Annotated in this window: 207 protein-coding genes and 17 pseudogenes (1 of these 224 only partly in view); 115 read left to right on the plus strand and 109 right to left on the minus strand. The window is 70.6% G+C overall.

Going from position 1 to position 226,514, the window contains the following annotated elements; translation table 11 throughout:
* Positions 1-279: 279 nt before the first annotated feature.
* Together OG568_RS06420 and OG568_RS61290 are read left to right on the plus strand one after the other, a co-directional pair.
* Positions 280-747: pseudogene (locus tag OG568_RS06420) on the plus strand (transposase); the annotation flags it as partial.
* A 63-nt stretch (positions 748-810) separates the two neighbouring features.
* Positions 811-1,253: pseudogene (locus OG568_RS61290) on the plus strand (PP2C family protein-serine/threonine phosphatase); the annotation flags it as partial.
* A gap of 368 nt (positions 1,254-1,621) precedes the next feature.
* On the opposite strand, the gene OG568_RS06430 reads toward OG568_RS61290, so the two are convergent.
* The 7 genes and pseudogenes from OG568_RS06430 to OG568_RS61300 form a co-directional block, all read right to left on the minus strand.
* Entirely contained in the window at positions 1,622-2,464 is an 843-nt protein-coding gene (locus tag OG568_RS06430) for a hypothetical protein (RefSeq protein WP_329530671.1), read from the minus strand.
* A gap of 928 nt (positions 2,465-3,392) precedes the next feature.
* A pseudogene (locus OG568_RS06435) lies at positions 3,393-3,554 on the minus strand (phosphate signaling complex protein PhoU); the annotation flags it as partial.
* A gap of 61 nt (positions 3,555-3,615) precedes the next feature.
* A pseudogene (locus OG568_RS06440) lies at positions 3,616-3,708 on the minus strand (CPBP family intramembrane glutamate endopeptidase); the annotation flags it as partial.
* 405 nt (positions 3,709-4,113) lie between these two features.
* A pseudogene (locus OG568_RS06445) lies at positions 4,114-4,575 on the minus strand (SRPBCC family protein); the annotation flags it as partial.
* Between the two features lie 133 nt (positions 4,576-4,708).
* Positions 4,709-5,032 carry a plasmid stabilization protein gene (locus tag OG568_RS06450; protein WP_329530672.1) on the minus strand — a complete coding sequence of 108 codons (324 nt, stop codon included), beginning with the start codon at positions 5,030-5,032 and terminating at the stop codon, positions 4,709-4,711.
* A 226-nt stretch (positions 5,033-5,258) separates the two neighbouring features.
* Complete coding sequence (locus tag OG568_RS61295; protein WP_443077849.1) at positions 5,259-5,483, minus strand: transposase; 225 nt, start codon at positions 5,481-5,483, stop codon at positions 5,259-5,261.
* 119 nt (positions 5,484-5,602) lie between these two features.
* Positions 5,603-6,166 carry an IS5 family transposase gene (locus OG568_RS61300; RefSeq protein WP_443077565.1) on the minus strand — a complete coding sequence of 188 codons (564 nt, stop codon included), beginning with the start codon at positions 6,164-6,166 and terminating at the stop codon, positions 5,603-5,605.
* A gap of 220 nt (positions 6,167-6,386) precedes the next feature.
* On the opposite strand from OG568_RS61300, the gene OG568_RS06460 reads away from it, so the two are divergent.
* Entirely contained in the window at positions 6,387-7,169 is a 783-nt protein-coding gene (locus OG568_RS06460; RefSeq protein WP_329530673.1) for a TIGR03084 family metal-binding protein, read from the plus strand.
* Between the two features lie 420 nt (positions 7,170-7,589).
* Here the strand turns inward: OG568_RS06460 and OG568_RS06465 are convergent, their stop codons facing one another.
* On the minus strand, positions 7,590-8,333 hold the full coding sequence (locus tag OG568_RS06465) for an ANTAR domain-containing protein (RefSeq protein ID WP_329530674.1): 744 nt from the start codon (positions 8,331-8,333) through the stop codon (positions 7,590-7,592).
* Between the two features lie 233 nt (positions 8,334-8,566).
* Here OG568_RS06465 and OG568_RS06470 point away from each other — a divergent pair, with 233 nt between their 5' ends.
* Together OG568_RS06470 and OG568_RS06475 are read left to right on the plus strand one after the other, a co-directional pair.
* On the plus strand, positions 8,567-8,989 hold the full coding sequence (locus OG568_RS06470) for a helix-turn-helix transcriptional regulator (protein ID WP_329530675.1): 423 nt from the start codon (positions 8,567-8,569) through the stop codon (positions 8,987-8,989).
* 338 nt (positions 8,990-9,327) lie between these two features.
* A complete protein-coding gene (locus OG568_RS06475) occupies positions 9,328-9,519 on the plus strand; it encodes a hypothetical protein (RefSeq protein ID WP_329530676.1) in 192 nt (63 codons plus the stop codon).
* A gap of 126 nt (positions 9,520-9,645) precedes the next feature.
* Here OG568_RS06475 and OG568_RS06480 read toward each other — a convergent pair whose 3' ends face one another.
* The 4 genes from OG568_RS06480 to OG568_RS06495 form a co-directional block, all read right to left on the minus strand.
* On the minus strand, positions 9,646-10,050 hold the full coding sequence (locus tag OG568_RS06480; RefSeq protein ID WP_329530677.1) for an actin-binding ADF family protein: 405 nt from the start codon (positions 10,048-10,050) through the stop codon (positions 9,646-9,648).
* A 543-nt stretch (positions 10,051-10,593) separates the two neighbouring features.
* Complete coding sequence (locus OG568_RS06485) at positions 10,594-10,974, minus strand: hypothetical protein (protein WP_329530678.1); 381 nt, start codon at positions 10,972-10,974, stop codon at positions 10,594-10,596.
* Positions 10,971-11,660, minus strand: coding sequence for a hypothetical protein (locus tag OG568_RS06490; RefSeq protein WP_329530679.1), 690 nt, complete (start codon positions 11,658-11,660; stop codon positions 10,971-10,973). The genes OG568_RS06485 and OG568_RS06490 overlap by 4 nt, the downstream gene beginning before the upstream one ends.
* Positions 11,651-12,229 (minus strand): RNA polymerase sigma factor, encoded by a 579-nt coding sequence (locus OG568_RS06495; protein WP_329530680.1) that lies wholly within the window; start codon positions 12,227-12,229, stop codon positions 11,651-11,653. The genes OG568_RS06490 and OG568_RS06495 overlap by 10 nt, the downstream gene beginning before the upstream one ends.
* Positions 12,230-12,386: 157 nt before the next feature.
* On the opposite strand from OG568_RS06495, the gene OG568_RS06500 reads away from it, so the two are divergent.
* The 5 genes from OG568_RS06500 (at position 12,387) to OG568_RS06520 (ending at position 14,941) form a co-directional block, all read left to right on the plus strand.
* Positions 12,387-12,869, plus strand: a complete 483-nt coding sequence (locus OG568_RS06500) for an Asp23/Gls24 family envelope stress response protein (RefSeq protein ID WP_329530681.1) — start codon at positions 12,387-12,389, stop codon at positions 12,867-12,869.
* Between the two features lie 84 nt (positions 12,870-12,953).
* Complete coding sequence (locus OG568_RS06505) at positions 12,954-13,121, plus strand: hypothetical protein (protein ID WP_329530682.1); 168 nt, start codon at positions 12,954-12,956, stop codon at positions 13,119-13,121.
* A gap of 107 nt (positions 13,122-13,228) precedes the next feature.
* Positions 13,229-13,531 (plus strand): Asp23/Gls24 family envelope stress response protein, encoded by a 303-nt coding sequence (locus OG568_RS06510; RefSeq protein WP_329530683.1) that lies wholly within the window; start codon positions 13,229-13,231, stop codon positions 13,529-13,531.
* A gap of 118 nt (positions 13,532-13,649) precedes the next feature.
* Positions 13,650-14,294 carry a DUF6286 domain-containing protein gene (locus OG568_RS06515; protein ID WP_329530684.1) on the plus strand — a complete coding sequence of 215 codons (645 nt, stop codon included), beginning with the start codon at positions 13,650-13,652 and terminating at the stop codon, positions 14,292-14,294.
* Positions 14,295-14,323: 29 nt separating this feature from the next.
* Positions 14,324-14,941 carry an alkaline shock response membrane anchor protein AmaP gene (locus OG568_RS06520; RefSeq protein WP_329530685.1) on the plus strand — a complete coding sequence of 206 codons (618 nt, stop codon included), beginning with the start codon at positions 14,324-14,326 and terminating at the stop codon, positions 14,939-14,941.
* A gap of 573 nt (positions 14,942-15,514) precedes the next feature.
* Here the strand turns inward: OG568_RS06520 and OG568_RS06530 are convergent.
* Both OG568_RS06530 and OG568_RS06535 read right to left on the minus strand, forming a co-directional pair.
* The gene (locus OG568_RS06530; protein WP_329530687.1) at positions 15,515-16,471 is read right to left on the minus strand and encodes an SRPBCC family protein; all 957 of its coding nucleotides are present in this window, start codon (positions 16,469-16,471) and stop codon (positions 15,515-15,517) included.
* A 3-nt stretch (positions 16,472-16,474) separates the two neighbouring features.
* The gene (locus OG568_RS06535; protein ID WP_329530688.1) at positions 16,475-17,464 is read right to left on the minus strand and encodes a histone protein; all 990 of its coding nucleotides are present in this window, start codon (positions 17,462-17,464) and stop codon (positions 16,475-16,477) included.
* A gap of 279 nt (positions 17,465-17,743) precedes the next feature.
* On the opposite strand from OG568_RS06535, the gene OG568_RS06540 reads away from it, so the two are divergent.
* The 10 genes and pseudogenes from OG568_RS06540 to OG568_RS61305 all read left to right on the plus strand — a co-directional run.
* Positions 17,744-18,094 carry a gas vesicle protein GvpO gene (locus tag OG568_RS06540; protein ID WP_266419918.1) on the plus strand — a complete coding sequence of 117 codons (351 nt, stop codon included), beginning with the start codon at positions 17,744-17,746 and terminating at the stop codon, positions 18,092-18,094.
* A gap of 28 nt (positions 18,095-18,122) precedes the next feature.
* Entirely contained in the window at positions 18,123-18,605 is a 483-nt protein-coding gene (gene gvpJ, locus OG568_RS06545) for a gas vesicle protein GvpJ (protein WP_329530689.1), read from the plus strand.
* Positions 18,606-18,632: 27 nt separating this feature from the next.
* The gene (locus OG568_RS06550; RefSeq protein ID WP_329530690.1) at positions 18,633-19,346 is read left to right on the plus strand and encodes a GvpL/GvpF family gas vesicle protein; all 714 of its coding nucleotides are present in this window, start codon (positions 18,633-18,635) and stop codon (positions 19,344-19,346) included.
* Between the two features lie 10 nt (positions 19,347-19,356).
* The gene (locus OG568_RS06555) at positions 19,357-19,599 is read left to right on the plus strand and encodes a gas vesicle protein GvpG (protein WP_329530691.1); all 243 of its coding nucleotides are present in this window, start codon (positions 19,357-19,359) and stop codon (positions 19,597-19,599) included.
* Between the two features lie 39 nt (positions 19,600-19,638).
* Positions 19,639-20,046 carry a gas vesicle protein gene (locus OG568_RS06560; RefSeq protein ID WP_329530692.1) on the plus strand — a complete coding sequence of 136 codons (408 nt, stop codon included), beginning with the start codon at positions 19,639-19,641 and terminating at the stop codon, positions 20,044-20,046.
* Positions 20,039-20,866 carry a GvpL/GvpF family gas vesicle protein gene (locus tag OG568_RS06565; protein ID WP_329530693.1) on the plus strand — a complete coding sequence of 276 codons (828 nt, stop codon included), beginning with the start codon at positions 20,039-20,041 and terminating at the stop codon, positions 20,864-20,866. Before OG568_RS06560 ends, OG568_RS06565 begins: the two co-directional genes overlap by 8 nt.
* A complete protein-coding gene (locus tag OG568_RS06570; protein ID WP_266419897.1) occupies positions 20,863-21,105 on the plus strand; it encodes a gas vesicle protein in 243 nt (80 codons plus the stop codon). The genes OG568_RS06565 and OG568_RS06570 overlap by 4 nt, the downstream gene beginning before the upstream one ends.
* Positions 21,095-21,505: a gas vesicle protein K gene (locus OG568_RS06575; RefSeq protein WP_329530694.1), complete on the plus strand. Its 411-nt coding sequence runs from the start codon at positions 21,095-21,097 to the stop codon at positions 21,503-21,505. Before OG568_RS06570 ends, OG568_RS06575 begins: the two co-directional genes overlap by 11 nt.
* Before the next feature lie 603 nt (positions 21,506-22,108).
* The gene (locus tag OG568_RS06580; RefSeq protein WP_266588934.1) at positions 22,109-22,282 is read left to right on the plus strand and encodes a hypothetical protein; all 174 of its coding nucleotides are present in this window, start codon (positions 22,109-22,111) and stop codon (positions 22,280-22,282) included.
* Between the two features lie 285 nt (positions 22,283-22,567).
* Positions 22,568-22,800 (plus strand): annotated as a pseudogene (locus tag OG568_RS61305) (hypothetical protein); the annotation flags it as partial.
* A 32-nt stretch (positions 22,801-22,832) separates the two neighbouring features.
* Here the strand turns inward: OG568_RS61305 and OG568_RS06585 are convergent.
* The 4 genes and pseudogenes from OG568_RS06585 to OG568_RS06600 form a co-directional block, all read right to left on the minus strand.
* Positions 22,833-24,206 carry an MFS transporter gene (locus OG568_RS06585; RefSeq protein WP_329536276.1) on the minus strand — a complete coding sequence of 458 codons (1,374 nt, stop codon included), beginning with the start codon at positions 24,204-24,206 and terminating at the stop codon, positions 22,833-22,835.
* A gap of 145 nt (positions 24,207-24,351) precedes the next feature.
* A protein-coding gene (locus OG568_RS06590; RefSeq protein WP_443077850.1) for an IS5 family transposase occupies positions 24,352-25,148 on the minus strand; the annotation gives its coding sequence in 2 pieces (ribosomal slippage) (positions 24,352-24,834 and positions 24,837-25,148; 795 coding nt in all).
* A gap of 736 nt (positions 25,149-25,884) precedes the next feature.
* Positions 25,885-26,012: pseudogene (locus OG568_RS06595) on the minus strand (dihydrofolate reductase); the annotation flags it as partial.
* Positions 26,009-26,806: a thymidylate synthase gene (locus tag OG568_RS06600; protein WP_443077566.1), complete on the minus strand. Its 798-nt coding sequence runs from the start codon at positions 26,804-26,806 to the stop codon at positions 26,009-26,011. The gene OG568_RS06600 and the pseudogene OG568_RS06595, both read right to left, overlap by 4 nt.
* A 543-nt stretch (positions 26,807-27,349) precedes the next feature.
* Here OG568_RS06600 and OG568_RS61310 point away from each other — a divergent pair.
* Positions 27,350-27,433: pseudogene (locus OG568_RS61310) on the plus strand (hypothetical protein); the annotation flags it as partial.
* Between the two features lie 64 nt (positions 27,434-27,497).
* On the opposite strand, the pseudogene OG568_RS61315 reads toward OG568_RS61310, so the two are convergent.
* Positions 27,498-27,611 (minus strand): annotated as a pseudogene (locus tag OG568_RS61315) (IS630 family transposase); the annotation flags it as partial.
* Positions 27,612-27,861: 250 nt separating this feature from the next.
* Here OG568_RS61315 and OG568_RS06615 point away from each other — a divergent pair.
* A complete protein-coding gene (locus tag OG568_RS06615; RefSeq protein WP_266588930.1) occupies positions 27,862-28,050 on the plus strand; it encodes a hypothetical protein in 189 nt (62 codons plus the stop codon).
* 251 nt (positions 28,051-28,301) lie between these two features.
* Here the strand turns inward: OG568_RS06615 and OG568_RS06620 are convergent.
* Positions 28,302-28,517: pseudogene (locus tag OG568_RS06620) on the minus strand (helix-turn-helix domain-containing protein); the annotation flags it as partial.
* Between the two features lie 274 nt (positions 28,518-28,791).
* On the opposite strand from OG568_RS06620, the gene OG568_RS06625 reads away from it, so the two are divergent.
* Complete coding sequence (locus OG568_RS06625; protein ID WP_329530697.1) at positions 28,792-29,271, plus strand: hypothetical protein; 480 nt, start codon at positions 28,792-28,794, stop codon at positions 29,269-29,271.
* Between the two features lie 239 nt (positions 29,272-29,510).
* A complete protein-coding gene (locus tag OG568_RS06630; protein ID WP_329536279.1) occupies positions 29,511-29,879 on the plus strand; it encodes a hypothetical protein in 369 nt (122 codons plus the stop codon).
* An 87-nt stretch (positions 29,880-29,966) separates the two neighbouring features.
* Here OG568_RS06630 and OG568_RS06635 read toward each other — a convergent pair.
* Positions 29,967-30,227: pseudogene (locus OG568_RS06635) on the minus strand (transposase); the annotation flags it as partial.
* 140 nt (positions 30,228-30,367) lie between these two features.
* On the opposite strand from OG568_RS06635, the gene OG568_RS06640 reads away from it, so the two are divergent.
* From OG568_RS06640 to OG568_RS06660, 5 genes are all read left to right on the plus strand, one after another.
* The gene (locus OG568_RS06640) at positions 30,368-30,835 is read left to right on the plus strand and encodes a hypothetical protein (protein ID WP_329530698.1); all 468 of its coding nucleotides are present in this window, start codon (positions 30,368-30,370) and stop codon (positions 30,833-30,835) included.
* A 140-nt stretch (positions 30,836-30,975) separates the two neighbouring features.
* Positions 30,976-34,047, plus strand: a complete 3,072-nt coding sequence (locus tag OG568_RS06645; RefSeq protein ID WP_329530699.1) for a tetratricopeptide repeat protein — start codon at positions 30,976-30,978, stop codon at positions 34,045-34,047.
* A 177-nt stretch (positions 34,048-34,224) separates the two neighbouring features.
* The gene (locus OG568_RS06650) at positions 34,225-34,695 is read left to right on the plus strand and encodes a helix-turn-helix domain-containing protein (protein ID WP_266624875.1); all 471 of its coding nucleotides are present in this window, start codon (positions 34,225-34,227) and stop codon (positions 34,693-34,695) included.
* Complete coding sequence (locus OG568_RS06655) at positions 34,584-35,366, plus strand: IS630 family transposase (protein WP_266624874.1); 783 nt, start codon at positions 34,584-34,586, stop codon at positions 35,364-35,366. Before OG568_RS06650 ends, OG568_RS06655 begins: the two co-directional genes overlap by 112 nt.
* A 59-nt stretch (positions 35,367-35,425) precedes the next feature.
* A protein-coding gene (locus OG568_RS06660) for an IS5 family transposase (protein ID WP_329530700.1) occupies positions 35,426-36,300 on the plus strand; the annotation gives its coding sequence in 2 pieces (ribosomal slippage) (positions 35,426-35,819 and positions 35,819-36,300; 876 coding nt in all).
* Positions 36,301-36,336: 36 nt separating this feature from the next.
* Here the strand turns inward: OG568_RS06660 and OG568_RS06665 are convergent.
* On the minus strand, positions 36,337-36,702 hold the full coding sequence (locus tag OG568_RS06665) for a hypothetical protein (protein WP_329530701.1): 366 nt from the start codon (positions 36,700-36,702) through the stop codon (positions 36,337-36,339).
* A 237-nt stretch (positions 36,703-36,939) separates the two neighbouring features.
* Here OG568_RS06665 and OG568_RS06670 point away from each other — a divergent pair, with 237 nt between their 5' ends.
* From OG568_RS06670 to OG568_RS06690, 5 genes are all read left to right on the plus strand, one after another.
* Positions 36,940-37,524: a hypothetical protein gene (locus OG568_RS06670; protein WP_329530702.1), complete on the plus strand. Its 585-nt coding sequence runs from the start codon at positions 36,940-36,942 to the stop codon at positions 37,522-37,524.
* Between the two features lie 881 nt (positions 37,525-38,405).
* Positions 38,406-38,831: an STAS domain-containing protein gene (locus OG568_RS06675; RefSeq protein ID WP_329530703.1), complete on the plus strand. Its 426-nt coding sequence runs from the start codon at positions 38,406-38,408 to the stop codon at positions 38,829-38,831.
* A 56-nt stretch (positions 38,832-38,887) separates the two neighbouring features.
* Positions 38,888-39,505, plus strand: a complete 618-nt coding sequence (locus OG568_RS06680) for a hypothetical protein (RefSeq protein WP_329530704.1) — start codon at positions 38,888-38,890, stop codon at positions 39,503-39,505.
* Positions 39,502-40,254 (plus strand): GAF and ANTAR domain-containing protein, encoded by a 753-nt coding sequence (locus tag OG568_RS06685; protein WP_266594002.1) that lies wholly within the window; start codon positions 39,502-39,504, stop codon positions 40,252-40,254. Before OG568_RS06680 ends, OG568_RS06685 begins: the two co-directional genes overlap by 4 nt.
* A gap of 179 nt (positions 40,255-40,433) precedes the next feature.
* The gene (locus OG568_RS06690) at positions 40,434-41,150 is read left to right on the plus strand and encodes a GAF and ANTAR domain-containing protein (RefSeq protein WP_329530705.1); all 717 of its coding nucleotides are present in this window, start codon (positions 40,434-40,436) and stop codon (positions 41,148-41,150) included.
* A 508-nt stretch (positions 41,151-41,658) separates the two neighbouring features.
* Here the strand turns inward: OG568_RS06690 and OG568_RS06695 are convergent.
* Complete coding sequence (locus tag OG568_RS06695; protein ID WP_329530706.1) at positions 41,659-41,928, minus strand: hypothetical protein; 270 nt, start codon at positions 41,926-41,928, stop codon at positions 41,659-41,661.
* A gap of 539 nt (positions 41,929-42,467) precedes the next feature.
* Between OG568_RS06695 and OG568_RS06700 the strand changes: the two genes are divergently transcribed.
* From OG568_RS06700 to OG568_RS06730, 7 genes are all read left to right on the plus strand, one after another.
* Positions 42,468-42,641 (plus strand): CsbD family protein, encoded by a 174-nt coding sequence (locus OG568_RS06700; RefSeq protein WP_266593999.1) that lies wholly within the window; start codon positions 42,468-42,470, stop codon positions 42,639-42,641.
* 84 nt (positions 42,642-42,725) lie between these two features.
* Complete coding sequence (locus OG568_RS06705; protein ID WP_266593998.1) at positions 42,726-42,935, plus strand: hypothetical protein; 210 nt, start codon at positions 42,726-42,728, stop codon at positions 42,933-42,935.
* A gap of 547 nt (positions 42,936-43,482) precedes the next feature.
* Positions 43,483-43,839, plus strand: coding sequence for a PRC-barrel domain-containing protein (locus OG568_RS06710; protein WP_329530707.1), 357 nt, complete (start codon positions 43,483-43,485; stop codon positions 43,837-43,839).
* 70 nt (positions 43,840-43,909) lie between these two features.
* A complete protein-coding gene (locus tag OG568_RS06715) occupies positions 43,910-44,080 on the plus strand; it encodes a hypothetical protein (RefSeq protein ID WP_329530708.1) in 171 nt (56 codons plus the stop codon).
* Positions 44,081-44,272: 192 nt separating this feature from the next.
* Complete coding sequence (locus OG568_RS06720; RefSeq protein WP_329530709.1) at positions 44,273-44,887, plus strand: DUF5994 family protein; 615 nt, start codon at positions 44,273-44,275, stop codon at positions 44,885-44,887.
* Between the two features lie 315 nt (positions 44,888-45,202).
* Complete coding sequence (locus OG568_RS06725; protein ID WP_329530710.1) at positions 45,203-45,694, plus strand: DUF5994 family protein; 492 nt, start codon at positions 45,203-45,205, stop codon at positions 45,692-45,694.
* A 611-nt stretch (positions 45,695-46,305) separates the two neighbouring features.
* Positions 46,306-46,578 (plus strand): hypothetical protein, encoded by a 273-nt coding sequence (locus OG568_RS06730; protein ID WP_329536280.1) that lies wholly within the window; start codon positions 46,306-46,308, stop codon positions 46,576-46,578.
* A gap of 230 nt (positions 46,579-46,808) precedes the next feature.
* Here the strand turns inward: OG568_RS06730 and OG568_RS06735 are convergent, their stop codons facing one another.
* Both OG568_RS06735 and OG568_RS06740 read right to left on the minus strand, forming a co-directional pair.
* Complete coding sequence (locus tag OG568_RS06735) at positions 46,809-47,081, minus strand: hypothetical protein (protein ID WP_329530711.1); 273 nt, start codon at positions 47,079-47,081, stop codon at positions 46,809-46,811.
* Positions 47,082-47,533: 452 nt separating this feature from the next.
* Entirely contained in the window at positions 47,534-48,775 is a 1,242-nt protein-coding gene (locus tag OG568_RS06740; RefSeq protein ID WP_329530712.1) for a PP2C family protein-serine/threonine phosphatase, read from the minus strand.
* Positions 48,776-49,299: 524 nt separating this feature from the next.
* Here OG568_RS06740 and OG568_RS06745 point away from each other — a divergent pair.
* The 3 genes and pseudogenes from OG568_RS06745 to OG568_RS06755 form a co-directional block, all read left to right on the plus strand.
* On the plus strand, positions 49,300-49,452 hold the full coding sequence (locus tag OG568_RS06745; protein WP_329530713.1) for a hypothetical protein: 153 nt from the start codon (positions 49,300-49,302) through the stop codon (positions 49,450-49,452).
* Positions 49,449-50,237 (plus strand): SDR family NAD(P)-dependent oxidoreductase, encoded by a 789-nt coding sequence (locus tag OG568_RS06750; protein ID WP_329530714.1) that lies wholly within the window; start codon positions 49,449-49,451, stop codon positions 50,235-50,237. The genes OG568_RS06745 and OG568_RS06750 overlap by 4 nt, the downstream gene beginning before the upstream one ends.
* A gap of 47 nt (positions 50,238-50,284) precedes the next feature.
* A pseudogene (locus OG568_RS06755) lies at positions 50,285-50,529 on the plus strand (ATP-binding protein); the annotation flags it as partial.
* A 409-nt stretch (positions 50,530-50,938) separates the two neighbouring features.
* Here the strand turns inward: OG568_RS06755 and OG568_RS06760 are convergent.
* The 4 genes from OG568_RS06760 to ku form a co-directional block, all read right to left on the minus strand.
* Positions 50,939-51,358 carry a hypothetical protein gene (locus OG568_RS06760; protein ID WP_329530715.1) on the minus strand — a complete coding sequence of 140 codons (420 nt, stop codon included), beginning with the start codon at positions 51,356-51,358 and terminating at the stop codon, positions 50,939-50,941.
* Positions 51,359-51,761: 403 nt separating this feature from the next.
* On the minus strand, positions 51,762-51,974 hold the full coding sequence (locus OG568_RS06765) for a hypothetical protein (RefSeq protein WP_329530716.1): 213 nt from the start codon (positions 51,972-51,974) through the stop codon (positions 51,762-51,764).
* A gap of 182 nt (positions 51,975-52,156) precedes the next feature.
* Positions 52,157-52,423 carry a helix-turn-helix domain-containing protein gene (locus tag OG568_RS06770; RefSeq protein WP_329530717.1) on the minus strand — a complete coding sequence of 89 codons (267 nt, stop codon included), beginning with the start codon at positions 52,421-52,423 and terminating at the stop codon, positions 52,157-52,159.
* 74 nt (positions 52,424-52,497) lie between these two features.
* Positions 52,498-53,283, minus strand: a complete 786-nt coding sequence (ku, locus tag OG568_RS06775; RefSeq protein WP_329530718.1) for a non-homologous end joining protein Ku — start codon at positions 53,281-53,283, stop codon at positions 52,498-52,500.
* A gap of 209 nt (positions 53,284-53,492) precedes the next feature.
* Between ku and OG568_RS06780 the strand changes: the two genes are divergently transcribed.
* Positions 53,493-53,786, plus strand: coding sequence for a hypothetical protein (locus tag OG568_RS06780; RefSeq protein ID WP_329530719.1), 294 nt, complete (start codon positions 53,493-53,495; stop codon positions 53,784-53,786).
* A gap of 1,166 nt (positions 53,787-54,952) precedes the next feature.
* On the opposite strand, the pseudogene OG568_RS06785 reads toward OG568_RS06780, so the two are convergent.
* Positions 54,953-55,099, minus strand: a pseudogene (locus tag OG568_RS06785) (permease); the annotation flags it as partial.
* Positions 55,100-55,408: 309 nt separating this feature from the next.
* Here OG568_RS06785 and OG568_RS06790 point away from each other — a divergent pair.
* Positions 55,409-55,690: a hypothetical protein gene (locus OG568_RS06790; RefSeq protein ID WP_329530720.1), complete on the plus strand. Its 282-nt coding sequence runs from the start codon at positions 55,409-55,411 to the stop codon at positions 55,688-55,690.
* A gap of 161 nt (positions 55,691-55,851) precedes the next feature.
* Here OG568_RS06790 and OG568_RS06795 read toward each other — a convergent pair whose 3' ends face one another.
* Positions 55,852-56,283 (minus strand): SRPBCC family protein, encoded by a 432-nt coding sequence (locus OG568_RS06795; protein WP_329530721.1) that lies wholly within the window; start codon positions 56,281-56,283, stop codon positions 55,852-55,854.
* A 1,927-nt stretch (positions 56,284-58,210) separates the two neighbouring features.
* Between OG568_RS06795 and dhaK the strand changes: the two genes are divergently transcribed.
* From dhaK to OG568_RS06810, 3 genes are all read left to right on the plus strand, one after another.
* Positions 58,211-59,203, plus strand: a complete 993-nt coding sequence (dhaK, locus tag OG568_RS06800) for a dihydroxyacetone kinase subunit DhaK (RefSeq protein WP_266588914.1) — start codon at positions 58,211-58,213, stop codon at positions 59,201-59,203.
* Positions 59,204-59,270: 67 nt separating this feature from the next.
* The gene (gene dhaL, locus OG568_RS06805; protein WP_266588912.1) at positions 59,271-59,870 is read left to right on the plus strand and encodes a dihydroxyacetone kinase subunit DhaL; all 600 of its coding nucleotides are present in this window, start codon (positions 59,271-59,273) and stop codon (positions 59,868-59,870) included.
* The gene (locus OG568_RS06810) at positions 59,863-60,288 is read left to right on the plus strand and encodes a PTS-dependent dihydroxyacetone kinase phosphotransferase subunit DhaM (protein ID WP_266425834.1); all 426 of its coding nucleotides are present in this window, start codon (positions 59,863-59,865) and stop codon (positions 60,286-60,288) included. Before dhaL ends, OG568_RS06810 begins: the two co-directional genes overlap by 8 nt.
* Positions 60,289-60,348: 60 nt before the next feature.
* On the opposite strand, the gene OG568_RS06815 is transcribed toward OG568_RS06810, so the two are convergent.
* Positions 60,349-61,035, minus strand: coding sequence for a glycoside hydrolase family 75 protein (locus tag OG568_RS06815; RefSeq protein WP_329530722.1), 687 nt, complete (start codon positions 61,033-61,035; stop codon positions 60,349-60,351).
* A 365-nt stretch (positions 61,036-61,400) separates the two neighbouring features.
* On the opposite strand from OG568_RS06815, the gene OG568_RS06820 reads away from it, so the two are divergent.
* The 3 genes from OG568_RS06820 (at position 61,401) to OG568_RS06830 (ending at position 64,127) form a co-directional block, all read left to right on the plus strand.
* Positions 61,401-62,402: a fibronectin type III domain-containing protein gene (locus OG568_RS06820; RefSeq protein ID WP_329530723.1), complete on the plus strand. Its 1,002-nt coding sequence runs from the start codon at positions 61,401-61,403 to the stop codon at positions 62,400-62,402.
* 21 nt (positions 62,403-62,423) lie between these two features.
* Complete coding sequence (locus tag OG568_RS06825) at positions 62,424-63,356, plus strand: LysR family transcriptional regulator (protein WP_329530724.1); 933 nt, start codon at positions 62,424-62,426, stop codon at positions 63,354-63,356.
* A 204-nt stretch (positions 63,357-63,560) separates the two neighbouring features.
* On the plus strand, positions 63,561-64,127 hold the full coding sequence (locus OG568_RS06830) for a hypothetical protein (protein WP_329530725.1): 567 nt from the start codon (positions 63,561-63,563) through the stop codon (positions 64,125-64,127).
* Positions 64,128-64,202: 75 nt separating this feature from the next.
* On the opposite strand, the gene OG568_RS06835 is transcribed toward OG568_RS06830, so the two are convergent.
* The 3 genes from OG568_RS06835 to OG568_RS06845 all read right to left on the minus strand — a co-directional run bounded on the left by OG568_RS06835 (position 64,203) and on the right by OG568_RS06845 (position 67,824).
* Positions 64,203-64,799, minus strand: coding sequence for a PadR family transcriptional regulator (locus OG568_RS06835; protein WP_329530726.1), 597 nt, complete (start codon positions 64,797-64,799; stop codon positions 64,203-64,205).
* 95 nt (positions 64,800-64,894) lie between these two features.
* Positions 64,895-66,910, minus strand: coding sequence for an NADPH-dependent 2,4-dienoyl-CoA reductase (locus OG568_RS06840; RefSeq protein ID WP_329530727.1), 2,016 nt, complete (start codon positions 66,908-66,910; stop codon positions 64,895-64,897).
* 131 nt (positions 66,911-67,041) lie between these two features.
* Complete coding sequence (locus tag OG568_RS06845) at positions 67,042-67,824, minus strand: putative protein N(5)-glutamine methyltransferase (RefSeq protein ID WP_329530728.1); 783 nt, start codon at positions 67,822-67,824, stop codon at positions 67,042-67,044.
* A 304-nt stretch (positions 67,825-68,128) separates the two neighbouring features.
* Between OG568_RS06845 and OG568_RS06850 the strand changes: the two genes are divergently transcribed.
* A complete protein-coding gene (locus OG568_RS06850) occupies positions 68,129-68,545 on the plus strand; it encodes a MarR family winged helix-turn-helix transcriptional regulator (RefSeq protein WP_443077851.1) in 417 nt (138 codons plus the stop codon).
* A 24-nt stretch (positions 68,546-68,569) separates the two neighbouring features.
* Here the strand turns inward: OG568_RS06850 and OG568_RS06855 are convergent, their stop codons facing one another.
* The gene (locus OG568_RS06855; protein WP_329530730.1) at positions 68,570-69,322 is read right to left on the minus strand and encodes a GNAT family N-acetyltransferase; all 753 of its coding nucleotides are present in this window, start codon (positions 69,320-69,322) and stop codon (positions 68,570-68,572) included.
* Positions 69,319-70,239, minus strand: a complete 921-nt coding sequence (locus OG568_RS06860) for an NADP-dependent oxidoreductase (protein ID WP_329536281.1) — start codon at positions 70,237-70,239, stop codon at positions 69,319-69,321. The genes OG568_RS06855 and OG568_RS06860 overlap by 4 nt, the downstream gene beginning before the upstream one ends.
* Before the next feature lie 244 nt (positions 70,240-70,483).
* Between OG568_RS06860 and OG568_RS06865 the strand changes: the two genes are divergently transcribed.
* The 5 genes from OG568_RS06865 (at position 70,484) to OG568_RS06885 (ending at position 76,193) form a co-directional block, all read left to right on the plus strand.
* Positions 70,484-71,089 (plus strand): sulfite oxidase-like oxidoreductase, encoded by a 606-nt coding sequence (locus OG568_RS06865; RefSeq protein ID WP_329530731.1) that lies wholly within the window; start codon positions 70,484-70,486, stop codon positions 71,087-71,089.
* Positions 71,090-71,093: 4 nt separating this feature from the next.
* Positions 71,094-71,849: a ferredoxin reductase gene (locus tag OG568_RS06870; protein WP_329536282.1), complete on the plus strand. Its 756-nt coding sequence runs from the start codon at positions 71,094-71,096 to the stop codon at positions 71,847-71,849.
* A gap of 408 nt (positions 71,850-72,257) precedes the next feature.
* A complete protein-coding gene (locus tag OG568_RS06875; RefSeq protein WP_329530732.1) occupies positions 72,258-72,842 on the plus strand; it encodes an Rv1733c family protein in 585 nt (194 codons plus the stop codon).
* Between the two features lie 114 nt (positions 72,843-72,956).
* Positions 72,957-74,828 (plus strand): helix-turn-helix domain-containing protein, encoded by a 1,872-nt coding sequence (locus OG568_RS06880; protein ID WP_329530733.1) that lies wholly within the window; start codon positions 72,957-72,959, stop codon positions 74,826-74,828.
* Positions 74,829-75,227: 399 nt separating this feature from the next.
* A complete protein-coding gene (locus OG568_RS06885; protein ID WP_329530734.1) occupies positions 75,228-76,193 on the plus strand; it encodes an acetylxylan esterase in 966 nt (321 codons plus the stop codon).
* A gap of 106 nt (positions 76,194-76,299) precedes the next feature.
* Here OG568_RS06885 and OG568_RS06890 read toward each other — a convergent pair whose 3' ends face one another.
* Entirely contained in the window at positions 76,300-77,349 is a 1,050-nt protein-coding gene (locus OG568_RS06890; protein ID WP_443077568.1) for a phosphatidylinositol-specific phospholipase C domain-containing protein, read from the minus strand.
* 196 nt (positions 77,350-77,545) lie between these two features.
* Here OG568_RS06890 and OG568_RS06895 point away from each other — a divergent pair, with 196 nt between their 5' ends.
* Both OG568_RS06895 and OG568_RS06900 read left to right on the plus strand, forming a co-directional pair.
* Positions 77,546-78,712, plus strand: a complete 1,167-nt coding sequence (locus tag OG568_RS06895; RefSeq protein WP_329530735.1) for a serine hydrolase domain-containing protein — start codon at positions 77,546-77,548, stop codon at positions 78,710-78,712.
* A 170-nt stretch (positions 78,713-78,882) separates the two neighbouring features.
* Positions 78,883-79,623 carry a GntR family transcriptional regulator gene (locus OG568_RS06900; RefSeq protein WP_266425876.1) on the plus strand — a complete coding sequence of 247 codons (741 nt, stop codon included), beginning with the start codon at positions 78,883-78,885 and terminating at the stop codon, positions 79,621-79,623.
* Between the two features lie 49 nt (positions 79,624-79,672).
* Here OG568_RS06900 and OG568_RS06905 read toward each other — a convergent pair whose 3' ends face one another.
* Positions 79,673-80,551: a class I SAM-dependent methyltransferase gene (locus OG568_RS06905; protein WP_329530736.1), complete on the minus strand. Its 879-nt coding sequence runs from the start codon at positions 80,549-80,551 to the stop codon at positions 79,673-79,675.
* A gap of 54 nt (positions 80,552-80,605) precedes the next feature.
* Between OG568_RS06905 and OG568_RS06910 the strand changes: the two genes are divergently transcribed.
* The gene (locus tag OG568_RS06910; protein ID WP_329530737.1) at positions 80,606-82,198 is read left to right on the plus strand and encodes an alpha-amylase family glycosyl hydrolase; all 1,593 of its coding nucleotides are present in this window, start codon (positions 80,606-80,608) and stop codon (positions 82,196-82,198) included.
* Between the two features lie 16 nt (positions 82,199-82,214).
* On the opposite strand, the gene OG568_RS06915 is transcribed toward OG568_RS06910, so the two are convergent.
* The 6 genes from OG568_RS06915 to OG568_RS06940 form a co-directional block, all read right to left on the minus strand.
* Positions 82,215-82,907: an alpha/beta fold hydrolase gene (locus OG568_RS06915; RefSeq protein ID WP_329530738.1), complete on the minus strand. Its 693-nt coding sequence runs from the start codon at positions 82,905-82,907 to the stop codon at positions 82,215-82,217.
* A 62-nt stretch (positions 82,908-82,969) separates the two neighbouring features.
* Positions 82,970-84,883, minus strand: a complete 1,914-nt coding sequence (locus tag OG568_RS06920; RefSeq protein ID WP_329530739.1) for a hypothetical protein — start codon at positions 84,881-84,883, stop codon at positions 82,970-82,972.
* A 325-nt stretch (positions 84,884-85,208) separates the two neighbouring features.
* Positions 85,209-85,979 carry an SDR family NAD(P)-dependent oxidoreductase gene (locus OG568_RS06925; protein ID WP_329530740.1) on the minus strand — a complete coding sequence of 257 codons (771 nt, stop codon included), beginning with the start codon at positions 85,977-85,979 and terminating at the stop codon, positions 85,209-85,211.
* Positions 85,976-87,277, minus strand: a complete 1,302-nt coding sequence (gene hisD, locus OG568_RS06930) for a histidinol dehydrogenase (RefSeq protein WP_329530741.1) — start codon at positions 87,275-87,277, stop codon at positions 85,976-85,978. The genes OG568_RS06925 and hisD overlap by 4 nt, the downstream gene beginning before the upstream one ends.
* Positions 87,278-87,317: 40 nt before the next feature.
* Positions 87,318-88,256, minus strand: a complete 939-nt coding sequence (locus OG568_RS06935) for a VOC family protein (RefSeq protein WP_329530742.1) — start codon at positions 88,254-88,256, stop codon at positions 87,318-87,320.
* Positions 88,253-89,227 (minus strand): fumarylacetoacetate hydrolase family protein, encoded by a 975-nt coding sequence (locus OG568_RS06940; RefSeq protein ID WP_329530743.1) that lies wholly within the window; start codon positions 89,225-89,227, stop codon positions 88,253-88,255. The genes OG568_RS06935 and OG568_RS06940 overlap by 4 nt, the downstream gene beginning before the upstream one ends.
* 228 nt (positions 89,228-89,455) lie before the next feature.
* Here OG568_RS06940 and OG568_RS06945 point away from each other — a divergent pair, with 228 nt between their 5' ends.
* The 8 genes from OG568_RS06945 to OG568_RS06980 all read left to right on the plus strand — a co-directional run bounded on the left by OG568_RS06945 (position 89,456) and on the right by OG568_RS06980 (position 97,174).
* A complete protein-coding gene (locus tag OG568_RS06945; RefSeq protein ID WP_266425902.1) occupies positions 89,456-89,761 on the plus strand; it encodes an antibiotic biosynthesis monooxygenase family protein in 306 nt (101 codons plus the stop codon).
* Between the two features lie 41 nt (positions 89,762-89,802).
* The gene (locus OG568_RS06950; protein ID WP_329530744.1) at positions 89,803-90,927 is read left to right on the plus strand and encodes an FAD-dependent monooxygenase; all 1,125 of its coding nucleotides are present in this window, start codon (positions 89,803-89,805) and stop codon (positions 90,925-90,927) included.
* A complete protein-coding gene (locus OG568_RS06955) occupies positions 90,924-91,928 on the plus strand; it encodes an amidohydrolase family protein (RefSeq protein ID WP_329530745.1) in 1,005 nt (334 codons plus the stop codon). The genes OG568_RS06950 and OG568_RS06955 overlap by 4 nt, the downstream gene beginning before the upstream one ends.
* Complete coding sequence (locus tag OG568_RS06960) at positions 91,925-92,893, plus strand: cyclase family protein (RefSeq protein WP_329530746.1); 969 nt, start codon at positions 91,925-91,927, stop codon at positions 92,891-92,893. The genes OG568_RS06955 and OG568_RS06960 overlap by 4 nt, the downstream gene beginning before the upstream one ends.
* Before the next feature lie 8 nt (positions 92,894-92,901).
* The gene (locus OG568_RS06965; RefSeq protein ID WP_329530747.1) at positions 92,902-94,272 is read left to right on the plus strand and encodes an FAD-binding oxidoreductase; all 1,371 of its coding nucleotides are present in this window, start codon (positions 92,902-92,904) and stop codon (positions 94,270-94,272) included.
* A gap of 3 nt (positions 94,273-94,275) precedes the next feature.
* The gene (locus OG568_RS06970) at positions 94,276-95,232 is read left to right on the plus strand and encodes a fumarylacetoacetate hydrolase family protein (protein ID WP_329530748.1); all 957 of its coding nucleotides are present in this window, start codon (positions 94,276-94,278) and stop codon (positions 95,230-95,232) included.
* Between the two features lie 154 nt (positions 95,233-95,386).
* Complete coding sequence (locus OG568_RS06975) at positions 95,387-96,367, plus strand: LysR family transcriptional regulator (RefSeq protein WP_266588860.1); 981 nt, start codon at positions 95,387-95,389, stop codon at positions 96,365-96,367.
* A gap of 36 nt (positions 96,368-96,403) precedes the next feature.
* Complete coding sequence (locus OG568_RS06980) at positions 96,404-97,174, plus strand: SDR family NAD(P)-dependent oxidoreductase (RefSeq protein WP_329530749.1); 771 nt, start codon at positions 96,404-96,406, stop codon at positions 97,172-97,174.
* Here OG568_RS06980 and OG568_RS06985 read toward each other — a convergent pair.
* The 7 genes from OG568_RS06985 to OG568_RS07015 all read right to left on the minus strand — a co-directional run bounded on the left by OG568_RS06985 (position 97,149) and on the right by OG568_RS07015 (position 103,776).
* Positions 97,149-98,447, minus strand: coding sequence for an RNA polymerase sigma factor (locus OG568_RS06985; RefSeq protein ID WP_443077852.1), 1,299 nt, complete (start codon positions 98,445-98,447; stop codon positions 97,149-97,151). The genes OG568_RS06980 and OG568_RS06985 overlap by 26 nt on opposite strands.
* Before the next feature lie 5 nt (positions 98,448-98,452).
* Positions 98,453-98,794 carry a YciI family protein gene (locus OG568_RS06990; protein WP_266425924.1) on the minus strand — a complete coding sequence of 114 codons (342 nt, stop codon included), beginning with the start codon at positions 98,792-98,794 and terminating at the stop codon, positions 98,453-98,455.
* Entirely contained in the window at positions 98,791-99,525 is a 735-nt protein-coding gene (locus OG568_RS06995; protein ID WP_329530751.1) for a YciI family protein, read from the minus strand. Before OG568_RS06995 ends, OG568_RS06990 begins: the two co-directional genes overlap by 4 nt.
* Before the next feature lie 122 nt (positions 99,526-99,647).
* Entirely contained in the window at positions 99,648-101,192 is a 1,545-nt protein-coding gene (locus tag OG568_RS07000; protein ID WP_329530752.1) for an MFS transporter, read from the minus strand.
* A gap of 11 nt (positions 101,193-101,203) precedes the next feature.
* Positions 101,204-101,617 (minus strand): VOC family protein, encoded by a 414-nt coding sequence (locus OG568_RS07005; protein ID WP_329530754.1) that lies wholly within the window; start codon positions 101,615-101,617, stop codon positions 101,204-101,206.
* 6 nt (positions 101,618-101,623) lie between these two features.
* Entirely contained in the window at positions 101,624-102,403 is a 780-nt protein-coding gene (locus OG568_RS07010) for an SDR family NAD(P)-dependent oxidoreductase (protein WP_329530755.1), read from the minus strand.
* A gap of 143 nt (positions 102,404-102,546) precedes the next feature.
* Complete coding sequence (locus tag OG568_RS07015; protein ID WP_329536284.1) at positions 102,547-103,776, minus strand: cytochrome P450 family protein; 1,230 nt, start codon at positions 103,774-103,776, stop codon at positions 102,547-102,549.
* A gap of 191 nt (positions 103,777-103,967) precedes the next feature.
* Here OG568_RS07015 and OG568_RS07020 point away from each other — a divergent pair, with 191 nt between their 5' ends.
* From OG568_RS07020 to OG568_RS07030, 3 genes and pseudogenes are all read left to right on the plus strand, one after another.
* The gene (locus OG568_RS07020; RefSeq protein WP_329530756.1) at positions 103,968-104,798 is read left to right on the plus strand and encodes a class I SAM-dependent methyltransferase; all 831 of its coding nucleotides are present in this window, start codon (positions 103,968-103,970) and stop codon (positions 104,796-104,798) included.
* Between the two features lie 283 nt (positions 104,799-105,081).
* The gene (gene rho / locus OG568_RS07025; RefSeq protein ID WP_329530757.1) at positions 105,082-106,224 is read left to right on the plus strand and encodes a transcription termination factor Rho; all 1,143 of its coding nucleotides are present in this window, start codon (positions 105,082-105,084) and stop codon (positions 106,222-106,224) included.
* 194 nt (positions 106,225-106,418) lie between these two features.
* A pseudogene (locus OG568_RS07030) lies at positions 106,419-107,255 on the plus strand (D-alanyl-D-alanine carboxypeptidase family protein); the annotation flags it as partial.
* 56 nt (positions 107,256-107,311) lie between these two features.
* On the opposite strand, the gene OG568_RS07035 reads toward OG568_RS07030, so the two are convergent.
* The 14 genes from OG568_RS07035 to OG568_RS07100 all read right to left on the minus strand — a co-directional run bounded on the left by OG568_RS07035 (position 107,312) and on the right by OG568_RS07100 (position 122,917).
* Entirely contained in the window at positions 107,312-108,697 is a 1,386-nt protein-coding gene (locus tag OG568_RS07035; RefSeq protein ID WP_329530758.1) for a glycosyltransferase family 87 protein, read from the minus strand.
* The gene (mptB, locus tag OG568_RS07040) at positions 108,694-110,106 is read right to left on the minus strand and encodes a polyprenol phosphomannose-dependent alpha 1,6 mannosyltransferase MptB (RefSeq protein WP_266588847.1); all 1,413 of its coding nucleotides are present in this window, start codon (positions 110,104-110,106) and stop codon (positions 108,694-108,696) included. The genes OG568_RS07035 and mptB overlap by 4 nt, the downstream gene beginning before the upstream one ends.
* Positions 110,107-110,191: 85 nt before the next feature.
* Positions 110,192-111,151, minus strand: a complete 960-nt coding sequence (locus OG568_RS07045) for a glutaminase (protein ID WP_329530759.1) — start codon at positions 111,149-111,151, stop codon at positions 110,192-110,194.
* A 33-nt stretch (positions 111,152-111,184) separates the two neighbouring features.
* Positions 111,185-112,603: an aspartate ammonia-lyase gene (aspA, locus tag OG568_RS07050; RefSeq protein ID WP_329530760.1), complete on the minus strand. Its 1,419-nt coding sequence runs from the start codon at positions 112,601-112,603 to the stop codon at positions 111,185-111,187.
* 207 nt (positions 112,604-112,810) lie between these two features.
* Positions 112,811-113,818, minus strand: coding sequence for an asparaginase (locus OG568_RS07055; protein WP_329536285.1), 1,008 nt, complete (start codon positions 113,816-113,818; stop codon positions 112,811-112,813).
* Positions 113,819-113,826: 8 nt separating this feature from the next.
* A complete protein-coding gene (locus tag OG568_RS07060) occupies positions 113,827-115,275 on the minus strand; it encodes an amino acid permease (protein WP_329530761.1) in 1,449 nt (482 codons plus the stop codon).
* Positions 115,272-115,949: a FadR/GntR family transcriptional regulator gene (locus tag OG568_RS07065; RefSeq protein WP_329536286.1), complete on the minus strand. Its 678-nt coding sequence runs from the start codon at positions 115,947-115,949 to the stop codon at positions 115,272-115,274. The genes OG568_RS07060 and OG568_RS07065 overlap by 4 nt, the downstream gene beginning before the upstream one ends.
* Before the next feature lie 170 nt (positions 115,950-116,119).
* Entirely contained in the window at positions 116,120-116,956 is an 837-nt protein-coding gene (locus tag OG568_RS07070) for an undecaprenyl-diphosphate phosphatase (RefSeq protein WP_266425961.1), read from the minus strand.
* Between the two features lie 91 nt (positions 116,957-117,047).
* A complete protein-coding gene (gene crcB, locus OG568_RS07075; RefSeq protein ID WP_266632624.1) occupies positions 117,048-117,422 on the minus strand; it encodes a fluoride efflux transporter CrcB in 375 nt (124 codons plus the stop codon).
* Positions 117,423-117,424: 2 nt separating this feature from the next.
* Positions 117,425-117,799, minus strand: coding sequence for a DUF190 domain-containing protein (locus OG568_RS07080; protein ID WP_329530762.1), 375 nt, complete (start codon positions 117,797-117,799; stop codon positions 117,425-117,427).
* Complete coding sequence (gene crcB, locus OG568_RS07085; RefSeq protein ID WP_329530763.1) at positions 117,796-118,272, minus strand: fluoride efflux transporter CrcB; 477 nt, start codon at positions 118,270-118,272, stop codon at positions 117,796-117,798. Before crcB (OG568_RS07085) ends, OG568_RS07080 begins: the two co-directional genes overlap by 4 nt.
* Before the next feature lie 452 nt (positions 118,273-118,724).
* Entirely contained in the window at positions 118,725-119,012 is a 288-nt protein-coding gene (locus OG568_RS07090) for an ArsR/SmtB family transcription factor (protein WP_329530764.1), read from the minus strand.
* Between the two features lie 166 nt (positions 119,013-119,178).
* Complete coding sequence (locus tag OG568_RS07095) at positions 119,179-120,741, minus strand: glycoside hydrolase family 53 protein (RefSeq protein ID WP_329530765.1); 1,563 nt, start codon at positions 120,739-120,741, stop codon at positions 119,179-119,181.
* A gap of 154 nt (positions 120,742-120,895) precedes the next feature.
* Entirely contained in the window at positions 120,896-122,917 is a 2,022-nt protein-coding gene (locus OG568_RS07100) for a beta-galactosidase (RefSeq protein WP_329530766.1), read from the minus strand.
* Between the two features lie 186 nt (positions 122,918-123,103).
* On the opposite strand from OG568_RS07100, the gene OG568_RS07105 reads away from it, so the two are divergent.
* The 6 genes from OG568_RS07105 to OG568_RS07130 all read left to right on the plus strand — a co-directional run bounded on the left by OG568_RS07105 (position 123,104) and on the right by OG568_RS07130 (position 128,407).
* Positions 123,104-124,423, plus strand: coding sequence for an extracellular solute-binding protein (locus tag OG568_RS07105; protein WP_329530767.1), 1,320 nt, complete (start codon positions 123,104-123,106; stop codon positions 124,421-124,423).
* The gene (locus tag OG568_RS07110) at positions 124,420-125,343 is read left to right on the plus strand and encodes a carbohydrate ABC transporter permease (protein WP_329530768.1); all 924 of its coding nucleotides are present in this window, start codon (positions 124,420-124,422) and stop codon (positions 125,341-125,343) included. The genes OG568_RS07105 and OG568_RS07110 overlap by 4 nt, the downstream gene beginning before the upstream one ends.
* Positions 125,340-126,245, plus strand: a complete 906-nt coding sequence (locus tag OG568_RS07115) for a carbohydrate ABC transporter permease (RefSeq protein WP_329530769.1) — start codon at positions 125,340-125,342, stop codon at positions 126,243-126,245. The genes OG568_RS07110 and OG568_RS07115 overlap by 4 nt, the downstream gene beginning before the upstream one ends.
* The gene (locus tag OG568_RS07120) at positions 126,242-127,273 is read left to right on the plus strand and encodes a LacI family DNA-binding transcriptional regulator (RefSeq protein ID WP_266425988.1); all 1,032 of its coding nucleotides are present in this window, start codon (positions 126,242-126,244) and stop codon (positions 127,271-127,273) included. Before OG568_RS07115 ends, OG568_RS07120 begins: the two co-directional genes overlap by 4 nt.
* Positions 127,274-127,586: 313 nt before the next feature.
* Positions 127,587-127,940 carry a VOC family protein gene (locus OG568_RS07125; protein WP_266588819.1) on the plus strand — a complete coding sequence of 118 codons (354 nt, stop codon included), beginning with the start codon at positions 127,587-127,589 and terminating at the stop codon, positions 127,938-127,940.
* 71 nt (positions 127,941-128,011) lie between these two features.
* Positions 128,012-128,407 (plus strand): MarR family winged helix-turn-helix transcriptional regulator, encoded by a 396-nt coding sequence (locus OG568_RS07130; protein WP_329530770.1) that lies wholly within the window; start codon positions 128,012-128,014, stop codon positions 128,405-128,407.
* An 18-nt stretch (positions 128,408-128,425) separates the two neighbouring features.
* On the opposite strand, the gene pqqB is transcribed toward OG568_RS07130, so the two are convergent.
* From pqqB to OG568_RS07145, 3 genes are all read right to left on the minus strand, one after another.
* Positions 128,426-129,313 carry a pyrroloquinoline quinone biosynthesis protein PqqB gene (pqqB, locus tag OG568_RS07135; protein WP_329530771.1) on the minus strand — a complete coding sequence of 296 codons (888 nt, stop codon included), beginning with the start codon at positions 129,311-129,313 and terminating at the stop codon, positions 128,426-128,428.
* A gap of 62 nt (positions 129,314-129,375) precedes the next feature.
* Positions 129,376-130,488: a hypothetical protein gene (locus OG568_RS07140; RefSeq protein WP_329530772.1), complete on the minus strand. Its 1,113-nt coding sequence runs from the start codon at positions 130,486-130,488 to the stop codon at positions 129,376-129,378.
* A 31-nt stretch (positions 130,489-130,519) separates the two neighbouring features.
* Complete coding sequence (locus tag OG568_RS07145) at positions 130,520-130,987, minus strand: LysR substrate-binding domain-containing protein (RefSeq protein ID WP_329536287.1); 468 nt, start codon at positions 130,985-130,987, stop codon at positions 130,520-130,522.
* An 89-nt stretch (positions 130,988-131,076) separates the two neighbouring features.
* On the opposite strand from OG568_RS07145, the pseudogene OG568_RS07150 reads away from it, so the two are divergent.
* A pseudogene (locus OG568_RS07150) lies at positions 131,077-131,700 on the plus strand (FAD-binding oxidoreductase); the annotation flags it as partial.
* Positions 131,701-131,713: 13 nt separating this feature from the next.
* On the opposite strand, the gene OG568_RS07155 reads toward OG568_RS07150, so the two are convergent.
* Both OG568_RS07155 and OG568_RS07160 read right to left on the minus strand, forming a co-directional pair.
* Positions 131,714-132,136 carry an SseB family protein gene (locus OG568_RS07155; RefSeq protein ID WP_266632598.1) on the minus strand — a complete coding sequence of 141 codons (423 nt, stop codon included), beginning with the start codon at positions 132,134-132,136 and terminating at the stop codon, positions 131,714-131,716.
* A gap of 112 nt (positions 132,137-132,248) precedes the next feature.
* A complete protein-coding gene (locus tag OG568_RS07160) occupies positions 132,249-133,490 on the minus strand; it encodes an acyl-CoA dehydrogenase family protein (RefSeq protein WP_329530773.1) in 1,242 nt (413 codons plus the stop codon).
* A gap of 266 nt (positions 133,491-133,756) precedes the next feature.
* On the opposite strand from OG568_RS07160, the gene OG568_RS07165 reads away from it, so the two are divergent.
* Positions 133,757-135,019, plus strand: coding sequence for an alpha-L-fucosidase (locus tag OG568_RS07165; protein ID WP_329530774.1), 1,263 nt, complete (start codon positions 133,757-133,759; stop codon positions 135,017-135,019).
* 18 nt (positions 135,020-135,037) lie between these two features.
* On the opposite strand, the gene OG568_RS07170 is transcribed toward OG568_RS07165, so the two are convergent.
* The 3 genes from OG568_RS07170 to lnt all read right to left on the minus strand — a co-directional run bounded on the left by OG568_RS07170 (position 135,038) and on the right by lnt (position 137,493).
* On the minus strand, positions 135,038-135,235 hold the full coding sequence (locus OG568_RS07170) for a DUF2180 family protein (RefSeq protein WP_266632592.1): 198 nt from the start codon (positions 135,233-135,235) through the stop codon (positions 135,038-135,040).
* Between the two features lie 115 nt (positions 135,236-135,350).
* Complete coding sequence (locus OG568_RS07175) at positions 135,351-135,824, minus strand: NUDIX hydrolase (protein ID WP_329530775.1); 474 nt, start codon at positions 135,822-135,824, stop codon at positions 135,351-135,353.
* Between the two features lie 40 nt (positions 135,825-135,864).
* Positions 135,865-137,493 (minus strand): apolipoprotein N-acyltransferase, encoded by a 1,629-nt coding sequence (lnt, locus tag OG568_RS07180; RefSeq protein ID WP_329530776.1) that lies wholly within the window; start codon positions 137,491-137,493, stop codon positions 135,865-135,867.
* 315 nt (positions 137,494-137,808) lie between these two features.
* Here lnt and OG568_RS07185 point away from each other — a divergent pair, with 315 nt between their 5' ends.
* Entirely contained in the window at positions 137,809-138,819 is a 1,011-nt protein-coding gene (locus OG568_RS07185) for an O-antigen ligase family protein (protein WP_329530777.1), read from the plus strand.
* A 12-nt stretch (positions 138,820-138,831) separates the two neighbouring features.
* On the opposite strand, the gene OG568_RS07190 is transcribed toward OG568_RS07185, so the two are convergent.
* Positions 138,832-139,377, minus strand: a complete 546-nt coding sequence (locus tag OG568_RS07190; RefSeq protein WP_329530778.1) for a hypothetical protein — start codon at positions 139,375-139,377, stop codon at positions 138,832-138,834.
* 174 nt (positions 139,378-139,551) lie between these two features.
* Complete coding sequence (locus tag OG568_RS07195; protein ID WP_329530779.1) at positions 139,552-140,337, minus strand: glutamate racemase; 786 nt, start codon at positions 140,335-140,337, stop codon at positions 139,552-139,554.
* 58 nt (positions 140,338-140,395) lie between these two features.
* Here OG568_RS07195 and OG568_RS07200 point away from each other — a divergent pair, with 58 nt between their 5' ends.
* Positions 140,396-141,571: a glycosyltransferase gene (locus OG568_RS07200; protein WP_329530780.1), complete on the plus strand. Its 1,176-nt coding sequence runs from the start codon at positions 140,396-140,398 to the stop codon at positions 141,569-141,571.
* Positions 141,572-141,611: 40 nt separating this feature from the next.
* On the opposite strand, the gene OG568_RS07205 is transcribed toward OG568_RS07200, so the two are convergent.
* On the minus strand, positions 141,612-143,000 hold the full coding sequence (locus OG568_RS07205) for a TerD family protein (protein ID WP_329536288.1): 1,389 nt from the start codon (positions 142,998-143,000) through the stop codon (positions 141,612-141,614).
* A gap of 320 nt (positions 143,001-143,320) precedes the next feature.
* Here OG568_RS07205 and OG568_RS07210 point away from each other — a divergent pair, with 320 nt between their 5' ends.
* The 4 genes from OG568_RS07210 (at position 143,321) to OG568_RS07225 (ending at position 148,018) form a co-directional block, all read left to right on the plus strand.
* Entirely contained in the window at positions 143,321-143,764 is a 444-nt protein-coding gene (locus tag OG568_RS07210) for a DUF6643 family protein (RefSeq protein ID WP_266426052.1), read from the plus strand.
* Positions 143,765-143,832: 68 nt separating this feature from the next.
* Positions 143,833-144,657, plus strand: a complete 825-nt coding sequence (locus tag OG568_RS07215) for an MOSC domain-containing protein (RefSeq protein ID WP_329530781.1) — start codon at positions 143,833-143,835, stop codon at positions 144,655-144,657.
* A 161-nt stretch (positions 144,658-144,818) separates the two neighbouring features.
* Entirely contained in the window at positions 144,819-145,424 is a 606-nt protein-coding gene (locus OG568_RS07220) for an Rv1733c family protein (protein ID WP_329530782.1), read from the plus strand.
* A gap of 158 nt (positions 145,425-145,582) precedes the next feature.
* The gene (locus OG568_RS07225; protein ID WP_329530783.1) at positions 145,583-148,018 is read left to right on the plus strand and encodes a right-handed parallel beta-helix repeat-containing protein; all 2,436 of its coding nucleotides are present in this window, start codon (positions 145,583-145,585) and stop codon (positions 148,016-148,018) included.
* A gap of 59 nt (positions 148,019-148,077) precedes the next feature.
* On the opposite strand, the gene OG568_RS07230 is transcribed toward OG568_RS07225, so the two are convergent.
* A complete protein-coding gene (locus OG568_RS07230) occupies positions 148,078-150,420 on the minus strand; it encodes a hypothetical protein (protein ID WP_329530784.1) in 2,343 nt (780 codons plus the stop codon).
* A gap of 281 nt (positions 150,421-150,701) precedes the next feature.
* Between OG568_RS07230 and OG568_RS07235 the strand changes: the two genes are divergently transcribed.
* Positions 150,702-151,532 (plus strand): DeoR/GlpR family DNA-binding transcription regulator, encoded by an 831-nt coding sequence (locus tag OG568_RS07235; protein ID WP_329530785.1) that lies wholly within the window; start codon positions 150,702-150,704, stop codon positions 151,530-151,532.
* Positions 151,533-151,591: 59 nt separating this feature from the next.
* Positions 151,592-152,071 (plus strand): SRPBCC family protein, encoded by a 480-nt coding sequence (locus OG568_RS07240; RefSeq protein ID WP_329530786.1) that lies wholly within the window; start codon positions 151,592-151,594, stop codon positions 152,069-152,071.
* 54 nt (positions 152,072-152,125) lie between these two features.
* On the opposite strand, the gene OG568_RS07245 is transcribed toward OG568_RS07240, so the two are convergent.
* Positions 152,126-153,250, minus strand: coding sequence for a PLP-dependent cysteine synthase family protein (locus tag OG568_RS07245; protein WP_329530787.1), 1,125 nt, complete (start codon positions 153,248-153,250; stop codon positions 152,126-152,128).
* 377 nt (positions 153,251-153,627) lie between these two features.
* Between OG568_RS07245 and OG568_RS07250 the strand changes: the two genes are divergently transcribed.
* On the plus strand, positions 153,628-153,951 hold the full coding sequence (locus tag OG568_RS07250; RefSeq protein WP_054228734.1) for a hypothetical protein: 324 nt from the start codon (positions 153,628-153,630) through the stop codon (positions 153,949-153,951).
* 1,363 nt (positions 153,952-155,314) lie between these two features.
* Complete coding sequence (locus OG568_RS07255) at positions 155,315-155,848, plus strand: ATP-binding protein (RefSeq protein WP_266426069.1); 534 nt, start codon at positions 155,315-155,317, stop codon at positions 155,846-155,848.
* A gap of 202 nt (positions 155,849-156,050) precedes the next feature.
* Here OG568_RS07255 and OG568_RS07260 read toward each other — a convergent pair.
* Both OG568_RS07260 and OG568_RS07265 read right to left on the minus strand, forming a co-directional pair.
* Positions 156,051-156,251: pseudogene (locus tag OG568_RS07260) on the minus strand (ATP-binding cassette domain-containing protein); the annotation flags it as partial.
* Positions 156,252-156,264: 13 nt separating this feature from the next.
* Positions 156,265-156,573 carry an SHOCT domain-containing protein gene (locus tag OG568_RS07265; RefSeq protein WP_329530788.1) on the minus strand — a complete coding sequence of 103 codons (309 nt, stop codon included), beginning with the start codon at positions 156,571-156,573 and terminating at the stop codon, positions 156,265-156,267.
* 191 nt (positions 156,574-156,764) lie between these two features.
* On the opposite strand from OG568_RS07265, the gene OG568_RS07270 reads away from it, so the two are divergent.
* From OG568_RS07270 to OG568_RS07280, 3 genes are read left to right on the plus strand one after another with little or no spacing between them, the layout of a single operon-like run.
* The gene (locus tag OG568_RS07270; protein ID WP_329530789.1) at positions 156,765-157,337 is read left to right on the plus strand and encodes a TetR/AcrR family transcriptional regulator; all 573 of its coding nucleotides are present in this window, start codon (positions 156,765-156,767) and stop codon (positions 157,335-157,337) included.
* 46 nt (positions 157,338-157,383) lie between these two features.
* Positions 157,384-157,968: a DUF4865 family protein gene (locus OG568_RS07275; protein ID WP_266632554.1), complete on the plus strand. Its 585-nt coding sequence runs from the start codon at positions 157,384-157,386 to the stop codon at positions 157,966-157,968.
* Positions 157,962-158,948 carry a phosphotriesterase family protein gene (locus tag OG568_RS07280; protein ID WP_443077569.1) on the plus strand — a complete coding sequence of 329 codons (987 nt, stop codon included), beginning with the start codon at positions 157,962-157,964 and terminating at the stop codon, positions 158,946-158,948. The genes OG568_RS07275 and OG568_RS07280 overlap by 7 nt, the downstream gene beginning before the upstream one ends.
* Positions 158,949-159,011: 63 nt before the next feature.
* Here OG568_RS07280 and OG568_RS07285 read toward each other — a convergent pair whose 3' ends face one another.
* Both OG568_RS07285 and OG568_RS07290 read right to left on the minus strand, forming a co-directional pair.
* Complete coding sequence (locus OG568_RS07285) at positions 159,012-160,256, minus strand: ROK family protein (RefSeq protein WP_266632550.1); 1,245 nt, start codon at positions 160,254-160,256, stop codon at positions 159,012-159,014.
* Positions 160,253-160,954 (minus strand): alpha-ketoglutarate-dependent dioxygenase AlkB family protein, encoded by a 702-nt coding sequence (locus OG568_RS07290; protein WP_329536289.1) that lies wholly within the window; start codon positions 160,952-160,954, stop codon positions 160,253-160,255. The genes OG568_RS07285 and OG568_RS07290 overlap by 4 nt, the downstream gene beginning before the upstream one ends.
* A gap of 104 nt (positions 160,955-161,058) precedes the next feature.
* On the opposite strand from OG568_RS07290, the gene OG568_RS07295 reads away from it, so the two are divergent.
* Positions 161,059-162,204, plus strand: coding sequence for a methyltransferase (locus OG568_RS07295; RefSeq protein ID WP_266426086.1), 1,146 nt, complete (start codon positions 161,059-161,061; stop codon positions 162,202-162,204).
* On the opposite strand, the gene OG568_RS07300 is transcribed toward OG568_RS07295, so the two are convergent.
* Positions 162,194-162,967, minus strand: a complete 774-nt coding sequence (locus OG568_RS07300; RefSeq protein WP_329530791.1) for an AraC family transcriptional regulator — start codon at positions 162,965-162,967, stop codon at positions 162,194-162,196. The two genes, OG568_RS07295 and OG568_RS07300, sit on opposite strands and share 11 nt — an antisense overlap.
* Positions 162,968-163,038: 71 nt before the next feature.
* Between OG568_RS07300 and OG568_RS07305 the strand changes: the two genes are divergently transcribed.
* Both OG568_RS07305 and OG568_RS07310 read left to right on the plus strand, forming a co-directional pair.
* Entirely contained in the window at positions 163,039-163,872 is an 834-nt protein-coding gene (locus OG568_RS07305) for a phytanoyl-CoA dioxygenase family protein (protein ID WP_329530792.1), read from the plus strand.
* A complete protein-coding gene (locus tag OG568_RS07310; RefSeq protein WP_266588765.1) occupies positions 163,869-164,162 on the plus strand; it encodes a hypothetical protein in 294 nt (97 codons plus the stop codon). The genes OG568_RS07305 and OG568_RS07310 overlap by 4 nt, the downstream gene beginning before the upstream one ends.
* 2 nt (positions 164,163-164,164) lie before the next feature.
* Here the strand turns inward: OG568_RS07310 and OG568_RS07315 are convergent, their stop codons facing one another.
* Both OG568_RS07315 and OG568_RS07320 read right to left on the minus strand, forming a co-directional pair.
* On the minus strand, positions 164,165-165,016 hold the full coding sequence (locus OG568_RS07315) for a class II fructose-bisphosphate aldolase (RefSeq protein WP_329530793.1): 852 nt from the start codon (positions 165,014-165,016) through the stop codon (positions 164,165-164,167).
* Between the two features lie 32 nt (positions 165,017-165,048).
* Positions 165,049-165,939: an SIS domain-containing protein gene (locus OG568_RS07320; RefSeq protein ID WP_329530794.1), complete on the minus strand. Its 891-nt coding sequence runs from the start codon at positions 165,937-165,939 to the stop codon at positions 165,049-165,051.
* A 155-nt stretch (positions 165,940-166,094) separates the two neighbouring features.
* On the opposite strand from OG568_RS07320, the gene OG568_RS07325 reads away from it, so the two are divergent.
* Entirely contained in the window at positions 166,095-166,874 is a 780-nt protein-coding gene (locus OG568_RS07325) for a DeoR/GlpR family DNA-binding transcription regulator (RefSeq protein WP_329530795.1), read from the plus strand.
* Positions 166,875-166,905: 31 nt separating this feature from the next.
* Here the strand turns inward: OG568_RS07325 and OG568_RS07330 are convergent, their stop codons facing one another.
* The gene (locus OG568_RS07330) at positions 166,906-168,996 is read right to left on the minus strand and encodes a GH92 family glycosyl hydrolase (protein ID WP_329530796.1); all 2,091 of its coding nucleotides are present in this window, start codon (positions 168,994-168,996) and stop codon (positions 166,906-166,908) included.
* 285 nt (positions 168,997-169,281) lie between these two features.
* Here OG568_RS07330 and OG568_RS07335 point away from each other — a divergent pair, with 285 nt between their 5' ends.
* The 3 genes from OG568_RS07335 to OG568_RS07345 are packed head-to-tail and all read left to right on the plus strand — an operon-like array spanning position 169,282 to position 171,793.
* Positions 169,282-170,418 carry an ABC transporter ATP-binding protein gene (locus OG568_RS07335; protein ID WP_329530797.1) on the plus strand — a complete coding sequence of 379 codons (1,137 nt, stop codon included), beginning with the start codon at positions 169,282-169,284 and terminating at the stop codon, positions 170,416-170,418.
* On the plus strand, positions 170,415-171,122 hold the full coding sequence (locus OG568_RS07340; protein WP_329530798.1) for an ABC transporter permease: 708 nt from the start codon (positions 170,415-170,417) through the stop codon (positions 171,120-171,122). The genes OG568_RS07335 and OG568_RS07340 overlap by 4 nt, the downstream gene beginning before the upstream one ends.
* Positions 171,119-171,793, plus strand: coding sequence for an ABC transporter permease (locus OG568_RS07345; RefSeq protein WP_329530799.1), 675 nt, complete (start codon positions 171,119-171,121; stop codon positions 171,791-171,793). The genes OG568_RS07340 and OG568_RS07345 overlap by 4 nt, the downstream gene beginning before the upstream one ends.
* Positions 171,794-171,868: 75 nt before the next feature.
* Here the strand turns inward: OG568_RS07345 and OG568_RS07350 are convergent, their stop codons facing one another.
* Genes OG568_RS07350 through OG568_RS07365 form a run of 4 tightly spaced genes read right to left on the minus strand, consistent with a single transcriptional unit; the run spans position 171,869 to position 176,031 of the window.
* Positions 171,869-172,480, minus strand: a complete 612-nt coding sequence (locus OG568_RS07350) for a GTP-binding protein (RefSeq protein ID WP_266426118.1) — start codon at positions 172,478-172,480, stop codon at positions 171,869-171,871.
* Positions 172,431-172,862: a DUF742 domain-containing protein gene (locus tag OG568_RS07355; RefSeq protein ID WP_385502841.1), complete on the minus strand. Its 432-nt coding sequence runs from the start codon at positions 172,860-172,862 to the stop codon at positions 172,431-172,433. The genes OG568_RS07350 and OG568_RS07355 overlap by 50 nt, the downstream gene beginning before the upstream one ends.
* A gap of 59 nt (positions 172,863-172,921) precedes the next feature.
* Positions 172,922-173,395, minus strand: coding sequence for a roadblock/LC7 domain-containing protein (locus OG568_RS07360; RefSeq protein WP_329536290.1), 474 nt, complete (start codon positions 173,393-173,395; stop codon positions 172,922-172,924).
* A gap of 2 nt (positions 173,396-173,397) precedes the next feature.
* On the minus strand, positions 173,398-176,031 hold the full coding sequence (locus OG568_RS07365) for a sensor histidine kinase (RefSeq protein WP_329530801.1): 2,634 nt from the start codon (positions 176,029-176,031) through the stop codon (positions 173,398-173,400).
* A 443-nt stretch (positions 176,032-176,474) separates the two neighbouring features.
* On the opposite strand from OG568_RS07365, the gene OG568_RS07370 reads away from it, so the two are divergent.
* Positions 176,475-177,431 (plus strand): ABC transporter substrate-binding protein, encoded by a 957-nt coding sequence (locus OG568_RS07370; protein ID WP_266588757.1) that lies wholly within the window; start codon positions 176,475-176,477, stop codon positions 177,429-177,431.
* Positions 177,432-177,649: 218 nt separating this feature from the next.
* Here OG568_RS07370 and OG568_RS07375 read toward each other — a convergent pair whose 3' ends face one another.
* The 8 genes and pseudogenes from OG568_RS07375 to OG568_RS07410 form a co-directional block, all read right to left on the minus strand.
* The gene (locus tag OG568_RS07375) at positions 177,650-178,429 is read right to left on the minus strand and encodes an alpha/beta fold hydrolase (RefSeq protein ID WP_329530802.1); all 780 of its coding nucleotides are present in this window, start codon (positions 178,427-178,429) and stop codon (positions 177,650-177,652) included.
* 64 nt (positions 178,430-178,493) lie between these two features.
* Positions 178,494-179,630, minus strand: a complete 1,137-nt coding sequence (locus tag OG568_RS07380) for an alpha/beta hydrolase (RefSeq protein ID WP_329530803.1) — start codon at positions 179,628-179,630, stop codon at positions 178,494-178,496.
* Entirely contained in the window at positions 179,627-182,008 is a 2,382-nt protein-coding gene (locus OG568_RS07385; RefSeq protein WP_329530804.1) for a thioester reductase domain-containing protein, read from the minus strand. Before OG568_RS07385 ends, OG568_RS07380 begins: the two co-directional genes overlap by 4 nt.
* Before the next feature lie 78 nt (positions 182,009-182,086).
* The gene (locus tag OG568_RS07390) at positions 182,087-196,297 is read right to left on the minus strand and encodes an SDR family NAD(P)-dependent oxidoreductase (RefSeq protein WP_329530805.1); all 14,211 of its coding nucleotides are present in this window, start codon (positions 196,295-196,297) and stop codon (positions 182,087-182,089) included.
* A 206-nt stretch (positions 196,298-196,503) separates the two neighbouring features.
* Entirely contained in the window at positions 196,504-198,228 is a 1,725-nt protein-coding gene (locus OG568_RS07395; RefSeq protein WP_329530806.1) for a fatty acyl-AMP ligase, read from the minus strand.
* A 276-nt stretch (positions 198,229-198,504) separates the two neighbouring features.
* Positions 198,505-199,335, minus strand: a complete 831-nt coding sequence (locus OG568_RS07400; protein ID WP_329530807.1) for an alpha/beta fold hydrolase — start codon at positions 199,333-199,335, stop codon at positions 198,505-198,507.
* A 58-nt stretch (positions 199,336-199,393) separates the two neighbouring features.
* Complete coding sequence (locus tag OG568_RS07405; protein ID WP_329530808.1) at positions 199,394-200,209, minus strand: DUF427 domain-containing protein; 816 nt, start codon at positions 200,207-200,209, stop codon at positions 199,394-199,396.
* 64 nt (positions 200,210-200,273) lie between these two features.
* Positions 200,274-200,372, minus strand: a pseudogene (locus OG568_RS07410) (SHOCT domain-containing protein); the annotation flags it as partial.
* A 171-nt stretch (positions 200,373-200,543) separates the two neighbouring features.
* Between OG568_RS07410 and OG568_RS07415 the strand changes: the two are divergent.
* The 6 genes from OG568_RS07415 (at position 200,544) to OG568_RS07445 (ending at position 206,946) form a co-directional block, all read left to right on the plus strand.
* Positions 200,544-200,975 carry a DUF7144 family membrane protein gene (locus OG568_RS07415; protein ID WP_385069756.1) on the plus strand — a complete coding sequence of 144 codons (432 nt, stop codon included), beginning with the start codon at positions 200,544-200,546 and terminating at the stop codon, positions 200,973-200,975.
* 200 nt (positions 200,976-201,175) lie between these two features.
* Entirely contained in the window at positions 201,176-202,015 is an 840-nt protein-coding gene (locus OG568_RS07420; protein WP_266426146.1) for an SDR family oxidoreductase, read from the plus strand.
* Between the two features lie 45 nt (positions 202,016-202,060).
* Positions 202,061-203,518 carry a cytochrome ubiquinol oxidase subunit I gene (locus OG568_RS07425; RefSeq protein ID WP_443077570.1) on the plus strand — a complete coding sequence of 486 codons (1,458 nt, stop codon included), beginning with the start codon at positions 202,061-202,063 and terminating at the stop codon, positions 203,516-203,518.
* Positions 203,515-204,564: a cytochrome d ubiquinol oxidase subunit II gene (locus tag OG568_RS07430; protein WP_329530809.1), complete on the plus strand. Its 1,050-nt coding sequence runs from the start codon at positions 203,515-203,517 to the stop codon at positions 204,562-204,564. The genes OG568_RS07425 and OG568_RS07430 overlap by 4 nt, the downstream gene beginning before the upstream one ends.
* Positions 204,565-204,668: 104 nt before the next feature.
* Positions 204,669-205,181, plus strand: coding sequence for a gluconokinase (locus OG568_RS07435; protein WP_329530810.1), 513 nt, complete (start codon positions 204,669-204,671; stop codon positions 205,179-205,181).
* 361 nt (positions 205,182-205,542) lie between these two features.
* Complete coding sequence (locus OG568_RS07445; RefSeq protein WP_329530811.1) at positions 205,543-206,946, plus strand: hypothetical protein; 1,404 nt, start codon at positions 205,543-205,545, stop codon at positions 206,944-206,946.
* On the opposite strand, the gene OG568_RS07450 is transcribed toward OG568_RS07445, so the two are convergent.
* Positions 206,930-207,892 carry a DUF389 domain-containing protein gene (locus tag OG568_RS07450; RefSeq protein WP_266426159.1) on the minus strand — a complete coding sequence of 321 codons (963 nt, stop codon included), beginning with the start codon at positions 207,890-207,892 and terminating at the stop codon, positions 206,930-206,932. The two genes, OG568_RS07445 and OG568_RS07450, sit on opposite strands and share 17 nt — an antisense overlap.
* 129 nt (positions 207,893-208,021) lie before the next feature.
* On the opposite strand from OG568_RS07450, the gene OG568_RS07455 reads away from it, so the two are divergent.
* Entirely contained in the window at positions 208,022-208,954 is a 933-nt protein-coding gene (locus tag OG568_RS07455; protein WP_266426161.1) for a cyclase family protein, read from the plus strand.
* A 13-nt stretch (positions 208,955-208,967) separates the two neighbouring features.
* On the opposite strand, the gene OG568_RS07460 is transcribed toward OG568_RS07455, so the two are convergent.
* Positions 208,968-209,612, minus strand: coding sequence for a GAP family protein (locus OG568_RS07460; RefSeq protein WP_329530812.1), 645 nt, complete (start codon positions 209,610-209,612; stop codon positions 208,968-208,970).
* A gap of 242 nt (positions 209,613-209,854) precedes the next feature.
* Here OG568_RS07460 and OG568_RS07465 point away from each other — a divergent pair, with 242 nt between their 5' ends.
* The 3 genes from OG568_RS07465 to OG568_RS07475 all read left to right on the plus strand — a co-directional run bounded on the left by OG568_RS07465 (position 209,855) and on the right by OG568_RS07475 (position 214,386).
* A complete protein-coding gene (locus tag OG568_RS07465; RefSeq protein WP_329530813.1) occupies positions 209,855-210,748 on the plus strand; it encodes a YhjD/YihY/BrkB family envelope integrity protein in 894 nt (297 codons plus the stop codon).
* Between the two features lie 83 nt (positions 210,749-210,831).
* Positions 210,832-212,424 (plus strand): GMC family oxidoreductase, encoded by a 1,593-nt coding sequence (locus OG568_RS07470; protein WP_329530814.1) that lies wholly within the window; start codon positions 210,832-210,834, stop codon positions 212,422-212,424.
* Positions 212,425-212,553: 129 nt separating this feature from the next.
* Entirely contained in the window at positions 212,554-214,386 is a 1,833-nt protein-coding gene (locus OG568_RS07475; RefSeq protein ID WP_329530815.1) for a glycoside hydrolase family 15 protein, read from the plus strand.
* A gap of 117 nt (positions 214,387-214,503) precedes the next feature.
* Here the strand turns inward: OG568_RS07475 and OG568_RS07480 are convergent, their stop codons facing one another.
* From OG568_RS07480 to OG568_RS07495, 4 genes are all read right to left on the minus strand, one after another.
* Positions 214,504-215,619 carry a GNAT family N-acetyltransferase gene (locus tag OG568_RS07480; protein ID WP_266588740.1) on the minus strand — a complete coding sequence of 372 codons (1,116 nt, stop codon included), beginning with the start codon at positions 215,617-215,619 and terminating at the stop codon, positions 214,504-214,506.
* 238 nt (positions 215,620-215,857) lie between these two features.
* The gene (locus tag OG568_RS07485) at positions 215,858-216,250 is read right to left on the minus strand and encodes a hypothetical protein (RefSeq protein ID WP_329530816.1); all 393 of its coding nucleotides are present in this window, start codon (positions 216,248-216,250) and stop codon (positions 215,858-215,860) included.
* Positions 216,250-218,757, minus strand: coding sequence for a DUF4132 domain-containing protein (locus tag OG568_RS07490; protein WP_329530817.1), 2,508 nt, complete (start codon positions 218,755-218,757; stop codon positions 216,250-216,252). The genes OG568_RS07485 and OG568_RS07490 overlap by 1 nt, the downstream gene beginning before the upstream one ends.
* Positions 218,758-219,092: 335 nt before the next feature.
* Complete coding sequence (locus OG568_RS07495) at positions 219,093-219,503, minus strand: MarR family winged helix-turn-helix transcriptional regulator (protein WP_329530818.1); 411 nt, start codon at positions 219,501-219,503, stop codon at positions 219,093-219,095.
* Between the two features lie 85 nt (positions 219,504-219,588).
* Here OG568_RS07495 and OG568_RS07500 point away from each other — a divergent pair, with 85 nt between their 5' ends.
* Both OG568_RS07500 and OG568_RS07505 read left to right on the plus strand, forming a co-directional pair.
* Entirely contained in the window at positions 219,589-221,082 is a 1,494-nt protein-coding gene (locus OG568_RS07500) for an MFS transporter (protein WP_329530819.1), read from the plus strand.
* Between the two features lie 110 nt (positions 221,083-221,192).
* Positions 221,193-221,471 (plus strand): DUF6332 family protein, encoded by a 279-nt coding sequence (locus OG568_RS07505; RefSeq protein ID WP_329530820.1) that lies wholly within the window; start codon positions 221,193-221,195, stop codon positions 221,469-221,471.
* On the opposite strand, the gene OG568_RS07510 is transcribed toward OG568_RS07505, so the two are convergent.
* From OG568_RS07510 to OG568_RS07520, 3 genes are all read right to left on the minus strand, one after another.
* Positions 221,432-222,097 carry a response regulator transcription factor gene (locus OG568_RS07510; protein ID WP_329536292.1) on the minus strand — a complete coding sequence of 222 codons (666 nt, stop codon included), beginning with the start codon at positions 222,095-222,097 and terminating at the stop codon, positions 221,432-221,434. The genes OG568_RS07505 and OG568_RS07510 overlap by 40 nt on opposite strands.
* 59 nt (positions 222,098-222,156) lie before the next feature.
* A complete protein-coding gene (locus OG568_RS07515; protein ID WP_329530821.1) occupies positions 222,157-223,428 on the minus strand; it encodes a sensor histidine kinase in 1,272 nt (423 codons plus the stop codon).
* Between the two features lie 90 nt (positions 223,429-223,518).
* The gene (locus OG568_RS07520; protein WP_329530822.1) at positions 223,519-224,256 is read right to left on the minus strand and encodes a TetR/AcrR family transcriptional regulator; all 738 of its coding nucleotides are present in this window, start codon (positions 224,254-224,256) and stop codon (positions 223,519-223,521) included.
* 224 nt (positions 224,257-224,480) lie between these two features.
* On the opposite strand from OG568_RS07520, the gene OG568_RS07525 reads away from it, so the two are divergent.
* Positions 224,481-224,930, plus strand: a complete 450-nt coding sequence (locus tag OG568_RS07525) for a nitroreductase family deazaflavin-dependent oxidoreductase (RefSeq protein WP_266426198.1) — start codon at positions 224,481-224,483, stop codon at positions 224,928-224,930.
* A 126-nt stretch (positions 224,931-225,056) separates the two neighbouring features.
* On the opposite strand, the gene OG568_RS07530 is transcribed toward OG568_RS07525, so the two are convergent.
* Positions 225,057-226,316: a geranylgeranyl reductase family protein gene (locus OG568_RS07530; protein WP_266588733.1), complete on the minus strand. Its 1,260-nt coding sequence runs from the start codon at positions 226,314-226,316 to the stop codon at positions 225,057-225,059.
* A 184-nt stretch (positions 226,317-226,500) separates the two neighbouring features.
* On the opposite strand from OG568_RS07530, the gene OG568_RS07535 reads away from it, so the two are divergent.
* Positions 226,501-226,514, plus strand: partial view of a dipeptidase gene (locus OG568_RS07535; RefSeq protein ID WP_266632457.1) — the start only. It continues 1,342 nt past the right edge of the window; only the first 14 of its 1,356 coding nucleotides appear in the window; the start codon lies at positions 226,501-226,503; its stop codon lies off the right edge, out of view.

Raw genomic sequence — 226,514 nt, forward strand, 5'->3', positions numbered from 1 at the left:
CGGAATCCGCGCGCACTGAGACGCTTCGTAGCGCAAGTTACGACCGGCCAGACCCCCGGCCGACCGTAACTCCATCCATGGCAGCCACACCGCGCAACCTCGTCCGATCCACAGGATTTGACCATTACTCCGCAGAGGACGGCGGCGTATTGCACGGAAGAGCGGGCCGGGCAGTTCTCAGTCACGCCCGCAGTCTGCTCCCCCGCACCGTGTCGGGAAGGCTCAACCGGCCAGGACAACGGGGCGCACGGGTACACCGTGCTCGATGACGCCGGTGATCAGGTCGGCGACGCGATCCTCTACCAGGGGCGGACCGGCTGCCAGTGGGCCTACCTTCCGCACGACCTGCCGCAGAAGAGTGCGACGTATTACTACTTCGCCGCCTGGCGGGACGACGGAACCGACCGGGTCATCCGTGAACTCCTGCGCCGCCAGGTCCGTGAACGCGCCCGGCGATCAGAGGAACCGACCCTGGTGGTGCTGGACACTCAAAGTGTCCATGCGGCCGCCGGGGTCCCCTCCGCCACGACCGGCCACGATCCGGCCAAGCGGGTGCCGGGCCGCAAGCGCGGCCTGGCCGTGGAAGTCCTCGGCCTGGTCATCGCGGTCATCGTCCTCGCCGCGAACATCCACGACCACACCACGGGCATCGTCCTGCTGGACCAGGTCGCCGAGCACACCGGCGACACCGTCCGCAAAGCCCTGGTCGACCAGGGCTTCAAGAACCAGGTCGTCGAACACGGCGCCGATGACGTGGTCGGCCGCGGCATGCCCGCAAGCGCCACCATGGGCCGCCTGCGCGCCGCCATCCAGACGCTCGCGGACCTGGAACTCGAACCGGACGAGCTGCTCACCCGGCTCGCGGACCTGGTCCAGCGCCTCGCGGCCGAAGCCCCGTCCGGCGACCGCGACAACGTCGGCGGCACATGCCTGTACACGGTCTACGACCGGTCACCAGGCGCTGCGCCATGGCCAGTGCCGGGCACCCGCCACCCGTCCTGGTCCGGCCCGACGGGACCGCCGAAGCAGGCGAGATCTCCCCGGGGCCACCACTCGCCAACCCCGCCTGCGGGGTGCCCGCGCAACCGACGAGGGAGGACGCGGCCTGTTCCTCGTCTCTCGACTCGGCGGACGATGGGGCTGCCGCCATGGCCAGAACGGCAAGACGATCTGGTCCGAGCAAGTCATCCAGGATTCCCCCTGAAGCTACGGCCCACCAAAGTGGGTCGAGGCAGAGTCACCCACGGCCCTGATGTCTCTCGACCCGGTGAGCCATGCAGCAGCTACCCGAGGTCGGAGTCTGCGAGCAGGGGCAGACCCGCACCTCGTGCCCGCGGCGCGGCTCGGCTCGATGGAGGCGCAGCGACCGGGATCAGGTGCCATCACCGAAGCCTGGCTTGGCGTTGATCACGGAAGAGACGTCCACGACCACGTCACCCGCACGCTTCTCCGGCACCCCAGCAGCAATCAGGGTGGCGATGACGAGAGGGCGTGGGTGCCCACCAGCTGGCCGCGGGCCCCTGAACTCGTACGCCTGCCCGACGTGCTCCTTCTCACGACTGCCTTGGCCGAAGAGGACCACTGGCACGGCCTTCAGCCATGACCCCTCTCACCCCGATTGTCATGGTGTATCCGGTCGGGACTCGTAGTGCAGGCTGTGGAAACGGCCGCTCTCCTCGCGCCCCGCGGGGTCGCCGCCCAGCGCCCGGACCGCCGCGATCGCGTACTGCCGTTCCCGCTCGTCGGTGCAGAGGCGCTGCGGATAGGTGCGGGAGACATCAAGGGTGGTGCGCAGACCGTGCGCGGCGAATGTCTGGACGATCGGAACGTAGGACACCGTCCGCAGCACGAACGCGCTGGCCCATACCGGTCTCCGGGCGCCGTCCAGCAGTGCCGCGAACGTTCGGGCGGTGACATAGCTGCCGCCGCCTGTCAGCGTGATGAGGCCGACCTCGGTGAGCGCGCGGCTCAGCCTGGGGCTGGGTGAGCCATGTTCCAGGTCGTCGGTGAAGGCGGCGTCCAGGAGCCCCACCTCAAGCGCGTAGTGCACGGCGGGGGCCGAGACGTCCAGACCGAACACGGGCACTGCGTCCGGTCGGCGCCGCTCGGCATAGAACTCCTTGTCGCGTGCCGCGAGTTCCGTCGTCGACATCGTCTGGTGGGCAGGGGATGTGTACCGCTCGTACATCTCCGCCAGCGTGACGTCGTGGTTGAGCAGCGCGGCGTTGATCCCGTACGAGCAGCACACGTCCAGTACCGCCGGCCCGTGGGGTCGGCCGGCATCGAGTGCGGCCCGTTCGGCGGCGGCCTGCCGGAAGAGCGGCTGGGCGTGGTGCGGGATCTCGTACTCCAGCGGGGCAAGCCGCCTGAAGTATGCGCGAGGGTCGGGCCGGTCGTAGATGTCGTCGAACCGCGACTTGCCGCCCGCCACGTCCTCGGTACCGCCAGAGCCCGACCCGACCATGCCGTACTCCTCCTCGCAGAACGCACCTGTACCTCCATCATGTCCCGCCTCCTGCGCCCCAGGGCGGCCGCCACACAGGGCGGGCTCAGGTGCACTCCGTCGCTCCGCAACATCGGCTGCATGTGTCAACCGCAGAACGTCTCGCTGCCGAGCCGCCCGGCCGGACTGCGGACGAGGCACCACCAGGGCATTCCTCGACACGTTCGGGCAGCAAACCGGGACAGTCACCCGGCATCCCAGGGAACGCATCTCCGCACCGTTCCAGCGGTACGGCGACGCCCCTCGCGGCACCGGCGTCGCCCTTCGTTATTACCTGAGGCTTCGCCTGGCCCTGGCCTAACCCATGGGGCAAGAGTTGCTCGCAAAGTTTCAACTGGTCTTCCGGCCCCAGCGGGTGTCGATGCGCACCCACTCTTCGACCCACTGCTGCAGCGTTGCCACTCAAGGCGGGCACGCGTGACCTGGGCGCGCCGATCACGGCACCGGTCGTGCCCACCCCGACCAGAGCACCTGCCCAGGTAGCCTGGAACGCTGCCTTTCATGGGGTGAGCGGCATGGACACCAGCCGTCCCCGGCGGCCGATCCACACCGTCAGCCAACTGCCCGCCCTCGTGCCGGGCTCCACCTTCGTCTGGCCGGTGTGCGCCGAGCCGTCCGGCGCACACCGGCCAGACGCGACCGGCGTCCACGGCCTGAGGCGAGGTGCTGCCCGGCGCGGTCTCGGTGAGGACCGCCGAGATCGCGCGCGGCGCTCCGTTCCCTGCTCGTCGAGTCTGTGTCCCACCGCATACGCTGTCGCCAGTCCCGCGAGCGACCCCCCCGCTACCGCGACCATCCACACCTCGACCATCCACACCGCGAGCACGATCCAGGCTTCGACGACATCGAAGTCGGAGCGGGCCATGCTGGGTCGGCAGACGGACGGGCAACTGCTCAGTTCACCCGGCCGCTCGTCCGTGACCAGATAGACGACGCGCTGGGCGACCGATACCGCGTGGTCCGCGAAACGCTCGCGGTCTCGGCCGCCCAGGGTCACATCGACAGCGGTCTCCACTCCGTGTTTCCAGCGGCTGTCCAGCAGGTGCTGAAAAGAGTTGCACATGGCCGACACCGAACAGGACGCCGACGCCGATCGCCGCGCGCATCGCCTCGAGCGAGGCGAGGACCTTCTGCACCAGTCCCCGGCTGGACACCTCCTCATTGATACCGACCCACACCAGCGAGACCATCGAACTGACCAGCATGGTCGCACTCCCGCCGAGGCCCGCGTGGGCGTACGAGCCGGGCGAGGCCAGGGTGGTAAACGACGACGCGCAGAAGGGCGACGCCGTCGCCTCTGAGGCGACTTCTGGACCGAGCACCAGATCCCAGCGGCCTGGTCAGGCAACTGAGTGGGGTGAGCCCCTCGCCGGACAGGGAGTAGCCGCAGGTGGGCACGGCCGCCAAATCCCTTTCGGGGCGGTGACAGTCCTGAGGCCGGGTACTGGTCAGCCGTGCCGTGTGTCGTCCGGGTCTGCCGGAAGCGATCCCGAGAAACCTGGCGAGGCGTCCTGGTGCGTGTCCTCAGGCTCGACCGGCGCCCCTTCACCGGTCATCCGGGACTGCGGCGTCTCCCTGATCGGGGTGTCCCCGGCGGACAGCCCGGTGTCGGCGCCGGCAGGCCTGACCCGGCCGCGCCAGCCGCCGGTCTCCTGCCCGTGCTCTTCGATGAAACCTTTGAACCGCCTCAGGTCACCTTTCACCTGCCGGTCGAGCACACCGAGAGTGTCACCCACCTTCTCCGCCAAGCCATGGGGTTCGAACTCCATGGCCAGACTGATGCGGGTGTGCGCGTCGTCGAGCCTCTGGAACGTGACGACGCCCCTCTGCTCGGCCTCGCCGCCCACAGTGCGCCAGGAGATCCGCTCATCGGGCAGCTGGTCGACGATCTCGGTGTCGAACTCGCGCCGGGCACCAGCGACCTTCGTCGTCCAATGGCAGTGCTCGGCATCGATCTGACGGACCTCCTCGACGCCGTCCATGAAGCGCGGGAACTCCTCGAACTGCGTCCACTGGTTGTACACACGGTGCAGCGGGACGTCGACGTCGATGGATTCCTTCACGGTACTCACGGCATCCTCCTCACATTCGAACAGTCCGGATATTCCGGGTCAAAGTGCGCGTTCCCCTGTCGGGGACCCCTAATCCCGGCAGTTCAGCAAGGGCCCGGACGACACCGACGCCCGAAGACGGCAGGTCCCCGCTCTACTTGCCGAGTTTCTCCTTGAGCTGGGCCTTGTTCATGGACGAGCGCCCTTCGATGTTGCGACGCTTGGCCTCCTCGTACAGCTGGTCGTAAGTAGGGCCTTGAGAGCCGCTGTGCGAGCGCTGACCGCCCCGCTGGGACGACGGCTTGTCCTGCGTGGACGTCCTGCTCGCTGTCTTCGACTCGCCGGTGCGGGCCCGTTCCTTGTTGACCGTGCGGGAGGCGATCTCCTTGGCTCGCTTCGTGCTCTCGCCGCGCTGCTCGGCACTTTCCTTGATGTGTTCGTACTGCCGTTCCCGCTTGGGGCTCGACCCACGAGGCATGATCACTCCCTGAATGTCTGTCGGGGTGCCTTGCTCACCCTGTGCGCCGCCGGGGCGAAGCCGCAAACGCACGTACTGCGCCCGGGCCTCCAGCACTACCTGTACAGCCGTCGGGTACCCCACCGAAGCGTCCCGACGACTCGGTGCACCTGTCGATACCGATGGAGCCCCGACCGCCTGCTCTCCACGGCGGCAACCGCTAAGAGCCTGTCGGGTGGCCGGTTGATTACGCCACGATGAGGTCTTCGGTGGTCTTGGTTCGCGCGGTCTTGCGGTGGGATTCATGGCTCCACCGCGATGACTGCCCGGCGAGCCGGACGAGCATCAGGCGGATCATCGCGACCTTGATCATGGCCTCGGAGGTCGCGGTCAGCCGTTCGTAGTCGCGGGCCAGCCGACGGTTTCGGACCAGCCAGCCGAAACTTCGCTCCACCGCCCAGCGACGGGGCAGGACCTTGAAGCCCCCCTGACATCATCGGTCCGCTTCACGATCTCCACGACGATGCCCAACGCGTCGCGGGCCCATGGAAACAGCGTGCAATCAACGGAGTTGGCGTATCCGCCGTCGGCTCACACCAAGCTGACCGTGCGGAAGGCAGCCGCGAGCCGGGCCAGCACGGTGCGGCCTCCCGCGCGGTCCTGCACGGACGCGGAAGTGACCGCGACGACCAGCAGCAGCAGGCCCATCCTGTCGACGATCACGTGTCTCTTCCACCCTGTCGTTCGCTTCCCCGCATCGAATCCACGCGCCTCGCCGCCCTCGCTGGTCTTGATCGACTGGGCGTCGATCACGGCGGCCGACGGCTCAGGGTCGCGTCCGGCCCCGATCCGGAGCTGGAGGCGTAGTTCATCGTGGATGCGGTCCCAGCTGCCGTCCCGGCGCCACTTGGTGAACCAGCGGTGCGCCGCGTCCCAGGGCATCAGGTCGCGCGGGAGCATCCGCCACTGGCGGCCCGAGCGCAGTACGTAGAAGATCGAGTCGAGCACCAATCGGTCTTCGTACTTACGCACCCCGCCGCCTTTCCGCAGGTTACGCACGGGAAGGAGCGGCCGGATGACCTCCCACATCTCATCGGTCAGGCTGGACGGACAGCATGGGCCGCTGACGGCCTCGGAGTTGTCGCACTGGCACACGCCACGTGATCATTCCGGGGCCGTCGCCGTGTCTGGAGAGCAGATCGCAACCGTCACGCGTCTCGCATGACCAGCCAGCCCGACACGCTCTGCGCCGCCGTCGAGGAAGCACGGCGGTCCCGTGGTGCCACGAGCCCCACCACCGAGTGGGCAGACTCCGGCGACATCGGAGTCTGCCCGCACACTTCGTCTCCGCCGTTGGTCGGGAAGGAGTGGCACCATGGCGCACATGTTGAACTACAACCTCGCCGTCCCCGATGTAGATGACGCCGGTGTCCTGTCCGCGCTGGTGGCTGAGGGTGACGAGCTCGACGTCCTGGTCAGGGCAGTGGACGACTGGTCCATACCGACACCGGCACCAGGCTGGACGGTCGCCCACCAGATAGCCCACCTCGCGTGGGCGGACGCGAACGCACTCAGCGCCTTACGCACTCCGGACGCGTTCGGCGCCGAGCTCGGGCGGGCGGAGGCCGAAGGCAGCGGGTACGCAGACAAGGCCGCCGCCGCGGGAGCGGCCAAACCGCGGTCGGTACTTCTGGACGAGTGGCGGGCCGGTCGAGCGGAACTGGCGACGGCACTGCGCGACACGCCATGGGACCACGCATTCCCCTGGTACATGTCGAAGGTGACCCCGGCCCTGATGGCGCCCCTTCGTCTGATGGAAACCTGGGCACACGGGCAGGACGTCTTCGATGCTGTGGGCGTGGCACACCGCCCGACGGATCGACTGCAGCACGTGGCGTCGCTGGGGGTGTTGGGACGGGCGCTGTCCTTCGCCGCCGTCGGACTGCCTGAGCCGGCGGATCCCTTCCGCGTCGAGCTGACAGCACCTGACGGACGGACCTGGGTGTGGGGCCCCGAGGCTGCCGCGCAACGGGTACAGGGCGGCGCTGTCGACTTCTGCCTGTGTGTCACCCGGCGTCGCCCCTGGTCCGAGACCAACATGACGGCGACCGGCGAGGACGCCCAGAAGTGGCTGGAGGTGGCGCGCGTCTTCCTCTGAAAGCGTGTCGGGGTGCCTGGGCCATGCGAGACGCGTGACGGTGGCGATCTGCCCTCCAGACACGGCGACGGTCCCGATCACGTGGTGTGTGCCAGTGCGACAACTCCGAGGCCGTCAGCGGCCCATGCTCAGCGTAGTCAGCTGGCCACCCGACAGGCTCTAAGTCGAACATCGTCAGACGGGAGACGAAATCAACTGGCCGCGGTCCAGCGGCGGCCTCTCTCACTTCGCTCCCCTGCTATACGGCCGACCAGCGCCGAGAGTTTTGGCTCGGAGGCCGACGGAATGCCTCGGACGCACGGGCCCTGGCCATCCACAGCCGCCTCGCCGACTGCCGCTCGGTCGCGAGCGCGGCAGGTTGCCTGCCTCGTGCGCCGTCCTGCTGGCTGTCGACCTGGGCCTTGCACGGCTAAGGAAGGGTCACGGCGCGGGGCTGTCGCTGTCCGGTGGCGCGGGTCTGCTGATGAGAGAGGTCCAGTCATGGCGTTTATGGTTCGGGGAGAGGGGGTTGAGGGTTTCGGTGACCGCCGCGGAGATCCCCTGCTGCAACCGGTCGCACAGCGGAGCGCCGTTGACCGCGCCCACCAACTCATGGGCCAGGTGGTGGAGTTTGGTGTTGGTTCGCTGCGAGGCCTCGACCAGGACGCTCCAGGCGTCCTCGGCGTTCAGACCGAAGGAGGCCATCAGGACCCCACGGGCCAGATCGATGACCGGCCTGGTTTGCATGGCCCGTTTGAGCTGGCCGATTTCGATGCGCAGGTCCTCCTCGGCATCCTCGGGCAACCCGTCCTCCTCTACGGGGCTGGGGGTGGTACCGGTACGCATGCCCCGGCCGTTGGTGGCCATGCCGGGACCGACGTCATCCAGGTGCGCGAAGAGCGACCGGGTGCGGGTGAGTGTGAGCAGATGCTCGACCGCGATCCCCGCCGTCTGGACGCGGACCGTCTTGGCCGCCGCTAGAGCCAGGCGGCGGATGTGCAGCAAGACGTTGAGGCCGGAGCAGTCACAGAAGTCGACCCCGGCGAGGTCGAGGTCGAGGCCGTGGACCGATTGGGCCAGTGCTTCACGCAGGGCGTGCCGCAGCGCCTCCTCCGTGTCGATGTCGAGTTCACCCGCGACCGCCACGACCGTCCGCTCGCCGACGGAGTGTGCCGCGATCTTCAAGAACGGCGAGGTGTGGGCTCCAACCGTGCCATCCGCTTGCGTTTCGTGGACGGCTTCGTCTGCGCCCCTCGTCTGGGAAGAATGCAGATGTTCTTGCATGGGAGTCGCTCCCGAGGCATCCACTGGTCTTTGCCTCCTCCAGGCTCGACCTCCCCCACCTCGCACGTCAAGAGATACATGAACCGATTTTCACCCTTTTGAATACGTGAACGTCGGGCACTACCCTGAGAGGCATGGGTGGAATACCCGAGGGACACAGTGGTTGGACCTTCCTGACCAACCACGCCCGAGTGCTGGCCTCGATCGCCGATGATCAGGGCACCCGTATCCGTGACATCGCCGCGCGATGCCGGCTCACCGAGCGCGCTGTCCAGAAGATCATTTCCGATCTTGAGCAGAACGGCTATCTCACCCACACCCGGCAGGGTCGCTCGAATCGCTACCGCATCGAAGAGGGGACCATCCTCCGACATCCGGCCGAAGCCGGCCTCACCGTGGCGGGCCTGCTGGCCGCCCTCGACCAGCACGAGAACTCTCACGAAACCCGGCCTGGGGCAGGGCGCCAAGGGAGCGATGGAACGGAGGGGCCTGCTGACGACGGCAGCATGACGGCCACGAGATCCGTTCAGGTCGGCCGTCACCGAGTGAAGTCATGAATCGCGATGATCGACCTTATGGGGACAGCTCACCGGTAAGGCCACGGGGTGCGGCCCGCGCTGAACCGCCGATGCCTTCGAGGGGCACCAGTATCTCAGTCGACCCGCGATCGACGAGGAGCCGGGCGCGATGATGCCCGCGCGAACGTCCCGGACGGCCCCGCCGCCCTTGCATGGCTGGGCGCTCGGCTTCCCCGGGAAGTCGGCGTGCCGGCCGTGAAGGCAAGTCACGCGGCACGCCGGTCGGCGTCTGCCGAGGGGAAACGTGCAGGGGTGCGCAAGGGCAAAGAGGGCGCACCGCTTTACTCGCCCCTTGAGCAGGAGGGACCACTCTCACTATGACCACGCCGCCGACGAAGCACGTACCGGGCCCTCCAAGGGCCCCAGGCCAGGTCACCATGTACTGCGCCGCGCTGGGGGCTGGAGTGGTGTTGGTGCTGTTCGGTCACGCCAGCCCTGTCGAGGCCACCGGTTATGTCGCCCCGTTCCTCGTGATCTTCGAGCGCACCCACCGCGGCGGCGGGGGATGAGGAAGGTACTCAGCGCTCGCGCATCTGTGACTACCGCTCCCATCATCACAGTCTGCGCACCAGCGGCGGCAAAACCTGGATTCCACCGGCCGCGATCACCTGCCACCGCCAAGGAGGAAAGGTGGGTCAAGAAACCTGGGATACGAGTGCCTCGTACCCCACATCGGACAAGTCTGCGGCCTTTACGTAGACTTGGACACCGTCGAGCAGGTTCCGGAGGGTGCTGTAGCCGGAGGAGTGCGCGATTCTCTCCTCGGCCTCCGTCCTCGCCGGGCACCAGGAGATCAGTACGACCTTCTCCTGACGGGTTCCGTCCGCTGTTGCGAAGAGAAGGTCGTAGACGACGTACCGGGACACACCGGCCGGCAGGGCCTTCAGTAGTTCGTCGTGTGTCAGGTTCCCTTCGAAGTCGGGGATGACGGTCTCCAGGCTGTCGCTGAGCCGGTAGATCACTGTGTTGATGTCCCGCCTGCTCTTCAGCTCCTGGAAGGCGCTGATACAGCTGTCGTCCACTGGGATACCACCGCTCACGACGAGTCCTTCTGATCATTGGGAGAACAGGCCGAGCGGCTCAACGAACCGACACCCCGGGAAGTTCTGGGCCTCTTGCCCTGAGCACCTCTTCCGCTCCCCGGTGCCCTCCCCGGCGACCGGGCGCTGGTGGAGCAGCGCTCCGCCGTATGTGGGCGGCCCGCGTCCAGGCGTGGCGGTCCAGGGCGTCCCGAGCAGCCCGCAAGGAAGCGGCGCAGCACGCTGTCGCGGGTGAACCGGGCTCACGGCAATCGCTCGACGGCCACGGCGATCACGATCAGGCGCTTGCGTTCCGTGCGGTGATTCCTGCTGTCGCGAGAGGTCGGCGATTCCGCCCCTCCCACCGGCAGGGGGCTGGCGCCTCAGCCAAACTGGATTGCTTCCCCGCTCGCTACGCGTCCCTCCTCGGCCATGCAGGCGATACGGAGAACGCCGACGACACCTACTGCGCCCTGCGTCAACTCGGACGCGTGTCCGGAGCACGCCCGTCATCGCGAAGGCCTTCAAGGCGGTGACAGCTCGCGGAGTTGGCGCTCGCAGCACTCATACCAAGGCGGGTCGGGCGGCGATACGGGTCACCGTGACCGAGACGGTGACCGGCTCCACGACCCCATGGGTGGCGAGGTGGGAGGTGGCGGCGGTCCGTACCCGGTCGTGGACGTTCCTGGCGGTGTCCAGGGCTCGGTGGCCCTCGCCGAGGACGCAGCGCACCTCGACGCGCCACCCCGAACCGTCCGGCGCCCGGTCGGCGCGGATGCCCGCCTCGGGCGGCATACGGTGCGGTGCTGTGTCCGTTCGGGTAGGCGTGGTGGCTGCCGCGAGGCAGTGGACCAGGCGGGGTTGCAGGCCGGCCACGCCGGGAACGGCGAGGGCTGCCTCGGCCGCGGCGCCGAGGAGCGTGGTCGTGCCGGTGTCGGTCATCATGTGCCCCCGCCCGTAGGGTCGCCAAGGCTCAGGTGTGGCCACGGCTCCAGTACGTCGACCACGCTGATGTCGACGGCCGTCACGGCCAGACCCAGGTCCCGTCCGGCCGAGTCGAGGACCGATCGGCGTACCTGATCAACCCGGTCGGGCAGCGGGCGGTCGAGGGCAGCGGCCAGTTCCATGGTCACCCGCACCTCGGTGCCCTCGCCCGCGGGTACGAGCCGGCAGGTCGCGGCCCTCACACCGGGGACCGTGTCCGCGGCCTGCCGCAGTACCTTCGCGGCGGCGCTCTCGGCGATCCGTAGCTCCCGCTCCGGGTCAGCCAGGGGCAGCAGCCGTCCGAGCCGGATCTCTGCCCTGACGACGTTCATGACACGGTCGGCGAGCGCCTGCAGGCCGGGAGGGTCTTCCGCACGCAGCGCCTGGGCGGCCGCGTTCACCGTGGCCAGTCCCTCGACCGCCTCGCGGCAGTGAGGACAGGACACCGTGTGCGGGTCCACGACCGGCTCAGCGTCCCCCGCCTGTTCCCAGACCCGGCTGAGCAGGCGGCCGCAGGGCAGTACCTCATCACCCGCGAACGGGAGCGCGTCGGCGTCAATGGCCATGTCGGCGTCAATGGGGCTGGTGCGGTGCCCGTCGGCATGGGGTGGTTCGGAAGGCCGGCCCTGCGGGTCGTCTAGCGCCATGGGCCCATCGCCTCCTGCAGGGATCGGCGTGCTCTGAACAGTCTGCCGCGCACCGTCTGCTCACTGGTCCGTGTCACGTGGGCGATCTCGTTGTAGGGCAGGCCCTGCAGTTCACGCAGGATCCAGCAGATCCGCTGGCCGGCGTCCAGCTCGGCGAGCGCGCGGGACAGGGCCTCGGTGGCCGCGTCCTGCTCGGCGGACCGGGCGGGCTGGCTCCTCGCGTCGCCCGTCGCAGGTTCGGCGACGGTGTCCAGAGGGAGGGTCGGCGGTCGACGCCGCCGTCGCATGGTCAAGCAGCGGTTGATGGTGATCCGGTACATCCAGGTACTGAATTCCGCATTGTGACGGTACTCCGGTAGACGCCGCCAGGCGCTGACGAAGGCGTCCTGAACGGCCTCTTCGGCGTCCTGGGGGTTGCCGAGCATGCCACACGCCAGGGCCAGGAGGGACCGGTCGTGCCGCTGGACGAGAACGGCGAAGGAGTCCTCGTCTCCCTCGGCCGCCCGCACGGCAAGCACTCCGTCCGGCAGGTCGCATCCCAGCTGTGGGGAAGCAGTACGTTGAATCATGACGATCTCGCAGGGGGCTCGGAAGGATCGTGTACCCCCGCCCCGACTGTGTGATGCACATCACATGTGACGTCTGTGAGAGGTATGCCGCCCCGGGTGTCCAACCCCTTGAGAGACACCACGCAGGTGTCACACAGAGCCACTCGAGGCGACCGCCATGACGGACAACATCACCAGCGTCGGCGGGGGCAGCCGGCCCGACACAGGCGTGAGCGCGCTGAAGGGCCGTACCGGGGCCGGAGCACCGGCCGAGACACGGGGGAAGACCACCATCGCGGACGGCGTGGTGGCCAAGATCGCAGGCATGGCCACACGCGAGGTACCGGGCATCCACAGCATGGGAGCGGGGATGGCCCGCGCCTTCGGCACCATGCGGGAACGCGTCCCCGGCGGAGGCGGAGGCGTCACGCGCGGGGTGAAGGTCGAGGTCGGCGAGCGCCAGGCCGCGGTGGACTTGGACGTCGTCGTCGAGTACGGCGTCTCCATCGTCGACGTCGCCGGCGCCGTACGCACCAACGTGATCAGCGCCCTGGAACGAATGACGGGACTGGAGGTCGTCGAGGTGAACATCGCCGTCGACGACGTCCACCTCCCCGACGAGGAGGAAGAGGCCGAACGGGACGAGGGCCGCGTGCGGTGACCGACCGCCGTGACCACGGCCATGCCCTGGGCATGAGCGGGTGATCACACGGACGCTCACGTTCGCGAGACGGGTGAGTGGAAGATGAACGCAGCGACGACGGGCCTCGCGGCCGGCATGACTCTGGGCTTCGCCGGATACTTCGGCGGCTTCTGGGCATTCCTGCTGGTTCTGGTTCTGGGTGCGGTGGGACTGATCGTCGGCCTCGTCGTGCAGGGCGACCTCGACCTCCATGCGCGGAGGCAGCGGTGATTACCCGGCCCGGTTCCCAACCCCCTGGCGAAGGGGCCGGCCCACCGGGGCGATCCGCCGACCTGCCGCCTCCGGCCGAACGGGGCGCCACCGTCATCCCGGAAAGGGTGGTCGCCCGTATCGCCGCCAGGGCCGCACGCACAGCCCAGTCCCGGCGCGCCGCCATACCGCCCGATCGGAGCGGGCCGGCGGCACCCAGCGCCTCGGCAGCCGTCCGTACCGGATCGGTACGCCTGCACCTGGCCATGGATCTGCCCTACCCCGCCGATATCCCCCACGTCTGCGAGCGGATCCAGCACGACGTCGCCGAACGGGTGACTCAGCTGACCGGCTTGGATGTGGGAGAAGTCACCCTCACCGTCCGGCGGCTGGTGACCGCCACCGACGCGAGCCGGGGACGGGTCCGATGAGGCGCCACGCGGCCCGGGCCGCCGGGCACGCCGCGCAGAAAGGGGGACCGGAATGACACCCGACCCGGACCCTCCCCCACGCAGCTCCACACCATCCGCGCGCCGTGCCACCGTGCCGATGACGAAGGAGCCGGAGGAGCTGAGAGAGCCGACAGAGCCCGGTCCACCTGAACACAAGGCGCCCCTTCCGCCGGACTTGGCAGCGGGCGCGCACGACAGGCGGCACCGGACCCACCGCCCGTGGTCCGCGCGCCGCATTCCGGCCGCGCTGGTCGCCTCGGTGATTCTCGTGGCGGCGGCCGTGGCGCTGTTCGACGTCGTCGCCGTACGGGCGGGACGGCCTGTGGCAGCCTGGCGACGGCACCTGGCCGACGAATTGGCCACCCGCCCCTTGGACGACGTGTGGGTGCTCACGGGGGCGGCCGTGGCTGCCGCGCTCGGCATCTGGTTGATCGTCCTGGCCCTCACCCCCGGCCTACGCCACTGGCTGCCCCTGCGCTCCCCCGCGCCCGGGCTGCGGGCTTCCCTGGACCGCGACGGCGCCGCCGACCTGCTGCGCGACGCCGCCATGCGGGTACCGGGAGTCAGCACGGCTCGCGTCCGGGTGCGCCGCCACCGCGTCAAAGCCCGCGCGGACATCCGCTTCCGCGAGCCGCAGCAGGTGAAGGACGACCTCACCGCCGTCCTCGACCAGGAGCGCGATCGGCTCGTCCTCGCCCGCCCTCCCCGCATCGTCGTACGAGTGCGGCAACGCACCAACTGAGCGAAACCTTCCACACCGGAGCCCACACCATGACGCCGCGAACCGTACTCAACCGCAGTCTGCTGGCCCTCGCCGGACTGGTACTGCTCGGCGGCGGTCTGCTGATTCTCTTCGCCGGACTCGACGCCTACCGGCGACACGATCTGGTCCCGCCCGTCGGCTGGCCCCTGACCACCCCGCACGACGTCCTGCTCGGCTCTGCCGACCGGGCCCGCTGGAGCGGTCAGGGCTGGTGGTGGTGGCCCGCGGTCATCGCCGCCCTCGCCCTCGTCGTCCTGCTCGCCCTGTGGTGGCTGCTCGCCCAACTGCACCGACGCCACCCCGGAGCGCTGCCCGTTGGCGGCACACCCCCGCAGGAAGGCGTCGAACTGCGCGACCACGCGCTCAGCGACGCGATCGCCGCCGAAGCCGGTGCTCTGCCGGGAGTTGAACATGCAACCGTGCACATCACCGGCCGGCCTGACCACCCCCGCACCCACATCACGCTTGCTCTCACCCCCCAGGGTGCACCCGGCGCCGCCCTCGACGCCTTGTACGAAGGCCCACTCCGTACCGCTCGTCGCTCCACCGGCTTCCCCTACACCCCCCACATGCACACCGACGTCCGCCTACAGGTCGCCCACGACAAACCGCACCGAGCACAGTAAGGCAGGAGGCCAAGGGCCTGCCTCGGCAGCAGGTCCCGCTGGCACGCACGAGGTGTTTCCAGTTGCCGAGCCCCGCGGGCAGGCGCACGGTGAACAAAGATGTGTCGGTCCTGAACGGGCCGCGTTTCCCAGCGTCTTTGAGAGGACGGCGATTCCGATGGCCAAGGCCAAGCCCAATGCGAAAGTGCACCAGATCAGGGGCAAGATGAAGGAGACTCTTGGCAAGGCTCTGGGGGACTCATCAATGCAGCAGGCTGGGCGTGGGGAACAGCTGCGCGCCAAGGCACATGAGATGACGGAAAAGGCGGCAGGCCACCTCCGTAAGCGGAGCGGGCACTGATCGAGGACGTACGACTGGTCGGCATCTTCGGGGGCTGGTGTCGTCGACGTCGATACCGCGCCGGACGCGGGTGATCGCGCAGTGGTTCAAGCGCCGCGCCCGCGCCCGTCCGATGGCTTCTCCAACCGGTCGCTCACTCCGGCCAGAAGACGAGGTCTGAGAGTCCGGGAACGCCAGTAGCTCTCGGGGCAGGTCGCGCCGAGGGGAATCATCGCTCGGCTCGGGCCGCCGCGTCAGTCCTCGTCATCCTCCTCTTCCTCCTCGGCGTACTCGTCCTCCGGCCCTTCTTCGTCGTACTCCTCTTCTTCCTCTTCTTCGTCGGGCACCTCTTCGTCGTACTCCTCCTGCTCCTCGCCCTCCCCTGCCGCTTCCTCCTCTTCCAGTGCCTCCTCATGGCTGCGAACTACCTCGCCGTCGCGGATCTCTCCGCGCCAACCCTCGACGTCCTCGTCGGCGAACGTGACATAGCGCTGGAAGTTCTTGAAGTCCAACCGCAGACGGCGGCCTTGAGCACGCCACAGGTTGCCTGTCTTCTCGAAGAAACCCGAGGGGTAGTACTCGACGACCAGCACGATCCGCGTCAGGTCGGGCGTGAGTTCGTGGAAACTGACACAGCCGTGAGTAGTGCCCTTCGCACCCTCGGAGCTCCACACGATTCGATCGTCCGGCACCTGTTCCTGAACCGTCGCCTTCCAACCGCGAGTCGAGGGACCAACCTTCACCTTCCAGTCACTGGCGGTCTCGTCGTTCCGGGACACACTCCGTACGCCCTTGGTGAAGTCGCTGAACTCCTCGTACTGGGTCCAGTAGTTGTACGCCACGCGGATCGGCACACCGACGTCCAGCACTTCAATGATGTTCATCACCTTGGTGCTGCCGGACTTGCCTCCACGTCCCCCGCCGAAAACGTTCTTGACCTTGTCCATCACTTTGTCTTTGAGGCCCTTGGCCTTCTCACCGACGAACGCCTTCAAGGGGGACTCACCTTTGAGAATGCGTCCGCCGATGCCGAGAAGAGATCCGCCGTTCTCGGCCGTGTCAAGGAGTTGGTCGGTGACATCCCCCAACTTCTCCCCGGCCTTGTCGACGAGATGCTCGACCTGAGCACCGAGGAAGTCGGTCAGTTCGTCACGCAACATGTCGAGGCCGGAGCCCTCTCCCCGGCCGGAGTCACGCTCTTTCTCGGCCATGACCTACCTCCGCCGCGCGGGAGTCTTCTTGGCAGTCGCCTTCTTCGCGGGGGCCGCCTTCTTGGATGGGGCCTTCTTCGCGGACGCGCTCTTCGTCGGTGCCCTCTTCGTCGGTGCCCTCTTCGCCGCCGCCTTCTTGGCAGGGGGCGGAGACTTCTTCGCGGTCTTCTTCGCCGGCGCCGACTTCTTGGCGGCAGCCTTCTTAGCCGCGGGCCTCTGCGCCGCCGACTTCTTGGCCGGGGGCCTCTGCGCCGCGGTCTTCTTCGCGGGGGCCTTCTTCTCGGGAGTTCTCCTCGCAGGAGTCCTCTTCCTGGCGGGAGCGGCTTCCTTGGCGGCCACCCGACGGGGAGAGGGTTTGGCCGCGTGCTTCCTTCCCGCTACGGGGCGGCGACGACGCCGTGGCGGCTCCTCCTCAGCCTCTTCCTCTGGCTCTTCCTCCTCCGGTTCTTCTTCCTCTTCTTCCTCCTCCGGTCCTGCCTCCGGTTCTTCTTCCTCCTCCGCTTCTGCCTCCGGCTCTTCTGCCTCCTCTTCCTCCTCCTCTTCTTCTTCGAATTCCCCCTCAGGCTCTTCCTCGCCCTCTTCCTCCTCCGGTTCCTCCTCGCCCTCCGTCTCCTCCTCGTCTTCGTAGCGCTCTTCGCCCTCCTCAGGCTCTTCCTCACCCTCTTCCTCCTCGCCCTTCTCCTCACCGATGCGCAACGTGCGCTCATGGAGAGAGTCGGCGAGGCCGGCGAGGCGCCGGTCGGCGGTAGCGGCCAGGGCTTTGCGTCCGGCGTCCAGCAGCTCGCCGCGCACCTGCTCGTTCAGCTCGGCGACTCCAGGAACGTCACCGAGTTTCCGCAGGCCGGTCGTCAACAGCTGCTGCGGATCGAGCCCAAATCGGCGACCTGCGAGATAAGTTGCCAGCCCGAAGGCGAAACGGGCTTTCTTCGTACGTCCGAGCACATAGCCAGCTGCGACCGCGGCGGCGAGGCCGATCTTGGTCGTGTCGTTCATGAGCCGGTTCCCTTCGGAAAGGGGAGGTGAACACACTCGAATACGGGCCAACATCCCCTGCTCAACCAGTGATTGAGGCAGAAGCGGATCGCACGCGACGCGTCTCTCGGCCCGCTGAGAGCACCCCGGACACGCCGTGCGGCCCCACCGGGGCAGGTCGTGACCCCACCGGGCAGGTTCGCTCACAGCCATCCATGCCCGACCATATGTACCCCTATATGATGGAATTATAGTGTTCGTGCGTGGAGTATGGCGCGCGCTCCGACCATCGGAGAGACCATGGCCGCAGCAGAACCCCGGCGGCGATCCAGCAGCAGTGGCCGCAGCACGGACCGGGGAACCACAGGTGGCCCCCGGCGACGCTCCGGCAAGGGCAACGCAGCCTGGGCCATTCGTTCCGCAGTCGAACAACTTCAGCAGTTGCTCGGGCGGGCCCCCGAGTCCGTCTCGGCACTGAAATCCACCGAGGCCGGTTGGGAGGCCGACGTCGAGGTACTCGAACTGGAACGCGTCCCCGAAACCACGAGCGTGATGGCTACCTATCGAGTGACGCTCGACGAGGAAGGCGACCTGGTGGAGTACCGAAGGACGCGTCGCTACAGCCGCGGCCAGATCGACCGGCTGGGCTGAGGCCGCAACGGCCATGAAGGGAGGCGCCATGACGGTGGTGCCGCAGAGTGGAGGCGCTGTCGCGCGCGGTGGTGGCGGTGGCACCAGCCTCTACGACGTCTTGGAACTCATTCTGGATCGCGGGCTTGTCATCGACGTGTTCGTCCGCGTGTCACTGGTGGGGATCGAAATCCTCAAGATCGACGCTCGTATCGTCGTGGCCAGCGTCGACACCTATCTGCGTTTCGCCGAGGCGTGCAACCGTCTCGACCTCGAGACCGGGAGGAAGGCACCCGCCCAGTTGACCGACATCGTCGGAGAGACAGTGGAGAGCGGGGCCAAGGGTAAATCCAAGGGGGCCCTCGCCGGCGCGGCGGAAGCGGTCACCGATTCCCTCAAGGGGATCACCGACCGTGACGAAGACGAAGGCGAAACGGAGGAGGCCGAGGAAGAAGACGAGGGCAAGGAAAAGGAACCCGTGGAGAGGCGACGGCGGCCGGCTCGGCGCACCTCCCGACGTGAGCGCGAATAAGGCTCGCCCGGCGAGAAGGAATGAGCCATGGCCGTATACATCTACTCCATCACTGGCAAGCAGCACCCGCTCCGCCTCGACGGTCTCAGCGGAGTCGGTGAGTCACCGGCGGGCCTGCGGGCAGTGACAGCGGGACCGCTGTGCGCTGTGGTCAGCGACGCACCAGAGGATCTACGCCCCAAGCGTCGCGACATCATCGCCCACCAGGAAGTGCAGAAGCGCCTCATGGCTGACGGCACTGTGCTCCCCATGCGATTCGGCCTCATCGCCGAGAACGACGAGGCCGTCCTGCTGGCTCTGGAGCAGAATGCCGCGGACTATACGGACAGGCTTCAAGTACTGGAGGGGTGCACCGAGTACCACCTCAAGGCGTCACAGGACGAAGACGCGCTGCTGCGGCAGATCCTGCTGGAGTCGGACGTGGCGCGAGAACTCAATGAAGAGATCCGCAGCGGCACAGCCGACCCCGACACATCGCTACGACTCGGTGAGCTGGTCGCCCAAGAAGTGACGGCACGGCAAGAGGCGCTGGCAGCGGGTGTGGTCGAAGCACTGCGCCCCTTCGCCCGGACTCTTGAAACATCCCAGCCGACGGGTTCGGACTTTATCAACGTGTCGTTCCTGGTGACCGAGGAGCAGGAAGAGGCATTCGTCACCTCGGAGTTGAGCGTCGCCCACCAGATGGGCGACGACTTCGACTTCCGGCTCAACGGCCCCCTGCCCCCCTACAGCTTCGTCTGAAGGAGTTCTCATGGGCCTGCTCACACAGCTCGTCGCCCTTCCCCTGGCACCCGTGCGCGGCGTCGTATGGGTAGTGGAGCGCGTCCGGGAGGAAGCCGAGAACCAGTACTACGACCCCGCGCCGGTGCACCGCGAACTCGCCGAGCTCGAACGTCTCCTCGTCGCAGGCGACATCGACGAGGAGACGTTCGACCAGCGCGAGGACGAACTGCTCGACCGGCTGGAGGAGATCCGTGCCTATCGGCAGGGCTGACACTCCTGATCCGGCACGAGGGAATACGAGGCCGCAACCGTGACCGAACCCCTGGCCAACAGGCTCGGTTCCTATCCGTCCCGAGCAGCACCCCCCTATGGGCAGGGCTCCTCCGCGAATCTCGCCGACATCCTTGAACGGGTACTCGACAAGGGCATCGTCATCGCAGGCGACATACAGATCAACCTTCTCGACATCGAGCTGTTGACCATAAAACTGCGCCTCCTGGTCGCCTCCGTCGACAAAGCGAAGGAAATGGGCATCGACTGGTGGGAGCACGACCCCTCGCTGTCCTCCCGGAGCAGGGGTGAACAGTCACTGGCCGAAGAGAACCGCCGGTTGCGGGCCGAGATCGATGCCATCCGCCAGGGCAACGCCCTCCCCCCAAAGGAGGAAGCGCCCCGAGACTCGCGCAGCCGTCGCCGGGGAAGTGCTCGCGATGAGTGACCTGCTGACATACGCGTATGCAGTGGTACGCAACGCCGAGGGGCTGCGGGAGGCAACCGCGCCGCTCCGGGGCGTCGCCGACAGCCCGGTCAGCCTCGTCACCGACGCCGGCGACGCCCAGCTGGCGCTCGTGGTGAGCCATGTGCCCGGACAGGACTTCCAGGAGGACGCTCTCAAGCGGCATCTCGAGGACCTGGAGTGGCTGGAGGCGGTGGCCCGCGCTCACCACGGCGTCATCGAAGTCTTGGGCGTGCGCACCACCATCCTTCCGCTGCGCCTGGCGACCGTCTATCTCGACGACAACCGAGCTCGGGAGGTGCTGGAAGCCGGGCGAACCATGTTCGCGGAGCGCCTGGCCCAGCTCTCCGAACATGTCGAATGGGGGGTCAAGATCTATGTCGAATCGTCTGCGGCTGTCGCGGCGCCGACTGTTCCCGCGGCAGATCTCACCCCCGGGCGCGCCTACCTGCGTAACCGCCGGCAACAACAAAGTGTTCGCGACACCGTGTACCAGGCGGCGCAGAAGGCCGCCGAGCGGGTGGAGGCCGCAGGCCGCAGGCATGCCTCCGACCGTGTCCGGCATCGCGTACAGCAGGGTCTTCTCGCCGACGCAGCCGGCGCCGTCGGCGAGAACGTCGTGAATGACGCGTACCTTGTGCCCCTGAAGCGTTGCGACGATTTCCTGGCCGACGTGGCGCATGCCGCTGACGGGCTGGACGCGGTGCGGGTCGAGGCCACCGGCCCCTGGGCTCCGTACTCCTTCGCCATGCCACTCGATGAATCCGGCGGTGCCGCAGCCGCAGAGGGAGCACCTCCGTGATCACGCCTGGCCCTCCGCCGGAGGCCGAGCGCCTGCCTCAGCGGCAGGTTGCTCTCATCGATCTGTTGGACCGACTTCTGAGCGGTGGGGTCGTCCTCACCGGTGACGTTGTGCTGTCCATCGCGGACATCGATCTAGTACGTATCTCACTGCGCGCCCTGATCGTTTCCATCAGCGAGCAGAATCCCTCGCCATGGACGAGGACGAATCCGCTGCGAGGCGGCGACCATGGCAACTGAGGGAGAGAGCCGGCTGCCGCGCCGCGCCGACGAGGTCGCGGAGGCCGCCGCACGCGCGTTCCGGCTGCTGCCCGCCGCCCCGCGCGACCTGAACCCGCCGGTCGGCAAGGGCTCGCGTTCTCCGGCCCGGCGGATCAGCTCCGACCGCGACACCGTCGAACGGGACCTCATGAGGCTCGTCCTCACTCTCGTGGAACTGCTGCGCCAGCTCATGGAACGACAGGCCCTGCACCGCGTCGACCAAGGAGACCTCACCGACGAACAGGAAGAACGCCTGGGAGCGACCCTCATGCTCCTCCACGACCGCATGAGCGACCTGTGCGCCCAGTACGGACTGACCATGGATGACCTCAACCTCGACCTCGGGCCGCTGGGCACACTGCTGCCACCCTCCGACTGAATCCCCGGCAACGCGGCAGCACCGAGATCGAGTGCTCGCGGCCCAGTCGCGAAGAAGAGCGGCCATGTGAGACGTTCTGGATCACGCGTACTCCGTACGCATGGAATTCTGCTCGAAAGAACCGCCATTGCCGCCGAGCCGGGGCCCAATTTCGACGGCGATTGCTGAGTACTTGAGATGTACAGGGCCGCCTCCTGACGACAGGGCGATTGCAGACGTGTCACACCCCTCGTCCGTGGCCCGCCTCGATGGCAAGTGCACGGAGTAACGGAGTATATGGATGGCGCGTGTAGCGGTCATAGCGTTCACGTCGAGGACTCTGAGGGACGTTGATGGGCGGGCGCAGTTGCTGTGGCTGCTGTACTTGGTTGCTGTGCGACTTGAGCCGCACGACGCGCACGGACGAAGTTCTTGCGACTGGCCAGGAGCTACGGATCAGGCGTTCCTCTGTCACAAAGCACCGACAGGACGCACCGGCGGTGAGTGTCTCACTGCTTCGGGTCGAAGTGATCACTCCGTAGGGCGCGGCGCCTAAAACACCGCCTGCTCAGGGTTTCGCCCCTGTCTCAAGGGCACTCGGCCAGTGAGCGCGGAGGTACTGAGATGAGTGCTGGAGAGAAAGCCAGGGCAAAGGCCGAACAGGTTGTCGGAAAGACCGTGCGAAAGGCGGCCCACGCGGCGCACAAGGATGTCCTCGCAGCAAAGGGCGCCGCTCTCGAAGCGCGGGGCATGATGCGGGGCGCGAAAGAGAGGACCAAGGACTCCTTCAAGCGCTGACAATGTGATGACATTGATTCACCGTGGTCCCCTGGCCCTGAACCGTTGTTAAGGAAAGGACAGGGAAAGATCTGTGCGAACACGCTCACCGCAGCCTTGAGGATCTTGTCCCGGCATGGCGGCCCAGGGGAACTCCCGTCCGGGAGCGAGGTTTCGCGTCCCAAGTTGCCAGAAGACCGAACCCGGATTCCCGGGCCGGACACGCCCTCGCCGGGCGCCCGTAAGTGGTACGGACGGGGACTTCGATGTCCACTGCCTCCTTCACCGTGCTCATCGTTTCCCCTCATGTGCGGTCGTTCCGGATGCCGGGGAACCCGGGTACGGGGCAATGAAGAACCGCATATCGGGCGTGTCGCACGCCACCAGGGGCGTTCGGCCGCCATGAAAGCCGAGACAGGAACCCTGGGTCCTCCTGGCTGGAGTCCGCGCCGCCCGGCGACCCCGCTCCACCGCCGTCCGGCGACCTCATCGTCGACGTTGCCGTGGTCGGCGCCTGCATCGCCGGACTCAGCACGGCTTCAAGAACTCCTAACGAAATGGTCTGCAGTGCCTATGCCTCGTCCATGGCTTCAGGATGGGCAGTGGTGACGGCCGGTTCGGGGTCGTGATGCCGATCCGGGCTTGCCATCCGGGTTCGGCCTGCCAGGCAGGCCGAACCCGCGACTGGCATCACCAGTAGCGCGAACGCCCATACGAACGGAGCGAGTTGACCAGTCGCCGCCGTCGACACTGCGCTGAGCAGGGCCGAGGCTAGCGCCAGGACCACCGTCTGGCCGAGATTCTGTGAAGTCTGCATCGCGCCGCTCGCATAACCCTGCCCGCCGACCGGGGCGTGTGCGAGGGACAGCAGGGTCAGCGATGGCGCCGCAAGCCCCATACCGACAGCGGCCAGCACCATCGAGAACACCGCCGCGGCCGCGGGCACCGCGGGCAGAGTGCACAGTACGGCCAGCGCAACCGCGGCGGCCATCACCCCGGCTCCGACGGCGACGAGCCAGTGCCGCGTTACCCGGTCCTGCAGGCGTCCCCGCACCCAGGACGCCCCGGCCCTGGCGAGCGCGGCCCCGGTGAACGCAAGCCCCGTCACCACGCCCGGCACCCGTCGCGCCGTACTCAGCATCAGCGGTACGAACGCCTCGAGCGTGAAGTACGCGCCCGAGGTCAGCGCCCGCAGCAGCACCGTGGCGGGCAGCCCGCGCTCGGCCCGCCAGGTGCGCGGCGGCAGCAGCCGCGGGGCGAACACCGCGAGCAGTGCCAGGCCAGACACCGTGCACGCTGCGTGCCGTACGTCCCAGGCGGAGACGCCGTACTGAGTGAGCGCCGCTGCCGAGCTCACCGCCACCGCAGCGGGCAGGGCGGGCCGCCGCACGGGTCCCTCGGTCCCTTGGGCCCCCCGCGATGCTCCGCCCTGCGCCGCCCGCCCTCGAAGCAGGAGCACCGCGGCCACCGCCGGAAGCAGAGTGAGGCCCGCGAGGCCGAAGAACACCGCCCGCCAGGACCACCACGCGGCTACGAGCCCGGCGAGCGGCGGACCGACGAGTGACGGCACGATCCAGCAGGCGCTCATCAGGGCCAGGGCGCGGGCGCGTATGTGATCCGGGTAGGACTGGCCGATGGCCGCGTTGACAGACACCGCGACCAGTCCCGCCGCGATGCCGTCCGCGAAGCGCCCGAGGGCCAACTGCCAGATGGTGGTACTGGTCGCGGAGACGAGCAGTGTCAAGACGGTCAGGACCACCCCGGCCACCAGCGGCCGCCGGGCTCCGGCACGGTCCGCCCACGCCCCGCCCAGCACCCCGCCGAGCAGGCTCGCGGCCACGAACGCCCCCGCCACCAACGGATACAGAGCGACCCCGTCGAGGTCCCTGGCAGCCACCGGCAGCAACGGCATCACCGCCAGCGCGGCGAACCCGGTCAGGAACATCACCGCCGCGAAACTGGCGGTGGCGGCCAGATACGTACGGGAGAACAGCCCGGTCGGAGGGGCAGATGCGACGGGTGCAGGGCAGCGGCGGGTCACGGGCAGCAAGGTATGCGGCAACTCTGGCCAGGGCCAATGCTTTTGATCCCTACGGACTCGACTTCAGACGCCGCCGGCAGATGAGCGCGCATCCGAGGACGAGGAGGGCTTCATGGATGTCATCGCGTATCTCCCAGCGGATACGTAACCGGCGGAACCAGTGCGGCAGCGCGAAGCTCTGCTCGACCACCCACCGGTGGATACCCAGCCCTGAACCGTGTCCGGTGCCGCGGCGGGCGATGACCGGGGTGATCCCGACCGCCCGGACCTGCCGGCGGTACTTGTCGTGGTCGTAGCCCCGGTCGGCGTAGAGGCTGACGGGGCGTCGGCGAGGCCGTCCACGCCGGCCGCGCACCGGCGGAACAGCCTCGATCAGCGGCATGAGCTGCGTGACATCATTGCGGTTGCCGCCGGTCAGTGACACCGCCAGCGGAATGCCGTGCGCTTCGGTGATCAGATGATGCTTGGAGCCAGTTCGGGCACGGTCGACCGGGCTCCGTCCGGTTTTGGGCCGCCCTTCATGGCCCGTACGTCGGAGCCGTCGATCACCGCCCTCGACCAGTCCAGGGCACCTGCGGCGTTCAGCTCGGCCGGCAGCGACTCGTGGAGACGCTGCCAGACACCCGCGTCATTCCAGTCGCGCAGGCGCCGCCAGCAGGTCATGCCGGAGCCGAAGCCCAGTTCCTGGGGCAGGAACTCCCACGGAATGCCGGTGTACAGCAGGATGCCCGACAGCACCTTCCGGTCGTCCAGACGCCTGCGCCCCGGGTGATCCGCGCGGCGCGGCACGACCGGAAGAAACGGCTCGATCCGCGCCCACAGCTCATCGGACACGATCCACGACAGCTACTCACCCCTTCTCATATGCAGGCTAAAGCCCCATCAGACACCAACATTCCAAGGAGAGAAGGGTCATTCCGCTACGAGTTCTAAGAAGGGTTGCAACGCCGGGGCCTGAAACACGCCACTCAGTCCCCGTGCCGGGTCCTCATCATCGCCCCTCCGAGGAGCCCAACTGGCGACAGGGGCTGGGCCAGGGCTTCGGCGTAGTCGAGTGGCGTCCGGCTCGCGTTGGTTTACTGTCCTCGCGGTGTTCCGGGAGCGGAGCATGTGGCCGGGTCTTGGCCAGGCACCATGCCTGCATGGACATCATCGTTGAGATCCATGTGCCCCTTCTGGAGGCCCCGGGCACTCCGGAGGGTTCGTATACCTTCCCGTGGATAGACCAGGTCGAGGACTTCCTTGCTGAACAGGAGGTAGCGGACGTGGATGACGAAGGAGAGGAGTACGGCGAGCGTACGTCTTCTTCATCACCGGGGCCGCCGAGGCGGATCTCCTCGCCGTCGCGTCTCGAGTGGCCGGAGTTCCGGGCGTCCCGAGCGGAGTGTTCGCGATGGTCACGAACGATGAGGCGGAGGAGATCGGTCTCGGGCGACGCGTGGAACTACCGCTCGGGTAGTCCTCGACAGGACCGACGGTCGGCGGGGATCGGCCTCGTTTGGGCAGCACCGGCTGTGACGCTCCGCTGTTCGACGGCTCGCGACAAGCCGGACAGGCACGGACCTCCAAGATCATGGAGTTCTCGACGCCCTGGGTGACCCAGGGTGGTTGCCTTGAAATGGGCCATGTCCTCAGGCAGTCGCCACGGAATCGCGTTGTCCGCGCCGATCACGCCATCAGGGTCTGCGCCCAGATCAGCCCGACGTTCACACCGCGACCGGGGCTTTGATGGCCGGGTGGTACTGGTAGTCGAGCACCTCTACATCGGCGTAGGCGTAGTCGAAAAGCGAGTCGGCTTGACGCAGACGCAGCCCTGGAAGCTCGAACGGGGTGCGCGAGAGCTGCTCGGTCACCTGCTCGACATGATTGTCGTAGATGTGGCAGTCGCCGCCGGTCCAGATGAAGTCGCCCGGCCTGAGGCCGGCTTGCTGCGCCACCATGTGCGTGAGCAGGGCATAGCTGGCGATGTTGAACGGGACGCCGAGGAACAGGTCCGCGCTGCGCTGGTACAGCTGGCAGGAAAGCTTGCCGTCGGCGACGTAGAACTGGAAGAAGGCGTGACACGGCGCGAGTGCCATCTTGGGCAACTCGGCGACGTTCCAGGCGGAGACAATCATCCGACGGGAGTCCGGGTCGCGGCGCAGAGTGTCGAGCACCTCGCTGATCTGGTCGATGTGCCTGCCGTCCGGGGTGGGCCAAGAGCGCCACTGTGCGCCGTAAACCGGGCCGAGTTCGCCGTTCGCGTCGGCCCATTCGTCCCAGATGGTGACGCCGTGCTCATGCAGCCAGCCGACGTTCGAGTCGCCACGCAGGAACCAGAGCAGCTCGTACACGATGGACCTGAGATGCACCTTTTTGGTGGTGACCAGCGGGAACCCCTGCGAGAGGTCGTAGCGTAGTTGGTGCCCGAAGACACTTCGGGTGCCGGTGCCCGTCCGGTCGGCTTTGGCCGTCCCGGAAGTGAGCACCAGTCGCAACAGGTCTTCGTACTGGGTGTCCGCCACGGCCATCGAGTCTACTGGCCACCTACAAGGCGCACTCGACGGCCATGTCTCCCCCGTACGCCGGGGCACCGGTGGGCGGCTCCGTCCCGGCGTACGGGCAGCGGGGTGCGTTCGGCGACGTGCCTCGCGACCGCGTCGACTCCGGGGCGGGCGTACCGCTCCAGGAAGCCGACGGAGGCATGGCGGGAGCGGGCCTGATTCCGTCCGCGAGACTTCGGACAGCGCCTATCCCTGGCGCCGTTCGATTCCCGGGGAAGGGCAGCCGGGAACAGCCAGTGGGTGCGGACCGTGTGGCGAGAAAAACCATGGCTCGGCGCGGTGCCGGAGGCTAGTGGCATGTCACGTGGCCTTGTCCAGGTAATCGACCTCCTGGTCGTTGGGGGGCAGCAGACTGCCCCCCAACATCTGCTCTTGGAAGTGGACGTGGGATGTCGACCCAGTGTGTTCGTCCGGCCGGTCAGTATGGAGGAGGGCCGGAAGCTGCAGCGGATCAGCCGGAGTGCGAAGGACCCGGTGAAACTCCGCCGGGCGATCGTGGTGCTGATGTCCGCCCAGGGCCAGACCGTCAAAGACATCACGATGCTGATACAGGTCGGCGAGGACTACGTCCGCGATGTCATCCACGCCTTCAACGAGCGGGGGTTCGACGCGCTGAACCCAAAATGGAACGGGGGACGCGCCAAGACGATCAAGGGCTGCGGTCGAGGTGGATGCGGTAGATCAGCCGGGGCTGCCGGCCGGGCTTGGTGCAGATCAGCGCCGCCATGGAGACGCATTTGGTGCCCTGGGCGGTAACCCGCACAAGCCTACCGCCATCGGGATTACCTCACCTTCCCGGCATAGCGCATCCCACGGGAGCCGTCACGACCCGACGTAACCTGCACCGTTAGAGATCTCCTAGGGCCTCCTAGGGCCTGTCTGACGGGTCGCGTCACCGACGACCCCGCACCCGACAGCAATGTCACCCGAATGGCGCAACATGGCGTGCCACCCAAATGGGTGAAGGCCAAGCTGACTAGTGCCCCAATTGAGGCAATCCGTGAAAGGGGAACTAAATGCGCATTCGACGAATCCTCGCCGCCGTCATCGCCACGGCAGCTCTCGCCGGACTCGGCCTCACAGGCGCCGCCACCGCCACCGCCGCCAGCCTCACCCCGGGTGAGTGCGAGCAGGGCGGGGGAACAGTCAATTGGGCGAACAACACCTGCAGGGGCGGTATGTACGACGGGCAGATGGTCGACTAAACCCCGCTAGGCGCCCCCGCAGCCACGCGCTGCGGGGCGCTCCCGCGCGAGCGTAGCCGGGAGAGTCGCAGGGACCGTGCCGACCCGTCGGGCACGCTGGGTCCGAGTCGGCCCGGAAGCACGTGGCGGGTGGGAACTCCTCATCTCGGCTGCCAGCTCGCGGCTCGTCATGATGAGCGAAGGGACGGACTGGCGCTCGCCTTCGAGGGCGCGCTCGCCCATGACGAGCGCCTGTTCCAAGTCGCCCTCCCGCGCGCCCCGCCGGGACCCTTGGAGGCCAAAGCCTGCCGACCGCCCGAAGCCAACGCACGCCGCCACCGGTTCGCCGACATCCGGGTCACCCTGAACCGCCGGGCCACCTCCCGGTCACTGGCCCCGGCCTCGATCAGATCAGCGGCTTCGAACCGCACTTGCTCACGCCGAGCCCGCTCCTCGGCCGTCAGCCCACCGCCATCGGGATACCTCACCTTCCCGGCATAGCGCATCCCATGGAAGCCGTCACGACCCGACGTAACCCGCACCGTTAAAGATCTCTAGCGGCTCTGCTCGGGATGTCGGACGGGATATCTGATCAAGCTGCGGTGCCTGGTCATGGCGGTGGCCCCCGCCAACCCTGAGTAGCTGGCATTGAGATCCCTGAATTTCTTCAGGTCTGGTGTCGTCTTGTGGGATGAGGACAACCGGAAGCCGCGGGACGCACACTCGGCGCGAGACACCTTGAGAGGGAAGGGTCATCCTCGGATGTTCAGTGAGAAGTCCTCGCGTCAGCTGGGTCGTGCCTTCGTGGTGCTCGCCGCGGTGCTTGTCATCTGGATCTTCGAGATGGGAGCTGCCCCACGCGGCCATGCCGAGGTACGCAACTGGTCCAGTTCCTGGATCGGACTCGACGTGCTGGAAGTGCTCGGGCTGCTCGCGACGGCCGTCCTGCTGCGCACCCGATCGGCCTATCTGGCTCCGGTCGCTTCCGCAGCTGCCACACTGTTCGCCCTCGATGCCTGGTTCGACGTGATGACCGCCCTTGCCGGGAGTGACTGGTACACCGCAATGGCCTTTGCGGTCATCGCGGAGATCCCGCTGGCCGTGACGCTCGGCGCTATCGCCGTCATTGCGCCACGTCGTGCCCTTCTCGGTGGCCCGCGCGTGGTGCGTGCGGGTCGGCGACAACAGCAGGAACACTCAGTCAGCTCTGGCCGGGTATTCGGTCCAGGAGCGAATCGGTGAGTCGGGTGCGAAGGCTCTCTTCGGTTCGGCGCGGGCATTGCGCCAGCGGACGTAGGCGGCGATGGCCGCGTTCTGCTCGTCGTGGCTGCGATGGTCATGGCGGGCTCTCGCCCGAGGCGGCTGATCCACCTGTCAATCCCTTTGCGCGACCGAGCAGGTCGCTCCTAGCGTGCAAGCGCATAGGAACCGTGCGCCGGAGCAGCGCGCCACACGAATGAGGAGCAACCGCCGTGGGAACCATGGTCTCGGTCAGGGGCTGGCTGCAGTGTGACGACGGACAGCTGGCCCAGATCAAGGAGATCGTGGAAGCAGACGATCCGGAGCACACCTACAGCGGGGGCTGGGCCTTCCCCGCTCGGCAGTACAACAACGTCAGGTGGGCCTTCTACGGGGGCGACATCCGCGCGGTGTCCCTCGACTGGTTCGAGGAGAGGTTGCGTCAGATCGCCCAGCTCCCGGCCTCCTACCAGGATGACGAGTACGACGAGAGGCCCCGGGGGCTGTTTCTGGTCAGCCACGACGTCGACGGCATGAGCGAGTGGAGGGTCCACAACGGCGGCCTAGTGATCGGCCTCCCGGATGGGGATTACCACTACCTCGACGCCTAGCTACTTGCCCCTGAAAAGGCTTTGGCCTGGTGACCGGCTGCTGTTGTGTGTTGGTCCGCTACCGGAGGCTGGGCTGCCGTCCTTGTTTCAACGGGCGAGGGCCGTCATCCGGTGGAGGTTGTAGGCGAAGATCCCGAGTCCGGCCCAGGTCTGGGCACCGGTCAGGCGGCGGAGGCGGGTGCGGCGGAAGCCGAAGCTGCGCTTGAGGTGACTGATCCGGGCTTCGATACCGACTCTCCAGTTGCGCATCCGTCGGAATGGTCGGCTGCGTTCATACTCCCGGCGGGCCTTTCCCGGGGTACCGGTGCATTGGAGGCCGATCCGCCGGACCCCGACTTCGGCGAGTGCCGTGGGCCCGCTGGTGAGCGAGATCGGGGAACCAGAGGGTGGTGGCTGAGCGTATATGGGAAAATACGCTGTGTACGCACTGGTGGGGCGCTACGGCCTCAGACCGATCAGCACGCAGCAGGAGACAGTGGGGGGATTCGATGCTGGCGGAGGAACTGGCCGCGCTTGTCGCGGCGGGGGGCATGGCAGTGGTGCAGGCTGCGGGCACGGACGCCTGGCGGGGGTTCCGGGAGAAGGTGGCGGCCTGGTTCGGCCGCGGAGACATCGGGCGGGAACGCGTCGCGCTGGAGCGACTGGATCAGACAGCGGCTGTGCTGGCGAGTGCTAACCCGGGCCAGGTTGAGGAATACCGAGGCCAGGAGGCCGCATCCTGGCGGACTCGGTTCGCTGACCTAATGGATGACTTGGGTGAGGATGACCGCGTCCGGGCAGCAGCTGGCCTGCGCGAGCTCGTCACGCAGGTCCGGCAGGCTCCTGGGGTCACCGTAGCGGAGATCGCCATTAGCGGAAACGTGCACATCCAGTCCACGCACGGCTCGGTGAGCGCGGTGAAGACGGGCCACGTCACCATGGGAAACCCTCCCGTGCCGGACGCGGACCTGAGCTGACCGCGCCCGGCACCAGGCAGGCTCCCCAACCTGGCACTCACACCATCATCTCGGCTAAGCACGGCAGCCTGGCGGCCGGGAACATTGAGGTGTTGAACCAATACGCCGCGCCACAGGCTCCGGTGGAGTGGCCCGTGCGGATGGGGGCCGTGCCAGCCCTGGCCTCGGCCTTCCAGCCCCGCACTGGTCTGCGTGAGCGGATCGAACAGGCCCGGGCCGATCACGCCACGCTGGTGCTGACTCAGGTGCTCTCCGGCGGGGGCGGGGTAGGCAAATCCCAGCTGGCCGCCGCCTATGCCCACCATGCCCTGTCCGAGGGTACCGAGCTGGTGGTCTGGGTAAACGCCTCCGAGACCCAGCAGGTCGTCGCTGGCTACAGCGACGTTGCGCGCCGCATCCAGGCATCCGGCGCTGGAGGCCAGGACGCCGAGACGGATGCGCGGGCCTTCCTGGCCTGGCTGGCTGTCACCTCCCGCTCGTGGCTGGTTGTCCTCGATGACCTCGCCGATGTGGAGGAGATCGCCCCGTGGTGGCCGCCTCCTTCTCGTGCCGGACACGGCCGGGTGCTGGTCACCACCCGGCGCCGGGATGCGCTGCTGTCCGGCGGCGGCCGGGCGGTCATCGAGGTCGACGCCTACACCCCGGCCGAATCGATGGCCTACTTGCGCGACCGGTTCACCGGCGCGCAGACGCCCCACCTGCTGGATGTGCAGGCCGAGGACGTGGTGCGGAAGCTGGGGTACCTGCCGCTGGCGCTGGCCCTTGCCGCCGCATACATGATTAACGAAGACGTGCCCTGCACGTCCTACCTCCAGGTCCTCACCGACTGCGAGTTACGCCTGGAGACGCTGCTGCCCCATCAGGCGGACACCGAGGGCTACGGACGGCAGATCGCCGCGGCCCTGCTGCTGACCCTGGACACCGCCCAGCAATGCAACCCGGTGGGTCTGGCCGCCCCCGCCCTGCGCCTGGCCTCCCACCTGGACCCGGCCGGGCACCCCCAGACCCTGTGGGCCGACGCCGCGGTCACTCGTTACCTGACCACCCACCGCAGTGGCTCCACCGAACCGGCAGCCCTGCCCCCTTCTGACGTCACCACGGAGCAGGCCCGATCCGCACTGCGGCTGCTCCACCGCTACGGCCTGATCACCTGCGACTCCCGGCACGGCCCCCGTGCGGTGCGCCTGCACGCCCTAACCGCCCGCGCCGCCCGCGAGACCACCCCCACACACGACGTCCCCGCAACGGTTCGGGCGACCGCAGACGCCTTGGCGGCAATCTGGCCCGAGACCGACCACACCGACCCTGATCTGTGCTCCGTACTGCGGGCCAACACCGACACCCTGGCCACCCACGCTGGCGACCTCCTGTGGCAGTCCCATGGCCACGCGGTGCTGTACCGGGCAGGGAAGAGCCTTTTGAGCGCCGGCCTGTACGCCGCCGCACTCACCCACTGGCACCACCTCGCCACAACCGCCGGGAGGCTGCTGGGGCCCGAGCACTCCGACACCCTCACCGCCCGCGCCAACCTGGGCACCGCCTATAAGGAAGCGGGGCGCACGCCCGAAGCCATCACCCTCCTTGAACAGGTCGTCGCCGACGCCGAACGAGGGCTGGGACCCGAGCACCCCGACACCTTTGCCGCTCGCACCGACCTGGGCACCTCCTACCGGGACGCGGGGCGCACGCCCGAAGCCATCACCCTCCTTGAACAGGTCGTCGCCGACGCCGAGCGGCTGCTAGGAGCCGAGCACCTCGAAACTCTCGCCGCCCGCAACAACTTGGCCACCTCCTATTTGATGGCGGGGCGCGCCGAAGAAGCCATCACCCTGCTCGAACAGGTAGTCGCCGACGCTGATCGGGTGCTGGGGCTGGGGCCCGAATCCATCGCCGCCCGCGCCAACTTGGCCACCGCCTACTCGGAGGCAGGGCGCACGGCGAAGGTCATTTCCCTGGAAGAGCAGGTCGTCGCCGACATCGTGCGGCTGCTGGGGCCTGAGCACCCCGACACCCTCACTGCCCGAGCCAACCTGGCCATCTCCTATCGGGAGGCGGGGCGCGCCGAGGAAGCCGTCACTCTCGAAGAGGAGGTCGTCGCCGACCGCGAGCGGCTGCTGGGGCCCGAGCACCCCAGCACCCTCACCTCGCGCAACAATCTGGCCCTCTCATACGCGCAGGCGGGGCGCACGGCGGATGCCATTCCCCTGGAAGAGCAGGTTGTTGCCGGCTTTGAACGTCTCCTTGGGGCCGGGCACCCGAGCACCCTGACCGCCCGCAACAACCTGGCCGTCTCCTATAAGGAGACCGGGCGGGCCGAAGAAGCCCTCCCCCTGCTAGAACATGTGGTCGCCGGCCGCGAGCGGCTGCTGGGGCCCGAGCACCTCGACACCCTCACCGCCCGAGCCAACCTGGCCGCCTCCTATCGGCAGGCGGGGCGTGGCGAGGAAGGCATCACTCTCGAGGAACAGCTGACCACCGACGCCGAGCGGCTGTTGGGGCCCGAGCACCCCAACACCCTCACCATCCGCGCCAACCTCGCGTTCTCTTACTTGGAGGAGGGGCGGGCCGAGGAAGCCGTCCCCTTGCTGGAACAGGTAGTCGTTGGCCGCGAGCGGCTGCTGGGGCCGGAGCACCCCGAAACCCTCACCGTCCGCAACAACCTGGCCAACTCCTACTCAAATGCAGGGCGCACGGCCGAAGCCATCACCTTGCTGGAACAGGTCGTCGCCGACACCGAACGGGGGCTGGGGCCCGAGCACCCCTACACGTTCGACGCCCGCAACAACTTGGCCATGTGCTACAAGGAGGCGGGGCGCATCGAGGAAGCGATCCCTCTCGAAGAGCAGGTCGTCGCCGGCCGCGAGCGGCTGCTTGGGTCCGAGCACCCCGACACTCTCACCGCCCGAGCCAACCTCGCGATTTCCTACTGGCAGATGGGGCGCGCCGAGGAAGCGATCCCTCTCGAAGAGCAGGTCGTCGCCGGCCGCGAGCGGCTGCTTGGGTCCGACCACCTCGACACTCTCACCGCCCGCTACAACTTGGCTGCCTCCTACCGGCAGGCGGGTCGCGCCGGAGAAGCCATCACGCTGCTGGAACAGGTCGTCGCCGACGCCGAACGGGTGCTGAGGCCCGCGCACCCCAGCGCTGTGGCCATGACCGACACTCTGCGCTCATGGCGCCGTGCGAACAAGCCACGCTGGTGGCACTGGTAGTTGATCACGAGGAGGGGCCCACAAGTCCCGAGGCCGCCCACGAGCACCGTCCGGGCCGGTATCCGAAAGTGTCCGGATGGAAACTAGTAGCGTGTCGCTGCTTAGGTATGGGCTGTTTGATTGAGAGGCTTGCGTCTGGCAGATTCCTCTCCCGCTCTGCCGGACAGGACTGGTGCGATGGGTTCGCAGAAGAAGAGGCCGGTGGTGCTGACCGCGCAGGACCGCGAGGAGTTGGTCCGGGTGACCACGACGGGGGTTCATCCGGCCTCGGTAATCAGGCGGGCGAGGGTGCTGCTCGCACTCGACACCTCTGCAGGCGGGATCGGCTCGCAGGAGGTGATCGCGGCCCGGCTCGGCGTCTCCGGTGAGACGTTGCGGCTGGTCGCCAAGCGTTTCACCGAAACCGGTGGCGATGTTCACGCCACCATCGCGCGGAAGAAGCGCGACCTCCCGCCGGTGCCCTCACCGGTGACCGGTGAGGTCGAAGCCCGGCTGATCGCGATGGCGTGCTCACAGCCACCCCAGGGCTATACCCGGTGGTCGCTGCGGCTGCTGGAGAAGCACGTCGCACTGGTCGAGGACATCCCCGATCTGGACCATTCCACCATCGGCCGGGTCTTAAAAAAACGGAACTGCGTCCTCACCTGAAGAAGTGCTGGACCATCCCACCACGGGCGAACGCGGAGTTCGCGGCCCGGATGGAAGACGTACTGGCCGTCTATGCCCGGCCCTATGACCCGGCACGTCCGGTCGTGTGCATGGACGAGAAGCCCTACCAGCTCCTCGGCCATGTCCGCGACCCGCTCCCGGCCCGCCCAGGTCACGACGCCTGCCAGGACAGCGAGTACATCCGCTGCGGCACGTGCTCGATCTTCGTATGGGTCGAACCCCTGCGCGGGTGGCGTCGAGTTCAGGCACTGTCCCAGAGGACCCGGATCGACTGGGCCGGCCAGGTCAGGCAGCTGCTGAGCGTGGACTACCCCGATGCCGAGACGGTTGTGCTGGTGATGGACAACCTCAACACCCACGGCATCGCCTCACTGTACGAGGCATTCGAACCAGAAGAGGCCTTCGCCCTGGCTCAGCGCCTCGAGATCCACCACACGCCCAAGCACGGGTCATGGCTCAACATCGCCGAGATCGAACTCTCCGCGCTGACCAGGCAATGTCTCGACCGCCGGATCGGCGACCTCGACACCCTCAACACCGAACTCTCAGCCTGGCAGAACGCCACCAACACCGACCAACGTCAGGTGGACTGGCAGTTCACCACCCACGACGCACGCATCAAACTGCGCCACCTCTATCCCAGGAATTAGCTGCGACAGTCTACTAGGGTGCGTTTTAGAAGTCGATCAAGCTCTGTAATGATCAGCGCGTGGGACGTGGGGATCTGACGAGCGCGCAGTGGGCCAGGCTGGAGCCGTTGTTGCCGGTGGGGAAGAAGCCGGGACGGCCTCCGGTCTGGTCCAAGCGGCAGCTGATAGACGGCATTCGGTGGCGGACACGGACGGGTGCGCCGTGGCGGGACGTGCCGATCAGGTACGGCGAGTGGGAAACCGTCTATGGGTTGTTCCGGCGTTGGCAGCGCGATGGGACCTGGAAGCGAATCCTCAAACAGCTCCAGGCCCGGGCCGACGCCGACGGGCTGATCACCTGGGACGTCAGCGTCGACTCCACCATCGCCCGCGCACACCAGCATGCCGCCGGCGCCCGAAAAAAGGGGCTCTCCAACGAGAACCGCCCGGCGGCGTCGACACCGAACCGGCCGACCACGGACTCGGACGCTCCCGGGGCGGACTGACGACCAAGCTCCACCTCGCGGTCGAGCAGGGGCAGAAGCCGCTGTCCCTGGTCATTACCGCTGGCCACCGCCATGACAGCCCGCAGTTCCAGAATGTGCTCGACCGCGTCAGTGTCCCGCGCATCGGTCCGGGACGCCCACGCACCAAGCCCCACAAGGTCCGCGCGGATAGGGCGTACGGCTCTCGCGCGAACCGCGCCTACCTGCGCAGACGCGGCATCCGCTGCACCATCCCGGAGAAGACCGACCAGATCCGCAACCGGAAGAAGCGTGGCATGCGCGGCGGCAGGCCACCGAAGTTCGAGAAGGCCGACTATCGCGAACGCCACGCTGCCGAATGCGGAATCAACCGCCTCAAGAGGCGCCGGGCCGTCGCGACTCGATACGACAAACTCGCCGTCCGCTACGAAGCCACCGTGGTCATCGCGGCGATCAACGAGTGGCTGTGAGGGCCGAGCGGCGCGCATCGCGCCGCACGAGGTTCATCACGCTGGTTCCACCACTGGCCACGGGGCCCAGGGAAGAGCTTTACGCCAGCCCGGCCGCCCCCGGGCCCAGTCCTGAAGCACTTCGGCTACAGGTTCCACGGCGAACACCTCGTGCTCGCGCGGCACCCGGGCGTGGAAGTGCCTGTCTGGGCCACCCTCGCGGTATTCAACCCGGTAGCTGAGGTCGTCGTTGAGATAGACCTGCATGTAGTGCTGGCCGACAGGTTCGAGGTCGAGCCGCTGGACAACTACAAATCGCCAAGTCAGGCTCAGGTCGGCCAGCAGATCGTGCAGCTGTTCGTCAGACGGGTCGTCCCATGACGTCCCGTCCCACTCAATCGCCCGCAGTACCGGTGTTGCCATGAGGGCGACTGTACTGGCCGATCATGCTGCGGACATCAGCGGACGGCCGCTTATGAAACGCACCCGGGCGCGGTACCGCTGCCCAAGGGCGCGTCCGCGACCTTCTGGGTCCACTCCCCCACCGACGGTGAGGCGGCCCTGTCCCTCGACCACCTCGGCGACGGCCGGGCGGAGGTCTCCCTCAACGGCGAGAGGCTCGACGTTGCCAGGGCGGGCGCCGGGAAGAAGGGCACGGACGTGGTGCGGGCGTTCCAGTCCGGAGGCATCAACAAGATCACCGTCACCGGCGTCTCTCACGGGTTCGTGCTGGACCGGCTGCGGGTCGCACCTTCCAGCGGCGCGCTGGTGACGAAGGTGTACCAGGCTGAGGACGGCACGCCGAGCGGGGCTGCCAAGGTCACTGACGCGTACACCTTCGCCAGGGGCGGCAAGGCGGTCACCGGCATCGGAGACCGCAAGGCCAATGCCCTCACCGTCGACGTCTTCGCCAAGCGGTCCGGACGGCACGCGGTGACCATCCGCTACTCCAACGCCGAACAGGCACCCGCCACTCACTACAACCCCGACCCGATCACCCGCCACGCCGACCTCTCGGTCAACGGCGGACCGGCGCGGCGGGTGCTGTTCCCGACCACCTTCCACTTCAACGCCTTCCGGGAGCTGACCGTCCCGGTGACGATGAAGAAGGGAACCAACCGTCTCACCTTCACGGCTGAGGAACTGCCCGACTTCAACGGTGACACCTACAACCAGTACGACCAGCGGTCCCCGTACGCGCCAGTGATCGACCAGATCGCGGTCACCCCGCTGTCGGAGGGGTAACCCACGGAGACGTGCGTAACGCCGCATGCGGGTCTGTCCAGACCGTACAGACCCGGACTCGGCCGCCGGGCAGCTGCCGTCGACAGACCTGCTCGTCCTCATCACCGGGCTCACGCAGAGCTGGGTTCTCGCACCGCGAGATCTCCTCACGGCTGTCGATGGCACCGACCCCTACCGGCCGGAACGGCTGGCCGAGCACCGGGCCGTCATCGTCGAAGCCACCCGCCGCCTCTGTGCACCCGCCCCAAATGACGCAGTCGGCTCGGCGTAGAGACGCGGCTGCCTCAGCAGCCGGCCCGAGAGGTTCCCCACCGTGCCGTGTTCGGCTCCGTCGCCGGGCGCACTGTCCCCGCCATCGGGGCCGCCGTGATTTTCAGCGCCGGTGTCGCCCAGCGCAATCAGGGCCTCATCGAAAGCGACCGCCCGGTCGCGAGGCCGCCGATGAGGACCGTGACCACCGCACGTGCACGCACGGTGCGGCGCTCACCGGGCTCGGAGCTCTGCGAGGTTGAACTCCCAAGTACCGTGCGGCGCACAGGACATGCGCACGCCACCACGCCTCGATATCGTCCACATGCTGGGAATGGGCAGCTTCGACCGTCCGCCGCGCCGGGCGAGGACTACGCTGCTGTACAGACGTCCCAGACCCCGGCGGCATGTCGTTGCCGAGCACAGATCGCCGCGAGGAGCGGGCCCTTCGCCCGTCGCCCGGCGCATCCCTGGAGGGAACCGGGTGAGCCCGCAGTCCTGCCGCGCAGGCCGGCCAGTCGGCCGTTGCCAGACCTCCGCCGAATGTACTCCGCTGCCGGAAGTGGGCCGAGGGCGCCGGGATTCCGGCGCCACCGCGTCCGCTGCCGTACGGTCTTCCGAACCGAGGCGTCATGCCCATTCCGCCGCTCACCATCTACCGTCACGACCGAAGAAAACGGGCACTGATCACGCTGGCCGGTGAGATCGACCTGGAGACGGTGCCCCTGGTGCGCGCATCACTGGAACGGTGTCTGCGCGACGGCATCCGCACCATCGACGTCGACCTCACCCCCGTCACCTTCTGCGACTGCAGCGGCCTCAACGCCTTCCTCCACGCCTCACAGCGCATCACCGCGGCCGGGGGGACACTGCGACTGCACCATCCGTCGCGAACACTGGTCCTCGTGCTCGACATCGCCGGCTGCGAATTCCTGCTCCTGGGCGTCCCGTTCGGACGTCTTCCGCCTCCTCCCGGAAACGCCCTGGCCACGACCTCTCCCGTCCCGCCGCATCGGCCTGTTCCACCTGTGCCTGCCCTCTCGGGCGGTGCGGTGTGATGGCCTGGCCGCATCAGGGACGGCCACGGCAGCCCCGTAGAGACGAGAAACCTGGCGTGAACTCCGGCGCGGACGCGGTGCGGTTGCGCCGGGTGAACCGATGGCTCGTGGAGGACATCCGCGAGGATCTCGGGGACCTGTACGAGGAGTCCTGCGCAACGGGATCCGGTAAGGCGTACCGCAGTCCCGGCCGTCAGGACTTCCTGAACCATCTGGCGGGCGACATCCGCCGGCCGGGGTTCGCCATGGTGATCGCGGAGACGGACAGTCTGATGGGGTGCGCCTTCGGGTTCCCCGTACTCAGCGACGGCCGCTGGTGGCTCGGTTTCGACGGTGCGCTACCACGCACCATTGAGCGGATCACCAAGTCCAGCAGTGTCTTCGCGATCAGTGACACCCTTGTCCGCCCGTACCCACAAGATCAGAAGCTGGCCCACCGTCTGCAGGAGAGGCTGCTGACCGACCACCAGGCGACCCTCGGCGCTACGTTGGTGGATCAGGCCGACCACCCGACTCTCGACTCGCTCCGCTCCTCGGGATGGCTGGACGTCGGAGAGGTACGGAGGCCGACGAGGCCCACCACGTTCCGTGCGCTGGTGCTCCCCGTCGGGGAACGCACCACGGCAAGGCTGGAGGGCCTTGCGCACGAAGCCTGGATACGGTGGCCCGGATGAGGTCCGACAACCGGTCGGCCCGGATCCAGGTGCTGATCGCCGAGCAGGCGGCCCGGCGGGGTGCCAGGATCGGCGTGGTGGACGTGTGCACCGCGGCCGTGGCCGCACTGCCGGTCGGCGGGGCCGGACTTTCCGCGATGTCGAGATCCGCGGCAAGCCATCCCTTGTGCAGCACCGACGATGTCAGCGAGCAGTTGGAGGAGCTCCAGCTCACCTTGGGCGAGGGCCCTTGCGTGGATGCCTTCACACAGGGCTCGGCCGTACTGACGCCCGATCTGCTCGCCGCTGAGGTGCAGGACCGCTGGGCCGTGTTCGCCGACGCGGCCCTGGAAGCCGGGGCACGCGCCGTCTTCGCCTTCCCTCTGCAAATGGGGGCGATCAGCCCCGGAGTTCTGGACCTGTACTCCCAAGTCCCGCGCCGGTTGAACGCCGAGGAGCTGGCCGACGCGTTGGCTTTCGCCGACACCGCCACTCTGGTCCTGCTCGATTCCCGGATCGACGGGGCAGAGGACCTGGCCGGCGGATGGTCGACGGACGGCCGCTACGAGGACCTGGGCGCGTACCGGGCGGAGATCGACCAGGCCACGGGCATGCTCACGGCCCAGCTCGGAGTCGATGCCGAAGAAGCCTTCGTCCGCCTGCGCGCCCACGCCTACACCAGAGGACGCCGCCTCGCCGCGGTGGCCGCCGACGTGGTCGCCCACCGGCTCACGTTCCCCCCGGGCGGACACGGATCAGACCGACGATGAAGCCTGACACCTTTGCCGGGCCAAGAAGCCGAACCAACAGTCCAGACCCGCAAACCGAACCCCGAGAATCGCGCCCAGGAACCAGACCAGGAACCAGACCAAGAAACCGGACAAGAAGTGAGTTGCGCTTCCCGTCCCTTCATCCGGGCCGGGATCAGTCTCGACGGAGGGTGTGCACGATGAATCAGCGACTCCTGGCCAAAACCTTCGTCGAGCTGGCGGACAACCTGGTCGCCGACTTCGATCTGATCGATTTCCTGCGCCTGCTGACCGACCGCTGTGTGGGCATGCTCGGCGCGAGTGCCGCAGGCGTGCTGCTCGCGGACCACGACGGCGAACTCCGTGTCATGGCCGCCTCCGACGAACAGGTGCGCCTGCTGGAGCTCTTCCAGCTGCAGAACGACGAAGGGCCCTGCCTGGACTGCTTCCGCACCGGCGCACCGGTGATCGTCGCCAACCTGGGCGGGGAGGCCGACCGCTGGCCACGCTTTGTCGCGGCGGCCCACCGCAGCGGGTTCGGGTCGGTCCAGGCCCTGCCGATGCGTCTACGGGACGAGGTAGTCGGTGCCCTGAACCTCTTCCACGCCACCCCGGGCCCCTTCGAGCCGGACGCCACGCCGCTCGCCCAGGCCCTGGCCGACGTCGCCACCATCAGCCTGCTGCAACAACGCACCGCGCACCGCAGCACCATCCTCAACGAGCAATTGCAGAGCGCGCTGAACAGCCGCGTCCTGATCGAACAGGCCAAGGGAAAACTCGCCGAACGCCGGGGCATCGACATGGAACAAGCCTTCACCACACTGCGCGGTTACGCCCGTGCTCACAACCGGCGCCTGTCCGACCTGGCGCGCGCGTTCATCGACGACTCCGAAGCCCTCCCCGGCCTGAGGTCCTGACCAGTGTCACGGCAGGTCAGCAGCAGCTCCCAGGCTGCGGTTCACGGACTGTGGTTCACGGGCTGTGGTCCAGGGGCTGCGATTCACGGACTCTGCTTCCCGGGCCGGACGGCCGCCGCCGATGGTGTTCGGCGGCGGCCGTGGTCGCGAGGACGCGAGGCCCCCCGGCCATCGTGTCCTCGCGCACTGCCCTCCGCGGCGGCGGGGTGGCGGGAGCACCCCGAGTGGAACGCCAGGAGGACGGAAGCTGGAGCCGCGTTCTCCGGCGATGCGGCTCCGGCCGGCCTCGATTGCGACTCGGGGGCTGGGAGCCTGGGTGGGGGACTTGCCGGTTCCGTCGATTCCTGACACGGACGAAGTCCCGCCTGTCTCACTCTGACCGTAGGGCAGATTCACGACGAGCGGAACAGGCACGACGTACGCGTTCTGGCCTTGATACGGCTTCGGAACGGACCTGGCAGCAGCGGGCGGCCACCGTTCGCAGGCGGCGCCGACGGCACTTCATCGGTCACCCGCGGCGCTCGCGGTCCCGCCGGTCCTCGCGGTTCCAGCGGGCCCGGTGCTGTCGGCTGTAGCGGCGATCCCAGCGGTCCTGACGCTCCCGGTGGTCCCGATAGTCCTGGTACTCACCGAAGTCGGACCCGCCGCCGCGGCCCCGGCCCCCGCGGCCGTAACGGGTGGCTCCGAAGACCAACACAGCCGCGGCGACCCACCAGATGGGGTTGAGGAAACCGAAGCCGAACAAGACCACGATCAGGACGAGAAGCAGAGCGAACACAGCGGGCCTCCCCGGGAGCGGAACACAGCATCGGTACCGGGGACTGGGGGCCTCACCCCACAGCGTAGTCCTGCCCGAAGACTGCCGATAGTGCGCGACACATGCGTCTACTGCCAGACGTCGATGCCTACTTGACGCCTGTTCAGGCAATACTCGCTTCCCCGCCAGGAAGTGATCCCGGCGCGGCCCGATGCGCTCCATGCGGGCAACGATCCGCTCGACCGAGCCGACGGATGCCCTCACCGAGGCCCCCTGCACCCCAGCAGCCCCAGCAGCCCCAGCCCAGCCCCAAGAACTCCCCCATGCCGGCATCACGTTGACACGTGAGGGCGCCGAGCGTTGACTGACAGCACGGCGTAGGGCCATGCCACTCCGGATCGTTCGGGCAAGGCATTCCCCCCTTCCCACTCCGCCCGGCCCCCGCGGAACCAGGAGATTCCCGCGATCCGGAGGTCCGGCGATGTCACGGATTCCTCTCCTTCCGCTGATCCGTTCGGACGGCGGCCACAGGTAATCCACCTTCAACGACGAGGCCGACCATGAGCGTTGGACGAACCGTCAAGAACAAGAAGCAGGAAATCAAGGGCTGGATCACTGAAGTGTTCGGCCGGGCCACCCGCAACAGGAAACTGGAACGGCAAGGCAAGGTCGAACGGATCTCCGGCAATCTGAGGCAGGCGGGCGAGAAAGCGAGGCACGCCTTCAGGCGGTGACCTCGAATGCCCCGGGTGGAGCTCCAGTCGTACGGACACCACCCGGCAGGCATCAACGCGGAATCCCCTAGGAGAATTTGGAGAATGTCAGCGGTGTTCATCGTCGTGATCAGCGCCCTGATCGTCCTCGCGACGACAGCCGTACTCGTGGGACGCGGACCGGTCCGCAACGACGGGCGGGGCGGTGGTCGGGGCAGCGGCGTGCCGAACCACCGCTTCGGACCCCCGTACGACCCTGCCCTCACCCATGACGACGACACCGACGTGGCCGGTCCGGGACCCGGCGATCACTGAAGCCGTACGGCTCCCTCCGCGACAATCACCGATGCGCGTCCGGCCGACACCACGCACAGGGAAGTGGCACACGATGATGTACGACCAGACACGCACCCAGCGGAACGGCGGGGTGTCCTCCGCTAGGGTGCTCGCCGCTCCGCCCCAGGTCAGAGCAATTCTTCCCCATCGCCGAGCGGGCAACCGGGGGACTGGGGCGAACGGGTCGCGCCCGCCGTCCTGAGTGCGTGGGAAGCGGTCCAGGCCGAATCGGCACATACTTCGAAATCAGCCGCGCCGCCCAAGGGCACAGGCGTGGCAAGACGGATGTGTGCGTGTCGGTGTCATCGCGAGAACGGCCGCGGCGATCGCCGCGGCCGCCGTCGCCGCGATCCAAACCGTCAAGGGGCCGGTCGGGAGCACGTCCGAGCTGCACGGACCGCAGTATCGTTGGTGGTGGGTTGGTTCACTCTCACGTGCAACCGCCCGGAAGGGCGGCTCCGGCGTGTTTGCGCCGGAGCCGTTGGCTCTTGCCTCGTTAGGGTGCCGCGCCCGGAAGGGAGAGGGCATGATCCAGGCAGCCGATATCCGTGAGTGGCGCGACCACGATGTTGTGGACGCGAAGGGGCGCAAGATCGGCGCGCTCGAAGCGATCTATGTGGACACCACCACCGACGAACCGGCCGTGGCCACCGTGCGGACCGGGCTGCCCACCCGCCAGCGCCTGGTTTTCGTCCCCCTCGACGAGGCAGTCCTCGGGCCGGGCTACCTCAAGGTCTCCTATGCCAAGAGCCTGGTGAAAAAGGCTCCTTCGATCGGCACGGACGACATCCTGCCCGCCGAGCAGGAGAAGGGGATCTTCCAGCACTACGGCATGACCTACCAGCCAGGCTTGAAGGGCGAACGCCAACTCGCGCGCCGCTGAGGGACCGCGCCCCGTCCCACCCAGTCCGACCCAGCCCAGTCCGGTCCTGCCCAAGGAAGGGGTTCAGGCGATGGTGCTCTTCCTTCTCCTCGTCCTCGTGGCCGTTGTCCTGGGAATCATCGGCGTGGCAGCCGAGAGCCTGGGATATCTGCTGATCATCGGCATCGTGCTTCTCGCGGCCGATGTGGCCATCGCCTACGTCCGATGGTCCCGGCGCGCCGTCCATCGCCCCATCCGCTGACGGCGGGCATCGGGCGACCGCGAGTCCGGCACGCCGTGGAACTCGCGCCACCGGTAAGCGTCCATCGGACCCCGGCCAGGAGTATCCTTGAGATACCGAGGGTACTTCGTACACCGGCTTCGATGCCTGTGCCGTCCCCGGCGATTCATGACACCGGGCCGGTCCTGGCCGGCCCGGGGCAGGGTTCGCGTGATGACCGCAACCACGTTCGACAAGCCCGCGGTCGAAGACCGGACCTCCTCTTCTTCACCGCCACCTCTCCGGTTGCAGCTGGCGCCGCCCGGCACTGCCTCCGCCCTGATCGACGGCGCATGGTGGCCACGCTCCCGCGACCTGACGGCCGAACTGCCCTTGCTTACCGCGGTTTTGGACCCGCGGTGGGGGCGGATCACCCACGTCACCGTGAACCCCACGTTCTGGCCGGTCATCCCCCGTAAGGTTCCCGTCCAGGGCCATGTGGTGAAGGTCGGCTGGTTCAAGGCCGAGCAGGATCCGCACAAACTGCTGCTGCTCTCCTACACCGCCGGCCGCTGGGACCTGCTGGTGATCCCACCCGAGACCGACGCCGTCACGGCCGCCCGGCTGATGACCACCGCCACGGATCCCGCACGCAGCCTTACCGCAAGCGGCCTGATCCAGGAGGCCGAGCTCTTCCGCATCGCCGCCGAGGCCGAGGCCGCCGCATGGGACGCGGCACGGGAAACGGTCTGGGACTCCGAAGGCGGACACGACGCTCGCCACACCTCCTCACACGGCCCCGTGGGGACCGCCATCGGCCGCGCGCCGATTCCGGCGGCGGGCAAGTGACAGGCATGACGGGCGGACCGGCGCGGTGTGTGATGTCGCTGTGCGCGGTGCGTGATGGCGCGGTGCGTGATGGGCAGCGTTCGGAACGGGTGCCTGGCCGGGGCCCGTTCGACGTGCCGCGGGAGTAGCGTGGAGACATCGAGAGTATTTCGCACACCGGCCGCCATGCCGGTGTCGTTCTCGGCGAGTGACCACACCGGGCCGCCCCAAACAGCGGCCGGGAGACAGGTGCGCGCGATGTCCGCGACCACCGACCGACCCCCGCTGCGGATCGCGCCCTTCAGGGTCCCGACCGCTCGCCTCGCGCTAAAACCCGTGAGCACGTCCCGAGGGCCTCTCGACGGCGCATGGTGGCCCCGCTCCCGGGACCTGACACACGAACTCTCCGCTCTGGCCGACGTACTGGACCCCCTGTCCGGACGGATCACCCGGATCGCCGTCAACCCGACGTACTGGTCTGCCATCCCGAGCAGGGTGCCCGTCAACGGTCACATGGTGAGGGTCGGTTGGTTCACGACTGAGCTGGACCCCCACAAGATCCTGTTGCTGTCCCACACCACGGGCAGCTGGAACCTGCTGGTGATACCACCGGAGACCAGCGCCCCGGCAGCCGCTCGCCTGCTGGCCGCCGCGAGCGACAGCTCCGACTCGACCGCGAGCGCGCTCATGGCAGCGGAACACGCCCTTCACGGCAGTTCCATGACTGCCCTGAATCAGAATTCCGAGGAAACCTGGGAGGACGGGGATCACACCTCCTTCTACCGGGCAGCTGCCGCCCGGCCGTGCCGCCTGATCATGGCGAAGTGAGCGTCATGGTCACCGCCGTGGCCTTCAGCGCCCTACTGATCCTGACCGTTGCGGCCACCCGTCTGATCACCCGGCTCAGCGCTCAGCACGCGGAAAGCATCGGTCTCCACTCCTACGGCACCCCATCGACCGGGAGAAACATCCTGGGCAAGCCGTTGGACAACCACCTTCCGGACTCGCCGCCCAGCCCTCCACGGTCCGCCCCCCGTCACGACACCCGGGACGTCGGCCGAGGCCGACTGATCCTCCGGCGCCGGAACATTCGCCGCCGGGTCCTGTCGCTGAACCCGAATCGTCGGCCGCCCCGAGGCCGGAGGCCGCCGGAGCCACTCCCCACTCCCAGAGGCTCCCGCACACGGACGGCCACGTTGCCCCACCCCACCGGCTTGTAGCAGATTGCCCGCGTAGGTAACACCCAGGTTCTCCGGACAAGGCCCGGAGTAGAGTGAGGAGACAGGGAATCCTTCGCACACCGGCTTCCACGCTGGTGCCGTTCTCGCCGAACCATTGCAACGGACGGTGAAGACCCGCCATAAGACGGGATCGTGCCATGCCCGTGATCGTCGGCCCCACGGACTCCTCGTCGATGCCCGGCACGAGTGGCGGCAATCATGGCAACACTGCACGAGCGGAAGAGCTACCGCGAAGCGATCATGAAAATGCTGTACGAGGCCACGGAAGGCAATCGCCTCCTTGGCATCACCGGAGCGAGGCTGCGTGACGACCTCCAGGTCCCTGAGCAGGATCTCGCCGCGGCCTGCGCATATCTGGAAGGCGAAGAGCTCATCACCGTCGACTGGGCGCAGGGCAACACACCCGCGATGGTGATGTTGACGCATCGGGGGATCCGACTCATGGAGGCCGAGGAGGAGGAACGCGGCTGACGCGACCCGGGGGCCGGTGCACTCTCAGCAGCGACCCGGAGGGGGCGGCCCGTCGCACTCGCAGCGATCCACGTCGACACCGCCGCCGACGAGTTCGCCATGGCCGCCGTCCGAACCAGGCCGCTCAGCCGCCGACGGCTGGTCTTCGTCCCCCTCGGCAGAGGGGTCCTCGGGCCGGGCTACGTCGAGGTCTCCTACGCCAAGAGACAGGTACGGAAGGCTCTTTGGATTCAGGGCCGACGGATGGCGATGCCGTTTCGGTGTCCGGTTGCCGCGTCCACCATGGGCAGGTGCAGGTTTCCCGTCTCGCGGGGTTCGTACGGCTCGTAGCGGCTGAAGTGGAAGTTGCCATGGGCGTCGGTGATGTCCATGCTCCACTGCCGTGTGGTCGGCGGACGTGACCAGCCCTCCACGTACGTGCGCACGGTGGCGTTGGGGGTCCAGCCGATGCCGTCCACGTCGTAGGTGGTGCCGGTCTGCCACACGGTGTAGCGCACGGTCATGGAGAGCTCTCCGTCGCGCTGGAGATGCTCCGCTGCGGCTGTCCGGCCGGGGGCGGCCGGTGTCGTCACGGATGCAGTCGCGCCCGGGTTCCCGCTAGCCGTGGTCAGCGAGACGACTGCCCCAGCAACAGGGGTAGGGCTACCAGGACCGTGGCCGCCAGCCGGTCACGTACCAACGCCATCTCGTCTCCTCATGACGTGAGATGCCGGCCCGATCTGTCGGGCCGGTCATGATGACCATGGCGGAGCGGAACCACCTGCGGCGGGACCTCCCGCATCGAGATCCACCTAACGGGTGGCTCCGCCCTGAGTGTTGCCACGCCGTTGTTCGCGCTCGCCTGCCGAGGTACGGCTGTGGACGGTCGCGTCATTCCCCGGGGGGATCGGGGAGCCGGCTCTACCGGCAGGGTGCTCATGCCGTCGGCTCTGTTCATGGTGGCGCGGCTGTCGGCTCAGTCCAGGACGGCGAGGTGGTCGGCCGCGCCCCCGCGCCATTCGATCAGGAAGAGGGTCGCGTCGTCGCTGGTGCGGCCGCCTCGTTGCCGCTTCAGGGCGTGGGAGAGCGAGCGCACCACCGCTCGTACTCCCATCTCCCCATGTTCGATGCGGTTGACCCAGTGGATGAGCTGTTCCTCGCCGAACGGTTCTTCGCCGGCTTCGTGCTCCTCGATCAGGCCGTCGGTGAAGCACAGCACTCGGTCGCCGCGTTGGAGCATCTGCTCGCTGATCTGGGGATCTTCACCGCCGAAGCCGACCGGCAAGGTGGTCGGGCCTGCCAGCTGCCGGACGACCCGGTGGTCGCGGATCAGCAGCGGAGCGGGGTGGCCGGCGTTGACCCACTGCAGGTGGCCCGTTGCAATGTTCAGACGCATCATCTGCGCGGTGACGAAGTGGTCGGGTCCGAACTGCTCGGCGATCGCCCGGTCCATGAACGCGTAGATCTCGGACAGGCCGATGTCGGCACGTCGGGCGTGCCGGTAAGCCCCGACGGCGACGGTCGCCATCGTGGCGGCGTCCAGGCCGTGGCCCATCGCATCGACCATGGCCACGTGCAGGATGTCTTCGTTGAGGGCGTAGTCGAAGCTGTCGCCTGCGACGTTGTAGGCGGGCTCCAGGATTCCGGCCACCGCGACCTGCGGGATGGACATCGCCAGCGGCGGCAGCAGCGACCACTGGATCTCCGCGGCCACGCTCATCGGTTCGCGGCGCCGGGCGAGGAAGAACTGGTCGGTGTAGCAGTGCTTGGTGACCAACATGTCAGCGACCAGGCCGGCGAGCCGGCGCAGCAGCCGCCGGTCGTCGTCACCGACGACATCCATGGTGAGGGCCATCACGCCCACCTGGTCGCTGCCGTCCAGCAACGGCAGATACATCCGGACGCCGTCGGCCTGCGGCACCTCGACAATGGTCGCGTACAGGAAGGCCGTGCCGGCGGCAGAGTCATCGATCGGCTCAGGCTCACCGACCATCAGCCGCCGACCCGGTAGCGGCACCAGCACCAGCTGGCCGTAGTCCTGCAGCAGGATCGAAACGTCACGGCCACCGACCCTGGCCACCTCTTCCGCGATCAGCGGGGCGATCAGCTGCGGCGGCATCTCGTGTGCCCGGTCCAGCAGCACACCCAGCAGCCGCTCACCGAACCCTTCCGACCGGTCCACCGTGCCCTTGTCGGGCTCCCGCTCACCTTCCGCCACAGCCGAACCCCCGCACCGGCGTCTTCAATTCCTCGACCCGCTCACGTGATCTGTACACACGAGCTCCTGACACGGCTGTGATCAACCCGCACAGAGTGACGCGACCGACCAACCAAAAGAGCCCATTACGCCACACGCGGCATGTCACATACGGTCAGGACAGATGACTCTCAATGTCGTCGTGACGCCTGGCGGCAGACCGATCCGCGTACGTACGGCGAAAGCCGCGCCCCCTCGTACTGCTCGTCTCCGTCCAGCCCGGCTCCACCACCGCGGCGCGCTTCGCGGCCGACCTGTCCCGGACGCCGCATGTCCTGTCTGTCCCAGGCCCCGCCGGCGTCTTCAGCGACGGTGCGCGGCAGCCCGACAGCACCCGCGCCGGGAGCGAGCCGAAGGTCGGCGACCGAACGAGCCGGGCCCGGCCGCGGCACGTGGTTCGAGGTCGCCACGCGACTCGACCCGGGCACTGCGGCCGCACAGAGGCTGGTCCGGGACATCCACCCGGGACCACCACGGGTCCGGTCATGGTGACCGGCGAGACCGCAGATCTGCTGGACACTCTGCAGACCCTGCGTGAGGCCGCACTCCGCTCCGCCGTCATGATCTGCGCGGCCACGGGCCTGCTCCTGGTCTTCTTCACCCGCAGTCTGTACCATCCCCGCTCAAGACCCAGGTGACCGGCGCGACTTCGGGTATCGGCCGCGCCTTCGCACAGCGGCTGGCCGACGAAGGCCACGACCTGATCCTCGTCGCACGCACCCATGCCGATCTGGAGAACCTCGCCGGTTCCCTCCACCGGGAGAGTGGCCCGCGAGTGGAGACGCTGGCGGCTGATCTGTCCACGCCGGAGGGCTGCCGGACCGTGACGGACCGGCTCGCCTCGAAAGGGGCGGTCGATCTGCTGGTGAACAACGAGGGGATCATGCTGAGCAAGCCGTTCCCGCGCACCAGCATCGCGGCTGAGGAGCTGATGCTGGACATCAACGTCCGCGCGGTGCTCCGGCTCACCCACGCAGTGTTGCCGGCCATGATCGAGCGGGGTTCGGGCCGCGTGGTGAACGTTGCCTCGTTCTCCGCGTTCGGTCCCCGCGGCCTGGCCACAACCTATCCGGCCAGCAAGTCCTGGGTCCTCGCCTTCACCGACGCCGTGGGCAGATCGGCGTACGTCCGCCGCTCCGGCGTCCGCATGATGACGCTCCTGCCGGGATTCACCAGAACCGAGATCTTCGAACGCTCCGGCATCGAGCCGGCACGCGTGCCGAACCGGGTATGGCTCCGGCCCCAACGAGTGGTGGCGACGGCACTGCGCGATCTCGGCCGAGGGCGCCCTGGCAGCGTGCCCAGCCTTCGGTACAAGGTGGCCGCCTGGAGGCTGCGTCACCTGCCTCGGCCGCTCCTGCTGCCGCTGTCCTGGGACTTCTCCGCGCCGAGCGGATTCTGGAAGCAGAGGGCGAGGAGATAACCCCTGCCCTGGCACCCCTCAATGCGGCGGGCATCAACCTCATCGCCCCCGGTCGCTATCGATCCGGAGAACCGCTGTTCTTCGAGCCCTTCCAGCGCTACGGCGACGCCCCTCGCGGCAATGGAGTGGGGCTCGGCTAGCGGTCGCCCGAGGCTTCGCCGAGGCCATGGACGGCACCCTCAACGCCGAGGACACGCCCGGCGGCGGCCTCACGGTGGTTCTCACGCTGCCGTTGGCCAACGGTCGCACGTCGACGGTTCAGCGGGACCTGTCGACGGCGGCGACTTCATAGCCGAGGCGGAAGAGGGTCGGCGCAGGCGATGCGCCGACCGGGACAGGCCACCACGACAAGTGGACGTCTGCCTGGCCATGCGCCCGTGGAGGCGGCGGTGATCGTCTCACCAACTGGAAGGAGTAGCCCGCCGATCAGCGCTGCGAGTCGTCGGCGTGCCGTTCCGCCACCGCGCAGCGCCGAGGTCACTCAGCGGGCCGGCAACAGCGTCTGGATTCTCCTGCCCTGGTAGGCACAGTGCCTTTACGACTGGTAGTCCATCAACAACCGCCGCATCGAACACTGTTGCGCGAGTACGACCGGCCTCCCGAGGCGGGATGAGCAGCCTTCGGGGGCGAAAGAGTCACGACCCTGATGACTGCTCCTCCGCACCGCTCACTCAGCGGCTTTCATTCATGCCCGGATCTCTTCAGGAATGGTCTGTCTCCTCAGGGACGGGAATAGCCTGCCGGCAACAGGTGGAAGAGTCGATCTTCGGGGCCAGACGGCAGAGCCATCGTGCCGTGGCCTCGGCGTCGTCCCGTACGGAGACAGCGATCAGGCTGAAAGGAGCCCTGGGCCACAGTTCGATGCACACCACGGGCCTGCCGGGCCGCACCGCCACGAAATCCTTCCCGCCATGGTGGCCCCGCGTGCCGATGCACAGCGCACCGGGAATCCAGACGCCGCGCTGAGCGACTCCGCGCAGGGCGCGCCACCAGTCGGGTTCCACCGTCACCCGGCACACCGCCTCCAGAAGCACACGCACAGTGCCGCGGCCTGCGGCCGCCTTCTCCCACCACGACAGACGTACGACGAGGTCGTCGCCCTTGACGAGGATCCGCGCCATCGTTATTCCCTCTCCTCCATGCTCCCTCCGGCTTCGCCGCGGGCCATAATCGGGGACGTCCTGTCGGCACCGGATGGGAGGCACCCCAAATACGGTCGGCGCCCCACGGCATTTTGTCGGTGACGGGGAAGGCCGAGTGACGGTAGTGGGAAGGGGGCGGCGAGAAAGCCGGCGACGGTGGTGTCGGCTGCGGCCACAAGAGGGCTGGCGATCATGGCCTCGCGCACCGGGACGCCCCACAGGAGTACTTGGAGCGTAGCCTGCCCGCTCTCCGCAGTCGCTGAGGCGATCACGAACCAGCCCATGAGTACGAGCCAGATGCCGCTGAACACGGCCCCGAGGAGGACCACGTACAGACCCAGCACGCCAGACCACAGCGCAAGAGCCCCGCACGCCGCTGACGTCACCGGGCGCAGCCGACGTCCAGCACTTCGATCACGTCACCGTGGCTGGTGTAGACAAGCCAGCACCATTCACCGAATACTGCGGCCAGCTCCGGGGCCTGTAGCTTCGGGGCCCGGGTCACAGCAGTGATGAGCGTGATGATCTCCTCATGCGCATCGTCCGGGACACCGAACAGCACGTTGGCAGCCTGTTGGATCAGTTCGACTTTCATTTCGCACCCCGCGGACCACAGGAGCAGCAAGGTAGGGCAGCTGTGTACTCTGCCCGTGCCTGTGGACGACTACGACCAGAGTCCGTCATCGGTAGCAAGCGTCGCAAGGTGTCGGGGTCCCGGTAGCGCCCACTGAAACAACGGATACCGCTGACCAGCAGGGATGCGGCTTGGTTCACTGATCAGTCTTCGTGGCTGGTGCTCTCGCGGTGCTTGCGTAGCTCTCGGTACAGCGTGGAGCGGCTGACGCCGAGCTCTGCGGCGACCTGTTCGGGAATCGCGCCGTCTTTGATGCGCTGGGCGGCTCCGTCGCAGGTGGTCGCGTTGCGCTTCGCGGGCCGTCCGGTCGGCAGTCCGCGGGCTTCCCTTGCGGCACGGGCGCCGGCGGCACGCTCCAGCCTGTAGATCCGTTCCATCTGCGCCAACATCCCCAGCAGCGCGATAGCCATGTCCGTTGCCCCGGCAGCGCACCGGGCAGCATCCGCTACAGCAAACGTCCGCGGCGCTTGTACGGCCACGAGGGCTATGACCGGGGCCGGGCCGACGGGCGTCGGTGCGCCCGCTTGGCACCCCGGATGCTCTCCTCCAGTGCCGCCTTCAGGTCCAGCGAAGGGGCGGCCTCCGCCGGCCCGGCAAGCTCACCGCCGGTGATCTTCACGTCCACGAGCTGTTCAAGGGCGTGGGCGTACTCGTCGTGCACCTCGCCGACGTCGATGCCGGTGAGTTCCCGGATCAGCACCTCGGCCAGCTCCAGTTCCCGGTCGGTGACCGGCGTCGAGGGCGCGAGGTCTCCGGGGTCGCGCAGCTCGTCCTGCCACAGGAGAGTCTGAAGGATGAGCATTCCGTGGCGAGGGCGGAGCAGCGCCAGCCGCTCCCGGCCGCGGAGGGCGACCTTGGAGACGGCGACGTAGCCAGTGCGGGCGAGCGCCTCGACGAGTAGGGAGTACGGGCGGTCGGCGCCCAGTCCGGAGCCCACGTAGTACGGCCGCCCGTAACTGATCGGGTCGATGTCCTCGAAGGGCACGAAACCAAGCACGTCGACGGTCCGCTTTGTGGGCAGAGGCAGATGAGCCAGGTCCTCGTCCGTGAGCGGCACCATGCGCCCGTCGCCCAAGGCGAAGCCCCTGCCGACTTGTTCGTATGGGATTTCCCGGTTCTCGGCCTTGCAGAAGCGACGGTGCTCGACGCGGCTTCCATCGCTGACATGGATCTCGTGAAGGCGCACGGGACGCTCCTCCGTGGCGGCGTACAGCCTGATCGGCAGCGTGACCAACGCAAACCGGATCATCCCGGACCATGCGGCCTTCATAAACCCAGCGTCAGCCCACAGCACCTGGCACGCATCCCGGTCGCGGCCACCCCCAGCGAGCTGCCCGGGTCACGAGGAAGTCCCCCGCGTCACCCCCCGTGTCCTCCTGCTCGATGCCGTCGGGGCAGTTGTTGTAGCCGGTCGCCCCGCGCTCGGCGGGCTCGATCCGAGGCGGCGCGTGATGCTCCTTGAGTGGAAGGATCGGCGCCATGGGCACCGAGAAGGGCTGGGTGTACCGGGTCGACGAGCCGCACGGCTCGCAGGGCTGGCGCCTCTACGGCGGCCATCCCGAGCAGTGGCGGGGGACCGTCATCACCGACGATCCCAAAGAGGCCGCCGAATACGTCGCCACCCTCGTCGTCACCGACCTGGTGACCGAGTGGGAGGTGCGCGGCACCGGGCAGAGGCACGTACGCGTGATCGTCTGGGAGGACAAGGAAGGCGACGGCCCCGAGGACGCGGCCTTCACCGTGGAGATCCAGCCCGACATCGATGCAGACTGACCGATCCGGCCGCGGAGGACAGGCTTGGTACTCTTCGGTTCCGCGGAGCGCGGGCGTGGCAGAGCCTTCGCGCCGCGGTCAGGCCCGCGCGAAGGCTCTGAGGTCAAAACAGTCCCCGGTAGTGCTGCGCGTGTCCTGAAGCTTCAGTCGTCACTGTTGCCTCGGTATCGCGCCGGCTTGCCGGGGGCCTGAACCACATCCTGTCCAAGTCACTCCGCCGACCAGACGTCCTCACCAACTTTATGGCTCTTTCGGTGTTATGGTCTACCAATCACCCTGCATGAAATTTGCTAAGAGTCAATAGGATTTGGGTAAATTTTTCAGCATTCAGTGGGTGAAGTGCAGGCTTCTCGCGACGAGGACTCGGAGACCGGTGAGCACAAGTACCCGAAGCGGGTGCGTCCCCGGCGGCCCGTTCCTCGCTCGCCCGGCAGGCAAGGCACACGAGCTGGGCGTCGCGTCCGTATCGGCAGGTCAGCCCCTGGCAGCGGGAGCATGGGCCGACCTGCTCGGGGGAGCAGCCCAGCATGAGCGCGGCGGACACTCGGTCCGTCGTGGGATCGGTACGTCTGGGCGCCTCGTCCATGTATCCGAATTTATGCCAGGCGCCCGATTCGGGCGGGCCATGGTGGCGGCCGGTCGGCCTTTCGCTCCGAGTAGTGCATCCCGGGCGTCTTGGGTGCTGATCAGGCGCGTGATCCCGGCGTTGACTCACTCTGCACTAGGTGCATTCGGGGTTCCCTTCCGCTGGAAGGCGCCCCGCATGGTGCCGGCGGATGTCGTCGCCGAGGAGTGGCTCAAGCCGTTGCACCGCAATAGCGGGGAGCCGTCCGGACGACCCTCGTGTGCGGGCGGGCAGTCCGCTCAGGTCAGGACGACGCAACTCCCGCTGTTCCTGTCAGCGGCCACGGGGAGAGCTCGCACGGCTTCCAGCGCAGGCCCAGCTTCTCCAGTGAGGGCACCCGGACGCCCCAGTCCGCCAGCCGGGCAATACGGTTGCTCCGCATATCGAGCCGGCGCAGTCTGGGCAGTTCGGCAAAGCGTCTCCGGAATGGCCCGCGTTTCCGTACTGCGCCGGGCACGAAGGGCGAGTGCTTCATGGCTGGCACGGCGTTGTCGCGCAGGCCCGGGTGACGCATCGATGTGCGGCGTCGGTCCCGAAGGGCGGCCATGCGCGCGCCGTAGTACCTCCCGTAGCTATTGAGGATCGGGAGGATCAACAGGTCGGCGTAGATGAAGGCGATCACGCCGCCGAAGCCCATGCCGCCCTTCCACAGCAGCGCGGCCAGGGGCACGTTGCCGATCGAGCAGACGATCCACCCGCATCACAGGAACCCCGCAGTCCTTCGAGATCACCGGGGAGCTCACCATCAAGGCCCGAACCCAACCGGTCACGGTGCACGGGAAGGGGAATGGCGACAGGCTGTTGCGCTGCTGAGCGACCGTCACTCAATCCGCCTGGGGAATCAAGCCCTACACCGCGTTCTTGGGTGCGTTGCGGCTGGCTGACGAGATCATCGTGGAGTTCGAGGTGGCCAGGCTCGAACCGGTGGATGGGACTGGATAGCCACCCGACTCGAGGCTGCGAGCAGGTCGGCCGCCCGGCCGCCTACTGTGGAGGCATGGGCGAAATCGTCGTCGTGTACGAGCTCGACAACCCAATGGCCAAGCACTCCTCCCTGGGGATACCGGCTGGTGAGGAACGGCCCGTCCACAAGGTGCACGCCGCACCCTCCGCCCCGGGGGAGCCCTCCGCGACGGGACCGCGGACCCTCTGCGGCAAGGACACCTTCGCGATGCAGACGGCTTACTGGAAGCCCTCCGAACACCCTGGCGCTCCCTGGTACCCCGTGCAGTACGCATCCGTGGTCTGCTCCGACTGCGATGCCGTGATCGAGACCTGACCGGCGTTCGGAGCATGCGACTCCAAACGGGGCCATTCCATATCCATCGGATCCCCCGCCCCACCGCGGGCTCCGACGGAACGGCGCCCCGGCTCGCCGGCGGCGGATCCGAGCGGAGGCTGCCGTCCTCGACAGCCTCCAGCACACGCCTTCTCTACCGCTCAGCCCCCTTGTTCCACGTACTCCTTGAAATGCTCCAGATCGCTGCGGACGAGCCGTTCGATCGCGTTCACCTGTGCGAATCCCCTCAGCCCGCCGAAGGTCTCCCTGATCGCGTCGGGGTCGTACTCGAGCCGTGCCTGGACCCGGGTGCGGTTCTCGTTGATCGGCTGCAGCGAGAAGGAACCCCCCAGTTCGAGGTCGCTGGTGGCGTGCCACTCCATCACGCGTTCCCCCTTGCGATCGGAGATCTCGGCCTCGAACACCCGGGCCCGGCCGCCGGCCTCGACGTCCAGACGCGCTCCACCACCCGCCTCCGTACGGACCTCGCGCACTCCTTCCACGAACCGCGGATAGTTCTCCACCCGGTGGAGGTCGTCCCAAGTCTTGTCGATCGGCACTCCAACGTCGACGTGTTCTTCCAGGATGCTCATGGCCCACCTCCATGTTCGACGACACATGGGTCTTCTGTGTCCAGTGTGCGCCCGATGGGGGTGCCAGGCGGTGGCGCCGAGTGTTCCGGTGTACGCGGTCCGCAACACGCATCGTTACGGCCACGCTGTCAGCGTCGGTCGGTTTCCAGCGCGCGCAGCCACCCGGCCGAGCCTGTCCATCCGACCACCGCCCAACCGACGAGCTGGGCAACAGCGCCATTCTCCGCTCCGGCGCGCCCTCCGGCCAGCCTCCACGGAAGGTCACAGTGGCCTGCCGTACGCCAGGGAGCCTTCCAGGGAGCACACGGAAGTGGGTGGTGTCGGCGCTGGCAAGGGGGTGTCGACGGTGGCAACGACGCAGCGCTCGAAGGTGCGGTGGCGATGACGACGTAACCCTCCCCCACTCTCGGCTTCGCGTGAGCGGGGGGACCCCCATGGCGGCGCAGCGACGTACTCGAAACCTGGGCAGGGCTTCGTCGTCTCACCCGCTCTCACACAGGTCTCACCAACCGTGCGGACTCCCCCGGACCGTGAGGCCCTGAACTGGCATTACGCGCCTGTTCTGGACCAGCTGGACGCTCCTGGACGGTCTCTACAACCTGTGCCATGTGGGACAGTCATAGCTCACGACGGATGGCCACCACCGCACGCGGCCACGGCGAGCGGACTATCGCTCTACGCCAGCAGCGTGCGGGATTCGGCGCGCAGGGCGGTATCGGCCGATGACCATGTCACACCAGAGTGCGAGCGGACGCAGTAGGCGGCACCCCCCTCTTCCCGGCTCCGACCGCTGAGTGGCACCGGGCGGCCACCCAGTCCGAGGGATCGCATCGGCCAAGATCCGGACCATTCCCGGGCCAGCAATCCTGTCAAAGCCGAGACGGGCACTGTTTGCGCTGGTCAGCGACGCGCTGCCTCTGTACCGCCAGCAGACCAAGAATCTGCTGGCGGCTCCGAAAAGTACCGCTTACGGTCACGGAATGCGCTCCGCCGTTCCGCCGGCAAGGGTCGCGGATTCGCACCAACGTCGATGGCGCCGCGCCAAGCATCACTCCCACACGCTCGCCGGTTCTGATCGGAAGTGCCAAATCTTCGTCGACACAGGACGGAGTGATGATCAACGTTGTGCTCTTTGATGCCTCGGTACAGCTGATGCATCTGAGCCGTGTCTCGGCGAGCGATCTACGCGCAAGCGTCGAGGGTCCGACGGTCTGCGATCCGCCCGGATGGTTTCGGCGGCGGGAGTTCGGGAGCGGACAAGGAGCGCCGTCATAGCCGCGCACATCGCCGAGCGAGTCCCCTCCATCCAGTCCTGCCGGCCCTCCTCGATGTCCTGTTGGGAACGCCCGCTGAAGTTCCACCGCACGACAGTCCCACCACCGAATGCGACCCCGCCAGGGCTGCAGCCGCCCTGTCCTCCGACCTCCTTCACGACATCTGGCACCCAGCCAGAATTTCGGGGATGCTCGGTTGAGCGGGCCACAACAGACTTCTCCACCACCAGGCCCGCATGGAATGCGGAACACGCCCGAGTCTGGGATCGAGACACGAAGTGCTTACTACACTCGCGCCGGAGCCCCCCGCGCCTCCGATGAACACTCGGCCAGACAGTGTCTCTGCAGTCCGCCCTGAGGCCGGATTTCGCCCGACAGCCGGACAGCCGCAGACATGTCCGTTTGCATCCGCACAGGGGATCACCGCATCCCCAGCGTCGACACTTCCCGGAGCAGGCTTCTCGGGCCGATCCGTATGCACATCGGCCGTATCTGACAACCTGTCACCAAAGTCAGCAACAGGTCAGCATCAGTACCGCCAGAACCCGCTTCCGACCGACATGAACCGCCGAGATCGTTTACTGCCCCAATGTGGCCTGACCTGCAAAGACAGAGGTCAGAGGCCCATCCGCTAGTCTCATCAGGAGGTATCCATGAAGATGCTCATCAACGTGGCGGAGACGGTGGTCGCGGACGCGCTGCGGGGTATGGCGATCGCGTATCCCGAGCTGACGGTGGATGTGGACAACCGGGTGATCGTACGGCGGGACGTCCCGGTGGCCGGCCGGGTGGGCCTCGTCTCCGGTGGCGGATCGGGGCACGAACCGCTGCACGGCGGTTTCGTGGGGCCCGGGATGCTGTCGGCGGCCTGTCCGGGCGAGGTCTTCACGTCTCCGGTGCCGGACCAGATGCTGCGGGCTGCGGCGGCCGTGAACAGCGGCGCGGGCGTGCTGTTCATCGTGAAGAACTACACGGGTGACGTGCTCAACTTCGACATGGCGGCCGAGCTCGCCGAGGACGAGGGCATCCGGGTGGCGAAGGTCCTCGTCAATGACGACGTCGCCGTCACCGACAGTCTGTACACCGCGGGACGGCGTGGCACCGGCGCGACCCTGTTCGTGGAGAAGATCGCGGGCGCCGCGGCCGAGGAGGGCGCTCCGCTGGATGTGGTTCAGTCACTGGCCCGGCAGGTCAACGAGAACTCCCGCAGTTTCGGTGTCGCACTGAGCGCCTGCACCACGCCGGCCAAGGGCAGCCCCACCTTCGACCTCCCGCCCGGTGAGCTGGAGCTCGGGGTCGGCATCCACGGCGAGCCGGGCCGGGAGCGGCGCGCGATGATGACCTCGCACGAGATCGCCGACTTCTCGGTGCACGCGATCCTGGAGGACCTCAACCCGCGCAATCCCGTCCTGCTGCTGGTCAACGGCATGGGAGCGACGCCGCTCCTGGAGCTGTACGGGTTCAACGCGGAGGTGAACCGGGTCCTCACCGAGCGCGGGGTGCCCGTGGCACGCACGCTGGTCGGGAACTACGTCACCTCACTGGACATGGCGGGCGCCTCGGTGACGCTGTGCCAGGTGGACGAGGAGCTGCTGCGGCTGTGGGACGCGCCGGTGAAGACGCCCGCGTTGCGCTGGGGCGTGTGAACCCCGCGACATCGGCATGATGTCGCGGTCCCGCCCGGCCAACGTTCGCACCACGCAAGGAGATTCTGTGCTCGACGCCGATTTCTTCCGCCGTTGGATGACGGCGACCGCCGCGTCCGTCGACCGCGAGGCGGAGCGGCTCACCGCTCTGGACTCGCCGATCGGCGACGCCGACCACGGCAGCAATCTGCAGCGCGGGTTCACCGCCGTGGTGGCCACGCTGGAGAAGGAGGCGCCGGACACCCCCGGCGCCGTTCTCACCCTCGCCGGACGCCGGCTGATCTCCACGGTCGGCGGCGCGTCGGGGCCCTTGTACGGCACCTTGCTCCGCCGTACGGGCAAGGCCCTCGGGGACGCAGCCGAGGTCACCGAGGAACAGTTCACGGACGCGTTGCGCGCGGGCGTGGACGCCGTGATGGCGCTGGGCGGAGCCGCGCCCGGCGACAAGACCATGATCGACGCGCTGGTGCCCGCGGTGGACGCGCTCCCCGAGTCCTTCGCCGCGGCGAAGACGGCCGCCGAGGAGGGCGCCGTCGCGACGACGCCGCTGCAGGCCCGCAAGGGCAGGGCCAGCTATCTGGGCGAGCGCAGCATCGGGCACCAGGATCCGGGCGCCACCTCCTCGTCCTTGCTGATCAGCGCCCTCTTGGAGGCCTCCGATGAGTGAATCCACGGGCAGCACGGACAAGCTCGTCGGCGTCGTGCTGGTCTCCCACAGCGCCGCCGTCGCCGCCTCGGTCGCCGAGCTGGCGACGGGGCTCGCGGGCGGCGGCACGACCGCTCCCGTCGCGCCGGCCGGCGGCACGATGGACGGCGGTCTCGGCACCAGCGCCGAACTGATCTCCGCGGCCGCCGCCTCGGTGGACCGCGGTGCCGGGATCGCCGTGCTCACCGACCTGGGCAGCGCGGTTCTCACCGTGAAGGCCCTGCTGGCGGAGGGGGACGAGCTCCCCGACAACAGCCGCCTGGTGGACGCGCCCTTCGTGGAGGGCGCGGTGGCCGCGGTGGTCACGGCCTCGACGGGAGCCGACCTCGCGGCGGTCGAGGCGGCGGCCACGGAGGCGTACACCTACCGGAAGGTGTGAGGGAACAAGCAGGGGCACCGGCCTCGCCCGGCAGGCGAGGCCCGGTGCCCCTGCGCCCGCTCAGCGGCCGCGCACGAACTGCCGGGCCAGTCGCTCACCCTCGGTCACGGCTGCCGCGTGATCCTCGATGGGGGACACCCGGGAGTCCTTGAAGGCGATGTAGGTGACCCCGGAAGGTGTCCCGCCGACGCGCGGGTCGGGGCGGATGCCGAGCGCCTTGGCGGTGGCGTACGAGGCCTCGCCGATGATCGCGTGCGGTCCGGTGTCGCCGACCACGGCGTACTGGACCCGGTCCTGGTAGATCACCGCGACCACCGAGCCGCCTCGGATGCCGTGGGCGCGGTGGTCCCAGATGTCACTGGGCGCGGGCACGACGACATACGGGAGGGTCTCGGCGCTCAGGTACCGCCCGTCGGACTGCCGATACGCGGTGGTCCCGGAGAAGAACGGGTCGGTCCGCTCGTTGCACAGGAGGCCGGGGCGGCCGTCGCAGTCGATGTCCATGTCGGCCTTCCAGAACACCGCGCCCCGCGTCCCGCAGACGGGAATCTCGGGGCGGGCGCTGTTGTCGGTGCGGTAGCCCCCCTTCGAGACGGCCACGCAGTCACGGACCTTGGCGAGCAGGTCGGCGGCGCGCACCTTCCCCTCCCGCGCCGCCGCGGGCAGGCTCGGACGGGCGGCGGGAGACGGGGCGGGAGCGAGCAGGGCCACGCCGGCCACGGCCAGGGTCAGCGACTGGACACGCACGATAAGAGACCCTCTCCTGGGGGACATTGACGGTCATTTAGCAAAATTTGGCGTGTTTCTGACGGTGCGTCCACCGGGAAGGGGCCGGACGGTGCACGGCGGTCTCGACGGGTGCACTGCGGCCGAGGGCCCGAGCCGTCATCGACCCGGGCCTCTCGACCGCCCTCGCCGGCGCGGCATCAGCGACGACAGCGGTCCGCGCCGCGGGCACGAACTTCCCTGGGAAGAGGGCAAGTTCACACCGCGTCAGGCATCAGCATACGTAGCCCGCGAACGGTCCGACGAACGGCCACCGCCCCCTTGATGTGGCCGCGTCCGCCGTGTCTTATAGGTACAGACCAATCCCGTCGAGGGAAGGCAGGCCTGTGCGACGCGTTTCCCTTGCGTTGATCTGCGGCTCGCTGCTCGTCCTCACCGCGTGCGGTGGAGGCGCGGGAAACAACACCGGGGGCGAGGGGCTGCCACCGGCCCCGATGGGGGTCACCGCGGCGGCGGGCAGCGCGACCACCGTGCACGTCATGTGGAACGCCGTCTCCGGGGACGTGAAGGTCACCGGGTACGAGGTGTACCGCGGCGCCACCAGGGTCGAGCGGGTGCCCGGCGACGAGCACATGCTGGACGTCACCAGGCTGACCCCGTCCACGGCCTACGTCTTCACGGTCCGGGCCCTGAACGCCGACGGGAACCCCGGACCACCCAGCGAGCCGGTGCGCGCCACCACACCGGTCGAGGTCGCCGCCGACCGTACGCCTCCGACCCGCCCCGGACGGCCGCACGGCAGGGCCGTCGCGAGCCGGGCGGCCCAACTGGACTGGTCGGCGTCGACGGACGCCCGGGGCGTGGTCTCGTACGACGTCTACCAGGGCGGCTCGAAGATCCACAGCGTGGGCGGCGGACAGACGGCGACCGTCGTCACCGGGCTGCGGCCGGGCACCGCGTACACCTTCACCGTGCGGGCCCGCGACGCGGCGGACAACCTCTCCCCCGCGAGCGCCGCCGTCCGGCTCACCACCGCGCCGGGCGCGGACGACGGCCACGGCACCGCGCCGACCGAGTTCCGCGCGAGCTCCCACCGCGCGGACGGGGCGTACTACCTCGACCTGTCCTGGCTTCCGCCACGGACGGACGGAGTGATCACCGAGTACCGGATCGACCTGGACGGCCGACAGGCGACCTCGCTCGTCTGGGGCGGCACACCGCCCAGCGGCAGGGCCACCTACAGCTTCTACGTGGGACGGGACACCGGGGTCGCCTACCGGGTGCGGATCAGGGCGAAGCTGCCGGACGGCACCTGGGGCGGGTTCTCGGCGGAGCGGACGGTGACGACGGGATCCGCCACTGCTGGGGATGCGGGCACCCGGAAATAGGCGAACCGTAGGCTCACCTCTGTGACCCATAGCGAACCCGATGCCTCGACGGCTCCCCTGGACATCTCCCTGCTGCGCACCTTCCTCGCCGTGCACCGCGCGGGATCGTTCACGGCGGCCGCGCGGCTGCTCGGCCTGTCCCAGCCGACGGTGACGACACAGATGCGCTCACTGGAGGAACAGCTGGGGCGGGAGCTGTTCGAACGGCGGCCCCGGGGTGTCGTGCCCACGTCGGTGGCGGACGGACTCGCCGCCGAGGTCGCGGCGCCCCTGGACGCGCTCGCGGCGGTCGCGGACCGCCGCGGGGCCGGCGCCGACCAGCCACCGGACCCGGTGCAGCTGGCGGGCCCGGCCGAGCTGCTGTGCGCACGCGTCCTGCCCGCGCTGGCACCGCTGACCGCACAGGGCGTACGTCTGCGGGTCACTCCCGGCCTCACCGACGACCTGCTGGACGGGCTGCGCGGCGGCCGCTTCGACCTGGTCATCGCCACGATCCGGCCGCGCGGCCGCACCCTGACCGCCGTGCCGCTGATGGACGAGGAGTTCGTGCTCGTCGCCGCCCCGTCGTGGGCCGAGCGCATCGACCCGGCCCGGGTGGCGGGCGAGGGTCCCGCCGCGCTGCACGGGGCGCCCCTGGTGACGTACGCCGAGGATCTGCCCATCGCCCGGCGCTACTGGCGGCATGTGTTCGGCGTACGGCTGACCGGCCAGGCCTCGATCACGGTGCCCGACCTGCGGGGCGTGCTGGCCGCGGTGGTCGCGGGCGCGGGGATCACCGTGCTCCCCCGCTATCTGTGCCTGGACGCACTGGCCTCCGGCGCCCTGGTACCTCTGCTGTCCCCCGAGGATCCCCCCATCAACACCGGGTACCTCACCCAGCGGCCGGGCGCGTCGGACAACCCGCACGTGGCGATCGTCCGGGAGCGGCTGCTCCAGGCGGGCCGCACATGGTGAGGGACCGGTGCGACCACACGGAGAAGATCGCCCGCTGAGCGAGGGGATCCTCCGCCGGACGAACGAATTCTTCACCTGCCCGGTCCCCGCCCGCGTGCGCCCGGAGCCCAAGGCGCATTGGCTCTCCCTGAGGCAGCACGGGCCTTTCCAATCCTCGGCGGCGCATGGGATGTACCGCCAACCGTGCCGCTGGAGGGCAGTCCTATGCGTACTTCTCAGATATCCATCCGCTCCGGCCTGACCGTGGCCGCCGTCGCTGCGCTTCCGCTCACCCTGACCGCTCCGTCGGCCGCCGGCTTCGGTTCGGGGATCTCGGTGAGCACGAGCGGGTCCAGCGTCTCGGTCACCACCAATTCCTGCCCGAGCAACGGCAGCAGTTTCGGCAACTCCTCGCTGCTCTCCAGTGGGCAGGTGAACTTCTCCCAAGGGCGCCAGATGCCGTTGTCCGGGACCAGCGCCAGTCAGTCGTCGGTCTGGTCCAACGTCAGCCCCGGCACCTATACCGTCGTCGTGGTCTGCCAGGACGGGACGACGGCCGGCACGCAGTCCATCATCGTCTCGGGCAGCGCGATCCCGAAGGCCTCCACGCCCCCCAGGATCTCCTCGACCGCCACGGCCTCCTCGCCGTCGCGCGGCGTGCTGGGCGGTTTCGGCGGGGCCACCAAGAACTACCGGACCGCCACGCTGGTGGGCGGCGGTGTGCTGGTGACTTCGGGCGTCGTGGCGACGGCCTGGTTCCTGCGCCGCCGAGCCAAACCCCACCGGCTCTGATCCCGGGGCCCGTCACACCGGCGGCCGTCCGGCTCCCGTCGAGGGGACGGCCGACTCCGGTCGAGGGGACGGCCCCTATTCGCGGACGTCTTCGGGCCCGGCTCCGGGCACGGCTTCAGGCACGTCTTCAGGCCCGGCTCCGAGGTGCTCGAACTCGTCCAGCGCATGCGACAGCCACTGGGTCCAGAAGGTCTCCAGGTCGATCCCGGCCCGCAGCACCAGGTGTCGCAGCCGGTCCTGGGGAGTGTCCTTGCCGGGCGGGAAATCGCGCTTCTGGATCTCCTCGTATTCGCTCAACTGCCGTTGGTGCAGGTCGAGATGGCGGCGCAGGTCCGTCTCGATGCCCGCGGTACCGACGACGGCGGAGGCGCGCAGCCGCAGCAGCAGCACATCGCGCAAGGGCTTCGGCTCCTGGGACACGGAGGTCCAGCGGGCCAGTTCGTCGCGGCCCGCCGGCAGCACCTCGTAGCTCTTCTTCTGTCCCCGGGCCGGCTGCTCGGACGGCAGGGCGCGGATGTACCCCTCGGACTCCAGTCTTCCCAGCTCGCGATAGATCTGCTGATGCGTGGCCGACCAGAAGTACCCGATCGACCTGTCGAACCTCCGGGTCAGTTCGAGGCCCGACGAGGGCTTCTCGAGCAGGGCGGTGAGGATCGCGTGCGGGAGTGACATGGGGTCATCCTAGGGACGCCGGGCCGAGGCCCCGGGCGCGTCCGCTCCGGGCTCGGCCGCTCCGCACGCGACCGCTCCGCACGCGGCTCCCCCGGTCACAGCGCCGCCGCAAGCTCCGTGCCCTGCTTGATGGCGCGCTTGGCGTCCAGCTCGGCGGCCACGTCGGCACCGCCGATGAGGTGCACGCTGCGACCCGCCGCGGACAGTTCCTCGTACAGGTCGCGGCGCGGCTCCTGGCCGGTGCACAGCACGACGGTGTCGACCTCGAGGACCTGGCTGTGGCCCTCGACGGTGACGTGCAGTCCGGCGTCGTCGATCCGGTCGTACTGGACGCCCGGGACCATGGTGACGCCCCGGTGCTTGAGTTCGGTGCGGTGGATCCAGCCGGTGGTCTTGCCCAGTCCGGCGCCGACCTTGGAGGCCTTGCGCTGGAGGAGGTGGACCGTGCGGGGCGGGGCGGGGCGCTCGGGGGCGGCGAGGCCGCCGGGTGCCTGGTAGTCCATGTCGACGCCCCAGTGGCGGAAGTACGTCGCCGGGTCCTCGCTCGCCTTGTCGCCGCCGTCGGTCAGGTACTCGGCGACGTCGAAGCCGATGCCGCCGGCACCGAGGATCGCGACCCGGTCGCCGACGGGGGCGCCGTCGCGCAGGACGTCGAGGTAACCGACGACACTGGGGTGGTCCACGCCGGGGATCTCGGGGGTGCGCGGGCTGACGCCGGTGGCGACCACGACCTCGTCGAAGGCGCTGACGTCCTCGGCGGCGACGCGGGTGTTCAACCGGACGTCCACGCCGTGCAGTTCGAGCTGGGTGCGGAAGTAGCGGATCGTCTCGTCGAACTCCTGCTTGCCGGGGACCTTGCGGGCCACGTTGAGCTGGCCGCCGATCTCGTTCGCGGCGTCGAAGAGGGTGACGTCGTGCCCGCGCTCGGCCGCGGAGACCGCGCAGGCCAGGCCGGCGGGGCCGGCGCCGACCACGGCGACGCGCTTGCGCAGCCGGGTCGGTGCGAGGACGAGCTCCGTCTCGTGGCAGGCGCGCGGGTTGACCAGGCAGGAGGTGATCTTCCCGCTGAAGGTGTGGTCGAGGCAGGCCTGGTTGCAGCCGATGCAGGTGTTGATGGCCTCCGGCCGCCCGGCCGCCGCCTTGGCGACGAAGTCGGGGTCCGCGAGCATCGGGCGGGCCAGCGACACCATGTCCGCGTGGCCGTCGGCGAGCAACTGCTCCGCGAGTTCCGGGGTGTTGATGCGGTTCGTGGTCACCAGGGGGATCGAGACCGCGCCCATGACCTTCTTGGTCACCCAGGTGTAGGCGCCGCGCGGCACGGAGGTCGCGATGGTGGGGATACGGGCCTCGTGCCAGCCGATGCCGGTGTTGATGATCGTCGCTCCGGCTGCCTCGACGGCCTGGGCGAGCGTGATCACCTCGTCCAGGGAGGAGCCGCCCGGCACCAGGTCCAGCATGGAGAGCCGGTAGATGATGATGAAGTTCTCGCCGACGGCCTCGCGCACGCGGCGCACGATCTCGACGGGGAAGCGCATGCGGTTCTCGTACGAGCCGCCCCAGCGGTCCTCGCGCCGGTTGGTCTGGGCGGCGATGAACTCGTTGATCAGATAGCCCTCGGAGCCCATGATCTCGACACCGTCGTATCCGGCCCGCTGCGCGAGCTCGGCGGCACGGGCGTAGTCGTCGATGGTCCGCTCGACCTCGGCGTCGGTGAGCGCGTGCGGCGGGAAGGGGCTGATCGGCGCCTGCAGGGCGCTCGGGGCGACCAGGTCCTGGTGGTAGGCGTAGCGCCCGAAGTGCAGGATCTGCATCGCGATCTTCCCGCCCTCGCGGTGCACCGCGGCGGTGATCTCCGTGTGCTGCTCGGCCTCCGCCTCGGTGGTCAGCTTCGCGCCGCCCTCGTACGGCCGGCCGGCGTCATTGGGCGCGATGCCGCCGGTGACGATGAGACCGACGCCGCCGCGGGCCCGGGTCGCATAGAACTCCGCCATGCGCTCGAAGCCGCGCTCGGCCTCCTCCAGGCCCACGTGCATGGAGCCCATGAGTACGCGGTTGGGCAGCGTGGTGAAGCCCAGGTCGAGCGGGTTCATCAGGTGCGGGTAACGGCTCATCGGGCCCTCCGTACGCGGTGTCGTATGTCTGTTGTAGACGACGGACAACGCCTTATGCAACTAGTTGCACAATGACGGAGGTCACTCACCCACGAGGCGGGCCCGGGTACTCGACGGGCCCGCCTCGTGGGTCAGGCGGCCCGGGGCCTGGTGCCGATCACCACGTTCGCGTACAGCTCGTCGGAGACGGCCAGTGTGGCGGTCAGACCACCGCGGGCGAAGGCCTCGACGGCCGCGGGTGCCTGGTGCTCGCTGGTCTCGACCAGGAGGCAGCCGCCCGGGGCCAGCCAGCGGGCCGCCTCGGCGGTCACGCGGCGCAGGATGTCGAGCCCGTCCGCGCCGCCGTCGAGGGCGACGAGCGGTTCGTGGTCGCGGGCTTCCGGGGGCAGCAGGCCGACCTCATGGGTGGGCACGTACGGCACGTTCGCGGTGAGGACGTCGACGCGGCCTCGCAGGGTGTCGGGCAGGGCCCCGAACAGGTCGCCCTGATGGACGTGGCCGCCGAAGGGTGCGACGTTGCGGCGCGCGCAGCGCACGGCGGCCGGATCGATGTCCGCGGCGTGCAGTTCGGGCCCGCCGAGGTCGGCGGCCAGCGCGGCGCCCACCGCGCCGGAGCCGCAGCACAGGTCCACGACGAGGGAGGCGCCGCGGGCGAGGGCCACGGCCTGGTCGACGAGGAACTCGGTGCGGCGGCGGGGGACGAAGACGCCCGGCTCGACGACGATGCGCAGGCCGTGGAACCCGGCCCAGCCGAGGACGTGTTCGAGGGGAAGTCCCGAGACGCGCCGGTCCACCATGGCGGCGACCTCGTCCGGGGTGCCGGCGGTGGAGAGGATCAACTCCGCCTCGTCCTCGGCGAAGACACAGCCTGCGGAGCGGAGCGCGGCGACGACGGAATCGGTGAGAGGGGGCATGAGAGCCGAGAAGCCTTTCGGTGGACCGAAGGGCGCTCTCGCGGTCACCTACAGGCGGCGATCCGCGTGGTCCTGAGGTGAGAGCACCCGACCTGACACAGCGGTAATGGGTCTCACCTCCTCTGCAACTCCCGGGCCGGGATGGTCCGCGGCCAGGACGGTCACCCTACAGGAAGGGCCGGACGGCGAGGGAACCCTCCCTCCCCTCCGCCGACCGCGGGCGCGAAGTTGTACTATGCAACTAGAACTGGAAGGAGCTCCCGTGGAAGCAGCCGACGTGTCCGTCGAGACCATCCAGCGCGAGATGACGGCCTTCGCCCGCCGCGCCCGGGCCTCGGCGGGGCGTATGCATCCGGAGCTTTCCCTGGTCTCGTACACCCTGCTGGGTCATCTGGAGGAGAGCGGTGGCTGTCGTGCCACCGATCTCGCGGCGCACTACGCGTTGGACAAGTCCACGGTGAGCCGGCAGGTGGCGGCGCTGGAGCGGGCCGGGCTCATCGAACGCCGAGTCGACCCGGAGGACCACCGGGTTCAGGTGCTGGAGCTGACGGACGCGGGCACCCAGATCCTCGCCCAGGTCACCGAGAGCCGCCGGATCGCGTTCCGTGAGCGGCTCTCGGACTGGCCGGCGGCGGACCTGGAGCGGTTCGCCGCCTATCTGGTGCGTTACAACGCGGCGGCGGCCGGGGCACCGGCCGCCGGACAGTCCCCCGGCGGCTGAGGCCTCACCGGCGGGGGCTTGCCGTCAACGGACCCCCACGGCCTGCCCGTCCGCCAGGTGCTCCGGAACCCGTGCCGCCATGAAGCGGGTGCTGCGGCGCAGCCTGAAGCCCAGGGACTCGTAGAGGCGGATGGCGTTGGTGTTGCTCGCGGCGGTGTGCAGGAAGGGGGTCTCGCCGCGTTCGCGGATGCCGTGCGCCACGGCCAGGATCAGGCGGGAGGCGAGCCCCTCGCCGCGGAAGTCCGGGTCGGTGCAGACCGCGCTGATCTCGGTCCAGCCCGGCGGGTGCAGCCGCTCCCCCGCCATGGCGATCAGCGCGCCGCCGCGCCGGATGCCGAGATAGGTGCCGAGCTCGACGGTGCGCGGCAGGAAGGGACCGGGCCTGGTGCGCTCGACCAGGTCCAGCATCTCCGGTACGTCGGCGGGGCCGAGCCGCACGGCTTCCGCGTCCGGCGCCGCGGCGAGTCCGTCGTCGACGAGCTGGACGCCGTCCAGGCTGAAGGTCACCTCCCAGCCTTCCGGGGTCGGCCCGTTGAAGCCGGCCAGCGGAGCCTCGCCGCCGGGGCCGACGAGAACGGCGAGGTCCGCCCAGTCGTCATCGGTCGGGTGGTCGGGCAGGGCCAGCCACGGCGACACGTCCACGGGATAGCGCAGGACGCTGCCCCGGCGTTCGGCGAAGTGGGCGTGCGGGCCGGTCAGCGAGGCGAGGGCCGGATTGTCCAGCGGGTGCGTGGCGCCGGCCGGCGAACGGGGGCTCGTGAGGCGACGGTCGCTCATCGGGCGACCTCGATCACGATCTTGCCGCGGGCGTGGCCGTCCTCGACCGTGCGCAGCGCCTCGGCGGCCCGGTCGAGGGGGAAGGTCCGCGTCACGAAGGGCTTGAGCCCGCCGTCGACCACCAGGCGCGCCACCTCGTCGAGGACGGCGGCGGTGCGAGCGCGTTCGACGGGTCCTCCCCCGAGCCGGGCGACCGTCTCCCGGTCGGCACCGGTGATCAGCTTCGCAGGGTCGTCCAACAGCGTCGCCGCGGCTTCCAGCACCTCGCCTCCGACCAGGTCGAACACGGCGTCCACCCCGTCCGGCGCGGCGGCCCGCACCCGCTCGGCCAGATCCGGCCCCGATGAGACGTGCACGGCCCCGAGCTCCTCGACGAAGTCCTTCTTGCCCTCGCTCGCGACACCGATCACGGTGAGCCCGTGGGCGCGCGCGATCTGTGTGGCCGCGACGCCGACACCACCGCCCGCACCGGTGATCAGCACGGTCGCGCCGGAGGGCAGGGCGAGCTGGTGGATCCCGTCGTACGCGGTCGCCGCGGCGACGGGCAGGGCCGCCGCGTCCGTGAAGGAGAGCTCGGCGGGCTTGTGGGCGGTGACCGAGGTCGGAAGCAGGGCGTACTCGGCGTACCCACCGGCCACCGGGTTGCCGAAGACCTCGTCCCCCACGGTGAACCCGGTCACGTCGGGACCGAGCTCCTCGACGACTCCCGCGACCTCGTTGCCGAGGACGGCGGGCAGCTCGCGTGCCCCGGCGCCGGGGCGGGCGTATCCCGTCCGCTGCTTCCAGTCGACGGGGTTCACACCCGCCGCACGGACCGCCACGAGTACCTGGCCGGGACCGGGGCTCGGCCGGTCCTGCTCCACCAGGGCCTCGGTCTCCGGTCCGCCGTACCGGGTGAAGACGTACGCCTTGGGCATCTGCTTCCTCACTCTCCTCCGCCGTCACGACCACGGGCGGCACTATCGGCAAGGAAGATCACGGCGCGGCTATTCCCGGGCCCCGGGAGAGTTCATACGGCCGCAATGATCGGGATCCCGCCCGGGCACGGAGCACGGCCCGCGGCCACGTACGGTTGAACCTCCACGTACGGTTGACCGCGTACGCACCGATCACGCTCGACCCGCGGGCCGCCGCACCCGACGGCCTGGAGGCACCACCGCCATGAACGTCACCCGAGCCTTCACCGGGCGCCCCCGCGTCGACAACGCCGGACTGCCGCCCGGCCAGTACGACGCGGGCGACGACTGGCCCGTCCTGTCCGCCGAGGTCACCCCTGACCTGGCGCCGGCCGACTGGACCTTCCGGGTCGACGGGCTGGTGGCCCAGCCGCGTACCTGGACCTGGGAGCAGGCGCACGCGCTGCCCGCCTCGGCGTACGAGGGCGACATCCACTGTGTGACGAGCTGGTCGAAGTTCGGGGTGCGCTTCGGGGGTGTCTCCCTGGACGCGTTCCTGGACTCCGTGCGCCCCGACGCGAGCGCCACCCACGTGGTCGCCTACTCGCACACCGGATACACCACGAACCTCCCGCTCGCCGACGTCACCGGCGGCCGTGCCTGGATCGTCTGGGAGTACGGGGACAAGCCGCTGCCCGCCGAGCACGGTGGTCCGGCGCGGCTGATCGTGCCGCACCTGTACTTCTGGAAGAGCGCCAAGTGGATCGCGGGCCTCAGGCTCCTCGACCACGACGAGCCGGGCTTCTGGGAGCAGAACGGCTACCACGCACGTGGCAACCCCTGGGAAGAGCAGCGCTACTCCGGTGACTGAGACGATGACCGAGACGTTCGTACCGCCCACCCGGTTCGCCGTGCCCGGGCGGATCGCGGTGAGCAACCGGGCCGCCGCCACCTGGCAGACCGCCACGCTCACCGAGATCCGCCGGGAGACACCGGGCGCCGCCACGTTCCGGTTCGCGGTGCCGCGGTGGGTGGGGCATCTGCCCGGGCAGCACCTGATGCTGCGGCTGACCGCCGAGGACGGGTATGTGGCGCAGCGCCACTACTCCCTCGCGTCGCCGCCCGACGACACCGGACACCTCGAGCTGACCCTCGACCACGTCGAGGACGGCGAGGTCTCCGGCTGGTTCCACACGGTGGCGAAGCCGGGTGACGCGGTAGAGGTGCGCGGCCCGCTCAGCGGGTTCTTCGCCTGGCCCGGCGACCGGCCCGCGCTGCTCGTCGGCGCCGGCTCCGGTGTCGTACCGCTGATGTCGATGCTGCGCCACCACCGCGCCCGCGCGCTGGACGTGCCGCTGCGGCTGCTCGTCTCCGCGCGCAGCCCGGAAGAGCTCATCTACGCGCGGGAGTACGGCGCCGAGACCACGCCCGTCTTCACCCGCACCGCCCCCGAGGGGGTGGCCGTGGGACGGCTGGCGGCCGGGCATCTGGCGCCGCTGCTGGCCGAGCGGCCGCCCGGTGGGTGGGAGGCCTATGTGTGCGGCTCCAACGGGTTCGCGGAGCACGCCTCGCGACTGCTGGTGGAGGCCGGGCAGCCGGTGGACCGCATTCGTATCGAACGCTTCGGCTGAGCCGGCCTCTCGAGTCGAACCGTTCCGAGCGCTTCGCTCCTCTTCTCCGGGAGCCCCGCGCTCCCCGTACGGCCGCGCGAGCCGAGGACCAGCGTCCGCGCCTCGACGGCCGCCGCGGGCCGCCGTCGACGCCCACAGTGATCGTGCGCATGTCGGTGCTCAGGGATCCCGCCCTTCCTGAAGGTGCGACCGCGGTCAACTGCCCCTCGTGCGGGGGTCGGTTACGCGCCAGTGCGCGTCGAGTGCCGCTGGATGGGCACAGGTCATGGTGGCTCCTGTTCGCTGCGCGGAGTGGTTCGCGGGTTCCACAGGAGGCGCGGATCAGTCACGCCGGGTGAGCCGAATCGTCCCGGCACGGGGGTCCGTTCGGCCCTCCGCGGGCAAGGCCGCGGAGGCGAGGAGGTGAAGATGCGTACCCGGGTGCGCGGTTGGCGCTGGCGCCGCAATCCGCTGCGCCGCCGCTCGGACGTCGTCGAGGCGTGGACGGTACTGGCCGTCGCGGTGCTGTTGTTCGTCGGTGCTCCGCTGGCCGGAGCCGCTGTGGGGTGGTGGAGGTACGACAACGCCCAGGCACGGGCGGCGGCACAGCGGACCGAGCGGCATCGGGTGAGCGCGCTGCTGGTCGAGACCGCGCCCGCCGCGGTGCCCTCGCCGCAGGGTGCCAGGCCGCCCACGTTCCGGGTGAAGGTGCGCTGGACCGAGCCGGGCAAGGGGGCGCGGACCGGTGAGGCGCTGGTCCCCGCGGGCGGGCAGCGCGGCGACCGCGTCGACGTCTGGCTGGACGCGCACGGCCGGAACGTCGGGCCGCCGGTGAGCGCCGGCGCGATCTGGCAACACGCGCTGACGACGGGCGCGTCGACCGCCGCGGGGGTCGTGGCCGTCGTACTCGCCTGGTACCTGACCGTACGGCGGATCGCCGCGCGTCGCCGTCTGGCCGAGTGGGAGCGGGACTGGGCGTATACGGGGCCGGAGTGGCGACGGCACACGGCTTGATGGGCGGACCGCCCGTCCTTCGCTCCTTTTCGCGCACCCCGTACTGCCGTCCGTCGGCGGACGCGCCTACGGTGTCGACAGCGGCCGGTGCGCCATCGACACGGGAAGGACGCCATGCCCACGCTGTACAACCTGTGCGAGGAGCCCGACTTCTGTCTTCGATTCGTCGACGGGGGTCCGACGACCGACCGCGCGGTCGACTCCATACGGGCCCTGTCCTTGGCCGCGACCGCGGGCGGCTCACTGGGTGACGTCCGGGACACGCTGGTGGTGATCGGTGACTTCTGGGATTCCGGGCGGACGTCCGTGCACGAGGAGGTCGGGCCGTTGCTGCGTGAGCTGTCCCGTCGGCGGGCCGCCGGTCTCGCGGTGGTGGTCCAGGAGCACGGCGCGCAGGCCGTTCCGGTGGTGATCCGCAGCTCGGCCGTCCGCCTCGGCGTGCCGCTGCTCACCACGACGAAGGCACTGCGCGACTGGCAGGAACTGATACCGCGGCTGCGCGAGTACCGCTACCGGCAGGCCGAATGGCACGCCGATCAGCTCACCGCGCTGCTGAACCGGCTTCCGGACCGGTTCGCCGACCTGGAGACGAACGCGGACGCGATGCAGCGGATCGTGGACTGGCTGGCGGCCGCCGTGGACGCGGATGTGGTGGTCGGTGATCCCCTGCGCGGCGCACTGGCCGCGGCACCCGATGCCCTCACCCGGCGGTCCCCTCGCACCACCTCCCCACAGACGCGGTCGTTCCCCCTGAGCGCCGCCGGTTTTGGCGCGGTGCTGTCGGTGACCGCCCGCCGTCCGCTCGACGACGTACGCACCGAACTGCTGGAGCACGCGGCCAAGGCGCTGGGCCTCGTCGACCGGGCCCGGATGCGCGACCAACTGACCGAGACCCGGCGCGAGGTGCAGCTGAGCGTCCTGCAACTGCTGATGGTGGGTGAGGAGGTGGCCGCCCAGCGCGTGCTGGCCGGCCTCGCGCCGGGACTGCTGGCGACCGAGTCGGTACGTGTCCATGTGATCGACTGCGCGCGGGAGGACCGAGAGGTGGCGCTCCGACGGGCGGAGGACGCACTCGCCGGACGCGCGCTGCTGGCACGGTGCCCGGTGTTCAACCACCTGATCGTGGTCGATCCGCTGCGGACGCACGAGGACGCCCCACGCAGCGTGTGGCACGCGCTCGGAGAGGTGGTCGCCACCCTGCCCGAGCACTGCATGGGCGGCAGCGAGGTGTACGCGCTGAGCAGTGTGGCGGACGCCTATACGCAGGCGGCCGGCACCCTGGTGACGGCGCGCCGGACACCCGGCCGGGTGGCACGCGCCGAACAGCGTGCCGACCTCATGGACGTCCTGCCGCCGGCCACGGCCCGACGGTGGGCGGGCACCCTGCTCCGACCGGTCCTCACCCTTCCGGCCGGGCAGCGCGAACAGCTCGTACGGACGCTGGAGTTGGGGCTCGAGTATCCGCACACGGCCGTCGGCCGTCTGCTCGGCATCCACCGCAACACGGTGACGCACCGCATCAGCAAGGGCTTCGACCTGCTCGGCCTCGACCGCGGCCAGGTGCTGAACCGGGTGGTGGTCTCGACGGCGCTCCAGGTCGTCGTGAAGTACGGCCATGACGCGCACTCGGCCGATCCGGCGGCCGACTTCACGGCGATGGTGTCCGCTCCGGAGGTCCGCGCCTGGGCCGACTCGTTCCTCGCGCCGCTGCGGGCCGACCGCCGCGACCTGCTGCGCACGCTCAGGGTCTGGCTGGAGAACGACACCCACACCGGGCGGACGGCCGCGGCGCTGGACCTGGCGCCGGTGACGGTCCGCAGTCATCTGCGGGCCGCCGCGCCGCTGATCCAACGCGACCTGCCGGTGGGCCCGGACGAGACGGAGGTGCTCGACGGGAACGAGCACGAGCAGGCGCTCAGCGGTGTACGCCCGGTGGCGTTCGCGCTGCACGCCAGCACCGGCCGCCCCTCCCTGCCGCACGCCTGAGCCCGCCGCACGCCTCAGCCCGCCCTCTCACCGGTGCCGGACTGTGCACCGGTGAGGGTCGCGCCCGCCCTCTTGTGCACCGGAACGGCTCCGGTCCGCCCCGGCGGTGCGTCCGGCGGGCCGACTGTGCACGCGTGACATGGCACGCCCGGACGGCGCTTCCTAGCGTGGCGCTCGCCCGCCCGACGCCGCGTCCGGGCCGGCGCGAAGGAGGTCGCCGTGAACATCAACCGCTGGTCGCGCAAGAGTGTGGACGACCGGGTCCGGCCCCGTGACACCGGATGGCCCGTGGCCCGGGCCCAAGGCCCCGGTGACTGACCGAGGGGAGGTCTGGCGGCCCTCCGGCGTCACACGTACGGTGTGATCATCCGCACTCGTGACGTCAAAAGGTGGTCCTTCATGGCCCAGTTCGACCTCCCCCTCGACGAACTTCGCGAATACCGCAGCGCGTCCGCCGAGCCCGAGGGCTTCGACACCTTCTGGGCCAAGACCCTGCAAGAGGCGCGGGAGCACGATCTCGACGCGCGCTTCGAACCCGTTCAGACGCCCCTGAAGACCGTCAAGGTGTACGACGTGACGTTCGCCGGGTTCGGCGGGCACCCGATCAAGGGCTGGCTCACACTGCCCGCCTGGGCGAACTCTCCCCTGCCCACGGTCGTCGAGTTCGTCGGATACGGCGGCGGGCGCGGCCTCTCGCACACGCATCTGCTGTGGGCCTCGGCCGGCTTCGCGCACTTCGTGATGGACACCCGTGGACAGGGCAGCGGCTGGGGCGGCGGCGAGACCCCGGACCCGGTGGGCAGCGCGCCCGCGTACCCCGGTTACATGACCCGGGGCATCGACGCACCCGAGAACTACTACTACCGCCGCGTGTTCACGGACGGCGTGCGCGCGGTGGAGGCGGCCCGCTCGCATCCGCTGGTCGACGCGGAGCACGTGGCGGCCGTCGGCGGCAGTCAGGGCGGCGGGATCACCATCGCGGTGGGCGGTCTGGTCCCCGACCTGGCCGCGATCGCGCCCGACGTGCCGTTCCTGTGCGACTTCCCGCGCGCGACGACGCTCACGGACCGGCACCCGTACCGGGAGATCGGCAACTACCTCAAGACCTACCGCGGCCGCACCGAGGACGTGCTGCGCACGCTGTCCTACTTCGACGGAGTGCACTTCGCGGCGCGCGGCCGCGCGCCGGCCCTCTTCTCGGTCGCGCTGGAGGACCAGACCTGCCCGCCCTCCACGATCTTCGCGGCCTTCAACGCGTGGGACCACGAGGACAAGAAGATCGAGGTCTACGACTTCAACGACCACGAGGGCGGCGGCACCTACCAGGAGGTGGCCAAGCTGGCCTGGCTGCCCGCGTATCTCTGACGCGGCCGGAACGTCGGACCGGCCGTGGTGACCCGCGACCACTCGCACGTCGTCGCGGGTCACCAGGAGCCGACCGGTCCGCTGTTCCTGGCGGGACGGCCGGTGCTCAGCCCGCCGTCCCGCGCGGTACGACCGTCGACAGGACGGCGGGCAGGGGGTACCAGTCCGCCGAGACCACGCTGGCATGCTGTCGGGCGAGAAGGGTGACTCGGTCGAGGGCCTCGGCCTGGGTGGGGTTGGTGCCGTCGATGGCCGGCGGCACGTTCTGGCCGTCGGTCATGACGACGAGGTAGTGGCGGTCGTCGTACCAGCCGGTGTCGATGGTGCCGTTCGCGTAGGTGGCGGCGTCGCCGTCGAAGATCACGAACCAGGGGCGGATGGTCGCGTCCGTGTAGCGGGTACGCGGGTCACCCGTCGCCGCGTTGTGCACGGCGGGGAAGGCGGCCGCCTCGCGCAGGCGCCCGGCCGCGGCGAGGTCGCGGAGGTAGGTGGCGTACTCGCGGTCGGTCCAGAGCGAGTCAAAGGGGTTGCCCTCCTCGACGGTGCCGGGGATCAGCTCGACCATGAACTTGCCGGCGAGGGCTGAGCGGGCGGGCCAGCCGTCGGCGCGTACGGCCGAGTCGAGGTCGGTGTGGGAGCCGACGACGTCGGAGGGGCGCAGCAGGGCGTCGCCGAGCTTGGCGGTGAGCAGGGCGTCCAACTGGGCGGGGCCGCGGCCGGCGTTGGCCGCGAAGCCGTCCTTCATCTCGATCTTCAGCTGGATCGGCCGGTGGCCCGGGTGCGCGTCGTGCCAGGCCTTGATGTCGGAGAGGCAGCCCGCCAGGTCGCGGTTGGTGGACTTGGTGCGCAGCTCCGAGGCGTTCGCCGCGTTCTCGCAGTTGTTGTCGTTGCCGATCGGGTTGCTGTGCGAGACACGCCAGGAGGCGCCGAACACATTGGTCCACACGTCGAGTTCGAGCATGCCGGCGCCGGAGTCCAACGCGTCGGCGAAGTAGGTGTACTTCGCCTTGTCGTAGGAGTTGTGGACGCCGACCCAGGTGCTGGCGGAGTACGAGAGGTCCGCGGCGGTGGCGCCGGGGGCCGTGGTCAGGGCGAGGGCTCCCGCCATCGCCACCGCGATCCCGGTACGCGTCAACACCCTCACATGTCTGTGCATGCTCCCCTGCCTCCTGCGTCTCGGTGGTCAACCGACGTGCAGCGTAGGGGTGTTGGGTGACATCCGGAAGATGGCGCGGTAAAGGGACGACGAGCGGCCGCGACACACGCGAAGACGGATGCCGTCACATCACTTCCACCCAGTCCGACCAGTCGGTATGTTCGGGGCCGGAATCCCTACGGATGACGGAGGCCCCATGACCCGGCCCGCGCCACTTGTTCACGGCCACTGCGACGCCCGCTTCGCGGCGGTGCGCACCGCGTTCGAGGAGAACTTCCAAGACCGCGACGAGCTCGGCGCGGCCGTGGCCGTCACGCTCGACGGTGAGACGGTGGTCGACCTGTGGGGCGGTTGGGCCGACGCGGCGCGCACCCGGCCCTGGGAGCGCGAGACGCTGGTCAACGTCTGGTCGACGTCCAAGGGTCCGACCTCGCTGTGCGCGCACATCCTGGCCGATCGCGGGCTGCTCGACCTCGACGCCCCGGTGGCCGCGTACTGGCCGGAGTTCGCGGCGGCGGGCAAGGAGTCCGTGCTCGTACGGCATCTGCTGTCGCACCGCGCGGGGTTGGCCGGGCTGCGCGAGCCGCACGACCTGGACCAGCTGTGCGACTGGGAGCTGACCGTCGAACGACTGACGGCGCAGGAGCCCTGGTGGGAGCCGGGGACCCGGTCCGGGTACCACGCGCTCACCTTCGGTCATCTGGTGGGAGAGGTGGTGCGGCGGGTCTCCGGACTCCGGCCGGGCGCGTTCCTGGAGCGGGAGGTGACCGGGCCGCTCGGGATCGACTTCACCATCGGGCTGCCGGAGAAGGAGGCCGGCCGGGCGGCCGAGCTGGTGCATCCGCCGGTCATGTCGAACAGTGAACAGGCCGCGGTCTTCGCCCAGTTGACGCCGACGGCGGTGGCCGCCCTCGCCAACCCGCCGGTCGGCGCCGCCGAGGCCAACACGGCCCGGTGGCGAGCCGCCGAGATACCGGCGGCGAACGGCCACGGCACGGCACGGGCGGTCGCGGCGCTGTACGGGATCTTCGCCGGGCGCGGATCGTACGGTTCCCGTCAGGTGCTCTCCCCGGAGGCCGCCGAGCGGGTGCGCGAGGGGCAGGGCAGTTGCCGGGACCTGGTGCTGGGCGCCGGGTTCGCGCACGAGACGGAGACCGGCCTCGGGCTGTGGCTGAGTGGACCCAATGGCTCGTACGGCCCCAACCCGAGGGCTTTCGGACACGACGGCTTCGGCGGGTCCTGCGGTCTCGCCGACCCGGAGTCGGGCCTCTCCCTGGGGTACGTCATGAACCGGATGGGCCCTCACATCGCCGACGACCCAAGGAAGATGGCGCTTGTGGACGCCCTGTACAGCGCGCTCTGAGCGCACCTTCGACGCCCGGTGGGTGCGGGCTGAAACCGGCCGAACCGTCCGACCGCTCTTCCCTCGTGGTTTAGACCAATGCTAGATCTGGTGGCGCACAGAGCCCGCACAGCTACGTTTCGTCACCACGATCACCCGCTCATCACGGTCACCTCGCAGGAGGCGCGGACATGGCCCGCACCACCGGTCCAACCAGTACCCACCCGTCCGACCAGGAGCCCCGTTACGCGCGGATCGCCGCACAACTGCTCGGCGAACTGCGCGACGGGACCGTTCCGCCCGGTGAACGACTTCCAGGAGAAAGGGAGTTGGCCACGCGCTTCGGCGTCAGCCGCGAGACGGTACGCCAGGCGTTGCAGCGGCTGCGGCGCGACGGCCTCGTCTCCACCGACCGGCGTGGCAGCCACGCCACCCTGCCCGGCACCACGGCCGAGCACATCCCCTCGCTCGACTTCCCCGTAGGCGCGCACACCGCCGAGCCCTGCGCCGTCCACCGCGCCAGCGTCACCTGGGAGGCTCCCCCGCCGGAGCACGCCGAGGCTCTGGGGCTCGCGCCGACCCGGCCGACCCTCGTCCATCGCTACGAGTCGGCCGCGGCGGACGGCAGCGGACTGCGTACGGCCTTCACCTCGTTCTCCGCCGTCGCCGTGACCGAGGTCGAGGAGCTCGCCCGCTACCGTGACCGCGCGGACGGTTCCGCGTCGGCGCAGCTACGGCGGGCGTACGACTGGATGCGCAAGGCCGGGCTGACCCTGCACCACCGCGACGCGATCACCAGGCTCCCGCAGTCCGTACGGGTCACCCGGCGCGTGCACGACCAGTACGACCGGCCCCTGGAGATCACCGAACTGGTGGTGGAGGCCCAACAGGACGCCCTGGTCTACGAGTTCACACTGCCGGCGGCCGGGTGAATCCGGTCCGGGGACAGACGGCTGTCGGCGCGGACGGCAACAGCGCGGGTCAGTCGGAACCGGAAGCGGCGGAGGGGGCGCTGCCGCTTCGGGCGGCCACGACCATCCGGCAGCGCGGGCTGCCGTCCCGCCGCCATCCGAACTCGGGCAGCGTCTGGAGCTCCACCTCGAACCCCGCCCGCGTCAGCTCCCGCTGTACGTCGCCGAGCCGGAACGCCCGGTAGTACATGACGAACGGTGGCCGCCAGACGGCGTTGCGCACCCGCATCCCCGCGTCGAAGCCCAGCAGGGCCCAGTACCAGGGCGAGCTCGGGCGGGGCGGGGCCGTGATGGGGAACGCGAAGCGCCCGCCCGGTCGCAGGACGGAGTGGACCTGGGCGAACAGGCCCGGCAGCTCGCGCGGCAGGAAGTGCCCGAACGCGCCGAAACTGACGACGAGGTCGAAGACGGGGCCGAAGGGCAGGGCCCGCGCGTCACCCCGTACCCATGCGAGGTGCGGCGACGTCCCCTGGTCCACGCCCTCGTACGCTCCCGGACCCGCCTCCGCCCACGCGCCGGGCCACGGGCGCGTTCGGCCGCCGGGGCGCGCACCCCCCGGCGCGTCCGCATCCGTACGCTTCGATCCCCCCGTACCCGCCCGCTCCCGCCCCACGGCCAGCATCCCCGCGCTGATGTCGATCCCGGTGACACTCCCCCGGCACAGTCCGCTCAGCACCTCCATGCCCGCGCCGGTGCCGCAGCACAGGTCGAGACCGTGGTCGAACGGGCCGATGGGGCCCAGTGCACGGGCCACGGCGTCGAGGACCGAGTCCGGGGTCCGGAACGGCGTGTGGTCGAACTTGGGTGCGAGCAGGTCATAGCCGTGCTCGACGGAGGACAGTGCCTGCGCGACCAGTTCGCGGAGAGTGGGACCTTGCGGGGTGAACATCACCCTCAGCTTAGGGGCAGCGCGCGCCCCCGGCGTCGGTCTAGGGTCCCGTTCATGACTTCGTTCCGTCCCGCCCCCGCCTGGCTGGCCGACGCCGTCTTCTACCAGATCTATCCGCAGTCCTTCGCCGACTCCAACGGCGACGGCATCGGCGACTTCAACGGGATCGCCGAGCGTCTCGACCACCTCGCGTGGCTGGGCGTGAACACCGTGTGGCTGAACCCGTGCTTCGCCTCACCGTTCCGCGACGCCGGGTACGACGTCTGCGACTACCTGGCCGTCGCCCCCCGCTACGGCTCCCTGGACGACCTGGCCAAGCTGGTCGACGAGGCGGGCCGGCGCGGCATCCGGGTCCTGCTGGATCTCGTGGCCGGTCACACCTCCGACGAGCACCCATGGTTCAAGGCCGCCGCGAACGATCCGGCAGACGACCGGTACATCTGGGCGTCCGAGGGCCGGCCCGACGGCTTCGTCCCCTCCCCCGGCACCCGCCCCGGCGCGTACCTGCCGAACTTCTTCGCCTTCCAGCCCGCCCTCAACTTCGGCTACGCACGGTCGGATCCGGCCGAGCCCTGGCGTCGGCCGGTCGACGCGGACGGACCGCGCGCCAACCGGGCGGTGCTGCGCACGATCATGGACCACTGGCTGGGTCTCGGCCTGTCCGGCTTCCGTGTCGACATGGCCGCGTCGCTCGTCAAGGACGACCCGGACAAGACGGAAACCGCCAAGGTCTGGAGCGAGTTGCGCCACTGGCTGGACGTCACGCATCCGGACGCGGTGCTGCTCTCGGAGTGGGGCGAGCCGGAGGTGTCCGTCCCGGCGGGCTTCCACGCGGACTTCTTCCTGCAGTTCGGCGGCCCCACCGACGGCCTCGCCCTGCGCTCGCTGTGGAGCAACGGCGAGGGGACGGTCAACGAGAGCTGGGACCCGCAAGACTGCTTCTTCGACCGAAGCGGCCGGGGTTCGCCGCGCCCCTTCCTCAAAGCCTGGGAGAAGGCCTCCAGCGCGCTCGGCGCGAGCGGTTTCATCTCCCTCCCCACCGCCAACCACGACTTCTCCCGCCTCAACTGCGGCCCGCGCACGCCCGAGCAACTGCCCGCCGCCTTCGCGTTCCAGCTCACCTGGCCGACACTCCCGGCGATCTACTACGGCGACGAGATCGGCATGCGCTACCTTCCGAGCCTGCCCGGCAAGGAGGGCAGCGTCCTCGGCCCCCGCTACAACCGCGCGGGCTCCCGCACGCCGATGCAGTGGGGCGAGGGCCCGAACGCCGGTTTCTCCACCGCCGCACCGGACCGTCTCTACCTCCCCGTCGACCCGTCCCCCACCCGCCCGACCGTCGCCGCCCAACACGCCGACGAGGCCTCGCTCCTCCACCTCGTACGCCGCCTCATCACCCTCCGCACCCACACCCCGGAACTCGGCTCCCGGGGCTCGGTGGAGGTGCTGCACGCCGGCCATCCGTTCGTGTACCTGCGCGGCGGAAGGTACCTCGTGGTCATCAACCCCCAGGAGCAAGAGGCGAGTTGCTCCTACGACGGTGCCCGCGCCGGGGCGCCCCTGGAGGCCGACGGCGTCACGGTGAGCGGCTCCACGATCACCGCCGAGGGATTCGGGTACGGGATCCTCGACCTCGGCACAGACTGATAAGGCCTGTGCAGCCCTAGAACCTGCCCTCGTCCAGGAACGCGCACACCGCCTCCGTGAACGCCTGAGGCGCCGCGCTGTGGATGAGGTGTCCGACGGGGATCGTGACGACTCGCCCGCCGGGGACACGGCGGGCGAGTTCGGCGATGCCGTCCTGGGGCACATGGCTGCCGGGTCCGCCGGCCAGCACCAGTGTGTCGGCGGTGATCCTGCTCAGCCCCTCGAGCCACGCCGGGTCGGGCGTGTCGATCTGCCTCCTGATGGCCGACACCATGTCCCAGTCGAAGGTGAGCTCGCCGTCCGGCCTGGTCGGGGTGGTCTTCTCGCGGGGCCGTGGAACCGGTACGTCCTCCAGGACGAGCCTGCCCACCCGCTCCGGTTGCTCCTGCGCGAGCAGGTAGGCCACGACCCCGCCCATGGAGTGTCCGATCAGGTCCACCGTGCCGAGTCCCAGCACGTCGAGGAACCGGAGCACGTCGGCACGCATGAGTTCGAGCGAGTACTCCCCCGGCCAGTCGCTCCGTCCGTGGCCCCGCAGATCGAGGGCGTACACCCGTCGCCCGCGGACGAGAGCGGGCAGCACCTCGGCCCAGTCGGTGCTGTCCTCGCCGAGCGCGTGCAACAGGACGAGAGGCGGAGCGGACTCCTGGCCCCACACCTGGCAGACGAGCCGGACCCCTCCCACATCAACCGTAAGACGATCAACCATGCGGGAGAGGATATGCGTCGGTCATCGCCCGCCGGGCTTCGGCCTCGGACGCCCCCGGCTGCTCAGCCGACCGTGAGGACGATCGCGCCGGAGTAGTCGCCGCCTGCCTCGATGGCCATCTGCGTGCCGTCGACCGTCATGGTCACGGCCTTGCCGTTCGCCGCCCGCAGCGCCGCGTCGGTGGCGACGGTCAGCCTGGTCAGGTGCGAGGTGCCGGTCACGGTCCAGGTCGAGCCGCTGTTCAGCTGCACGATCACGCCGTTGTTGACGGCGGCCCGGACGGTATTGGTGACCTGGCCCAGCTCGTAGAAGTTCGAGGAGTCGATCGTGCTGACGCGGTGCTCGGCCTTCGTGGCCGAGATGACGCCCTGCACGGTCGAGTCCTCGAAGGTGAGGACCATGTTCTTGCCCGCGCGCATGCCGTTGTAGAAGTCTCCCGCCAGCGCGATGGAGGTGAAGGTGGCGGCCCCGTCGGCCGTGTGGACCGAGGTCGGGTCGAAGGAGGCGTCCTTGACGGGGTCGCCCGTGGGTTCGGTGTATACGCCGACGTTCATCATCTTGCCGTCGACGTTCACCGGGCCGGGGTCGTCGCTCTCGATCATCTGCAGGATGATCCCGTTGCCGGGATTGAGCTGTGCGCCGTCCGAACCGTCCACCGTGATCGAGGTCTGCTGGCCCTTGTTGAGGAAGGTGGTCTGCGCGGAGGTGATGACCGTGCCGCCGTCCAGCCTCAGCGTGCCGGTGCCGAAGAACATGAAACCGAAGTGGCCCGAGTTGACGACCGTGACCCGGGCCGGGATGTCCGACAGTTCGGCCTTGGTCAGGCCGAGGCCGAGCGAGGAGTTGAGCTCCGCGACGGCTTCGCGGGTGCTGTCGCCGTAGTGGATCGAGGCGGCCGGGCCCGCGCAGATGGTGGCGTAGGAGCCGACATCGAACTGCGAGCCGAGCACACGGACGGTGGCGTCCCCGATGGCGTAGGTGCCGTAGCCGTACGTTCCCGTGTTGCCGACGCTGCTGTTGATCGCCGTCAGCTGGAGCCCACGGCCGCCCTCCACCGACAGGGCGCCCCACGTCTCCGACTGCACGGTCGAGTTGATGTACGTCGCCTTGGTGCCGGCGCCGATGAGGTTGGTGGCGCGGACGTTGCCGTCCAGGCCGAGCATCCACGGCACGGACTCCATGTACGGGGTCTCCACGGTCGCCTGGTAGTCGGCGGGGAGCGTGCCGTTGCGGGCCCGCAGGCGGGAGTTCTTCACGATGACGTTGGCGCCGTCGTCCGCGATGACCGTCGTGCGTACCACGCCCTTGTTGGTGATCCTGGCGCCGTCCACGACGAGTGTCGTCGCCGAACCGGCGCCGACGACCGCGGCGCCGTATCCCGCGAAGTCACAACGCCCGTTGCCCGTGAGGGAGATGGCGGGGCTCTTGAGCGTGTAGGTGCCGTTCTTCACGTAGACACCGTCGAAGCACTCGCCGGTGGAGGTGATCGCGACGTTGCGGGCGAGGGTGTCGGTGAGCGTGCCGCCCACGACGGCGGAGAGGGCCGACTTGGCGCGATCCACCCCGGCGGCGCCCACGTAAAGGGCCTGCCGGAAAGGGAAGGTGACGGTCTGATAGGTCACCGCGTTGGCCTCCGCCACGGTGAGCACGATGTCGCCCTGATAGGTGCCGGCCGAGATCAGCGTCTCGGTTCCGCCCGTCTCGGTGAGGAGCTGCCCGGTCTCGGCCCCGTCGACGGTGAGGGTGACGCTGTACCCGGCGGGCGCGGTGATCTTTCCTCCTTCGGCTATGGACAGCTCGCTCACGGCCGTGGTCGCGGAGAGCTGGTACGTCTCGCCGGCTCCCACGGAGATCTTGCCCGCCCGGGCCGCCTTCGGCGCGGGCCCCGCGGCCAGGGCGGGCGCCGCCGGAACGAGGAGGGCTCCTGCCGTGGCCGTACCGGCGATCAGGAGCGAACGTCGGGTGATCAACGTCATTGCATGCCTTCCCAGAGATCTAGTGCGCCGTCGCGCAGCGTGACCGGCCGGCCGTCGGATTCATGGGGGCGACGGCTCGGGCGGAGGCACCAGAGGTGCGCATGAGGAAGTGAATCAGCCCTGCGCACAAGGGAGTAGTCGCCTTGCGGACACATACGGGAGGGCGATGTCTCAGATCGTGCGGCCCGGTTCATGGCCGTCACACAGTGTGGTCACAGACGGGACGGCTGGGAACGCACGACGGTGTGGCGGACGGCCCGGACCGTCCGCCACACCGCGTGCTCGCCGCACCGTGTTGGCCACACCATGCTCCCCGCGCCCGGGACTACGCCGGGGCGATCATCCCCGCCGAGAGGTCTATGTCCGCCCCGCACAGCCCCGGCATCGCGAGCATCGCCACGAGCGCCCGGGCGACCTCGTCCTCCTCCACGAGGCGGCCCAGCGCGGCGCGCGAGGCGAAGTCCCGCTCGGCGGCCTCCACGCTCGTGCCGGTCAGCTCGGCCGTCAGCCGGAAGTTGCGATCCATGCGCGGGCCCCGGACCGGCCCGGGGGAAAGGGAGTTGACCGAGACGCCGTACGCTCCGGCCTCTCCCGCCAGCGTCCGGGTCAGACCGAGCAGCGCCATCTTCGAGGCGGTGTAGGGAGTCCGGTTCAGCAGCGGCCGCTTCCCGCTCACGGAGGCGATGTTGACGATGTCACCGCGGCCGACCGCGATCATCGCCGGCAGAAAGGCCCGGCACATCAGGTACACCCCGCGGACGTTGGCGGCGAACACCTCGTCCCACTCCTGCGGCTCGATGTCGGTGAGCGGCCGTACCGGTCCCGCGACCCCGGCGTTGTTGACGAGCAAAGACACCTCCTCGTCGGCGAGTTCGAGGGCCAGGGCGCGCACCGACTCCGGGTCGGATACGTCGCACACCGCCGTACGGGTCCCTCCGCCCACCTCGGCCACCAGCGCCGCCGTGTCGGCGAGGGCCCGCTCGCTCCGGCCGGCGAGAATCACCCGGGCCCCGGCTCCCGCCAGGGCGAGCGCGAAGGCCCGCCCCAGCGGTCCGCCGCCGCCCGTGATCAGCGCCGTACGCCCGTGGAGGGTCATGCCGTGTTCCACGGCAGTTCGTCGCCCGCGGCCTTCGCCGCCCGCACATCACCGGAGCGGGCGTGCCCCTCGAACAGCTCGACGCGGGAGGCGCGCCCGCACAGCCGGCCGAGCAGGGCCCCCGAGCCGGTGTCCGTGACCTCCTGGTAGGTGACCGTCTTGAGGTACTTCCCCACCCACAGGCCGCCGGTGTAGCGGGCGGCGCCCCTGGTCGGCAGCACATGGTTCGTGCCGATCACCTTGTCGCCGAAGGACACACAGGTGCCCTCGCCCAGGAAGAGCGCGCCGTACTGCGTCATCCTGCGCAGGGCCTCGCGCGGCTCGGCGGTCAGGACCTCGACGTGCTCGAAGGCGAACGCGTCGGCGAGCGCGTACAGCTCGTCGAGGGAGTCCACGACGTGCACCTGCCCGTGGTCGCGCCAGGCCGGCCCCGCGAAGTCGCGTGTGGGCATGCCCGGCAGGAGCCGTTCCACCTCGGCGATGGTCCTCTCGGCGATCTCCCGGGAGGTGGTGATCAGGACGGCCGGGGAGTCGGGGCCGTGCTCGGCCTGGGAGAGCAGGTCGACGGCGCACACGAAGGGGTCGGCGGCGCTGTCGGCGAGGACCAGGATCTCCGTCGGGCCCGCGAAGAGGTCGATGCCGATCTCGCCGAACAGCTGTCGCTTGGCCTCGGCGACATACGCGTTGCCCGGTCCGGCGATCAGGTTCACCGGCTCCATCGTGTCCGTGCCGACGGCCATCGCGGCGACGGCCTGTACGCCACCCAGCAGCCAGATCTCGTCCGCGCCCGCGAGGTGCGCGGCGGCGACGGTGGCCGCGGGGATCTCACCGTGGATCGGGGGCGTGCAGGCGACGACCCGCGGCACGCCCGCGACCTTCGCCGTGACGATGGTCATGTGCGCGGACGCGGTGAGCGGGTAGCGGCCGCCGGGGATGTAGGCGCCGGCCGCCCGCACCGGGATGTGCTTCTGTCCGAGTCGCACGCCCGGCAGGGTCTCCACCTCGAACTCGCCCATCGAGTCGAGCTGGTGGCGGGCGAAGGAGCGCACCTGGTCCTGGACGAAGCGGATGTCGTCGATGACCTGCCGCGGGACCGAGGCGACGATCTTCTCGATCTCCTCGGCGGAGAGCCGGAAGGCGTCGGGGCTCCACCGGTCGAACTTCTCGGAGTACGCGCGCACGGCCGCGTCGCCGCGCTCGCGGATGTCCGCGATGACGCCCGCCACGGTCTCGCGCACCTGGTCGAGCGAGGCGGTGACCTCCGCCCGGGGTACGGCGTGCTTCAGGATCGTTGCCACAACCGCGGCCTCTCTGGGGGTGGTTGACGGCATTCGGGAGCTACACGGGGGGTGCGACGAACAGCACGTCGGGGTCGTTGAACTGCTCCTTGGCCACCGACTCGCTCATCGGGTCGGCGGTGCCCCACTGGTCCTGGGTGATCGGGTCGTCCACGTCGTGGCGGCCCGGGTGCCACAGGTCCTCCTCCAGGACCGCGAGTTCGGTCGTGTACTCAACCGTGTTGCCGTGCGGGTCGTGGAAGTAGGAGAAGGTGTTGTCGCCCGCGAGGTGGCGGCCCGGGCCCCAGGTGAGCCGGGTGCCGGCGCGCAGCGCCCGCCCCGTGCCGCGCATGTACTCCTCCACGCCGCGCATCTCGAACGAGGCGTGGTGCAGGGAGACATGAGGGCCGCGCGCGATGGCGAAGGAGTGGTGGAGCGGGCTGCACCGCAGGAAGTACATGAGGTCGCCCATGTGCGTCGAGTACAGGGTGTCGGTGAGCCGGAAGCCGAGGTGCCGGACGTAGAAGTCCCGCAGTCCTTGCGGGTCCCGGGAGTTGACCACGCAGTGCGAGAGGCGCACCGGGATCGCCTCGCGCTCCTCGATCCTGCGGTGTGCGCGCGTCTCGACGTCGGCGGACACCTCCACGACCCGCCCGTCCGGGTCGAAGAAGCGGAAGCCGTAGCCGCCGCCGGGCGTGTCCAAAGCCCCCGGCTCGCAGATGAGTTGGACTCCGGACCGCCCGAGCCGCAGATGCAGCTCGTCCACGGCGGCCGGCGAGACGGCGCCGAAGGCGACCAGGTCCATCCGCTTCCGCTCGTCCTCGCGGATGCGGACGATGTACTGCTCGGGGCTGCCTTCGGCGGCGAAGAAGGCGATCCCGCTGTCGTTCGCGACCTCGGTCAGGCCCCAGATGGTGCCGTAGAAGGCACGCTGCCTGGCGAAGTCCGGTACGGCCAGGTCGACATGGCGGAGATGGGTGATGGGCTGGAAGGGGGTCACTGTCCGCTCCTGACGGTGTTGCGCTGGTGGCCGAGGCCCGTGATCTCCGCCTCCATGACGTCTCCGGGCTTGAGGAAGACGCCCCAGTGGGCGCCGTTGCCCGCCGGGGAGCCGGTGAGCAGCAGGTCGCCGGGGCGCAGGGTGGTGGTCGAGGAGGCATAGGCGATGAGCCGGGGAATGTCGAAGATCATGTCCTTGGTGGACTCGTCCTGGCGCACGACCCCGTTGTGGCGCAGGGTGATCCGGACGTCCACGTCTTCGGTGGGGTTGCCGACGAAGGCGGCCGGTACGAGGAAGGGGCCGGTCGGCAGGAAGGTGTCGGCGTTCTTGGCGGTGAACCAGTCGGTGCCGATGGCCTTGAGGTCGGGCCGGTAGAGCCGGTCGCGGGTGGTGAGGTCGTTGCAGATGGTGTAGGCGGCGACGTACGACATCGCGTCCTCGGTGGGGATGTTCTTGCCCGTCCTGCCGATCACGAGGGCGAGTTCGAGCTCCCAGTCGTGCTGCTCGCCGAGCGCGGGCAGCACGATGTCGTCGTACGGGCCGCAGATCGCGCGGGGCGAGCCGAGAAAGACGTACGGGACGCCGTCGCGGATCCGCTCGTCCATCATCCGCTCGGCGTCCACGCGGGCCTCCTCGGGTGTGGCGCCGTGCACGCTCTCCTTCTCCGCGGCGACCAGGTCCACCACGTGCTTGCGGTAGTTGGCTCCGCTCTGCAGAATCTGGCCGGGCTCGATGGGGGCGAGGACACGGAGGTCGGCGAGGTCGTACCAGGCGTCGGCGGTCTCCTGGGCGCGATCGACCAGGCGCGGGAAGAGGGCCTCCCAGTCCTCGATCACCGCGCGCACGGACGGCGCCAGGTCGGACAGGTCACGTACCCGGGGCCCGACGACCAGGCCCGGGAAGACCCGGGAGTCGTCCCCGAAGGTACCGAGGGCGAACGGTCCGGCGTGGGAAGGGAGTCGGTCGGGCACGGGTGGTCTCCTCGTACGGCGGGTGGCTTGCCGTCGACGCTAGGCAGCGCGGGGGCGGGGCGGAAATGGCGATCCGCGATGCCTGCCATCAGGGGCCCCCAGGCCGTGTGATCAGCGGCCCATCGTCGTACGGGATGGATGACGTGCCCCTTGTCGATGCCTCGATCCGTTGACCCTGCAACGACCGTCCGATCAGGCTCGGAGCACCATCGGACCTGAGGAGCGAGTGTGATCGTCGAGCATGCCGAGCTGACCGTCGAAGCCGGTCGTGAGCGAGTTTTCGAGGCCGTCTTCGACAAGGCCCGCGAGGTGCTCGCCGAGGCCGACGGGTTCCGCTGGACCGAGCTGCTGCGCTGCGAGGAGCGCCCGGACCGCTATCTCCTGCTGGTCGGCTGGACGTCCGTGGAGGCGCACACGGTCGGCTTCCGCAGTTCCGAGCGCTTCCAGCGGTGGCGTGCCCTGGTCGGCCCGTTCTTCGCCGCGCCGCCCGCCGTCGAGCACTACCGCACGCTCGGCGACCGCTTCACCGCCTGAGCGCACCCCTCCTCCTTCTTCTACGTTCGCAAGGATCGCCCATGCCCGTACACAAGGTGCTCGTCGTCGGCGGCGGCATCACCGGTAGCGTGCTGTCGCTCGCGCTCGCCCAGCGGGGCGCGGAGGTCGAGCTCGCCGAGATATCGCCCCAGTGGTTCGGTGTGGGCCACGGCATCACCGTCCAGGGCAACGCGCTCAAGGCGCTGCGCTCCGTGGGCGTGCTCGACCGGGTGCTCGCCCGGGCCGTCCCGTTCGACGTGATGCGGCTGCGCCGGGCCGACGGCGGACTGCTCGCCGAGCTGCGCACCCCGCACACCGGCGGCGCGGAGCTGCCCTCGACGGCGGGCGCGCTGCGCTCGGACCTTCAGGACGCGCTGTGCGACGCGGTCTACGCGCAGGGGGTGCGCGTCCGGCTCGCGCTGAGCGTGGCGAAGCTCGACCAGTCCCTGGGCCATGTGGACGTCACGTTCACCGACGGCACCACCGGCCGCTACGACCTCGTGGTCGGCGCCGACGGCATCAACTCGGGGATGCGGGAGCTGATCGGCATCACCACCAGGCCCCGCCCGGTCGGCATGTCGATCTTCCGGGTGGTCGCGCGGCGTCCACCCGAGATGGACTGCGCGGAGGTGTACTACGGCGGCCCGCGCTACAAGGCCGGCTACAGCCCGATCTCGCCCGACCAGTGCTACGCCTACCTGCTGGACGAGAACCTCGACGCCTCGCTGATCGGCCCGCGTGTCCCGCTGTCGCTGCTGCGCGAGCGGGGCGCCGGGTACGGCGGCACGTGGGGCAGGGTCCTCGCCTCGCTGCCGGAGGACACCCCGGTCGACTACCGGTGGATCGAGGCGATACTCGTCGACGAGCCCTGGTACCGGGGCCGTACGGTGATCATCGGGGACGCGGCGCACGCCTGCCCGCCGCTCATCGCGCAGGGCGCCGCGATGTGCGCCGAGGACGCTGTCGTGCTCGCGGAGCTCGTCACCGGCGGGGCGCCGCTCGACGAGGCGCTCGACACGTTCATGGCGCGCCGGCTGCCCCGGGTGCGGGTGGTGCTGGAGAACTCGCTGCGGCTCGCCGACTGGGAGATCCACCCGGAGACGCCCGGCGCCGACCCCGGCCGGATCATGTCGGAGACCCTGGACTATCTGACGGCCGCCGCGTGAACGCCCCCGTCGTGGACTTCCACGGTCACCTCGCCGTCCCCGCCGCCGACGCGCTCTGCGCCGACGCGCCCGGCCTGGCGGCCGAGCTGGCCGCCGAACAGCGGGCGCACTCCCCCACGTCACTTGCCGTCAACCGCGCCCAACTACAGCGTCTGTCACCGAAGTTGACGGATGTCACGGCCAGGCTCGCCGAGCTGGACGCGATGGGTGTCGACCTCCAGGTGGTCGGCCCGATGCCGATGCACCACTACTGGGCGGACGCGGATCTCGCCGTACGCCTGGCGCGCACGGTGAACGAGGCCGTGGCCGCGCACTGCGAGGTGGCGCCGGAGCGGCTGTACGGCCTGGGCACGGTACCGCTCCAGCATCCGGACCTCGCGGTCGCGCTCCTCGACAAGGCGGTCACCGAGTACGGCCTGTACGGGATCAGCGTGTCCACGACCGTGGTCGGACGGGAACTCGCGGACCCCGCGCACGACGCGGTGTGGCAGCGGGCCGAGGAGCTCGGCGCGGTCGTCTTCGTGCACCCCTGGGGCTGCTCGCTCGGGGAGCGGCTGGCCACGCACTACCTCGGCAACACGGTCGGGCAACCCGTCGAGACGACGGTCGCGCTCTCGCACCTCATCTTCACCGGTGTCCTGGACCGCTTCCCCGACCTCAGGCTCGTCGCCGCGCACGGCGGGGGCTATCTGCCGACGTACATCGGCCGTTCCGACCACGCCTGGCACCGGCGCACGGACGCGCGCGGCTGCGTCGAGCCGCCGAGCGCGTATCTGCGGCGCATCTGGTTCGACGCGCTCGTCTACACCCCGGGCGGACTGCGCCATCTGGTCGAGGCGGTCGGGGCGGACCGGGTCGTCCTCGGCACGGACTTCCCCTTCGACATGGGCGTCGACGATCCGGTGGCCCGGCTGGACGCCGCCGGGCTGTCCCCCGCCGACCGTGCCGCCGTCGCCGGGGGCAACGCTCTCGACCTGCTGCAGAAAGGACGTACTCGATGAGCCTGGGTCCGATCGAGGAAGAGCTCGCCAAAGCCCGTTCCGCCTACCGGAACTGGGGCCGCTGGGGCGAGGAGGACGTGCTGGGCACGCTCAATTTCATCGACGACGCGATACGGGCGCACGCGGCGGGCCTGGTCCGGCGCGGCCGGTCGTTCTCGCTCTCCCAGGAGTTCAACGAGAGGGGCCCGCAGCGCGGCTTCCGGGGGCGGATCAACCCCGTCCACTACATGAAGGACACCGGTTCGGACGCCGCCGCCGGGACGCAGGGCTTCCCGCACGGCTTCGGCGGCGCCGACGACCATGTGGTGATGCCGCTCCAGGCCTCCACCCAGTGGGACGGCCTCGGCCACATCTACGACAACAAGCAGGCGTGGAACGGCCGTCCGTGCACCATCGTGAGCGGCGACGGCGACTCGGTCACCGGCATCGAGCACATGAAGGACGCCTTCACCGGCCGCGGTGTGCTGCTCGACGTGGGCCGCGCGGTCGGCGACGCACTCGGTGAACTCCCCGACGGCTTCCCGATCCTGGAGGAGCACCTGCGCGCCACCATCGAGGCGCAGGGCGCCACGTCCTCCGTACGCCGCGGCGACCTCGTCCTCATCAGGACCGGGCAGTTGGGGCGGGTGCGGCGACTCGGCGAGTGGGGTGGGTACGCCGCCGGGGACGCGCCCGGGCTCTCCTTCACCACCCTCGGCTGGCTGCACCGGACGGAGATCGCCGCGATCGCCTCCGACACCTGGGGCCTCGAAGTACGCCCGCATGAGTTCGCCCAGCCCGCGATGTCCCCGCTGCACCAGATCGCGATCCCCAACATGGGCCTCCCGCTCGGGGAGATGTGGGACCTGGAGGAACTGGCCGAGGACTGCGCGGCCGACGGCGTCCACGAGTTCCTGCTGGTCGCGGCGCCGCTGCCGGTGACCGGCGCGGTGGGCGCCCCCGTCAACCCGATCGCGGTCAAGTGAGTGCGCGCGTGAGCCGCGGCCGATTCACCGGCGCCCTCCACCTCCCCGGCGAGGAGGACTTCGAGGAGGCGTGTTTCGGACGGGTCTTCAACGCCCGCCGCCCGTCGGACCGCGTCCCCGCCGCCGTCCTCATGGCCGAGTCCGAACAGGACGTCGTCGCCGGCGTACGACTCGCCCTGGAGCGGGGCTGGCAGGTCGCCGTCCGCTCCGGCGGGCACAGCTGGGCCGCCTGGTCGGTGCGCGAGGACGCGCTGCTGATCGACCTCGGGGGCCTGCGCGAGATGGCGTACGACCCGCGGACCGGGATCGTGACGGCGACGCCCGGCGTCAAGGGCGGCGACGAACTCAACCCGTACCTCGCGCGGTTCGGCCGTTTCTTCAACGGCGGGCACTGTCCCTCCGTCGGCATCGGCGGCTTTCTGCTCCAGGGCGGGCAGGGCTGGAACGCGCGCGGCTGGGGCTGGGCGGCCGAGAACGTCGTCGCGATCGACGTCGTCACCGCCGAGGGCGAGCTGGTGCACGCCGACGAGACGCACCACAGCGACCTGTTCTGGGCGGCGCGAGGCGCGGGCCCGGGCTTCTTCGGGGTCGTCACCCGCTTCCATCTGCGCACCCGCCCGCTGCCGAAGCAGCTGGCGCACACCGTGCACGCCTACCCGCTCGCCCTCTTCGACGAGGTCATGACCTGGCTGCACGGCATGCACCACACCGTCTCCGACCTGGTCGAGATCGTCGCCCTGACACAGACCCCGCCCGCCGGGGAGGGGCCGGTGCTGCTGGTCACGGGCGTGTCGATGACCGACACCGCCGAGCAGGCCGCCGAGGCGCTGGCCCCGCTGCACTCCAATCCGTACGCGGACCGGGCGCTGCTGCGGATCGAGGCGCGGCCGACGACGTTCGCCGAGCAGCTCCAGGGCCAGCGCCTCGCCAACCCCGAGGGACATCGCTATCTCGTCGACAACGCCTGGCTGACCGGATCCGCCGACCAGGTCGTGCCCGCGATCCGCAAGGCGTTCACCGAGCAGCCGACCCGGCAGACCTTCACCATCTGGTTCTCGATGGCCCCGCTGCGCGAACTCCCGGACATGGCCTTCTCGTTGCAGTCCGAGATCTATTGCGCCACCTACGTCGTCCACGACGATCCCGAGCGCGACGCCGAGCTGCGCGGCTGGCTCGACGGGGCGATGGCGGCGATGCGGCCGGTGACCGCGGGCCAGTACCTCGGGGACTGCGACTTCACCGTGCGGCAGCTGAGGTTCATGGGAGACGCGCAGTGGGAGCGGCTTCAGGAGATCCGGGCGGCTCGCGACCCCAAGGGCCTCTTCGTGGGCCATCTGAGCGCCGAAGCCGTCACCAACACCAACGACTGGGAGCGATAGGACATGCGGTTCACGACATACGCGTACGAGGGCGTGGAGCGCGCCGGGGTCGTCCGGGACGGGACCATCCATCCGCTGCCGCCCGGCACCACCGTCCTGTCGCTCGTCGAGCAGGAGGCGCTGCATGCCGCCGGCGGCGAAGCGCTCACCGTCGACAGTGACTTGACGGTGGATCAGGTACGGCTGCTGCCCCCGCTGAAGGCGCCGTCCATCCGGGACTTCGTCGGTTTCGAGGCGCACATCGAGGGGGTCGCCAAATCGCTGGACGGCCTGGAGCACGTGCCTGAGGAGTGGTACCGGGCGCCGAACTTCTACTTCACCAACCCGCACGCGGCCTACGGCGCGCACGACGACGTTCCCGTGCCGGCGGGCTGCTCGGTGCTCGACTTCGAACTGGAGGTGGGCGCGGTCGTCGGCCGCGCGGGCCGGGACCTCACGCCCGAGCAGGCCCGCGAGCACATCGTCGGCTATCTCGTCTTCAACGACTGGTCGGCCCGCGACCTGCAGAAACCGGAGAAGAACCTCGGGCTCGGCTTCTCCAAGGGCAAGGACTTCGCGAACACCCTCGGCCCGTACCTGGTCACGGCCGACGAGGTGGCGGACCGGCGTGACCCGGACGGTTTCCTCGACCTGGAGATGACGGTCACCCTCAACGGCGAGCTGATCGGCCGCGACACGCTCGCCAACGTCTCCTGGACCTTCGAGGAGATGGTCGCCTATGCCGCCCGCGACACCTGGGTGCGCCCCGGCGACATCCTCGGCTCGGGCACCTGCGGCTGGGGGGCGCTCGCGGAGTTCTGGGGGCGCGTCGGAGACCGTACGCCGCCGCCCCTGAAGCCCGGCGACGAGGTGACGCTCACCGTGGAGCGCCTCGGCAGCGTCTCCAACCGGATCGTCCCCGGACGCACGGACGTGTACCTTCCGCGGGCCCGCAAGCGCGGTCGCACGCCCCGGCCGTAGTCCTCCGTACCCCTTTCGACCTGCGTACATCCAGGGATCCGATGGCAGCCATCGGATCCCTGTGAGTTCACCCCAGGACCTTTCCCCGGCGGGAACCCGGTCGTTACGCTCCCCTTCCACCGAGCTTCAACGACGCGGCCGGAAGGAAACACCCATGGGTCTCGGAGCGATCGACCTGAATCTTCTGGTGGCGCTGGAAGCCCTCCTGGAGGAGAAGAACGTCACCCACGCGGGGGTGCGGCTGTCCACCAGCCAGTCCGCGATGAGCGGCTCGCTGGCCCGGCTGCGGCGGCACTTCAACGACGAGCTGCTGATACGGGTGGGCCGCGAGTACGAGCTGACGCCGCTCGCGGAGCGCCTGCTGCCGGTCGTCCAGGCCTCCCTGCACAAGGCCGAGGAAGCGCTGTCGCTGACCCGGCACTTCGAGCCGTCGCGCAGCCGGCAGCGCTTCTCGGTGGTGATGTCGGACTACGTGATGACGGTGTTCGTGGAGCCACTGCTGCGGGCCATCGCGCAGGAGGCGCCGGGCGTCCGCATCGACTTCCACCCCATCGTGGACGGACAGTTGGAGACGGAGACCCATCTGCGCTGTCACGACCTGATGATCGTGCCGCTCGGGTACCAGTTGCCGGGCGTCAGCGAGGCCGTGATGCACGACCGGTTCGTGTGTCTCGTCGACCCCGGCAGCCCGCGCCTGGTGGACGGACGACTCGCCCTGCGCGACCTGGCGGAGATGCCGCACGCCGCGTGCGGCATCGGCAAGCTCACACCGGCCGACCGCCAGTTGGAGACGCTCGGCATCACGCCCAGGGTGCAGGTCAGCACGCCCGGTTTCAATGTGCTGCCGTTCCTGGTGAGCGGCACCGACCTGGTCGCCCTGGTGCCCGAGCGGCTCGCCCGGCGCTACGAGGGCTTCGCCCGCTGTGCCGTCGTACCGACACCGTTCCCGGACGTGCCGCTCGTGGAGGCCATGTACTGGCACCACAACCGGCACGCGGATCCCGCGCACCGGTGGCTGCGGGAGACGGTCCGCAAGGTGGGCGCGTCGCTGGACGATCCCGCGCCCACGCAGATCGCGGACGTGGATGCCAGCCATGGCGAACGCGCGTTTCCGGAGCTGGCCCCGGCTTCCTAGTGTGGGGAGCGAACCCCCACCCCCTTGGAGGATGCCGTGAGCCGCACGCGCCTGGCCGGTCGTACCGTCGTCATCACCGGAGCCGCACAGGGCCAGGGAGCCGTGGAGGTGGCGGCCGCGGCCCACGAGGGGGCCTCGGTCGTCGCGACGGACGTCCTCGACGAGCCCGGCGAGAAGCTCGCCGCCGCCCTGCGCGCCGACGGCCTCGACGTGCGCTACCACCACCTGGACGTGTCGTCGCCGGCGGACTGGGCGGCCCTGGCGAGCTCCCTGGAGGCCGTGCACGGGCTGGTCAACAATGCCGGGATCCCCATGCGCGCCCGTCTCGGCGCGGTCGAACTCGCCGACTGGAACCGGGCGTTCGCGGTGAACACCACCGGCCCGATGCTCGGCATCCAGGCCCTCGCCCCGCTGATGCCGGCCGGGGCCTCGATCGTGAACGTCGGCTCGGTGGCCGCTCTCACCGCCCATCACGCGGTCGCGTACACGGCGAGCAAGTGGGCGCTGCGGGGCCTGTCCAAGGTGGCCGCGCTGGAACTGGCGCCGCGCGGCATCCGTACGAACCTCATCCACCCCGGCTACATCGAGACTCCCCTGATGGCGACGGCGAACCCGGTCTTCACCCGGGCACACCTCTCGATGACTCCGCAGGGCCGCCCGGGCAGCTGCGAGGAGGTGGCGCCTCTGGTGGTCTATCTGCTCTCCGACGAGTCGTCGTACGTGAACGGCGCGGAGATCACCGTGGACGGCGGCTACTCGGCGCACGGCGGGGTGAAGGCGATCACGAACGCCCTCGACGCCGTGTGACCGCCCGGTCGACGGACGGGTCCTGCTCCGGTCGGCACTCCGCGAGCCGCTTTTCCAGAAAGCGCCGCTCGGCCGCGTTCTCCACGAGCTCCAGCGCCCGGCCGTACGCCTCGGCCGCCTCCGCCGGGCGTCCCATGCGGCGCAGCAGATCCGCGCGGGTGGCGGGCAGCAGGTGGTAGCCGTCCAGCTCGCCCTCCCGCTCCAGCTCCGCGACGAGCGCCAGCCCCGCTTCCGGGCCCTCTGACATGCCCACCGCCACGGCACGGTTGAGCCGCACCACGGCGGAGGGCACGAAGCGCGCCAGTTCCCCGTACAGCGCGGCGATGTCGGCCCAGTCCGTGTCCTCGGCCGTCGCGGCGGTGGTGTGGCAGGCGGCGATCGCGGCCTGGATCTGGTAGGGCCCCGGACGGCCGCGCCGCAGGGCGGTCTCCAGAAGGGCGGCGCCCTCGTCGACGGCGGCCCTGTCCCAGGCCGTACGGTCCTGGTCCTCCAGCGTCACCAGCTCGCCCGTCGGGTCCACCCGGGTGGCGCGCCGGGCGTCGTGCAGCAGCAGGAGGGCCAGCAGACCGAGCACCTCGGGTTCGTCGGGCATCAGGCGGGCCAGGACACGGGCGAGCCGGATGGCCTCCGCGCAGAGGTTCGTGCGCATCAGGTCGGCGCCGGACGTGGCGGCGTACCCCTCGTTGAAGAGCAGGTAGACCACGCCGAGGACGCCGGTGGTGCGTTCGGGCAGCAGATGCGCGGGCGGTACGCGGTAGGGGATGCCCGCGTTGCGGATCTTCCGCTTGGCGCGCACCAGGCGCTGCGCCATGGTCGCTTCGGGCACCAGGAAGGCGCGGGCGATCTCGGGGGTGGTGAGCCCGGCGAGGGTGCGCAGGGTCAGCGCCACCCGGGCCTCGATGGGGAGCGCCGGGTGGCAGCAGGTGAAGATCAGGCGCAGGCGGTCGTCCCGGACGCCGCTGTCGTCGCCGTCGTACTCCGGGTCGCTGGGCCCGTCGTCCCGTGCCAGCACCGCCGCCTCCCGCAGTTTCTGAGCGCCCACCGCCTCCCGGCGCAGTACGTCCAGGGCCCGGTGGCGCGCGGTCGTGGTCAGCCAGGCGCCGGGGCGGCGCGGCACTCCGTCGCGCCGCCACCGGTCCAGGGCCTGGGCGAAGGCGTCCTGCGCGCACTCCTCGGCGAGGTCCCAGTCGCCGGTCACCCGGATCAGGGTGGCGACGACCTGGCCCCATTCCTCGCGGAAGGCGGCGGCGACCGCCGCCTCCACGTCGCCGATGCCGTTCACTCCCAGACCGGCCGCACCTCGACCGAGCCGCCGGCCAGCGCCGCCGGATGCCGGGACGCGAGCGAGATGGCCTCGTCGAGGTCGGCGACCTCGATGATGTCGATGCCGGCCACGTACTCCTTGGACTCCACGAACGGCCCGTCGCTGAGCAGGACTTCGTCGCCCTGGACGCGGACGGTGGTGGCGTCGGTGGACGGCCGCAGGCGCGCGCCGCCCTTGACGATGTCGCGGCTTCGGACCTCGTCGATGTACGAGGTGAAGCGGGGGTCGTCGGCGATCTCCTCGGGGCTCAGTTCCTCGCCGCCGACGGGGGTGCAGATGAACAGGACGTACTTCATGACCGGCCCTCCTCGATGCCCGAGTCGAACGCGACCGACGCGTGCTCGTGGGCGATCAGCCAACGGTCTCCCACCGCACGGTAGCCGGTCGTCACGCGCGCCGTGCTGTCCAGCGGCTCGCCCGTGGTGAACGTGCCCCGGATCCGGACGAGTCCGTGGCTGAAGGCGACGCTCTCGTCGACGCGGAGACGGAAGGCGAGCACCTCGCGGCGCACGGGTCCGGTCACGGTGGAGTAGAACCACTCCTGGGCCTTGCGGAGGGCGTCGATTCCGCCTTCCTCCAGGCCGCTCATGGGGTGGAAGACCTCCGTGTCCGGCGTGTGGCAGGCCAGCCTCCGGTCGATGTCCCGCTCACGGAAGGCCGCCGTCAGCTCGTCGTCGAGCCGGCGGATCTCCCCTTCGGCGTCCTCGTCCTCCCAGAACGCGCGCACCTCCATGGCCCCGACGGACGCCACGGGGTGCTTGGCGGCCGCCTCGACGGCCTCTTCCATACTGTCGCACTCGAGGATGTCGTATCCGGCGACGTACTCCTTCGTCTCCGCGAACGGCCCGTCGGTGCGCAGCACCTCGCCACCGCGGACCCGCACGGTGACGGCGTCCGAGGGCAGCCGCAGGCGGTGGCCGTGCAGACGGACACCGCTTTCGCCGAGCTCCTCGACCCACGGCTCCACGGGCGCCATGCCCGACGCGTCGGCGGAGTCGTCGCCGCAGACCAGCAGCATGTACTTCATGGTTCCTCCCGGTGCTCATGAACTTCCTACACCCCACCGACGAACGGGACCGCGCCGAATCGACACCCTGGACGCACGAAGAGGCCGGGGCCCGGGCCCCGGCCTCTTCGTGAGGATCCGCGCTACGCGGTCGCCGTCCGCACCGACGGCTCACCCGTGGCGCCGACCTCCGCTCGGGCGGTGTTCTTGCGCACCAGCAGCAGGGTGACCAGTGCGCCGAGCAGGGACGCGCAGCCGCAGATCACCACGCCGAGGGCCATGCCGTGGCCGAGCGCGGTCTGCGCCGCGGCCCTGGCGCTGTCGCTGCCCGCGTTGACGACGGCGAGCGGGCCCGCGGCGGCCTCCATGCCCGCGTCCGCGCCCTTGAGCTTGCCCACCAGGGCGGAGGAGGCGGCGCTCATCGCGATGGTGCTGATGACGGCGGGGCCCAGGCCCTGGCCGAACTCGCGGACCAGGCTGGTGGCGCCGCTGGCCATGCCGGTCATGTGGATCGGTACGGCGTTCACGGCGGCCGAGGTCAGTGAGGAGACGACGCAGATGAAGCCGATGCCCAGCAGCAGTACCGGGCCGATGAAGGCGGCGAGGGAGGTCGTGGTGATGGGGAGCGCGGCGATCCAGAACTGTCCCGCGGCCATCGGCAGCAGTCCGCCCATCAGCAGCCAGCGGGCGTCGACGCGGGTGAGCATCCGGCTGAGCACCGGTGCCAGCAGCAGCGGGATCAGCTGCAGGATCACGAACGGCATGCTCGCGCGCAGCGCGCTCAGATGCATCACGGCGCCGAGGCGGATGGAGACGCAGTACGCGGTGCCGATGAAGCCGAACATGCCGGCCAGGGCGACAACGGCCGCCGCGGCGAAGGACGGGATCTTCAACAGGTCCAGGTTGAACATGGGCGAGGCGGCGCGGGTCTCGGCGATGACGAAGCCGACGAGGGCCACCGCGGCGAGGGCCAGCGAGCCGACGATCGCCGCGCTGCCCCAGCCGCGGTCGCCGCCCTCGATGATGCCCCAGAGCAGGGCAGTGAGGCCGACGGCGATGGTGATCTGGCCCGGCCAGTCCAGGGCGCGGCCCTCGGGGGCCTTGGAGTCGGTGACCAGTTTCCAGCAGGCGACCGCGACCGCCAGTCCGAGGACGACGGGCGGCACGAACGCCCAGCGGAAGTCGGCGACGGTGGCGAGCACACCGGAGGACAGCGGTCCCACCGCGGAGGCGAGGGAGATGCTGAGCGCCCAGGTCGAGACCGCCTTGGCACGGTCCTTCCCGTCGGGGGTGGCGGCCGCGATGACCGCGAGGGAGCTCGGGAAGAGCGCGGCGGCGCCGATACCGGCCAGCGCCTGCCCGGTCCACATCATGGTGATGTTCTGGGAGGTGGCGTTGAGGAGTTCCCCGATCGCCAGGACGAGCCCGCCGAGCACCAAGAGGCGCTTGCGCCCGAAGAGGTCTCCGACCACACCGAAATTCAGTTCAAGAATGGCGGTGGGGAGAATAAAGGCGGAGGTGACCCAGGCGACCTGGGAACCCGATGCCCCGAAGGCGGCCTGGATCTCGCCATTGATGGGGGACGGAACGGTAATGCACAGTTGCGCGGCGGCGACCGCGAGACAGCAGGCTATGAGTGTTCCGAGGTCGAGTTTCTTCAAAGAGCTCGTGGAGATCGAATCCGTCATCGTGCGTGCCCTCACTCTGCGTTTTTCTCTATGAGTTCGATGAGATTTCCCTCGGGGTCGGTGACCCAGGCCATGCGAATACCGGGTTCGGGGGAAGGTCCCGGTTTCATGGCCGCGCCCGCTCCGTGGGCCACCAAAGCCGCGTAGACGGGGTCGAGTTCGGGGGTGGTGACCGCGAAGTGCCCGTATCCCTCGGTGAGGGCGGCGGTGAGCGGGTCCGGGGCCCGCAGCCCAGGGGTGGATCCGGGCCTGGCGAGGAGTTCGATCCGCCAGCCGTGCGGATGCTCCAGGACGACGGCGCTCAGACCGGGTCCTTCGAGGGCGAACTCGAAGACGGTTCTGAGCCCGAACGCCGCCTGGTACCAGGCGGTTTGGGCGGACAGATCGTGTACGTTGACGCCCACGTGGTCGAGTCGGACGGTCACCGGCGCTCAGCCGGCCATCGCGCTGTCGCCGCCGTCGACCATCAGGTTGGCGCCGTTGACGAACGCCGCCTCGTCGGAGCAGAGGAAGGCGGCGGCGCGCGCGATGTCCTCGGGCTCGCCCACCCGGCCCACCGGGATCCGCGCCTCCAGCTGCGCCTTCGGTCCGTCGGGGTCGTCGAGGAAGGGCGCGGTCGCGGAGGTGCGGGTCATGCCGGGGGCGATGGTGTTGACCCGGATGTGGTGCGGGGCGCCCGCCGCGCACAGGTGCATGCTCATCGCCAGTACCCCGCCCTTGGCGGCGCCGTGCGGGACCATCGGCATGAAGGGGGCGCCCCGGACGGCGGCCACGGAGGCGACGTTGAGGACGGCGCCGCCGCCGCGGGCGATCAGGTGCGGCCAGGCCGCCCGCGTACAGAAGTACGGGATGTCGAGCTCGTTCTTGATGGTGAAGTACCAGTCCTCGGCCGGCATGGTCTCGAACGGTCCGTTCCGCAGCGCGGAGGCGTTGTTGTAGAGGATGTCGATCCCGCCGAGGGCCTCGATCCCCGCGTCGATCCACGCGCGGGCGCCCGCCTCGGTGGAGAGGTCGACCGGGGCGAGGGAGCTCATGACGCCGCCGGCCTTCTCCACGAGTTCCACCGTTTCCGCGGCGGCGTCGGCATCGAGGTCGCAGCCGAATACGGTGGCGCCTTCCGCGGCGAATACCTGGGCCGCGGCCCGCCCTATTCCGGCCCCCGTTCCGCTGATGAAGGCGATTTTTCCGGCCAGTCGACCCATGATTGCCATGTCCCTTGTCCAGTGCCGCCGGTGTGCGGTGCTGGAAGCGTAGGGACGGCCATTGCCCAGAACAAGAAATGGGTCGGCTCAGGGCCATCGCGGTGTCGTATGGCTGGTATGCGGCGGGGTGTCGTGGGTCGGTATGCGCGCGGTCAGCCGCGGGAGGTGCCGAGCCGCACCGGAAGTGCCCGCACGCTGTTGCCGACGAAACTGGCGTCCCGGGTGAGTTCCGCCTCCGTCACGGCGAGGTCGAGGTCGGGGAAACGGGTGAACAGCCGCTCCAGGGCGATGCTCGCCTCCATACGCGCCAACGGGGCACCGAGGCAGTAGTGGGCGCCGTGCCCGAGGGAGAGGTGCCGGGTGGCGCCGGGCCTGGTGGGCCGGGTGACGTCGAAGCGGTCGGCGTCCGGGCCGTGCACGGCCGGGTCACGACCCGCCGCCGAGTAACCGGCCAGCACGGGCGTCCCCTTGGGGATCACCGTGCCGTCGACGGTCAGGTCCCGCACCGGATAGCGGAAGGGGAAGTAGCTGACGGGCGCGTCCCAGCGCAGGGTCTCCTCGACCACGTCGGCCCAGCCCACCCCTCCCTCGCCCCTCAGGACCAGCTCCAGCTGGTCCCGATGGCCGCACAGCGCCCGTACGGCGTTGGTGAGCAGGTTGAGCGTGGTCTCGTGCCCGGCGATGATCATCAGTACCAGGGTGCCGATGAGCTCCTCCTGGCCGAGCCGGTCGCCCTCCTCGTCCCGGGCGGCGATCAGCGCGCTGGTGAGGTCCTCGCCCGGCCGCTCGCCGCGCGCGGCGGCCACGGCGGCGAGCACGGCGACGAGTTCACGGTTGGCCGCCAGGGCCTTCTCCGGGCCGATGTCGGTGGCGACGACCTGGTTCGACAGGTGGTGCAGCCGGTCGCGGTACTCCGCGTCCACCCCGAGCAGTTCGCCGATGACCCCCATGGGCAGCGGCATCGCGAAGTGCCGCCGCAGATCGGCGACTCCGCCGTCCCGCTCGGCCGCCACCTGGAGGTCGTCGAGCAGTCGGGCCGTCAACTCCTCGATCCGGGGCCGCAGTTCCTCGACCCGCCGCGCGGTGAACGCCTTGCTCACCAGCGACCGCAGCCGCCGGTGGTCCTCGCCGTCCGCGGTCGTCATCCCGCGTACGGTCGCGAAGGTCGCGAGCGGCCACCCGGGCGCTATCCGCCCCTCCCGCAACTCGGTGAAGTGCTCGGCGCCCTTGGCGACTTCGGGATGCCCGAGGAACTCCTTCAACGCCTCGTGCCCGAGCACCGCCATCCCCTCCACCTCACCGGGCAGCACCACCGCCGCGACGGCGCTCCGCTCCAGCAGCCGCGCATTGTCTGCGTGCGGGCAGCCGCCGGCCGGGTCCATGCGGTGCGGTGCGACGGGAGAGGGGTCCACCGGAGGTCTCCTTTGGGGGGGCGGGGAGTCGGGCGTACGCGCTGCGAGCCGTTACGACGAAGGATTCTGCCCGCTCGACCGCGGGGTCCGACAGCGATGACGTACACGCCGATCCGCGGTTCTTCTCCCCGATCCGTCCGAGTGCACGGTTGGATGGTTCCATGACCGACGAGCACGAGCGGATGATGCGGGCCAACCAGGCCAACTGGGACGCGCGGACCCCCGTCCATCTCGCCAGCCGGTTCTACGGGCTGAGCGAGAAGCTCGACCCGGCCCGCTGGTTCGCGGCCTTCGAGTGGGAGGACCTCGGCGAGCTGGCCGACCGTGATGTGCTCCACCTCCAGTGTCACCTCGGCACCGAGACGATCGCCTTCGCCCAGCGCGGCGCGCGGGCCGTCGGACTGGACATCTCCGAGGCGTCCGTGGTGGCCGCGGCCGACATCGCGGCACGGGCGGGCGCCGACGTGACCTACGTACGGGCCAATGTGTACGACGCCGTCGAGGCCCTGGACGGGCGGCGGTTCGACGTGGTCTACACCGGCAAGGGCTCCCTGTGCTATCTGCCCGACCTGGACCGCTGGGCCGCCGTCGTCGCTCGACTGCTGCGGCCGGGAGGGCGGTTGTACATCGCCGAGTTCCATCCGCTGCTCAACGCGCTGGGTCCCAAGCCCGGCGAGGGCGAGGGCACCGAACTGCTGCTGCGCCACGACTACCTGGGCGGCCGGGACGCGGTGCACCGGAACGCGACCTACACGTACACCGACGGCCCGGCCGTCGAGGGCGCGACCGACAGTTACGAGTGGATGCACGGAATGGACGAGGTCGTCAACGCGTTGACAGGAGCGGGACTCGGTATCCGCCGGCTTCGGGAGAGCGCCGAACTTCCCTGGCCGCGCTGGCCGCAGATGGTCCGTACGCCGTCCGGCTGGTGGCGTCTGCCGGAGGGCGAGCCACGCATTCCGCTGCTATACGGCCTCCTGGCGAGCCGCTGAGAGACGGATCACAGCCGATTCGGCTCAAGCCGTGGTAGCCTTCGGTCAGCACTTGAGTATGCCCCGTCTCGGGCGCCGGTGCTGATTCTCCTTCTTTCGCTGACGCGCCCGTCATATTCGGACCGGGCGAGCAGCTTCTTCGTATCACCTCCTGAGCGCGGTCACCCGTAGCTCCTTCAGGTGATCTTCCCCGCCGCACGGACGCGTGAGCACGCCGCCTCCCCGGCACATCCCCTCCCTTCCTCATGACCTCATGAATCCGTCCTCGAAAGGACCCCCTCTCATGACCACCACACTCGAACACCCTCCTGTACAGAAGCAGCTCCCGGCCCACGCCACCGGTGTCCTGGACATCGCGCACAACGGGCAGGGGTACCTGCGCGCCCCCGAGAGCTGCCTGCCCACGCCGACCGACGTCCAGGTCTCCGCCGCGCTGATCCGCCGTCACGGCCTGCGCAAGGGCGACACCGTCGAAGGCGTACGCGGCGGACCCCGCGCTCTCGCCGAGGTCGAGCGGATCAACGGCCGCACCCCCGAAGAGCTGCGCCGCCGCCCGCACTTCCGCGACCTCACCCCGCTGCACCCCCGCGACCGGCTCCGCCTGGAGCACCCGGCGAGCGGCATGGCCGGACGCGTCGTCGACCTGGTCTCGCCCGTCGGCAAGGGCCAGCGCGGCCTGATCGTCGCCCCGCCCAAGACCGGCAAGACGGTGCTGCTCCAGCAGCTGGCCGCCGCCGTCGCGGGCAACCACCCCGAATGCCGTCTGATCGTGCTGCTGCTCGACGAGCGGCCCGAAGAGGTCACCGACATGCGGCGCTCCGTCCGCGGCGAGGTCTATGCCTCGACCTTCGACAAGACGCCGAAGCAGCACATCGCCCTCGCCGAGCTCGTCGTCGAGCGCGCCAAGCGGCTCGTCGAACAGGGCGAGGACGTCGTCATCCTGATGGACTCGCTCACCCGGCTGTGCCGGGCCCACAACAACGCGGCCGCCTCCGGTGGCCGCACCCTCAGCGGCGGTGTCGACGCCGCCGCGGTGCACGGCCCCAAGCGGTTCTTCGGCGCCGCGCGCCTCGCCGAGGGGGGCGGCTCGCTCACCATCCTCGCCACCGCCCTGGTGGAGACCGGCTCCCGCGCCGACGACTACTTCTTCGAGGAGCTCAAGAGCACCGGCAACATGGAGCTCCGCCTCGACCGGACCCTCGCCTCACGGCGCCTGTTCCCCGCCGTGGACATCATCCCGTCCGGCACCCGCCGAGAGGAACTGCTCCTGCCCGGGGCCGAGTTGACGACCGTACGCGGCCTGCGACGCGCCCTGCAGACCCGGGACGGCCAGGCCGCCCTGGAAACCCTCCTGGAGCGGCTGCGCGCCACCCCGGACAACGCGGCCTTCCTGCGTCAGGTCCAGCCGACCCTGCCCACCGCCTGACCCCCACTCCGGATCGACCGCGCCGGCCCCCGGCCCGTCTCCACCGCGCCGGCCCTCGGCCGCCTCCACCGCACGGGACCTCGGCCCCGGACCACCCGCCTTGGACCTCCCCGCGTGCGGCATCCGGGTAGTGCATCCCCTCGCCCCGGGCCTGGCACCCCGGCACACGGCGACTCCGTTCCTACGTTGACGGTATGACAATCGGATGCGCATCCCGCACGGTCGCCTCCTTGACCGCCCTCTCCTGCTCCGCCCTCTGTGTGGCCGGAGCACTGGCCCTCGCGCCGAGTCCGGCCCTCGCCAGCCCGGGTAGCGGCCTGCCGAGGGCCGCGGCCTCCCAGCCGCCCTACCTCCAGCGGGCCGGGACCCAGGTACGAACACGGTCCGACGCCCCCGAGCTGCCGGACATCTCCGCACTGTCCTGGCTGGTGGCCGACTCACAAACCGGCGAGGTGCTCGCCGCGCACGACGCGCACCGCAAGCTGCCGCCCGCCAGCACCCTCAAGACCCTGTTCGCGCTCACCGTGCTCCCGGCGCTGCCCAGCGGCATCCAGCACACCGTCAAGGAGGAGGAACTCGAGGGCATCGGCGACGGCAGCAGCCTGGTGGGCGTGGCCCCGGGGCACACCTACCGCGTGTCCGACCTGTGGCGCGGCGTCTTCCTCAACTCCGGCAACGACGCCGTGCACGTACTGGCCGCGATGAACGGCGGCTGGCAGCGGACGGCCGACCGGATGCAGGCCAAGGCCCGCTCACTGGGCGCCCTCGACACCCACGTCAAGTCACCCGACGGCTATGACTCCCCCGGCCAGGTCTCGTCGGCGTACGACCTCGCGGTCTTCGGACGGGCCGGCCTGCGCAACGCGGAGTTCGCGCGCTACTGCTCCACCGCCCAGGCCTCCTTCCCCGGCGACGGCTACCCGTACGAGATCCAGAACACCAACCGGCTGCTGACCGGCGCCGACGGGGTGGAGCGCTATCCGGGCCTGATCGGCGTCAAGAACGGCTACACCACCAACGCGGGCAACACGCTCGTCGCCGCCGCGCACCGGGGCGGACGCACCCTCCTCGTCACGGTGATGAACCCTCAGACGGGCGGCGGCACCACGGTGTACGAGGAGGCCCGCTCGCTGCTCGACTGGGGCTTCGCGGCCGCCGGGCACGTCAAACCCGTCGGATCGCTCGTCGACACCCGGCCCGACCCCGCGGCGGGCGCCTCGCCCGTACAGGCCAGGGCCGGGTCCGCGAACGGCGACGGCTCCGGATGGCCGGAGGCGGCCGGGGTCCTGGGCGCGGCGGCGCTCGGCGCGGGCGGAGTCGCCCTCGCCCTGCGTCTCAAGGGCGTGCGGATCACCCGCGACTGACCGGCCGGCAGCCACAGCAGCAGCCCCAGCGTGATCCACGTGTACGTGTTGCTGCCGAGGAATCCGTCGAGGCCGGAGGAGTCGTCGAACCACAGCCACACCACGCTGCTGCACAACACCACGTAGAGGGCCGCCGCGACCCGCGCACGGCGCCGGTGCAGCAGTACGGCGAAGGACGGGAGCAGCCAGACGAGGTGGTGCACCCAGGTGATCGGACTGAGGAGGCAGGCGGCGAGACCGGTGAGGGCGAACGCGGCCGTCCAGTCCTCGTCGGCCAGCGCCCGCGAGGTCCGCCGTGCCCATACGCACAGGACCAGCAGGGCGACCGCCGCCCACACGGGCCGACTCGGTTCGTCCGGTGCGGCGAGCCGGGCCAGGACGCCCTGCAAGGACTGGTTGGAGACATAGGCGAGACGTCCGATGCGGTTGGTGTCCCACAGCGCCTCGGACCAGTAGAAACGCGAGGCGTCGGGCGCCGCCCAGGCCGCGAGACCGGTGGCCGCCACGGCGACGGCCGTCGCGACCCCGGCGGCGCGCCAGCGGCGGCCGAGCAGCAGCAGGCCGATGAAGAGCGCGGGGGTGAGCTTGATCGCGGCGGCCAGCCCGATGCCGACGCCCGCCCGGCGGCCCCGGCCGGTGGACAGCAGCCACGCGTCGCTCAGGACGAGGGCCAGCAGCAGGAGGTTGACCTGCCCGAAGCTGAAGGTGTCGCGGACCGGTTCGAGCAGGGCCAGCAGACAGGCCGCGAGGGCACAGCCGTACCAGCCGTAGCGGCGCAGCGCGGGCCCGACCAGGATCCACACCACGACGGCCAGTGCCGCGAGATTGAGCACCACGGAGACGGCGATCGCCGTGCGCAGCCCGACCAGCGCCATCGGCAGCATGGTGAGGGCCGCGAACGGCGGATAGGTGAATCCGTACGTGGTTCCCGGCACCCAGTAGTCGTAGACGCGGCCGCCGTGGTGGACCCAGGCGTCGACGGTGCCGTAGTAGACACGCAGGTCGAACCAGTCGCGCAGCAGCGGCACGGTCGCGGTGAACACGCCCACCGCGACGGCGAGTGAGAGCAGTCCGAGCAGGCGCCGGCCGTCGGTGTCCAGAGGTCTCATGCCGTCCGTCCCAGCACCGGCGGCCGCGCCGACGCCTCGGCCCGGGCGGCCTGTCGGGCCTGCCAGAGCACGACCAGGGCGAGCGCGCCGCCGGAGACGGCCAGCACCACCTGATCGACGTCCGGCGGGCCGCCGCTGGGCAGTACGGCGAGCGCGAGGACACCGCTGACGGCCGCGACCCGGTGGCGCACCGAACCGTTGGGCGCCGCGGCGGCGATGAGGAACAGGCCCCACAGGGCGTACCAGGGCCGGATCGCGGGACCGAACACGGCGACCGCGCCCAGGCTCAGGCCCAGCGCGTAGATGGGGCCAGGCCGCAGGCGCAGCCAGATGAACAGGACGACCAGGACGGTCACCACCAGCCCGGTCGCGTGCCAAACGGGCATCGCCAGCGGGGCGAGGCCGCTGCCGAGGTCCTTGAGCAGGGCGCCGGTGGCGCGGCCGAGCACGCTGGTGGGCGACCAGTTCTGCGGGGAGACGGGGGTCTTCAGGGCCGCTATCCAGCCGTACCCCGTGCCCGTCACGGCGGTCACCACGGCCGTGGTGGCGAGCGCGACCCCGGTCGTGGTCAGGACCGTACGCAGCACTCCGCGGCGCCCGCGCATCGCCACCACCGCCAGCAGGCCGAGCACGGCCGGCGCCTTGACCAGTGCGGCGAGGGTGATGAGGACGACGCCCAGGAGGTGCCATCGGCCGCGCGCGGCGACCAGGCCGACGCCGAGCAGTCCGAGCATGATGGCGTCGTTGTGCGCACCGGCCACCAGGTGCAGCAGGACGAGCGGGTTGAGCGCGCCGAGCCACAGCGCGGCGGCCGGATCGGCACCACTGTGCCGGGCGAGGCGGGGCAGCGCCGCCGCCATCAGCCCGACGCCGAGCAGCGCGACCAGGCGCATGCCGAGCAGCCCGGCCGGTATCTCCCCGCGGGTGAGGCCGGACAGTGCGGAGGCGACGGCGAGGAAGACGGGGCCGTACGGCGTCGCGGTCTGCTGCCACACCGGCGCCACCTCGTCGGCGAGCGGGCCGCCGAGCTGCGCGGGCCCGTTGGCGTAGACGTCGATGTGCGCGTCGACCATGGCGCCCTGCGCGAGATAGCTGTACACGTCCCGGCTGAACAGCGGCGGTGCGAGAAGCAGCGGCGCCGCCCACGCGGCGAGCACCAGCAGCAGTGCGCGCGGAGTCGGCGGCTGCGGGCCGCGTACGACCTTGCCGAGCAGCGCCCACGCGGCGATCAGCAGGACGACGCCGAAGTAGACCCCGACCACGCCGAGTACGGCACGCGCGGAGCCGGGGGCGAGGAAGTCCCGCGTGGGCAGGGCGCCGGCCGTCTCACCGCCGAGCGCGAGGAAGGCGGTGCCGGTCAGGCCCAGGGCCTGACAGCGGTGGAGATCGAGGGGAGCCTTGGCCAACACTTGGCAAGCGTGTCAAGGGTGGGTGGCCGGAAAGCGACGGGGTGCCCTCCGGGCGGGGGATGCGGCGTTACCTCCGGGTGGTGGCTCAGAAGACCGATAGGCCCGTCAGTGTCGTGAAGCGGTCCAGGGCCGCCACTCCCGCCACCGAGTTGCCCCGCTCGTCCAGGCCGGGGCTCCAGACGCACAGGGTGCAGCGGCCGGGGACCACCGCGATGATGCCGCCGCCCACGCCGCTCTTGCCGGGGAGGCCGACGCGGTAGGCGAATTCGCCCGCCGCGTCGTACGTGCCACAGGTCAGCATGACCGCGTTGACCTGCTTGGCCTGGCTCTGGGTGAGCAGTCGGGAGCCGTCGGCGCGCAGGCCGTGCCGGGCGAGAAAGCTGGTGGCGAGGGCGAGGTCGGCGCAGGACGCCTCGATCGAGCACTGGCGGAAGTACTGCTCGAGGAGGGCCGGCACCGGGTTGTCGATGTTGCCGTACGAGGCCATGAAGTGGGCGAGGGCCGCGTTGCGGTCGCCGTGGGTGGCCTCGGAGGCGGCCACCTCCTTGTCGAAGGTGAGGCCGGCGTTGCCGCTCTCCGTTCGGAGGAAGGCAAGCAGGGTGCCGGCCGCGTCGCCGGTACGGGTCTGGAGCCGGTCGGTGACGACCAGGGCACCCGCGTTGATGAAGGGATTCCGCGGGATGCCGTTCTCGTACTCCAGCTGCACCAGCGAGTTGAAGGGGTTGCCGGAGGGCTCACGGCCGACGTGTTCCCACAACTCGTCACCCTCCCGGGCCAGGTCGAGCGCGAGCGTGAAGACCTTGGTGATGGACTGCGTGGAGAACGGCTGCCGCCAGTCCCCCACGCCGTACACCGTGCCGTCGAGCTCGGCCACGGCCATGCCGAAACTCCGGGGGTCGCAGGCGGCCAGCGCCGGGATGTAGTCGGCGGGCCGCCCGCGGCCGGGTGTCCGCCCGATCTCGGTGGCGATGCGCTCCAGGACCGGCTGGAAGGTCGGGGACGACGGATACGGCGGATACGACGAAGACACAGCCATGATCACCATTGTGCCGCCGGGCCGGTCCGGGTGCGCATCGGGTCACACCGTCTGCGGGGTGCCGCTGCCCGCGACCACCTCGGGCCGCAGCAGCGCCGCCAGCCGATCGGGGGGCAACAGGCCCTTCTCCAGGACGAGTTCGGCGACACCGCGCCCGGTGGCGAGGGCCTCCTTGGCGATGTCGGTGGCGGCCGTGTATCCGATGTACGGGTTCAGGGCGGTCACCAGGCCGATGGAGTTCTCGACCGCGGCGCGCAGCACCTCCGAGTTGGCGGTGATCCCGGTGACACAGCGCTCTGCGAGGGTCAGGCAGGCGGCGCGCAGGTGGGTGATGCTCTCGGACAGGGAGTGCAGGATGATCGGCTCGAAGGCGTTGAGCTGGAGCTGCCCCGCTTCCGCGGCCATGGTGATGGTGACGTCGTTGCCGATCACCTCGAAGGCGACCTGGTTGACGACCTCGGGAATCACCGGGTTGACCTTGCCGGGCATGATGCTCGAACCGGCCTGTACGGGCGGCAGGTTGATCTCGCCCAGGCCCGCGCGCGGCCCGGAGGACAGCAGCCGCAGGTCGTTGCAGCTCTTCGACAGCTTCACGGCGATCCGCTTGAGCACGCCGGACATCTGGACGAAGGCGCCGCAGTCCTGGGTGGCCTCGACCAGGTTGGCGGCGGTGACCAGGGGCAGTCCGGTGATCGCGGCGAGGTGGCGGCGGGCTGATTCCGCGTATCCGGCGGGGGCGTTGAGACCGGTGCCGATGGCGGTGGCGCCGAGGTTGATCTCGTGGATCAGCTCGACGGCCTCGGCGAGCCGGGTGCGGTCCTCGTCGAGCATCACCGCGTACGCCGAGAACTCCTGCCCGAGCGTCATCGGCACCGCGTCCTGGAGCTGCGTACGCCCCATCTTCAGTACGTCACGGAACTCGAAGGCCTTGGCGGCGAACGCCTCCTGGAGCACGGCCATCGCCTTGAGCAGCTCGCGCACCGCGAAGACCGTGGCGACCTTGACGGCGGTGGGGTAGACGTCGTTGGTCGACTGGCCGAGGTTGACGTCCTCGTTGGGGTGCAGGTACCGGTACTCGCCCTTGGCCCGGCCGAGAAGCTCCAACGCCCGGTTGGCCACGACCTCGTTGGCGTTCATGTTCGTCGAGGTACCGGCGCCGCCCTGGATGACGTCGACCACGAACTGGTCGTGCAGCTTGCCGGCGCGGATCTCGCGGCAGGCCGCGACGATGGCCATGGCCTTCTCCGGCTCGAGCAGGCCGAGTTCCTCGTTGGCACGGGCGGCGGCCTCCTTGACGGCGGCCAGGGCCTCTATCAGATGCGGGTAGGCGGAGATCGACGTTCCCGTGATGGGGAAGTTCTCGGTGGCGCGCAGGGAGTGGATGCCCCAGTACGCCTCGGCCGGGACGTCACGGTCCCCGAGCAGATCGTGTTCACTGCGGTGCGCTACGGCGACGGTCATGACTGAGCGGTCCTCTTTCGGAGGGGTGAGGGTGGATGGGGTGAGGGGTACGGGCGGGCCGGTCAGGGGCGAGTCGCTGATCCAGCCCTGAGGCGCACGAACCTGAGGGGCGCGAGGCTGTGACAATTTGCGGCTCCGCCGCGTGGGCGCGACCAGCCACAACGGACCCGCACCGGCCACCGCACCCCCACGACCGTGGTCGCGCGCTCAGCCCGAGAGCGGATCGAGCACCCGGGCCGGGCGAAGCCCGCCCACAACGGCACCGCCCCCGAGCAACGGCACGGAGCCGAACTCCGCGAGCGACGCCGGGGCGACCCCCGCACGCACGAGCGCCGCCGCGGCCACCGGCCCGCGCGCCCGGTCCGCTCCGTCGGCGATCTTCACGGCGACGGCCCGGCCGTCCGGCAGCGCCGCCATCTGGACGCCTTCGAAGCCGTCCTTGGTGAGCAGCCCCGGCACGGCCCTCATCAGCGCCGCGACATCGCGGCCGGAGCCGGACGCCATCTCGGCGTGCTCACGCATCGCGTCGGCGACGCGCGCCTCGGGGGTGCCGGCCGGTGCGGTGGTGATCCGGGCGGCGGCGCGGGCGAGCCCGTGCAGCGAGACGGAGAAGAGGGGCGCCCCGCACCCGTCGACGGTGACCTGGGCGATCGCCTGCCCGGTGAGGTCCTCGACGATCTCCGCGATGGCCTGCTGGAGGGGGTGGGCCGGGTCGAGGTAGTCGTCGAGGGACCAGCCGTTGAGGCGGGCGGTCATCAGCATGGCGGCGTGTTTGCCGGAGCAGTTCTGCGCGAGCCGGGACGGCAGTCGCCCCTCGCGGATCCAGGCGTCCCGCACGACCGGGTCGTACGGCAGGTCGGGCACATTGCGCAGGTCGTCCTCGGTGACGCCGGCCAGTTCCAGGATCCGCCGGGTTCCGGCGAGGTGCCGCTCCTCGCCGGAGTGACTGGCCGCGGCGAGCGAGAGCAACTCGCCCTCCAGCGGCAGTCCCGCCCGCAGCATCGCCACCGCCTGGACGGGCTTGAGCGCCGAGCGCGGGTAGAACGCGGCCTCGACGTCCCCGATCTGGAGGTCGACACCGCCGTCGGCGGCCAGCACGACCACTGAACCGTAGTGGATGCCTTCGACGACTCCGCCGCGGACGAGCTGGGCGACGGGGGCGTGCAGGGGTTCGCGGATCACCGGGGCGGCGGCGATCGAAGCGGCGTACGTCATGCTCGTGCTCACGCGTCCGCTCCGTCACGGATGCCGGAGACCCGGCGGCGCACCCCGTACCACCCGGCGACGAGCGCCACGGCGATCAGCGGCAGACACAGCACGGTGGTGCGCCCCGCGCCCCCGTCGGCGTACATCAGGACGAGGACGGAGACGAGGAAGCCGATCGTCACGATCTCGGTCCACGGGGAGCCGGGCAGGCGGTAGCTCGGCCTGGTCAGCTCGCCGCGCTGGGTCTTCCGCCAGAACAGCACGTGACAGAGCATGATCATGCCCCAGGTGGCGAGGATGCCGATGGCGGCGAAGTTCAGGACGATCTCGAAGGCGTCGGCGGGGACCACGAAGTTGAGGCCGACGCCGAGGACGCAGATGCCGCTGGTGAGCAGGATGCCGCCGTACGGGACCTGGCTGCGGCTCATCACCCCGGTGAACTTCGGCGCGGAGCCCGACATCGCCATCGAGCGCAGGATGCGGCCGGTGGAGTACAGACCGGAGTTGAGGGACGACATGGCCGCGGTGAGCACGACCAGGTTCATCACGCCGCCCGCCGCCGGGATGCCGATGTTCGACAGGACGGTCACGAAGGGGCTCTGGCCCGCGCTGTACTTGTTCCAGGGCAGCAGCATCGACAGCAGGACGACCGAGCCGACGTAGAACAGGCCGACACGCCACATGATCGAGTTGATCGCCTTCGGCATGATCTTCTCGGGGTTCTCCGTCTCGCCCGCCGCGACGCCGACCAGTTCGACGGAGGCGTAGGCGAAGACGACACCCTGGATGATCAGCAGCATCGGCAGCAGGCCGTTGGGGAAGATTCCGCCGTTGTCGGTGATCAGCGTCGGGCCGGGGGTGGTGCCGTCGACGGGGTGCTGGGTGACCAGCAGGAAGATGCCGATAAGCATGAAGACGACGAGCGCGCTCACCTTGATGATCGCGAACCAGAACTCCAGTTCGCCGAACATGCGTACGGAAATCAGGTTCACCGTGAGGACGACGGCGAGCGCGATGAGCGCGATCACCCACTGCGGGATGTCGGAGAACATGCCCCAGTAGTGGGTGTAGACGGCCACGGCGGTGATGTCGGCGATACCGGTGGTGGCCCAGTTCAGGAAGTACATCCAGCCCGCGACGTACGCGCCCTTCTCCCCCAGGAACTCCCGGGCGTACGACACGAAGGCGCCGGAGGACGGCCGGTACAGGACGAGTTCGCCGAGGGCGCGCACGACGAGGAAGGCGAAGACGCCGCACACCGCGTACGCGACGAAGAGGGAGGGGCCGGCGTCGGCGAGGCGGCCGCCGGCGCCGAGGAAGAGGCCGGTGCCGATGGCGCCGCCGATGGCGATCATGTTGACGTGCCGGTGCTTCAGCGACTTGCTGTAGCCGTGGTCTCCGGCGTCGACGTGCGCGGCCGGTTCGCCGGCCGATATGGCCTCGTCTTTGAGGGACTGCTCGCTCACGCCTCGGGTCCGCCTTCCGTGGGGGTGTCCGTACGCGTGGGGCGCACGATGTCGGTGAGGGTGGTCTCCACGCGGTCGAGGTGATGGGACATCGCCTCCACCGCGTCGTGTTCACTGCCGTCGACCAGCGCTTCGACGATCGCCCGGTGCTCGCGGTTGGACTGGTCACGCCGGTCGCCGAGCTCGTTGAGGAAGGCGGACTGGCGGGCCAGCGCGTCCCGGATCTCTTCGATGACCCTGCGGAAGACCGGGTTCTGCGAGGCCTCGGCGACCGCGATGTGGAAGATCGTGTCCATCGCGACCCACGCCGTGGTGTCGGTCTCCCGCTCCATCCGGTCCAGCAGATGGGCCAGGTGGTCGAGGTTCTCCGGGGTGCGGCGCGCCGCCGCGTAACCCGCGACCGGGATCTCGACATGACGGCGCACCTCGAGCAGGTCGCTCGCCGCGTAGTCGCCGAAGGTGGGGTCCTCGACCGTGTTGGCGACCACGAAGGTGCCCTTGCCCGTACGGGACACGGTCAGGCCCATCACCTGCAGGGCCCGGAGCGCCTCGCGGAGCACCGGCCGGCTGACCTCCAGGCGGCGGCACAGCTCTGCCTCGGAGGGGAGTTTGTCGCCGATGGCGTATTCACCGCGCTCGATGGCGCTGCGAAGGTGGGTGAGCACCGCTTCCATGGCGCTGACGCGCCGCGGCACCGATCCACCTGTCTGGCTGTCTGACAGGTTCACGGGGGTGATCCTGCGGGTGACAAGAGGGGGCTGTCAAGGGGAGTGAAAAGAAACATTCAGGGGGTGCGAAGCCTGTAAACCGGCTTCGCACCCCCTGTGAGCTGCTGTTTCCGTGATCAGCTGGCGAGCGACCCGCTCGCCAGCAGCCCGAACAGCGCCAGGCCGATCACGATCCGGTAGATCACGAAGGCGTTGAAGGAGTGCTTGGCGACGAACTTCAGCAGCCAGGCGATCGACCCGTAGGCGACGACGAAGGAGACGATCGTGCCGACGGCGAGCGGCGCGGCGCCCACCCCCGTGCCCAGGGCGTCCTTCAGCTCGTACAGACCGGCGCCGGTGAGGGCGGGGATGCCGAGGAAGAAGGAGAGGCGGGTGGCCGCCACCCGGTCCAGGTCGAGGATCAGCGCGGTCGACATCGTGGCGCCGGAGCGCGAGAAGCCCGGGAAGAGGAGCGCGAGGATCTGCGAGCAGCCCACCAGCATCGCGTCCTTGAACGACGTGTCGTCCTCACCGCGCTTGTGACGTCCCATCTGGTCCGCCACCCACATCACACCACTGCCGACGATCAGCGAGCCCGCGACCACCCACAGGGAGGCGAGCGGTCCGTCGATGAGGGGCTTGGCCGCGAGGCCCACGATCACGATCGGAATGGTGGCGTAGATGACCCACCACGCGAACTTGTAGTCGTGGTGCTGCCGCTCCTCGCGGTTGCGCAGTCCCCGGCCCCACGCCGAGACGATCCGCACGATGTCCTTGAAGAAGTACACCAGTACGGCGGCGATCGCTCCGACCTGGATGACCGCCGAGAACCCGACGACGGCCTTGTCGTCGACCGGGATGTTCATCAGCCCCTCGGTGATCTTGAGGTGGCCGGTGGAGGAGACGGGGAGGAACTCGGTCACTCCCTCGACGACTCCGAGGACGACGGCCTGACCGACGTTGATGACGCTCATGGGATCCAGTTCTAGGTCTGAGGAGTTGATTCTGACATGTTGGTCGACAGTGCTGTAGACAGTCTTACTACGCGCGAGTGACGTCCGGTGTCTAGGCCCATACGGCCTGGGCGAACGAAACCCCCGCGAACGCCGCGCCGAGCCCGGCCGTCACGCTCACGAGCACGTTGGCCGCAGCGTAGAAGCCCGCGCCGGTCTCGGTCAGCCGTAGTGTCTCGTACGAGAACGTCGAGTACGTGGTCAGCGCCCCGCACAGGCCGGTCCCGAGGAACAGCTGGAGGTGGGAACCCGCGGCCCCCGCGGCGACCGCGCCGGTCAGCAGGCCGAGGATCAGACAACCGACGACGTTGACCGCGAAGGTGCCCCAGGGGAAGACGGTGTCGTGCCTGGTCTGCACCGCACGGTCGGTCAGATAGCGCAGGGGTGCGCCGACCATTCCGCCGACGATCACCAGCAGCCAGTTCACAACTACCTCTTACCTTTCTTGCCCGTATTGCCGGATTCGGGGTCGCGTCCCACATATCGGATCACCTCGCAGTCGTCCAGGATCACCAGCCCCTCGCCGACGAGTTCGTCGAGCTGGGGCAGAAACGCACGGACGCGGTCCTCGGTGTCCACGATGACGATCGCCACCGGCAGGTCCTCGCTGAGCGACAGCAGCCGTGAGGTGTGGATCAGCGAGGAGGCGCCGAAGCCCTCGACACCGCGGAAGACGCTCGCGCCGGCCAGGCCCGCCGCGTGGGCGCGGTGCACGATCTCCGAGTACACCGGCTTGTGATGCCAGATGTCGTTCTCACCGATGAAGATCGTCACCCGTAGGGCACTGCCCGTCAGCCGTGTCATCGCTGCCTCCGTACCAGGGCGCGGCGGGTCGCGGTCACCGCGAGCCATACCGCCGCGAGCGCCGCGCACAGGGTCGCGACGAGATAGGCGAGGCCGGTTCCGGGGTGACCCGTGTCGACCAGTTTCTGGATGTCGACGGCGTACGTCGAGAAGGTGGTGAACCCTCCCAGCACACCGGTGCCGAAGAAGGGCCGCACGAGGCGGTGGGCCGCCCACACGTCCGTGATGACGACCATGAAGACGCCGATCACCGCGCATCCGATGACGTTGACCCAGAACGTGGTCCAGGGGAACCCGCCCGTCTCCACGGGCCACAGCCGCGCGGCCCCGTACCGGGCGGTGGCGCCGATCGCTCCGCCGAGCGAGACCATCGCCACGACCGGGGCCTGGCCGTGCCAGGGGGACGTGGGGCGAGGTGTCGGCCGTGCGGCGGCATCCGGACTGTCGACGCGCTCGGGATGCGGGACTGTCATGACGTACTTCTCCTACTCGCCGGGCCCGGGCCCCCGGGCACACCTCATCGCAAGTAGGGACCGTTGGCGGCGCCTGCGCCGCGGTTCGGGTACGGCGGGCCCCACCGCCGCGCCACGACACATGATCGCGGCCGCTGAACAGGGTAACGCCGATCCCACCGCCCTCGCACACTTGACCGCGCAGCAAGGCCCCTGACTGGGGGCCCCGGGGGGCGGACCCCCACCTGGCGAGGATTCAGAGGGCGGAGCCCATGGCCGCGCCCCGCAGGCAGAGCCCCTTGGCGGGGTCCAGGGGCGGAGCCCCTGGTGGGGGCCGGGGCGGAGCCCCTGGTGGCATGGATAGGGGCGGCGGGGGCGAAGGAGTCGCCCATGTGCCCGCTCGAACACACGCACCGTCACCCCACACCGGCTCGGGCGCACGCACCGTCGCCCGTCCCCCCTTCCTCCCCGCCCTACCAGCCCTTCTCGAACAGGGACCGCACCTCTGCGATGCGGTACTCGTCGCGGCTGTAGAACGTCCGCCGCCCGACCTTCCTCGCCCGCAGCAGCCCGACCCCGACGAGGACGTCGAGGTGGGTGCGGGCGACGGCGTGACTCACACCGAGCTTGACGGCGAGGGCGGCCACGTCGACGCCGTACTCGGCGAGAGACCCGCCGCGCTCGGTCGGGAAGTGCGCGGCGGGGTCCCGCAGCCACTCCAGGATGTCCAGGCGTCGCCCGCCGACGGGAACCCTCAGCATCTCGTCCCCCTGCCCTTCGTGATGGTGCCGCTCTGTGACCACTGTCCCGCGGCCCGGGGCGCCCCGCACGGGACTTCCGGGCCTTCGCGCGGCCCGAAGTCCCCGGGGCACCACAAGGGCCCGGCCGCCTCGCCGGCCGGGCCCTCATGTCATCGATGCTGGCTGATCAGCGGTGGCTGAACTGCGACATGGCGGGCAGCGCCTTGTCGTCGAAGCCGAACAGCGCCTGGTTCTCCCAGCCGTTGCCGGACGTGGCGTCGGTCGGGTCCCAGCCGTTGCCCGTGACGGCGGTCCAGGTGGCCTCCCAGTAGAAGACACCGAGGCCGCGGCCGTTCGGGACGGCCTCCACGACGTTCATCACGTCCCGTAGCCACGCGGACTGTCCGGCTGTGGTGGCCGGGTAGCCGGAGACCAGCTCACCGGTCGTGTCGATCTGGTTGACGAGCGAGTCGTCGCTGTCGAGACGGAAGGGGTAGGCCGTCTCGGCCAGGAACACCGGCTTGCCGTAGCGCGCGGCCGCGTCGTCCAGGGTCGTCTGGAAGTCGGAGAGCGGGCCGTGCCAGTAGCCGTAGTAGGACAGGCCGATGGCGTCGAACTTCACGCCGCCCGAGACCGCGTTGTCGAACCACCAGCGGGTGCCGGACAGGTCGCCGCCCTTGGCGAGGTGCAGCGCGACGGTCGTCGACGAGCTGACGGCCTTGACGGCGTCGTAGCCGGAGTTGAGGAGCCCGGCGAGCTGCGACCAGTTGTCGGTGGAGCCCTCGGACCACAGCATGCCGCCGTTGATCTCGTTGCCGACCTGGACCATGTCGGCGGTGGTGCCCTGCGCCTTCAGCGCGTTGAGGACGTCGTAGGTGTGGTTGTAGACGTCCGTCTTGAGCTGGCTGTAGGAGTGGCCTGCCCAGGCGGCCGGCTTGGTCTGGGCGCCTGGGTCGGCCCAGGTGTCCGAGTAGTGGAAGTCGACCAGGAGCTTCATGCCCTGCGCCTTGATGCGCTTGGCCATCGCCAGGACGCGCGTCTTGTTGTTGTAGCCGTCGGCGGGGTTCACCCAGACCTTCAGGCGCGCGTAGTTCATGCCGGAGGACTTGAGGATGGCGAGCGCGTCACCGGTGGTGCCGGAGCTGGTCTTGTAGACGCCGCCGAGCGCCTCGCTCTTGGCGAGGGAGGAGATGTCGGAGCCCTTGACGGACAGCCCGGTGGCGCTGCCCGAGGTGAACGTCAGGTCGTCGACGTTGATCCAGTTGCCCGCGTTGGCATCGGAGTTGACGCTGATCGTGCACTGGCTGTTGGTCACCGCGACGGGGACGACGAGGTGTATCCATCCGCTGCTGGAGACCGGCAGGTCGGTGCGCTGCTCGGTGCCGCCGCAGTTCTTCAGCGCGAGGTAGGCGGAGTTCTGGCCGCCTCCCGAACGCACCCAGGCGGTGAGCCGGTAGTTGCCGTTGGTCAGCCCGGAGAGGTACTGGTGCGTCTCCACCTTGTAGGCGGCGGAGGAGTACTGCGTGAGGCGGTAGCTTCCGCTGTGGCCCCCGGCCTCCACATAGGAGGCGCCGGTGTCGCCGTACTCCGACCAGCCGCTGGGCGTGGCCGTTCCGGCGCCGTCCGCCTCGAATCCGGCGTTGGTGAGGGTGCTCGCCGCCTGTGCCGTCTGCGCGGGCAGGGCGGTGAGGGCGAGCTCGGCCGCGAGCGGCAGCAGCAGGGCCCTGAGTGTGCGTCTGGGATGGAACATCTTCGTCCGTCGTCCCTTCGACGTGATGGGGATGGGGGCGCCCCCGCAGTGGCTCTGGGGGGGGCGGCCCCTCCGCCCGCGGCTCTCGTGGCACTCACGGGCGGAGGGGAGTTCGGCTCGGCCGCCGGATCCTGGGCCCCGGACGCCCGCCGGCTCAGCCGTCGAGTCGTACGACCCGGACGGCTCCGGCGGGTACCGCGAGGCGGCCCGCGGCGCGTTCGCCCGTCAGCAGCTCGGTGCCGGCCGCGTCCAGCGGCACCTTGGCGTCCGACGAGGTGTGGTTGATCACGAACAGGAAGGTGCCCGACTCACCGCTGCGACGCACCACTTCGACATCGCGGGGCAGGTCGGCGCGCGGCGCGATCCGCGCGTCGTCGGACGCCCAGCCGATCAGGGCGTCCAGGCCCTGGGCGCCGAGGCGGGTGGAGACGTACCAGGCGGAGCCCTCGCCGAGGCGGTGGCGGGTGACGGCCGGGCGGCCCGCGGTGAGCCCGTCGGCGTACGTCCACACGGTCTCGGCGCCGCGCGGCACCACGAACTCGGTCCACACGTCGCCGGTCAGCTCGGAGCCGTCGGGGCCGGTGATCCGGACCTGGTCGTCCTTCAGGAGCGGTGAGAACTCCTCGACGGTGAGGCCGAGCACGTCCCGCAGCGCGCCGGGGTAGGCGCCCTCGTGCACGGCGTCGTGCTCGTCGACGATGCCGGAGAAGTACGAGACGACGAGGGTGCCGCCGTTCTCGACGTACTCCCGGAGGTTGTTCCCGGCGGCCTCGGTCATCAGATAGAGCGCGGGGACGACGACAAGGGGATAGGCCGACAAGTCGGCTTCCGGGTGGGCGAAGTCGACCGTGAGGTGACGGTCGTAGAGCGCCTCGTAGAACGCGTCGGCACGCTCGCGCGGGTCGTGGTCCTCGCTGGGGCGCCAGTCGAGGGTCTGCGCCCACCAGGAGTGCCAGTCCCACAGCACGGCCGCGTCGGCGACGGTGCGGCTGCCCTTGACCGAGGTCAGCGAGTCGATGGACGCGCCGAGTTCGACGACCTCGCGCCAGACCCTGGAGTCGGTGCCGGCGTGCGGCAGCATCGCCGAGTGGAACTTCTCGGCGCCGCGCCGGGACTGCCGCCACTGGAAGAACATGGCGCCCTCGGAGCCGCGCGCCACGTGCGCGAGGGAGTTGCGGGCCATCTGGCCCGGGGCCTTCGCGGGGTTGCGGGGCTGCCAGTTGACGCCCGAGGTGGAGTGTTCGAGCAGCAGCCAGGGGGCGCCGCCCGCGACGGAGCGGGTGAGGTCGGCGGCCATCGCGAGGTTGACGTGGGTGCGGCGGCCGTCGGTGATCAGGTAGTGGTCGTTGGTGACGAGGTCGACCTCGCGGCCCCAGGCCCAGTAGTCGACGGAGTCGCACTGGCTGAGGGCGGTCATGAAGTTCGTGGTGACCGGGATGCCGGGGGCGAGGCGGTGCAGGATGTCCCGCTCGGCGACGAAGTTCTCCCGCATGGTCTCGTCGGCGAAGCGCTTGTAGTCCAGGGCCTGGGCCGGGTTGCCGACCGTGGGGGTGACGCGCGGCGGGTTGATCTGCTCGAAGTCCGCGTAGCGCTGGCCCCAGAAGGCGGTGCCCCATGCCTCGTTGACCGCGTCGACGGTCCCGTACGCGCGGGCCAGCCAGCGGCGGAAGTGGGCGGCGCAGGACGCGCAGTAGCAGGCCGAGACGGGGACGCCGTACTCGTTGTGGACGTGCCACAGGGCGAGCGCGGGGTGGTCGGCGTACCGGGTGGCGAGGGCGGTGGTGATGCTCGCCGCGGCGGCGCGGTAGTCGCTGTTGCTGTGGCAGATGGCGCCGCGCGAGCCGAACTCGTAGCGGGTGCCGTCGGCGGTCACCGGCAGTGCCTCGGGGTGCTCGCGGTAGAACCAGGCGGGGGGCGCGACGGTCGGGGTGCCGAGGTCGACGCGGATGCCGTTCTCGTGCAGCAGGACCAGCAGTCGGTCCAGCCAGCCGAAGTCGTGAGTCCCCCGAGCGGGTTCGAGCAGCGCCCAGGAGAAGATCCCGACGCTCACCATCGTGACCCCCGCCTCGCGCATCAGCCGGACGTCCTCGTGCCAGACGCTTTCCGGCCACTGCTCGGGGTTGTAGTCCCCACCGAAGGCGAGCCCGGTGAGGCCCTTGGGTGTGGTCTCCGGCATGGATCTTCTCCCGTTTAATCGATCATTTGGGAACGTGCACACACTCGATCAGCGGCGCGAGCCCAACATAACCGCACAGCAACAACCATTGACAAGTGTCCAGGATGTTTCTCTACTGTGAACGCTCACAGAAGCATGGCACGGTCGCCGCAGCAGGCGGGGGCCCAGGTCAGGGGAGAAAGATCCATGCCAAACACGAAGCTGCGTCGCCTCGTGGCCACCTCCATCGCCGTCACGCTCGGCGGCACCGCACTCGCCGCCTGCGGCTCGTCGGACGACAAGAGCTCGTCCGAGTCGGGTCCGGCGTCCCTGACGTACTGGTCCTGGACTCCGGGCATGGACAAGGTGGTCGACCTCTGGAACAAGGGGCCGGGCAAGCAGCAGAAGATCACGGTCACGGTGAAGAAGCAGGCGTCGGGCGACACGCTGGTCACCAAGATCCTCACCGCGCACAAGGCGAAGAAGGCCCCGGACCTGGTCCAGGCCGAGTACCAGGCACTGCCGACCCTGGTCAGCAATGACGCGCTCGCCGACATAGCGAGCGAGTCGCAGGACGCGAAGAGCAAGTTCGCCGACGGTGTCTGGCAGCAGACGACCCTGGGCTCGGACGCCGTGTACGCGATCCCGCAGGACATCGGCCCGATGATGTTCTACTACCGCCAGGACCTCTTCAAGAAGTACGGCCTGACGGTTCCCACGACCTGGGAGCAGTTCGCCGAGACCGCCCGCGCGCTGAAGAAGAAGGCCCCGGACAAGGACCTGACCACCTTCTCCGCCAACGACTCCGGCCTCTTCGCCGGTCTCGCCCAGCAGGCGGGCGCCAAGTGGTGGACCGCCTCGGGCGAGAAGTGGAAGGTCGGCATCGACGACGCGGCCTCGGAGAAGGTCGCCGACTTCTGGGGCGGTCTCGTCAAGGAGGGCGCGATCGACAACCAGCCGATGTACACGCCGTCCTGGAACAAGGCGCTGAACACCGGCAAGCAGATCGCCTGGGTCAGCGCGGTCTGGGCGCCCGGCACCCTCACCACCGCGGCCCCCGACACCAAGGGCAAGTGGGCGATGGCCCCGCTGCCGCAGTGGGACAACAGCACGGACGTCACCGGCAGCTGGGGCGGCTCCTCGACGGCCGTCACCACGGACTCGCAGCACAAGGCGGCCGCCGCGAAGTTCGCCACCTGGCTGAACACGGACCCGCAGGCGGTGGCCGCGCTGGCGAAGGAGGGTGGCATCTACCCGGCCGCCACCACCGCGCAGACCAGTGACGCCTTCTCCCAGCCGCCGGCGTTCTTCTCCAACCAGCCGGACTTCTACACGAAGGCCGCGGAGATCGCCAAGACCACCGCGCCCTCCGCCTGGGGCCCGAACGTGAACGTCGCCTACACGACCTTCAAGGACGCGTTCGGCGCCGCCGCCAAGGACAAGTCGGACTTCGCCGCCGCCCTGAAGAAGATGCAGGACGACACGGTCGCCGACCTCAAGAAGCAGGGCTTCGGGGTCGCTCAGTGACGACGGCACGTCGGAAGTCGTACGGGGTCAAGGGGGCCCCGTACGCTTTCCTCCTCCCCGCGACGCTCCTCTTCGCCCTCTTCTTCGCGCTGCCCATCGGCTACGCCCTCTGGCTGAGCCTGCACAAGGCGCAGGTCAAGGGCCTGGGCCTGGGTTCCGGCGCCCGCAAGGAAGTCTGGGCGGGGCTGGAGAACTACAAGGACGCCCTCTCCGACTCCGAGCTGCTGAGCGGCGCGGTGCGCGTGGTGGGCTACGGCGCCATCGTGATCCCGGTGATGCTCGGCCTCGCGCTGCTGTTCGCGCTGATGCTGGACACGGACAAGGTGCGCCTGACCCCCTTCACCCGGCTCGCGATCTTCCTGCCGTACGCCATTCCCGGCGTCGTCGCCGCGCTGCTGTGGGGCTTCCTGTACCTCCCCGACGTCAGCCCGTTCTACTTCGTCCTCGACAAGCTGGGGATGCCGCAGCCGAACCTGCTGGACGGCGGCCCGCTGTACCTCGCCCTGTCCAACATCGCGGTCTGGGGCGGCACCGGCTTCAACATGATCGTCATCTACACCTCGCTGCGGGCCATTCCGGCCGAGGTGTACGAGGCGGCGAAGCTGGACGGCGCCACGCCCCTGCAGATCGCGCTGAGGATCAAGATCCCGATGGTGGCGCCCTCGCTGGTGCTCACTTTCTTCTTCTCGATCATCGCGACGCTCCAGGTGTTCAGCGAGCCGACCACCCTCAAACCCCTCACCAACTCCGTCTCCACGACCTGGAGTCCGCTGATGAAGGTGTACCAGGACGCCTTCGGCAAGGGCGACATCTACTCGGCCGCCGCGGAGGCGGCGCTCATCGCCGTCGTCACCCTCGTCCTGTCCTTCGGCTTCCTGCGGGCCGCGAACTCCCGTAACAAGCAGGAGGAAGCACGATGAGTTCTCTTGCCGTACGCAAGGCAGCACCGGCCGCGGGTACCACCCCCGGCACCGCCCAGGGGCCGCCCCTGCGCCGCCGGATCGCCCTGGTCCCCACCCTCACGCTGCTGCTCGGCGCGCTCTACTGTCTGCTGCCCGTCGCCTGGGTGGTGATCGCGGCCACCAAGTCGGGCCGTGAGCTGTTCTCGACCTTCACGTTCCTGCCGGGCTCCGGCTTCACGCAGAACGTCAAGGACCTCAACGCCTACCGCGACGGCATCTACTGGAAGTGGATGGGCAACTCCGCCCTCTACGCGGGCCTCGGCGCCCTCCTGTCGACGGCCGTCTCGGCGCTCAGCGGCTACGCGCTCGCGATCTACCGCTTCCGGGGCCGCGAGACCGTCTTCAGCGTCCTGATGGCGGGCGTGCTCATGCCGCCGGTGATCCTGGCGATCCCGCAGTACCTCCTGTTGGCGAAGGCCGACCTCACGGACTCCTACGCGTCCGTCCTCCTGCCCCTCGCCCTCTCCCCGTACGGCGTCTACCTCGCCCGGATCTACGCCTCCGCGGCCGTGCCCGGTGACGTGGTCGAGGCCGGGCGGATGGACGGGGCCGGCGAGTGGCGGATCTTCACCCGGATCGCGCTGCCGATGATGGTGCCCGGACTGGTGACGGTGTTCCTCTTCCAGTTCGTCGCCGTGTGGAACAACTTCCTGCTGCCGTACATCATGCTCAGCGACGACGAGAAGTTCCCGATCACGCTGGGTCTGTTCACGCTCCTCGAACAGGGCTCCAACACCCCGGCGCTGTACACGCTGGTGATCACCGGCGCGCTGCTCGCGATCATTCCGCTCATCGCCCTCTTCCTGGTCATCCAGCGCTTCTGGAGCCTCGATCTGCTCTCGGGAGCCGTAAAGTCGTGACCATGACCAACGCGGGGGGCCGGCGCAGACCGCCGACGATCCATGACGTCGCGCGGGAGGCGGGCGTGTCCCGGGGCACGGTGTCCCGGGTACTCAACGGCGGGCACTACGTGAGCCCCGCGGCACAGGAGGCGGTCAACGCCGCCATCCGCAGAACGGGCTACGTCGTGAACCGGCACGCCCGGTCGCTGATCACCGGCCGCTCCGACTCCATCGGCTTCCTGCTCACCGAACCGCAGGAGCGGTTCTTCGAGGACCCGAACTTCAACGTCCTGCTGCGCGGCTGCACACAAGCGCTCGCCGCGCACGACATCCCCCTCCTGCTCATGCTCGCCGGCACCGAGGACGAGCGGCGGCGCATCACGCGGTACATCACCGCGGGCCATGTCGACGGAGTCCTGCTGGTCTCCAGCCACTCCGGCGATCCGGTCGCCGAGCAGCTGCGCGAGGCGGGCGTCCCGCTGGTCGCCTGCGGCAAGCCCATCGGCATGGGCTCCAAGGTGAGCTACGTCGCCGCGGACGACCGCGACGGCGCCCGGGACATGGTCAAGCACCTGGTCTCCCTGGGCCGTCGCCGCATCGGCATGGTCACGGGTCCGCTCGACACCCCGGGCGGTGTCGAGCGGCTCGCGGGCTACCGGGAGGTGCTCGCCGAGGCGGGCATCGAGGCCGACGACCGGCTGATCGCCTCCGGCGACTACAGCCGGGCCAGTGGTGAGGCGGGCGCCGAACAGCTCCTTGAGCGTGCCCCGGACATGGACGCCGTCTTCGTCGCCTCCGACCTGATGGCACAAGGCGCACTGACCGCTCTGCACAAGGCGGGCCGCCGGGTCCCGGAGGACGTCTCGGTCGGCGGCTTCGACGACTCCACCGCCGCGATCTCGGCGACCCCCGCCCTCACCACCATCCGGCAGCCGTACGACCGCATCAGCACCGAGATGGTCCGCGTCCTGCTGGCGCAGATAGGGGGCGAGGAGCCGGCGGCGGTGATCCTGCCGACGGAACTGGTACGACGCGACTCGACCTAGGGCCTGTCCGGCGGATCAAGTCGCAGGAAACAGGCGGCGCCTCATCGACGCTGGTGAGCGGGGCTTGGTGCGTGCAGCTGCAAGGCGGAGGAGGGCGTCGACGCGGAGCGTCGGCAACCGACGACAACGCCGCTGGGGGTACCCCCTCTGGGGGAGGGCGTGCCAAGCCCCGCGTCTGCGGCATGATCCGCCGGACAGGCCCTGAGCCGCGTCCTCGACTCCGAGGGGGTGGGACCGGTCAGGATTCGAGAAGCCTCCCGGCCCTCCCCCGCCCTACCGTGAAAGCACCGCAACACACCACGGAGGAGTCACCATGACCGCAGGGCTGCAGACCATCATCTACCCCGTCAAGGACCTCGCACGGGCGAAGGCCCTGTTCAGCGCGTTGCTCGGAACGGAGCCGTACGCGGACGCCGCGTACTACGTCGGATTCAAGGACGCCGGGCAGGACGTCGGCCTCGACCCCAACGGACACGCCAAGGGGATGACCGGACCGGTTCCGTACTGGCATGTCGACGACATCCGGGCCACCCTGGCGGGCCTGCTGGAGGCCGGCGCCGAGCCGCTCCAGGACGTCCAGGACGTGGGCGGCGGCAGGCTGATCGCCTCGGTCAAGGACGCGGACGGAAACCTCGTCGGGCTCCTCCAGGACACCTCCGGCGAGTAGCCCCGCCGGGTTGTTGCAACCGCACTAGTTGCACACTCAATAAAATCCCGGACCTCTGTTACCGTGCACATATGGCAGTGAACACGGCGAGCGAGGCCCCGCTCGAGGACCGGTGGCGGGAGATCCTGTCGGTGCACGCGCACACGATGTGCGAGATCGACCGCGCGCTGCACCCGCACGGTCTCGGGGCCAGCGACTTCGAGGTGCTGGACGTCCTCGTCTCGAGCGAGCTCGCGCACGAGGGCGAGCACTGCCGGGTGCAGAACATCGCCGATCGTGTCCATCTGAGCCAGAGCGCCCTGTCCCGCCTGATCGGGCGGCTGGAGAAGGACGGCCTGGTGGAACGCACCGTCTGCCAGGAGGACCGGCGCGGCGTGTGGGTCGCGCTCACCCGCAAGGGACGCGACCTGCACACCGAGGTGCGCCCCCTGCAACGCGCCGTACTGACCCGCATGCTGAACGCTTAGGTTCGGAGCTCTTAGCCTCTACACCACGAACTCCGCCCCGTCCGGCAGCACTTCGACCCCCGCCGCGCTCACCCGCGCACGGGCGTCCGAGTCCGGGTCGAGCAGTGGGTTCGTGTTGTTGAGGTGGGTGTAGATCCGTCGGGGACCGGGATGGTGGGTGAGCGCCGCGAGACTGCCGCGCGCGCCCGCCACCGGAAGATGCCCCATCGCGGCCTGCCGCCCGCCCCGCGAGCGCACGACCGTGCCCATCTCGTCGGCCGCGTAGAACGTGCCGTCGAGCAGCGCGCAGTCCGCCGAGGCGAGCAGGTCGTCCAGCACCGGGGTCCAGGCGCCCAGACAGGGCGCGTACAGGAGCACTCCGCCGCCCGCCAGGTCCTCGATCCGGTACGCGGTCACCCAGCGCTCGTCCGGGTCGGGTCCGGCGACGTACTTCGGCGCCTTGGGACCGACCGGGTGCGCGGTGACGACCAGCCCGCCGGAGAGCACGAACCCGCCCTCGGTCAGGCTGTCCGCCCACTCCCAGGGGGCGTAGCGGTCCAGCAGGCCGCGCAGCGGGGCCAGCGTGGCGAGGACGGGCGGTGCGGCGTAGACCTTGAGCCCGGCGCCGCCGCGCAGCACGGTCAGCCCGGCGACGTGGTCGGCCTCGGCGTCGGTCAGGAGCACGCCCCGCACCGGTGTGTCCCGTGGCCCCGGTCCGGGTGCGAGCGCGGGGGTGGTGATCAGCTGCGTACGGATGTCGGGTGAGGCGTTGAGCAGCCACCAGTCGCGGGAGTTGCCGCTGAGGGCGACGGACTCCTGGGTCCGCGCGGGGATCTTTCCGTCGCGGGCGGCCCCGCAGAGCGCGCAGGCGCAGTTCCACTGCGGGAAACCGCCACCGGCGGCCGTACCCAGCAGGACTACTTTCACGGGGACCCCCATCCCTCCGCACGAACCGTACCCGGGGGATCTTCCCCACGCGGCGGCCCGAACTACCCGGCGGCCGGGGGCAGTTCCGGACGGTCTTCGCCGGGGCGCCGGTCCGCGGGGCGCGCGGGCGGGATCGGTGTCGAGGGGAAGTCCCGCGGCCCGGTCCACAGCGCGGGGACCGCGTCGCCGCGGCGGCACAACTCGTAGGCGATCGTCTCGTAGTTGACCCGCCAGCCGTGGAAGTGCGGCCATGCCTGTGCGGCCGTCCGCTCCGCGGGGAAGCCGGCCGCCTCCACCATCGCGACGGCCGCGTCGAACTCCAGGTAGGTGAGCTGGATCGGGGTCTCGGGGGCGGGGTCGGGGTCGTACGGGAAACGCAGGGAGCGGGCGATGTCGCGCAGTGCGCTGAATCCGGCGCGCAGCATCAGGCGGGCTTCGGGCGGGGCGCTGCTCGGGGTGAGGGCGAGTTGCATGGCGGCCGCGTCCATGACGGCGACGAGGCCGACGATCCAGCTGCGGTGGGGCCGCGGCGAGCGGAACGCAAGCAGGACGGGGTACGTGGAGTGGCTCTCGCCGATGTCGGAGGCGAGCCGTTCCCATGAGCGGTACAGCTCGGGCAGCGCGGTCTCGGTGTCGACCAGCCACTGCCGGGCGAGGATCTCCGGTCCCCAGGCGGGTTCGCCCGCGCGCGACTGGAGCAGGGTCACCTCCAGTTCGCGGCGGTTGTAGGCGGCGTACAGGGTGGGCAGGTAGGCGATCTGGAGGGCGATCACGACCGGTCCGGTGACGGCGGCGATGAAGTCCACCGCGGACAGGTGCAGGCGGTCGCCGCTGGCGAAGCCGAGCGTGAACAGGCTGGAGCCCGCCTCCCGGACCGACTGGGTCCAGGTCAGTGAGGAGATGGCGTGCAGCAGCAGTCCGAAGCCGACCAGGGCGCCGCCCAGCCAGCTCACGAGCGTGCCCATCAGCATGAGCGGGGCGAGCCAGGTCTGTGCGCGGTCGATGGCGCGGTAGCTGCCGTCGGGGGCGGCGAGACGCAGCAGGAAGCGCAGGGAGCGCCACCAGCGGATCACCATCGCGGAGTACAGCCCACGGGGCACGACGAGGGTGCGCAGGATGCTGGCGAACACCAGCAGCAGGAGCAGGCCTCCGGCCACGCCCGAGATCCATTTCATGCGGTCATTCTCACGCCCGGCGCCGGCGTCTTCAGCGCAGCAGGTCCCGTACGGCCTCGAAGGCGGCCGTGACGGTCGCCGGGTCGGCGCCGGGGCGGGCCAGCGCACTCATGGGGATGGGGGTGACGGGGGGCAGCCGGTCGTAGGGGGTGAGGCCGTCGGGGGCGGGTCCGACGGCGGCGAGCAGGGCCACGCCCTGGCCGGTGCGGGCGATGTCGAGGACGCCCGCCAGATAGCCGGCGTCGCCGACGACGGTGGCCGCGACGCCGTGCGCGGCGAGGGTGGCGATGGCCCGGCGGCGGATCGCGCACGGGTCCTCGATGGCCACCAGAGGAATCGGCGCGGGCGCGGCGGGTGGTGCCCAGCCGGGTGTGGTGTGCCAGGTGAGCGGCAGCCCGCCGACGGGAGTGCCCTCGGTGGCGGCGGCCTCGGTGACGTACACCGCGACGTCGACGCTGCCGCGCTCCACGGCCTCGACGAGGCGGGCCGAGCGGTCGATGCGGAAGCGGACCCGGCAGCCGGCCCCTCGCCGCGTACTTCGCCTCCTTCGAGGCGGCGGCCGAGGCGTCGTACGCCCTCACGCGGGCCGGGGTCGAACCGGCGCTCGCGGAGCTGGTGGACGGGCCGGTGCTGGGCGCCGTCGACCCGGCGCTGCGCGAGCGCGGCGCGGCCCTGCTGCTGGTGCAGTGCGACGGCGCGGGCGCGGCGATCGAGGCGGAGGCCGTCTCCCGGCTGCTCGCACCGCTGGCCACGACGGTCGAGACGACGGCGGATCCGGCGGAGGCGGAAGCGCTGCTCGCCGCCCGCCCTCTCGCGCTGCCCGCGCTGGAGCGCCTCGGCCGTCCGCTGATCGAGGACATCGCGGTGCCCCGCTCCCGGCTGGCGGAGGCGGTGCGGGAGATCCGTGCCGTCTCCGTACGCCATGACGTGCCCGTCTGCACCCTCGCGCACGCGGCGGACGGGAACCTCCACCCGATCATCGTCGTGGACCCGGCGCTGCCCGGCCTGCCCGACGCGGCCTGGGAGGCGGCGGGTGAGATCTTCGCGCTGGCCCTGCGGCTGGGCGGCACACTGACCGGTGAGCACGGTGTGGGCGTGCTCAAGCGGCAGTGGGTGGCGGACGAACTGGGGCCCACGACACACGCGTTGCAGCGCCGGCTCAAGGAGGCGTTCGACCCGCGGGGCATCCTCAATCCGGGCAAGTGCCTGTAGGGCCCGACGACGGTCAGGCCCGCGGGCGGACCAACAGGCTGCGAACGCCCTCCGAGGTGAGCGTCAGGCCGTTCGGCGAACTCGGGTCGATGGTGAGCGACAGGTCACCGGTCGGCCACTGGGAGGCGAGCGCGCCCAGCGGAACCAACCGGTAGCGGGAGACGAACGGCAGCAGTTCGGCCATCGCCGGCTCCGAGGTGAACACCGGCACCACCTGCTCCCCGCCCGGCTGCTCCAGCACGGGCAGCGCCACGGCACCGGGATCGCGCGCGTCCTCGTCGCTCGCGTCGTCCGGCACGGGGACCAGCACCTCGCTGCCGGCCAGGGTGTCCAGCGCCGCCGCGTCCTCGGTGTTCGTGGCGAGTGCGTTCAGGGCCTCCTGGGCCGGTGTCGTGGCCGTCGGCAGGTAGTGGTGGTTGTTCAAGGGTGTGTTCATGGCAGATCCCAGGTAGTGGCGGACGGTCCGCCCGGGCCGGGACTCGCCCCGGGCGCGGCTCCTGTCGCGCGTACCCACTCGTGGCCGGGGCATTCCACACGTCGGCCGGTGCTCAGGAGATCAGCGGGATGTCGTCCGACGGCAGTCCGAGGCGGTCGCGGCCGACACGGCGGGCCAGCGGTTCGGCCATCGTGGGACCGAGGTGCGACCAGATCGTGGCGGCGTCCCGGAAGTAGCGCTGCATCCGCGCGCCGTCGCGGGCGTGCCGGGAGCCCGCCGTACGGAAGAGAACGCTCTGCAACGCGTCCCAGGCCAGGCGCCCGGCGGTGACGAAGACGAGCGCGAGCCGGTTGTCGACGGCGGTGGTGAAGGGAGCGCGGCCCGAGACGTTGTCGCAGCAGGCCTCCATCCAGTCGTCGGCGGTGGCCCGCAGCGCCGCGTCCGCCGTACGGATCGCCGCCAGCGCCTCCCCCAGGTGACGCTGGTAGTCGTGGAGGTCGGCGCGGGTGCGGCCGGGGTCCAGGACGAGCGGCCGTTCGGCGATGATCCGGGCGTACTCGTCGGCGGCCGCGTACGCGGTGCCGATCATGAGGGCGGCCAGCTCACCGTGGAAGAAGCTCGCCGCGCGCCCCGCGTACATGGGGTGGCCGTGCAGCTTCGAGCCGAGGGAGCCGCCCTCCACGGGCAGATCGAGCAGGCTCGCCTCCCGGGTGAAGTGCGCGGGGATGCGCGCCTGGTCGAAGCGGATGCTGTGGGAGCCGCTGCCGCGCAGGCCGAGGACACCCTGCCAGTCGTCGAGCAGGGTCCAGGCGGAGCGCGGCGCCACGAACAGCACGAGCGGTCCCGGCGGGTCCTCCGGCTTCTCGGGGGCGCGCAGGGTCTGACCGACGTAGTGGGTGGAGTACGGGGAGCCGGAGGAATAGGACCAGGTGCCGTCGAGCACCACGTGAGCGTCGCCGTCGGGCCGGGCCACGCCGACGGGGATCGCGGTGGAGGCGGCCCGGAAGTCGCCCTCGTCGCCGAAGAGTTCGTCCTGCGTCCTCTCCTCGAAGACCGAGGCGACCTGGAGGACATGGGCGGCGGTGAGCGACAGGGCCCAGCCGGTGGAGGGGCAGCCGCGCGCGACCTCGGTCACGACACGGTAGAAGGTCGGCAGGCCGAAGGCGTAACCGCCGTACCTGCGCGGTTGCAGCATCCGGTAGAAACCGGCCCGCAGGAAGTCCTCGTGGGTGTCCTTGGGGTAGATCGTCAGCCGCTCGGTCTCCGGCTGCCGTTCGAGCAGCGCGGGCCGCATCGCCACGGCTCGCTCGATCACTTCGCGTTCGGTGAGTTCCGGTTCGGGAGCGGCGATCACGGGGCCTCCTGACGGGTGGGACTGTCCGTACGTGTGGCAATACCAGTGATTGAACACGCAGATCCGCCACGGTGTACCACCGGATAACGCCAAGTACGCAGATCCGCACACCGGTTGAAGCGCTTGCCCGCCCGCCCGGGGGCGCGAAGGGAGCGCCCTTCCCACCCGTCGGCCGGTGCCTCAAGGCGATGACCAGGGTGAAAACGAACCAGTAATGGTGACCGGCGCCCACGCGCCCCACGGGCCCCGCCGCCTACCGTGGGCGCATGCCGATGCAACCCTGGTTTCCCGACGCCAAGCTGGGCGTCTTCATCCACTACGGCGTCTACGCCGTGGGCGGAGCGGCCGAGTCCTGGTCGTTCTACACGGGCGAGATGACCCACGAGCAGTACATGAAACAGCTCGAAGGCTTCACCGCGTCGAAGTACGATCCGGACGCCTGGGCCGAGCTGTTCGCCCGCATCGGCGCCCGGTACGCGGTCCTCACCACCAAGCACCACGACGGCGTCGCCCTCTGGGACGCCGACCACCGCAATCTCGACGTCGTCCGGGACACCCCGGCCGGCCGCGACCTGGTCACCGGTTTCGTCGACGCGCTGCGCGAGCGGGGCCTGAAGGTCGGGCTCTACTACTCGCACTCCGACTGGAACCACCCCGACTACCCGAGCATCCGGCACGTCAGGCCGGGCGAGACGCCGAGCCCCTACTCGCACGCCGAGCCCGGCAAGGAGGACCCGGCGGCCTGGGAGCGCTACCTCGCCTACCGCGACGGCCAGGTCGGCGAGCTGATGGACCGCTTCCGCCCCGACCTGCTCTGGTTCGACGGCGAGTGGGAGCGCACCGAGGAGCAGTGGCGGATGGGCGAGCTCGCCGAGCTGATCCTCGCGGGCAACCCCGACGCCGTCCTCAACGCGCGGATGCTCAGCCACGGCGACTACGCCACTCCTGAGCAGGGCACCCCGCTCCAGGCCCCGGACGGCCCGTGGGAGCTGTGCCTGACGATCAACGACTCGTGGAGCTACCGGCCGCAGGACCGCGACTTCAAGTCGGTGCGCCAGCTGGTGCGCTACTTCACGGAGACGATCGGCATGGGCGGCAATCTGCTGCTCGGCGCCGGACCCCGCGAGGACGGGACCATCCCCGAGGAGCAGATCGAACGCCTGGAAGGGCTCGGCGCGTGGATCGGGCGGCACACGGACGCGGTGTACGGGACGGTCGCCGGGCTGCCCGCCGGTCACCACTACGGTCCCAGCACCCTGTCCGCCGACCGGCGCACGCTGTACCTGATCTGCTTCGACGCCCCCCGTGACAACGTCTCGCTGCGCGGGCTGCGCAACGAGGTCAAGCGGGTCACGGTCCTGGGCACCGGCACCGAACTGGGCCACCACGTCACCGGCGGCCTCGACGCCGTCCCGGGCGTGACCTGGATCGACGCACCCTCCGCGGCCGACCTCGACGAGTACGCCACCGTGCTCGCCGTGGAGCTGGAGGGTGAGCTGGACCTCTACCGGGGCACCGGGCGCGACTGACGAAGGACGCCCGCCGACTCAGCTCGTCTCCGCCGCGCGGCAGGATCCGCAGGTGATGTGGCGGGCCGGTTTCTCGTGGATGGCCCGGCCGGTTCCGCTGATGTCCTGGGTCGGTGGGTGGCTTTCGTGCACATGCGTGCGGCAGAGCGCCGCGCCGCAGCGGATGCATACGGCGACCGCGGGACCGGGGGTCCCGAGGCAGTCGTAACAGTTCATGTCCCCACCTCGTTCTTTGGTGAGTACGGGCCTGTTGGGGGCTCTGCGACCCTCCTTCCATCATCCTTCCGAGCATTGCGCCGGGCAAGAAGACCGCGGGCGACGGTGTCCGTCCTCAGGTGGTGGGGGCGAACCACGTGGGCCCGTCCGACAGGGCCTGCTTGATCCGGAGCATCCCGAACTCGTTGAGCTCGGGCAGGGCGTCGATCGCGAACCAGCCGACGTCCAGCGACTCGTCGTCGTTGACCCGCGCCTCGCCGCCGACGGCCCGGCACCGGAACGTGGTGTCCATGAACTGGCAGGTGTCGCCGTTCTCGTAGGTGACCGGCTCCAGTGCCTGGACCAGCACCACGCGCTCGACGACACAGCGCACGTTGGTCTCCTCGAGGACCTCCCGCACGGCGCACTCCGCGGGCTGCTCACCCGGGTCCGGCATGCCGCCGATGATCGACCACTTCCGGGTGTCGCTGCGCCGGCCCAGCAGCACTCTGCCCTCGTCGTCGAAGACGACGGCAGTGACTCCGGGAAGCCAGAGCAGCTGGTGGCCCGCGGAGGCCCGGATGGTGCGGATGAAGTCAGGGGTAGCCATGGCCCGACCCTAACGGGCGGATTCCGTGACCCGGCAGCGGTCAGGCAAGATCGCCCCGAACGACGCCGTCCCGGCGCCCGCGGACCACCCTCGTGCCCGCCCAGCCGAGGCCGCCCGCCGCGACCAGGACCAGCAGCATCTCCGGCAGGATGCCGAGCCGCGTGGCGGGGGTCCGTGAGGAGCGCAGCGGCACCTTCTGGACCAGCGAGTCCGCCACGAACATCCCGGTCCGCTGGGTGATCCTCCCGTCCGGCATGATCACGGCGCTGACGCCACTGGTCACCGGCACCGTGACGGTACGACTGTGCTCGACGGCGCGGACGCGGGACATGGCCAGCTGCTGGTAGGTCATCTCGCTGCGGTCGAAGGTCGCATTGTTGCTCGGCACCGAGATCAGCTGCGCGCCGTCGGTGACGGTGCTGCGCACGGCCCAGTCGAAGGCCGCCTCGTAGCAGGTGACGAGTCCGACCTCGGAGCCGTCCATGGTGAACACGCCCGGCTCGTGGCCCCGGCTGAAGTCCTGGCGGACCATCGACGTCCAGTTCTTGTTGATCGCGCCGAGCAGCGAGCGCAGCGGAAGGTACTCGCCGAAGGGCTGGACCTGTCGCTTGTCGTACGTGTCGAGGGGGCCCTTGACCGGGTCCCACAGGATCTGCTCGTTGTAGAGCTTGCCGTCGCGCTCGACGACACCGCCGACCGAGATGGGCGCGCCGATGGCCTTCGCGGCGTTGTCGATCACGAGGCGGGCGTCGGCGTTGGTGAAGGGGTCGACATCGGAGGAGTTCTCCGGCCACAGCACGAAGTCGGGCCGGGCGACCTTGCCCGCCTTGACCTCGGCGGCCAGCCGCTCGGTCTCCCGTGCGTGGTAGTCGAGCACGGCGCGCCGCTGGGAGTTGAAGTCGAGCCCCGCGCGCGGCACATTGCCCTGGATGACGGCGACGGTCGCCGTGCCGTTCTCGGCCTTGTCACTCACCAGCGACCGCGCGGCGAGCGCCCCCACGACGGGGACGGCCACGCTGAGCAGCGCCGCGGCGGCGGCCCCACGGCGCACGACACCGGTGCGCCGGCCCTCGACGACCTGGCGTACGACCTCGTACAACCCGAAGCCGCAGAGTACGACCGCGAAGCCGAGTACCGGAGTGCCGCCCACCGCGGCCAGCGGAAGGAAGACGCCGTCCGCCTGGCCGAAGGCGATCTTGCCCCAGGGGAAGCCGCCGAACGGCGCACGCGCGCGTGCCGCCTCGCCCGCGATCCAGATCGCCGCCGCCCACAGCGGCCAGCCGGGCAGCCGGGACACGAGGGTGATGCCCGCGCCGACGAGCGCCACGTACACCGCCTCGACTGCGGCGAGCGCCAGCCACGGGCCGGGGCCGACCTCGACACCGGTCCACACGAGCAGCGGCAGCAGGAAGCCGAGGCCGAACAGATAGCCGAGGCCGAGGCCCGCCTTCCAGGAGCGACCGCGCAGGAGCCACCCGAGGACCGCGAAGGCCGGCAGGGCCAGCCACGAGACGGTGCGCGGCGGGAAACTGAGGTAGAGCAGCACTCCGGAGAGCGCCGCGGCGGCGGCCGGGGCGTACCGTCGCGCCAGTCTGGCCCCGCGTGATGCGGGCGCGGCCTGGGGTTCGAGCTGATCCGGCTCGTCTACGGAGGTTGCGGTGGCGGTCACCCGGGGAGTGTACGGCGCGTGACCTGGGCGCCGACAGCACGGTCCGCACCATGAACGTCCCGGCGCCCCGGGGTGGTTCGTGCGCCCGGCAGGCCGCCGTAAGCCCGCCTGATGCACCGTTCCTGCGCAACTCATCCACAAACCGGCGCATCAGCCGTTACGGTGTGCCCGAGCCTCTGACGTGCGGCCGTATGCGGCCGTGACGGTCGGGGCCCGGCACAGGTCGGGGGGCGACGGGTGGGATCCACGGGGACGAGGACCGCGGCCGGTTCGGCGGCCGAAGGCGAGAGACGAAACGTTTCGGATGCCGCGGGCGTGATCGTGCTCGGGGCCTGCGCGGTGTGGTCCCTGATCACGGCGACCGCACACGACGGGCGGCCCGAGGGCGTGCTCCTGGCCGTGCTGGCCGTGGCCGCCGGTTATGCCTCGGGCCGGATCCTCGGCGCTCTCCTGCCGGTCGCGGCGCCGTGCGCGGGGGCCCTCGCCGGACTGGGCCTCGCGCTCACCGCCGCGCACACCACCCCGGGCCCGCAGCTCACGGCGCCGCTCGGGCACGGCGGTGCCACGGCCGCGCTGCTCGCCCTGTCCACCGGAGCGGCGTGCTGCGCGGCCTGGGCGGCGCGCCGGCCGGCGCAGCGGCTCGCGCTGCGTCTGCTCGCCGTAGGGATCGTGGTGACCGCGGCGGCGCTCGGCTCGACCACGGGATGCGCCGCGGGTGCCGGAGTGCTGCTGTGCTCGCTCGCCGCCGACCGTATGCGCCGACGCGCTCTGGGACTCGGAGGCCTCGCGTTCGCCGCGGCGCTGGTGGCGGGGGCCACCTGGGCGATCGCGGAGAACGTGCTTCCGGACGGTCTGACCGCTTCCCTGGAGGGGCAGCTCACCGAGCACCGGGTCCTGCTCTGGCGCGACGCGCTCCGCCTGGCCGGCCACCATCCCGCCCTGGGGGTGGGGCCCGGACGGTACGGGGAGCTCAGCCCGACGGTCACGCAGTCGCTGCTGCCCGACGGCAAGCCCCACTCGGCCCCGTGGCAGCAGGCGGCCGAGCAGGGTCTGCTCGGCGTCGCGCTGCTCGCCGCGGTGTTCTGCTGGATCCTCTACTCACTCTGGCGTTCACCGCGGGCCACGACGATCGCTCTGACGGCGGGCGCGGCCCTCACCGCGCTGGCCGTGATCGCCTCGCTGGGCAACGCGCTGAGTTTCACCACGGTGACGGCGGGTGCGGGGCTGCTCGCGGGGCTCGCGACGGCACACCCCTTGGTCGACGAGGACCTGGAGAGCGTCCTGAACGCGGGAAACGAACCCCTGGGGAACCGGCTGGAGCCGTGAACCCCGTGGCGGTCAGATGACCGCGCCGGGCGTGGCCGGCCGCACCCGGTCGCGGATGATCCGGACCATGGACTCCGCGTTGTCCACCGTGATGGTGAACGTGTGGCCGTCGCCGAGCTGGAGCACCACACCCTCGCCGCGCCGGACGATGACCGCGGTGCCCTTGCCGGGACGCCAGCGGTAGCCCCAGCCGCCCCACTGCCGTGGGGTGACCCGGGGCGCGAAGTCGGCGCCGACGACGCTCGAGAGCGGGATACGGCGGCGGGGCAGACCGATGTGTCCGCAGCGCACTTCGAGGCAGTCCTTGTCGACCCTCACGGCGACATGCACGAACGCGAGCGTGCCGAACATGATGAGCAGTCCCGCCGCGATGCACCCGACGACGGACATGGCCAGCGCCGCGACGCCCGACGTCCACGTCGAGTCGACGGCCAGTTCGACGCCCAGCGCGATGCAGGCGGCCCCGCCTATGGCGGGCAGCCACTGGATGCGATTGGTCGCACGCCCGGTCCAGACATCAGGGTGCGAGGAGCTTTCGCCGCGGGAGTGGTCCCTCATGTTTACGAGACTACTCAGGATCCGCACCGCGGGCACCGGGTCGCGGACGGTCACTGCTCCGAGTGGGCGCTCGGCCCACGCAGGGCGTTCGGCCGGTGACGGGCGGTCGCCGTACGGTGGCCCCCGCCCGGCGACGGGGATCGGCCGTACGAAGGCCCCCGCCCGGCGTCGGGATCAGTGGGCGGGGCTGACCGCCTGCAGGAGGCGGCCTTCCTCGTACGCCAGCGCGGTCGCCGACAGGCCGCCCTCGCTGCCGCTGAGGAGCACGGTGAGGGAGCCCTCGGCAGGGGCGTCGGGGTCCGGGAGCTCGCCGATCCTGCGCAGTGCCTGCGCGGCGACCGCCCCGGCGGAGCCGTGCAGCGCGAGCGGCGGGAGGCCGGGCTGCTGCACCGCGGCACGGATGCGTTCGGCGACCAGCTCGTAATGGGTGCAGCCCAGGACGACGGCCCTTACATCGTCGGGGGTGCGCTCGGCCGCCGCCGCGATCGCGGCGTCGATGCCCTCCTGGTCCCCGTGTTCCACGGCGTCGGCGAGCCCGGGGCAGGCCACTTCGGTCACGGACACCCCGTCGGCGAACTCACCGATGAGTCCACGCTGATAGGGACTGCCGGTGGTGGCGGGCGTGGCCCAGATCGCGACGGGTCCCCCACCGGCCGCGGCCGGCTTGATCGCCGGGACCGTGCCGATGACGGGCACCTCCGGCTCCAGACGGGCGCGCAGGGCCGGCAGGGCTCGCACGGAGGCGGTGTTGCAGGCGACGATCAGGGCGTCGGGACGGTACTGCGCGGCGGCCTCCGCGACGGCGAGGGCGCGGGCGGTGACGTCCTCGGGCGTGCGTGGCCCCCAGGGCATGCTGCCGGGGTCCGAGGAGAGCACGAGATCGGCGTCGGGCCGCAGTCGACGTACTACGGCGGCAGCGGCGAGCAGTCCGATTCCGGAGTCCATGAGCGCGATCTTCACCCGGTCACCATAGACGATCCGCCCCGACGGACCCCCGGGGTGGGGCAGACTGCGGCGGGTGAGTGCCGTCGCGTGGACCGCCGTGGGATCACTGGCCGCCTGGCTGTGGCTGCTGCTCGGCCAGGGCTTCTTCTGGCGTACGGATCTGCGGCTGCCGCCGCGTCGGGAACCCGACGACTGGCCGTCCGTCGGTGTCGTCGTACCGGCTCGGGACGAGGCCGCCGTGTTGCCCGAGAGCCTGCCGTCGCTGCTCGCCCAGGACTATCCGGGGCGGGCCGAGGTCTTCCTCGTCGACGACGGCAGCTCGGACGGCACCGGGGAACTGGCCCGTGAGCTGGCCCGCACCCACGGCGGACTGCCGCTCACCGTCGGCTCGCCCGGAGAGCCGCCCGCGGGCTGGACCGGCAAGCTCTGGGCCGTACGCCACGGCATCGGCCTGGCACGCGCGCGTGGCCCCGAATACCTGCTCCTGACGGACGCGGACATCGCGCACGCTCCGGACAGCCTGCGGACGCTGGTCGCCGCGGCGCGCACAGGCGGCTTCGACCTGGTCTCGCAGATGGCCCGGCTGCGGGTGGAGAGCGTGTGGGAGAGGCTCGTCGTCCCCGCCTTCGTCTACTTCTTCGCACAGCTCTATCCCTTCCGGTGGATCGCGGTGAAGGGCTCACGGACGGCGGCCGCGGCGGGCGGCTGCGTGCTGCTGCGCGCGGACGCCACGGAACGGGCGCGGATTCCGGACGCCATCCGGCACGCCGTGATCGACGACGTGGCGCTCGCGAGGGCGGTCAAGGGGAGCGGAGGGCACATCTGGCTGGGGCTGGCCGAGCGGGTCGACAGCGTGCGTCCTTATCCCCGGCTGCACGACCTGTGGCGCATGGTCTCGCGCAGCGCGTACGCCCAGCTGCGGCACAACCCGCTGCTGCTCCTCGGTACGGTCCTCGGCCTCGCCGTGGTGTACCTGGTGCCGCCGGTCGCCCTCTTCACGGGTCTCGTCGCGGGGCGTGCGGGGATCGCGGCGGCCGGAGGGCTCGCGTGGCTGCTGATGACGGCGACGTATCTGCCGATGCTGCGTTACTACCGGCAGCCCTTGTGGCTCGCGACGTCGCTGCCGGTGACCGCGTTCCTGTACCTCCTCATGACGGTCGATTCCGCGGTGCAGCACTACAGGGGGCGCGGCGCGGCCTGGAAGGGCCGCACCTACGCGCGCCCGGACACCGCGCTCGACGAGCGCTGACCGGTCACTTCCCGCGGGCGTTCGGGCCGCTTCCGTCAGGTCATTTCCTGCCGGGAGTCCAGTTCATGCCCCACCCGTAGACGCGGTCCACGGTGCGCTGCGGGCTCACACCGCGCTCGGGGACGAGGTAGCGGGCTTCGCGCTGGACGATCAGGTCGCCGCCGTCGTTGGTGATGAGGGTGAGGGCGCAGACCGTCGAGGGCACCGTGCACTCGTCGAGCGAGAAGTCGACCGGGGCGCCGTTCAGTGGTTGCAGGGTGACCGTGGCGTGCAGGTCCGCGAACGAACGCGCCCCTTCGTAGATGGTGACGAAGATGAGGATGCGTCGGAAACTCCGCTTGTGGTCGAGGTTGACGGTGAGGTTCTCGCCGCTCGCCACGGCACCGGTGCGGTCGTCGCCGTCGAGGTGGATGTACGGCGGCTGATGCAGCGCCCCGAAGGCGTTGCCGAGCGCCTGGACGACTCCCTTGCGGCCGTCGGACAGCTCGTAGAGGGCGCAGAGGTCGAGGTCGAGGTCACTGTGCGTCGCGACGGCCCTGCCCCGCTTGCTGCCCCATCCCGAGAACTGCTTGCGCACCTGCCAGTTGAGGTTGACGCGCATGGTGCCGGACGTGCCGCCCTGCTTGGTCAGCGAGACCGACGGCGCCTCCTTGGTGAGCGTGACCTTGGAGAGGCGAACCGGGCCCCCCGACGGGGCGGGCGGCGGAGCCGTGGTGGGGGGCTGCACGGTGACGGGCGGGGCTAGGGGCGGGGGCAGGTTCACCGGCGGCCCGACCGGCGGCGGACCGGCCACTCGTGTGCCGGGCGCGGGCGGCATGACGGCGTGGGGCGTGCGGCCGGGCGGTGCGGGGGCAGGCGGTGCGGGGGTGATCGGCGTGGCGAGGGTCGGCGCGGGCGGTGCCGCGTGCTGCGGCTCGTCCACCGTGATGCCGTAGTCCTTCGCCAGCCCTTCCAGTCCGCTGCCGTAGCCCTGTCCGACCGCGCGGAACTTCCAGGCGCCCTGGCGCCGGTAGAACTCGCCGAGTACGAAGGCGGTCTCGACGGTCGCGTCCTTGCTGTCGAAGCGCGCGATCTCCGTGCCCTGCCCCGCGTCGAGCACACGGATGTACAGACCGGGCACCTGCCCGAAGGTGCCGCCGTCCGCGGAGGCGGCCAGCACCACGGTCTCGATGGCGCCCTCCACGCGCGCGAGGTCGACGAACAGCGTGTCGGTCACCTGGCCGCCGTCGCCCCGCTTGCCCTCGTGCCGCACGGCGCCTGAGGCGTGTGCCGGCCGGTTGTAGAACACGAAGTCGCCGTCGGAGCGGACCTTTCCGGACACCAGCAACAGCGCGGACGCGTCCGCGTCGGGCACCCCGGGCCCCGAACGCCACCCCATTTCGACGCGCAACGCACGCGTCGGCACAGGAACATTCGAACCTTTAGGCATTGTCATGTCCGCCCCCATCACGTGTCACCGCGCCAGGCCACGCCTCGGGCCGTCCCTCGGGCCCTTTCCCGACCAACCTATTCCCCCAGGACTCCGAACTCCTGTGAGGTGCCTCGGAAGGCCCCGGGAAGAGCCCCGAAGACTGCCGGTCAACCCCCGGTAACCCCCTCGGAACTCGGCCTTTACGCGATCTGAACCCCGCTTGACGCCCTTTTTTGCCGAGTTCGCTCGCATTGGGGATCCCGCGTCACTGCCGACACGAAAAACAACCCTCTTATCGGTCTCCCCAACCAGCACATCGTGGGCTTAACTTATGTGCCATGACCTCCCCCCGCTCCACCTATGGCGGCGGTTACTACTCCGCGCCGTCCTTCCCGGACACCCCGATCTACGACTCCTTGGTCGCCGAGCGGGGCACTCCCCAGATCGCCCCGATCAGGGTTCCCGCCGCCTACGACACGGGCAGCAGCTACCTTCCCGCGCTTCCGTCGGCACTTCCCGCCCTGCCGGCCGGACCCTCGCAGCAGGCCCCCATGTACGGCGGCTACCCGCAGGCCCAGCAGCCCGCGCCGCTGCAGCAGGCCCCGGCGCCGTACATCCCGCAGCAGGCCGGCGCTCCGCGTGGCTACCCGGGACCCCAGCAACAGCCGCAGCGCCCGATGGCGGCCGGCACCGGCTACGAGGCGATGCGCCCCGCGGCTCCCCGCCCCGCACCGGCTCCGTACCAGGAGCCGTACAACAACCAGCAGTACCGCGGGTACTGAGGGGCTGAGACAGGCAGGCACCGCCCCATTCGGACCGGAATGTCGGTGCCTGCTGGCACGATGGAGTCATGGGGAATGCGGAGCTGTACTCGATCCATGTCCATCCGGTCAAAGCCTTCCGGGCTCTCTCGCCCCGGGAGGCCGTCGTGGAGCCCTGGGGACTGGCCGGAGACCGACGCTGGGTACTGATCGACGACGGGGGAAAGGTCGTCACCCAGCGCCAGCAACCGCGGCTGGCACTGGCCGCCGCCGAGCTGCTGCCCGGCGGCGGCATACGTCTGTCCGCGCCCGGCCGTGAGCCGCTGACCGTCCGCGTGCCCCAGCCGGCCGGCACGACACCGCTGGACCTCTTCGGCGACAAGATGGAGGCGGTCCTAGCGGACACGGCCGCGCACGCCTGGTGCAGTGAGTACCTGGGGACCGAGGTGCGTCTCCTCCACATGGACGATCCCGCCACGCGCAGGCCCGTGGACCCGGAGTACGCACGTCCGGGCGAGACCGTCAGCTTCGCCGACGGCTATCCCCTGCTGGTCACCACACTCGCCTCGCTGGACGCGCTCAACACCTGGATCGCGCGGGGCGACCGCGCCGATGAGGGCCCCCTCCCGATGAACCGCTTCCGGCCGAACGTGGTGGTGGCGGGCACGGCGGCATGGGCCGAGGACGACTGGCGGCGGATCGCCATCGGCGAGGTCACCTTCCGAGTACCCAAGATGTGCGGCCGCTGCGTCGTGACCACCACCGACCAGGACACCGCCCAGCGCGGCAAGGAGCCGCTGCGCACGCTCGGACGCCACCGCCGCTTCGGCTCCCAGCTCGTCTTCGGACAGAACCTGGTTCCGGAGTCCCGCGGCACGGTGCGGATCGGCGATCCGGTCACAGTCCTCGAATGACGTGCCCGCGGGGAACCCGGGCCCTGGGCACGGTCGTTGAGACCGCGTGAGAAGTTCATGAGAGGCCATGGGAAAGGGTGATTTCGCTCTCTCTTTTCCGGGGCTCGCATATGAACGGCTCCGCCGGGGGTTATCACGGAGGCGAAAGGGGGTGCGGGACGGTGCGAGCTATCGGCGGACTCTGGCGCTGGCGACACAATCCGCTGCGCCGCACGACCGATCTGGTCGAGGCGTGGCTGGCCCTGCTGGCCGTCCTGCTGATCCTCACCCTCGCGCCCCTGATCGGCGTCCTCACCGGAGCGACGGCGCAGGACGCCCTCCAACAGGCCGTTCGGGAGCAGCGCCTGGCCCGCCACGAAGTGACGGCCACCGTCGTCGGCAAGGCGGACCGGGCCGCGCTGGACCCCGACCCCGAGGCCTCGTCGGCGCACGATGTGCACAGCCGCGTGCTCGCCGACTGGACCGCCCCGGACGGCACGGCCCATCACGCCAAGGTGATAGCCGCTCTCGAATCACCGCACAAGGGCGACCACTTCTCCCTCTGGACCGACGAGCACGGAGACATAGTCGGCCGCCCGCTGGATTCGGCCACCGCGACGACGCATGCCGTGCTGGCGGGCCTCGGCGCGGCCCTGCTGACCGCCGGGCTCCTCGACAGCGGCAGACGTCTGATCGTGTGGCGCATGGTCCTGCGCCGGTACGCCCGTTGGGATCGGGCATGGGACAGGGCGGGCCCGGACTGGGGCAGGACGGGCACCGGCAGCTGACCGCCTTCCGGCTCCGGTCAACCCACCGTCCCCGCGCACGCTACGGTGGACCGACCGAACCGTTCGGCACCGTCGTGAGAAGCTGTTCTTGATCGCGACGGGGTTTCAGCACGGCCTCGCAGGACCCGCGTACGACGAGGTGGGGGCACAACAGCGCCATGGCACAGGGCACGGTCCAGGTGACGCACACCGGCACCTCGCGGTGGCGGCGCCGCACAGGAGAGTACGCATCGCTGGCCGCCGCCCTGGAGGCCGCGGCCGACGGGGACGTGCTCACCGTCGCCCCCGGCACCTACCGGGAGAATCTCGTGGTCCAGCGCGCGGTGACGCTGCGCGGGCCGGAAGGCTCCCCCGGCTCCGTGCGCATCGCGCCGGTGGACGGGGTGCCGCTGACGGTGCGTGCCTCGGCCGTGGTCCAGGATCTGCACGTGGAGGGCCAGGACTCGGCCGCCCCCGCGCTGCTCGTCGAAGAGGGCACCCCGGAGCTCCTCGACGTGCGGATCGTCACGCGCTCCGCGGCCGGCATCGAGGTGCGCGGCGGCGCCCGTCCGACCGTGCGGCGCTGCACGGTCGACAATCCGGCCGGTGTCGGCATCGCCGTACTGGACGGCGGCGGTGGGGTGTTCGAGGAGTGCGAGGTCGTCGCCTCCGGGCAGTCCGGCATCGCGGTGCGCGGGGGCGCCCACCCCCGTCTGGAGCGCTGCCGGGTGCACCACGCCTCCGGTGCGGGCCTGTCGGTGACCGGCGAGAACTCCTCGCTCGAGGCGGTCGGTTGCGAGGTGTACGAGGTCAAGGGCTCCGGCGTGCAGATCACCGCACGCGCCGCGGCCCATCTCACCGACTGCGATGTGCACCGCACGACGTCGGACGGTGTCACGCTGGACACGGACGCCGTGCTCACGCTCGCCGACTGCCGCATCCACGACATCCCTGAGAACGCGGTGGACCTGCGTTCCCGCTCGGTCCTCACCCTGACCCGCACCACCGTGCGGCAGTTCGGGCGCAACGGCCTGTCGGTCTGGGACCCGGGCACACGCGTGGACGCCAACCAGTGCGAGATCTTCGACAGCACGGGCGACTACCCCGCGGTGTGGGTCAGCGACGGCGCGACCGCGGTGCTCGAGTCCTGCCGGGTGCACGACGTGCCCGACGCCCTGTTCGTCCTCGACCGCGGTTCACGCGTGGACGTCGTCGACAGTGACCTCTCCCAAGTGCGCAACACCGCCGTCTCGGTGAGCGACGGCGCCACCGCGCAGCTCGACGACTGCCGGATCCGCGAGGCCGCGACCGGCGCCTGGTTCCGTGACCACGGAAGCGGCGGCACCCTGTCCGGCTGCACCGTGGACGGCACCCAGACCGGCGTGATCGTCACCAAGGGCGCCGACCCCACCTTCGAGCGCTGCACGGTCGACTCGCCCACGGAGGCCGGTTTCTACGTGTCCGCGGGCGGCCGCGGAAGTTTCCACAACTGCCGCGTGACGGGCAGCGGGGGCTACGGCTTCCACGTCATCGACGGCTGCCGGGCGACGCTGAAGAAGTGCCGTACGGAGCGCTGCGCGCGCGGGGGTTACGAGTTCGCGGACGGCGGCAACGCACCGGGCGGCGGCCCGGTCGTCGAGGACTGCACGAGCGACGAGAGCGCCGGAGTGCGTCCCCCGGCGCACGAGACGGCCGTCCAGACGTCCAACCCGTCCTCGGGCCTGCTCGGCGCGATCCCGGGCCAGCGCAGCACCGAGCAGGAACCGCTCGTCACCACCACCGAGCCCGAGCCCGCGCAGCCGGCCCGCACGTCGAAGGTCGTCCTCGGCGAACTCGACGGACTGGTGGGCCTGGACAGCGTCAAGCGCGAGGTGCGCGCCCTCACCGACATGATCGAGGTGGGCCGCCGCAGACAGCAGGCGGGCCTCAAGGCGGCCTCCGCCCGCCGCCATCTGGTCTTCACCGGCTCCCCCGGCACCGGCAAGACGACGGTCGCCCGGCTGTACGGCGAGATCCTGGCCTCGCTCGGTGTCCTGGAGAAGGGGCATCTCGTGGAGGTGTCCCGCGTCGACCTGGTCGGCGAGCACATCGGATCCACGGCGATCCGCACCCAGGAGGCGTTCGACCGGGCCCGCGGCGGTGTCCTGTTCATCGACGAGGCGTACGCGCTGTCGCCGGAGGACTCGGGCCGTGACTTCGGCCGCGAGGCCATCGACACACTCGTGAAGCTGATGGAGGACCACCGGGACGCGGTCGTCGTGATCGTCGCGGGCTACACGGCCGAGATGGAGCGGTTCCTCACCGTCAACCCCGGTGTGGCGTCCCGCTTCTCACGGACCATCACCTTCAGCGACTACATCCCCGAGGAGTTGCTGCGGATCGTGGAGCAGCAGGCCGAGGAGCACGAGTACAGCCTGGCGCCCGGCGCGCCCGAGGCGCTGCTGAAGTACTTCACGGCGATCCCGAAGGGCCCGGCGTTCGGCAACGGCCGCACCGCGCGGCAGACCTTCGAGGCGATGGTCGAGCGGCACGCGGGGCGGGTCGCCCAGCTCGACGAGCCGAGCACGGACGACCTCACGCTGCTCTACCCGGAGGACCTGCCGGAGCTGCCCTGACCATTGCTCTGTGGGACGGGTGGTCGCCCTCTGATCGTGCGCCTTCGGATCGTGCGCCCTCAGGTCGTGGCGTCGCCTTCGGGACGGGGGCTCGGTACCGCCTCCCGCCGTAGCCGCGCCAGCAGTCGTTCGCGTTCCTCGGCGAAGGCCGGGTCCGCCTGGTAGTCCCCGTGTCCGAGGATCGGCGCGGGCAGCGGATGCTCCTGGGTGCGCCCGTAGGCGAGCGGGTCGGGCAGGGCCGCTCGGTCGACCTGGGGGCCGCAGTCACCGGGCAGCCGTACGGGGCCGCCGATGGGGTCGGTGAGACGGTACAGGTTGCGCCAGCAGTCCACCTCGCGGTGCAGGGAGGTGAGGGCGGCCGGGCCGAAATGGGCCGGGAACCAGCGCCCGTAGAGCCGTTCCAGAGGAGAGCCATAGGTGAGCAGCGCGACCCGCTTGCGTACGGAGGGCTTCAACTGCCAGGCCGCGGCGGCGGCCAGCACACTGCCCTGGGAGTGCCCGGAGAGCACCAGGCGCCCGCCGGTGGCGCGGGTCCAGGTGACCATGCGCCAGGTCAGGTCGGGCACGGCACGCTCGGCGTAGCAGGGCGGCGCGAAGGGGTGGGCGGCCCGCGGCCAGAAGGTGCCGACGTCCCAGAGGATGCCGATGGTGCGGCGGGCCGCCGGGTCCTTGTAGGCGCGCCGACCCGAGGTGACGAGAAGGATGAAGCCGAGGCCGATCAGCCAGGACCCGAGCGCCTGCGCGGCTTCGGCGGCGCCCCGGACGAAGGCGTACGACCCTCGCGTGGCCTCGGTCGGGGTGTCACCGGTCGTCAGGGCGCCCACCAGGGCTCCGGCGCCGAGGAACAGGGTGACGAACGAGATGACGCCGACCATGAGGGGTGCCCGGTCGGTGAGGGCGGCCATCGCGCGGGTGCTCGCGATACGGCGGGTGCGGGTGGTGTCCTTGGCCTCGTCCCGGTAGTCGAGTTCCACCGCGCGCATCTCGAGGCGGCGCAGCCGCCAGGTGCGCCGGGCCAGCCCGCCGCACAGGCCGAGGAGCACAAGGAGCGTCGGCGGGATCACGGACGCCTGCCAGGTCAGCAGAACGGGCGGGCCGGGCAGCGAACCCCGGGTGCCGTCCAGCCAGTCGGCGACGCGCTGGGCGACTCCGCCGGACATCACGCCGCCCAGAGCGCAGGCCAGCATCGCGACGGCGGGCCCGGCCAGACCGCGCAGGGCGGTGCGCGGATCGGGCCGTGTGCGGTACAGGACACGGGCCACCACGCCGAGCGCGATGACGAGCAGTCCCTGCGCGAGCGCGAGGCCGCCGAAGATCCCGTCGCCCGGCAACCGCCCCGCCGAGTGCCAGCCGGGCCGTGACCATCCGGCGTACAGCAGGGTCAGGGCGAACAGGCTGATCGAGCCCAGAGGCAGCAGGCGCACCAGGGTGGCGTCCAGTTCCCGGTCCAGCCGGTGTTCGCTGCGCCCGCGGCGGCAGACCACCCACAGCACCACGACCGCGCCCACGGCGAGGGACGCGTACAGCAGCAGGCCCAGGGTCTCCAGTACGACGGGGCCTTCGCTCCCCCGGTCGAAGCGGGCCGCGGGGCCGCCGACGGCGGCGGTGACGGTGAGGAATCCCGCCGCGGTGTGCGCGGCGCGCAGCCGGGCCACCAGGCGGCGCCCGTACCAGAACCCGGGTCTGCCGAGCCCGGTGCGGCCGGTCTCCTCAGCGGGCTCGGGCCTGCGCGACACGGGCTGCTGGGACTCGTACGCGCTCCAGGTGCGGTGCGAGAGGTACCAGAGCAGGCAGGTGAGCCCCGCGGGCACCAGGGCGGCCAGGGCGAGACGCCGGCCGGGCCGGCTCCACCAGCCGTTGTCGGACAGGTCCGGGGAGAGGAAGCCCAGCCAGGAGTGCGCCTCGGCGCACGCGCGTGTGCCCGCGCACTGCCAGGCGGTCAGATCGAGGGCGACCTCGCAGGCCGCGGCGACCAGCAGCACGGTGAGGGTGAGCCCGGCCAGCCGCACCAGCAGGCCGTACAGGCGCACCGTCCGGGTGCGGCCGCGGGTGGCGGGACGCATCCAGTGCGCGAGGTTGACGACCATGAAGGGCAGCAGCAACAGCCACAGGGCCCTGGTGCCGTTGCCGGAGGTGAGGTTGCACCACACATAGGCCTCGGGGACCGGTTTGCCCCGGTAGTCGTCGGGGCGCCGCTCCGCGTCGGCGTCGTCGACGCGCCGGTGTACGGCCGCCGTGTCGTCGCCGCTGATCCGGACCGTCCGCGGATCGTCCAGCATCTCCTCGGGTGTGGTGCCGCCGACTCCATGAACCAGGAGTTCGAGGGCGGTGTCGGCCGCTTCGGGCCGCTGTGCGGGGCCGCTGAGATCTCCCGCCGAGGCGTGTTGCCGTGCACGTTCCACTGTTCTGCACTTCCCCCGTGCCGCGCGTCTGGCATGTGTCATGTGCAGGTACAAGGATCTCCTCTCAGAGGTGCCCGCACACCGGTGGTCACGGAATCTCCCCGATACGTGTGACAGTGACGCGACGGAAGGAAAGCGGTGTCCTCGCGGTGAGTGGCACACGTGTCGGTGGCCCGTGCGAGGATGGGTCGTCCTCCAGGCCTAGGACAAGGAGAATGTCCACGTGGGAGTGGGTTCGGACGGAGTGTCGGGCAGCTTGTGGCGAAAGGACCGGAGCGGACGTGAGTGAGAATCAGAACCTTCTCGCGGAGCAGCGTCGCGCCCTGATTCTCGACGAGGTACGGCGTCGGGGCGGCGTCCGGGTGAACGAGCTGACCCGCAAGCTCGGCGTCTCGGACATGACGGTCCGTCGTGACCTCGACGCCCTCGCCCGCCAGGGCGTGGTGGAGAAGGTGCACGGCGGCGCGGTGCCGGTGGCCGAGGCGAGTACGCACGAGCCGGGTTTCGAGGCCAAGTCGGGTCTGGAACTGACCGCCAAGGAGGACATCGCGCGGGCCGCCGCCGAACTGGTCGCGCCGGGCACGGCGATCGCGCTCTCGGGCGGTACGACGACATACGCGCTGGCCCATCAGCTCCTTGACGTGCCGGACCTGACCGTGGTCACCAACTCGGTGCGGGTGGCCGACGTCTTCCACACGGCGCAGCGCCTCTCCGGACAGCGGCAGGGCGCGGCCACGGTCGTGCTGACGGGCGGGGTGCGCACCCCGTCGGACTCCCTGGTCGGCCCGGTGGCCGACCAGGCCATCGCGGCGCTCCACTTCGACGTGCTGTTCCTCGGGGTGCACGGGATATCGGTCGAGGCGGGCCTGTCGACGCCGAACCTGGCGGAGGCCGAGACCAACCGGCGGCTGGTGCAGTCCGCGCGGCGGGTCGTCGTCGTCGCCGACCACACCAAATGGGGCACGGTGGGTCTGAGTTCGTTCGCCGCGCTGGACCAGGTCGACACGCTGGTCACCGACGCCGGGCTGCCGGCCGAGGCGCGGGCGGAGGTCTCCGAACACCTGCGGCGCCTGATGGTGGCCGGAGAGCCCGAGGACGGTACAGACATCTGACGGTCCGCCAGCTATGGTGACGCTGCCCGCGGCTCCGATCCCAGGTGGGGGTTTCGTCCATGGCACGCCGTCTGCGCCCGGTGGGACCCGACTTCGCCGAGACCGCTCCCCTGCGTCTGGTGTTCGCCCGTGAGGTGGCCGCCCCTCCGGAGGCTGTCTTCCGGGCGCTGGCCGAGGACGTGCCCGGCTGGAGCGAGTGGTTCTCGGCGGTGACGCTCGCCCGGCCGACCGGGGACGGCGCCGGGCGGGAGGTCCGGCTCCGGGGCGGTACACGCTTCCAGGAGACGGTCCTCGTGGCCGAGGCCCCCGAGGTGTACGCGTACCGGGTGGACGTCACGAACACGCCCGGCCCCCGTGCGCTGGTCGAGGAGTGGCGGCTGACCCCGGCCGGGAAGGGCACCCGGGTCCAGTGGACCTTCGCCGCCGACGGCGCGGCCCCGTTCCGACTGGCTCTGAAACTGGGCCGGTCGGGTCTGGGCCGCGCCTTCCGTCAGGCGGTGACGGCGCTGGACCGACGGCTGGCGTCGACACACGCGTGATGGCGAGTCCGCGCGCTGACGCGCCTCGTGCCCGGTCGTCCGGCCATCCGGCCGTCACTCCGGCCAGACGCCCGTCTGCAGCAGGGACGCGATCGCCGCCGTGTAGGGCGCGATGTCCAGCCCCTGTTCGGCCAGCCACGTGTCCGAGTAGTACTTGTCCAGATAGCGGTCCCCGGGGTCGCAGAGCAGTGTCACCACGCTCCCCTTACGCCCCTCCGTCACCATCTCGGCGACGATCTTCAGCGCGCTCCACAGACCGGTGCCGGTAGAGCCGCCCGCCTTGCGGCCGATGGCCTGTTCCAGTGCCCGTACGGCCGCGACGCTCGCGGCGTCCGGCACCTTCATCATCCGGTCGATCGCGCCCGGCACGAAGCTCGGCTCCATGCGGGGCCTGCCGATGCCCTCGATACGCGAGCCGCAGTCGCAGGTGACATCCGGATCGCCGGTGGTCCAGCCCTCGAAGAAGCACGAGTTCTCCGGGTCGGCGACGCAGATGCGGGTGTCGGCCTGCATGTAGTGGACGTAGCGCGCGAGGGTCGCCGAGGTGCCGCCGGTGCCGGCCGTGGCGACGATCCACGCGGGCTCCGGGAAACGCTCCAACTCCAGCTGGCGGAAGATGGATTCGGCGATGTTGTTGTTGCCGCGCCAGTCCGTGGCCCGTTCCGCGTAGGTGAACTGGTCCATGTAGTGGCCGCCGGTCTCGACCGCGAGAGCGGCGGACTCCTCGTACATCCTGCGGGAGTCGTCCACGAAGTGGCACTGCCCGCCGTGGAACTCGATCAGCCGGCACTTCTCGGCGCTCGTGGTGCGCGGCATGACCGCGATGAAGGGCACGCCGATCAGCTTCGCGAAGTACGCCTCGGAGACCGCCGTCGAGCCGCTGGACGCCTCGATCACCGGGCGACCCGGCCGGATCCAGCCATTGCAGAGCCCGTACAGGAAGAGCGACCGGGCGAGGCGGTGCTTGAGACTGCCGGTGGGATGGGTCGACTCGTCCTTCAGGTAGAGATCGATACCCCATGCCTCGGGCAGCGGGAAGCACAGCAGATGGGTGTCCGCCGAGCGGCGGGCGTCGGCCTGGACCTTGCGGACGGCCTCTTTGAGCCAGCTCCGGTAGCGCGCGTCACTGTGGTCGACGTCGAGGGTTTCGCCGGTCCGGATCTGCTGAGGGGTGCTCACGGCGGGGCTCCTTACGCATCGCGCCGACGCCGGTTCAGATGGTCGGACGCCTCGATCATAAACACCTTGCGCACGCTTCTCACCTGCATAAACACACCTTTGAGCACCTCAAAGGCACCCCTGGACCATGGGTGTCCGAAGCGACGGGGGCGCACCCGGGCGAGTGCTCCCGTCCCCGCCGTCACCTCGCCATGTGCACTGGTGCTCGCCGCTGCCTGCGGGCAGACTGCACCGCATGGGACGCCGCCCGCGTCCGGCCGCGCAGCACGGGGTGGCACTCCCGGAGCGGTCGCGCACACCGGATCACGACCCGCGCGGGATCCGGGGCCGGGAGGCGGGACGGAGCACAGCCGACGCGCACAAGGGGGCGGAGCATCATGGCGGAGCCGGAGTTCACGGCCACGGGCGTGCGGATCGGGAAGAGGCTGCGGTCGCTCACCCGGGCCGGGCAGGTCCGGATCAGTGACGGCAGGCTGGAGTTGCTGACGAGTTACGGCAGCGAGATCGACAGTGCGCCGGTGCAGGCGGTGCGGGCGTCGAAGCCGTGGTTCGCGCCCGAGGACCGGGCGTTGGCGGACGTCAACGGCACCCGCTATTCGCTCACGCTCGGCGAGCACGATCCGGCGCCCGGCAAGCCGGGGCCACCCTCGGCACGCCGGTTCATAGAGGCGGTTCGCAGGGCGGCGGGGCGCAACGGCTGAGTCGGCCGCGCGGCAACCGACACGGGAGCCTTCGGTTCGCCACCGGCAAGGGCCGACACAGGCACCCACGACACGCGACCGACGACGCCCCGCGCGGGAGTCGTCCGCGCGCGACCAGCGACGCCTCGCGCGTGAGCCGTCGGCCCCCGGCCGACGACCGCCGACGGGTCGGCCCCGGGCGCGCGACCAGCGGTGCTCGCACGTGGCGGCGGCCGGTACAGGGGGTCCGGGCCCGCACCCCCAGGTGGCCGGCGCGGGGGACCTCGGCCGGCAACCGGCGACGGCGGACGGACAGGCCTCGGGCTGCGCGCCAGCGACGGTCGACACGGGCACGTTCACCACGGTCAGCAACAGCCGACAGACAAGCCCCGGGCCCGCAGTCGGCGCCGGCCGGACCGGGAGCACCGCGCTCGCGGCCGGCGCGTCCCGATGCCGGGGCCCCTGGTCGACGAGGGCCGAAGCCGGGCCTCGAACCCGCGGCCGGCGAAGCGGGGTGGGGGACCAGGTGCGACAGCCACCGCCACGCCGCCGGCGGCGACCCACAAATCCGGGGCGCGTCCGGCGGGGGCCGGTGCCGGGACCCTCTGGCGGCTACGGCCGAGGGGAGCCCGGTCCTGGATCGGCACCGTCGGCGCAGGGGTCCCCGCGCGCGGTCGGCACCGGTGGGCACACGAGCAATCCGCCCGCACCCCGCGACGGTGCACGATGAACCGTTCCTATGGACTGAGCAGGAGTGAGCCTGCTCAGTCGCACGCCCCGAACGGTCTTGGGCGCTCCCCCACTGCCTTAAGGGCGTGGGAGGTACCCCCAGGTCCCCGGCGTACTCATCCCCAGGGCAGCGACACGCATCCTGTGCGTGGTCCGATCCCGGGAGGCCAGTTCCCTGCGCGACCTGGCCACATGGATACGGCCAGAGGCAACGGGGAGGCCCTGAACCATCACTCCGGTGGAGCAGGGGCCCCGCACGCTGGCACCGCACCCGGCGTCCCAGATCGCACGATCACGCTAACCCGGATGGCCCAGGGCGCCGCAAGCCCGGAAGCCGACCATCACACGATCGAGCTAAAACGACCTCACGCATGCTCCCCGACGAGCAGTTGCGAACCCCGCCCGGCGAACGCCGCCGCTCAGGCAAGGCCTCCGCCCCGCACTCCACGATGGCCGGGGCCGGAGCGGACCGCACCGCGAGTTGCGGGACCACACCCCCTGAGTCACGCTGTTCTCACATCATCACTCTGGGTTTACCGGCGATAACGCTACGAACCATCCCGCCGGTCACCGCAGCAGGCGGCCGTTCCACTCAGCCACTCTGCTGGATCCGATCTCCGTCTTCTTCCGGACCTCAATTCGGGGAGTCGCAGCCGTGATCAGCCAGCCAAGCAGGCATTGCACGGTGGAGCTCCAAGCCCTGCCGTCGCGGATCGGCCAGGTCCGCAGAATCCTTTCTGCGCAATTGCGCTACTGGCACCAGGACCCCTTGATAGACCAGGCCGCGCTCGGAGTGACCGAGCTGCTGACCAACGTCCACCAGCACGCCCAGCCGGACAAGCTGTGCACCGTGGAGATCGAGCTGCTGCTCGACCGGCTCACGGTCTCGGTGCACGACCACGACCCCCGTCTGCCCGAGGTGCAGGACGTGGACCCCACGGCCACCTGCGGACGCGGTCTCGCGATGATCGCCGCGGTGAGCGAGAGCTGGGGCGTGCGTCCGGACGGCGAGTCGGGCAAGGTCGTGTGGTTCACCCTGCCGGCGACCTCGCCCGCGGTGGCGCAGCCCGTGCTTCCGCCTTACGAACCGCCTCGCGAGACCACGCGCCGGCACACCGTCGCCCCGCTCGACCCCCTCGACGAACGCCGGCCCGAACACGCTCCCGCCCGGTCCGCCGTTGCCGGCTGACCGGGCGGTGACCCCCCTCCCGTACGTCATTCGGTGGCGATGGCGCGCAGCACGTCCAGGGGTGCCGCCCGCCGGGCCGGGCGCAGTCCCGCGCGGTCTCCCGCCGCGAGGCCCACGAGCGCCACCACCATGAGCCGCCCGGGCGGGACCGCGAAGGCGAAGGCGCTGTCCGACGCGCCGTCGAAGGCCTCGCCCGGGCTACGGCGGCGCGTTGCCGCTGTCCGCCGGAGAGTTCGGCGGGGCGGTGGTGGCGCCGGTCGCGCAGGCCGCCGACGTCGACGAGCGCGTCGATCCACTCGCGGGAGCCCTTCGCCTCGGCGAGGTCCAGGTGCGGCGTGCTGCTCTCCGCGACGGTCAGCGTGGGGACCAGGGTGAGCGCCTGGAACACGAAGTCGACGCTCACCCCGTCGCGGTCGTCATGCCGTTCCTCCCTTGCCCGGGCGGCCGAACTGCTCGTCCAGGACGGAGAGCCGGCGCCAGTACTCGTCCTCGTCGATCTCGCCGGTGGCGAAGCGGCGGCCGAGCAGCGCGATCGGCGAGTCGCTCGTCGCGCGGGAGTCGCGGGGCGGACCGAAGTCGCCCATGGCGCGCCACGGTCCGCGGCGCCCGCGCCCGACGGTGCGGCGCAGGACCGTCACGACGCCGATCACGACGGCCGCCCAGATCAGCGGGAGGAACAGGATCCACGGGCCGGGGCCGCCGTCCCAGTTCGCCAGCGTCTGCATCTCGGGTCATCTCCTAGGTGGGTGGGAGCTGTTGCGATGCATCGAGACTCGCTTCGCGAGGGGGTGTGAGTCGTCGTACGGCCAGCGGCCGTTCCCGTACCTCCGCGGGAGTACACGGGGCGTCGCCGCCTGCTTCCCCAGCCCGCCATAAAGGCGTCGACTCTGTACCTACTAGTATGTACAGTGAGTTCATGAGCACTCCGGAGCGGCTGATCGAGTCCACGCGCGAGCTCTTGTGGGAGCGCGGTTACGTGGGCACCAGCCCCAAGGCGATCCAGCAGCACGCGGGCGCCGGGCAGGGCAGCATGTACCACCACTTCAAGGGCAAGCCCGATCTCGCCCTGGCCGCGATCCGACGCACCGCCGAGGAGCTGCGGGCCACTGCCGAGGGCGTACTCGACGCGCCCGGCTCACCGTACGAGCGCGTCGAGGCGTATCTGCGACGGGAGCGTGACGTCCTGCGTGGCTGTCCGGTCGGTCGGCTGACGATGGACCCGGACGTGATCGCCAGTGCGGAGCTGCGTGCCCCGGTCGACGAGACGATCGACTGGCTGCGCGAGCGACTGGCCGGGATCGTCGAAGAGGGCAAGGAGCAGGGGCAGTTCGCGCCGTCGCTCGACGCCGAGGAGATCGCCGCGACGATCCTCGCGACCGTGCAGGGGGGCTATGTGCTCGCACGCGCCTCCGGCTCCCCGGCCGCCTTCGACACGGCCGTCCGCGGGCTGCTCGCCCTGCTCTCCCCCACCCGTCGGGGCCTCGACTGAAGGCTTGGAGGTCTGAAGGTCTGAAGGCCCCTCAAGGAGGTCTGCGATGCACGCGATGCAGTACGAACTGACGTTCCCCGCCGACTACGACATGGGGATCATTCGCGCCCGGGTCTCCCGTATCGGGCACCTCCTCGACGACTGGGAGGGGCTCGGCTTCAAGACGTTCCTGATGCGTGAGCGTGGGGTGCACGGCTCGCCGGTCAACCAGTACGCGCCCTTCTACCTCTGGAACACCGTCGAAGGCATGAACTCCTTCCTCTGGGGCGGTGCCTTCCAGGGACTCGTCAATGACTTCGGGCGGCCGGTGGTGCAGAACTGGACGGGCCTCGCGTACGAGGAGGGCTCCGCCGCCGGTGCTCCGGCCCACGTCGCGGTGCGGCGACGGCAGTCCGTGCCGGAGGGCGCCGACCTGGCCGAGGTGACGGCGCGGGCCGTGGCGGAGGCGGAGCGGCTGGCCTCGCTCGACGGAGCGGTCTGCGCGGCCGCCGCCGTCGACCCGCGCCACTGGGAGCTGGTGCACTTCTCCCTCTGGGACCACGACACGCCCAAGGCTCCCGGTGAGGTCTTCCAGGTGCTGCATGTGTCGGCGCCCGGGCGTGACCGGCTCCCCCGGGGCCGGCAGTGGTGAGCCCTGACCCCACGAGCCTCGGGGGCGCGGTCCCCGCGAGGGTCCGTACGGTCCTCGGGGACGTGCCGCCCGAGCACCTCGGGGTGTGCGACGCCCATGACCACCTCTTCTTCGGCAGCCCCGCGCTCCCCGGCCAGGAACTGCGTGACGCGTCCGCCGCGCGGGCCGAACTGGCCGCGTTCCGCGAGCAGGGCGGCGGGAGTGTGGTGCAGTGGACGCCGTACGGACTGGGCCGGCGCGCCGCGGACCTGCCGCTGCTCTCCCGTGACACCGGCGTGCATGTGGTCGCCGCGACGGGTCTGCACCAAGCGGTCCACCACACACCGGAGTCGCTCACCGAACTGCGCGGCAGGCTGGCGGACGTCTTCGTCTCCGAACTCACGTCGGGCATCGGCACGTCCGGGGTCCGGGCCGGACTCGTCAAGGTCGCGGGCGGCTTCCACGCGCTCGACGCGCACGCCCGCTGGACGATGACCGCGGCGGCCGAGGCCCACCACGCCACGGGCGCGCCGATCGCCGTACACCTGGAACTGGGGACGGCCGCGCTCGACGTACTCGACCTGCTGTGCGGCGCGTTGGAGGTGCCGCCGCACCGCGTGATCCTGGGCCACCTCAACCGCTCCCCGGACCTCGTGGTGCAGCGCCAGGCCGCCGAGGCGGGCGCCTACCTCGCCTTCGACGGCCCCTCCCGCGCGAACCACGCCACCGACTGGCGCATGCCCGACGCCGTACGCGCCCTGGCCGACGCGGGTTTCGGCCACCGTCTGCTCCTCGGCGCCGACACGACGACCGCTGCGGCGCGCTCGGTCGACGGCGGCCCCGGGATGCCGTATCTGCTGCGCCGGGTGCGCCCACGACTCGCACTGGCTCTGGGTACGGAACTCGTGGAGCGCGTCTTCACGGAGAACCCCGGCCGGGCGTTCGCCGTGGAGTGGCGCGGTACACCACTTCGTCCACCCCTGCTGCCGGACAGGCCCTAGGCCATGTGGAGTCTGAGCACACCAAGGACGTGAGAGGACCCCCACCGCGTCGACGGCCTCGACTCAGACCTGCGCGAGGGCCGCCGGTGGGTCGTCCAGGACCGGCTGCCAGGCCAACTCCGCCGCACCTACCAGGGTGTTGTGGTCCAGGGTGCAGGCGAGGATCGGTACGCCGCCGCTCTGGCCCCACAGGCTGCGGTCGGCGACGACGGCGCGCAGGCGGCCGGGGTCGGCGTCGAGGAGGCTGCGGTGCAGGCCGCCGAGGATGATCCGGTCGGGGTTGAGGATGTTGACGAGTCCGGCGAGTCCCAGGCCGAGGCGGTCGATCAGCGCCTCGGTGGCCGTGCGGACGGAGGGGTCCTGGTCGTATCGGGTGCGGATCAGGTCGTTGGCCTGCTGGAGGAGGGACACCTCGGGGCCGGGGTCGCGGCCCGCCGCCATGAGGAAGGCCAGGGGGTCCGCCTCGACGTCGAGGCAGCCGCGGCTACCGCAGTAGCAGGGCCGGCCCTCGGGGTTGACGGTGAGGTGGCCGACTTCGAGGGCGAGGCCCGAGCTGCCCGTGTGCAGCCTCCCGTCGAGCACGAGCGCGCCGCCGACGCCCCGGTGCCCGGTGGCCACGCACAGCAGGTCGCGGGAGCCGCGCCCGGCGCCGTGGCGGTGCTCGGCGAGGGCGGCGAGGTTGACGTCGTTCGCGGCGAACGCCGGGCCCTCTATGCCCGCCGCGCGCACCCGTTCGGCGAAGATCCGGCGTACGGGGGCGCCCGCGGGCCAGGCCAGGTGGAGGGGGTTGAGGGCGAGCCCGTCCGGTTCGGCGACGGCGGACGGCACGGCGAGTCCGGCGCCCACGCAGCGCCGCCCGGTCTCGCGGAGCAGTTCCGCGCCGGTCTCGACGACGGCGCCCAGCACCTTCGCCGGGTCGGCGTCGACGGTCTCACAGCTGGGCGCGGTGGCGACGATCCGGCCGCCGAGCCCGACCAGCGCGGCGCGGAATCCGTCGGCGTGCACCTGCGCGGCCAGCGCGACAGGACCGTCCTCGGCGACCTCGAGGCGGTGCGAGGGCCGTCCCTGCGAACCGGCCGCCGCGCCTGGGCGGGCGTCGACCCGGATCAGTCCCAGCGCCTCCAACTCCGCGGCCACCGCGCCCGCGGTGGCCCGGGTGACGCCCAGCTCCGCGGTGAGTACGGCACGCGTCGGCGCACGTCCGGTGTGCACGAGTTCCAGCGCGGGTCCGAGCGCCCCGCGCCCCCGGTCCAGCCGCGTCCGCGTGTTCCCTTCCCCCGCCGTCCGGGGGCCCGCCTTGCCGTTCATGAGGGCGAGTCTCCCATGATCCGCTCGTGCGGTGCCCCGTCCGAAGGCACCTGGAAGCCACTCACCCGTAGCGTCACGTTCAGACGGCCGGTCAGGCCCAGTTCGGGCGGCGCCGTGCCGGCCCGCACGCGCGGAACGCCGTGGTAGGCGAGCCGGGAGGGCCCGCCGAACACGAACAGGTCCCCGCTGCGCAGCTCGACATCCGTGTACGGGCGCGAGCGCGACCCGGTGTTCCCGAAGCGGAAGACGCAGGTGTCGCCGAGGCTCAGCGACACCACCGGCGCATCCGACTTCTCGTCGCTGTCGCGGTGCATGCCCATGCGCGCGTCGGCGTCGTAGAAGTTGATGAGTGCGATGTCGTACGGAACCGTGGCGGCCTCGGGGCCGAGGGTGTCCGCGACCGCGCGGCGGCCGAGCTCGTCCAGCCAGGCCGGGAAGGGCTTCACCGGGGTGCCGTCGCCGTCGACGACCGTGCGCGCGTACCGGTACGGGTACCAGTGCCAGCCCAGGCACACCTGCCGGGAGGTCATCGTGCCGCCGCCGGGCGTGCGCACGGTACGCAGTCCGGCCGGTGGGCGGGCCCACGCGCGGCAGGCCTCGAGGAGTTCCCGCTGGGCGCCCGGGTCCAGCCAGTCCGGCAGATGCACCGCGCCCGGCGCGACCTCCGCCCGGCTCCGGGGGAACAGCTCCTCATCCATGGACATGCCACCATCCTCGCGCACCCGGCCCATCCCGTCCGCGCACCTGATCAAGAGCCGGCCCGCACCCGGCTGAGCTGCGGCTCGGCTAGCCTTGACCCACGATGAACGACCGGATGACCGCGCCCTGGGCCGAGTACGCGCTGGCCCGCTTCCCCGAGGACCCCCGCGACCAGCTCCGTGCCTGGGACGCCGCCGACACCTATCTGCTGCGGCATCTCGCGGAGAGCGGAACCCCGCTGTCCGGGTCGGTCGTGGTGGTCGGCGACCGCTGGGGAGCGCTCGCCACCGCGCTGTCGGAGCACCGGCCGACGCAGATCACCGACTCCTACCTCGCGCAGCAGGCGACCCGCGCGAACCTGGCCCGCAACGGGGTCGAGGCGGCCGCGGTGCGGCTGCTGACCACGCGGGACACGCCGCCCGACCGCGTCGACGTGCTGCTCGTCCGGGTGCCGAAGAGCCTCGCCCTGCTGGAGGACCAGCTGCACCGGCTGGCGCCCGCTGTGCACGAGGGGACCGTGGTCGTGGGCACCGGTATGGTCAAGGAGATCCACACCTCGACGCTGCACCTCTTCGAGCGGATCCTCGGCCCGACCCGGACCTCGCTGGCCGAGAAGAAGGCCCGGCTGATCTTCTGCACTCCGTACCCGGGGATCGCCCGCGCCGCCAACCCCTGGCCGCTCAGCTACCGGCTCCCCGACGACATCGGACCGGTTTCCGGCCGTACCGTCGTCAACCACGCCGGCGTGTTCTGCGCCGACCGTCTCGACATCGGCACCCGCTTCCTCCTCCAGCACCTGCCGCGCAGCCGCGGCCCCGAGCGGATCGTGGACCTGGGCTGCGGCAACGGAGTCGTCGGTACGGCGATGGCGCTGGCCAACCCGGAGGCGGAGGTGCTGTTCGTGGACGAGTCGTACCAGGCGGTCGCCTCGGCCGAGGAGACGTACGGGGCGAATGCCGAGGGCGGCGCCGCGGAGTTCCGCGTGGGCGACGGACTCGCGGACGTCCCCGCCGGGAGCGTGGACCTCGTCCTGAACAATCCGCCGTTCCACTCGCACCAGGCGACGACGGACACCACCGCCTGGCGGATGTTCTCGGAGGCGCGGCGCGCGCTGCGGCCGGGCGGCGAGCTGTGGGTCATCGGGAACCGTCATCTCGGCTACCACCTGAAGCTGCGCCGTCTCTTCGGCAACAGTGAACTCGTGGCGAGTGACGCGAAGTTCGTCGTCCTGAGGGCCGTCAAGAAGTAGCCCCGCGCAGCACGCGGGGCGAGGCGCCGAATTCCCGGCGGCACGCCTTGTTGAAGGCCTGCAGGTCGGGGATGCCGACGGACGCGGCGACCGCCGGGATGGAGAGCGTCGAGGCGCGCAGCAGATGGTGGGCGCGCTGAAGTCTGCGGCGGCGGATGTAGGCCACGACCGTGGTGCCGGTCTCGGCGCGGAAGAGCCGGGTGAGGTGGTTGTGGGAGATCCCGGCGGCGCGGGCGATCTCCGGAATGGTGAGCGGTGCGGCCAGGCGCGCCTCGATGTGGGCGATGGCCGTGCCGACCGCCGGGTGCGGGCCGCGGCTCGTGGCGGTGGGCGGGGTGAGCCGGGCCACGCGCCACAGGGCGGTCCAGATCTCGGCCCGGGTGTGCTCGGGTGCTCCGGGGGCCGCCGCGATCGCGTTCAGCAGCATGCTGGAGAGCATGGGGAATTCGGGACCCGCGTCCTGCGTCACGGGGACGGTGCGGGGCGGGCCGGCGGGGGCGATGCGCAGATGGGCGTAGAGGTGTTCGGAGCGGCCCTGGTAGCGGTAGCGGACCGTGGCGCCGGGCGGCACGAGGCTCACACGGCCGGGGCGGATGGTGTGCGCGGTGCCGTCGACGGTCAGCTCGGCGTCGTACTGGTAGAGGTGCAGTTGCCACAGCTCCGGCAGCCGGAAGACGTCCGTGCGGCTGGCCACGCCGTGCACGCCGACGCCGATGTTGACGACGGCGGGCGGCTCGCCGAGGTGCAGTTCCGTCTCCCGCATGGTGAAAAGCTACCAGTAGTGGTGAGCCGCGCCAACGCGCCGACGGCGGCGCGGACCCTACGTTGAGTCGCATGACCAACACGTCGGAGCGCACCACGGGCGCCCCACTCCTGAGTTCGGTCCGGATGGCGCACTTCGTGGCCCACGGCTCGCTGCGGCTGGACGCCGTGGTGCCGCCGGAGATGAACGCCGAGGGCATGGAGGTGCTGCGGGCGGGCGTACCCGAGGTGCCGTACGGCAGCCCGGTGCAGGCCGCCTACCCGGCGGGTTCCTTCGTCCGTCGGCTGCTGGAACTCCCCTCCGTGGCCGGGGCCCTGCGGAGCCTCGTCGGGCCCGGCCCCGCCGTCGACCACCACTTCGTCCACATCCGCGAGCCGCGCGAGGGGCGGGCGCAGCCGCTGCACGGTGACGCGATCATCGACGTGCGCACCGACGCCTTCGACGTCCAGCTGATGTACTACCCGCAGGACGTCACCCTCGACATGGGCGGCACGCTCAGTGTGCCGGGCAGCCATCTGCGGCGCACCAACGAGTCGGACACCGGGCGCTACCAGAATCTGCGCGGGCAGAGCCGGCTGGTCTGCCCGGCGGGCACCGTGGTGTTTCTGCACCATGGCCTGTGGCACGGTGGGCGGCGAAACGACAGCGACGTGGTCCGCTTCATGTTCAAGATCCGCTTCAACCCGACCGTGCGGCAGCGGCGGCTGTGGGACACCTCGGACCTCGGTGACCCGCGGGTCACCGAGGAACTGTCCACGACGTTTCCCTGGTACGAGCCCGCCACCGGCCGCCTGGAGATCTACCACCGGGTCCTGCTGTGGCGCGCGCTCACCGGGGACGACTCCTTCGACCTGGACCACTGGGTGACCCGGGTCTCCAACCGTCCTCAGGAGGAGGCCGTATGAGTGTCCGTCAGCAGGTTCTGGTCCTCTACCTGGCCACCTCCGCCCTGGACGCGGAGGTGGTGGGCTGGTCGGTCTACGACGGGACCGGCCGTACGTCCCCCACGACCGGGGACAGCGACGAGCCGCCGTACGCGTCGGGTGTGGACGCCTTGAAGGACGGCTGGCGGCTGTTCCAGGCGGCGCAGCTGATCCCGCCGTATCCCGGGGGCGAGTACGACGTGTCGTTCCTCAAGCACGAGTTCTTCTTCGAGAAGCTGGTCGACGTCGGAGCCTTCGTCGGGACCCCTTGACGTCAGGCGCTCAGTACGCGGATCAGGCGTGCCACCGTCCGCGCCATCGCCTCCCGTCCGACAGTGAGGTACTTGCGGGAGTCGACGGCTTCGGGGTGGGCGGCGAGAAACTCCCGGACGGCGCCGGTCATCGCGATGTTCAGGGCGGTGCCGACGTTGACCTTGGCGATGCCGCCGGCGACGGCCGCCACCAGTTCGTCGTCCGGCACGCCGGAGGAGCCGTGCAGGACGAGCGGCACGCCGAGCGCCGCGGTCAGCCGTTTGAGCCGGTCGTGGTCGAGGGCGGCGGTGCGGGTGGTCATCGCGTGCGAGCTGCCGATCGCGACGGCCAGGGCGTCCACGCCGGAGTCGGCCACGAAGGCGCGGGCCTCGGCGGGGTCGGTGCGGGCTCCGGGCGCGTGCGCGTCGAGCGGCGGCTCACCGTTCTTGCCTCCCACCGCCCCCAACTCGGCCTCGATCCAGAGACCTTGGGCGTGCGCCCAGTCTGCGGCGGCCCGGGTGGCGGCGAGGTTCTCCTCGTACGGCAGCCGGGCCGCGTCGTACATCACCGAGCTGAATCCGGCGCCGGACGCCTGGCGGAGCAGGTCGTCGCTCTGGACGTGGTCGAGATGGAGCGCGACGGGCACCGAGGCGCGTTCGGCGGCCGCTGCGGCGGCGCGGGCCAGTGGCAGCAGCCGTCCGTAGCGGAACTTCACGGCGTTCTCGCTGACTTGGAGGACCACGGGGGCGGCCACGGACTCGGCGCCCGCGATGACGGCCTCGACGTGCTCCAGGGTGATGATGTTGAACGCGGCGACGGCGGTCCGCGCCTCGGCCGCGGCGGTGACCAGGTCACCGGTGGCTGCGAGTGGCACAACTCCTCCTTCTGGCTGCGCGGCCCGCCGGCTCAGCGGGCCGACGGGGCGAGGACGACCGAGCGGGTCAGATGGCGCGGCCGGTCGGGGTCGAGTCCGCGGGCCGCGGCGACGGCGACCGCGAGCCGCTGGGCGCGGACGAGCTCGGCGAGCGGGTCGAGCTCACCCGCCACCCACCGTCCCCCCGTGGCCCGTACCTGCTCGGCCAGCCCTTCGGGGGCCTCGCCGAGCATCCAGGTGGCGGTGCCGGCGGTGGTGATGCTGATGGGCCCGTGCCGGTACTCCATCGCCGGGTACGCCTCGGTCCAGGCCAGGGAGGCTTCGCGCATCTTGAGTCCGGCCTCGTTGGCGAGCCCGACGGTCCACCCGCGGCCGAGGAAGGTGAACTGCTCGCATTCGACGAGCCCTTCGGGCAGCGGGGTCGCGAGCGCGGTGCGCGCGTCGGCGACGACGGCGTCGGTGTGCAGTCCGAGGTGGGCGCGGAGCAGGGTGAGCGCGGTGGTCGCGAAGCGGGTCTGCACCACGGAGCGTTCGTCCGCGAACTCGAGTACGACGAGGTCGTCCGCGCGGTCCATCACGGGGGTTTCGGGGTCGGCGGTGATCGCGGTCGTCCGGGTACGTCCGCGCAGCCGCCCGAGGATTTCGAGCACCTCGGTGGTGGTGCCGGAGCGGGTGAGGGCGATCACGCGGTCGTAGGAGCGGCTCTCCGGGAACTCCGACGCGGCGAAGGCGTCCGTCTCGCCCTGCCCGGACCCTTCGCGCAGCGCGGCGACGGCCTGCGCCATGAAGAAGGAGGTTCCGCAGCCCACGATCGCGACCCGCTCCCCCGCTTCCGGCAGTGCGTCGTCGTGCGCCTTGGCCTGCTCGGCGGCGCGGATCCAGCACTCGGGCTGGCTGTTCAGCTCGTGCTCGACATAGGTCATGCGGTACCCCTCCCACTGACGTCCTTCATGCAAGGTAGTGCAAGTTAAGGCAGACTTTCGAGCACAATCAAGCATGTCGACGTCGGAAATGCCGGGGAATGCGGTACGCCGGGGGTGCGCTAGGGTCGCGAAGGATCGAGGAACGGAGAGTGCGGATGTCGCGCGACGCCCGCTGGAAGGCGCTGCTGGAACTGCTCGTGGAGCGGGGCCGGCTGGAGGTCGAGCAGGCCGCGGCCGAGCTGGAGGTGTCGCCCGCGACCATCCGGCGCGACTTCGACCAGCTCGCCGAGCAGCAGATGCTCGTACGCACCCGGGGCGGCGCGGTCGTGCACGGGGTGTCGTACGAGCTGCCGCTGCGCTACAAGACCGCCCGGCACGCGTCGGAGAAGCAGCGCATCGCGAAGGCGGTGGCCGATCTCGTCGCGCCCGGCGAGGCGGTGGGCCTCACCGGCGGCACGACCACCACCGAGGTGGCCCGCGCCCTGGCGGTACGCTCCGATCTCACCTCGGGGTCGCCCGCGCTGACCATCGTGACGAACGCGCTCAACATCGCCAATGAACTCGCCGTGCGGCCTCAGTTCAAGATCGTGCTGACCGGCGGGGTGGCCCGCCCGCAGTCGTACGAGCTGGTCGGGCCCCTCGCGGACGGTGTGCTCAGTCAGATCACCATGGACGTCGCCGTCCTGGGCGTGGTCGCCTTCGACGTGACGCACGGGGCGGCCGCCCACGACGAGGCCGAGGCGGCGATCAACCGGCTGCTGTGCGAGCGCGCCGAGCGTGTGATCGTCGCCGCCGACTCCAGCAAGCTGGGACGGCGTGCCTTCGCCCGGATCTGCGCGGCCGAGTCGGTGGACACCCTGGTCACCGACTCGGCGGTGGACGAGGAGACGGTGCGGCGGTTCACGGAGGCGGGGGTCGGGGTCGTCGCCGTCTGACGACCCCGACCCCGCTGCTGCGACGCCGGTTTCACGAACCCTTCCGCTGCGGCGCGGTGACGGTGAGCGTGCGGATGTCGCGGCTGGTGGCGGAGGCGTCGGGCGCGGCGAGCACCATCCTGGGGCCGCCGGGGCGGTGCACGACGGTGCTGGGGAAGGCCGGTTCGGCCAGGGCGAGTTGCCCCGTGCCGGCGGCTTGCGGGTACATGCCGAGGCTCGCCCACACGGCCCAGGAGGACATCGCGCCGAGGTCGTCGTTGCCGACGAGGCCGTCGGGGCGGTCGCTGAACAGGGTGGCCAGGGCGCGGCGGACGGTGTCGCGGGCGCGGTCGGGGCGGCCCGCGAAGTCGTACGCCCAAGGGGTGTCGAAGGAGGGCTCGTTGCCGAGGTAGGCGTAGGGCTCGGTGCCGCCCGCGTTGAGCCGGGTGAAGAAGGTGTCGAGGCGGGCGGTGACGGCGGCGTTCCCGCCCATCAGGGTGAAGAGGCCGGGCAGGTCGTGCGGGACCATCCAGGTGTACTGGGCGGCGTTGCCCTCGACGTACTCCTTGGTCTGCGCGGGGGTGAAGGCCGGCCAGCTGCCGTCGGCCGCACGCGGCTGGAGGTAGCCGGTGGCGGGGTTGAAGAGGTTGCGCCAGTTCCCGGAGGCCTTCAGCAGGGTGGCGTAGGCCGCCGTGTCGCCGAGACGGTGGGCGAGCTGGGCCAACGCGTAGTCGCAGACGGCGTATTCGAGGGTGGTGGCCGCCGAGCCCCACACTCCCTTGGTACCGGCGGGGATGTAGCCGATGGCGTCGTACTGCGCGTGTCCGGGCCGCTGGCGCTCGTCCTTGCGGCCCGCCATGGCGGCGCGCAGCAGGCCGCGTGCGTCGAAGTCGGTGGCGCCGAAGGCGTGGACGGCGGAGGCGATGACGGGCAGCGGGTCGCCGACCATGACGCCGGTGCCGCCGTTGGCGAGGGTCCAGCGGTCGAAGTAGCCCGCCTGGAGGCCCTGGTTGAGGACGGACCGCGCGATGTCGGAGGCTTCGTGGGGGGCCAGCAGGGCGAGCAGTTGGACCTGGGAGCGGTAGACGTCCCAGCCGGAGAAGTTCGCGTACTGGACGTGTCCGGAGGCGGTGCTGTGGATGCGGCCGTCCATGCCGGGGTAGCGGCCGTCGGCGTCGCTGAAGGCGCTGGGGTGCAGGAGCGAGTGGTACAGGGCGGTGTAGAAGACCCGGCGCTGGGTGTCGGTGCCGCCGCCGACGCTGATACGGCCGAGCCAGTCGTTCCACCGGTCGCGGGCGGCCCGCCGGATCTGGTCGTAGGAGTTCGTGTGCTGCTCGGCGGCGATGTTGCGGCGGGCGCCGTCGACGCTGACGAAGGAGACGCCGACGCGCACGGTCACGGTGCGCACGTCGAGGCCGAAGGAGACCTGCGCGGCGCCCGGTCTGCCGTCCGGATGGGCGGCGTGGGCGAAGCGGTGGTCGAACACCGCGTGGAAGTAGAGCCGGTAGCGGTTGGCGGACTTGCAGAAGCCGCCGCTGTCGGTGAACCCGGACAGGGTGTCGGTGCCGATGTCGACCGTTCCGGTGGCCGTGTTGAACGCCCTGCCCGCGTCGACGCTCAGCGCGGCGGGGCGGTCGTCGGTGGCGGGATAGGTGAAGCGGGCGATGCCGGAGCGCTGGGTGGCGGTGAGTTCGCTGCGGATGCCGTTGTCGAAGGTGACCCGGTAGTTCCCGGGTGTCGCCTGCTCGTTGGCGTGCGAGAAGGTCGCCCGCCCGGTGGTGTCGCCGGCCGGCATCGGCATGAAGGGCACATTGCCGTAGTCCTTGCAGCCGGCCCCGGAGAGGTGGGTGAGGCTGAACCCTCTGATCCGGTTGTCCCCGTACGCGTACCCGCCGTGCTGGTAGGTCACCGTGTCCGGGCTCCACTGCACCCCGCCGAGCGGCGCGGTCGCGCCGGGGAAGGTGTTTCCGGCACCACCGCCATGGCCGAAATCGGCCCCTCCGGGCGCGGTGCCGACGAAGGGGTTCACGTACTGGGCCGGGTCGGCCACCGTGTAGTCCGCGGCGGCGGGTGCGGCCGGGGCGAACGACACGACGAGCGCGGCGGCGCCGGCCAGCGCGGCCCGGCGGAAGGGGAATCGCAAGTGGGTCTCTCCGGGCTGTGGCGGGAGGGGCGACAGGGTACGAGGGCGACAGTCTCACCGCGGACGTCATCGCCTCCGGGCCGCCACGCCCGGAGATCACCCGCACGGCGGGGCGCCCGGTCTCACCCGACCGGCTCGTACGACGCGACGGGATCCACCCGCGCACCCACCACAACCGGCCACCCCACGATGCCCGAACACATGCGCCAACTGGCTAGACTACGCACCCTCGTGCATGTGATGCGGTCACGTCCGATCACAGCCGTTCCCGAAGGGTTTCGACGCTTGATAGCCATCGAAGATGTCAGCAAGCGATATGCCGACGGCACGGTGGCCGTCGATCGCCTGTCCCTGCAGATACCGAACCACTCGATCACCGTGCTCGTCGGGCCTTCGGGGTGCGGCAAGACCACCACACTGCGGATGATCAACCGCATGATCGAGCCCAGCAGCGGCACGATCCGCGTCGACGGCGAGGACATCCTCCGCAAGCCGGTCAACGCCCTGCGCCAGTCGATGGGTTACGTCATCCAGAACGCGGGGCTCTTCCAGCACCGCACCATCCTCGACAACATCGCCACGGTGCCGCGGCTGCTCGGCTGGTCCAAGCAGCGCGCCCGCGCCCGCGCGGCGGAACTGATGGAACGGGTGGGTCTGGACCCGGCCATGGCCCGCCGCTACCCCTACCAGCTCTCCGGCGGCCAGCAGCAGCGCGTCGGTGTCGCCCGCGCACTCGCCGCCGACCCGCCGATCCTGTTGATGGACGAGCCCTTCTCCGCCGTCGACCCGGTCGTCCGCCGCGGTCTGCAGGAGGAGTTGCTGCGCATCCAGGGCGAGCTGGGCAAGGCCATCGTGTTCGTCACCCACGACATGGACGAGGCCATCACGATCGGTGACCGCGTCGCCGTACTGCGCACCGGTGGCAAGCTCGCCCAGTTCGCCGCCCCCGACGAGCTGTTGTCGGCGCCCGCCGACGCGTTCGTGGAGGAGTTCCTCGGCGGCGACCGGGGCATCCGTGGGCTGTCCTTCCTGTCCACCCGCGACCTCGAGCTCGACCGCTCCCGGGTCTTCCCGGTCGGCACCGACTGGAAGCAGCTCGCCGGGAAGCCGGGCGGCGCGGAACCGGTCCTGGTCACCGACGCGGACGGAAAGCCGCTGGGCTGGGCCGACCTGACGGTGTGGGACGGTGAAGTGCGGGCACTGGAGCCGTACGGGCAGGCCTTCGAGGTCGGCAAGGACTCGCTGCGGGTCGCGCTGGACCGGGCGGTGCTCTCGCCGACCGGTCAGGCGGTCGCCGTGGACGGGGCGGGACGCGTACTGGGGCTCGCCGGGCAGGAGACGGTCGCCACGGCGATCCGCGCGGCCAGGCAGCGCCGTGCCGCGGACTCCGAGGGCGTCTCCACGGTGAAGGCCACGCGATGAACGGCTTCTTCGACATCCCGAGCGACCTCCAGAGCAGCTATCTCGGCCTGATCTCCACACACATGCAGGAGGCACTGGTCCCGGTGCTCATCGGCCTCCTGCTGGCGCTGCCGATCGGCCTGCTGTGCGTCCGTGTCAACTGGGTCTATCCGCCGGTCCTCTGGATCACCACGGTGCTCTACGCGATCCCGTCGATCGCCTTCTTCGTGGTGCTCATCGACTACACCGGGCTGAGCAAGACCACCGTGATGATCCCGCTGACCCTCTACAGTCTGGTGGTCCTGGTCCCGGCGGTGGTCGACGGCGTCCGCTCGGTGCCCGAGGAGACGAACGCCGCCGCCGCGGCCATGGGCATCGGTTCGCTGCGGCGCTACCTCCAGGTCCAACTGCCCATCGCCGTACCCGCGATCATGGCCGGACTGCGCGTGGCGACCGCGTCCAGCATCAGTCTGGTCAGTGTCGGCTCGCTGATCGGCAACCAGGGAGCGCTGGGCAACCTGCTCACCACGGCGATGCTCTACCACCGCCCTCTCCTCGCCGTGAACTCGGTGGTCACCACCGCCGTTCTCGCGGTACTGGTCGACGCCGTGCTCGTCCTGCTGCGCCGCGTGCTCACCCCCTGGCAGCCGGCCTCCGGCCGCAAGGCCGCACGCTGTACGTCCACGATCGCGGGCGCCGCCCGCACACCGGAGAGCGTCTCGTGAACGTACTCAACTTCATTCAGTCCTTCTTCACCGACGGGTCCCACTGGCACGGGTACGACGGGATCCCGCAGCGCGTGTGGGAACACCTCCAGTACACCGCCGGGGCGCTCGCGATCGCCGCGGCCGTCGGGCTGCCCATCGGCCTGGTCACCGGACACACCGGCCGCGGCGGCGACGCGCTGGCCTTCGTGTCGGCGGGTGCCCGGGCGCTGCCCACCTTCGGCCTGCTGGTGCTGATGTTCGTCTGGCTCGGCCTCGGCATCGTGCCGGTGATGATCCCGCTCGTGGTGCTGGCGATCCCGCCCATCCTCATCACCACGTACGAGGCGATCCGCACCCTGGATCCCTCCCCCGTCGACGCCGCCCGCGGAATGGGCATGCCGGAGGGGAAGGTCCTGTTCCAGGTCGAGGTGCCGGCGGCGCTGCCGCTGATCCTCAGCGGTCTGCGTTCGGCGGCGATCCAGATCGTGTCCACGGCGACGATCGCGGCCTATGTGAGCCTGGGCGGGGTCGGCCGTTACATCCTGGACGGCCTCTACCAGCGCGACTACGAGAAGGTGGTGGGCGGCGCGGCTCTCACCGCGATCCTGGCGCTGCTCGTCCTCGTCTTGTTCTGGGCCGTGACCCGGGTGGCGGTGTCCCCCGGGGTGCGCAGGCGCCGTACGGCCTGAGGAGGTCTCACGGCCTCGAGGAGAGCGAAGAAGAAGGGGGGACGGGCGCGGGCCCGTCCCCCCTTCTTCTCTTGTTCACTGTTCCGCGGTCGCCAGGGCGTGTTCGAGGACGACGAGGAGCGCGTCCCGTACGGACCCGCGCTCGCGGGCGTCGAACACGGTGAGCGGCACGTGGTCGCCCACGTCGAGGGCCCACCGCACGTCGTTCAGATCGTGTTCGACCTTGCCGTCGAAGGCGTTGACGGCCACCGCGAAGGGGATCTCGCGGTGCTCGAAGTAGTCGACGGCCGCGTAGCAGTCGTCGAGCCGGCGGGTGTCGACGATGACCAGCCCGCCGAGGGCGCCCTCGACCAGGTCGTCCCACATGAACCCGAAGCGCTCCTGGCCGGGGGTGCCGAACAGATAGAGCTTCAGGGTCGGGTCGAGCGTGACACAGCCGAAGTCCATGGCGACGGTGGTCGTCATCTTCTCCGGGGTGTGGGAGAGGTCGTCGATGCCCGCGGCGACCGAGGTGATGGACGCCTCGGTGGTGAGCGGCTCGATTTCGGAGATGGCACCCACGGTGGTGGTCTTGCCCACGCCGAAGCCGCCCGCGATCACCATCTTGACCGGCATCGGCGGCCGGGGACCCTCGGTGTCAGCGCTCACGGATCGCGCCCCGGGAGTCGGGGATAGCTCGGAGACCATCGATAACCCTTCGCAATACGGTGGCGTCGCGGGCGGATTCGGCCTGCGGTGCGTACAAGGCCAGTTGACCGTCGGCGCGCAGATCGTCGGCGAGCACCCTGATCACATTCAAATGCATCCGCAGCTTCGACGCGATCTCCGCCAGCGACAGCGGCTGACGGCAGACCGTGATGATGTCGCGGTGCTGGTCGAAGACGAAGGCGTCCAGCGTCGCCAGACCGAGATCGGTCGCGACGACCTGCGTCTCGATCGGAATCGTCGGCACCAGACTGTCACCGCCGGCGATCCGCCCCGCGGTCAGCAGGAATGGCCGAACGATCGACGGGGGGTGCTCCGCTCCCCATGCGTCGTCGTCGGCGGCTGATGGCTCGCCGGCCGTCATCTCGTCCTCACCCTTCACCTCGCGGGTCGTCCCGGCCTTCGTGACGCCCCCGCCGACCGTCAACCGGTCGGCGTGATCCCCACGGTGTTCTTGAGTTCCATGACCAGTTGCGGGCTCAGAGCGGCACCGGCGCGGTTGGCGAACAGGGTCATCTCGTACGCGATGTTCCCGAGCTTCGCCTCCTTGGAGGCGACCACGCCGAGCACCGCGCCCGCGCCGAGCGCGGACACCAGGACGTGCCCTTCCTCCAGGTCGATGATGACCTTGTTGAGCCCGCCGAGGCCGTAGTTGCCGGACGCGCCCATGGCGAGGCTGGTGATCCCGGAGACGATGGCCGCGAGCCGCTCCGAGTCCGCCTTGCCACGCAGTTGGGACACCGCGATCAGCAGACCGTCGGAGGACACCCCGATCACGTCGACGACGCCGGCGGTCTCGGTGGCGAAACGATTGAGCAGCCAATTGAAGTCGGCAGCGGCTGTCTTCACGTCCGTCGCCGGTTCCACGGCCGCGGACTCCGGTTCACCTGTCCACATGGTCACTTGCTCGTGCCTTCCGGGAATGAGGGTCTGTTCTCTGTGCTGGACTCGCCGGAGGTGTCGGGACGGCCCCCTGAACGGGCCGACCCGAAGCCGGTACGACGGGCCTGTGCCGCGCTCTCGCGCTCGGCCCGCAGGACGGCTTCCTCCAACTCGTCGATCTCGGATCGTGCCGCTTCCGCGTCGGCGGTCTGCCAGGCGGGCGGCCGTGGGTTGGTGATGGTCTGTTTGGGCAGCCGGGTCGAGGCGGTGGTGGCCTGCAGGGTCGCGCCGCGCACCCGCCGCCTGAGCGGACTGGGGCCGCCCTCGCCCGGTCGCGCCGGGGCGCTGCCGGGCACCGAGGGAGCCGTACCTGAGCCGCGAGGGGTGCCCGCGCCGCGGGGCGGCTGTCCGAGCCCGCTGCCGGGGCCGGTGCCACGCTGGTGGTCCGGGCCGCCGACCGCGCCCTGAGGCGTGGCGCGTCCCGCTGTCTCGCGCTCCGCGGCGCCCGTGCGCCGCGCGGCCGCCGGGGTCGTGGTGGTGGGTGTGCCACCCGGCCTGGGCCGGGATGCGGCGGGGCCGCCGTAGCCGCCCATGGCGCCGTCGCCCGTCGGGTCCTGACGGCCCGTGTGGCCGTCGGCTCCCCGGCTGCGTGCCGGGATCCTGCGGGGCAGGGACGAGGGGCCGGGCTCCGGGTCGACCTCCGCGGGGCGCGGTTCGAGCCCGCCGGAGCGGCGCGGCGGCGGCAGGATGTGCGGGGCGCGCGTCGCGGCTCCGGTGGGGTCGGCGAGCAGCAGATGCGAGCCGGGCACCGCGACGGTGGCGGTGACGCCGCCGCCCGGGGTGCGGGTCAGGACGACCTCGATGCCCCAGCGCCGGGACAGACCGCCGACCACGAAGAGGCCGAGGACCTCGGTCGGGGCCAGGTCGAGCCGCTCACGGCGGATCAGGCGGGCGTTCTCCTCCTCCAGCCGCTCCGCGCTCATCCCGAGCCCGTGGTCGATGATCTCGATCAGGGCGCCGCCGCCGGAGCCGTGCCGGGGCCGCAGGACCACTTCGACACTGCTGGACGCCGGGGAGAACGTCACCGCGTTCTCCAGCAGTTCGGCGAGCATCAGTGTGAGGTCGCCGACGATGTCGGGGGCGACGGTGACATCGCCCTCGGCGTGCGGGGTGACCCGCTGGTATCCCTCGATCTGGCCGAGCGCGGCACGGACGATGTTGCTGAGCCGCATGGGCCCGGTACTGAGGCCCGTCTCGCGAATGCCGGCGAGCAGCATCAGGCTGTCGGCGTTGCGCTGGAGGCGTACCGCGATGTGGTCGATGCGGTAGAGCCGGTCCAGTACCTCCGGGTCGGTCTCGCCGCGCTCCACCGAGTCGATCAGCCCGAGCTGACGGGCGGTCAGGTTGCTGACGCGGCGGCCGACGTTGCCGAACATCTCGGCGATGTTGCGGCGGCTGATGACCTGGCGCTCCAGCAGGGCGGTGGCCGTCACCTGCACCTGGTTGAAGGCTTCGGCGAGTTCACCGATCTCGTCGCGGACCGGCACCGGTACGGCTTCGAGGCGCGGCGGGCTCGCGTCGTCGGCGTCGTCGTCGGCGACCCGGGCGAGTTCGCTCTCGGCCGCGGCGGCCACGTGCTGCGCCGCCTCGGTGAGGGTCTTCACGGTCCGCACCACGGAGCGCCGCATCAGCACGGAGAACAGGATCCAGGCCGCGAAGGCGGCGAGGTTGGCGCCCACCAGCCACAGCACCTGCCACCAGGCGTCGCTGGACGCCTTCTGGGTGTCGGCGGCGATCTGGTGGATGAGCGACTCGGTGATCTTCAGCCGGTTCTGCGCCTGCCGCTGGTACGTCGGGTCGGCGGCCAGGGCGTCGTCGAGCGCGGCACGCAACTGCGAGTCGCTCTCGGCGACCAGACCGCTGGGGTCGACCTGCAGCGCGGCGTAGTGCTGGGCGACGACGCTCTGGTACGGGCTGTGCTCGATCGAGGCGAGCTCGGCGCCCTGCTCCTGGCTGGCGAACCGGGTGAACCGCTCGGCCTGGTAGGTGTACTGCTCGTAGTCACCGACGGCTCCGGTGTACTCGATGAGCGCGTTGGGGTCACGGGTCCGGGCCGCGAACACGCTGGTCTCGAAGGACGCGTGGGCGGTGTCGGCGCGCAGCAGCGCGTCGAGCAGATTGCCCGCGGACTCCGACGACTCGCCGCCCGACTGGCCGAGGCCGAGGCCGTTGATGAGGCCCTCGATGACCGATCCGTAGGCCGGGTCGATGTTGTCGGCGGGGATCGGGCCCTCTTCGATGGTCTTGCGGAGGCTGTCGAGGCCCTCCAACTCCTTGAGCGCCTGGGCCTCGGCGTCCGGCAGCCGGTCTCCATAGGTGGACCGCACGGCCTCCGCCTGGGCGGTGACCTTCTGCTGCGCCTGAAGGAAGGCGGAGGTGTCGGGCGCCTTTTCGCCGGAGCGGGCCGCCTCGTAGTGCAGGGAGACGAGGAGCGCCTGCCGGTGTTCGGTCTGGACACCGTCGATGAGTTTGGTGACCTGCGCGCTGTCCTGGACGAGCCGGGTGGTCTCGGCGGCGGAACGGGCCAAGTCGATCTCGGAGTAGGTGATGTAGGCCATCATCGCCGACACGACGGCGAGCGGAACAATCACCAGGACGTTGAGTTTCCGACGGAAAGGCCAACGGTCGAGGAGGGAGGGTGTCCGGCCTATTCGGGGAGCCGTGGTCTGCGGCCCCCGGGCGGCTTTCCTGTGCGCGGGCACCAAACCTCCTTGACTTCAATCCCAATTGGAAGCCCGCAGCCCGGGCTGCGTTGACTCGGGTCACGTCAGCACGCTCGGGCCGAGCAAGTGGAACCAGGTCCCCCGACTCGGCCAACATTAGCGGCTGCCGCAAGAGTACGGCCATGATCAACCAAAAAGTGGCGTGACGATACGTCAGGTTCGTTGCTGTTTCGGTCAGGTTGCGCCCACGCGGCGAAGCCGTGCGGTCTCCATCGGTGATCTATTCGTGTCTTGACGGTGCGTTACTGGGATCGATTGGATCGTCATCACGCCATGCCTTCCGGCCGTCGACCGCCCATGCAGAAGTCTGGATGACCAACGTGACCCACGCCAGAAGCACCAAAACGACCGCGACGTACGCTGTATCCCTGCTGGTCGTGGCCGCGGCCGCCCTCACGGGCTGCGGCTCCTCCGACGACTCCGGCAGCAAGGACCCGCTGAAGGGCGACTCCGCCAAGGGCGGCACGGTCGTGGTCGGCTCCAACAACTTCCCCGAGAGCATCCTGCTCGCCGACATCTACGGCGAGGCCCTGAAGGCCAAGGGCGTCAAGGTCAGTTACAAGTTGAACATCGGTAGCCGCGAGACCACCTACGGGCTGATCAAGAACGGCACGATCACGGTCCTGCCCGAGTACAACGGCGCACTGCTGGCCTACCTGAACGCCAAGGCGGCCCCGACCACGGTCGAGGACACGAGCAAGGCCATCACGGCCGCGCTCGATTCCAAGTTGACCCTGCTCGAGCCCTCCAAGGCGGAGGACAAGGACGCGATCGCGGTCAACGAGGCGACCGCCAAGAAGTACAAGCTCACGACCTCGTCGACCATCGCCGACCTCGCCGACCTGGCCAAGGACGTGGTCATCGGTGGATCGCCGGAGTTCCAGACGCGCAAGCAGGGGCTGCTGGGCCTGAAGTCCGAATACGGCCTTGAATTCAAGTCGTTCAAGGCGCTGGACGCGGGCGGTCCGCTCACCGTGGCGGCCCTGAAGGGCAACAACATTCAGGCCGCGGATCTTTTCACGACCGACCCCGGAATCACCAAGAACAAGTTCGTGGTCCTTCAAGACCCGAAGAATCTCTTCGGCTTTGAGAATGTGACGCCGCTGGCCTACAAGAGCGGTCTCTCCTCCGCCGGAGTTTCCGCGCTCAACGCCGTATCGGCGAAGCTCGACACGGAGACCCTGGTCAAGCTCAACGCCCAGGTGCAGAACGACAACAAGGACCCGCTGGACGTGGCCAAGACCTGGCTGTCGACCGCCGGACTGTAGTTCTGACGGATACACAGAGGCCGGAGCGGACGCCCGTTCCGGCCTCTGTGCACCCCTGAAGGCGGGGACCCGCACTCCTGAGGGCAGGAACCCGCAGCTCTAACGCATCCTGCGCATGCTGGGCCTGCCCCCCGAGGGCGCCCACGAGGTCGCCCGGCGCCCGCTGCCGATCGCGATGCCCTAGGATCCGGCGACGCCTTGGACGGCTCGCGGGCGTCTCAGGGGCGTTCGGTCAGGAACCGGTCGATGGTCGAGGTGAGCTCCTCGGGCTTCTCCACCGGGAGTTCGTGGCCGGCGTCCAGGATGCGCACCTCCGCGTCCGGGTACGCCTTCGCCATCCGCAGCATCTGGGAGACGGGCAGCTGGATGTCGTAGTAGCCGTGGATCATGAGGGTGGGGACACGGATCTCCCCGACCCGGTCGAGGACGTCGAAGGACCGCATCGCGCCGTAGCAGGTCATGACCACCTCCTGCGGTGTGGCCGCGGAGGTCCGGATGTACTCCTTGATCTCCTCGCGCGGGTAGCCGGGGGCGAACGCCCGCTGGATGTTGGTGGCGACGAACAGCTTGAACGGCACCCGCGTGGACACCGCCATCAACAGGCCCCTCCCCCGGCTGTACGTCATCCGGCTGATCGAGTTCACCAGGACCATGCGCTCGATCCGGTCCGGGTGGCCCAGCGCCAGGGTCTGCGCGATCATCCCGCCCATCGAGTGACCGACGGGGACGAACCGGTCGACCTTCAGGTGGTCGAGGACGGCGAGGACGTCCCCGGCCAGCTCCCCGATGCTCCGCCGTCCCGACCCACCGCTCTCGCCGTGTCCCCGCAGATCGACACGTATGACCCGCCGTGTGGCGGAGAAGTGCGCCAGCTGGTGGTCCCAGCGGTGCCGGTTGGCGGTCCAGCCGTGGATGAACACCAGGGGCGCGCCCGCACCGTCGTGGGGGCCCTCGTCGTCGTACGTCAGCGTGGCGCCGTCGACTTCGAGCTGCGGCATGGGTGGCCTCCTGCGGTGCGGTCCGGTTACTGACGGGTACGGTAACCGGCCGCCCCGGCCGCCGTCACCGTCGTTCGCCGAGGAATTCGAGGATGTGCCCGAACACGTCGAGGGCGGCGCCCCGGCCGAGGAACGTGTCCAGGTGGCCGTAGCCGGGAATCTCGGTGTAGGAGACGTCCAACTGCGGCTGTCTGCGGGCGAGTACGTCGTGGCAGAGCTTCTGCGAGTCGAGCCACAGGCCGTTCTCGCTGCCGGCGAGCAGCAGGACGGGGGTGTCGATACGGTCCGCCGCGTCGAGCGCGTTCTGCGGCAGCGCCCGGTAGCGGTGGTCGCCGTCGTGCCAGCGCACCACGGTGCGGGCCAGCTCGATGCGGCGCAGATGCGGCAGGATCCACAGCGGGGCGGGGCCGAGCAGTTCGGCGAGCCGATGGTGGGTGGCCTCGGACAGGTGCTCGTGCACGAACAGCGAGGCGCCCGTCCCCCACGCCGAGTTGTGCAGGATCTGGCAGGTCGGGTCCGGGCAGCTCGCCCCGCGGGAGGCGAGGGCGAACAGCGGGGTGTACTTCGACCACAGGCCGGCCTTGCGGATGTCGACCGGTATGTGATCGAGGCGGGACCTGAGCAGCTCCCCCGCCAGCGACATCCGCAGCGAGGTGCGGCCCGCGAGCTTCGGCGTCAGGAACACGCCCTGGGACACCACGCCCGCGAGGCCCGGGACCAGCCCCGCCGTCATGCTGAGCGACAGTGTGAGGGAGCCGACGCAGTGGGCGACCACGAACAGCGGCCGGTCGCCGATGCGGCCGCGGATGTGGGCGACGGCCGCGGGGATGTCGTACAGGGCGACGTCGTCGTACGTGTACTTCTGGCCGGTCTCGTTGTACGGCAGCCGGCAGCTGCCCCGCCAGTCGAGCAGCCAGGGCTCGTAGCCGTCGTCGAGCAGGACGTCGACCAGGTTGCGGGTCTCGGGCAGCAGGAACATGTCGGCGGACGCGGTGTGCCCGTGCAGGAGCAGCACGGCGGGGCGGTCCGTGTCGCCGCTGTCGACGCGGGTCAGACCGAGGCGTACGCCGTCGCCCGCCCGGAAGGGGATCTCCTCGACCCGCGCCGGGTCGAGGCGGTGGTGGAGGGGGCGCAGGGCCGTGGTGCTCCTGACCCTGCGGAGCGTCGGCCTGGTACGGGAGTCGGTGGTCCGGAGGATCATCGGGGGTGCTCCGAGGGGGTCGGGGTGCGGCGCAGGTCGAGGAGGTCGGCGGCGGCCCGGGCGAACGGGCCGAGCAGACCGCGGCCCATCTCCAGGCCGAACCAGGCGAGCCAGGTCAGCTTGGCGGCCCGCTTCTCCTGGCTGGTCAGGCGCGGGTCGACCTTGATGCCGTCGATCTGATCGCGCAGATAGGTGTCGGCGGGCACGACGAGCTCGCCCGCCAGGGCCGCCGGTGCGCCCTCGCGGCCGATCTCGACGGTGAGTGCCCGGGTCTGACGCCACACGTCTCGGCGGGCCCTGGCGTACTTGTGGCCCTCCAGCCACCAGCGACCACCATCCGCGTCACGCAACGTCAGGCGGTAGCTGAGGAGCCGGTGGCGCATACCGTGCCGCTGCGGGATGCCCTCCTCGGGCCGGATCCAGACGTCGCCGCGTTCGACGACCAGCGGTTCGGGATGCACCGCCGTGCACGTCAACTCGCCGGTGACATCGACCCGGCGCTCCTTCACCAGCTGGTACATGCTCGCGAGGGAGAGGGTGAGCGCCATCGAGCAGGGGGTGTCGGCGGGGGCTCCGACGGGGCCGACACCACCTTCGGTCGTCTCGGAGAACCACAGGTAGGGCTGGTCGTCCTTGTGCGGCAACCGGGCCAGGCCGTCCTCGGCGAGCCGCTCGAACGTCCTCAGCTGGGCCTGGGCGTCGTAGCGGGCGGCGGGACGCAGCCCGAGCGCCTCGACGAGCGCGGCGGTGCGCTCGGCGGCGGCCGCCGGACCCTTCAGGGTCGCCTCGCAGAGTTTGAGCGCGGTCGGGCTCTGCAACACTCGTGCGAGGAAGTCCAGTTCGGGCACCGGTTCGGCATCCAGCCGGGCCAGGGCATGCGTCCGCCACTCGTCCCAGTCCTGGACGCGTACGTGCATCCCGCCGAGGGCCATGTCCCGCACGACGTCGTCGAGGGTGTTGGGAACGCCGGTCAGGTTGTAGTCGTAGCCCCACGCGTCGGGTTCGCAGACGACGGCGACCGCGACCCGGCTCACCCAGTCCACCGGAGCCGCGTTGAGGTGGTTGAACGCGGGGACCGTGCGGAAGCGGCCGAAGGCCGAGACGAGGCCGCTGCTGAGGTCCTGCGGGTTGTAGGCGCCGGTCCTGGTGTGGCCGCCGATGCCGCCGGGGCGCAGGGCCGTGACGATCAGGCCGTGGTCGCGGGCCCGTCGCAGGGCGACCTCGGCCGCCCACTTGGTCTGGTCGTAGCCCGCGACAAGGCGGTCGACGTGGGCGAGCGGGTCGTCCTCGCCCATCGCGGTGATGCCGACCTCGTTGAAGACGGCGATGGAGGAGATGTGGTGCAGCGGCTTCGGCCGGCCGGTCGCCGCGAGCTCGGCGAGGGTGAGGGAGCCGATGACGTTGCTCTGCCGCAACGACTGGTAGCCGCGCAGGAAGTCCACGGCGGCCGCCACGCCGACGACGCTGTCCAGCTCGTGGGTGAGCGTGGTCCAGAGTTCGTCGGACAGGCCCAGGTGCGGACGCCGGATGTCGCCGGGGAGCACGGTCACCCGGCGGCGGACCTCGGACGACCAGGGCAGCTCATAGCTCTTGAGCGCCTCGCCGAGCCGCGCGACGGCCGCCTCCTCGTCGGCGGCACGGACCAGGCAGTGGACGTGGGCGTCGCTGTGCCGCAGCAGGTCGAGGAGCATATGGCTGCCGAGGAACCCGGTGGCGCCGGTCAACAGGATCCGGCGGGGCGGCACCGGCTCGGGGTCGCCGGTCCAGGGCAGTCGGTCGGCGAGTGCCAGGTCCTCCAGGATCTGCTCGAGGTCCTCGGGACGGGCCGTGGAGTACGGGGCGGGGGTGACGGGGGCGCGGGGGGTGCGGGAGGCCGGGGCGGGAAGAACGCCGGGTGCGGGCGCCGGACGGGTGCCCGCGGTCGACAGCCAGCGGTGGGCGAGGCTGGTGGGCCGGGCGTCGGCGAAGACGTCGTCGAGGGCGATCTCGATGCCCAGCTCGTCCTCCAGCGTCGCGAGGAGCTCCACGGCGCCCACCGAGGTGCCCCCGGCGTCGAAGAAGTCGGCGTCGGGCGACAGGTGCCCCTCGGGAAGGTGGCGGCCCGCCGCGGCGGCGATGGCGGCGGCCAGACCCTCCACGTCCGGACCCACGTCCGGATCCACGTGCGGACCCACTTGCGGGCCCACGTCCAGGACCACGTCCGGGACCACCGCCGCCGAAGTGGCGAGGTCGGTACCGTTCGGCGTCGACCCCGTGGCCGTCCTCACCTTCGCCAGCAGGGCGTCCACGCTCAGCCCGCCGCCGTCACCCCGCTCGATCGTCTCGGCCGTCGCCCGCTGTCCGGCGTACGCCGGCGCGCCCTCGTTCACTTCACGCATGAGAACCCTTCACCCCGTGACCTGTCCCTTCGCTCACTGCCACCACTGCCACCGCCTTCACCCGTCGGCGCCGCCGGTTCACCCCCGCCGCCAGGACCGGAAGGCCCGCAGGTGCTCCGGCGTGACCACGGTCTCCAGGCGCTCGTCGTCCTGGTCACCGCTACCCAGGGCGGCGAGCAGGCGGCGGGCCGGTACGTTGCGCGGGGTGCGCTCCGCCGTCAGCCGGACCTTGGCGCAGCCCAGCTCCTCGGCACGGTCGGCCAGCCACCGCAGCAGGCGTTCCTCGACTCCCCGGCCGAGTGCCCGGCAGCTCATCAGCCAGGCCGGTACGTCGAGTTGGTCACCGTCCGCACGCAGTGCGAGCAGTCCGATCTGGCCGTAGTCACCGAACCGGTCCCGGGCCGCGGCCGTCCACACCTCGCCGCGCTCCCGCCACCGTGCGAGATCGGCGCCGTCGGCGGACCGGGCGCGCAGGGTGAACTGGTTGGTGCGGCGGACGAGTTGCTCGGCCCGCTCGACGTCGGCCTCGGACAGGGCCCGGATGTCGACCTCGAGTTCCAACCGTGCGAGGAACTCCTCGAATCCGGCCTGCGCACGTACGGCGTCCCGGTCCCGCTCCTGTTCGTAGAACCGCGCCCGCAGCGCGTCCTCGGCCGTCGCCGCGGCCGGCACGAGTGGCCACAACCGGCCCAGGAAGTCGCGCAGTCCGGACGACTGCGGGCAGGTCACCGACAGCACCTCCGGCAGCGCGGACCGCACCGCGGCGATCTCGACCGGGTTGTCGTCGAGGAACAGGAAGCTGTCCAGGCCGAGGCCGAGTTCCCGGGCCGCCTCGGCGAGCCGGCCGGACTTCGGGCCCCAGGTCGCGGAGAGCACGCTGAAGTGTTCGGCCTTGAGCAGGCTGTCCGGTCGGTCCAGGACGGCCCGTACCGTGTCCTCGTCGTTGTTGCTGACCAGCGCCAGCAGCACGCCCGCCGCACGCCACTGAAGGAGCCGACGCGCGAGCAGGGCACGCGGGCCGGTCAGGTCCACCGCCTCCGGGCCGATCTCCCCGGCCACTCCACCCCACAGCGTCTCGTCGCCGTCCACCGCGATCACCTTGGGCACGGGACGCCGTACCGCACGTACGACATCGGCGAGGCACAGCGCCACCGCCGCCTGGAAGCGCGGGGTGAAGGGGAGATGCGCGATCCGCTCGGTCCGCTCGTCGAAGCGTTCCTCGACGGCGTGGCACCTGGTCCAGTCGTCGGGGCGGAGCACCGCGATGCCGGGTACCTCGGCCACTTCGTCGGCGATCTCCCGCTCCCACCGCGCGAAGCGGTCCTGCGCGTGCGCGGACGGCGGGAAGCCGACGATCAGCGGTTTGCGGGTCCGTTCGGACAGGGCCCGCAGCGCGGCCGGGTACGCGGTGCGCAACTCGGCGAGCAGCGCGTCGTCCACCGGGCCGAACCGTTCCAGATCCGCCGCCCGCAGCAGCACCACGCCCACCGCCGTGGTGGGGTCGGCGAAGACGCCGGAGGGGTCGCGCAGGCCGGCCAGCACCTGGTGGTACGGGGCTTCCGCGACCGTCAGACCGCCGTCCCGCGCGCCCTCCTCGACCGCCGCCTCGCACAGCAGGGGCAGATCGCCGAGGGCGAAGGTGGCGGCGAGGGCGAGCGAACCGCGCAGGGAGGGGCGGGTGTCCTCGGTCGACGCCGGGGTCACCTCGACCGCCACCGTCGGATCCTCCGCCGCCTCCGCGAGCAGTCGCAGGAACTCCTCCCCCAGTTCGAGGGAGGTCGCCGCGTCGAGGATGTCGAGGTTGTGGTCGAGCCGGATCCGGCCCGCGTCGGGGGTCATGGTGACCATCAGGTCGAGGTCGGAGTACCCCGTCCCGGCGGGCAGCACCTCCAGGTGGGCGAGGCGGCCCGCCGAGGAGCGTACGTAGTTGAAGTACACCTCCACGAGCGGCGCGTTCGCCCTGTGCAGGCCCTCTTTGGCGAGAGTCGCCAGCACGTCCGAGAACATGGTGCCCTTCGCGAGGACGCGGTCGAGGCGGCCGTCGGTGCGGCGCAGTACCTGCTCGATCCGTTCGCCCGCCCCGGCCTCGGCCGGGAACGGCACCGGCACTCCGAAGAAGCCCACGGCGTCGTACGCGTCGACGTGGATGCGGGTGTCCACGGGCACGGCGAGGACGAAACGCTCCTTCTGCCGCATCCTGGCCAGCAGCACGGTCAGGGTGCCGAGGCAGAACGCGGCGGGTGTGATCGCGAGTCCGCTCGCCGCGGCCGAGACCCGTTCCATGAGCCCGTCGGGGATCGTCACGCTCACGGTGCCGGCCCGGTACGAGCGCGTCGCCGGGCGGGGCCGGGCGAGCGTCAGATCGAGCCGGGCACTGCCCCGGAAGGCCTCGCGCCATACGGCCGCGTCCTCGTCGGGGGTGTCATCCGTCTGTTGCGCCTCGATCAGGAGGTCGATGTCCCGGTTGGTGACGGCGTCGCCGAGCCGGGTGCCGGACAGTTCGGCGTCGAGCTCCCCCACCACGAGCAGCAGCGACTGCAGATCGCTCACCGCGTGGTGCGCGCCGAACGCCAGGACCTGGCCCCGGGCACCGGCGTCGAGCAGCTCGAACCGCCACAGCGGAGGGTTCTCCAGGTCGAACCGCGGTTCCAGCAGCCGGCACAGCCGGTCGGCCGCGTCGGATTCGCCTTCGGCGGCCACGTCCGTCCACCGCAGCAACGGTCGTGCCGGCTCCCGGTCCACCCGCAACTGCCGCCCGGATCCGCCGCCGGCGCCTGACACGATCGCGGTACGCAGCGCGGCGTGCCGTCCGGCGAGGCGGGTGAGGATGTCGGTGAGCGCCTCGCGGGTGGTCGGCGTGGTGAGCCGGACGGCCAGGCCGACGGCGTGGGCCGCGTCCGGCATGCCCGGCTGGGCGCTGCGCAACAGCCGTACGACATCGCGGGTCACGGGTCGCGATTCGCTCTCGGGCACCTCGACGGTGGCCGCCGGCCGCCGCTCGACAGCTTGCGCGAGCGTGTCTCGCTCGGGCAGCACCTCGCCGAGGGCCCGTGCCAGGCCGCGGATGTCGGAGGCGGAGAACACGGTGGCGGCCGGGAGTTCGGCGCCCAGTTCGCGGGCGAAGGTGTTGCGCAGCCGGACGAGCATGAGGGAGTCCAGGCCGAGTTCCTTCAGGGCCGTGGTCGCGGAGACGTCCGTCGTGCCTTCGGAGACCTGGCCGACCCGGGCCCGTACATACGCTTCGAGGCGCTCCGCGCGGTCCCGGTCCGTCGTCGCCGCGAACACCCGCGCGACGAGGTCGTCCGCGTCCTCGCCGCCGGTCGGGACGGTGATCAGGTCGCCGAGGATCGGCCGGGTGCGTGCCGCGTCCGGGTCGAGCGCGAGGGTCTCCCAGTCCAGGGCCATGGGGGCGAGTTGGCGGCGGGAGGTGGTCAGCACCCGTTCGAACAGTTCGCCGCCGTCCTGTGGGGAGAACGCCATGAGCCCGGACCTGCTGGTCCCGGCGGCCCGTGTGCCGGACTCGGCGACCATGCCCACGCCGGCCCAGGCGCCCCAGTCCAGGCTCAGCGCCCGGCGGTCGGTGTGGGCGAGGTGGTGTGCCCAGGCGTCGAGGAAGGCGTTCGCCGCCGCGTACGGGCTCTGCCCCGCGGAGCCGAGGAGACCGGCCGCCGACGCGAACAGGACGAGGGTCCCGGCCTCCGGGACCAGTTCGGTGAGCAGGGTGGTGCCCAGGACCTTGGGGGCGAGCACGCGCAGGACGCGTGCGTCGGTCAGGTTCGCCACCGTCGCGTCGTCGAGGACACCGGCCGCGTGGACGACTCCGGCGATCGACCCCGCTTCCTGTCGTACGGCGTCCAGGACGGCCGTCAGAGCCTCGCGGTCGGCCACGTCGGCGCGGGCGAGGCACACGGTGACGCCGTGTTCTTCGAGGCCCTTGATCCAGCTCGCGGTGTGCGCGTCGGGCTCGCCCCTGCTGATCAGGGCCAGTCGGCGGGCGCCGCGGCGGACCAGTCGTTCGGCGACGACCCGGCCGAGGCCGCCCAGCCCGCCGGTGATCAGGTACACGCCATCGGGGGTGACCTCGCCGCTGCCGCCGTCGTCGGGGCGGGTGCGGGCCAGGCGCGGCACCAGTCGGCCCGACTCCCCGAGCGCGACGAGCCGTTCGTCGTCCGCGTGCCGCAACTGTGTCCACAGCGCGTCGACACCGTCGGCGGGCGGCAGGTCGATCAGGGTGGTCGACAGCTCCGGGTACTCCTGCGCCACCGCGAGGCCGAAGCCCCAGGCGAGGGCCTGCTGAGGGTGCGTCACCCGCGCGCTGTCACCGGCGGCCTGGCTGCCCCGTGCGACGACGAACAGGCGGGGAGCCCTGCCCCGCGACCGGTCCGCCAGCGCCCGTACCAGGTGCAGCGTGCTCAGGCAGCACAGCCGCGCCGCCTCCTCGGCAGCGTCGGCATCCGTGATCGCCGGGGCGTCGAGCGCGGACAGCTGGACCACCCGCTCGGGCGGCCCGTCGGGGAAGGCCTCGTCCAGGAGGCGGGTCAGGTGCCGCGGATCGGCGGGGTCCAGTACGTAACGACCGGGTCCCTCGGCGGCGAACGACTCACCCCTGCGGGCGATCACGCACGGCTCGGCCGAGCCGAGCCGCTCCCTCAGTTCGGCCGCGACGCCGGTGTCGTCCGCCAGGATCAGCCAGCTGCCGTCGGGGGGCGGCTGCTGCGCGGCCGGGCGCGGCTGCCAGCGGGTCTCGAAGAGCGCGCCGTCCAGTGGCGACAGTGCGGCCAGCTCGAACTCCGCTGCCTCCAGGACCAGTTGTTCGTCCTCGTCCCACAGCCGCAGGTCCACGCTCGCGGTGTCGCCGTCCACGGAACGCATTCGGCAGGTCACCCACACGGGCGCCGTGCGCCGTCCGGTGAACCTCAGCCGCCCGACGGCCGCGGGCACGAACGCCCGGCCCTCGGGCGCGCCGCCCGGCAGAGCGGCCGCGTGGAAGGCCGCGTCGAGGACGGCGGGATGCAGCAGATGACCGGCGGCGGGCGTCCGCGTCAGGCGGCCGAGGGCCGCCGCGTCCGCGCGGTGGCCCTCCTCCAGTCCCCGGAAGGCGGGGCCGTACTCGATACCCAGGGCGGCGAGCCCGGTGTAGACGGCCGCCAGATCGACCTGTTCGTCGCAGTGTTCGCGCACGGTGGCGAGCCGCTCCTCGTCGTCATCGGCCGCCGGTTCGGTGGTGACCGCGACGCGTCCGCTGACGTGCCGCTCCCACGGCGCGCCGGGCCCGTCGGCGGGCGTCGAGGCGATGGTGAAGTCCCGGAAACCGCCCTCGGCGGGCCGCAGGACCAGTTGCAGCCGTACGGGCCGGTTCGCGTCCAGGGACAGCGGCTGTACGAACCTGACGTCGGCCAGCCGTACTTCGCCCCCGTCCCCCAGTTCGGAAGCGGCCTCCAGGGCCATGTCGAGGAAGGCGGCGCCGGGCAGCCAGACCTCTCCGGTCACCCGGTGGTCGGTCAGATAGGCGAAGCGGCTGTCGTCGAGGTCGATGTCGGCCTGGAAGAGGTGCCGGTCGGGTTCGTCGCTGGCCTCGAGATGAGTGCCGAGGAGCGGTGAACCGCCGGCCGAGGCGCCGGCCCGGGCGGGCGCGAGCCAGTGGCGTTCGCGGGCGAAGGCGTACGTCGGCAGGTCGACCCGGCGGCCCCGCGGGAACAGCGCCGGCCAGTCGGGCGCGTGCCCGGCCGTGTACAACTCCCCCAGCCCGCGCAGCAGTACGTCGTGTCCGTCGCGCTGCCGGCGCAGCGAGCCGACGGCGACCGCGTCGATCCCGGCCTCCGCCGCCACCGCCTCGATCGACGAGGTGAGGGAGGGGTGCGGGCTCAGCTCGACGAAGTAGCGGTAGCCGTCGTCCAGCATCCGTCGGATCGTGTCCGCGAACCGGACGGGCTCCCTGAGGTTGGCGTACCAGTGATCGGCGTCGAGCCGGTCGCCGGAGACGGGTTCGGCGAGCACCGCCGAGTACAGCGGGGTCGGCACCCGAACGCCCCGGACTCCGGAGAAACGGTCGAGCAGGTGCGCGCGCAGCGGGTCCATCAGGGGCGTGTGGGAGGCGAACGGTGTCGACAGCGGGCGTGCGGTGATCCCCTGCTCGTCGAGGCGCTGACGCAGCTCGGCCAGGGCGTCGCTCTCACCGGAGACGGCCGTGGAGCGCGCGCTGTTGACGGCCGCGACGAACAACCGGCCGGGGAAGGGCGCGAGCAGCTCCTCGACGTGTGCGGGCGGCAGTTCCAGGGACAGCATGCCGCCCTCGCCCACCAGCGGTACGACCGCCTGCCCGCGTCCGGTCACCACGGTCACGGCCTGGTCGAGGGTGAGGGCGCCCGCGCTGTACGCGGCGGCGATCTCGCCCAGGCTGTGCCCGACGACGGCGTCCGGGGTGATGCCGAGCGCGCGCCAGGCCGCGGCCAGCGAGGCGTTGACCGCGAACAGCACCGGCTGCAGGAACTCGGTGCGGCCGAACGGGGCGAACTCCTCAGGCGCCCGCAGCACGTTGAGCACCGACCAGCCGACGCGTCGGTGAACGGCATCGTCGACGCGGACCAGTTCCTCGCGGAACGCCTCCGACCCGGCCATCAGCTCCAGGCCCATGCCGGGCCATTGACCGCCGTGCCCGGCGAAGACGAAGGCCACCTTGCCCGTCCGGTCCTCACGGGGCGCGGTGAGGGGCGCCCGCCCGCTCGCCAGCGCGCCGAGCCGGGCCAGCAGTCCGTCCCGGTCACCCGCGACGACCGCGGCACGCCGTTCGAAGTGGCTGCGGTGCCGGGCCAGGGTGTGGGCGACATCAGGGAGAACGATGTCCTCGGCGCTCTCCTTGGTCACGTAGTGCGCCAGTCGCGCGGCCTGCCCCCGCACGGCGGCCTCGCTGCGCCCCGACAGCACGAACAGCCTGTCCTCCGGGGTGACTTCCCCCTTCGGATCCGCCCATTCGACCGGCGGGGCCTCCTCCACGATCACATGCGCGTTGGTTCCGCTGATCCCGAAGGCGCTCACTCCTGCCCGTCGTGTCCGCCCGGGTGACGACGGCCAGGCCGCCGTGTCCCGCACCAGCCGCAGCCCGCCGTGCTCCCAGTCGACGTGCCTGCTGGGCGTGTCGGCGTGCAGGGTGCGCGGCAGGGTCCGGTGGCGCAGCGACTGCACCACCTTGACGAGCCCGATCACACCCGAAGCGGCCTGCGTGTGACCGATGTTGGACTTGAGCGAGCCCAGGTACAGGGGGCGGCCCTGTGGGCGTGAGTCGCCGAAGACCTCCGCCAGGGCGTTCGCCTCGATCGGGTCGCCCAGGGTGGTGCCCGTGCCGTGCGCCTCCACGTAGTCGATGTCGGCGGGTTCCAGCCCGGACAGCTCCAGCGCCCGCCGGATCACCTGCTCCTGCGCCGGACCGTTCGGCGCGGACAGCCCCTGACTGCGGCCGTCCTGGTTGACGGCCGTGCCACGCAGCACGGCCAGCACCTCGTCACCGTCGCGCCGGGCGTCGCTCAGTCGCTTCAGTACGACCATGCCGGCGCCCTCGGCCCAGATGGCGCCGTCGGCGTCGTCGGAGAAGGAGCGGCAGCGGCCGGTCGGGGACAGGCCCCGCAGCCGGCTGAACTCCACGAACGTCCCCGGGGTCACCATCACCGTCGCACCGCCGGCGAGCGCGAGGTCGCACTCCCCGGACCGCAGCGCCTGCGCCGCCAGGTGCAGGGCGACCAGCGACGAGGAGCACGCCGTGTCCACCGTCAACGCGGGACCATTGAGCCCGAGCGCGTAGGCGAGCCGCCCCGAGGCCACGCTCAGCGCCGAGCCCGTACCGACATACCCGTCCAGTTGGTCGAGGCGGGAGCCCGCCAGGTAGTCGCTGCCGAACATGCCGACGTACACACCGGTGGTGCTGCCCGCGAGTTCGGCGGGCACGATTCCGGCGCGTTCCAGCGCCTCCCACGCCGTCTCCATCAGCAGCCGTTGCTGCGGGTCCATCGCGGCCGCCTCCTTCGGGGTGATCCCGAAGAAGCCCGCGTCGAAGGACTCGAGGTCGCGGTCGTTCAGGAAGCCGCCCTCACGGGCGTACGACTTGCCGATGGCGTCCGGGTCGGGGTCGTACAGCGCCGCCACGTCCCAGCGTCCCGCCGGGAAGGGGCCCACCGCGTCGCGCCCCTCCGCGACCAGGTTCCACAGGCCTTCCGGATCGCTCACTCCGCCCGGCAGCCGGCAGGCCATGGCGACGAGGGCCACCGGTTCGTCGGAGGCCGTCGCCGTGGCGCGTGTGGGCCGTGTGGGCCGCGTGGCGGGCATGGTGCGGCCGCCCGCCGCGAGGGCGGTGGACAGCAGGTGCGCGGTGAGCCGGGCCGCGGTGGGGTGGTCGAACAGCAGGGTGGCCGGGAGCCTGGCACCGATCCGGGCGCCGATGCGGTTGCGGAGTTCGACCGCCGTCACCGAGTCCATGCCGAGTTCGCGCAGCGGCTGGTCGGGGCGGACGGACTCCGCGGAGCGCAGGCCGAGGGCGCGGGAGACCTCCTCGCGGACCAGGGCCAGGACGCGTTCGGCGCGTTCGGCCTCGGGCAGTCGGGCCAGGCGGTCGGCGAGAGCCTCGCCGTCGCTGCGGCCGGTGCGGGGCGCGGGCAGCAGCGAGCGCCACACCGCCGCCGTGGCGTCGCCCGTGGCGGCCGCGCCGTCGCGCAGGCGGGGCAGGTCCAGGGCCCAGGCGACCAGGTGCGGGGCGCCGCGGCGCAGGGCGAGTTCGACGAGTTCGCGGCCCTGGTCGGGGGTGAGGGCGCGGTGGCCGAGGCGGGCCATGCGCTCCAGGTCGGCGTGTGCGGCGGCGAGACCCTGGCCCGCCCAGGCGCCGAAGGAGAGGGAGATGCCGGGCAGGCCCAGGGCCCGCCGGTGGTGGGCGAGTTGGTCGAGGTAGACGTTGGCCGCCGCGTAGTCGGCCTGTCCCGCGTTGCCGACGACTCCGGCGGCGGAGGAGACCAGCAGGAAGAGGTCGAGTCGGGCGTCGGCGGTGAGCCGGTGCAGGTGGGCGGCGCCGTCGACCTTGGGGCGCAGTACCTGTGCGAGGCGTTCGGGTGTCAGCTCGGCGACCACCCCGTCGGCCAGGACGCCGGCGCAGTGCACGACACCGCGCAGTGGCGACTCCTCGCCGATGCGGCCGAGCAGGTCGGCCACGGCCGTCGCGTCCGCGATGTCACAGGACGCGACCTCGATCTCGGTGCCGAGCGCGGTCAGTTCGGCGGTGGCCTCGGCGGCGCGGGGGTCGTCGGATCCGCGACGAGACGTCAGCAGGAGGCGGGGAACGCCTTGTTCGGCGAGGAGCCGGGCGATGTGCCGCCCGACGGCACCGAGACCGCCGGTGATCAGCACCGTGCCGTCGGTGGGTACGAGCGCGGGACGGCCGCCGGCCAGGTCGAGGACGACGGGGGCGCCGGACGCGTGCCGCCGCCGTATCGCCTCGTGCGCGGCGGTGACGGGCAGGACCTGGTGTCGGGGGTGGTCCGGTCCGGCGGCCGCGGTCGTGAACGGCCGGTCGTCGGCGAGCACTTCGACCCCGCCCGCGTCGGCGATCAGCTCGGAGCCGATGGGGGTGTCGGAGAACACGGCGACGCGCAGGCCAGAGGCAAGACCCTCGACGTCGGCGCCTGCTTCAGTGAGCACTCCGGCGCGCGGCGTCGCGTCGCCGGGGGCGCCGGGCAGGCCGGCCGCGTGCACCCGGATCCGCACCTGCCCAGAAGCCAGGACCTCCTGGGGCTCCACCACGCGCAGGGCCGGGTTCGTCGGAAGGCCGGTCAGCTCGTACTGGTCGCCCGCCGGTATCCGCAGCGCGTCCCGGTCACGGGCCCGTACGAGTCGTGGTGCGAGCAGAGCGCCCGCGCGGAAGGCGAGTTCGGGCTCCTCGGCGTATGCGGTGGCGGCCAGGAGCGCATCCGCCGGGTCGGAGTCGTCGAGGTCGAGCAGGGTCACGCCGAGGTCCGGGTGTTCGGCGCGGGTGCTGCGGGCGAGCCCCCACAGCACCGACTGGGCGAGGCCGGGCACGGTGTCCTCGTCGACGGCCCCGACCGCTCCGCGCGTCACCCACACGGTCCGGGCGGGTGCCTCGTCCCGCGGAAGGGCGATCAGGGCGCGCAGTTCGGCCAGGGCCGCGACCGCCAGCTCATGGGCCGCGGCGGCCGGTTCGGTCTCCGCCGCCGGGCGCGGCCAGAACCGTACGAACACGTCGGCGCCGCCCGTCCCGCTCCGGACGTGGACCCCCGCCGCCGCGAGGCCGCGCAGGGCCCCGGCGAGCTCCGGGTCCGAGGGGTCGCCGAGGACGGCCCACTCGCCGCCCGGCGCCCCGGCGGGCTGTTCGGGTACGGCCGTCCAGGCCACCTCGTACAGGTGCCGGGCGTTCTCCGAGGCGCCGTTCAGGTCCGCCGGGTCCGCGGCCCGCAGTCGTACGCCCTCCAGACGACCCGCCGGGAGGCCGTCGGCGTCCCACAGCGTGACGTCCAGGGTGTGGTCCGTGCCGGAGCCGCCCGTCCGCCGCAGGGCCGCGGTGAGGTCCCTCGCGCCACCGGGCGGCAGGACGCAGCGGCCCACCGCGACCGGGAGCAGCACCCGGCCGTCGGACGTGTCGCCCGCATCGAACACGGCGGCCACGTGCAGCACGGCGTCCAGCAGGGCCGGGTGGAGGGGGTACGGGTCGGCCGCGTCGCGGGCCGTGGACGGCAGCGAGAGCCGGGCCAGCAGTTCACCGTCGCCGGTCGCGACCGCCGACCGTACGCCCTGGAAGGCCGGGCCGTAGCCGAGGCCCCGCTCGGAGAGCCGCTCGTACGTTCCCGGGGTCCATGCCTGTTCGGCGGCCTCCGGCCACACCGGCGGCCGATCCGCCGTCGGCGGGGCGGGCTCGGACGCGGACGCGGTGGCGTGCAGGGTCCAGCCCGTGGCCTCCTGGGCGCGCGGACGGCTGTGCACGGTGACTTCGGGTACGGGACCGGCGGTGACCACCTCGACGGACACCTCGACCGTGCCGGAGGGGGGCAGCGTGAGGGGGGCGAGGAGGAGCAGGTCGGTGAGGTCGGCCGGGGCGTCCGGGCGGGCCACGGCGAGGGCGGCGCGGCACAGTTCCATCAGGGTGGTACCGGAGACGACGGTCCGGCCGAACACGGCGTGGTCGGGCAGCCAGTCGGCGGTGGCTCGGGACCACTCGTCCCGGAAGGTCCAGCGGGTCTCGTCCGGCGACTGGAGTTGGATGCCGAGCAGGGGGTGCGCGGCGCGTTCGAAGAGGCCGGGAGCGTCGGTGGTGGACTCGGGCTCGATCCAGTGGCGGTGCGGGTCCCAGGCGTAGGTCGGCAGGCCGGCGGGGGTGGTGGTGTCGGGGACCAGTCGGCGCCAGTCGATCCGCCGTCCGTGGACGTGGAGTTCGGCGGCGGCCCGCTCCAGACAGGCGGGCCCGTCCTCGTCGCGGCGCAGCGAGCCGACGGCGACCAGGTTCTCGTGGCCGGAGTCCTCGGCGACGGTGCGCAGAGCGGTGACGAGGGAGGGGTGGGGGCCGAGTTCGACGAAGCAGCGGTAGCCGTCGGCCGCCATGCGCTCGATGGTGGGTGCGAAGCGGACGGGTTCGCGCAGATTGGTGTACCAGTAGTCGGCTTCCAGTTCCTCGGTGACCGGTTCGCCGGTGACGGTGGAGTACCAGGCGACGGAGGTCGGGCAGGTGGTGACGCCGTCGAGTTCGTCGAGGACCGCCGCGCGGACCGGCTCGACCCGGGCGCTGTGGGAGGCGTAGTCGACGTCGAGGCGGCGGGCGAAGACCTGCTCGCGTTCGAGGTCGGCGAGCAGGGCCTCCAGCGGCTCGACGTCACCGGCGATCACCGTGGAACGGCCGCTGTTCACGGCGGCGACCGAGACCCGTCCGTCGAGGCCGGCGAGGCGGTCCTCGACCTCGGTGTGCGGGAGGGCGACGACGGCCATGGTGCCGGTGCCGGACAGCCCGGTCAGGGCCTGGCCGCGCAGGGCGACCACCGCGGCCGCGTCGTTGAGACTGAGCGCCCTGGCGACGCAGGCCGCGGCGACCTCGCCCTGGCTGTGCCCGATCACGGCGTCCGGCCGTACGCCCCGGGCCCGCCACACCGCGGCCAGGGACACCATCACGGCGAACAGGACCGGCTGCACGACGTCCACGCGGTCCAGGGGCGGGGCGCCCGCGTCACCGCGCAGTACGGCCGCCACCGACCAGGTGGTGAAGGGGCGCAGGGCGCCGTCGCAGCGGTCGAGTTCGTCCGCGAACACCGGGTCGCGGTCGAGCAGATCGCGGGCCATTCCGGCCCACTGGGAGCCCTGACCGGGAAAGACGAAGGCCACCTTGCCTGCGGGCATGACCTGTTGGGGTCCGATCACCGTGTCGGTGCCGCTGTCGCTCCGCCCCTCGGCGAGTGCGCGCAGAGCGGTCAGCAGGTCGTCCCGGTCGCTCGCCCGGACCACGGCCCGGTGCTCGAAGTGGGTGCGGTGGTGGGTCAGCGTCGCGGCCACGTCGGGCAGCGACAACCGCGGCTGCTCGTCGAGCGCTTCGAGGAGGCGAGCGGCCTGACCCCGCAGGGCGGGGAGGGTACGGGCCGAGAGCGGGAAGAGGGTCGCGCCGGGCAGCTCCGCACCTGATGTGCTCGGCCGTGCCAGGTCCGCCGGCGCCTCCTCCAGCACCACATGCGCGTTCGTGCCGCTGATCCCGAACGCGCTCACCCCGGCCCGCCGCACCCGGTCGCCGCCCCGCGGCCACGCCTGGGCCACGCCGTGTACGCGCAGGCCGCCGCCCGCCCAGTCGACGTGCTCGGTCGGGGTGTCGGCGTGCAGCGAGGCCGGGAGCAGTTCGTGTTCGAGGGCAAGGACCGTCTTGATGACGCCGCCGATGCCGGCCGCGGCCTGGGTGTGACCGATGTTGGACTTGAGGGAGCCCACGCCGAGCGGCCGGTCGGCGGGGCGCCCCGGCCCGAACACGGCGGCGAGCGCGCTGCCCTCGATGGGGTCGCCGAGCCGGGTGCCCGTGCCGTGCGCCTCGACGTGGTCCAGGTCGTCGGGCCGGAGTCCGGCCGCGTCGAGGGCGGCGCGCAGCACCCGTTCCTGCGCCGGGCCGTTCGGGGCGCTCAGGCCCTGGCTGCGGCCGTCCTGGTTGATGGCCGACCCCTTGACGACGGCGAGGACCCGGTCGCCGTCGCGGCGCGCGTCCGCGAGCCGCTTGAGCAGGACGAGACCGCAGCCCTCGGCCCACACCACGCCGTCGGCGTCGGTGGAGAACGGGCTGCACCGCCCGGTCGGCGAGAGCCCGCGCAGCCGGCTGAACTCGACGTGTCCGCGCGGGGTGACAAGGAGCGTCGCGCCACCCGCCAGCGCGAGGTCGCACTCGCCGCCGGCCAGCGCCCGCGCGGCCAGGTGCAGGGCGACGAGCGAGGAGGAGCAGGCGGTGTCGACGGTGACCGCCGGGCCCTGGAGGCCGAGGGTGTAGGCGATGCGTCCGGAGGCCACGCTGGACGCCGAGCCGGTGCCCACGTGCCCGTCGAGTCGGCCGAGTGCGGCCGAGGCCAGATAGCCGCTGTCGTACAGCCCGATGTAGACGCCCGTGGAGCTGCCGTTCAGCGTGTCCGGGACGATCCCCGCGCGCTCGATCGTCTCCCAGGCGGTCCTCAGCAGCAGCCGCTGCTGGGGGTCCATGGCCGCGGCCTCGCGCGGCGAGATCCCGAAGAACGGCGCGTCGAAGCGGTCGATGTCGGACAGGAAGCCGCCGCGCAGGGTGTACGCCTTGCCGGGGGCCTCCGGATCGGGGTCGTAGAGGTCCTGAGTGTCCCAACGGCCCGCGGGCACCTCGGTGATGGCGTCCTCGCCCGCGGCGAGCAGCCGCCACAGCGCCTCGGGGTCGTCGGCGCCGCCGGGGTAGCGGCAGGCCATGGAGATGAGGGCGATGTCGTCGTCCCCGTACACGGGCGCGTCCGGCGGCCTCGGTGCCGCCGCCACCGCACCGACGGGCCCTTCGTCGAGGACCGCTTCGGCGAGCTCCGCGATGGTGGGGTGATTGAAGACGAGGGACGGCTCCAGTGGACGGCCGATCCGCCCGGAGAGCTCGGCGGCCAGGGTGACCAACTGGCGGGATCCCAGGCCGAATTCGGCGATCGGCCGGTCGGGGTCGACCGCCAGCGGGTCGAGCCCGGCGGCCTCGGCGACGGCCGACGCCAGCCAGGCCCGTACGTCCTCGGAGGTCGTGCCGGACATCTCGGGGAACTGCTTCGGGGACTCGCTCGCAGGCATCGGGGAAAGGTGTCCTCGTGAACTCGGGTCCAGACGGATTCCGTACGGCGGGTACGGCGAGTACGGCGGGTACGACGACCGGTGGACGGCGAAGGAATGGGCGCGCGACTGAGAGACCCCTGGTGTACGGCCGGATACGACCGGGGACGACCGGGGTGCCCCGTCGGCGCGAGGTTCCGCGCCGACGGCGGGTGGCCTCGTCTAGTTCATCTCGCGGCGGGCGCGCCGACCACCGCGAGGGAGTCGGCGAGGTACGCCGCCCGGGAGGCGTGGCGCTGGATCTTCCCGCTGGACGTCTTGGGGATGGTGCCGGGGTGGACCAGTACGACGTCGCGCACCGACAGTCCGTGGGCCTCGCCGATCGCGCTGCGGATCAGTTCGGTGATCCGCTCGGAGTCGGCCGCCGCGTCCGGGGCCGTCTCGGCGACGATGACGGGCTGTTCGCCCTCGACTCCGCCGTCCACGGAGAACGCGGCGGTGCAGCCCGGCCGGAGCGCGCCGTGGGACATCTCGGCGGACAGCTCCAGGTCCTGCGGGTAGTGGTTGCGTCCGTCGATGACCATCAGGTCCTTGAGGCGGCCGGTGACGAACAGCTCGCCCCCGCGCAGGAATCCGAGGTCGCCGGTCCGCAGGAAGCGGTCCGGACGGTCCCTCAGTGTGGCCCGGAAGGTCTCGCGGGTGGCGAGGGCGTTGCGCCAGTAGCCCTTGGCGACGCTCGCGCCGCTCACCCAGATCTCGCCGACCTCCCCCTCGGGCAGTTCCTCGCGCCGCTCGGGGTCGGCGATCACCACGGTCGTACCGGGGCCGGGCCGCCCGGAGCCGACGGCGGCCGCGTCGGCCGCACCCGTGTGCGGACCTGACCCGGCGGCCGCGGCGAGGGTGGGCGGGGTGTCGACCGAGCCGCCGCTGACGATGAGCGTGGCCTCGGCGAGGCCGTAGCACGGGTACAGGGCCTCGCGTCTGAAGCCTGCCGGGCCGAAGGTCTCGGTGAAGCGCCGCAGGGTGGCGGCCCGCACGGGTTCGGCGCCGTTGAAGGCGACCTTCCACCGGCTGAGGTCGAGTCCGTCGAGGAGTTCGGGGGTGGCGTGCTTGAGGCACAGCTCGTACGCGAAGTTGGGGCCGCCGCTGGTGTGCGGGCGGTAGAGGCTGAGGGCGGTCAGCCAGCGCGAGGGCCGCTGCAGGAAGTGCAGCGGCGAGAAGAGTGTGGCGGTCACGCCGAGGTGGACGGTGTTCAGGACCGGGCCGATGAGGCCCATGTCGTGGTACACGGGCAGCCAGCTGACGAACAGTTCGTGGCCGTACTCCGCGATCGTGTCCGGGGTGTGGCCCATCCGTTCGGTGATGACCCGTTGGTTGTCGAGCAGGTTCCCGTGGGTGACCATCACTCCGCGCGGGGCGGAGGTGGAGCCGGAGGTGTACTGGAGGAAGGCGACCGAGTCGGCGGCGAGGTCGCTCTCGCGCCAGGAGTCGGCCGCCTCGTCGGGTATGTCCTCGGTGGCGACACAGGTGATGCCGTCCAGTTCGGGCAGGTGTTCCGCCAGGGTGGCCAGGGTGGCGATCACCTCACGGCCGCCCAGGATCACCTTGGCGTCCGCGTCGGCGATGAGGCGCTTCATGCGGTTGAGGGCACGGTGGTTCTGCGACCGCCCCTGTGGGGGAACGCCCGGCACGGCGACGACCTCGGCCGACAGACAGCCCAGGAAGCCGCAGATGAACTCCAGGCCTGGCGGATACAGCAGCAGCGCGTGGGAGCCCGCCAGGCCGCGGTCCTGCAGCCAGGCGGCGACGGCTCGGGACCGTCGGGCCAGACGCCCGTACGAGATGTCCTGGATCTCTCCGTCGCAGTCGCCCGTGACGAGGTAGCGGTACGCGGTCCGCTCTGGCTGGTGCGAGGCGTGCGTGGTCAGTAGATCGACCAGGGAACGAGCCATATGAGGAGTCTCACCTGTTCGAATGAGTGAGCGAGGAAGCTTGAGTCCGAAGGCCGCGGGGTGCGTACGCGCGGGTGCCGTGGCCGTCCGGCCCCCTTGCCGGACAGTCCGTCTCGGCCAACCCGCCCGAGGAGCGGCGGCGATGCGTACGCCGGCTCCTCGTGACCCCGATCGGCTTGCTACTAACGAGTAACACGATAGCAAGTCTTGTCGGCCCAGTAGGTGTAACCATGAGTATTCAATGAGGAATTGGGCGATCCGACGTCCTCGGCGCCTTCATGGCGTGCCGGGAGCGCCGGGGTGTTCGATGCGGGTGGCGAAGGCGGCGAGGTCGGCGACCACGCGGTCGGGCTGCTCCCAGTGGACGTGGTGCCCGGCGCCCTCGTAGGCGAGCAGACGCGAACCGTGGACGGCGTCCAGGATGGTCTGCTGGTCGCCGCGGGGCAGGAAGTCGTCCTGGTCACCCCAGATGACGAGGGTGGGCACCAGGATGCCCGCGAGGGTCGCGCGCAGATCGGTGTCGCGCAGTCCGCGCAGGGTCTCCCGCCAGACGTGCGCGGGGACCTTGAGGTTTTCGTCGATCATGGTCTCGACGAGGCCCCTGGCGACGGACCGGTCCACCGCGCCGGAGGCGAACTCCTCGCTGAACTCGCGGGGGACGGGGTCGACGAGGCCCTCGACGGCCTCCCGCATCGCGGTCACCGCGGGCTCGTCCGCGAGCGCGCCGGGGACGCCGATCAGCACCAGCCCCGAGATCCGGTCGGGGTGGCTGCCCGCGACCATCCGGGCGTGCACTCCGCCGGTGGAGGACGCGACGAGCACAGCGCGGTCGATGTCGACGGCGTCCAGGAAGGCGACGAGGTCGGCGGCGTAGTCCTCGGGCGTGTAGCCCTCGGGAGGGCGATCGGCGTCGCCATGGCCGCGCTGGGTGGGCGCGTAACCGTGCAGAGAGGCCGGAAGGCGCCTCAGGAGGGGCTCGAAGGCCCACCAGGACTCACCGAGTCCGTGCACGAAGACGACCGGTGTGCCACTGGGGTAGCCGGCCTCGGCGTAGGGCAGCGTGAGCTCTTCCCGCACCTGGGTGGACTTCAGGGAGATCACGGTCACGACACCCTGCCTCCTTCGCTCCGCCGCCCGGTCGGGACCCAGGAGCGGCACGCCGCCGTCACGTCACCGGTCGCGCCGAGAGTGCCGTGGTGAACGGGGTGACGGGCCGCTCCAGGCGATCGCCGTCCACGGTGATGTCGACCGCTTCGTTGTAGAAGGCGAGGAGTCCCACGACGGCGCCTGCCGCGGGCAGTGGGTCCGGATAGCTCCACACCAGGTGAGGCGGGACGTCGGCGTCGCCCCGCCAGGACCAGTACTCGGCGGTGCCCTTGTACGGACACCCGGTGCTGTGCTCGGTCGGGACGAGCAGATCGAGGCGGACGTCCTCGCGCGGAATGTAGTAGCGCGTCGGCAGGCCGGTCTCGAAGAGCAGCACCGGACGGCGGGTGTCCGCGACGACCGTGCCGTCGATCTCGACGCGGACATGGCGGCTGCTCGGGAGGGCGTCCACCCGCTTGTGCGGATCGCGGGGGTGGATGAAGATCTCCTCGTCCTCCTCGTACCAGTGGTCGAGACCCCGGCCGCTGCGGCTGAACCACTCGAAGGCGATGTGGCCGGCCAGGTCGTCGGCGGGGAACGTCCAGGCCGCGTTCTCCAGCAGCTCGCCGTCGACTTCGAGGTCGTAGAAGATCCGCGATCCGCTGTGCGTGCCGGTCAGCGGGTTCTTCGCCGGGCGGAGCAGGTCCTCACGGACCTCCTCGCGCGGGAACGCGTACAGCGGAACGGATACTTCGGGCTCCCAGACGAGGACGGGGTGCCGGCTGTCGACGACGGTGACCTCGCCCTTGCACCCACGCACCCAGCGCTCACTGGGCTCCCACAGAAGGCCTTCCGAGGTTGTCCTGACGGCCCGTGCGGTGGGGAATGCGCTCATGGCCGGCTCTCCCTTCGCGTCCCTCACGAGGTTACGCCGGAGATGGCGCGGAGTTCATGAATCCTCACGGCCCGAGAATCCGGCGCTTCTGCTCCTCGAATTCGGCCTCGGTCAGGACACCCTGGGCCTTGAGTTCCCCGAGCTGCCTCAGCTGATCGATCCTGCCGGAAATACCTCCATTGGAGCACCGCCCTGATTCCCTCGCACATCGGCATCGGCGCCATCCTGCGTGAATTCCGCCGTTCTGCCGGTCGACGATTCTCGTGGCAAGCTGAAATGTGCACCACGGACCGGTCACAGGTCAGTGGTGAGGCCTACGTGGGAGGAGCTCGATATGACCACGACTGGAATGCACCACCGCCCCGAGACCGGGAGGGGCGGCGGAGCGTGGGCGTCCAGCTGGACCGCCTTCGCCGCGGTCATGATGATCTTCGGCGGAGTGATGGCGATATTCGAGGGAATCTCCGCCATCGCCGAGGACGACGTATTCGTCGTCACGCGCAACTACGCCTACAACTTCAATCTGACGAGTTGGGGCTGGATCCACCTCTCCCTCGGCGTCCTGGTCGTCCTCGCGGGCGCCGCCCTGTTCACTGGAGCGATGTGGGCACGCGTGGTCGGAATCACCCTGGCAGGCCTGTCGATGATCGCCAACTTCATGTGGCTGCCGTACTACCCCGTCTGGGCCATCGTGCTGATCGCCGTGGACGCCTTCGTCATCTGGGCGCTGTGCGTCGGAATCAGCCGACAGCCCCGCACCGAGTAGCCGAGCGCGCCGTCCCGGACGACCCGGCGGGTCGGCGTTGGGCCGTTCAGCCCGGACCGGCACCCCGACCGGCTGACAGCGGACGTGCCGACGAGCCGTCCCCACTCACCAGTGTTTTCGTTGTGGGGCGGATTCCTCCGAAAAGCGGATCCTTCCGAAGTCCGCGTCGGCACCCCCCCCCCCCCCCCCGGGAGACACGAGTGGAAACCAGCGGCAGTGACGGTCGCCAACCCCTTGCCTTCCCGCTCCTCAAGGGGCAGAAGGCGCTGGTGACGGGCGCGAACTCCGGCATCGGCAAGGCCACGGCCATCGGCCTGGGGCGGGTGGGCGCCGACGTGGTGGTGAACTACGTGGCCGGACGGGACGCCGCGGAAGAGGTCGTACGGGAGATCGAGGGGTTCGGAGTTCGCGCCTACGCGCACGAGGCGGACGTGTCGCAGGAGGACCAGGTCGTCGACATGGTGTCCCGCATGGTCGAGGAGTTCGGGACCATCGACGTCATGGTGGCGAACGCCGGGCTCCAGCGCGACGCCCCCGTCACCGAGATGACCATGGCCCAGTGGCAGAAGGTGCTGGACGTCAATCTGACCGGCCAGTTCCTGTGCGCCCGCGAAGCGACCAAGGAGTTCCTGCGGCGGGGCGTCGTCCCCGAGGTCTCCCGCTCCGCCGGGAAGATCATCTGCATGAGTTCGGTCCACCAGATCATCCCCTGGGCGGGCCATGTGAACTACGCGGCGTCCAAGGGCGGGGTGCAGATGCTCATGGCGACCCTCGCGCAGGAGCTCGCGCCGCAGGGGATCCGGGTGAACGCCGTCGCTCCGGGCGCGATCCGCACGCCCATCAACCGTGACGCCTGGGACACCCCCGAGGCCGAGGCCGACCTCCTCCGGCTCATCCCCTACCGCCGCGTGGGCGACCCGGAAGACATCGCGAACGCGGTGGCCGCACTCGCGTCCGACCTCTTCGACTACGTCGTGGGCACCACGATCTACGTGGACGGCGGAATGACGCTGTTCCCCGGTTTCGCCACCGGCGGCTGAGCCTCAGGGCCCCTGAGCCATCCCCGTACGAGCCCCCGAGGTCATGTGAACAGCGCAATCGGCCGCTTTCTCGCGGACGGCCCACCACAACTCCTCCCCGCCCGGGAGCTGATGGCCTTCACCCTGGCCTCCCACATCCTGCTCGTACCCTTCGGCGTGGCCCTGCCCGCCATCACGCTCCTGATGCACTACCGCGGACTGCGCAAGGGCGACGCCGTCGCCCTGCTGCTCGCACGGCGCTGGTCGGCGGTCATGGCCGTCCAGTTCGCCATCGGCATCGTGACGGGCACCGTGCTGTCCTTCGAGTTCGGTCTGCTGTGGCCGGGGATGATGGGCCGGTGGGGCGACGTCTTCGGCCTCGGCTTCGGGATCGAGGCCTGGGCGTTCTTCCTCGAGGCGATCCTCATCGCCATCTACCTGTACGGCTGGCGCCGGCTCAAGCCGTGGACGCACTTCTGGCTCGGCCTGCCCCTGCCGCTGACCGCCCTGATGGGGGCGTTCGGCATCGTGGCCGCGAACGCCTGGATGAACACCCCGCGCGGCTTCACCCTCGACGCGTCCGGCAAGCCGGTGAACGTCCATGTGCGCCAGGCGGTCTTCACGCCGATGTTCGGCCCGGAGTACTGGCACTTCGTCGTCGGCGTGGTCCTCACCGCCGGATACGTCGTCGCCGGGGTGTACGCGGTCGGCCTGCTGCGCGGCCGCCGGGACCGCTACCACCGGCTCGGCTTCACCGTGCCGTTCACCGTCGCCGCGATCCTCACCCCCGTGCAGTTCGTGCTCGGGGACTCGATCGCGCGCTCGGTCTTCCACAAACAGCCGGTGAAGTTCGCGGCCACCGAGATCGTCTGGAAGACGGACACCCACGTACCGGAGTACATGTTCGGGCGGCTGCACGCCGACGGTTCGATCTCCGGCGGGATCAAGATGCCCCAGCTGGACTCGATCCTCGCCGGATTCAGTCCGGCCACCAAGGTGACGGGACTGACCTCGGTCCCCGCGAGCGACCGGCCGACGGCGACCCAGGCCACCATCGCCCACTGGGCGTTCGACATCATGGTCACCATCGGCAGCCTGCTCGTCCTGCTCGCGCTCTGGTACGGCTGGTGCCGGCTGCGGCGCCGTGAACTGCCCCGGTCGGTCTGGTTCTTCCGGTGTGCCGCCCTCGCCGGCGCCGCCTGTCTGCTGACCGTGGAGTGCGGCTGGATCACGACCGAGGTGGGCCGGCAGCCCTGGATCGTCTACCAGAACATGCGGGTCTCCGAGGCGGTGACGGGCACCCGAGCCGCGTCCCTGTGGACGATGTTCGGCATCGTCGTGGTGGTCTACGTCCTCGTCCTCGGCTCCTTCCTGACCGTCCTCGTGAAGATGAGCCACCGGTGGCGGCTGGCCGACGAGGGCGTCGTGCCCGCGGACACCACCGCCGAGGACCTGGAGGGCAGCGCCCCCTACGGACCCCGCCCGTTGTCGACCTCCGCGGGCGGGGACAGAGGAGACGAATGATCGAGGATGTCGTCGCCTGGGTGCTGCTGGCCGCGGTGGCCGCCTACGCGTGCGCGGGCGGCACGGACTACGGCGCCGGATTCTGGGACCTCGTCGCGGGCGGCACCGAACGCGGCAAACGCCCCCGGTGGCTCATCGACCACGCCATGGAACCGGTGTGGGAGACCAACAACGTCTGGCTCATCTTCGTCCTGGTCATCATGTGGACCGGGTTCCCGGTCCTGTTCCAGACGGTCTTCTCCGCCATGTGGCTCCCGCTGGCACTCGCGGCCGTGGGACTCGTCCTGCGCGGCGCCGGCTTCGCCCTGCGCAAACCCATGCGGCGCCTGGCCCGGCGCAGGGTCTACGGCGCCGTCTTCGCCATCTCCTCGTTGCTGACCCCCTTCTTCCTCGGCGCGGCGGTCGGGGGGATCGCCACGAGCCGGGTGGCTCCCGGCACACAGGCGTCCGCCGACGCATGGTCCAACGGGACCTCCGTCATCGCCGGACTGCTCACCATCGCCGCGACCGCGTTCCTCGGGGCGGTGTTCCTGGCCGCGGACGCCCGCCGCTTCGACGCCCCCGACCTCGTCCGTTACTTCCGGCTGCGGGCCTGGTGCGGTCTCGTCGTCCTCGCCGTGCTGGCGATCGTCGGCCTCGCCGTGACCCACGACGACGCGCCCTACGTCCACGACGGACTGACCGGCGGAATCGGTCTCGTCCTCGTGCTCATCGCCGTCGTCAGCGCGTTGACCACCGCCTGGCTGCTGTACCGCGACAAGACGGGATGGGCGAGGGTCACCGCGGTCGGCAGCGTGGCCCTCGCCGTCGTGGCCTGGGGGCTGGCCCAGCGGCCCTATCTCATCCCCACCTCACTGACCGTGTCCCAGGCGGCCGGCGCGTCGACGACACTGCGCTGGCTGATGCTGGTCACGGTGATCGCGGTGGTGCTCGTCGGACCGCCGCTCGTCCTGCTCTACCGGCTGGACACCCGCGGGGCCCTCCAGCCCCTCACCGAGGCGGACCTGCGGCAGTCGGCACCCGGACGGGAACCCGAGAATCCGTGACCGGGGACAGGGACAGGACCGGGGGCCGGGACAGGACCGGGAGCCCGGACAGGGACAAGGCCGAGCCCCGGGGCCGGGGCGGGTACGGGAAGAGGCCGCCGGTCATGGTGGTCCTGGGCGTGTCGGGATCCGGGAAGACCACCTTCGGCAAGGCCCTCGCCGAGCAGCTGCGCCTGTCCTTCGTCGAGGGCGACGACTTCCATCCCGCCGCGAACATCGCGAAGATGACCGCGGGCCATGCCCTGGACGACGCCGACCGCGCACCCTGGCTGCGTGCCCTCGCCGGCCGCGTCCGTCGAGCCGTCGGGGCCGGCGAGGGACTCGTCCTCGCCTGTTCCGCCCTCAAGCGCGCCTATCGCGACGAGCTCCGGGAGGCCGGGGGCCCGGCGCTCCGCTACCTGTACCTCGCCCTGGACCGGGAGACGGCCCGGGAGCGCGTGTCGCGGCGCACCGGTCACTTCATGCCCGCCGGGCTGGTCGACTCCCAGTTCGAAACGCTGGAGCCGCTGGAGCCGGACGAGCCGGGCATGACCCTGGACGCCACGGCCGCGCTTCCGGCGAATATCGTCCGGGTACGGGCCGCCGCCGAGCGCTGCGCCGAGCGCCCGGGCCCATAGACCAGAATTCCGGCGGAGCTGCCTGACTCCAGGGCGCTGCCCGCCTCCTCGATGTAGGCCTCGCCCAGCAGGCCCACCAGGTCGGCCAGCAGGGGAAGGCCTTCGTCGGTCACGCGGTTACCGGGAAACTCGACGACGATGTAATCGATCGGGCCCATGTCGACGAATTCATCCCGCACGGATGAATCGCTCACGGATTTACCCCTGGGGGTTCATGGAATTCCCCCCTCCCCCGAATGTCCTCGCATCCACGGACCCGAATCCATTGCAGCATCGGACGGAAAGCGCCGCACCCCGGGCGCATTCACCCGCCGGGCCGGTCCGGGTCGCGGGATCGGACGCGTACGCCTCTCCTGTAACCATGACGAGCAGCCCGCCTCCACCGGACCCGGACGAGAAGCCCCCCGAACCGTCCGGCGGGCAGCGGCACTCGGCACGGGAGCGCAACGAACTGGACGAGCTGCGGCACCGGGTGAGCGCCCTGGAGAGCGGCGGGCCGCCGGGGGCCGCGCGGCACCACTGGCTCCGCTCGACGGGTTCGGTCCTGCTGATCCTCCTCGCCGCGCTGCTGTCCTTGCCGGCCGTCGTCGCGGTCTGGGCGAACAGCATCGTCCGGGACACGGACCGCTATGTCGCCACCGTGGGGCCGTTGGCGAGCGATCCGGCGGTGCAGAAGGCGGTCACCAACCGGGTCACCACCGCGGTTCTGGCGCGGATCGACGTGGACGCGCTCGTCAAGGACCTGGAGCGGGCGGCCTCGGAGAAGGGTGCTCCGCCGAGGGTCGCCAAGCTGCTCGGTGACCTGGACGGCCCGATCACCAGCGGCCTGAAGAGCCTGGTCGGTGACACCGTGCAGCGGGTGGTCTCCAGCAAGGCCTTCGACACCGTCTGGGTGGACGCGAACCGCCGGGCCCACAGCGCGCTGGACAAGGCCCTCACGGGCAACGCCACCGGTGCGGTGTCCGCCAAGAACGGTCAGGTCACCATCGACGTGGCACCGATCGTCGCCCAGGTCAAGGACCGACTGGTCAGCGCCGGGTTCAAGCCGGCCGCTCGGATCCCGGCCGTCCACACGGACTTCGTGGTGTTCGAGTCGAAGGACGTCGGCAAGGTCAAGACGTATCTGAGGGTGCTGGACATCATCGGCGCCTGGCTCCCCGTCATCGCCGTGCTGATCGCCGCCGTGGGCGTGTACCTGGCCGTCAACCGCCGCCGGGCCCTGATCGGGGCCGCGCTCGGGGTGTTCGCCGCGATGCTCGTACTCGGCATCGCCCTCGCCCTCGCCCGGGCCATCTACCTCGACCACCTGCCTGTCGGGGCCTCCGAGGACGCCGCCGCCGTGGTGTTCGACTCGCTGGTCAGGTTTCTGCGCGCGGGTGTACGCGCGGTCGGCGCGCTCGCGCTCGTGACGGCCGCCGGTGCCTTCCTCGTCGGGCCGTCCCGGATCGCCGTCCTCATCCGCACGGGCTGCCGCAGGAGCATCGGCGCCCTGCGCGACGTCACCGTGTCGGCGGGGCTCCCACTCGGCGCGGTCGGCCGGTTCGTGCACCGCTTCAAGCGGTGGATCGGCGCCGCGATCCTGGCGGTCGCCGCGGTCGTGCTGTTCACCTGGAGCTACCCGACCACGTGGGTCGTGGTGTGGACCGTGGTGATCGTGCTGGTCGCCTTCGCGATCCGCGAGTTCCTGGACACCGGCCCCGCCGGGACGGCGGCCGCTTCACCGCCGTCCCCTCCCGCGCCGTCCGCCCCTACACCGTCCGCCTGACCTCGCGCCGGTTCCGGCGTTCGCTCACCCGCCGCCACATCGTCCGCTGGATCTTGAGCGTGCCGGTCCCGACCACGATCAGTACGACGATGTTGAGCAGCAGTTGGAGCAGCGAACCCCAGGCCTCGTCCCAGCTGGTGAACGCGCACGAGACCCCGATGTCGGCCCCGGCCGGAATGGTCGTCACCGAGATGAAGACGCCGAGCAGTGCGCTGGTCCGGGCCTCGGCCAGCGAGACGATGCCGACGACGCCGGCCAGCACCGCCACCACGGCCGAGAAGAAGTTGGGCGTGTTGATCAGGTTCGAGACGGGCCTGACACCCAGTTCGAAGGCCCTCGGCTGGAGTTCGAAGCCCCGGACGAGCAGCGAGAAGAGGAAGGTCGCGGCGACGGCCAGCGCGAAGCCCACGAGCAGGGCCATGAGTCCCTGCCGGATGCGCGGCCGGGAGCCGTGGTCGATCGCGAGGGCGACGCTGGTGATCGCGCCGTACTCGGGTCCGACGACCATGGCCGCGACGATGAGGATCTGGGAGTTGGTGATGATGCCCACCGCGCCGATGAGCCCGGCGATGACCAGGAAGAGATAGAAGCTCGGGGGGTATCTGCCCTCGGCCCGGATCCGCGCCTCCACCTGCGCCCACACCGGTGCGCGCGGCAGGGCCCCCAGCTGCTCGGCCCCGGTCCTCGCGGCGTGTTCCGAGAACACCGTGTCCACCGGCTCGAGGACGATGGAGCCGCGGCGTTCCAGCCCCAGGTCCCGCAGGCCGCGCAACACCTCGTTCGCGGCTCCGGTCAGGACGTCGCACTCGACGGCGTCACCGTCGGGGTTGCGGACACTGCCCGTCTGAAGGACCACGTTCAAAGCGCACGGCTCGCCGCCCAGCAGGGCCATGGTGCGTTCCGTGAGGTCCGGCGGGCACACCGCGCGGACATGGATCATGTCCATCCGGACCTCCGCGTTTCGGTGCGGTGCGCCGGCGCGTGACGTGGACGGGTCGCTCCTTCATTAACGCGGCGGCGCCCGCCCCAGGCAACTCGGCGTGCCGGAATGCGGCTTCTGTCGGAGGCTGGGGACATGCCGATGCCCGACGAGCTGAGCGAGGCCGAGTTCCGGTCGCTCTACCGCCAACTACGCGGCACGGCCCCCGGGGGCGGCACGCGCCGGGGCGCCCTGGACATGATCACGGCGGAACAGGTGCTGGCGGCCGTCCGCGAGGTGCGGTCGGGTCGTACGGTGTCGCTCGCCGCCCCCGTGGAGACCCGTACCGAGCCCGACGACGCCGAACCGGCCGAGCACCGGCTCACCGCTCCGCCCGGCGGCGAACCGGACCCCAAGGGCCTGGACTTCGCGCGGGACCGCTTCGCCATGAACGTCCACGGCGATGTGGACAGTCACCTCGACGCGCTGTGCCATGTCATCTACGACGGCACACTGCACGGCGGCATACCGGCGGCGGACGCGCTGTCGCCGGAGGGCGCGAGCGTCCTGTCCGTCGAGCTGGCCCGTGACGGCATCGTCGGACGCGGGGTCCTCCTCGACATACCCCGGGTGCACGGCGTCTCCTGGCTCGAACCCGGTTGGAATGTGACCGCCGAGGACCTGGCCGCCGCCGAGACCCGGCAGGGGCTGCGGGTCCGCCGGGGCGACATCCTGCTCGTACGGGTCGGACACCGCCGGCGCCGCGAGGAGCTGGGCCCCTGGGACGTGGCCGCCGCCCGTGCCGGACTCCATCCGACCGCGATGGAGTTCGTGGCCGACCGGGAGGTGGCGGTGCTCGGCAGTGACGGCAACAACGACACGGCCCCGAGCGCGGTGCGAGGCATCGCGTTCCCGGTGCATGTGCTCGCCGTCCACGCCATGGGACTGCATCTGCTCGACTATCTGCGGTTCGAGGACCTCGCGCCGATCTGCGCGCGGGAAGGCCGCTGGTCGTTCCTGTGCGTGATCGCCCCGCTCCGGCTGCCCGCGGCCACCGGCTCCCCCGTCAATCCCCTGGCGATCCTGTGACGGCCGCTCAGGGTCAGGTGGTCAGCTGGTAGATGCTCTTGCCCACCAGCCACAACCCCAGCAGCAGGCACACCGTCACGATCGCCTGGTCCTGATGGCCCTCCAGCCACGTCCGCAGCCGCCCGAGCCGTACGCGGGCCGAGTCGGGGGCGAAGGTCGCGTAGATCTCCATGGCCAGCAGGCTGGAGCTGGCCAGCAGGCAGTAGCCCATCAACGCCGCGTACGAGGCGACGTGAGAGAGGTCCGCCTCCACCACGGTGGCGGCACCGGCGGCCACCAGCCCCCAGGGCTGGAGGAACAGCGCCAGCCCGGCCGCCGTCCACGGGGAGATCCGCTCGAGCCGGGACATCATCCCGGGGGACTTGTGCCGCCTGCCCCTCCCGCGGCGGGTGCGCTCCCCGTACCAGACGAGGCCGACGCCGATGGCCAGTTTGGCGGCCAGGGCGGCCGTGGAGGGCGATGACTTGGGCGGCGGCGGTTTCCCGCCGGTCATGAGCAGCACCACGGCGATGATCGCGACGAAACTGGCCAGCCAGGTGAGGACGAAGGCCAGTCCGTTCCAGATCCCTCCCCGCGCGGACAGCACCAGCACGAACGCGGTGACCGAGAACGGGTTCACGGCGATCGCCAGACCGATGAGGACCAGGTCAAGGACCATCGCTGCCCCCGCACGGCCGGGCCGGGCTCGGGGCGGCGCCGGATGCGCGCATGGCCCCATCGTCACCGCTCCCGCCCGCACCCACAATTCAGCGGTGGCGTCCGGAACTCCTCGGGCGGCCTCTCCCCCCCCCGTACGGTGCAACGGCGCTCGCGCCGCAGGCGGGCGGCCCCCCGGGACGGCACCCTGGTGGCGTGGTCACGCCTCGGGGCGTGGAGACCAGTCCCGACCCGGGGAGCGGAATGCGCGCAGGCAGAGGATCCGGCTCGCCCGTCGACGGCAGGGCGGGCCGCCTGCGCGGGCGGGCGGCGGAGCTGGGGGCGCGACTGCGGCGGCTGCGCGCCAGCGTCGAGGAGCGGTTCCCGGTGATCACCCGCCTCACCTCGCACCTGATCGCGGTGAACCTGCTGGATTCCGCGACCCGGCTCGCGGCCCAGGTCTTCCTGACCGCGGTTCCACTGATCTTCGTGGTCGCCTCCTTCGCCCCGCGGGCGGTGCGCGAGGAGTTCCTCTCCTCCCTGCACGACGTCTTCGGTATCAACGGCTCCTCCGAGCAGGAGCTGAAGAAGGTCTTCGCCGCCGATCCCGAGGAGCTGCAGCAGAGCGCCGGAGTGGTCAGTTCGCTGATGGTGCTGCTCTCCGCCACCGCGTGCAGCCGGGCGATGCAGCGCCTGTGCCAACGCGCCTGGCGGCTGCCGAGTGCGAGCGCGCGGATCGCCGCCTGGAGATGGCTCGTATGGATCGCGGCCTGGCTGGTCATCCTCGCCCTGCAGGGACCGCTGCGCACCGGATTCGGCGCGGGGCCGTGGCTGGGCGTGCCGCTCCAGCTGGTCGCCCAGGTGGGCGTCTGGTGGTGGACCCAGCACCTGCTGCTGGCCGCGCGCGTCCCCTGGCTGCCCCTGCTGCCCGGCGCGCTCCTGACCGGGGTGGCCATGACCGCGCTCTCGGTGGTCGCCAAGCTGTACGTGCCCACCGCGCTCAACCGCAGCCTGGACCGCTACGGGTCACTGGGTGCGGTCTTCACGGTGCTGTCATGGCTGATCGGGCTCTGTGTCGTCATCGCCGCCGGTATCACCGCCGGCGCGGTGATCGCGCGGGAACCCGCCGTGTCCCGGCGCCTCGACTCACCCGAATAGTCCAACTAGCCGGAAATATCCCCCAAGGATACCTTGGGCTTCGGGGCAGATGCCCACGGTGGGCAGTGGGGACGGTGGCCTGCATGTCCGAGGCACGGCACTACGACGTCATCGTGATCGGCACCGGTGCGGGCGGTGGCACGATCGCCCATCGACTGGCGCCCACGGGGAAAAGGATTCTCCTTCTCGAACGCGGGGGCTATCTTCCTCGTGAACGCGACAACTGGGATTCCACCGCCGTCTTCGTCAAAGGGAAATACCGCGCACCGGAATTCTGGTACGACAAACACGGAAACCAGTTCCCGCCCGAGGTCAATTACTACGTGGGCGGCAACACCAAGTTCTACGGCGCCGCGCTCTTCCGTATGCGCCCCGAGGACTTCGGCGAGCTCCGCCACCACGACGGCCTCTCCCCCGCCTGGCCGCTGAGCTACGAGGAACTCGAGCCGTACTACACCCAGGCCGAGCACCTCTACCTCGTCCACGGCCGGCACGGCGAGGATCCGACCGAGGGTCCCACCAGCGCCCAGTACGCGTATCCACCGGTCCAGCACGAGCCGCGCATCCAGCAACTGAGCCACGACCTGGAGAAGCAGGGGCTGCACCCCTTCCACCTCCCGATCGGGGTGAACCTCACCCAGGACGACCGGGGCCGGGCCACTCACGCCAGCGCCTGCATCCGCTGCGACCGTGTCGACGGCTTCCCCTGCCTGGTCGGCGCGAAGTCCGACACGCAGGTCATCTGTGTCGACCCCGCCCTGGAACACGACAACGTGGCGATGGTCACCCACGCGGACGTGCGGCGTCTGAAGACGGACCCGACCGGCCGCAGCGTCACCTCGGTCGTCGCGACGGTCGGGGACGGCGGCGGCGAAGGTTCGACGGTGGAGTTCAGCGCGGACATCGTGGTCGTCGCCTGCGGCGCCGTCAACTCCGCCGTCCTGCTGCTGCGTTCGGCGAACGACCGGCATCCGCGGGGCCTGGCCAACAGCTCGGACGTCGTGGGCCGGCACTACATGCGGCACAACAACCTCGCCCTGATGGCCGTGTCCAAGGAACCGAACGACACCAGGTTCCAGAAAACCCTGGCCGTGCACGACTGGTACCTGGGAGCCGACGACTGGGAGTACCCCCTCGGCGGCATCCAGATGCTCGGCAAGTCCGACTCCGAACAGATCCACGGCGAGGCGCCCCGCTGGGCCGGGGCCGTCTGTCCCGACATGCCCTTCGAGGTACTGGCCCACCACGCGGTCGACTTCTGGCTGTGCGGCGAGGACCTGCCCGCGCCCGACAACCGCGTCACCCTGGACCAGGACGGCGGCATCCACCTGGCCCTCGACGAGAAGAACAACATCGCCGGACTGAACCGCCTGCGGCACAAACTGCAGGGCATGCTCGGCCACCTGGGCATGCACGAACACCATCTCCTGTCGCACAGCATCTACCTGCACAAGGGCATGCCCATCGGCGCCACGGCGCATCAGGCGGGCACCGTCCGCTTCGGCCACGACCCCGCCGACTCCGTCCTCGACGTCAACTGCAGGGCCCACGACCTCGACAACCTGTACGTCGTCGACACGAGCTTCTTCCCGAGCATCGGAGCGGTCAATCCCTCCCTGACGGCCATGGCCAACGCCCTGCGTGTCGGTGATCGCATCGCGGACCGACTGCGATGACCACGAACCACCCGACCGACGGCGACACTCCCGGGACCGGACCGACGGCGTCGACGGGGCTTCCACGTACGGCAGTCGCGGGAGCCGAAGCCGCCTGACAGGCCTGACAGGCCTGACAAGGAGAGCAGCATGGATCGCTATCCGCCCATCGCCGACCACGGGCTCGTCGGGGACCTTCAGACCGCGGCTCTGGTCTCGTCCCAGGGAGTCATCGACTGGTTCGCGGCACCGCGCTTCGACTCACCGAGCATCTTCGCCGCGCTGCTCGACCACGACGGCGGCGGTCATTTCCTCCTCGCGCCCGAACATCCCGAGGGCACCTGGAAGCAGCTCTACTACCCGGACACCGCCGTCGTGGTGACCCGCTTCATGTCACCCGACGGAGTCGGCGAGATCGTCGACCACATGCCGGTCCAGCCGGGCCCGACGGCGACCGACCGGCACAGCCTGGTGAGGGTCGTCCGCTCGGTGCGCGGCACCGTGCGCTTCATCCTCGAATGCCGGCCGCGGTTCGACTACGCGCGGGCCGCCCACGAACTCGACCTGACGCACGACAGGCCGATGCAGGAGACGGCGACGTTCCGGGCTCCCGGGATGACCGCCTACCTCCAGGGCGGCATCCCGCTCGAACGGGACGGGCAGGACGTCCGAGGCGCCATCACCCTCAACGCGGGGGAGGCGGCGGTCGTGGTGTTCACCGTCTGCGCGCCGGACGGGGCGGCGCCACCGCCCCCCACCACCGAAGGGATCACCGAGGATCTCTGGGAGAACATCGACTTCTGGCAGAAGTGGGTGCGCACCTCGCGCTACCGCGGCCGCTGGACGGACATGGTGCACCGCTCCGCGATCACCCTCAAGCTCCTCACGTACGCCCCCACGGGCGCGCCGGTCGCCGCCGCCACCATGGGCCTTCCCGAGCAGGTCGGCGGCGAGCGCAACTGGGACTACCGGTACACCTGGGTACGGGACGGCTCCCTGTCGGTGCGGGCCCTGCTCGACCTCGGCTTCGTGGAGGAGGCCACCCGCTTCACCCGCTGGCTGGGCGACCGGCTGGGCGACCGCGAGGGCCCCGACGACGAACCCCTCCAGATCATGTACCGGGTCGACGGCGACCCCCATCTGACGGAGGAGATCCTGGAGCACTTCGAGGGCTACCGCGGCTCCTACCCGGTCCGGGCCGGCAACGCCGCCTCCGACCAACTGCAGCTCGACATCTACGGCGAGGCCCTCTACGCCCTGGCCGAGGGCCGCGAGGTCGGCGAACAGACGGGCTACCACGGCTGGAAGGGCCTCGCCGCCACCCTCGACTGGCTGGCCGACTCCTGGGACCGGCCCGACGAGGGCATCTGGGAGACCCGGGGCGGGCGCAAGGACTTCACCTACAGCCGGGTGATGTGCTGGGCCGCGTTCGACCGCGGCCTGAAGCTGGCACGCGAGTTCAGCAGACCGGCCGACACCGTGCGCTGGACCCGGGCCCGGGACGCGATCCTCGAACAGGTCATGGAGCGCGGCTGGAACGACAAGGAGCAGGCCCTCGTCCAGTACTACGGCGGCGACGTCCTGGACGCCTCTCTGCTCCTCGCCCCCAGGGTCGGGTTCATGGCCCCCCGTAGCCCCGGCTGGCTCAACACGCTCGACGCCATGGACCGCGTCCTCGTCTCCGACAGCCTGGTCTACCGCTACGACCCCGCGGCCTCGCCCGACGGACTGCGCGGCTCCGAAGGGACCTTCAGTCTGTGCACCTTCCTGTACGTCGACGCCCTCGCCCGCGCGGGGCGCCTCCCGCAGGCCCGCTACGCCTTCGAGAAGATGCAGACGTACGCGAACCATGTCGGCCTGTTCGCCGAGGAGATCGGCCCCAGCGGGGAGCAACTCGGCAACTTCCCACAGGCCTTCACCCATCTCTCCCTCATCATGGCCGCGACGACGCTGAACGAGGCGCTCGACGCGCTCCACGACTGAACTCCGGGATCCCCCGCCCCTGCGGCAGCGGTTCGGTGGTCACCACGTCGGCCGTGTCCCTCCAAGCCACGCGACACCACCCGGAAACCCTCCGGGTGGTCGCGTGGGAGAGCCGGCTCAGCGGGCGCGGGGGCCCGGAGCGCCGGAGTCCGGTCGGCCCGATGTGCGCAGCGTGCCGACCGTCTTCAGCAGCCGGTCGGCCGGATCGCGCAGCCTGGGATGGGCCAGGACCGTGTTGCGCAGGCCCCGCACCGGCCTGCGCCAGAGCCGGTGCGCCGTCGCCATCGGGTGGGGACGGGTCGCGAACCCCTCGCCCACGCGCAGCTCCCGGGTCTTGAGCCAGTCCTTCCACTCCTTGTCGCCGCGGCCCAGATCCATGAGCCGTACACCCTCGCGTCCGGCGGCCTCGGCCATCCGGAGGTGCATGATCAACCCGGGCGAGTAGTAACGGAGTTCGGGATCGTAGGCGGTGAACCAGGCTGCGAAGAGCGTGCGCGAGGTCGGTCCGAAGTGTGCGGCCACCGGCCGGTCGCCGGCGTACAGCACGGACATCACGCCGGTGAAGTGCTCCTCGCGGACCCGGAAGAGATGATCCACCAGGTCCACTATCCAGGGCCGCGCGAACCGGTCCATCCGTCCCGTCCTGCGGTACTGGGCGGACTTCCAGCGCATGAGGGTGTGCAGCACCCTCGGGTCGCGCTCGTCGTAGACGAACCGCATCTCGCCCAGGTCGCGCCCCAGCCGGCGTTCCTTCTTCAGCGTCGTCTTGGCCAGTCCCGGGTACGCGCCGCGCAGCCACTCGGCGTAGGTCCCGTCGCCGACCTTCAGGTCTATCACCGGTGAGGCGAACGTTCCGGTGACATGTCTGCCGAAGGGTTTCTGCTCCTCGACCAGGTGGTCGAACTCGAAGACGGACAGCCCGCAGGCCCGCAGCAGTTCCTGCGTGTCCCAGGTGATCCCGGGTCTGTGGACCAGCGCCTGGCAGTCGGAGAGGCCGAGACCGATGGCCCGGCCGACGCCCAAGGAGTTCCGCTCGTACGGGAAGAAGCCGACAGGCTCCCCTCTCTCGTGGAGGACCGCCACATGCGCCCCGCCTCGGTACCTGTCGATCCCCGTCGCGAACTCCGGGGACAGGAACGGATTGGCGTAGTCGGGCGACTCGTCCATCACCCTGTGCCAGGCCAGGAGGAGCGAGCTGTTCAGCTCCTCCGGTCTGTGGATCGTGATCTCCACCTCAGATCAACCGCCCTTCCGCGGGCTCCGCGAGGGACGTACCGTTCGCAGCCCGGACCCCTAAGGCGTGATGATCGTTGTTCATCGATCGCACGGCCGACCGCCCCCCATTCCCCCATGACGCGTCTCCAACTGTTCCGCGAGGCTCAAACGTCGCGAATCAGTACGCAAGCTGTCAAGGGTGTCTGTCGTAACGGAAGGGTGGGGATTGGATCGCCCGGTCTCGGCGCCCGGTCTCTCAACCGCCGACGAGGGCGACGAGCTTGATGAAGACCAGGCCCGGATCGGCGGTGAGATCCACGACTTCGTCGAGGTCCTCGACCTGGCGCCCCCCGGCCAGCACGAAGAACCCGTTGGACAGGAAGGCGCGCTCGGCGATCTCGGCCTGGCGCTCCCAGTCGATACGGCGGGACTCACGGAGGCGGTAGCCGTTCAGCTCCGCCTCCGCGTCGTCGGGGCGGACCAGACCGTTGAAACGGTCGCCGGGGCGGTCGTTGTGCCGGGCGACCTCCTCGCGGACCCGGAGCCTGATCAGTTCCCGTACGGTCAGGTGTTCCGGCAGCCCGGCGACCTCGAACTCCGTGACCGACTTGCCCGTCGCCGTCTCGTCCCGGAACGTCACGGTGGCCATCAGACACCTCGCTCGATCTGCCTGAGGATGGTCCGGTCGGTGATCTCGGTGTCGGCGGCGAGCAGGAACGCCTTGCTGAGGATCAGCGAGAGCCGGTCGTCCTCGAACGGCAGGAACACCTTGCCGTCACCCTTGCGGCCCGACGGGACGATGCACAGATAGGCGTCGTCCGGCTCCATGAGGATGTTGGCCGAGCTCAGATGGATCTTGTAGGTGCGCCGGTCACCCCGGACCACCAGATATCGGCCGTTCAGCGAACAGCGGTCGGCGATCTTCAAGCGCGGCAGGATCCGTTCCAGCGCCTCGCGCCGGACCTCCGCGCTCGCCGTCAGCTCAGCGAACGTGGCCGCCCGCCAGTACGCGCCATAGCGGTCCTCTCCCCGGTCGGCCCACTCGGGATCGGCCGCGATCGAGGTCACACCCACGAACAGATCGACGTCCCGCATCGCCTCGCTGAACACCAGTGGCTCCACCTCGGCCAGCGGAACCTCCCGCAGGCGTCGGCCCTCACGCCGCTCGAACCGGACCTGGTCCGTCGCGGCATGGTCGGGCGCGTAGTCTCTGTAGTCCTCCGTGGCAGGTTCGTGGAAGAAGTACGCCCGCCACTCACCGTCGCCGAAATCGGCCCACGCCTTCCCCTCGTAGCCGCCGTCGTACCGGCCGAGGAAGTTGGCCTGCCATCCGCGTTCCTTGAACAGCGCGTAGAGCCGGCGGTAGTGGACGATGTGAGCGGCGAACCGGTTGGAGTAGACGCCGGTCTCCTCCTCTGCCGGGGTGAGCAGGTAGATCTCCCTGAACGCCTGTTTGAACGGCTGCCGCAGCCGCTCGGCGACGATCCGCTCCCGCCACGCCGTGATCTCCCGCGTCGACGCCCGGATCGGATGCCACAAGCGCACACGCCCGGGCTCGCCGTGCGGTTCGGTCATCGGCGCCGCCGCACGCCACTGGCCGTCCGTGTCCTGGAACTCCCAGATGAGGCCGCGGACGAGGACCCCGGTGACCGGATGATCGCGGTAGTGGCGGCGCCACTCGTCGTACGGCCACTCGCGCCCGGCCGACATCAGCGCCTCGACGCGGGCCCGCTCGCCCGACAGTGTGCCCCGCACCTCCTTGGCCAGGGCCTTCAGCTGCTTGAGCTCGTCCGGAAACCCGTCCTTCACCACCGCCGGGGCGGTACGCGACGGGCGCCCGCCGGGGCCGGTGAAGGTGAGCCGTACCGTCACCGCGTCCTCGATCGCCACCCGTACCCGGTATCCGCCCCACTGCTGTTCCAGCGAGCCGTCCCGTGCCAGGCCGTGGTTCGGCACGCTGCGCTCGACGAGCTGCTCCGGCGTGATGCCCTGTCGGCCGGCGGCCGTCACCAGAGCGGTGTCGAGCTGCTTGCGCAGAGCCCGGTGCTTGATCCGGGACCGCAGCCGCCACAGAGATTCCAGTGCCGCCGGATCGTCGGTCTCGGCCAGCGCGTTGATCGCCGCGCCCGCGAGCTTGAGGTCCTCGATCACCTCGGATCCGGGGCCGCCGGCCCGCAGGGCGAGCGCGCCGAGGTAGGGCACCGCGGCCGGGCCGCCGGTGAGCGCGGCCGCCCAGACGACGCCGCGGGCCAGGTCACCGTCTCTCTGGTGAACGACGTAGTGGTAGTGGAACTCGCCCGCCCAGCGGGTGTGCGGACCGTGTCCGCTGCTGCACTGCGGATCCCCCTCGGCCAGCCCTCGCAGGACCTCCACCGCGAGGTCGCCCACCGCCGCCGCGTCCGCGAGCGCGCGGCACGTCTGCCGCCATCGCTGTGCGGGACGCGGCCCCGACAGGCTCGCCAGATGCCGGACGAGGGCGGCCAGCTCCGGCGTCGGCGATGTGTTCGCACGCTCGCGCAGCGGGGCGGCCCACGGGGCGTACGGGGGGATCAGGCCCTCGGGTATGTGAGCCTCGTCCACGCTTTCGAGCAGCGCGCGCAGGCGCTTGGCGAGCGGCCCGCGCAGGCGCGCCCCGACATCGGTGTTCCTGAGCTCCGCGTGGGCGCGCCGCAGCCAGGGCGCGACCGCGCGGCGGCCGTCGGCGTCGAGACGTTCGGCCGCGTTCAGCACTGTCTTGAGCGATTCGCCGAACGAGTGGCGCATGTCGTACTCGGTGACGCGAAACAACATCACGGCGACCTCGTCCGAAGTCCAGCCGCGCACCCGTGAGATCAGCGTCTCCGTCTCGGTGTCGTACTGCCAGAAGCCGGTGCGGTCGAAGCGGGCGGCCAGGAGGAAGCACAGGACCGCGGCCCGGCTCTCCTCCTCCCCGCAGGCCGCGAGCCGCCCGTCGAGCTCGGCCTGGGTCGCCGCGCGTGCCGCCTGGTACCGCTCGTACGCGTCCTCCCCCGCCAACGGGACGGCGTCCCACCGGGACTCCGCCCGCTGGCGTTCCAGAAGGTCGACGAGCCAGCGGACCCGGCCGAGCGCGGCCGACCTCACGTCGTCGAGCGAGTCGTCCTTACGGGATTCGGCCACGAGGGTGTCGTAGAGCATGCGCGGGATCATGGCAGAGGGCACTGACAGCGTGCTCCACCTCACAGCGGGCGAGGTGGCGGGGCGGGAACAACCCACACCTTTCCGCGGTTGACTCGTACGTGGCTGCGGAGGGGACAGTGTCCCCGGGTCTCACACAAAGCCCATGGGGACGATCGTCCGGCTGAAGCCCCATGGAGCACTCCGCCGCGAGGCGACCGCCCTCCGTCGGCCACGACATACGGCCCCGGCTGGTCTCCCCCGTCCAGTCGGGGCTTCTCATTGCCCGCCGAGCCGGAACACCGTTTTTTCGGCGTTTCGGCTTTTCGGCATTCCGCGGCCTGCGGCCCGCGGTGTCAGTCGCTGGCGGCCGTACCGCCCGCCAGCATCCGCGTCAGCACCGCCCGCTGCACCGGCAGCACCTCGGCATGGAGCGCTCGCCCCTTCGGGGTGAGGCAGACGGACACCCCTCGCCGGTCCTCCGGGCACATGCCGCGGGTCACGAGACCGTCCTTCTCCAGGCGGGCGATCAGCCGGGACAGGGCGCTCTGGCTCAGATGGACGCGGTCCGAGATCTCCTGGACGCGGTAGGAGCGGTCACCGCCGGACGCGGCACCCCCGGCCAGCACGTCCAGCACCTCGAAGTCGCTTGCGCCCAGCCCGTGTCGGTGCAGCTCACGGTCGAGCTCGCACAGGGTGCGCGCATGCACCGCGAGGATGTCACGCCATTGGTCCACGAGCACCTGCTCGGCCTTCTTCGCCGCCATGGGCGCACCGTAGCAAAGAATCGAGTTTGTTGCATCGGAATTAAATGCATTTGCATTCGATGCACGTGCATGTACCGTCTCCCGCATGACCTCTCCGCTCACCGCTCCCACCACCGAAGGACGCTGGACCCCGCGGCTGTGGGGCACCCTGCTGGTGCTCTGCGCCGCGATGTTCCTGGACGCGCTGGACGTGTCGATGGTCGGCGTCGCCCTGCCGTCCATCGGCTCCGAACTCGACCTCTCCACCTCGACGCTGCAATGGATCGTCAGCGGCTACATCCTGGGATACGGCGGACTGCTCCTCCTCGGCGGCCGCACCGCCGACCTGCTGGGCCGCCGCCAGGTCTTCCTGGTGGCCCTGGGTGTCTTCGCGCTCGCCTCGCTGCTCGGCGGGCTCGTCGACTCGGGCCCGCTGCTGATCGCCAGCCGCTTCATCAAGGGTCTGAGCGCGGCGTTCACCGCCCCGGCGGGCCTGTCGATCATCACCACGACCTTCGCCGAGGGCCCCCTGCGCAACCGCGCCCTGTCGATCTACACCACCTGCGCGGCCACCGGTTTCTCGATGGGTCTCGTACTGTCCGGCCTGCTCACCGAGGCCAGTTGGCGCCTGACCATGCTGCTGCCCGCGCCCATCGCGCTGCTCGCCCTGCTCGTCGGCCTCAAGCTCCTGCCGCGCAGCGAACGCGAGAAGGACCACAACGGCTACGACATCCCCGGCGCCGTCCTCGGCACGGCGTCGATGCTGCTGCTGGTGTTCACCGTCGTCCAGGCCCCCGAGGCCGGCTGGGCCTCGACCCGTACGCTCCTGTCCTTCCTCGCCGTGGCCGTCCTGCTCACCGTCTTCGTCCGCGTCGAGCGGCGCTCGGCGGGGCCGCTGATCCGGCTCGGTGTGCTCCGCTCCGGCAGTCAGATCCGCGCCCAGCTCGGCGCGATGGCGTTCTTCGGCTCGTACGTCGGATTCCAGTTCCTGGTGACGCTCTACATGCAGTCGCTGCTCGGCTGGTCCGCCCTGCACACCGCGCTCGCCTTCCTGCCCGCCGGCGCGCTGGTCGCGCTCTCCTCCACGAAGGTCGGTGCCGTCGTCGACCGCTTCGGGACCCCACGGCTCATCGCGGTGGGCTTCGTACTGATGGTCGTCGGCTACGCGCTCTTCCTGCGCATCAGCCTCGACCCGGGATACGCGGCCGTGATCCTGCCGACCATGCTGCTGATCGGCGCGGCCTGCGCGCTGATCTTCCCCTCGCTCAACATCCAGGCCACCAACGGCGTCGACGACCACGAGCAGGGCATGGTCTCGGGTCTGCTCAACACCTCGGTCCAGGTGGGCGGCGCCCTCTTCCTGGCCGTGGTGACGGCCGTCGTGACCGCGAACTCCTCGGCGGGCGCCTCGCCCCAGGCCGTCCTCGACAGCTACCGGCCCGGTCTGATCGTGGTGACGGGCATCGCCGTGGCGGGGCTGCTGATCACGCTGCCCGGGCTGCGGACCCGACGCCCGCAGGAGACCGTCGTGGTCGCACGGTCCGTACAGGAGGACTCCGTACGGCAGGACGCGGAGGAGCGGGTGGTGATCGGCGACTGATCCGGTTCGCCGGCGACCTCAACTCACGGCGTCGTCCCGGCGCTTCGCCCCGACGCGCCCGGCAGGCAGCCCCTTGCCTGCCGGGCACGCCGTCGTGACAGACTCGCTCCATGGGGAGACGCACGCAGGAGCAGCGGGACGCCATGACGATCGAGATCGGGTACGCGCTCATCAGCGCCACCTTCGCGGCGGGCTTGGCGCTGGGTGCCGTGTCCGGCCCCGCGCTGCTCTTCGATCTCCCGCTCGCCGTCGAAAAGGGCCTGATCACCTCGGGGGTCCTGCTGGCCACCGCGCTCTTCGCGGTACGTGTGGTCACGGTGCTCGTCCGCTTCGGCCGCGCGGCCGGCACTCACCCGAGCCACCCTGGCCGCACCAACCCCGACTCATAGGCCAGCACGACCAGTTGGGCCCGGTCCCGGGCGCCGAGCTTCACCATGGTCCGGCTGACGTGGGTCTTGGCCGTGAGCGGGCTGACGACCAGCCGCCGCGCGATCTCGTCGTTGGACAGTCCGATACCGACCAGGGCCATCACCTCCCGCTCCCGCTCGGTGAGCCGAGCGAGTGACTCCGCGGCCGCGGGCTCTTTGGAGCGGGCCGCGAACTCCGCGATCAGACGGCGCGTCACCCCTGGCGACAGCAGCGCGTCACCACCGACCACCGCCCTTACCGCGCGCAGGAGTTCGCCCGGCTCGGTGTCCTTGACGAGGAAGCCGGAGGCACCGGAGCGGATCGCCTCGAAGACGTACTCGTCTAGCTCGAAGGTGGTGAGCATGACCACCTTCACGTCCTTCAGGTCCGGGTCGTCGGTGAGCCGACGGGTCGCCGCGAGGCCGTCGAGCATCGGCATGCGGATGTCCATCAGAACGACGTCGGGACGCAGTTCGCGTACCTTGCGCACCGCCTCCTCGCCGTCGGCCGCCTCACCGGCCACCTCCAGGTCCGACTGCGCGTCGAGCAGCGCCTTGAAGCCCGCCCTGACCAGTGACTGGTCGTCGGCGAGCAGGACGCGGATCACCGGTCCTCCTACGCCGTCCACGGGTCCTCCTTCACCGTCCACCGGCTCTCCTGCACCGTTCACCGGTCCTCCTCGACCCTCAACGGGAGCACGGCCAGCACCCGGAAGCCTCCGTCGTCGCGCGCGCCCGCCTCGATCGTGCCACCGAGGGCGACGGCCCGCTCCCGCATCCCGGCCAGCCCGTTGCCGCTGCCGCCCGCCTCGGCGCCGGTCGCGGGCCCGTCGTCGTCGATCCGCAGCCGCAGGGTGCCCTGCGCGGATTCGAGCCGCACACGCGCGTGCCGCGACCCCGAGTGCCGTACGACATTGGTGAGCGCCTCCTGGACGATCCGGAACGCGGCCAGGTCGGTACCCGGCGAAAGCCTCGGCGAGCCTCCGGCGTTCTCGATCGCGACCGTCAGACCCGCGCTCGCCGCCTGCTCGACGAGTTCGGGGAGCCGGTCCAGACCGGGCGCCGGTGCGCGCGGCGCCTCCCCCGGCGAACGCAGTGTGTCGAGCACCTGACGGACCTCGCCGAGCGCCTCCTTGCTGGCCTCCTTGATGGTGGTGAGCGCCGTGCGCGCCTGCTCCGGGTCGGAGTCGAGGAGCGCGAGGCCGACGCCCGCCTGAACGTTGATCACGGAGATGCTGTGGGCGAGGACGTCGTGCAGTTCACGGGCGATCCGCAGCCGCTCCTCGTCGGCGCGCCGGGCGGCGGCCCGCGCGCGTTCGGCGCGCTCGCGGGCCCACTGTTCACGGCGTACCCGGGCCAGTTCCGACACCACCATGATCACCACACCCCAGGTGACGATGCCGATTTCCTGGCTCCAGGAGACGGCCCGGTCGCCCGTGGGCGGCAGCCGGCGGTAGAGCCAGTGCCCCACCAGCAGATGGCCGGCCCACAGCATGCCGACGGCCGTCCAGGCGGCCCAGCGGTGCCCGGCGACGATCGCGCCGAAGCAGCCGACGGCCACGGTGACGAAGACGGGCCCGTACGGATATCCGGCGCCCAGATAGACCAGCGCCGTCACGGCCGTACCGAAGGCGACGAACACCGGGTGCCGCTGCCGCCACAGCAGCAGGCCCGTGCCGAGGATCAGCAGCGCCCTCGCGAAGAGGTCCAGGTGGGCGCGGTCGCCGCCCTGGGCGTGCGCCGCGAACTGGGAGCCGCCCAGCACGAAGACGGTCAGCAGCAGGGTGGAACGCCACGGCCACCGGTCACCGCGCCCGCCTCGCCCAACGTGCTCACCGAGGCGCTCGCCGCTCCATCGGTGCCACCCCGCCGGCCCGTGCCGCCACCACGGCGGTACCCCGGACCACGCCGGGGACCTGGGGGTTCGCTGCTCTTCCATGACGGTCACGCTAGACGGCAAGGGCCGCCCGGGGCGTCAGCCGGACGAGGTGATCACGCGTACTCCCCACGGAGTACCGCCCGATCGTCGTCAGGAACCCGCCGTGCCGTTCCCCTTGCCCGGGGTCCCGGCCGGCTCGGGGTACACCAGGCCCACGCCGTGGGCGAGTTGGTCCACCGCGTGCCGGAAGAACGGTTCGCGGTCCTCGACGACCCGGTTGAACTGGCCGAAGAGCTCGAAACCGATCAGCCCGTAGAGCTGGGCCCAGGCGGCCACGAGCGCCGCGACCGCCTCGGGCGGCAGGTCGGGGGCGAGGTCGGCGGCCATCCGCCGCGCCTCGGCCTTCAGCTCGGCCGGCAGCGGGGTGCGGGCCATCCCTTTGCCCCGATACGCGTCACGCACGATGCCGAGCAGCAGCAGCCCCACGCGGGAGGCGGCCGGGACGGTCGTGTCCGGTGCGGTGTAGCCGGGCACGGGCGAACCGTAGATGAGCGCGTACTCGTGCGGATGCGCCAAGGCCCAACGGCGCGCCGCCATGCACACGGCGATCCAGCGCTCGCGCGGCCCGGCGCCCGCGACCTGTTCGTGCGCCCCCTCCGCGCTCTCGCCGAGAGAGTCGTAGGCGTCGATGATGAGGGCGGTCAGCAGGTCGTCGCGACTGGGGAAGTAGCGATAGAGCGCCGAGGAGACCATGCCGAGTTCGCGGGCGACGGCTCTGAGCGAGAGCTTGGCGGCGCCCTCCGCGGCGAGCTGTCTGCGTGCCTCGTCCTTGATGGCCGCGGTGACCTCGATCCTGGCTCGGGCGCGTGCTCCTCGTGCGGTACTCATGCGGGGAAGTGTGCCACGTTTTCAGAGCAGTGCACACAAACGAGAGCACTGCACATGAACGAGAGCGGCGCACGCCAAAAAGGTCGGTGCGCACAAACGAGAGCACCGCTCTTGCATTGGATCACCGACCTCATGCAGACTGCTCTCAAGCGAGAGCAGTGCTCACAAAAGCGAGCAGCGCTCACGACCAGAGAGCGGCGCTCTCGTAACCGATGGGGGTCATCATGTCCACGCACGTCCAGAAGCCGGGCTGGTTCACCGTCAACGTCTTCAACCGCTCCGTGGCCTTCATGACCCGCCGCGGCCTCAGCATCTGGGGCTCCCGGGTCCTGGCCGTCCGCGGCCGCAAGAGCGGCGAGTGGCGCACCACCCCGGTCAACCTGCTCACCGTGGACGGGCAGCAGTACCTGCTCGCCCCCCGCGGCCACGTCCAGTGGACGCACAACATGCGGGCTGCGGGCGGCGGCGAGCTGCGCCTCGGCAAGAAGGTGGACACGTTCACCGCGACCGAGGTCGGCGACGACGACAAGGTTCCGCTGCTGCGCGCCTACCTCAAGCGCTGGAAGGCGGAGGTAGGTGTCTTCTTCGGTGGCGTCGGCCCCGACTCGTCCCCCGAGGAGCTGCGGCGCATCGCCCCCGACCACCCGGTCTTCCGGATCACGGTCGAGAGCTGACCGGCCAGGAGCCGACGGGCACCCCCGTCGGCCACCCGTACACTCCCCCACCACGCGTCCGCGACCACCGGACGCACCTCGGCCACGGCCCCGCGGCCACGGGTCACTGTCATCCCGCGGTCACCGTCACTCCGTGGCCGGAGCGCTCTCGTCGGCGGTCGGCGCGGTGACGGCGGCCGATCGGCTGTCGAGCGCGGACAGGGCGCGCCCGGCCATCGGGTGGGACCGCACCAGCTCGCCCAGCGTGGTCGAACCGCGGGTGATCCTGGCGAACGCCTTCCAGGCGGGCCGGAAGCTGGTGATCGCCGCGTGGAGCATGCCCGGGCGGCGCTCGAAGGCCGCGAGCATGCTCTTGCCGACGGCCATCTCGACGCCGAGCCCCGCCTTGATGGCGAAGGCGTAGTTGAGTGCCTGGCGCCGGGTGTCCACCGCGTCGTGCGCCTCGGCGATCCGTACCGCCCATTCCCCCGCGAGCCGCCCGGAGCGCAGCGCGAAGGAGATGCCCTCGCGGGTCCAGGGTTCGAGCAGTCCCGCCGCGTCGCCGCAGACCAGCACGCGCCCCCGTGACAGCGGGGAGTCGTCGGCGCGGCAGCGCGTCAGGTGTCCGGAGGAGATGCTCGGCTCGAAGCCGGCGAGCCCGAGCCGGGCGATGAAGTCCTCCAAGTACCGCTTGGTGGCGGCGCCTTCGCCGCGCGCGGAGATCACGCCGACGGTGAGCGTGTCTCCCTTGGGGAACACCCAGCCGTAACTGCCCGGCATGGGGCCCCAGTCGATCAGGACCCGTCCCTGCCAGTCCTCCGCGACGGTCTCGGGCACCGGGATCTCCGCCTCCAGACCGAGGTCGACCTGGTCGAGCTTCACCCCGACGTGCGCCCCTATCCGGCTGGCGCTGCCGTCCGCGCCGACGACCGCCCGCGCCAGCACGGTCTCGCCGCCCTGCAGGACGACGGCGACGGTGCGCCGGTCGGGCACGGCGGACCCGTGCTGCTCGACCCGCGAGACGGTGACGCCCGTGCGCAGCTCGGCGCCCGCCTTCTGGGCGTGTTCGACGAGTTGCTGGTCGAACTCGGGCCGGTTGATGAGCCCGAACAGCATCTGCTTGGAGCGCCGGGTGCGGGTGAACTTGCCGTCGAGCGAGAACGTGACCGCGTGCACCCGGTCCCGGAACGGTAGCTCGAATCCCGGCGGCAGAGCGTCGCGCGAGGGGCCGATGATGCCGCCGCCACACGTCTTGTAGCGGGGCAGCTCCGCCTTCTCCAGCAGCAGGACGCTGCGTCCCGCGACCGCTGCCGCATAGGCGGCCGAGGCGCCCGCCGGCCCCGCGCCGACCACGACGACGTCCCACACCCGCTGTTCGTCGTCCGCCGAAGAGTTCTCGCTGCTCACGATGGTCTACTGCTCCCAGTCCAGCCGTCTGCCGCACCTGTCCCGAGCATCCTACGGCGGGCATCGCCGCAGGCCGCTGTGGGAGGATCGGGGGCGTATGCGCCCTGCACACCAAGACGCGCGTACGCACCACCCGATCACTTGTACACAGAAGCACAACGTCGCACCTACAAGGAGCGTGCCCATGTCGTCGAATCC

Source organism: Streptomyces sp. NBC_01450, assembly GCF_036227505.1.
GTDB lineage: Bacteria > Actinomycetota > Actinomycetes > Streptomycetales > Streptomycetaceae > Streptomyces.

Excerpts from the sequence above, each read along its gene's own strand:
- OG568_RS06430 (WP_329530671.1), bottom strand. The coding sequence starts at position 2,464 with ATGGTCGGGTCGGGCTCTGGCGGTACCGAGGACGTGGCGGGCGGCAAG.
- OG568_RS06450 (WP_329530672.1), bottom strand. The coding sequence starts at position 5,032 with ATGCCTCGTGGGTCGAGCCCCAAGCGGGAACGGCAGTACGAACACATC.
- OG568_RS06460 (WP_329530673.1), top strand. The coding sequence starts at position 6,387 with ATGGCGCACATGTTGAACTACAACCTCGCCGTCCCCGATGTAGATGAC.
- OG568_RS06470 (WP_329530675.1), top strand. The coding sequence starts at position 8,567 with ATGGGTGGAATACCCGAGGGACACAGTGGTTGGACCTTCCTGACCAAC.
- OG568_RS06475 (WP_329530676.1), top strand. The coding sequence starts at position 9,328 with ATGACCACGCCGCCGACGAAGCACGTACCGGGCCCTCCAAGGGCCCCA.
- OG568_RS06485 (WP_329530678.1), bottom strand. The coding sequence starts at position 10,974 with ATGATGACCGACACCGGCACGACCACGCTCCTCGGCGCCGCGGCCGAG.
- OG568_RS06490 (WP_329530679.1), bottom strand. The coding sequence starts at position 11,660 with ATGGCGCTAGACGACCCGCAGGGCCGGCCTTCCGAACCACCCCATGCC.
- OG568_RS06495 (WP_329530680.1), bottom strand. The coding sequence starts at position 12,229 with ATGATTCAACGTACTGCTTCCCCACAGCTGGGATGCGACCTGCCGGAC.
- OG568_RS06500 (WP_329530681.1), top strand. The coding sequence starts at position 12,387 with ATGACGGACAACATCACCAGCGTCGGCGGGGGCAGCCGGCCCGACACA.
- OG568_RS06505 (WP_329530682.1), top strand. The coding sequence starts at position 12,954 with ATGAACGCAGCGACGACGGGCCTCGCGGCCGGCATGACTCTGGGCTTC.
- OG568_RS06515 (WP_329530684.1), top strand. The coding sequence starts at position 13,650 with ATGACGAAGGAGCCGGAGGAGCTGAGAGAGCCGACAGAGCCCGGTCCA.
- OG568_RS06520 (WP_329530685.1), top strand. The coding sequence starts at position 14,324 with ATGACGCCGCGAACCGTACTCAACCGCAGTCTGCTGGCCCTCGCCGGA.
- OG568_RS06530 (WP_329530687.1), bottom strand. The coding sequence starts at position 16,471 with ATGGCCGAGAAAGAGCGTGACTCCGGCCGGGGAGAGGGCTCCGGCCTC.
- OG568_RS06535 (WP_329530688.1), bottom strand. The coding sequence starts at position 17,464 with ATGAACGACACGACCAAGATCGGCCTCGCCGCCGCGGTCGCAGCTGGC.
- OG568_RS06540 (WP_266419918.1), top strand. The coding sequence starts at position 17,744 with ATGGCCGCAGCAGAACCCCGGCGGCGATCCAGCAGCAGTGGCCGCAGC.
- gvpJ (WP_329530689.1), top strand. The coding sequence starts at position 18,123 with ATGACGGTGGTGCCGCAGAGTGGAGGCGCTGTCGCGCGCGGTGGTGGC.
- OG568_RS06550 (WP_329530690.1), top strand. The coding sequence starts at position 18,633 with ATGGCCGTATACATCTACTCCATCACTGGCAAGCAGCACCCGCTCCGC.
- OG568_RS06555 (WP_329530691.1), top strand. The coding sequence starts at position 19,357 with ATGGGCCTGCTCACACAGCTCGTCGCCCTTCCCCTGGCACCCGTGCGC.
- OG568_RS06565 (WP_329530693.1), top strand. The coding sequence starts at position 20,039 with ATGAGTGACCTGCTGACATACGCGTATGCAGTGGTACGCAACGCCGAG.
- OG568_RS06575 (WP_329530694.1), top strand. The coding sequence starts at position 21,095 with ATGGCAACTGAGGGAGAGAGCCGGCTGCCGCGCCGCGCCGACGAGGTC.
- OG568_RS06580 (WP_266588934.1), top strand. The coding sequence starts at position 22,109 with ATGAGTGCTGGAGAGAAAGCCAGGGCAAAGGCCGAACAGGTTGTCGGA.
- OG568_RS06585 (WP_329536276.1), bottom strand. The coding sequence starts at position 24,206 with ATGTTCCTGACCGGGTTCGCCGCGCTGGCGGTGATGCCGTTGCTGCCG.
- OG568_RS06615 (WP_266588930.1), top strand. The coding sequence starts at position 27,862 with ATGCGCATTCGACGAATCCTCGCCGCCGTCATCGCCACGGCAGCTCTC.
- OG568_RS06625 (WP_329530697.1), top strand. The coding sequence starts at position 28,792 with ATGTTCAGTGAGAAGTCCTCGCGTCAGCTGGGTCGTGCCTTCGTGGTG.
- OG568_RS06630 (WP_329536279.1), top strand. The coding sequence starts at position 29,511 with ATGGTCTCGGTCAGGGGCTGGCTGCAGTGTGACGACGGACAGCTGGCC.
- OG568_RS06640 (WP_329530698.1), top strand. The coding sequence starts at position 30,368 with ATGCTGGCGGAGGAACTGGCCGCGCTTGTCGCGGCGGGGGGCATGGCA.
- OG568_RS06645 (WP_329530699.1), top strand. The coding sequence starts at position 30,976 with ATGGGGGCCGTGCCAGCCCTGGCCTCGGCCTTCCAGCCCCGCACTGGT.
- OG568_RS06650 (WP_266624875.1), top strand. The coding sequence starts at position 34,225 with ATGGGTTCGCAGAAGAAGAGGCCGGTGGTGCTGACCGCGCAGGACCGC.
- OG568_RS06665 (WP_329530701.1), bottom strand. The coding sequence starts at position 36,702 with ATGGCAACACCGGTACTGCGGGCGATTGAGTGGGACGGGACGTCATGG.
- OG568_RS06675 (WP_329530703.1), top strand. The coding sequence starts at position 38,406 with ATGCCCATTCCGCCGCTCACCATCTACCGTCACGACCGAAGAAAACGG.
- OG568_RS06685 (WP_266594002.1), top strand. The coding sequence starts at position 39,502 with ATGAGGTCCGACAACCGGTCGGCCCGGATCCAGGTGCTGATCGCCGAG.
- OG568_RS06690 (WP_329530705.1), top strand. The coding sequence starts at position 40,434 with ATGAATCAGCGACTCCTGGCCAAAACCTTCGTCGAGCTGGCGGACAAC.
- OG568_RS06700 (WP_266593999.1), top strand. The coding sequence starts at position 42,468 with ATGAGCGTTGGACGAACCGTCAAGAACAAGAAGCAGGAAATCAAGGGC.
- OG568_RS06705 (WP_266593998.1), top strand. The coding sequence starts at position 42,726 with ATGTCAGCGGTGTTCATCGTCGTGATCAGCGCCCTGATCGTCCTCGCG.
- OG568_RS06710 (WP_329530707.1), top strand. The coding sequence starts at position 43,483 with ATGATCCAGGCAGCCGATATCCGTGAGTGGCGCGACCACGATGTTGTG.
- OG568_RS06715 (WP_329530708.1), top strand. The coding sequence starts at position 43,910 with ATGGTGCTCTTCCTTCTCCTCGTCCTCGTGGCCGTTGTCCTGGGAATC.
- OG568_RS06720 (WP_329530709.1), top strand. The coding sequence starts at position 44,273 with ATGACCGCAACCACGTTCGACAAGCCCGCGGTCGAAGACCGGACCTCC.
- OG568_RS06730 (WP_329536280.1), top strand. The coding sequence starts at position 46,306 with ATGGCAACACTGCACGAGCGGAAGAGCTACCGCGAAGCGATCATGAAA.
- OG568_RS06735 (WP_329530711.1), bottom strand. The coding sequence starts at position 47,081 with ATGACCGTGCGCTACACCGTGTGGCAGACCGGCACCACCTACGACGTG.
- OG568_RS06745 (WP_329530713.1), top strand. The coding sequence starts at position 49,300 with ATGGTGACCGGCGAGACCGCAGATCTGCTGGACACTCTGCAGACCCTG.
- OG568_RS06760 (WP_329530715.1), bottom strand. The coding sequence starts at position 51,358 with ATGGCGCGGATCCTCGTCAAGGGCGACGACCTCGTCGTACGTCTGTCG.
- OG568_RS06765 (WP_329530716.1), bottom strand. The coding sequence starts at position 51,974 with ATGAAAGTCGAACTGATCCAACAGGCTGCCAACGTGCTGTTCGGTGTC.
- OG568_RS06770 (WP_329530717.1), bottom strand. The coding sequence starts at position 52,423 with ATGGCTATCGCGCTGCTGGGGATGTTGGCGCAGATGGAACGGATCTAC.
- ku (WP_329530718.1), bottom strand. The coding sequence starts at position 53,283 with ATGAAGGCCGCATGGTCCGGGATGATCCGGTTTGCGTTGGTCACGCTG.
- OG568_RS06780 (WP_329530719.1), top strand. The coding sequence starts at position 53,493 with ATGGGCACCGAGAAGGGCTGGGTGTACCGGGTCGACGAGCCGCACGGC.
- OG568_RS06790 (WP_329530720.1), top strand. The coding sequence starts at position 55,409 with ATGGGCGAAATCGTCGTCGTGTACGAGCTCGACAACCCAATGGCCAAG.
- OG568_RS06795 (WP_329530721.1), bottom strand. The coding sequence starts at position 56,283 with ATGAGCATCCTGGAAGAACACGTCGACGTTGGAGTGCCGATCGACAAG.
- dhaK (WP_266588914.1), top strand. The coding sequence starts at position 58,211 with ATGAAGATGCTCATCAACGTGGCGGAGACGGTGGTCGCGGACGCGCTG.
- OG568_RS06810 (WP_266425834.1), top strand. The coding sequence starts at position 59,863 with ATGAGTGAATCCACGGGCAGCACGGACAAGCTCGTCGGCGTCGTGCTG.
- OG568_RS06830 (WP_329530725.1), top strand. The coding sequence starts at position 63,561 with ATGCGTACTTCTCAGATATCCATCCGCTCCGGCCTGACCGTGGCCGCC.
- OG568_RS06835 (WP_329530726.1), bottom strand. The coding sequence starts at position 64,799 with ATGTCACTCCCGCACGCGATCCTCACCGCCCTGCTCGAGAAGCCCTCG.
- OG568_RS06840 (WP_329530727.1), bottom strand. The coding sequence starts at position 66,910 with ATGAGCCGTTACCCGCACCTGATGAACCCGCTCGACCTGGGCTTCACC.
- OG568_RS06845 (WP_329530728.1), bottom strand. The coding sequence starts at position 67,824 with ATGCCCCCTCTCACCGATTCCGTCGTCGCCGCGCTCCGCTCCGCAGGC.
- OG568_RS06850 (WP_443077851.1), top strand. The coding sequence starts at position 68,129 with ATGACGGCCTTCGCCCGCCGCGCCCGGGCCTCGGCGGGGCGTATGCAT.
- OG568_RS06855 (WP_329530730.1), bottom strand. The coding sequence starts at position 69,322 with ATGAGCGACCGTCGCCTCACGAGCCCCCGTTCGCCGGCCGGCGCCACG.
- OG568_RS06860 (WP_329536281.1), bottom strand. The coding sequence starts at position 70,239 with ATGCCCAAGGCGTACGTCTTCACCCGGTACGGCGGACCGGAGACCGAG.
- OG568_RS06865 (WP_329530731.1), top strand. The coding sequence starts at position 70,484 with ATGAACGTCACCCGAGCCTTCACCGGGCGCCCCCGCGTCGACAACGCC.
- OG568_RS06870 (WP_329536282.1), top strand. The coding sequence starts at position 71,094 with ATGACCGAGACGTTCGTACCGCCCACCCGGTTCGCCGTGCCCGGGCGG.
- OG568_RS06875 (WP_329530732.1), top strand. The coding sequence starts at position 72,258 with ATGCGTACCCGGGTGCGCGGTTGGCGCTGGCGCCGCAATCCGCTGCGC.
- OG568_RS06880 (WP_329530733.1), top strand. The coding sequence starts at position 72,957 with ATGCCCACGCTGTACAACCTGTGCGAGGAGCCCGACTTCTGTCTTCGA.
- OG568_RS06885 (WP_329530734.1), top strand. The coding sequence starts at position 75,228 with ATGGCCCAGTTCGACCTCCCCCTCGACGAACTTCGCGAATACCGCAGC.
- OG568_RS06890 (WP_443077568.1), bottom strand. The coding sequence starts at position 77,349 with ATGCACAGACATGTGAGGGTGTTGACGCGTACCGGGATCGCGGTGGCG.
- OG568_RS06895 (WP_329530735.1), top strand. The coding sequence starts at position 77,546 with ATGACCCGGCCCGCGCCACTTGTTCACGGCCACTGCGACGCCCGCTTC.
- OG568_RS06900 (WP_266425876.1), top strand. The coding sequence starts at position 78,883 with ATGGCCCGCACCACCGGTCCAACCAGTACCCACCCGTCCGACCAGGAG.
- OG568_RS06905 (WP_329530736.1), bottom strand. The coding sequence starts at position 80,551 with ATGTTCACCCCGCAAGGTCCCACTCTCCGCGAACTGGTCGCGCAGGCA.
- OG568_RS06910 (WP_329530737.1), top strand. The coding sequence starts at position 80,606 with ATGACTTCGTTCCGTCCCGCCCCCGCCTGGCTGGCCGACGCCGTCTTC.
- OG568_RS06915 (WP_329530738.1), bottom strand. The coding sequence starts at position 82,907 with ATGGTTGATCGTCTTACGGTTGATGTGGGAGGGGTCCGGCTCGTCTGC.
- OG568_RS06920 (WP_329530739.1), bottom strand. The coding sequence starts at position 84,883 with ATGACGTTGATCACCCGACGTTCGCTCCTGATCGCCGGTACGGCCACG.
- OG568_RS06925 (WP_329530740.1), bottom strand. The coding sequence starts at position 85,979 with ATGACCCTCCACGGGCGTACGGCGCTGATCACGGGCGGCGGCGGACCG.
- OG568_RS06950 (WP_329530744.1), top strand. The coding sequence starts at position 89,803 with ATGCCCGTACACAAGGTGCTCGTCGTCGGCGGCGGCATCACCGGTAGC.
- OG568_RS06960 (WP_329530746.1), top strand. The coding sequence starts at position 91,925 with ATGAGCCTGGGTCCGATCGAGGAAGAGCTCGCCAAAGCCCGTTCCGCC.
- OG568_RS06970 (WP_329530748.1), top strand. The coding sequence starts at position 94,276 with ATGCGGTTCACGACATACGCGTACGAGGGCGTGGAGCGCGCCGGGGTC.
- OG568_RS06975 (WP_266588860.1), top strand. The coding sequence starts at position 95,387 with ATGGGTCTCGGAGCGATCGACCTGAATCTTCTGGTGGCGCTGGAAGCC.
- OG568_RS06990 (WP_266425924.1), bottom strand. The coding sequence starts at position 98,794 with ATGAAGTACGTCCTGTTCATCTGCACCCCCGTCGGCGGCGAGGAACTG.
- OG568_RS06995 (WP_329530751.1), bottom strand. The coding sequence starts at position 99,525 with ATGAAGTACATGCTGCTGGTCTGCGGCGACGACTCCGCCGACGCGTCG.
- OG568_RS07000 (WP_329530752.1), bottom strand. The coding sequence starts at position 101,192 with ATGACGGATTCGATCTCCACGAGCTCTTTGAAGAAACTCGACCTCGGA.
- OG568_RS07010 (WP_329530755.1), bottom strand. The coding sequence starts at position 102,403 with ATGGCAATCATGGGTCGACTGGCCGGAAAAATCGCCTTCATCAGCGGA.
- OG568_RS07015 (WP_329536284.1), bottom strand. The coding sequence starts at position 103,776 with ATGGACCCGGCCGGCGGCTGCCCGCACGCAGACAATGCGCGGCTGCTG.
- OG568_RS07020 (WP_329530756.1), top strand. The coding sequence starts at position 103,968 with ATGACCGACGAGCACGAGCGGATGATGCGGGCCAACCAGGCCAACTGG.
- rho (WP_329530757.1), top strand. The coding sequence starts at position 105,082 with ATGACCACCACACTCGAACACCCTCCTGTACAGAAGCAGCTCCCGGCC.
- OG568_RS07035 (WP_329530758.1), bottom strand. The coding sequence starts at position 108,697 with ATGAGACCTCTGGACACCGACGGCCGGCGCCTGCTCGGACTGCTCTCA.
- OG568_RS07045 (WP_329530759.1), bottom strand. The coding sequence starts at position 111,151 with ATGGTGATCATGGCTGTGTCTTCGTCGTATCCGCCGTATCCGTCGTCC.
- aspA (WP_329530760.1), bottom strand. The coding sequence starts at position 112,603 with ATGACCGTCGCCGTAGCGCACCGCAGTGAACACGATCTGCTCGGGGAC.
- OG568_RS07055 (WP_329536285.1), bottom strand. The coding sequence starts at position 113,818 with ATGACGTACGCCGCTTCGATCGCCGCCGCCCCGGTGATCCGCGAACCC.
- OG568_RS07065 (WP_329536286.1), bottom strand. The coding sequence starts at position 115,949 with ATGGAAGCGGTGCTCACCCACCTTCGCAGCGCCATCGAGCGCGGTGAA.
- OG568_RS07070 (WP_266425961.1), bottom strand. The coding sequence starts at position 116,956 with ATGAGCGTCATCAACGTCGGTCAGGCCGTCGTCCTCGGAGTCGTCGAG.
- OG568_RS07080 (WP_329530762.1), bottom strand. The coding sequence starts at position 117,799 with ATGACACGGCTGACGGGCAGTGCCCTACGGGTGACGATCTTCATCGGT.
- crcB (WP_329530763.1), bottom strand. The coding sequence starts at position 118,272 with ATGACAGTCCCGCATCCCGAGCGCGTCGACAGTCCGGATGCCGCCGCA.
- OG568_RS07090 (WP_329530764.1), bottom strand. The coding sequence starts at position 119,012 with ATGCTGAGGGTTCCCGTCGGCGGGCGACGCCTGGACATCCTGGAGTGG.
- OG568_RS07095 (WP_329530765.1), bottom strand. The coding sequence starts at position 120,741 with ATGTTCCATCCCAGACGCACACTCAGGGCCCTGCTGCTGCCGCTCGCG.
- OG568_RS07100 (WP_329530766.1), bottom strand. The coding sequence starts at position 122,917 with ATGCCGGAGACCACACCCAAGGGCCTCACCGGGCTCGCCTTCGGTGGG.
- OG568_RS07105 (WP_329530767.1), top strand. The coding sequence starts at position 123,104 with ATGCCAAACACGAAGCTGCGTCGCCTCGTGGCCACCTCCATCGCCGTC.
- OG568_RS07115 (WP_329530769.1), top strand. The coding sequence starts at position 125,340 with ATGAGTTCTCTTGCCGTACGCAAGGCAGCACCGGCCGCGGGTACCACC.
- OG568_RS07125 (WP_266588819.1), top strand. The coding sequence starts at position 127,587 with ATGACCGCAGGGCTGCAGACCATCATCTACCCCGTCAAGGACCTCGCA.
- OG568_RS07130 (WP_329530770.1), top strand. The coding sequence starts at position 128,012 with ATGGCAGTGAACACGGCGAGCGAGGCCCCGCTCGAGGACCGGTGGCGG.
- OG568_RS07140 (WP_329530772.1), bottom strand. The coding sequence starts at position 130,488 with ATGAAATGGATCTCGGGCGTGGCCGGAGGCCTGCTCCTGCTGCTGGTG.
- OG568_RS07155 (WP_266632598.1), bottom strand. The coding sequence starts at position 132,136 with ATGAACACACCCTTGAACAACCACCACTACCTGCCGACGGCCACGACA.
- OG568_RS07165 (WP_329530774.1), top strand. The coding sequence starts at position 133,757 with ATGCCGATGCAACCCTGGTTTCCCGACGCCAAGCTGGGCGTCTTCATC.
- OG568_RS07170 (WP_266632592.1), bottom strand. The coding sequence starts at position 135,235 with ATGAACTGTTACGACTGCCTCGGGACCCCCGGTCCCGCGGTCGCCGTA.
- OG568_RS07175 (WP_329530775.1), bottom strand. The coding sequence starts at position 135,824 with ATGGCTACCCCTGACTTCATCCGCACCATCCGGGCCTCCGCGGGCCAC.
- OG568_RS07190 (WP_329530778.1), bottom strand. The coding sequence starts at position 139,377 with ATGAGGGACCACTCCCGCGGCGAAAGCTCCTCGCACCCTGATGTCTGG.
- OG568_RS07205 (WP_329536288.1), bottom strand. The coding sequence starts at position 143,000 with ATGCCTAAAGGTTCGAATGTTCCTGTGCCGACGCGTGCGTTGCGCGTC.
- OG568_RS07210 (WP_266426052.1), top strand. The coding sequence starts at position 143,321 with ATGACCTCCCCCCGCTCCACCTATGGCGGCGGTTACTACTCCGCGCCG.
- OG568_RS07215 (WP_329530781.1), top strand. The coding sequence starts at position 143,833 with ATGGGGAATGCGGAGCTGTACTCGATCCATGTCCATCCGGTCAAAGCC.
- OG568_RS07225 (WP_329530783.1), top strand. The coding sequence starts at position 145,583 with ATGGCACAGGGCACGGTCCAGGTGACGCACACCGGCACCTCGCGGTGG.
- OG568_RS07240 (WP_329530786.1), top strand. The coding sequence starts at position 151,592 with ATGGCACGCCGTCTGCGCCCGGTGGGACCCGACTTCGCCGAGACCGCT.
- OG568_RS07250 (WP_054228734.1), top strand. The coding sequence starts at position 153,628 with ATGGCGGAGCCGGAGTTCACGGCCACGGGCGTGCGGATCGGGAAGAGG.
- OG568_RS07265 (WP_329530788.1), bottom strand. The coding sequence starts at position 156,573 with ATGCAGACGCTGGCGAACTGGGACGGCGGCCCCGGCCCGTGGATCCTG.
- OG568_RS07270 (WP_329530789.1), top strand. The coding sequence starts at position 156,765 with ATGAGCACTCCGGAGCGGCTGATCGAGTCCACGCGCGAGCTCTTGTGG.
- OG568_RS07275 (WP_266632554.1), top strand. The coding sequence starts at position 157,384 with ATGCACGCGATGCAGTACGAACTGACGTTCCCCGCCGACTACGACATG.
- OG568_RS07285 (WP_266632550.1), bottom strand. The coding sequence starts at position 160,256 with ATGAACGGCAAGGCGGGCCCCCGGACGGCGGGGGAAGGGAACACGCGG.
- OG568_RS07290 (WP_329536289.1), bottom strand. The coding sequence starts at position 160,954 with ATGGATGAGGAGCTGTTCCCCCGGAGCCGGGCGGAGGTCGCGCCGGGC.
- OG568_RS07295 (WP_266426086.1), top strand. The coding sequence starts at position 161,059 with ATGAACGACCGGATGACCGCGCCCTGGGCCGAGTACGCGCTGGCCCGC.
- OG568_RS07300 (WP_329530791.1), bottom strand. The coding sequence starts at position 162,967 with ATGCGGGAGACGGAACTGCACCTCGGCGAGCCGCCCGCCGTCGTCAAC.
- OG568_RS07305 (WP_329530792.1), top strand. The coding sequence starts at position 163,039 with ATGACCAACACGTCGGAGCGCACCACGGGCGCCCCACTCCTGAGTTCG.
- OG568_RS07310 (WP_266588765.1), top strand. The coding sequence starts at position 163,869 with ATGAGTGTCCGTCAGCAGGTTCTGGTCCTCTACCTGGCCACCTCCGCC.
- OG568_RS07320 (WP_329530794.1), bottom strand. The coding sequence starts at position 165,939 with ATGACCTATGTCGAGCACGAGCTGAACAGCCAGCCCGAGTGCTGGATC.
- OG568_RS07325 (WP_329530795.1), top strand. The coding sequence starts at position 166,095 with ATGTCGCGCGACGCCCGCTGGAAGGCGCTGCTGGAACTGCTCGTGGAG.
- OG568_RS07340 (WP_329530798.1), top strand. The coding sequence starts at position 170,415 with ATGAACGGCTTCTTCGACATCCCGAGCGACCTCCAGAGCAGCTATCTC.
- OG568_RS07350 (WP_266426118.1), bottom strand. The coding sequence starts at position 172,480 with ATGGTCTCCGAGCTATCCCCGACTCCCGGGGCGCGATCCGTGAGCGCT.
- OG568_RS07355 (WP_385502841.1), bottom strand. The coding sequence starts at position 172,862 with ATGACGGCCGGCGAGCCATCAGCCGCCGACGACGACGCATGGGGAGCG.
- OG568_RS07360 (WP_329536290.1), bottom strand. The coding sequence starts at position 173,395 with ATGTGGACAGGTGAACCGGAGTCCGCGGCCGTGGAACCGGCGACGGAC.
- OG568_RS07370 (WP_266588757.1), top strand. The coding sequence starts at position 176,475 with ATGACCAACGTGACCCACGCCAGAAGCACCAAAACGACCGCGACGTAC.
- OG568_RS07375 (WP_329530802.1), bottom strand. The coding sequence starts at position 178,429 with ATGCCGCAGCTCGAAGTCGACGGCGCCACGCTGACGTACGACGACGAG.
- OG568_RS07380 (WP_329530803.1), bottom strand. The coding sequence starts at position 179,630 with ATGATCCTCCGGACCACCGACTCCCGTACCAGGCCGACGCTCCGCAGG.
- OG568_RS07385 (WP_329530804.1), bottom strand. The coding sequence starts at position 182,008 with ATGCGTGAAGTGAACGAGGGCGCGCCGGCGTACGCCGGACAGCGGGCG.
- OG568_RS07390 (WP_329530805.1), bottom strand. The coding sequence starts at position 196,297 with ATGCCTGCGAGCGAGTCCCCGAAGCAGTTCCCCGAGATGTCCGGCACG.
- OG568_RS07395 (WP_329530806.1), bottom strand. The coding sequence starts at position 198,228 with ATGGCTCGTTCCCTGGTCGATCTACTGACCACGCACGCCTCGCACCAG.
- OG568_RS07405 (WP_329530808.1), bottom strand. The coding sequence starts at position 200,209 with ATGAGCGCATTCCCCACCGCACGGGCCGTCAGGACAACCTCGGAAGGC.
- OG568_RS07415 (WP_385069756.1), top strand. The coding sequence starts at position 200,544 with ATGACCACGACTGGAATGCACCACCGCCCCGAGACCGGGAGGGGCGGC.
- OG568_RS07430 (WP_329530809.1), top strand. The coding sequence starts at position 203,515 with ATGATCGAGGATGTCGTCGCCTGGGTGCTGCTGGCCGCGGTGGCCGCC.
- OG568_RS07435 (WP_329530810.1), top strand. The coding sequence starts at position 204,669 with ATGGTGGTCCTGGGCGTGTCGGGATCCGGGAAGACCACCTTCGGCAAG.
- OG568_RS07445 (WP_329530811.1), top strand. The coding sequence starts at position 205,543 with ATGACGAGCAGCCCGCCTCCACCGGACCCGGACGAGAAGCCCCCCGAA.
- OG568_RS07450 (WP_266426159.1), bottom strand. The coding sequence starts at position 207,892 with ATGGACATGATCCATGTCCGCGCGGTGTGCCCGCCGGACCTCACGGAA.
- OG568_RS07455 (WP_266426161.1), top strand. The coding sequence starts at position 208,022 with ATGCCGATGCCCGACGAGCTGAGCGAGGCCGAGTTCCGGTCGCTCTAC.
- OG568_RS07460 (WP_329530812.1), bottom strand. The coding sequence starts at position 209,612 with ATGGTCCTTGACCTGGTCCTCATCGGTCTGGCGATCGCCGTGAACCCG.
- OG568_RS07465 (WP_329530813.1), top strand. The coding sequence starts at position 209,855 with ATGCGCGCAGGCAGAGGATCCGGCTCGCCCGTCGACGGCAGGGCGGGC.
- OG568_RS07470 (WP_329530814.1), top strand. The coding sequence starts at position 210,832 with ATGTCCGAGGCACGGCACTACGACGTCATCGTGATCGGCACCGGTGCG.
- OG568_RS07475 (WP_329530815.1), top strand. The coding sequence starts at position 212,554 with ATGGATCGCTATCCGCCCATCGCCGACCACGGGCTCGTCGGGGACCTT.
- OG568_RS07485 (WP_329530816.1), bottom strand. The coding sequence starts at position 216,250 with ATGGCCACCGTGACGTTCCGGGACGAGACGGCGACGGGCAAGTCGGTC.
- OG568_RS07490 (WP_329530817.1), bottom strand. The coding sequence starts at position 218,757 with ATGCTCTACGACACCCTCGTGGCCGAATCCCGTAAGGACGACTCGCTC.
- OG568_RS07495 (WP_329530818.1), bottom strand. The coding sequence starts at position 219,503 with ATGGCGGCGAAGAAGGCCGAGCAGGTGCTCGTGGACCAATGGCGTGAC.
- OG568_RS07500 (WP_329530819.1), top strand. The coding sequence starts at position 219,589 with ATGACCTCTCCGCTCACCGCTCCCACCACCGAAGGACGCTGGACCCCG.
- OG568_RS07505 (WP_329530820.1), top strand. The coding sequence starts at position 221,193 with ATGGGGAGACGCACGCAGGAGCAGCGGGACGCCATGACGATCGAGATC.
- OG568_RS07515 (WP_329530821.1), bottom strand. The coding sequence starts at position 223,428 with ATGGAAGAGCAGCGAACCCCCAGGTCCCCGGCGTGGTCCGGGGTACCG.
- OG568_RS07520 (WP_329530822.1), bottom strand. The coding sequence starts at position 224,256 with ATGAGTACCGCACGAGGAGCACGCGCCCGAGCCAGGATCGAGGTCACC.
- OG568_RS07525 (WP_266426198.1), top strand. The coding sequence starts at position 224,481 with ATGTCCACGCACGTCCAGAAGCCGGGCTGGTTCACCGTCAACGTCTTC.